Annotated in this window: 215 protein-coding genes and 2 pseudogenes (2 of these 217 running past the window's edge); 135 read left to right on the top strand and 82 right to left on the bottom strand. The window is 62.5% G+C overall.

The features are described from left to right. The 5 genes from XH83_RS20860 to XH83_RS20840 all read left to right on the top strand — a co-directional run. A protein-coding gene (locus tag XH83_RS20860; RefSeq protein WP_194402658.1) for a hydantoinase B/oxoprolinase family protein crosses the window boundary here: on the top strand, positions 1-1253 show its 3' portion. Its footprint begins 430 nt before the window's first position; 1253 of the gene's 1683 nt are visible here — the last part of the coding sequence; its start codon lies beyond the left edge, outside the window; the stop codon is at positions 1251-1253. A 7-nt stretch (positions 1254-1260) separates the two neighbouring features. Then, positions 1261-2064: an SDR family NAD(P)-dependent oxidoreductase gene (locus XH83_RS20855; protein ID WP_194402657.1), complete on the top strand. Its 804-nt coding sequence runs from the start codon at positions 1261-1263 to the stop codon at positions 2062-2064. A gap of 15 nt (positions 2065-2079) precedes the next feature. Continuing rightward, positions 2080-2781: an HpcH/HpaI aldolase/citrate lyase family protein gene (locus XH83_RS20850; RefSeq protein ID WP_194402656.1), complete on the top strand. Its 702-nt coding sequence runs from the start codon at positions 2080-2082 to the stop codon at positions 2779-2781. A 15-nt stretch (positions 2782-2796) separates the two neighbouring features. Further along, entirely contained in the window at positions 2797-3564 is a 768-nt protein-coding gene (locus XH83_RS20845; RefSeq protein ID WP_194402655.1) for an SDR family oxidoreductase, read from the top strand. A 67-nt stretch (positions 3565-3631) separates the two neighbouring features. Beyond that, a complete protein-coding gene (locus XH83_RS20840) occupies positions 3632-4576 on the top strand; it encodes a 2-hydroxyacid dehydrogenase (protein ID WP_194408344.1) in 945 nt (314 codons plus the stop codon). A gap of 387 nt (positions 4577-4963) precedes the next feature. On the opposite strand, the gene XH83_RS20835 is transcribed toward XH83_RS20840, so the two are convergent. After that, on the bottom strand, positions 4964-6166 hold the full coding sequence (locus XH83_RS20835) for a serine hydrolase (protein ID WP_194402654.1): 1203 nt from the start codon (positions 6164-6166) through the stop codon (positions 4964-4966). Between the two features lie 100 nt (positions 6167-6266). Continuing rightward, complete coding sequence (locus XH83_RS20830; protein WP_194402653.1) at positions 6267-6461, bottom strand: hypothetical protein; 195 nt, start codon at positions 6459-6461, stop codon at positions 6267-6269. On the opposite strand from XH83_RS20830, the gene XH83_RS20825 reads away from it, so the two are divergent. Continuing rightward, entirely contained in the window at positions 6448-7134 is a 687-nt protein-coding gene (locus XH83_RS20825; RefSeq protein WP_194402652.1) for a LuxR C-terminal-related transcriptional regulator, read from the top strand. The genes XH83_RS20830 and XH83_RS20825 overlap by 14 nt on opposite strands. Here XH83_RS20825 and XH83_RS20820 read toward each other — a convergent pair whose 3' ends face one another. Genes XH83_RS20820 through XH83_RS20810 form a run of 3 tightly spaced genes read right to left on the bottom strand, consistent with a single transcriptional unit; the run spans position 7135 to position 10430 of the window. After that, positions 7135-8484, bottom strand: coding sequence for an aminotransferase class III-fold pyridoxal phosphate-dependent enzyme (locus XH83_RS20820; RefSeq protein ID WP_194402651.1), 1350 nt, complete (start codon positions 8482-8484; stop codon positions 7135-7137). A gap of 18 nt (positions 8485-8502) precedes the next feature. Next, a complete protein-coding gene (locus XH83_RS20815; protein ID WP_194402650.1) occupies positions 8503-9168 on the bottom strand; it encodes an HAD-IA family hydrolase in 666 nt (221 codons plus the stop codon). Next, complete coding sequence (locus tag XH83_RS20810; protein WP_194402649.1) at positions 9165-10430, bottom strand: Tm-1-like ATP-binding domain-containing protein; 1266 nt, start codon at positions 10428-10430, stop codon at positions 9165-9167. Before XH83_RS20810 ends, XH83_RS20815 begins: the two co-directional genes overlap by 4 nt. A 214-nt stretch (positions 10431-10644) precedes the next feature. On the opposite strand from XH83_RS20810, the gene XH83_RS20805 reads away from it, so the two are divergent. The 12 genes from XH83_RS20805 (at position 10645) to ggt (ending at position 24950) form a co-directional block, all read left to right on the top strand. After that, positions 10645-12126, top strand: coding sequence for an aldehyde dehydrogenase family protein (locus tag XH83_RS20805; RefSeq protein WP_210347021.1), 1482 nt, complete (start codon positions 10645-10647; stop codon positions 12124-12126). Further along, the gene (locus XH83_RS20800; protein ID WP_194402647.1) at positions 12123-13511 is read left to right on the top strand and encodes a transaminase; all 1389 of its coding nucleotides are present in this window, start codon (positions 12123-12125) and stop codon (positions 13509-13511) included. The genes XH83_RS20805 and XH83_RS20800 overlap by 4 nt, the downstream gene beginning before the upstream one ends. 2 nt (positions 13512-13513) lie before the next feature. After that, positions 13514-14302: an SDR family oxidoreductase gene (locus tag XH83_RS20795; RefSeq protein WP_194402646.1), complete on the top strand. Its 789-nt coding sequence runs from the start codon at positions 13514-13516 to the stop codon at positions 14300-14302. Between the two features lie 87 nt (positions 14303-14389). Further along, complete coding sequence (locus XH83_RS20790) at positions 14390-16063, top strand: amidohydrolase (RefSeq protein WP_194402645.1); 1674 nt, start codon at positions 14390-14392, stop codon at positions 16061-16063. Continuing rightward, positions 16060-17112 carry a GTP-binding protein gene (locus XH83_RS20785; protein WP_194402644.1) on the top strand — a complete coding sequence of 351 codons (1053 nt, stop codon included), beginning with the start codon at positions 16060-16062 and terminating at the stop codon, positions 17110-17112. Before XH83_RS20790 ends, XH83_RS20785 begins: the two co-directional genes overlap by 4 nt. Positions 17113-17157: 45 nt before the next feature. Further along, entirely contained in the window at positions 17158-18483 is a 1326-nt protein-coding gene (locus tag XH83_RS20780; RefSeq protein ID WP_246776285.1) for an ABC transporter substrate-binding protein, read from the top strand. Positions 18484-18514: 31 nt separating this feature from the next. After that, on the top strand, positions 18515-19243 hold the full coding sequence (locus XH83_RS20775) for an ABC transporter ATP-binding protein (protein WP_194408342.1): 729 nt from the start codon (positions 18515-18517) through the stop codon (positions 19241-19243). Then, entirely contained in the window at positions 19230-19928 is a 699-nt protein-coding gene (locus tag XH83_RS20770) for an ABC transporter ATP-binding protein (RefSeq protein WP_194402643.1), read from the top strand. Before XH83_RS20775 ends, XH83_RS20770 begins: the two co-directional genes overlap by 14 nt. A gap of 10 nt (positions 19929-19938) precedes the next feature. Next, the gene (locus tag XH83_RS20765; protein WP_194402642.1) at positions 19939-20805 is read left to right on the top strand and encodes a branched-chain amino acid ABC transporter permease; all 867 of its coding nucleotides are present in this window, start codon (positions 19939-19941) and stop codon (positions 20803-20805) included. Between the two features lie 3 nt (positions 20806-20808). Continuing rightward, positions 20809-21819 (top strand): branched-chain amino acid ABC transporter permease, encoded by a 1011-nt coding sequence (locus XH83_RS20760; RefSeq protein WP_194402641.1) that lies wholly within the window; start codon positions 20809-20811, stop codon positions 21817-21819. A gap of 5 nt (positions 21820-21824) precedes the next feature. After that, complete coding sequence (locus XH83_RS20755; protein ID WP_246776284.1) at positions 21825-23309, top strand: amidase; 1485 nt, start codon at positions 21825-21827, stop codon at positions 23307-23309. Positions 23310-23327: 18 nt separating this feature from the next. Next, complete coding sequence (gene ggt, locus XH83_RS20750; protein WP_194402640.1) at positions 23328-24950, top strand: gamma-glutamyltransferase; 1623 nt, start codon at positions 23328-23330, stop codon at positions 24948-24950. Between the two features lie 1085 nt (positions 24951-26035). Here ggt and XH83_RS20745 read toward each other — a convergent pair. After that, a complete protein-coding gene (locus tag XH83_RS20745; RefSeq protein ID WP_194402639.1) occupies positions 26036-26233 on the bottom strand; it encodes a hypothetical protein in 198 nt (65 codons plus the stop codon). A gap of 217 nt (positions 26234-26450) precedes the next feature. Between XH83_RS20745 and XH83_RS20740 the strand changes: the two genes are divergently transcribed. Then, positions 26451-26633: a hypothetical protein gene (locus XH83_RS20740; protein ID WP_194402638.1), complete on the top strand. Its 183-nt coding sequence runs from the start codon at positions 26451-26453 to the stop codon at positions 26631-26633. A gap of 132 nt (positions 26634-26765) precedes the next feature. Here XH83_RS20740 and XH83_RS20735 read toward each other — a convergent pair whose 3' ends face one another. Further along, a complete protein-coding gene (locus XH83_RS20735; RefSeq protein ID WP_194402637.1) occupies positions 26766-27218 on the bottom strand; it encodes an Hsp20 family protein in 453 nt (150 codons plus the stop codon). 508 nt (positions 27219-27726) lie between these two features. On the opposite strand from XH83_RS20735, the gene ftsH reads away from it, so the two are divergent. Then, positions 27727-29568, top strand: a complete 1842-nt coding sequence (gene ftsH / locus XH83_RS20730) for an ATP-dependent zinc metalloprotease FtsH (RefSeq protein ID WP_194402636.1) — start codon at positions 27727-27729, stop codon at positions 29566-29568. 412 nt (positions 29569-29980) lie between these two features. Here the strand turns inward: ftsH and XH83_RS20725 are convergent, their stop codons facing one another. Both XH83_RS20725 and XH83_RS20720 read right to left on the bottom strand, forming a co-directional pair. Continuing rightward, a complete protein-coding gene (locus tag XH83_RS20725; protein WP_194402635.1) occupies positions 29981-31090 on the bottom strand; it encodes an IS630 family transposase in 1110 nt (369 codons plus the stop codon). A gap of 488 nt (positions 31091-31578) precedes the next feature. Continuing rightward, positions 31579-32511 (bottom strand): LysR family transcriptional regulator, encoded by a 933-nt coding sequence (locus tag XH83_RS20720; RefSeq protein ID WP_194402634.1) that lies wholly within the window; start codon positions 32509-32511, stop codon positions 31579-31581. A 90-nt stretch (positions 32512-32601) separates the two neighbouring features. Here XH83_RS20720 and XH83_RS20715 point away from each other — a divergent pair, with 90 nt between their 5' ends. Continuing rightward, positions 32602-33471, top strand: a complete 870-nt coding sequence (locus XH83_RS20715) for an NAD(P)H-dependent oxidoreductase (RefSeq protein WP_194402633.1) — start codon at positions 32602-32604, stop codon at positions 33469-33471. 264 nt (positions 33472-33735) lie between these two features. After that, positions 33736-34629, top strand: coding sequence for an RNA polymerase sigma factor RpoH (gene rpoH, locus XH83_RS20710; protein WP_246776283.1), 894 nt, complete (start codon positions 33736-33738; stop codon positions 34627-34629). A gap of 43 nt (positions 34630-34672) precedes the next feature. On the opposite strand, the gene XH83_RS20705 is transcribed toward rpoH, so the two are convergent. Beyond that, positions 34673-34903, bottom strand: coding sequence for a hypothetical protein (locus XH83_RS20705; protein ID WP_194402631.1), 231 nt, complete (start codon positions 34901-34903; stop codon positions 34673-34675). A 296-nt stretch (positions 34904-35199) separates the two neighbouring features. On the opposite strand from XH83_RS20705, the gene groES reads away from it, so the two are divergent. The 6 genes from groES to XH83_RS20675 all read left to right on the top strand — a co-directional run bounded on the left by groES (position 35200) and on the right by XH83_RS20675 (position 40400). Then, on the top strand, positions 35200-35514 hold the full coding sequence (gene groES / locus XH83_RS20700; RefSeq protein WP_194402630.1) for a co-chaperone GroES: 315 nt from the start codon (positions 35200-35202) through the stop codon (positions 35512-35514). Between the two features lie 35 nt (positions 35515-35549). Then, positions 35550-37172 carry a chaperonin GroEL gene (groL, locus tag XH83_RS20695; RefSeq protein WP_194402629.1) on the top strand — a complete coding sequence of 541 codons (1623 nt, stop codon included), beginning with the start codon at positions 35550-35552 and terminating at the stop codon, positions 37170-37172. A 197-nt stretch (positions 37173-37369) separates the two neighbouring features. Then, on the top strand, positions 37370-37702 hold the full coding sequence (locus XH83_RS20690; RefSeq protein ID WP_194402628.1) for a hypothetical protein: 333 nt from the start codon (positions 37370-37372) through the stop codon (positions 37700-37702). Positions 37703-38234: 532 nt separating this feature from the next. After that, on the top strand, positions 38235-38693 hold the full coding sequence (locus tag XH83_RS20685; protein WP_194402627.1) for an Hsp20 family protein: 459 nt from the start codon (positions 38235-38237) through the stop codon (positions 38691-38693). 143 nt (positions 38694-38836) lie between these two features. Next, positions 38837-39172, top strand: coding sequence for a hypothetical protein (locus XH83_RS20680; protein ID WP_194402626.1), 336 nt, complete (start codon positions 38837-38839; stop codon positions 39170-39172). A 133-nt stretch (positions 39173-39305) separates the two neighbouring features. Further along, positions 39306-40400 (top strand): trypsin-like peptidase domain-containing protein, encoded by a 1095-nt coding sequence (locus XH83_RS20675; RefSeq protein ID WP_194402625.1) that lies wholly within the window; start codon positions 39306-39308, stop codon positions 40398-40400. A 79-nt stretch (positions 40401-40479) separates the two neighbouring features. Here XH83_RS20675 and greA read toward each other — a convergent pair whose 3' ends face one another. Continuing rightward, positions 40480-40974, bottom strand: a complete 495-nt coding sequence (gene greA / locus XH83_RS20670; protein ID WP_194402624.1) for a transcription elongation factor GreA — start codon at positions 40972-40974, stop codon at positions 40480-40482. A 323-nt stretch (positions 40975-41297) separates the two neighbouring features. Between greA and XH83_RS20665 the strand changes: the two genes are divergently transcribed. Both XH83_RS20665 and XH83_RS20660 read left to right on the top strand, forming a co-directional pair. Next, complete coding sequence (locus XH83_RS20665) at positions 41298-41480, top strand: hypothetical protein (RefSeq protein ID WP_194408506.1); 183 nt, start codon at positions 41298-41300, stop codon at positions 41478-41480. A gap of 24 nt (positions 41481-41504) precedes the next feature. Further along, positions 41505-41744, top strand: a complete 240-nt coding sequence (locus XH83_RS20660) for a hypothetical protein (protein WP_194402623.1) — start codon at positions 41505-41507, stop codon at positions 41742-41744. A 121-nt stretch (positions 41745-41865) separates the two neighbouring features. Here the strand turns inward: XH83_RS20660 and XH83_RS20655 are convergent, their stop codons facing one another. Then, complete coding sequence (locus tag XH83_RS20655; protein ID WP_246776282.1) at positions 41866-42504, bottom strand: MarC family protein; 639 nt, start codon at positions 42502-42504, stop codon at positions 41866-41868. Between the two features lie 297 nt (positions 42505-42801). Between XH83_RS20655 and XH83_RS20650 the strand changes: the two genes are divergently transcribed. Next, positions 42802-44316 (top strand): ATPase domain-containing protein, encoded by a 1515-nt coding sequence (locus tag XH83_RS20650; RefSeq protein ID WP_194402622.1) that lies wholly within the window; start codon positions 42802-42804, stop codon positions 44314-44316. Further along, on the top strand, positions 44303-45982 hold the full coding sequence (locus XH83_RS20645; protein ID WP_194402621.1) for an ATP-binding protein: 1680 nt from the start codon (positions 44303-44305) through the stop codon (positions 45980-45982). The genes XH83_RS20650 and XH83_RS20645 overlap by 14 nt, the downstream gene beginning before the upstream one ends. 47 nt (positions 45983-46029) lie before the next feature. Here XH83_RS20645 and XH83_RS20640 read toward each other — a convergent pair whose 3' ends face one another. The 3 genes from XH83_RS20640 to XH83_RS20630 form a co-directional block, all read right to left on the bottom strand. Next, the gene (locus XH83_RS20640) at positions 46030-46224 is read right to left on the bottom strand and encodes a hypothetical protein (protein ID WP_027562110.1); all 195 of its coding nucleotides are present in this window, start codon (positions 46222-46224) and stop codon (positions 46030-46032) included. A 74-nt stretch (positions 46225-46298) separates the two neighbouring features. After that, on the bottom strand, positions 46299-46796 hold the full coding sequence (locus XH83_RS20635; RefSeq protein WP_194402620.1) for an Hsp20/alpha crystallin family protein: 498 nt from the start codon (positions 46794-46796) through the stop codon (positions 46299-46301). An 81-nt stretch (positions 46797-46877) separates the two neighbouring features. After that, positions 46878-47336 (bottom strand): Hsp20 family protein, encoded by a 459-nt coding sequence (locus tag XH83_RS20630; protein ID WP_194402619.1) that lies wholly within the window; start codon positions 47334-47336, stop codon positions 46878-46880. A 666-nt stretch (positions 47337-48002) separates the two neighbouring features. Between XH83_RS20630 and XH83_RS20625 the strand changes: the two genes are divergently transcribed. From XH83_RS20625 to XH83_RS39745, 3 genes are all read left to right on the top strand, one after another. After that, a complete protein-coding gene (locus XH83_RS20625; protein WP_194402618.1) occupies positions 48003-49118 on the top strand; it encodes a glycosyltransferase family 4 protein in 1116 nt (371 codons plus the stop codon). A 793-nt stretch (positions 49119-49911) separates the two neighbouring features. Continuing rightward, a complete protein-coding gene (locus tag XH83_RS20620) occupies positions 49912-50481 on the top strand; it encodes a hypothetical protein (protein ID WP_194402617.1) in 570 nt (189 codons plus the stop codon). Next, positions 50478-50717, top strand: coding sequence for a sigma factor (locus XH83_RS39745; RefSeq protein ID WP_246776281.1), 240 nt, complete (start codon positions 50478-50480; stop codon positions 50715-50717). Before XH83_RS20620 ends, XH83_RS39745 begins: the two co-directional genes overlap by 4 nt. Positions 50718-51875: 1158 nt before the next feature. Here the strand turns inward: XH83_RS39745 and XH83_RS20610 are convergent. Genes XH83_RS20610 through XH83_RS20600 form a run of 3 tightly spaced genes read right to left on the bottom strand, consistent with a single transcriptional unit; the run spans position 51876 to position 53133 of the window. Further along, positions 51876-52289 (bottom strand): MAPEG family protein, encoded by a 414-nt coding sequence (locus XH83_RS20610; RefSeq protein ID WP_194402616.1) that lies wholly within the window; start codon positions 52287-52289, stop codon positions 51876-51878. 45 nt (positions 52290-52334) lie between these two features. Beyond that, a complete protein-coding gene (locus XH83_RS20605; protein WP_194402615.1) occupies positions 52335-52820 on the bottom strand; it encodes an SRPBCC family protein in 486 nt (161 codons plus the stop codon). A gap of 1 nt (position 52821) precedes the next feature. Continuing rightward, complete coding sequence (locus XH83_RS20600; RefSeq protein WP_194402614.1) at positions 52822-53133, bottom strand: helix-turn-helix transcriptional regulator; 312 nt, start codon at positions 53131-53133, stop codon at positions 52822-52824. A gap of 424 nt (positions 53134-53557) precedes the next feature. Here XH83_RS20600 and XH83_RS20595 point away from each other — a divergent pair, with 424 nt between their 5' ends. The 9 genes and pseudogenes from XH83_RS20595 (at position 53558) to XH83_RS20560 (ending at position 59912) form a co-directional block, all read left to right on the top strand. Further along, positions 53558-54403, top strand: coding sequence for a crotonase/enoyl-CoA hydratase family protein (locus tag XH83_RS20595; RefSeq protein ID WP_194402613.1), 846 nt, complete (start codon positions 53558-53560; stop codon positions 54401-54403). Between the two features lie 149 nt (positions 54404-54552). Further along, entirely contained in the window at positions 54553-54711 is a 159-nt protein-coding gene (locus XH83_RS40395) for a hypothetical protein (RefSeq protein WP_371746100.1), read from the top strand. A gap of 37 nt (positions 54712-54748) precedes the next feature. Next, positions 54749-55180, top strand: a complete 432-nt coding sequence (locus XH83_RS20590; protein ID WP_371746365.1) for a flavodoxin family protein — start codon at positions 54749-54751, stop codon at positions 55178-55180. A gap of 187 nt (positions 55181-55367) precedes the next feature. Further along, a pseudogene (locus tag XH83_RS20585) lies at positions 55368-55819 on the top strand (carboxymuconolactone decarboxylase family protein). Between the two features lie 33 nt (positions 55820-55852). Continuing rightward, a complete protein-coding gene (locus XH83_RS20580; RefSeq protein WP_194402612.1) occupies positions 55853-56785 on the top strand; it encodes a sigma-70 family RNA polymerase sigma factor in 933 nt (310 codons plus the stop codon). Then, positions 56778-57284, top strand: coding sequence for a hypothetical protein (locus XH83_RS20575; RefSeq protein ID WP_194402611.1), 507 nt, complete (start codon positions 56778-56780; stop codon positions 57282-57284). Before XH83_RS20580 ends, XH83_RS20575 begins: the two co-directional genes overlap by 8 nt. A gap of 36 nt (positions 57285-57320) precedes the next feature. After that, on the top strand, positions 57321-57986 hold the full coding sequence (locus XH83_RS20570; RefSeq protein WP_194402610.1) for an isoprenylcysteine carboxylmethyltransferase family protein: 666 nt from the start codon (positions 57321-57323) through the stop codon (positions 57984-57986). 47 nt (positions 57987-58033) lie between these two features. After that, entirely contained in the window at positions 58034-59191 is a 1158-nt protein-coding gene (locus XH83_RS20565; protein WP_194402609.1) for a DUF3224 domain-containing protein, read from the top strand. A 19-nt stretch (positions 59192-59210) separates the two neighbouring features. Next, positions 59211-59912, top strand: a complete 702-nt coding sequence (locus XH83_RS20560) for a DUF4336 domain-containing protein (protein ID WP_194402608.1) — start codon at positions 59211-59213, stop codon at positions 59910-59912. Between the two features lie 253 nt (positions 59913-60165). Here the strand turns inward: XH83_RS20560 and XH83_RS20555 are convergent, their stop codons facing one another. Next, positions 60166-61359, bottom strand: coding sequence for an NAD(P)/FAD-dependent oxidoreductase (locus tag XH83_RS20555; protein ID WP_194402607.1), 1194 nt, complete (start codon positions 61357-61359; stop codon positions 60166-60168). A gap of 431 nt (positions 61360-61790) precedes the next feature. Between XH83_RS20555 and XH83_RS20550 the strand changes: the two genes are divergently transcribed. Together XH83_RS20550 and XH83_RS40390 are read left to right on the top strand one after the other, a co-directional pair. Beyond that, positions 61791-62210, top strand: a complete 420-nt coding sequence (locus XH83_RS20550; RefSeq protein ID WP_194402606.1) for a PaaI family thioesterase — start codon at positions 61791-61793, stop codon at positions 62208-62210. 254 nt (positions 62211-62464) lie between these two features. Further along, the gene (locus tag XH83_RS40390) at positions 62465-62926 is read left to right on the top strand and encodes a GFA family protein (RefSeq protein ID WP_194402605.1); all 462 of its coding nucleotides are present in this window, start codon (positions 62465-62467) and stop codon (positions 62924-62926) included. A 498-nt stretch (positions 62927-63424) separates the two neighbouring features. Here the strand turns inward: XH83_RS40390 and XH83_RS20540 are convergent, their stop codons facing one another. From XH83_RS20540 to XH83_RS20530, 3 genes are all read right to left on the bottom strand, one after another. Further along, positions 63425-63919, bottom strand: coding sequence for a hypothetical protein (locus XH83_RS20540; RefSeq protein WP_194402604.1), 495 nt, complete (start codon positions 63917-63919; stop codon positions 63425-63427). Positions 63920-64099: 180 nt separating this feature from the next. Next, positions 64100-64642 (bottom strand): hypothetical protein, encoded by a 543-nt coding sequence (locus XH83_RS20535; RefSeq protein WP_194402603.1) that lies wholly within the window; start codon positions 64640-64642, stop codon positions 64100-64102. A 1953-nt stretch (positions 64643-66595) separates the two neighbouring features. Next, entirely contained in the window at positions 66596-66811 is a 216-nt protein-coding gene (locus tag XH83_RS20530; RefSeq protein WP_194402602.1) for a hypothetical protein, read from the bottom strand. Positions 66812-67486: 675 nt separating this feature from the next. Between XH83_RS20530 and XH83_RS20525 the strand changes: the two genes are divergently transcribed. From XH83_RS20525 to XH83_RS20515, 3 genes are all read left to right on the top strand, one after another. Beyond that, positions 67487-67729, top strand: a complete 243-nt coding sequence (locus XH83_RS20525; protein WP_194402601.1) for a hypothetical protein — start codon at positions 67487-67489, stop codon at positions 67727-67729. A 178-nt stretch (positions 67730-67907) separates the two neighbouring features. Next, the gene (locus tag XH83_RS20520) at positions 67908-69023 is read left to right on the top strand and encodes a serine/threonine protein kinase (RefSeq protein ID WP_194402600.1); all 1116 of its coding nucleotides are present in this window, start codon (positions 67908-67910) and stop codon (positions 69021-69023) included. 37 nt (positions 69024-69060) lie between these two features. Beyond that, entirely contained in the window at positions 69061-70086 is a 1026-nt protein-coding gene (locus XH83_RS20515; protein ID WP_194402599.1) for a nucleotidyltransferase family protein, read from the top strand. A gap of 90 nt (positions 70087-70176) precedes the next feature. On the opposite strand, the gene XH83_RS20510 is transcribed toward XH83_RS20515, so the two are convergent. Further along, positions 70177-70560 (bottom strand): H-NS family nucleoid-associated regulatory protein, encoded by a 384-nt coding sequence (locus XH83_RS20510; protein WP_194402598.1) that lies wholly within the window; start codon positions 70558-70560, stop codon positions 70177-70179. Between the two features lie 710 nt (positions 70561-71270). On the opposite strand from XH83_RS20510, the gene XH83_RS20505 reads away from it, so the two are divergent. Then, positions 71271-71639, top strand: coding sequence for an H-NS family nucleoid-associated regulatory protein (locus tag XH83_RS20505; RefSeq protein WP_194402597.1), 369 nt, complete (start codon positions 71271-71273; stop codon positions 71637-71639). Positions 71640-71688: 49 nt separating this feature from the next. Here the strand turns inward: XH83_RS20505 and XH83_RS20500 are convergent, their stop codons facing one another. From XH83_RS20500 to XH83_RS20490, 3 genes are all read right to left on the bottom strand, one after another. Beyond that, positions 71689-73155 carry an exopolysaccharide biosynthesis polyprenyl glycosylphosphotransferase gene (locus XH83_RS20500; RefSeq protein ID WP_194402596.1) on the bottom strand — a complete coding sequence of 489 codons (1467 nt, stop codon included), beginning with the start codon at positions 73153-73155 and terminating at the stop codon, positions 71689-71691. Between the two features lie 140 nt (positions 73156-73295). Further along, positions 73296-75383, bottom strand: a complete 2088-nt coding sequence (locus XH83_RS20495) for a hypothetical protein (protein WP_194402595.1) — start codon at positions 75381-75383, stop codon at positions 73296-73298. Between the two features lie 69 nt (positions 75384-75452). After that, complete coding sequence (locus XH83_RS20490; protein ID WP_194402594.1) at positions 75453-77786, bottom strand: AAA family ATPase; 2334 nt, start codon at positions 77784-77786, stop codon at positions 75453-75455. A 296-nt stretch (positions 77787-78082) separates the two neighbouring features. On the opposite strand from XH83_RS20490, the gene rfbC reads away from it, so the two are divergent. The 10 genes from rfbC (at position 78083) to XH83_RS20440 (ending at position 94316) form a co-directional block, all read left to right on the top strand. After that, positions 78083-78640, top strand: a complete 558-nt coding sequence (gene rfbC, locus XH83_RS20485; RefSeq protein ID WP_194402593.1) for a dTDP-4-dehydrorhamnose 3,5-epimerase — start codon at positions 78083-78085, stop codon at positions 78638-78640. Positions 78641-78650: 10 nt separating this feature from the next. Beyond that, positions 78651-79709 (top strand): dTDP-glucose 4,6-dehydratase, encoded by a 1059-nt coding sequence (gene rfbB / locus XH83_RS20480; protein WP_194402592.1) that lies wholly within the window; start codon positions 78651-78653, stop codon positions 79707-79709. An 8-nt stretch (positions 79710-79717) separates the two neighbouring features. Further along, the gene (gene rfbD, locus XH83_RS20475; RefSeq protein ID WP_194402591.1) at positions 79718-80707 is read left to right on the top strand and encodes a dTDP-4-dehydrorhamnose reductase; all 990 of its coding nucleotides are present in this window, start codon (positions 79718-79720) and stop codon (positions 80705-80707) included. Next, positions 80616-81518 carry a glucose-1-phosphate thymidylyltransferase RfbA gene (gene rfbA, locus XH83_RS20470; RefSeq protein ID WP_194402590.1) on the top strand — a complete coding sequence of 301 codons (903 nt, stop codon included), beginning with the start codon at positions 80616-80618 and terminating at the stop codon, positions 81516-81518. Before rfbD ends, rfbA begins: the two co-directional genes overlap by 92 nt. Before the next feature lie 87 nt (positions 81519-81605). Beyond that, a complete protein-coding gene (locus XH83_RS20465) occupies positions 81606-88199 on the top strand; it encodes a DUF4082 domain-containing protein (protein WP_246776280.1) in 6594 nt (2197 codons plus the stop codon). Between the two features lie 92 nt (positions 88200-88291). After that, positions 88292-89140, top strand: coding sequence for a class I SAM-dependent methyltransferase (locus tag XH83_RS20460; RefSeq protein ID WP_194402588.1), 849 nt, complete (start codon positions 88292-88294; stop codon positions 89138-89140). Between the two features lie 12 nt (positions 89141-89152). Continuing rightward, on the top strand, positions 89153-89488 hold the full coding sequence (locus tag XH83_RS20455) for a hypothetical protein (protein WP_194402587.1): 336 nt from the start codon (positions 89153-89155) through the stop codon (positions 89486-89488). Continuing rightward, positions 89466-91670, top strand: a complete 2205-nt coding sequence (locus XH83_RS20450; protein WP_194402586.1) for a peptidase domain-containing ABC transporter — start codon at positions 89466-89468, stop codon at positions 91668-91670. The genes XH83_RS20455 and XH83_RS20450 overlap by 23 nt, the downstream gene beginning before the upstream one ends. Next, entirely contained in the window at positions 91667-93094 is a 1428-nt protein-coding gene (locus tag XH83_RS20445) for an HlyD family type I secretion periplasmic adaptor subunit (protein ID WP_194402585.1), read from the top strand. The genes XH83_RS20450 and XH83_RS20445 overlap by 4 nt, the downstream gene beginning before the upstream one ends. A gap of 25 nt (positions 93095-93119) precedes the next feature. Further along, a complete protein-coding gene (locus XH83_RS20440) occupies positions 93120-94316 on the top strand; it encodes a hypothetical protein (protein ID WP_246776278.1) in 1197 nt (398 codons plus the stop codon). 20 nt (positions 94317-94336) lie between these two features. On the opposite strand, the gene XH83_RS20435 is transcribed toward XH83_RS20440, so the two are convergent. Next, complete coding sequence (locus XH83_RS20435) at positions 94337-95224, bottom strand: glycosyltransferase family 2 protein (protein WP_194402584.1); 888 nt, start codon at positions 95222-95224, stop codon at positions 94337-94339. Between the two features lie 176 nt (positions 95225-95400). On the opposite strand from XH83_RS20435, the gene XH83_RS20430 reads away from it, so the two are divergent. From XH83_RS20430 to XH83_RS20390, 9 genes are all read left to right on the top strand, one after another. Further along, complete coding sequence (locus tag XH83_RS20430; RefSeq protein ID WP_194402583.1) at positions 95401-96192, top strand: WecB/TagA/CpsF family glycosyltransferase; 792 nt, start codon at positions 95401-95403, stop codon at positions 96190-96192. A 3-nt stretch (positions 96193-96195) separates the two neighbouring features. After that, a complete protein-coding gene (gene wecB, locus XH83_RS20425; RefSeq protein WP_194402582.1) occupies positions 96196-97320 on the top strand; it encodes a non-hydrolyzing UDP-N-acetylglucosamine 2-epimerase in 1125 nt (374 codons plus the stop codon). Beyond that, on the top strand, positions 97313-98575 hold the full coding sequence (gene wecC / locus XH83_RS20420) for a UDP-N-acetyl-D-mannosamine dehydrogenase (RefSeq protein WP_194402581.1): 1263 nt from the start codon (positions 97313-97315) through the stop codon (positions 98573-98575). Before wecB ends, wecC begins: the two co-directional genes overlap by 8 nt. A 69-nt stretch (positions 98576-98644) precedes the next feature. Beyond that, a complete protein-coding gene (locus XH83_RS20415) occupies positions 98645-99706 on the top strand; it encodes a Gfo/Idh/MocA family protein (RefSeq protein WP_194402580.1) in 1062 nt (353 codons plus the stop codon). Between the two features lie 55 nt (positions 99707-99761). After that, complete coding sequence (locus XH83_RS20410) at positions 99762-101228, top strand: oligosaccharide flippase family protein (protein WP_246776277.1); 1467 nt, start codon at positions 99762-99764, stop codon at positions 101226-101228. A gap of 31 nt (positions 101229-101259) precedes the next feature. Continuing rightward, positions 101260-101784, top strand: a complete 525-nt coding sequence (locus XH83_RS20405; protein WP_194402578.1) for an acyltransferase — start codon at positions 101260-101262, stop codon at positions 101782-101784. Between the two features lie 90 nt (positions 101785-101874). After that, a complete protein-coding gene (locus XH83_RS20400; RefSeq protein ID WP_194408338.1) occupies positions 101875-103053 on the top strand; it encodes a DegT/DnrJ/EryC1/StrS aminotransferase family protein in 1179 nt (392 codons plus the stop codon). After that, a complete protein-coding gene (locus XH83_RS20395; protein WP_194402577.1) occupies positions 103050-104051 on the top strand; it encodes an NAD-dependent epimerase/dehydratase family protein in 1002 nt (333 codons plus the stop codon). The genes XH83_RS20400 and XH83_RS20395 overlap by 4 nt, the downstream gene beginning before the upstream one ends. Further along, positions 103991-105187, top strand: coding sequence for a DegT/DnrJ/EryC1/StrS aminotransferase family protein (locus tag XH83_RS20390; RefSeq protein ID WP_194402576.1), 1197 nt, complete (start codon positions 103991-103993; stop codon positions 105185-105187). The genes XH83_RS20395 and XH83_RS20390 overlap by 61 nt, the downstream gene beginning before the upstream one ends. A 20-nt stretch (positions 105188-105207) precedes the next feature. Here the strand turns inward: XH83_RS20390 and XH83_RS20385 are convergent, their stop codons facing one another. After that, a complete protein-coding gene (locus XH83_RS20385) occupies positions 105208-106527 on the bottom strand; it encodes a glycosyltransferase family 4 protein (protein WP_194402575.1) in 1320 nt (439 codons plus the stop codon). A gap of 139 nt (positions 106528-106666) precedes the next feature. Here XH83_RS20385 and XH83_RS20380 point away from each other — a divergent pair, with 139 nt between their 5' ends. From XH83_RS20380 to XH83_RS20335, 10 genes are all read left to right on the top strand, one after another. After that, positions 106667-108226, top strand: a complete 1560-nt coding sequence (locus XH83_RS20380) for a bifunctional 2-polyprenyl-6-hydroxyphenol methylase/3-demethylubiquinol 3-O-methyltransferase UbiG (protein WP_246776276.1) — start codon at positions 106667-106669, stop codon at positions 108224-108226. 59 nt (positions 108227-108285) lie between these two features. Next, positions 108286-109455: an acyltransferase gene (locus XH83_RS20375; RefSeq protein ID WP_194402574.1), complete on the top strand. Its 1170-nt coding sequence runs from the start codon at positions 108286-108288 to the stop codon at positions 109453-109455. 68 nt (positions 109456-109523) lie between these two features. Continuing rightward, a complete protein-coding gene (locus XH83_RS20370) occupies positions 109524-110528 on the top strand; it encodes a glycosyltransferase family 2 protein (protein WP_194402573.1) in 1005 nt (334 codons plus the stop codon). A 31-nt stretch (positions 110529-110559) separates the two neighbouring features. Continuing rightward, positions 110560-111519: a right-handed parallel beta-helix repeat-containing protein gene (locus XH83_RS20365; RefSeq protein WP_194402572.1), complete on the top strand. Its 960-nt coding sequence runs from the start codon at positions 110560-110562 to the stop codon at positions 111517-111519. A 79-nt stretch (positions 111520-111598) separates the two neighbouring features. After that, positions 111599-112888, top strand: coding sequence for an O-antigen ligase (locus XH83_RS20360; protein ID WP_194402571.1), 1290 nt, complete (start codon positions 111599-111601; stop codon positions 112886-112888). Further along, the gene (locus XH83_RS20355; protein WP_194402570.1) at positions 112881-113648 is read left to right on the top strand and encodes a methyltransferase domain-containing protein; all 768 of its coding nucleotides are present in this window, start codon (positions 112881-112883) and stop codon (positions 113646-113648) included. Before XH83_RS20360 ends, XH83_RS20355 begins: the two co-directional genes overlap by 8 nt. A gap of 674 nt (positions 113649-114322) precedes the next feature. Beyond that, positions 114323-116857: an Ig-like domain-containing protein gene (locus XH83_RS20350; RefSeq protein ID WP_194402569.1), complete on the top strand. Its 2535-nt coding sequence runs from the start codon at positions 114323-114325 to the stop codon at positions 116855-116857. Positions 116858-117183: 326 nt separating this feature from the next. After that, entirely contained in the window at positions 117184-118887 is a 1704-nt protein-coding gene (locus XH83_RS20345; protein WP_194402568.1) for a type I secretion system permease/ATPase, read from the top strand. Beyond that, positions 118884-120197 carry an HlyD family type I secretion periplasmic adaptor subunit gene (locus XH83_RS20340; protein ID WP_194402567.1) on the top strand — a complete coding sequence of 438 codons (1314 nt, stop codon included), beginning with the start codon at positions 118884-118886 and terminating at the stop codon, positions 120195-120197. The genes XH83_RS20345 and XH83_RS20340 overlap by 4 nt, the downstream gene beginning before the upstream one ends. An 817-nt stretch (positions 120198-121014) precedes the next feature. Then, on the top strand, positions 121015-121629 hold the full coding sequence (locus XH83_RS20335; protein ID WP_194402566.1) for a transglutaminase-like cysteine peptidase: 615 nt from the start codon (positions 121015-121017) through the stop codon (positions 121627-121629). Between the two features lie 48 nt (positions 121630-121677). On the opposite strand, the gene XH83_RS20330 is transcribed toward XH83_RS20335, so the two are convergent. From XH83_RS20330 to XH83_RS20320, 3 genes are read right to left on the bottom strand one after another with little or no spacing between them, the layout of a single operon-like run. After that, the gene (locus XH83_RS20330) at positions 121678-122679 is read right to left on the bottom strand and encodes a methionyl-tRNA formyltransferase (protein WP_194402565.1); all 1002 of its coding nucleotides are present in this window, start codon (positions 122677-122679) and stop codon (positions 121678-121680) included. A gap of 1 nt (position 122680) precedes the next feature. Then, the gene (locus XH83_RS20325) at positions 122681-123727 is read right to left on the bottom strand and encodes a hypothetical protein (protein WP_246776275.1); all 1047 of its coding nucleotides are present in this window, start codon (positions 123725-123727) and stop codon (positions 122681-122683) included. A gap of 55 nt (positions 123728-123782) precedes the next feature. Further along, on the bottom strand, positions 123783-124622 hold the full coding sequence (locus tag XH83_RS20320) for a 2OG-Fe(II) oxygenase (protein WP_246776274.1): 840 nt from the start codon (positions 124620-124622) through the stop codon (positions 123783-123785). Positions 124623-124897: 275 nt separating this feature from the next. Here XH83_RS20320 and XH83_RS20315 point away from each other — a divergent pair, with 275 nt between their 5' ends. Next, positions 124898-125119, top strand: coding sequence for a hypothetical protein (locus XH83_RS20315; RefSeq protein WP_194402564.1), 222 nt, complete (start codon positions 124898-124900; stop codon positions 125117-125119). Between the two features lie 56 nt (positions 125120-125175). Here the strand turns inward: XH83_RS20315 and XH83_RS20310 are convergent, their stop codons facing one another. After that, a complete protein-coding gene (locus tag XH83_RS20310; protein ID WP_194402563.1) occupies positions 125176-125520 on the bottom strand; it encodes an H-NS family nucleoid-associated regulatory protein in 345 nt (114 codons plus the stop codon). Positions 125521-126377: 857 nt separating this feature from the next. On the opposite strand from XH83_RS20310, the gene XH83_RS20305 reads away from it, so the two are divergent. After that, positions 126378-127064 (top strand): response regulator transcription factor, encoded by a 687-nt coding sequence (locus XH83_RS20305; protein WP_194402562.1) that lies wholly within the window; start codon positions 126378-126380, stop codon positions 127062-127064. Between the two features lie 43 nt (positions 127065-127107). On the opposite strand, the gene XH83_RS20300 is transcribed toward XH83_RS20305, so the two are convergent. Then, on the bottom strand, positions 127108-127359 hold the full coding sequence (locus XH83_RS20300; RefSeq protein ID WP_194402561.1) for a hypothetical protein: 252 nt from the start codon (positions 127357-127359) through the stop codon (positions 127108-127110). A gap of 257 nt (positions 127360-127616) precedes the next feature. On the opposite strand from XH83_RS20300, the pseudogene XH83_RS39740 reads away from it, so the two are divergent. Then, positions 127617-127928: pseudogene (locus tag XH83_RS39740) on the top strand (hypothetical protein); the annotation flags it as partial. Positions 127929-128950: 1022 nt separating this feature from the next. On the opposite strand, the gene XH83_RS20295 reads toward XH83_RS39740, so the two are convergent. From XH83_RS20295 to XH83_RS20285, 3 genes are read right to left on the bottom strand one after another with little or no spacing between them, the layout of a single operon-like run. Next, positions 128951-129946, bottom strand: coding sequence for an ABC transporter substrate-binding protein (locus tag XH83_RS20295; RefSeq protein WP_194402560.1), 996 nt, complete (start codon positions 129944-129946; stop codon positions 128951-128953). Between the two features lie 20 nt (positions 129947-129966). After that, positions 129967-130776, bottom strand: a complete 810-nt coding sequence (locus XH83_RS20290) for an ABC transporter ATP-binding protein (protein ID WP_194402559.1) — start codon at positions 130774-130776, stop codon at positions 129967-129969. After that, positions 130773-131543: an ABC transporter permease gene (locus XH83_RS20285; protein WP_194402558.1), complete on the bottom strand. Its 771-nt coding sequence runs from the start codon at positions 131541-131543 to the stop codon at positions 130773-130775. Before XH83_RS20285 ends, XH83_RS20290 begins: the two co-directional genes overlap by 4 nt. 106 nt (positions 131544-131649) lie before the next feature. On the opposite strand from XH83_RS20285, the gene XH83_RS20280 reads away from it, so the two are divergent. From XH83_RS20280 to XH83_RS20270, 3 genes are read left to right on the top strand one after another with little or no spacing between them, the layout of a single operon-like run. Beyond that, complete coding sequence (locus XH83_RS20280; protein ID WP_194402557.1) at positions 131650-132777, top strand: mandelate racemase/muconate lactonizing enzyme family protein; 1128 nt, start codon at positions 131650-131652, stop codon at positions 132775-132777. Next, the gene (locus tag XH83_RS20275; protein ID WP_194402556.1) at positions 132777-134372 is read left to right on the top strand and encodes a GMC family oxidoreductase; all 1596 of its coding nucleotides are present in this window, start codon (positions 132777-132779) and stop codon (positions 134370-134372) included. The genes XH83_RS20280 and XH83_RS20275 overlap by 1 nt, the downstream gene beginning before the upstream one ends. Positions 134373-134400: 28 nt before the next feature. Next, complete coding sequence (locus tag XH83_RS20270) at positions 134401-135123, top strand: GntR family transcriptional regulator (protein ID WP_063684293.1); 723 nt, start codon at positions 134401-134403, stop codon at positions 135121-135123. A 5-nt stretch (positions 135124-135128) separates the two neighbouring features. Here the strand turns inward: XH83_RS20270 and XH83_RS20265 are convergent, their stop codons facing one another. The 9 genes from XH83_RS20265 to XH83_RS20225 all read right to left on the bottom strand — a co-directional run bounded on the left by XH83_RS20265 (position 135129) and on the right by XH83_RS20225 (position 145559). Further along, on the bottom strand, positions 135129-136919 hold the full coding sequence (locus XH83_RS20265) for a chloride channel protein (RefSeq protein WP_194402555.1): 1791 nt from the start codon (positions 136917-136919) through the stop codon (positions 135129-135131). A gap of 1 nt (position 136920) precedes the next feature. Then, positions 136921-137895, bottom strand: coding sequence for a formylglycine-generating enzyme family protein (locus XH83_RS20260; protein WP_194402554.1), 975 nt, complete (start codon positions 137893-137895; stop codon positions 136921-136923). A gap of 3 nt (positions 137896-137898) precedes the next feature. Beyond that, on the bottom strand, positions 137899-139542 hold the full coding sequence (locus XH83_RS20255; protein ID WP_194402553.1) for an arylsulfatase: 1644 nt from the start codon (positions 139540-139542) through the stop codon (positions 137899-137901). Positions 139543-139574: 32 nt separating this feature from the next. Then, entirely contained in the window at positions 139575-140348 is a 774-nt protein-coding gene (locus tag XH83_RS20250; protein WP_194402552.1) for a GntR family transcriptional regulator, read from the bottom strand. Positions 140349-140352: 4 nt separating this feature from the next. Continuing rightward, a complete protein-coding gene (locus XH83_RS20245; RefSeq protein ID WP_210346974.1) occupies positions 140353-141405 on the bottom strand; it encodes an ABC transporter ATP-binding protein in 1053 nt (350 codons plus the stop codon). Continuing rightward, positions 141402-142241 carry a carbohydrate ABC transporter permease gene (locus XH83_RS20240; RefSeq protein WP_194402551.1) on the bottom strand — a complete coding sequence of 280 codons (840 nt, stop codon included), beginning with the start codon at positions 142239-142241 and terminating at the stop codon, positions 141402-141404. The genes XH83_RS20245 and XH83_RS20240 overlap by 4 nt, the downstream gene beginning before the upstream one ends. Then, positions 142238-143173, bottom strand: coding sequence for a carbohydrate ABC transporter permease (locus tag XH83_RS20235; protein ID WP_194402550.1), 936 nt, complete (start codon positions 143171-143173; stop codon positions 142238-142240). The genes XH83_RS20240 and XH83_RS20235 overlap by 4 nt, the downstream gene beginning before the upstream one ends. Positions 143174-143176: 3 nt before the next feature. Continuing rightward, positions 143177-144571: a sugar ABC transporter substrate-binding protein gene (locus tag XH83_RS20230; protein ID WP_194402549.1), complete on the bottom strand. Its 1395-nt coding sequence runs from the start codon at positions 144569-144571 to the stop codon at positions 143177-143179. A gap of 184 nt (positions 144572-144755) precedes the next feature. Next, positions 144756-145559 (bottom strand): DeoR/GlpR family DNA-binding transcription regulator, encoded by an 804-nt coding sequence (locus XH83_RS20225; protein ID WP_194402548.1) that lies wholly within the window; start codon positions 145557-145559, stop codon positions 144756-144758. A gap of 222 nt (positions 145560-145781) precedes the next feature. Here XH83_RS20225 and XH83_RS20220 point away from each other — a divergent pair, with 222 nt between their 5' ends. From XH83_RS20220 to XH83_RS20190, 8 genes are all read left to right on the top strand, one after another. Beyond that, on the top strand, positions 145782-146801 hold the full coding sequence (locus XH83_RS20220; RefSeq protein WP_194408333.1) for an ABC transporter ATP-binding protein: 1020 nt from the start codon (positions 145782-145784) through the stop codon (positions 146799-146801). Positions 146802-146864: 63 nt separating this feature from the next. Continuing rightward, the gene (locus XH83_RS20215) at positions 146865-148118 is read left to right on the top strand and encodes an ABC transporter substrate-binding protein (RefSeq protein ID WP_194408332.1); all 1254 of its coding nucleotides are present in this window, start codon (positions 146865-146867) and stop codon (positions 148116-148118) included. Positions 148119-148175: 57 nt separating this feature from the next. Continuing rightward, on the top strand, positions 148176-149096 hold the full coding sequence (locus tag XH83_RS20210) for a carbohydrate ABC transporter permease (protein ID WP_210347018.1): 921 nt from the start codon (positions 148176-148178) through the stop codon (positions 149094-149096). Continuing rightward, entirely contained in the window at positions 149093-149902 is an 810-nt protein-coding gene (locus XH83_RS20205; protein ID WP_194402547.1) for a carbohydrate ABC transporter permease, read from the top strand. The genes XH83_RS20210 and XH83_RS20205 overlap by 4 nt, the downstream gene beginning before the upstream one ends. Next, entirely contained in the window at positions 149902-150741 is an 840-nt protein-coding gene (locus XH83_RS20200) for an endonuclease/exonuclease/phosphatase family protein (protein ID WP_194402546.1), read from the top strand. Before XH83_RS20205 ends, XH83_RS20200 begins: the two co-directional genes overlap by 1 nt. A 3-nt stretch (positions 150742-150744) precedes the next feature. Further along, complete coding sequence (locus XH83_RS20195) at positions 150745-151122, top strand: NUDIX hydrolase (protein ID WP_194402545.1); 378 nt, start codon at positions 150745-150747, stop codon at positions 151120-151122. A 37-nt stretch (positions 151123-151159) separates the two neighbouring features. After that, positions 151160-151498, top strand: a complete 339-nt coding sequence (locus XH83_RS39735) for a PIN domain-containing protein (protein ID WP_371746364.1) — start codon at positions 151160-151162, stop codon at positions 151496-151498. 90 nt (positions 151499-151588) lie between these two features. Next, entirely contained in the window at positions 151589-152842 is a 1254-nt protein-coding gene (locus XH83_RS20190; RefSeq protein WP_194402544.1) for a serine hydrolase, read from the top strand. A 25-nt stretch (positions 152843-152867) separates the two neighbouring features. On the opposite strand, the gene XH83_RS20185 is transcribed toward XH83_RS20190, so the two are convergent. Continuing rightward, positions 152868-153212: a cupin domain-containing protein gene (locus XH83_RS20185; protein ID WP_194402543.1), complete on the bottom strand. Its 345-nt coding sequence runs from the start codon at positions 153210-153212 to the stop codon at positions 152868-152870. 178 nt (positions 153213-153390) lie between these two features. Between XH83_RS20185 and XH83_RS20180 the strand changes: the two genes are divergently transcribed. Beyond that, positions 153391-154053 (top strand): SRPBCC family protein, encoded by a 663-nt coding sequence (locus XH83_RS20180; RefSeq protein ID WP_194402542.1) that lies wholly within the window; start codon positions 153391-153393, stop codon positions 154051-154053. Continuing rightward, a complete protein-coding gene (locus XH83_RS20175) occupies positions 154053-154415 on the top strand; it encodes a helix-turn-helix transcriptional regulator (protein WP_194402541.1) in 363 nt (120 codons plus the stop codon). Before XH83_RS20180 ends, XH83_RS20175 begins: the two co-directional genes overlap by 1 nt. A gap of 71 nt (positions 154416-154486) precedes the next feature. On the opposite strand, the gene XH83_RS20170 is transcribed toward XH83_RS20175, so the two are convergent. Next, the gene (locus tag XH83_RS20170) at positions 154487-154984 is read right to left on the bottom strand and encodes a peptide deformylase (RefSeq protein WP_194402540.1); all 498 of its coding nucleotides are present in this window, start codon (positions 154982-154984) and stop codon (positions 154487-154489) included. Between the two features lie 76 nt (positions 154985-155060). Here XH83_RS20170 and XH83_RS20165 point away from each other — a divergent pair, with 76 nt between their 5' ends. Continuing rightward, positions 155061-155645 (top strand): TetR/AcrR family transcriptional regulator, encoded by a 585-nt coding sequence (locus tag XH83_RS20165; protein ID WP_194402539.1) that lies wholly within the window; start codon positions 155061-155063, stop codon positions 155643-155645. Between the two features lie 86 nt (positions 155646-155731). Beyond that, positions 155732-156310 (top strand): DUF308 domain-containing protein, encoded by a 579-nt coding sequence (locus XH83_RS20160; protein ID WP_194402538.1) that lies wholly within the window; start codon positions 155732-155734, stop codon positions 156308-156310. A 17-nt stretch (positions 156311-156327) separates the two neighbouring features. On the opposite strand, the gene XH83_RS20155 is transcribed toward XH83_RS20160, so the two are convergent. Next, complete coding sequence (locus tag XH83_RS20155; RefSeq protein ID WP_194402537.1) at positions 156328-156789, bottom strand: cupin domain-containing protein; 462 nt, start codon at positions 156787-156789, stop codon at positions 156328-156330. 319 nt (positions 156790-157108) lie between these two features. Here XH83_RS20155 and XH83_RS20150 point away from each other — a divergent pair, with 319 nt between their 5' ends. Together XH83_RS20150 and XH83_RS20145 are read left to right on the top strand one after the other, a co-directional pair. Further along, on the top strand, positions 157109-158464 hold the full coding sequence (locus XH83_RS20150) for a hypothetical protein (protein ID WP_194402536.1): 1356 nt from the start codon (positions 157109-157111) through the stop codon (positions 158462-158464). A 96-nt stretch (positions 158465-158560) separates the two neighbouring features. Then, positions 158561-159781, top strand: coding sequence for an MFS transporter (locus XH83_RS20145; RefSeq protein WP_194402535.1), 1221 nt, complete (start codon positions 158561-158563; stop codon positions 159779-159781). Positions 159782-159803: 22 nt separating this feature from the next. Here the strand turns inward: XH83_RS20145 and XH83_RS20140 are convergent, their stop codons facing one another. From XH83_RS20140 to XH83_RS20095, 10 genes are read right to left on the bottom strand one after another with little or no spacing between them, the layout of a single operon-like run. Further along, complete coding sequence (locus XH83_RS20140; RefSeq protein ID WP_194402534.1) at positions 159804-160190, bottom strand: ester cyclase; 387 nt, start codon at positions 160188-160190, stop codon at positions 159804-159806. A 58-nt stretch (positions 160191-160248) separates the two neighbouring features. Beyond that, the gene (locus tag XH83_RS20135) at positions 160249-161121 is read right to left on the bottom strand and encodes a bifunctional helix-turn-helix transcriptional regulator/GNAT family N-acetyltransferase (protein ID WP_194402533.1); all 873 of its coding nucleotides are present in this window, start codon (positions 161119-161121) and stop codon (positions 160249-160251) included. A gap of 56 nt (positions 161122-161177) precedes the next feature. Further along, positions 161178-162359, bottom strand: coding sequence for a VWA domain-containing protein (locus XH83_RS20130; protein ID WP_194402532.1), 1182 nt, complete (start codon positions 162357-162359; stop codon positions 161178-161180). Next, positions 162356-164581, bottom strand: a complete 2226-nt coding sequence (locus tag XH83_RS20125) for a DUF5682 family protein (protein WP_194402531.1) — start codon at positions 164579-164581, stop codon at positions 162356-162358. Before XH83_RS20125 ends, XH83_RS20130 begins: the two co-directional genes overlap by 4 nt. A 14-nt stretch (positions 164582-164595) precedes the next feature. After that, positions 164596-165672, bottom strand: coding sequence for an AAA family ATPase (locus tag XH83_RS20120; protein WP_194402530.1), 1077 nt, complete (start codon positions 165670-165672; stop codon positions 164596-164598). Continuing rightward, positions 165669-167099, bottom strand: coding sequence for a DUF5691 domain-containing protein (locus tag XH83_RS20115; RefSeq protein WP_194402529.1), 1431 nt, complete (start codon positions 167097-167099; stop codon positions 165669-165671). Before XH83_RS20115 ends, XH83_RS20120 begins: the two co-directional genes overlap by 4 nt. After that, a complete protein-coding gene (locus XH83_RS20110) occupies positions 167092-168480 on the bottom strand; it encodes an SWIM zinc finger family protein (protein WP_194402528.1) in 1389 nt (462 codons plus the stop codon). The genes XH83_RS20115 and XH83_RS20110 overlap by 8 nt, the downstream gene beginning before the upstream one ends. 55 nt (positions 168481-168535) lie before the next feature. Then, a complete protein-coding gene (locus XH83_RS20105) occupies positions 168536-168952 on the bottom strand; it encodes an MmcQ/YjbR family DNA-binding protein (RefSeq protein WP_194402527.1) in 417 nt (138 codons plus the stop codon). A 59-nt stretch (positions 168953-169011) separates the two neighbouring features. Continuing rightward, positions 169012-169248, bottom strand: a complete 237-nt coding sequence (locus tag XH83_RS20100; RefSeq protein WP_194402526.1) for a 4-oxalocrotonate tautomerase family protein — start codon at positions 169246-169248, stop codon at positions 169012-169014. Positions 169249-169279: 31 nt separating this feature from the next. Further along, complete coding sequence (locus tag XH83_RS20095; protein WP_194402525.1) at positions 169280-170020, bottom strand: SDR family oxidoreductase; 741 nt, start codon at positions 170018-170020, stop codon at positions 169280-169282. Positions 170021-170126: 106 nt separating this feature from the next. Between XH83_RS20095 and XH83_RS20090 the strand changes: the two genes are divergently transcribed. The 8 genes from XH83_RS20090 to XH83_RS20055 all read left to right on the top strand — a co-directional run bounded on the left by XH83_RS20090 (position 170127) and on the right by XH83_RS20055 (position 176567). Next, a complete protein-coding gene (locus tag XH83_RS20090) occupies positions 170127-171023 on the top strand; it encodes a LysR family transcriptional regulator (RefSeq protein WP_194402524.1) in 897 nt (298 codons plus the stop codon). Between the two features lie 300 nt (positions 171024-171323). Then, entirely contained in the window at positions 171324-172988 is a 1665-nt protein-coding gene (locus XH83_RS20085) for an acetolactate synthase large subunit (RefSeq protein WP_194402523.1), read from the top strand. 105 nt (positions 172989-173093) lie between these two features. Beyond that, positions 173094-173441, top strand: coding sequence for a Lin0512 family protein (locus XH83_RS20080; protein WP_018646107.1), 348 nt, complete (start codon positions 173094-173096; stop codon positions 173439-173441). Positions 173442-173445: 4 nt separating this feature from the next. Next, a complete protein-coding gene (locus tag XH83_RS20075) occupies positions 173446-174138 on the top strand; it encodes a GNAT family N-acetyltransferase (protein ID WP_194402522.1) in 693 nt (230 codons plus the stop codon). 72 nt (positions 174139-174210) lie between these two features. Beyond that, the gene (locus XH83_RS20070) at positions 174211-175395 is read left to right on the top strand and encodes a serine hydrolase (protein WP_194402521.1); all 1185 of its coding nucleotides are present in this window, start codon (positions 174211-174213) and stop codon (positions 175393-175395) included. Positions 175396-175491: 96 nt separating this feature from the next. Next, positions 175492-175701, top strand: coding sequence for a DUF2892 domain-containing protein (locus XH83_RS20065; RefSeq protein WP_194402520.1), 210 nt, complete (start codon positions 175492-175494; stop codon positions 175699-175701). Beyond that, positions 175698-176219: an RNA polymerase sigma factor gene (locus XH83_RS20060; protein WP_194402519.1), complete on the top strand. Its 522-nt coding sequence runs from the start codon at positions 175698-175700 to the stop codon at positions 176217-176219. The genes XH83_RS20065 and XH83_RS20060 overlap by 4 nt, the downstream gene beginning before the upstream one ends. Positions 176220-176222: 3 nt before the next feature. Further along, entirely contained in the window at positions 176223-176567 is a 345-nt protein-coding gene (locus XH83_RS20055; RefSeq protein WP_194402518.1) for a carboxymuconolactone decarboxylase family protein, read from the top strand. A gap of 42 nt (positions 176568-176609) precedes the next feature. On the opposite strand, the gene XH83_RS20050 is transcribed toward XH83_RS20055, so the two are convergent. Both XH83_RS20050 and XH83_RS20045 read right to left on the bottom strand, forming a co-directional pair. Then, positions 176610-177950, bottom strand: coding sequence for an RtcB family protein (locus XH83_RS20050; protein WP_194402517.1), 1341 nt, complete (start codon positions 177948-177950; stop codon positions 176610-176612). Positions 177951-178064: 114 nt separating this feature from the next. Beyond that, the gene (locus XH83_RS20045) at positions 178065-179390 is read right to left on the bottom strand and encodes a TROVE domain-containing protein (RefSeq protein ID WP_194402516.1); all 1326 of its coding nucleotides are present in this window, start codon (positions 179388-179390) and stop codon (positions 178065-178067) included. A 1211-nt stretch (positions 179391-180601) separates the two neighbouring features. Between XH83_RS20045 and XH83_RS20040 the strand changes: the two genes are divergently transcribed. After that, positions 180602-181267: a DUF429 domain-containing protein gene (locus XH83_RS20040; RefSeq protein WP_194402515.1), complete on the top strand. Its 666-nt coding sequence runs from the start codon at positions 180602-180604 to the stop codon at positions 181265-181267. Between the two features lie 5 nt (positions 181268-181272). Here the strand turns inward: XH83_RS20040 and XH83_RS20035 are convergent, their stop codons facing one another. Then, a complete protein-coding gene (locus tag XH83_RS20035) occupies positions 181273-181569 on the bottom strand; it encodes a hypothetical protein (protein WP_210346973.1) in 297 nt (98 codons plus the stop codon). Positions 181570-181628: 59 nt separating this feature from the next. Between XH83_RS20035 and XH83_RS20030 the strand changes: the two genes are divergently transcribed. Further along, a complete protein-coding gene (locus XH83_RS20030) occupies positions 181629-181829 on the top strand; it encodes a hypothetical protein (RefSeq protein ID WP_194408505.1) in 201 nt (66 codons plus the stop codon). Positions 181830-181912: 83 nt separating this feature from the next. After that, positions 181913-182617, top strand: a complete 705-nt coding sequence (locus XH83_RS20025; protein ID WP_194402513.1) for a glutathione S-transferase family protein — start codon at positions 181913-181915, stop codon at positions 182615-182617. Between the two features lie 2 nt (positions 182618-182619). Here XH83_RS20025 and XH83_RS20020 read toward each other — a convergent pair whose 3' ends face one another. The 3 genes from XH83_RS20020 to XH83_RS20010 all read right to left on the bottom strand — a co-directional run bounded on the left by XH83_RS20020 (position 182620) and on the right by XH83_RS20010 (position 184616). Further along, the gene (locus XH83_RS20020) at positions 182620-183402 is read right to left on the bottom strand and encodes a sulfite exporter TauE/SafE family protein (RefSeq protein ID WP_194402512.1); all 783 of its coding nucleotides are present in this window, start codon (positions 183400-183402) and stop codon (positions 182620-182622) included. A gap of 3 nt (positions 183403-183405) precedes the next feature. Beyond that, positions 183406-184038, bottom strand: a complete 633-nt coding sequence (locus XH83_RS20015; protein ID WP_194402511.1) for a TetR/AcrR family transcriptional regulator — start codon at positions 184036-184038, stop codon at positions 183406-183408. A 206-nt stretch (positions 184039-184244) separates the two neighbouring features. Then, positions 184245-184616, bottom strand: coding sequence for a tRNA-binding protein (locus XH83_RS20010; protein ID WP_194402510.1), 372 nt, complete (start codon positions 184614-184616; stop codon positions 184245-184247). Between the two features lie 99 nt (positions 184617-184715). Here XH83_RS20010 and XH83_RS20005 point away from each other — a divergent pair, with 99 nt between their 5' ends. Beyond that, the gene (locus tag XH83_RS20005) at positions 184716-185072 is read left to right on the top strand and encodes an ArsC family reductase (RefSeq protein WP_194402509.1); all 357 of its coding nucleotides are present in this window, start codon (positions 184716-184718) and stop codon (positions 185070-185072) included. A gap of 3 nt (positions 185073-185075) precedes the next feature. Here the strand turns inward: XH83_RS20005 and XH83_RS20000 are convergent, their stop codons facing one another. Continuing rightward, a complete protein-coding gene (locus tag XH83_RS20000; RefSeq protein WP_194402508.1) occupies positions 185076-185723 on the bottom strand; it encodes a PAS domain-containing protein in 648 nt (215 codons plus the stop codon). A gap of 367 nt (positions 185724-186090) precedes the next feature. Here XH83_RS20000 and XH83_RS19995 point away from each other — a divergent pair, with 367 nt between their 5' ends. The 7 genes from XH83_RS19995 to XH83_RS19965 all read left to right on the top strand — a co-directional run bounded on the left by XH83_RS19995 (position 186091) and on the right by XH83_RS19965 (position 192585). Beyond that, complete coding sequence (locus XH83_RS19995) at positions 186091-186846, top strand: ABC transporter ATP-binding protein (protein WP_194402507.1); 756 nt, start codon at positions 186091-186093, stop codon at positions 186844-186846. Beyond that, a complete protein-coding gene (locus tag XH83_RS19990) occupies positions 186839-187597 on the top strand; it encodes an ABC transporter ATP-binding protein (RefSeq protein WP_194402506.1) in 759 nt (252 codons plus the stop codon). Before XH83_RS19995 ends, XH83_RS19990 begins: the two co-directional genes overlap by 8 nt. A 36-nt stretch (positions 187598-187633) precedes the next feature. Beyond that, positions 187634-188857 carry an ABC transporter substrate-binding protein gene (locus XH83_RS19985; protein ID WP_194402505.1) on the top strand — a complete coding sequence of 408 codons (1224 nt, stop codon included), beginning with the start codon at positions 187634-187636 and terminating at the stop codon, positions 188855-188857. 73 nt (positions 188858-188930) lie between these two features. Then, positions 188931-189794, top strand: a complete 864-nt coding sequence (locus XH83_RS19980; RefSeq protein WP_194402504.1) for a branched-chain amino acid ABC transporter permease — start codon at positions 188931-188933, stop codon at positions 189792-189794. A 1-nt stretch (position 189795) separates the two neighbouring features. Then, on the top strand, positions 189796-190764 hold the full coding sequence (locus XH83_RS19975) for a branched-chain amino acid ABC transporter permease (protein WP_194402503.1): 969 nt from the start codon (positions 189796-189798) through the stop codon (positions 190762-190764). 156 nt (positions 190765-190920) lie between these two features. Continuing rightward, positions 190921-191565, top strand: coding sequence for a DUF47 domain-containing protein (locus tag XH83_RS19970; RefSeq protein ID WP_128917587.1), 645 nt, complete (start codon positions 190921-190923; stop codon positions 191563-191565). Positions 191566-191577: 12 nt separating this feature from the next. After that, complete coding sequence (locus XH83_RS19965; RefSeq protein WP_194402502.1) at positions 191578-192585, top strand: inorganic phosphate transporter; 1008 nt, start codon at positions 191578-191580, stop codon at positions 192583-192585. On the opposite strand, the gene sugE is transcribed toward XH83_RS19965, so the two are convergent. Then, positions 192578-192892 carry a quaternary ammonium compound efflux SMR transporter SugE gene (gene sugE, locus XH83_RS19960; RefSeq protein WP_194402501.1) on the bottom strand — a complete coding sequence of 105 codons (315 nt, stop codon included), beginning with the start codon at positions 192890-192892 and terminating at the stop codon, positions 192578-192580. The two genes, XH83_RS19965 and sugE, sit on opposite strands and share 8 nt — an antisense overlap. A 171-nt stretch (positions 192893-193063) precedes the next feature. On the opposite strand from sugE, the gene XH83_RS19955 reads away from it, so the two are divergent. The 8 genes from XH83_RS19955 to XH83_RS19920 all read left to right on the top strand — a co-directional run bounded on the left by XH83_RS19955 (position 193064) and on the right by XH83_RS19920 (position 201798). After that, positions 193064-194686 (top strand): peptide chain release factor 3, encoded by a 1623-nt coding sequence (locus tag XH83_RS19955; protein ID WP_194402500.1) that lies wholly within the window; start codon positions 193064-193066, stop codon positions 194684-194686. Between the two features lie 97 nt (positions 194687-194783). Next, positions 194784-195365, top strand: a complete 582-nt coding sequence (locus XH83_RS19950; RefSeq protein ID WP_194402499.1) for a hypothetical protein — start codon at positions 194784-194786, stop codon at positions 195363-195365. A gap of 72 nt (positions 195366-195437) precedes the next feature. Next, positions 195438-196022: an NnrU family protein gene (locus XH83_RS19945; protein WP_194402498.1), complete on the top strand. Its 585-nt coding sequence runs from the start codon at positions 195438-195440 to the stop codon at positions 196020-196022. 75 nt (positions 196023-196097) lie between these two features. Next, positions 196098-197690, top strand: a complete 1593-nt coding sequence (locus XH83_RS19940; RefSeq protein ID WP_194402497.1) for a class I adenylate-forming enzyme family protein — start codon at positions 196098-196100, stop codon at positions 197688-197690. A gap of 165 nt (positions 197691-197855) precedes the next feature. Next, on the top strand, positions 197856-198515 hold the full coding sequence (locus XH83_RS19935; protein WP_194402496.1) for a tetratricopeptide repeat protein: 660 nt from the start codon (positions 197856-197858) through the stop codon (positions 198513-198515). 44 nt (positions 198516-198559) lie between these two features. Further along, entirely contained in the window at positions 198560-199111 is a 552-nt protein-coding gene (locus XH83_RS19930; RefSeq protein ID WP_194402495.1) for a hypothetical protein, read from the top strand. Between the two features lie 48 nt (positions 199112-199159). Further along, positions 199160-200545 carry a ribosome biogenesis GTPase Der gene (der, locus tag XH83_RS19925; protein ID WP_194402494.1) on the top strand — a complete coding sequence of 462 codons (1386 nt, stop codon included), beginning with the start codon at positions 199160-199162 and terminating at the stop codon, positions 200543-200545. Further along, entirely contained in the window at positions 200542-201798 is a 1257-nt protein-coding gene (locus XH83_RS19920; RefSeq protein ID WP_194402493.1) for a TCR/Tet family MFS transporter, read from the top strand. The genes der and XH83_RS19920 overlap by 4 nt, the downstream gene beginning before the upstream one ends. Positions 201799-201904: 106 nt before the next feature. On the opposite strand, the gene XH83_RS19915 is transcribed toward XH83_RS19920, so the two are convergent. The 6 genes from XH83_RS19915 to radA all read right to left on the bottom strand — a co-directional run bounded on the left by XH83_RS19915 (position 201905) and on the right by radA (position 209219). Then, complete coding sequence (locus tag XH83_RS19915; protein WP_194402492.1) at positions 201905-203131, bottom strand: ABC transporter substrate-binding protein; 1227 nt, start codon at positions 203129-203131, stop codon at positions 201905-201907. Positions 203132-203300: 169 nt separating this feature from the next. Then, positions 203301-204449 carry a hypothetical protein gene (locus XH83_RS19910; protein ID WP_194402491.1) on the bottom strand — a complete coding sequence of 383 codons (1149 nt, stop codon included), beginning with the start codon at positions 204447-204449 and terminating at the stop codon, positions 203301-203303. Between the two features lie 76 nt (positions 204450-204525). Further along, positions 204526-205266 (bottom strand): SDR family NAD(P)-dependent oxidoreductase, encoded by a 741-nt coding sequence (locus tag XH83_RS19905; RefSeq protein WP_194402490.1) that lies wholly within the window; start codon positions 205264-205266, stop codon positions 204526-204528. A 159-nt stretch (positions 205267-205425) separates the two neighbouring features. Continuing rightward, positions 205426-206949: an amidophosphoribosyltransferase gene (purF, locus tag XH83_RS19900; protein ID WP_194402489.1), complete on the bottom strand. Its 1524-nt coding sequence runs from the start codon at positions 206947-206949 to the stop codon at positions 205426-205428. A 27-nt stretch (positions 206950-206976) separates the two neighbouring features. Beyond that, positions 206977-207606: a CvpA family protein gene (locus XH83_RS19895; RefSeq protein ID WP_011086837.1), complete on the bottom strand. Its 630-nt coding sequence runs from the start codon at positions 207604-207606 to the stop codon at positions 206977-206979. 167 nt (positions 207607-207773) lie between these two features. Next, a complete protein-coding gene (radA, locus tag XH83_RS19890) occupies positions 207774-209219 on the bottom strand; it encodes a DNA repair protein RadA (protein ID WP_194402488.1) in 1446 nt (481 codons plus the stop codon). Positions 209220-209412: 193 nt separating this feature from the next. Between radA and XH83_RS19885 the strand changes: the two genes are divergently transcribed. Next, on the top strand, positions 209413-210561 hold the full coding sequence (locus XH83_RS19885; RefSeq protein WP_194402487.1) for an ABC transporter substrate-binding protein: 1149 nt from the start codon (positions 209413-209415) through the stop codon (positions 210559-210561). Between the two features lie 17 nt (positions 210562-210578). Beyond that, positions 210579-212630, top strand: coding sequence for a bifunctional diguanylate cyclase/phosphodiesterase (locus tag XH83_RS19880; RefSeq protein ID WP_194402486.1), 2052 nt, complete (start codon positions 210579-210581; stop codon positions 212628-212630). Between the two features lie 6 nt (positions 212631-212636). Here XH83_RS19880 and XH83_RS19875 read toward each other — a convergent pair whose 3' ends face one another. The 4 genes from XH83_RS19875 to glgA form a co-directional block, all read right to left on the bottom strand. Continuing rightward, a complete protein-coding gene (locus XH83_RS19875; RefSeq protein WP_194402485.1) occupies positions 212637-213362 on the bottom strand; it encodes a sulfite exporter TauE/SafE family protein in 726 nt (241 codons plus the stop codon). 96 nt (positions 213363-213458) lie between these two features. Continuing rightward, positions 213459-215696 (bottom strand): glycogen debranching protein GlgX, encoded by a 2238-nt coding sequence (glgX, locus tag XH83_RS19870; RefSeq protein ID WP_194402484.1) that lies wholly within the window; start codon positions 215694-215696, stop codon positions 213459-213461. 24 nt (positions 215697-215720) lie between these two features. After that, positions 215721-216002, bottom strand: a complete 282-nt coding sequence (locus tag XH83_RS19865) for a hypothetical protein (RefSeq protein ID WP_194402483.1) — start codon at positions 216000-216002, stop codon at positions 215721-215723. Positions 216003-216173: 171 nt separating this feature from the next. Beyond that, positions 216174-217583: a glycogen synthase GlgA gene (gene glgA / locus XH83_RS19860; protein ID WP_194402482.1), complete on the bottom strand. Its 1410-nt coding sequence runs from the start codon at positions 217581-217583 to the stop codon at positions 216174-216176. A gap of 315 nt (positions 217584-217898) precedes the next feature. Here glgA and treZ point away from each other — a divergent pair, with 315 nt between their 5' ends. The 3 genes from treZ to XH83_RS19845 all read left to right on the top strand — a co-directional run bounded on the left by treZ (position 217899) and on the right by XH83_RS19845 (position 221151). Then, positions 217899-219725: a malto-oligosyltrehalose trehalohydrolase gene (gene treZ, locus XH83_RS19855; protein ID WP_246776273.1), complete on the top strand. Its 1827-nt coding sequence runs from the start codon at positions 217899-217901 to the stop codon at positions 219723-219725. A gap of 135 nt (positions 219726-219860) precedes the next feature. After that, positions 219861-220229 carry a GFA family protein gene (locus XH83_RS19850; RefSeq protein WP_194402481.1) on the top strand — a complete coding sequence of 123 codons (369 nt, stop codon included), beginning with the start codon at positions 219861-219863 and terminating at the stop codon, positions 220227-220229. Positions 220230-220335: 106 nt separating this feature from the next. Beyond that, the gene (locus XH83_RS19845; RefSeq protein ID WP_194402480.1) at positions 220336-221151 is read left to right on the top strand and encodes a DUF4886 domain-containing protein; all 816 of its coding nucleotides are present in this window, start codon (positions 220336-220338) and stop codon (positions 221149-221151) included. Between the two features lie 110 nt (positions 221152-221261). Here XH83_RS19845 and XH83_RS19840 read toward each other — a convergent pair whose 3' ends face one another. Beyond that, positions 221262-222041, bottom strand: coding sequence for an exodeoxyribonuclease III (locus tag XH83_RS19840; protein WP_194402479.1), 780 nt, complete (start codon positions 222039-222041; stop codon positions 221262-221264). 39 nt (positions 222042-222080) lie between these two features. Between XH83_RS19840 and XH83_RS19835 the strand changes: the two genes are divergently transcribed. After that, entirely contained in the window at positions 222081-222302 is a 222-nt protein-coding gene (locus tag XH83_RS19835; RefSeq protein ID WP_194402478.1) for a cysteine rich repeat-containing protein, read from the top strand. Between the two features lie 165 nt (positions 222303-222467). Here XH83_RS19835 and alr read toward each other — a convergent pair whose 3' ends face one another. The 3 genes from alr to XH83_RS19820 all read right to left on the bottom strand — a co-directional run bounded on the left by alr (position 222468) and on the right by XH83_RS19820 (position 227318). Further along, complete coding sequence (gene alr / locus XH83_RS19830) at positions 222468-223745, bottom strand: alanine racemase (protein ID WP_194408329.1); 1278 nt, start codon at positions 223743-223745, stop codon at positions 222468-222470. Between the two features lie 46 nt (positions 223746-223791). Beyond that, the gene (locus XH83_RS19825) at positions 223792-225300 is read right to left on the bottom strand and encodes a replicative DNA helicase (protein ID WP_194402477.1); all 1509 of its coding nucleotides are present in this window, start codon (positions 225298-225300) and stop codon (positions 223792-223794) included. A 767-nt stretch (positions 225301-226067) separates the two neighbouring features. Beyond that, positions 226068-227318, bottom strand: coding sequence for a cyclopropane-fatty-acyl-phospholipid synthase family protein (locus tag XH83_RS19820; RefSeq protein WP_194402476.1), 1251 nt, complete (start codon positions 227316-227318; stop codon positions 226068-226070). A 290-nt stretch (positions 227319-227608) separates the two neighbouring features. On the opposite strand from XH83_RS19820, the gene XH83_RS19815 reads away from it, so the two are divergent. From XH83_RS19815 to XH83_RS19805, 3 genes are all read left to right on the top strand, one after another. Next, positions 227609-228553 carry a hypothetical protein gene (locus XH83_RS19815; protein ID WP_194402475.1) on the top strand — a complete coding sequence of 315 codons (945 nt, stop codon included), beginning with the start codon at positions 227609-227611 and terminating at the stop codon, positions 228551-228553. A gap of 107 nt (positions 228554-228660) precedes the next feature. Beyond that, a complete protein-coding gene (locus tag XH83_RS19810; RefSeq protein WP_194402474.1) occupies positions 228661-229257 on the top strand; it encodes a TetR/AcrR family transcriptional regulator in 597 nt (198 codons plus the stop codon). An 11-nt stretch (positions 229258-229268) separates the two neighbouring features. Then, complete coding sequence (locus XH83_RS19805; protein WP_194402473.1) at positions 229269-229733, top strand: PaaI family thioesterase; 465 nt, start codon at positions 229269-229271, stop codon at positions 229731-229733. A gap of 37 nt (positions 229734-229770) precedes the next feature. Here the strand turns inward: XH83_RS19805 and rplI are convergent, their stop codons facing one another. Both rplI and XH83_RS19795 read right to left on the bottom strand, forming a co-directional pair. Next, entirely contained in the window at positions 229771-230367 is a 597-nt protein-coding gene (gene rplI, locus XH83_RS19800) for a 50S ribosomal protein L9 (RefSeq protein ID WP_194402472.1), read from the bottom strand. Positions 230368-230417: 50 nt separating this feature from the next. Next, on the bottom strand, positions 230418-230686 hold the end of the coding sequence (locus tag XH83_RS19795) for a DUF2232 domain-containing protein (protein ID WP_194402471.1). It continues 709 nt past the right edge of the window; 269 of the gene's 978 nt are visible here — the last part of the coding sequence; its start codon lies beyond the right edge, outside the window; it ends in the stop codon at positions 230418-230420.

Genomic DNA, 230686 nt, shown 5'->3' with positions numbered 1-230686 from the left:
AAGCCAGCGACATCTTCGAGGAGGGCATCCGCTTCCCGATCGTGAAGCTGCACAAGGCCGGCGTTCCCAACCAGGATGTGCTCGACATCATCGCAGCTTCCGTTCGGCTGCCGACCGAAGTGATGGGCGATCTCGAATCCATGGTCGCCGCCAACAATGTCATGGGCCGCGAACTGGTGAAATTCCTCGACGAGTATGATCTCGATGGTATCGACGAACTGGCCGATGCCATCCACACGCGATCCGAAGCGCAGACGCGGCGGGCGATCCGGCAATGGCCGAACGGGACCTATCGCGCCGAGGTGCTGCTCGACGGCTATGACACGGATGTGACGCTCAAGGCGGCCGTGATCGTGCGCGACGATTCCGTTCACGTCGATTACGCGGGAACGTCCGCGCAGATTCTTCACTCGATCAACTGCCGGACCAATTATCGCTACGCCCATTCGGTCTACGCGCTGAAGTGCCTGCTCGACCCGGATACACCGAATAACGAGGGCTGCATCACGCCGATCACTGACGAGGCGCCGCTCGGCTCGATTCTCAATCCAGAGGAATGGACGGCGGGCAATTCGCGCAACCTGATCGGGCATGTCATCCCGTCGCTGATTTTCAAGGCGTTGGAAGGCGTGGTGCCGGACAAGGTGATGGGCGACAGCGGCGGCGCGCCGATCTGGGCCGCCAACTGCGTCGGCCGGCGCGACGACGGCACGCAATACGGCTCGGTGCAGAATTTCCATGGCGGACAGGGTGCGCGCGCCGAACTCGACGGTCTCGATACGCTGAGCTTTCCGTCCAACTGTAAGGTCACGGCGATTGAGATGTTCGAGATTGCCGTCCCCGCGCTCACCGAGTGCAAGGAACTCATTCCGGACTCTGGCGGTGCTGGGAAGAGCCGTGGCGGGCTCGGCCAGCGCGTCGTGCTGCGCAATCGCGGGCGCAACCCGATGAACGTCTATCTGGCGTCCGAGCGTGTGCGCCATCCCTGTTTCGGCGTCGTCGGCGGCAAATCCGGCAGTGCCGGCAAGGTGTACAGGAACGGGGAGCCGCAATTTCCCAAGGGAAAGGTGGTCCTGAAGATGGGTGATCGCCTGGAGGTCGAGACGCCGGGCGGGGGCGGATGGGGGCGTACATCCGAGCGCACGGCGGCCTCGATCGAATTCGACCTTGCAGAAGGCTTGATCACGCCCGCGGCCGCGAGGCAGATTTACGGCTATCAGCGCTCAAACGTGGCGGCGACGGCCGCCGAATAGAGGAACCATGGGTCTGCTCGACGGAAAGATCGCGCTTGTCACGGGCGCGGGAACGGGGATCGGGCGCGAGACCTCGATCTTGCTGGCTGAGGCCGGCGCAACGGTCGTGCTGACCGGCCGCCGGATCGCGCCGCTTCAGGAAGTCGTGGCAGTGATCGAGAAAGCCGGCGGCAAGGCTGTCGTCCGCGCACTCGACGTGGCGTCGCGCGACGCGATCCTCGAGACGGTCGCTTGGGTCAAGGGCAATGTCGGGTCGATCGACATTCTCGTGAACAACGCCGGGAGTGCCAGCAAGGTGCTGAACGCGCGGTTCATCAGCGAGGCGGAGTGGAACACCACGGTCAACGTCAATCTCACCGCCGTGTTCAATCTGACGCAGGCCGTGCTGGAGGACATGATTGCCCGGAAGGAAGGCACGATCATCACGGTGTCTTCGCTGGCGGTCGTCAATCCGAACCTGCTCGGGGGAGCCGCCTACGGCGCGGCCAAGGCCGGCGTGAAGAATTTCATGACGTTCCTGCACAACACGTTTCGCAATCAGGGCATTCGCGCGACGACGATCCTGCCGGGCGAGACCGACACGCCGATCATGGATAGTCGCGCCCGCCCGCCTTTGGACAGCGAACGCGCCGTGATGCTCAATCCGCACGACGTCGCGCGCGCGGTCCTGCTCTGCGCGAGCCTGCAAAAGGGCGCGATGATCCCCGAACTGTACATCTGCCCGACTTTCATGCGCGATACATCCGCGGACATCGAGACGGCCCGCTGGGTCGGTGCGCCCGCGGGTCTCGCCGACAAGCCGAAGAGCTAGAGAAGAGGATATCCTATGAATGGAGCCAAGTTGCGCGAGCGCCTTGCCAAAGGTGAGGCGGTCACCATGCTCACGCCGCATCACTCGTCGTCGGGGCTGGCTGTCCGCCTGGTCGAGCTCGGTGCCGATGCCATCTTCGTCGATTGCGAGCACGGCACCTGGAGCTTTGAGGATGTGCGCGTAACCGCACAAGCGATCCGAGGGGCAGGCGGCGCCGCCATCGTCCGCCCGCATTCGCATGAGCGGCCACTCCTCATCCGCTATCTCAATGCCGGCGCCGATGGTCTCATGGTGCCGATGGTCGATACCGCGAACCAGGCGCGCGCCATCGTCGACGCGGTACGCTACGCATGCCCGGCCGATTATGAAAAGCGGCTCGTCATCGCCATGATCGAGACGCCCAAGGCGATCGACGACATCGATGCGCTGGTCGCCGTGGAAGGGATTGATGTCTTCTTCATCGGGCCCGGCGACCTCTCGCAGAACATGGGTTATCCGCCGGCGCCGCCGTTCGGGCAGCCGCGGCCGCAGGCCGTGATGGAGCGGGTTGCCTATGCCGTGAAGAAGATCCGCGCGGCCGGCAAGGTCGCCGGCACGCTTGTGACGTCGGACGAACTGCCCTCTCTGTTCGAGCAAGGTGTGCGGTATTTCTACATCCACTCCGATCCGTTCCTGCGTGTCGGTCTGGCCGGCGTCAAGAAGCTGCTCGCCCGCTGAACTCGGACGGACACCATGGCATTCGAATTGTTCAATCTCGCCGGCCGCCGTGCGCTGGTGACGGGATCGTCGCAAGGTATCGGCTTCGCGATCGCGCGCGGGCTCGCCGAGCACGGCGCCTCCGTGGTGCTGAATGGGCGCGATCGCGACAAACTGGATGTGGCCGCCGCGAGGGTCAGGGCCGGCGGGCACGACGTCGCAGTAACGAGCTTCGACGTCACCCGCGTCGAGGCCGTTCGCGGCGGGATCTCGCGCATTGAAGAGGCGATCGGTCCGATTGACATTCTCGTCAACAATGCCGGCATGCAGTTCCGCACGCCGTTGGAGGATTTCCCGGCGGAAAAGTGGGAAGAATTGCTCAAGACCAATGTGTCCAGCGCCTTCTATGTCGGCCAGGCGGTTGCACGCCATATGATCCCGCGCCGAAAGGGCAAGATCATCAACATCGCGTCGGTTCAAAGCGAGCTCGCTCGCCCCGGCATTGCGCCGTATACCGCGACCAAAGGAGCGATCAAGAACCTGACGCGTGGCATGTGCGCCGATTGGGCCAGGCACGGTCTCCAGGTCAATGCGATCGCGCCCGGTTACTTCAAGACTCCGCTGAATCAAGCGCTGGTGGACGATCCCCAGTTCTCGGCGTGGCTCGAAAAGCGGACGCCGGCGTCGCGCTGGGGCAATGTCGACGAGCTGATCGGCGCCGCCGTGTTTCTGTCTGGTGAGGCGTCGTCCTTCGTCAACGGCCATACGCTCTACGTCGACGGCGGCATCACGACCTCCCTGTGATCCCGGCGCTCCGTTGCACCCCAAACAACTCCATGGCCTTGCACCCGGCGGGAAAGGGTTCCGTAACATGCCGACCAAACCAGAAGTGCTGATGATCGGACCCTATCCCGCCTGGGACATGGCTGAGCTCGACGCGCGATATATCGTGCACAAACTCTGGGAGGCGGCAGATCGTGACCGCCTGATCGAGGCTAACGGCAGCACGATCCGGGCAATCGCAACGCGGGGCGAGCTGGGGGCGTCTGCTGACCTCATGAAGCGGCTGCCGGCGCTTGAGATTGTGACCTGCTATGGCGTCGGCACCGACGCCATAGATTTGACCCATGCTAGGGCGAATGGAATTCGGGTGACGAAGACACCGGACGTGTTGACCGCCGATGTTGCCGACATGGCCGTCGGCCTATTGCTGGCGGTCGCGAGAAAGATACCGCAGGCCGACCGCTTCGTGCGCGAGGGACATTGGACCAAGGGCAATATGCCGCTGGTGACCCGGGTCACCGGCAAGACCGCGGGCGTCGTCGGGATGGGCCGCGTCGGTGCGGCTGTCGCAAAGCGGCTCGCCGCGTTCGATTGCGAGATCGCCTATTTCGATGTTGCCGGGCGGGTGGATCTGCCCTACGCCTTCGTCCCGGATCTTGTGGAGTTGGCCCACCGCGCCGAGTTCCTCATCGTGACGCTGGCCGGTGGCGAGAGTACGAAAGGCATCGTCAACGGGCGTGTGCTCGACGCCCTCGGACCTGACGGCATCCTCATCAATGTCTCCCGGGGATCGACGGTCGACGAAACGGCTCTGCTTCGCGCACTCGAGGCCAAGCTCATCAAGGGCGCAGGCCTCGACGTGTTCTGGAACGAGCCGAATATCGATGAACGGCTCAGGTTCCTCGACAATACCGTGCTTCAGCCGCATCACGCCTCGGGCACGACGGAGACCCGGCGCGCCATGGGCAAGCTGGTCCGGGACAATCTTACAGCCCATTTCGTGGGCGCGGCTCTGATTACGCCCGTTATCTAGAGGCTGCCGTCATTCGACAAACGCCTGTTTTCGGGCTACGGCTCCAGTGGGATCAGACCCCGAAGCGGACGTCGGCATCGGTGGTTGCGCCTCCCGATTTCAACCTGCTCACCGATCGATTTGGCCGGCGGCGGCTTCTGGCGGACTACCGAGACCTGACGTTCCGAGTTAGGCGGCTCGCCGGTAAGAAAACAGCGCCTCCGCAATAGTGGGTTTTGCGATGTAGCGGACCCCCGCTACCAAGTCTGCGATTTTGTGCGCCAATCTACGATTTTCGACGATCTTGCGCTCGTGATGGCAGCGGGGTCATCAACGAAACTGCATTGGCCGAACTGGTCGGCTCTCGGGATCGACGGCGATTGTCGAAAGCGGACGCGCTTGTAGGTCTCAGGCATCTTCGTGCAGCCTGGTTGCTATCGCACGATAGCCTCGTAGCCACATATGATCGAAATCCAGGTCCATGGGCAGTGGTTGCGACGAAACGCGGGCGATGACGGTGGCGTTCGCAGGATCGATGTAGATCCACTGGCCGTGAATGCCGACTGCGGCGAAGGCGCTCTGGCTGCGATCGATCGTGTACCACTTGCTGCGATAGTTGCCGTTTGGAAAGACTTTCGTGAGGTCTCCGCGCGACCATGCCTCGGCATTGCCGTTCCGCCTGATATCGTCGATCCACCAGGCCGGCACTACCTGTCGCCCGTTGCTGACACCATGATTGCGCATCATTTCGCCGAAGCGCGCGAGATCGCGCAATGTAGCGCAGATGCCGCCGGCCACGCGCGCGGCGCCGCGGGAATCGGCGGTGATGTAGGCGTCGTGCTGTGCGCCCATCGGCTGCCAGAGGTACTGCGACAGGATCTTTGCGTAGGACATGCCGCAGGCGCGCTCGTAGACCCAGCCGAGCACGTCGGTGTTGGTCGACACGTAGTGAAAGGTCTGCCCGTGCGGAGTGCCGTTCGGCCGCAGCGTTTGCAGATATTGCCGCAGATGGGACGATGGAACGCCCGCATCCGGCGGCTCCCAGCCGGTCGACCGCCGATAGTTGATGACGTCGCCGTCGCGGGCCATGTAGTCCTCGTCGAAGCGGATGCCGACGCTCATGTCGAGCAGGTGCCTGACCGTGCAGCTGCCGCCATAGACCGATCTCTCCATTTCGGGGATGTAACGCGTGACTGGCGCATCCGGATCGAGCTTGCTGCACTCGGCGAGAATGCCGCCCAGCGTGCCGGCGATCGACTTGCTGACGGAGAAGATCAGGTGGGGCGTATCGGGCGCAAGACCGTTGGCGTACCACTCGGACACCACCTGCCCACGGTGCATCACGACGATGCCGTCGGTGTGGCTGGTGCGGAGTGCTTCGCTGAAGTTTGTCGTCTCGCCGCTTCGACCGGCAAAGACTACGTCCTCGAGATATCTCTGCCCAAAGGACAAAGTGGTCGGCTCCGGCGAGTGCGCGATGTTGGCTGTCGGCAACAATTCGCGAACGTTGCGGAACGCCCATGTGCTGAACGGATGCTGCCGCCAATTGGCGAGCGTCACCTGCTGATCCTCAGCGGGCGGGAAGGCGGACATGATGCGATGCGAATTCATTCCTGTTCCGTCTCGGGTTTCAGGCGAGGCAGTGTCACGATCTGATGCACCTTGCACGCTCGGCAATCAACCGGGTGGTGGAGGCCGGCGGCCGATGCCGTCACGCTGTCCAGTCAATCAACCCTTCGGTGGAGGCGCGGATCGGGCGGGAGCCGCGTTCGTTGCCGAGTTGAAGCCCGTGGTCCGGAAATTGCTTGACTAAGAGCGGTGCCTGTCCCAGCGTCGCCTGCGCGAGGACACGCCAGATGTCCGAAACGGAGTGGAATCGAGGAGGGTAGGCCATGCTGATGCTCATGGGCCGCTCGGACCCCGCAACGAGCGAAGCGGTGCATTTCGCGCAGTCAATGCTGGATGGTTCGGCGACGGCATTTTACGAGGTCGACGAGGGCTACAACCTCCGGCGCTTCCTGCTGTCCGGCATTCCGGAGCCGTTTCATCGGCAATATCTCGACGGCATGAGCGCATTCGACCCGCAGCATCCTCGTCACGCGGCCGGCCTTGCGGTGGCGCGGCTGAGCAAGACGATGGCCGGCCGGCAAGCCGGCGAGACGGCGCTCTACCGTTCGTTCCTGGATCAATGCGGCATCGTCGACATGATGGACTTCTTCTTCCGGCGCGACGACCAGATCGTCGCCGGCATGAGCGTGGCGTGGGACCGGGACGCGCGGATTCCCGAGGGCGCCGTGACCATGGCTCAGAAGATCCATCAGTATCTGCAGTTCAACCTGGTCGGCCGCGCGGCCGCGCCGGAGGACGGGCAGCGCTATGGCCTGACCAGCCGCGAAATGGACGTGGTGCGGCTGTTGTGCTGCGGCCGGACCAATCGCGAGATCGGCGAGTGCCTGAAGATCGGCCAGGCGACGGTGAAGACGCACCTGATCCACATCTTCGAGAAGCTCGGCGTCGAGACACGCTCCGCCGTGGTGGCGCTGATGGCGCGGCCGAACCAGCAGCCGCGGCTTTGTTGATCAGCCAGCCGCAAGCCCGTGGTCGATCGCGTTCGCGATCGTCCTGGCGTCATCGGCCGTGATGATCAGGGGCGGCGACAGGATGATGTTGCTGCCGGAGACGCGCACCATCACGCCGGCATTGTAGATCGCATCCGCGATCTTTCCGACACGCTTCTTGTCGAGCGCCTTCTTGCTGCCGCGGTCGACGACGAGCTCGAGCGCCGCCATCAGGCCCTTGCCGCGGACATCGCCGACGATCTCGTGCTTCTGCTTGAGCGCCGCGAGCGCCGCGTTGAGCACGGCGCCGGAGGCCGCGGCCCTGGCGTCGAGCTGCAGCCGCTTCGTTTCGGCAAGCGCGGCGATGCCGGCCGCGCAACCGACGGGATGACCGGAATAAGTGTAGCCGTGGCCGATCGAGCCGAAACTCGTCTCGTCGCTCTCGAAGGCCTCGGCGACCGTCTCGCCGATCATGGTGGCGCCCAGCGGGAAATAGCCCGATGTGACGGCCTTTGCGATCGTCATCATGTCCGGCTTGACGTCCCAGAGCCGCGCTCCGGACCAGGCGCCGGTGCGGCCGAAGCCGGTGACGACCTCGTCCGAGATCAGGAGGATGCCGTAGCGGTCGCAGATCTCGCGCACCAGTCGCATGAAACTCTCGTGCGGCACGATGACGCCGCCGGCACCGAGCACCGGCTCCATGATGAAGGCGGCGATGGTGTCGGCGCCCTGGAATTCGATCTCGTCGACGAGCGCATTGGCGCAGAGCTGCGCGAGCTTCGCCGGATCGGTCTCGTTGAAGGGATTGCGATAGGTCCAGGGCGAGGGAATGTGGTAGACGCCCGGCAGCAGCGGCTCGTAGTTGCGGCGGAAATTGGCATTGCCGTTGACGGATGCGCCGCCGAAATGCGTGCCGTGATAGCCCTTCTTCAGCGCCAGGAATTTGGTGCGGTCGCGCTGGCCCTTGATCTTCCAGTATTGCCGTGCGAGCCGCAGCGCGGTCTCGACGGAATCGGAGCCGCCCGAGGTGAAGAACGCGCGCACCATGCCTTCCGGCTTGAACCATTCGGTCAGCTCATAGGCGAGCTCGATCGCGGGTCCCGTCGAGACGCCGCGAAAGCCGGAATAATAGGGCAGCTCGCCGAGCTGGTCGGCGATCGCCTTCTTGATCGGATCGCAGCTATAGCCGAGCGTCACGTTCCAGAGACCGCCGACCGCGTCGAGCACGGCCTTGCCTTCGATGTCGGTGACGTGAATGCCTTCGCCCTTCATGATGATGCGCGGCGGATGGTCCTGCATGTCCTTGGGATGCGCCATCGGGTGCCAGATGCGGCGGGCATTGTTCTCGACCAGGAAATTGATTTCGCGCATGGATGGCTCCGCTAGTCGTCAATCGAAGGCAAGGCCGAGCATGTGCAGGGCCTGCCGGTAGGAGTCTTGGGGATCTCGAACGTCGAACCGGACGGTGGAGAGGCCGCAGGCGATCGCGCCCTTGATGTTGCGTTCCTGGTCGTCGACGAAGACGCAGGCCTGCGGCCCGAGCCCGAGGGCATCGCACACGGCGCCATAGGCGCGGGGGTCGGGCTTGAGGATCTCTGTATGGGTGGCGTCGACGATGACGTCGAAATGCGCAAGCAGCGGCAGCTTGCGCCGAAACTCCGCGCCGTAGAACAGGTCGAGCTCGTTGGAGAGAATGGCGAGCTTGCGGCCGGCGTCGCGCGCGATCCGGATGGCGCGTTCGGCCTCGGGGCGGATGACCAGCATCGGATCGGCGCCGCGCGCGCGCCGGACGAAGGTCTGCATGTCGTCCCAGTCCTCGCCGACGAGCCTGCCGACCTCGCGGCTGCGCGCCAGCCAGTAGTCGCGCTCGGATAATTCTCCGTGCTGCATCGCCGACCAGAGCGGATCGGTATCCTCGGCGAAAGGCCCGCGCCAGGTCAGCGTCCCCCTTGCCAGGCCGAGCGCGGCTTCGGTCGCATCGTGGGTCTCGAACAGGGTCTTCGAGATCACCCCGCCGAAATCCAGCACCAGCGCGCTTGCCGCGGGCGCGCTCATGTCTGTTCCACCGGAACTTTGCCGGCGGGAACGACGCCCTCGGCCACCCAGCGGTCGAAGATCGCGAGCACCTTCGCGACGAAACCCGGGTGGTTGATGTGGTCCTTGATCACGTGAAGCTCGACCGGCGGACGGATCGCGGCGCGCATTTCCGCGACGAAGGCGCCAAGGCCCTCGGGATCATGCAGCGGCTCGCCCACCTGGTCCCATTGCTGGATGCCGCCGGCCGGGAGCACGAAGGCAACCGGCGCCGTCGCTTCCGCAAGTTTCGCGGCGATGGCGCGCGCGATGCGGCGGCGATCGTCGGCACCGGAGGTCGCGGATGCGAGCAGGCGGTTGTGCGCATGGAACGGACGATCGGAGAGCTCGGCCGGCACCGGCAGCCAAGCCGGAAAATCCACCATGTCGATGGCGCCGGGCGCGACGATTTGCGGAATGCCGCTACGGCCCGCATTCATCAGGCGATCCGAGCCGGAATTCACCACCGAGCCCATCAACTGGTTGGCGACCTCCTGCAGGCTGAGGTCGAGCACCGCGGCAAATCCGCCATGCGCCGCGATCGATTCCATCGCGCGGCCGCCCATGCCGGTGGTGTGGAACACCACGACCTCGTAGCCGCGCGCCTCGAGCTGCGGCTTCAGTTCGACCATATAGCTGAGGCAGCTCTTGCCGAGCGAGGTCAGCGCCACGATCGGTCGCTCGGGCCGTGGCCTGATCGCGCCGCGGGCCGCGCCGACAATCGCACCGCAGGCCTGCGATAGCACCGCCGTGCAGGTGCCGTTGAGGCCGTAGAGGCCGCCGGCCCACAGGATCATCATCAGATCGGCGGCGATGCGTTCCGGGGGAATCAGATGGGAGAATGCGATCGTCGACACGATCAACTTGGGAAAGCCGAGCGGCAGCGCCAGCGCGACGTCGAGCGCGAGGTCGGTGCCCATGGTGCCGCCGATCGCGATCATGGCGTCGATCCGGCCGTCGTCGCAAAGTTGCCGCGTCAGCCGGGCGGCGCCGCGCGCCATCAGCGTCATCGACGAATTCTCGTCGCCGCTGGCGATCACGGCGGCGATCGTCGTGTCGGCCGCCGCGGCGACCGCATGTTTGTCGTGCGCAGCCTTGTAAGGGGGATCGCCCAGAACACTGATGTCCATCATCACGGTCTCGCCGCCGGCGTCAGCGATGCAGCGCTGCATGAACAGCAGTTCGTCCGATTTCGTATCGCCGGTGCCGATCAGCAGGATGCGCGGGCGTGTTCTGTTGGTCATGTCTTCGGAATGCCGGTGTCGGACAAAGGGACGCGCAACGGCGCATGCCTGCGCGCGGGGTGATTGTTGCAACCGACGTTATGGATTTGCTGCGGTGCATGACATCCACCTATCGGTGGATTGTGAGAAGCGACGCATCGAAGCTGAATGACGGGCATGATCGCGATCGGCTGCGCAGCCGTCGAGTCACCGTTTCATTCCGGGCTCTCTCATGTTGCAATCCGACATCGACGCGCTGCGAACGGCGGCGGTTTCCCCGCAGCAACACTTCATCGCAGGCGCCACGGTCGAGGGCGCAGGCAGCGGGCGGCTGGACGTGATCTCGCCCATCGACGGCAAGCGCCTGACGACGATCGCCGATGGCGACGCCGCCGACATCGATGCTGCCGTGCGGGCCGCGCGACGCGTCTACGACGACGGTGCCTGGTCGCGCGCAGCGCCTGCGGAGCGCAAGAAGATCCTGTTGCGGTTCGCCGAGCTCGTCGAGCGCCATGCGATGGAACTCGCCGTGCTCGGCGTGCGCGACAACGGCACCGAGATCGGCATGGCGTTCAAGGCCGAGCCGTTGTCGGCGGTCGCGACCCTTCGCTATTACGCCGAGGCGATCGACAAGGTCTATGGCGAGATCGCGCCCACGGGTCGCGACGTGCTCGGCCTCATTCACCGCGAGCCGCTCGGCGTGGTCGGCGTGATCGTGCCCTGGAATTTTCCGCTGATGATCGGCGCCTGGAAGATCGCGCCCGCGCTTGCCGCCGGGAATTCCGTGGTGGTGAAGCCGCCGGAAACCGCCTCGCTGACGCTGCTCCGTCTGGCGGCGCTTGCGAGCGAGGCCGGATTGCCCGATGGCGTGCTCAATGTCGTCACCGGGCGCGGTGCGACCGCCGGCGAGGCGCTGGCGCTACACATGGATGTCGACGTGCTCGCCTTCACGGGATCGGGCCCGGTCGGCCGACGGCTCCTGGAATATTCGGCGCGCTCCAACCTGAAGCGGGTCTATCTCGAGCTGGGCGGCAAATCGCCGAACGTCGTGTTCTCCGATGTCCCTGATATCAAGCAGGCCGCAAAAGTGTCGGCGAATGGAATCTTCCGTAACTCCGGGCAGGTCTGCGTCGCTGGCTCGCGGCTGCTGGTGCAGTCCGGCATCTACGATCAGTTCATGAGCGAGCTGCTTGCGGTGACCGGCAAGCTCAGGATCGGTGACCCCCTCGATCTCAGCTTCGATATCGGTGCGGTGAACAGCGAAGCGCAGTTGCGCAAGAATCTCGATGTCGTGCAGCGGGCGGAGGGGGCGGGCGCCGAGCGCCTGTGCGGTGGCGGGCGACTGCACGCGGAGGGTGGCGGCTACTACATGGCGCCGACGATCTTTGCCGGCGTGGGTCCCGGGATGAACCTGTGGCGCGAGGAGGTCTTTGGGCCGGTGCTCGCGGTGATCCGCTTCGAGGATGAGGAGGAGGCGGTGCGGCTCGCCAATGCGAGCGCGTATGGTCTGGCCGCCGCGGTCTGGACCGGGTCGCTCCGCACGGCGCACCGGATGGTGCGCGCGATCAATGCCGGTGTGGTGCACGTCAACACCTATGGTGGCACCGATGTGACGGTTCCCCTCGGCGGCTTCAAGCAGTCCGGCTTCGGCCGCGACAAGTCGCTGCATGCGTTCGACGAATATACCGACCGGAAAACCGCCTGGATTGCGCTGTGACGGTGGCAACAGAATTGCGCACGACGGCGCTCGACCGGTTGATCGACGGTGAGCAGGCGCGCTTCCTGCGCCTGCATCCGCGCTCCGCCGCGGCGTGGCGGGAAGGCCGGCGCCACTTCCTCTACGGCGCGCCGTCGCACTGGATGCGCCGCTGGGCCGGAGGATTTCCGATCTATGTCGACGCAGCGTGGGGGGCTCATCTGCGCGATATCGATCATCGTGACTACGTCGATTTCTGTCTCGGCGACACCGGCGCGATGTGCGGCCACGCGCCCGAAGCCGTGACGCGCGCGGTGACGCGGCAGATCGGGCGCGGCGCCACCATGATGTTGCCGACCGAGGACAGCCTCTGGGTCGGCGCCGAGCTGTCACGCCGGTTCGGTCCCCGCTACTGGACGCTGACGACGTCTGCCACCGACGCCAACCGCGCGGCCATCCGCATCGCGCGCATGATCACCGGAAAGACCAAGGTGCTGGTCTTCTCTGGCTGCTACCATGGTGGCGTCGACGAGGCGCATGTCGAGATCCGCGAGGGACGGATCGGCCTGCGTAACATGATCCATCCGAACGCCGTCGATTACGATGCCGTGACCAGGATCGTCGAATTCAACGACATCGCGGCGGTGGAAGCGGCGCTCGCCGCGGGCGATGTCGCATGCGTTCTTACTGAGCCCGTGATGACCAATTTCGGGATGATCCCGGTAGCGGACGGCTTTCATCGACGTTTGCGGGACGCGACGCGCGTAGCCGGCTCCGTGCTGATCATCGACGAGACGCATACGTTGTCCTGCGGACCCGGCGGCTACACCGCGCTCCACGGCCTCGAGCCCGACATCTTCGTCGCCGGCAAGGCGATCGCCGGCGGCATCCCTGCCGGCATCTTTGGTCTCGACCAGGCCATCGCCGAACGGCTCTGGCGGATCGTTCCCCCCGTCAATCCGCGGCATCGGCAGTCGGCGCATCTCGGCTTCGGCGGCACGCTGGCGGGCGGCGCATTGGCGGTTGCCGCCATGCGCGCGGTGCTGGAAGAGGTGCTGACGGCGCCGGCCTATGCCGGCATGATCGCGCATGCCGAGCGGCTGGCCGCGCGCGGCCGCGAGATCATCGCGCGAAACGATCTGCCCTGGCACGTGACCCAGATCGGCGCCCGCATCGAGATCATGTTCATGCCGGACGCCCCGCGCAACGGCGCCGACGTGATCGCCGGACGACAGCCCGAGCTCGAGACGTTGATGCATGCCTTTTACATGAACGAGGGCATCCTGATCACACCGTTCCACGGCATGTTGCTGACATGTCCGGCGACATCGTCGGCCGATGTCGATCGGCATGGCGAGGTGTTCGAGCGCTTTGTTCATCTGGCGAACGATGCGGGAGTGATCTGATCATGGCACCGTTCGACTTGACCGAACGCGTCGCGCTGGTCACCGGCGGCGGCCGGGGCATTGGTGCTGCGATCGTCACGCGCCTCGCGGAGGCGGGCGCCCGGGTCGTGATCGCCAATCGCTCGCAGGATGTGGCCGACGAACTCGCCGCCGGCTTGAGCCGGCGCGGTCTCGCCGTGAGCACGACGCGCTTCGAAGCGCTCGATCGACCCGCCTTGACCGAGCTCGTCAACGGTGTCGCGGAACGGCTCGGCCGGCTCGATATCCTCGTCCACAACGCCGGCGGCTGCCCCTGGGCGCCGCTCGACGACCTCGACGAGGACAAGCTCGACGAAGCCTTGTCGATCAATCTCGCCGCGGCGATCTGGCTGATCCAGGCGGCGGTGCCGCATATGCGCGCCCGCCGCTATGGCCGCATCCTGGCGACCTCGTCGATCTCGTCGCGGCTGGCGATGGGCGGCGGCGCGCACTATTCGGCGGCGAAAGCCGGCGTCAACGCCTTCATCCGCGGCGCCGCCTTCGAGCTCGCGCGCGACGGGATTACGGCCAACGCCGTCGAGCCCGGCTTCATCGCCAAGCCGGGTCGGGGAACGCTGAGCACGGCGGAGAACCTGGCACGGATCGCGCGCCACATTCCGATGGGTCGGATCGGCACCGCCGACGACGTCGCCTACGCCATGCTCTATCTCGCCTCCGAGCAGGCAAGCTATGTCACCGGCCAGACCATCGTGGTCGATGGTGGAACGACTCTTCCTGAAACCGGCTTTGCCGTCGAACGGCAATGGGGTTGACGGGCATGGTGCCGGCTCATCAACCGAACGGCTGATTGTGACCAATCTGCGCGCGGAACAAGCTCCCCTCGCAATCGGGATCGGGGAATGAGAGAGATCAAGACCAGCGCCGATACGCTGTTCCGGAACGGCAGGATCTACACCGTCGATCGCGAACAGCCCTGGGCGAGCTGCGCGGCGGTGAAGGCCGGACGCTTCGTGGCCGTCGGCGAGGAGAGCGACGTCCGATCCTGCGTCGGCCGCGACACCAACGTGGTCGATCTCGGCGGTCGCACCGCCATGCCGGGCATCATCGACATCCACAATCACATCATGATGGGCGGGCAGGCCGATCTCTACGAGCTGCGCTTCCCGTCGAGCCATTCGATCAGCGAGATCGCCGCCGCCGTGAAGGAGGCGGCCGCGAAGACCGCTCCCGGAAGCTGGATCGTCGGCGGCCAGTTCGGCAACGACCTCCTGTCCAGGCTCAACACCGATGCCGCCGCGGCCGAGCTCAATGCTGCGAGCCTCGGGCATCCCGTGCTGCTGCGCGACGACAGCTATCACAATCGCTGGGCCAGCGCCGAGGCCTTGCGGATCGCCGGCGTCGGTGCGGAGACGCAAAATCCCGTCGACGGCGAGATCGGCCGGGACCTCGCGAGCGGCGGCTTGACCGGGCTGATGGTGGAAGCCGCCTCCGGCATCATCGAGCGCGCGCTCGCCAAGGCCGGGCACTACACGCCGGAGATGGACCGCGCCGCGGTTGCGCGGTCGATCGGCGTGCTGAATTCCTTCGGCGTCACCGGCTTCGTCGATGCCGCCAGCATGCAGCCGATCCTGGCCGCGCTGAAGGGCCTCGACGATCGCGGCGAACTGTCGGCCTGGGCCGTCTGCGCCATGCCGATCATCGAGCCCGGCTTCATGTTCGGAACGGCAGGCGAGGAACTGTTCGCGCTGCGCGACCAGTACCGCTCCGCCCATGTGAAGCCCGACTACGCAAAGATGTTCCTGGACGGCGTGCCCGGCGCCAAGACGGCCGCGTTTCACGAGCCCTATGTCGCCGATCCCGTGCGCGGCTGCTGCTTCCGCGGCACCACCATGCTGACGGTGCCGGAGCTGATCCGCTGGCTCGGCAAATGCGAGACGCTCGGGCTCGCGGCCAAGATCCATTGCGCGGGCGATGCGGCGGTCACGCAGGCGCTCGATGCCATCGATGTGGTGCGCGCGTTCAACGGACCGACCGCGCTGATCCATCACATCGCGCATGCGAGCTACATCACGCCCGACGACATCCCGCGCTTCGCCGATCTCGGCGTCGCCGCCGATCTCTCCCCGATCATCTGGTTTCCGACCGTGTTCCTCGAGGCGCACAAGGCCGCGATGGGCGCGGAGCGGGCGCAGCGCTTCTGGCCCAACCGCGATCTCAAGATCGTCGGCGCGTTGATGGCCGGCGGCTCCGACTGGCCGGTGATCCCGAATCCCGATCCCTGGCATGGTATCGAGGGCATGGTGACGCGGCGCAATCCCGCCGGCGACTTTCCCGGCGCCTCGTTGTGGCCGGAACAGGCGCTCGACCTCGAAACCGTCATTGAGATCTACACCATCAATGCCGCGCGCGCCGCGGGCCTCGGCAAGATCACGGGATCGATCGAGGTCGGCAAGTCCGCCGACCTGATCGTGCTGGATCAGGCGCTGTTCGACATTCCTGCCGACCAGATCGCGGAGACCAATGTGGAGATGACCTTCTTCGAGGGTCGCAAGGTCTACGAGCGAGGCCTATGACCCGCGCGCCGCTCATTCCCGTGACCGTGCTGACCGGCTTCCTCGGCAGCGGCAAGACCACGGTCCTCAACCATCTGCTGCGCCAGCCCGGCATGGACGGGACGGTCGCCGTCATCAACGAGTTCGGCGAGGTCGGGCTCGATCATCTCCTGGTGGAGACGAGCGAGGAGCGATTCGCCCTGCTCGACAATGGCTGCGTCTGCTGCTCGGTCCGCGAAGACCTCGTCGCTCTCCTCGAAGACCTGTCGTCGCGCGAAGCCGCCGGGACGCTGCCGCCGATTCGGCGCGTCCTGATCGAAACGACGGGCCTCGCCGACCCCGTGCCGGTGCTGCACACGCTGATGACCGCACCCGGCGTTGTTGCCCGCTACCGGATCGACGGTGTCGTGGTCACCGTCGATGCCGTCAACGCGCTCCGCTCGCTCGATCATCATGCCGAGGCGGTCAAGCAGATCGCGGTCGCGGACCGTATCCTGTTGACCAAGGCCGACCTCGCCGAAGCCGATTCCCTTGCGGGTGTGGAACAGCGCATTCGCACGATCAATCCGACCGTGTCGGTTATGCCTGTGAATCACGGATCGATCGCACCGAACACTCTGTTTGGAGCGGGGCTGTTCGCGCCTGAGGCGCGGTCGGATCAGGTCGCAAGCTGGTTCGCAGCCGCAACAACGGCACACGCACATGCCTCCCACCATCACGACCATCATGCGCACGACTCGCGTATCTCCTCCTTCAGCTTCGTCGTGAACGAGCCGATCCGCTGGGCCGCGTTCTCGCGCTGGCTCGATTACGTCGCTGCGCTGAAGGGTGATGACCTCTTGCGCTTCAAGGCGCTGGTCAACGTCGCCGACCGGCCGCAGGGGCCGGTGGTGGTCCATGCCGTGCAGCACGTGCTGCACCCGCCGATCGGGCTGGGCAATTGGCCGTCGGACGACCGCAGCTCGCGCCTCGTCTTCATCGTCCGCGACATTGCCGCGGAGGCGATCGAGCGCACGCTCGCCCGCTTCGGCGAGATCAGCCGCGAGAGCATCACGCGGCCGGCGGCGTGACATGGAACGGTTTTCAATCAACGGATGATTTGCAGGAGGGATGTCGTGAGCGAGACCACAAAGTTCACAGCGACGAAGGTCGGTGGCGGAAAGATCACTCGGCGCAGCCTGCTCAAGGCCGCCGGAACCGCGGGCCTGGCCGCGGCCGGCAACGTGCCGCTGGTGAATATCGCGGGCGCGGCTTCGAGCACCATCAAGATCGGCTGGTGCGGCTGCCTGTCCGGCGTGCGCGCCGCCTTTGCCGAGCCGGATCCCTGGATCCACGAGCGGATGAAGAGCCTGGTCAAGGACGGCCTGAAGATCGGCGGCAAGAATTATGCGGTCGAGTTCGTCATCAAGGACAATCAGTCCGATGCCAACCGCTCCTCGGTCGTCGCCAGCGAGCTCGTGCTTCGCGAAAGATGCGACCTGATCCTGGTCGAGGACGGCGACGCGGAGATCCCGATCGGTGAGCTCGCGGACGCGCGCGGCGTGCCGACGATCTCGACCATGCTGCCCTGGCAAGGCTGGATGTTCCCGCGCAAGTCGACGCCGGACAAGGGCTTCCCCTACACTTTCCATTTCTTCTGGGGCGCCGACGACGTCGTGAAGAATTTCGTCGGGATGTGGCAGTCGGTCGAGACCAACAAGAAGGTCGGAACGCTCTATATCGACAATCCGGCGGGAACGGCGTTTTCCGATCAGAAGCTGGGCCTGCCGGCCGGCATCAGGCAGGCCGGCTTCCAGGAGGTCACGACCGGCAGCTTCCAGATCGCGACCGACGATTTCTCCAACCAGGTCTCCACCTTCAAGAACGCGGGCGCGGAGATCGTCTCCGGCTTCGCTTACGGCAATCACTGGGTGACGCTGTGGAACCAGGCCGCGCAGGCCGGCTTCAAGCCGCAGATCTGCACGGTTGCGGCGGCCTTCCTGTTTCCGAGCGCGGTCAATGCGCTCGGCGATCGCGGCGACGGCATGTCGACGGAGGTCTGGTGGACGCCGGCCTATCCGTTCAAATCCTCGCTCACCGGTCAGAGCGCGGCCGAGCTCGCGGCCGAATGGGAGAAGACCACCGGCAGGCAATGGACGCAGCCGATCGGCTATGCCCACGCGCTGTGGGAGGTCGGCTTCGCGGCGCTGCGCAATAGCGATCCCAAGGACAAGAATTCGCTGCGCGATGCCATCGCCGGCCTCGACCTCGAGACGGTCGTCGGCCAGGTCAAGTTCAAGGGCAGCCCGATCAAGAACGTCGCGGTCACCTCGCTGTCCGGCGGGCAGTGGCGCAAGAGCAAGGGCGGAAAGTCGCCCTACGAGCTCCTGATCGTGCACAACGGCACCGCGCCGTTCATCCCGAAGCAGGCCGATCTCGCCCTGCTGTCAAAGCTCGCCTGAGCGGGCGGCAGGCCGACGCGGACGCATGACAATGGTCGAAGTGCTGCGCGTTGCAGGCTTGAGCAAGAGTTTCGGGGTCATCCGGGTTGCCGATGACCTCGACTTCGCGCTCGCGCACGGCGAATGCCTCGGTGTGATCGGACCCAACGGCGCCGGCAAGAGCTCGGTGCTGAATCTGATCGTGGGATTGATCAAGCCGGACGGCGGTTCGATCATGCTGGATGGCCGGGACATCACCCATGTGCCTGCGCATCGGCGCGTTCGTCTCGGCATCGGTCGGGCCTTCCAGATCCCGCAACCGTTCCCGCATCTCACGGCTTACGAAAACGTGCTGGTGGCGGCGACCTATGGCGGCGGCCTGCATGGCGCTGTGGCGAGCGACTGGGCGATGGACGTACTGCGCCGCACCTCGCTCGCCGGCAAGGCCGATCGCATCGCGGGCGCCCTGCCGCTGATCGATCGCAAGCGGCTCGAATTTGCCAAGGCGCTGGCCTCGAAGCCGCGCCTGATCCTGCTCGACGAGATCGCGGCGGGACTGACCGAGCCGGAGGTCGAGCGGCTGATCGAGATCATCGCCGGCGTGAAGGCCGATCACGCCATGATCTGGATCGAGCACATTCCGCATGCCTTGCGCGCCGTCGCCGATCGCATCCTCGTTCTGAATTTCGGCCGCAAGGTGCTCGACGGCCAGCCGGGAGAGGTGATGGAGAGTCGCACGGTCAAGGAAATCTACATGGGATTGACCGATGAGCTTGCTTGAGGTCGAGGGACTCAATGTCTTTCACGGCGACCTGCAGGCGATCTTCGCGTTAGCCTTCTCGGTTGCCGAGCGCGAGGCGGTCGCGCTCGTCGGCGCCAACGGCGCCGGAAAGACCACGTTCTTGCGCGCGCTGGTCGGCTTGATCGACAGCAAACGTGGCAGCGTCCGGTTCGACGGCGACGATATCGTGGATACGCCCGCCGAGCGCATCGCGCGGCTGGGTCTCGGCATGGTGCCGGAAGGGCGCATGCTGTTCGACACGCTGACCGTCGAGGAAAATCTCCTGATGGGGCAGGTGAGCAAGCGGCCGGGATCATGGACGCTGCGGCGCGTGTTCGACCTGTTTCCGGCGCTTGAAGAACGGCGCAACCACATGCCGCGGCAGCTTTCGGGCGGGCAGCAGCAGATGGTCGCGATCGGGCGCGCGCTGATGTGCAACCCGCGCCTGCTGCTTTGCGACGAGATTTCGCTGGGCCTCGCGCCCGTGATGGTCGAGCAGATCTATGGCGCGTTCAACGATATCCGCAAGGAGGGCACGGCGCTGGTGCTGGTCGAGCAGGACGTCAAGCGCGCAGCCAGTGCGAGCGATCGCATCTACTGTCTGCTGAAGGGGCGCGTGTCGCTGACGGCGAATGCCGGCGACGTCAGCGTCGCCGAATTGACGCAAGCCTATTTCGGGATGTGAGCGAGGGGACATGGCCTGGATCGAGACGCTGGTGAACGGAGCCCTGCTGGGCGGTCTCTATGGCCTGCTCGGGATCGGACTTGCGCTCGTCTTTGGCGTGATGCGCCTCGTCAACATCGCGCATGGCGAGTTCATGGTGCTCGCAGCCTATCTCGCCGTGATCCTGGTTGCCCTGTTTCCGCAGGTCCATCCGCTGTTCGTGCTGATCCCCGTCGTGATCGCGGCCTTCGCGGTCGGCTATCTCTACCAGGCTGTGATCATGAACCGGGTGGCGCGGGCGCCCGATCCGCTCGCGCCGCTGCTATTGACCTTCGGCGTCTCCATCGTGCTGCGCAACCTGATGGTCGAGGTATTCGGCGCGGACGTCAGGGGCCTCCAGCTCGGCGAGCTCTCGCGCGCGAGCATCAGGCTGTTCGGACTGAGCATCGGCGTGATGCCCCTGCTGACGCTGATCGCGGCGGTGCTGCTGTTCCTGCTCCTGCAGTGGGCGCTCAAGCGCACGGCCTTCGGCCGTATCGTACGTGCGACCGCCGACCGGCGCGACATCGTCCGGATGTTCGGCGTCAAGCCGGACCTCGTCTACAACTACGTCATGGGCCTGTCGCTGGCGCTCGGCGCGATCGGCGGCGTGCTGCTCGCGGTGCGTTCGAGCTTCACGCCGTTCTCCGGCGTCGAACGCCTGCTGATCGCCTTCGAGGTCGTGGTGCTCGGCGGCATCGGCTCGTTCTGGGGTGCGCTGCTCGGCGGCATTGTGCTCGGCATGGCGCAGCTCGCCGGCCTGAAATGGGATGCGAATGCCGGTCTGCTCTACGCGCACCTCTTGTTCTTCGTGATGCTGCTGATCCGTCCCGCGGGTCTTGTCGCGAGCAGGGCCTGATCGATGTCGAGGACGATCGCGATCTCCTGTTGCGCCGCCGCCGCGCTCTTCGCCGCGGGTCCGTTGCTGCTGGGCGAGGGCGGTTTGCGCTTTGCGACCGAGTGCCTCCTGATCCTCGCCATGGCGCAGATGTGGAATCTGCTGGCCGGTTATGCCGGCCTCGTGTCGTTCGGCCATCAGGTGTTCGTCGGGATCGGAGCCTACGGGCTGTTCCTGATCTCCGATACGTTCGACCTGTCGCCCTACTGGGTGCTGCCCGTCGCGCCGCTCGCCTGCGCGGTGGTCGCCTCGGTGATCGCGCGGCCGCTGTTCCGGCTGCGCGAGGCCTATTTCTCGATAGCGATGTGGGTCTTCTCCGAGATCATTGCGGCGCTGGTGATGAAGGCGGGGTGGCTCGGCGGCACCTCCGGCCTGCCGCTGAAATCGAGCCGGCTCATCGACCTCGACTGGTTCGAGCCGGTGCTGTTCTGGATCGCGGCCGCGCTGGCGCTGGGCACGATTGGCGGGCTGTTTCTGCTGATGCGATCCGGCTTCGGTCTCGGTCTCATGAGCGTGCGTGACAACGATCTGGCGGCGATGAGCGTCGGCGTCGACGTGCAGCGCAACCGCTTCATCGTCTTCGTGCTGTCGGCGGCCGGCTGCGGCCTGGCCGGCGCGGTCTCCTTCCTCGGCAATCTCTATGTCTCGCCGGCGGCGGCCTTCGACGTGAACTGGGTCGTCTACATGATGTTCATCGTGATGATCGGCGGCATCGGGACGCTCGAAGGCCCAGTCATCGGCACGGTGATCTTCTTCGGCCTGCGCGAGCTCATCACCGACCAGCTCGGCTTGTCCGCCGGCTGGTACCTGGTTGCGCTGGGCCTGGTCGCCGTCATCGTCATGCTCTGGTCGCCGCGCGGGCTGTGGCCGCCGCTGCGCGACCGCTTCGGCCTCAAGCTTCTCGGCGTCGGGAGGACGGCGCCCGTGACACCCGACCTCGCGTCGCTCGCCGACAAGGCCGGACAATTGGGATGAGCGTGATGCCTTCAAGCAAGATGTCTGCTGACGAGATGTGCCTTCTCTCCGCGACCGAACAGAAAATGCTGCTGGCTTCCCGGCGCATCAGCGCGCTCGAACTGCTCGATCTGCAGCTCAATCGGGTCAAGCGCCTCAATCCATCCTGCAATGCCGTGGTCACATTGGACGAAGAGGCCGCCCGCCGTCAGGCGCGCATCGCCGACGAGAAGCTGGCGCGCGGCGAGGCGATGGCGCCGCTGCACGGCCTGCCGATGACCATCAAGGATTCCTTCGCCGTCGCCGGCATGGCCGCGACCTGCGGATTGGAGGAGCTTCGCGGCTATCGCCCGAATGAAGACGCCGTTGCGGTTGCAAAGATCCGCGCGGCCGGTGCCGTGATCTTCGGCAAGACCAACCTGCCGGCGGGCGCCGCCGATCACCAATCCTGCAACACGCTGTTCGGTCTGACCCGCAATCCATGGGACGGTGAGCGCACCGTCGGCGGCTCCTCCGGAGGCTCCGCCGCGGCGCTCGCGGCCGGTCTGACGACGCTCGAGCTCGGCAGCGATATCGGCGGCTCGATCCGCGTGCCCGCGCATTTCTGCGGCGTGTACGGCCACAAGCCGAGTTATGGCCTCGTCAGCACCGAAGGTCACATTCCGCCGCCGCCCGGCCACATCGCGCCAGCCGAGCTCGGCGTCGCCGGACCACTGGCCCGCAGCGCGTTCGATCTCGAGATGTTGTTCGACGTGGTGCTCGGCATGTCCGATCTCGATGCTGCCGGCGCGGAGGTGTGGCTTCCGGCGGCGCGGCACGACGATCTCCGGTCCTTCCGCGTTGCAATCTGGAACGACGGACAGGCCTATCCGCTGGATGACGGCTATGCGGCCGCGATCGACGGGCTGGCCGATGATCTGACGCGTCTTGGCGTTGCCGTGAACAGAACAGCGCGGCCCCCGATCGATCCCGCCGCAAGCCATGACGTCTATCTCCAGACCCTGTTCGGGATCATCGGCGCCGGGTTGCCGCCGCCCGCGCGCGAGGAGCTGCTCGCGGCCGGGGATGCGGCCGAGAGCGGCAGCTATCCACGTCGCGTCGCCGACGCGGTCCGGCAGTCGCTTCCGCAGCATTTTGCGGCGGCGGAACAGCGGCACCAGATCTATCGCGCATGGCGTCGCTTCTTTGCCGATTACGACGTGCTGCTTTGCCCGGTGACGCCCACCGTGGCATTCCCGCACGACATCGAGCGCCTCGACCTCGCCGCGCAATTCACCCGGCGGCTCCTCGTGAATGGCGGCACGATTCCATACATGGACAATCTGGCGTGGCCCGGTCTGGTCACGGTCGCCAACCTGCCGGCCACCGCTATTCCGACGGGCCGCAGGGTCGGTCGCGTTCCTGCCGGCGTGCAGGTGGTCGGACCGTATCTCGGCGAGCGCACCACACTCAGATTTGCCCAGCTCGCGGAGCAGGCATTGGGCGGCTTCGCTCGCCCGCCCGGCATCTGATCGGCCAGAGACATGCCAATGGATATTCGCACCGGTCGTCCCGTCACGCTTGCCCCACAGGGAATGGTGACGTCGCCGCATGCGCTGGCCTCTAGCGCCGGCGTCGACGTCTTGCGCGCAGGGGGCTCTGCGGTTGACGCTGCGATCGCCACCAGCGCCGTGCTGGCGGTGGTGTACCCGCACATGACGGGGCTCGGTGGTGACGCGTTCTGGCTGATCCATGAGGGGCACAGCGGCGCCGTCAAATTCCTGAACGGCGGCGGGAAGGCGGCTGCCACCGCCTCGCTGACGGCATTGCGCGAGAGGGGCGTGAGCGAGATCCCGCTGCGCGGCATCATTCCGGCAACGCTGACCGTGCCCGGCGCTGTCGCAAGCTGGACCGAAGCCCATCGGGCCCTTGGCCGCCTGCCGCTTGCGAAAGTGCTCGAGAGCGCGATCGCCTACGCGCGAGAGGGCTTTCCCGTCACCGGGCGACTTGCAAGCTTCATTGAGCTGATGCGGGGCGAGCTTGCACAGCAGGCCGAAGCTGCCGCGCTGTTCTTGCCATGTGGCGCCACCCCGGCGGCGGGCGCGAAGCTCGCAAATCCAGATCTCGCCCGCACGCTGCAGGCGATCGCGGATGCCGGCTGGGCGGGCTTCTACCGCGGAGCCGTTGCCGAGGAGCTCGCGCGCTTCTCGCGCGAAGGGGGCGGTTTCTTTCGAGAGGCCGACCTGGAGCAGCAGACGGCGAATTGGGGCGCGCCGCTGGTCGGCCGCTACAGGGATGTCGAGATCTACAACACCCCGCCGCCGACCCAGGGTTTTTCGGTGCTCGAGATGCTCAACCTGCTCGAGCCCCATGAACTGCACAAGAAGGATTTGCTTGGCCCGGACCGCGTGCACCTCATGGTGCAGGCAAAGCAGATCGCCTATCACGACCGCGACCGAGTGCTCGCCGATCCCGCTTTCGTCGACGTGCCGGTTGAGAGCCTGATCTCCAAATCATATGCGGCCAGCCGCGCCGGCTTGATCGACTTTCGCTCGGCACTGAGATGGGACCAGGTCCCGTCCTACGGCAGCCTCGCCGGTGATACGGTCTACGTCGCCGCTATCGACGGGGAGGGGAATGCCGTTTCGCTGATCCAGAGCTTGTATGGCGCGTTTGGCTCCTGTCTGGTCGCGGGCCGTACCGGCGTCGTGCTTCAGAACCGCAGCGCCTATTTCTCGCTCGATCCCGATCACCCCAATCGCCCCGAGCCAGGCAAGATTCCTCTGCACACCTTGATCGCGTCGATCGCCAAGCGCGACGGCAAGCTGTGGAGCGTGCTCGGCTGCATGGGTGCGGACGGACAGCCGCAGATCCAGCTGCAGCTCTATTCGGCGATGATCGATCACCGCCTCGATATTCAGGAAGCAATCGAGCTGCCGCGCTTCCTGTCGGGCCGTTTCGGCCTGGGCGAGGCGCGGGACACCCTGCACCTGGAGGGACGCTTTCCCGATGATGCCGTGGATGCGCTGGCGCAGAGAGGGCACATCATCAACCGCTGGGGCGCTTGGAACGAGATGGCGGGCCACGCCCATGGAATTACCGTCGATCGACAAAGCGGGATGCTGAGTGGAGGGTCTGATCCGCGTAGCGACGGAGCTGCAATCGGCTACTAGTTTGTTGGCCGCCCTGGCTTGCCTCTGCCTTTGAATGGCTGTCAATCGGGTGTCGTCAGGCAAATCAGGTGGTCCAGCCCCCCACCTGAACTCGACTTCGTCTTGAGGGTTGCTCTTGCGCGAACCTCAAAGTCTAGGGCGCGTGAGCGATCCTCATACAGACCAAACCAGCGCTTTCCCGATCCTTGACGGTATCGGAGCGACGCAGTGCGGGTATGAGCGGCTGGCCGTCCCGGCCTTGCACACGCGGCCATTCAGTCGATTGCACCCGATACTTACCGAAGGCGTCGTCTCTTCGAGCTGCGTGAATTTTCCTGTGAATTCAAGACCAAGAAATTGCGGCGGGTATACCGTCGGGATTTGTCCGTCAGACTTGAAAAATTTGTGCTTACAAATCAACGACGAAACGTCGTTCGAAATGATAGAGTGGGAGTAGTGCGGGGTGCCGCCGTCGCGTAGTTTAGCGTGGTCTGGTCGAGTTGTTCTCGCTTCCTTCGCGCTGAGAATTCTGACTGAAGCAGTGGGCTTGGCTTATCCCGGTAGAAGTCCGAAATCCATTGCGTCTTCACTCATGGAGTATGGGAGCGAGCTGTATCGTACAGAAGGGCCGGGGCTCAAAGCTTAGCCAAACGCAGCGGCGGGTTTTGGCGCAAAGCGGACCATTATTGATCACTCCCGGTCTTGTTGGCTGGAGCTAGACCAAATTGGCCATGATGGATTGGAGCGAGAGTCCAGGTTTTTGAAATTGTTAGAGGGGGCGTGTGCACGACGTGTGCACCGGGAGATCAAAAAAGATCCATCGGAGCCTAGCGTCGGTGGTCCTTTGTCGGAGCTATGCGCGACGTCCGCAAAGCGTTGGCGCATAGGGTGCGGGTGCGCTGCGCAGGCTGGACACCTGCGCAGGGTCCAAGATGCCTAGTAATCTCGCGAGCAGGGCTCAGCGTCCGTCAATGCCGAGATGTCACGTGGGCCGCAGCGAGAAAACAAAAACCGACGTCGGCGGTTCGAGTCGCTCCAGGTGACTCGACTCCCCGATGTTTCTGATGAACGCCAGCTCCTTGAACCATACACATCTGTCTAGACCACTAGCGGAGGGTTCGGCCTGAATGCTCGCCCACACGCGAACTCAAGATTGGTGATGAAGTCGGCACATACGGTAGCTCGATCTCCGTGCCGAGATCCTGTCTGGTGGTGTGTTCGAGATAGAGTTGGCCGACAACCAACATGAGACCCGCGAAGAACAGCACGAGAGCAACCGTCATGAGGTCGCGATAATCGTCCATCGCTGATCTACCAACCTTGCCGAACAGTCGAATACAGGGTCTCCATGCCTTTGGGCAGCTGTGTGCTCTCTCGTGAACGGCTTTGACGAACTCCCTTGGTCGACTCCCTTAACGGACGGGCCACTATCGCGGCTGCCGCGCTCGTGGCAGCTGCTAGATCATGCGGCGATGCCGCACGTACCAGACGGAATGCAACAGGAGAGCCCGGTATAGGATTGTGGCCGGCACGCTTAACAAGGCCCCGTGTGACGAGGTTTCCCAGGGCAAGCAGAAGATCCTTCGCTTGCTGCTGCATGCCAACATTGGCAGCGAGGCTCTCAAGGGTGATCGCGCGACCGTCGCTACCGTGACGTTCGAAGAGCTTGAGCAGCCTGCGCTCGAGCTGCTGCGGATCGTTTAAGATTACGTTCATCATGTATTTTCTCGCTGAATCTGGCCACGCGAGCTCGCTCTGCCATCAGGCGTCCACGCGCAGTCCGGTGCACGCTGGTAGCTGAGCGAGGAGACCGCGCTGACTAGCAGGCGAGTGAACTCAGGCCGTTTGCTGGTTCACGAGCTTCTGGTTGTCGTTGCCGGCTTGGATCGGTATCTGCCGTGGCTTCATAGCTTCGGGGAGTTCACGTACCAGCTCGATCTTGAGCATTCCGTCTTCAAACGAAGCGCGCTTCACTTGCACGTACTCGGCGAGGTTAAACTGATGCCGGAATGGACGCACGGAGATACCCTGGTACAAGTATTGGTGGTCGCCCTTATCGGCCTTTCGGCCTTCAACCGTGAGTACGTTTTGCTCCGCAGTAATGGTTATTTCATGCGGTGCAAAGCCGGCTAGCGCGAGGGAGATCTGGTAGTGATCCTGGTCGGCCCGCTCAATGTTGTAAGGTGGGTAATTGTCGCCCGTCCATTGGACGGAATCCTCGAGCAGATCGAACACGCGATCGAAACCAACCGTCGAACGCCACAGGGGGGCAAAATCAAAGGTAGTCATAGCCACATCCTCCACTTGAGCAACATGGTTTATGAGCGCCGGACACCGCGTCCGGCGCCCGAAAACCGGACCCTCGACAGGCGTCCGGTGCAGCGCGATCCGCACCGCACTCTTTGAATTAGAACCCACTGGTTAGGTTTCAAGAGGTCCGCCGCCGCTGGTGCAAAGCCTGCTCAACTTCGCTTTCGGCGGCCGCAGTGGAGATACGCCCACACCCCCGCGAGTGCGGCAGCCATTCCCTCCCGCGTACGCGACCCTGGACGTTGAGATCTACGAGCGGGCCGAACGCGCAGAAGTCAAAGTGGCAGTCGACGGCTTACGAGGTGCGGAGCCTCTGCCCAGGCGGACTGCCGCAGTCGAGATCGCCCGACGGGGCTACGTCCGGTTCCGTCAGGACCTGGTTGAAACCAATGCCACGCCAGAGTGTTTGGTGCAGTGCCGCGCCAACCGCCGATTATCCGGTCGATTCGGGGAAGCTGCTTCCGGGCCCTTTGCATCGAGTTTCTGCATGACCAACAAAACTCGCTTCAATGTCGGATATACCATCGCCGCTATTTTCGCGATCTTCTTCATCCAGTATCTTGTCGCAACGGCCACACAAATTGCCGTCATTCCCTACAGCGAATACCTGCAGTTACTGCATCAAGGAAAGATCGATGCCGTCGGCATTTCCGATCGCACCCTGCAGGGTACGCTCAAGGAGCCGCTGCCAGGCGGCCAGAAGAGATTTGTGACCACGCGTGTCGACCAGGACGTGGCGCAGGAACTGGAGAAATACAACGTCCGCTTTACCGGACAAATCGAGAGCACATTTCTGCGCGACCTCCTCTCGTGGGTGATGCCCGTACTGTTATTCTTCGGGCTGTGGTGGTACATCGGCCGTCGCATGGCTGAAGGCGGCGGCCTTGGCGGCGGCCTGATGGCGATCGGCAAGAGCAAGGCCAAGATCTATGTCGAGTCCAACACGGGCGTCACCTTTGCCGATGTCGCCGGTGTCGACGAAGCGAAGGACGAGCTTCGCGAGGTCGTCGATTTCCTGAAGAATCCCACCGATTACGGTCGGCTTGGCGGTCGCATGCCGAAAGGTGTGCTGCTGGTTGGTCCGCCGGGCACGGGCAAAACCCTGCTGGCGAAGGCGGTTGCAGGCGAAGCCCGAGTTCCGTTCTTCTCGATCTCGGGTTCGGAATTCGTGGAGATGTTTGTTGGTGTCGGCGCGGCACGGGTGCGCGACCTGTTCCGGCAGGCACACGAAAAGGCACCGGCAATTATCTTTATTGACGAGCTCGACGCGCTTGGCCGAGCGCGTGGCATCGGCCCGTTTGCTGGAGGGCACGACGAGAAGGAGCAAACGCTCAACCAACTTCTGGTCGAACTTGACGGTTTTGACTCACGATCGGGTCTGGTCATTCTTGCGGCAACCAACCGGCCTGAAATTCTTGATCCTGCGCTGTTGCGCGCCGGCCGCTTCGATCGTCAGGTGTTGGTCGATCGTCCCGACAAAAAGGGACGCATCGAGATACTCAAGGTCCATATGAAAAAGGTGCAACTGGCCGGCAACGTCGAGCCGGAGTCGGTTGCAGCTTTGACTCCGGGATTTACCGGCGCCGACCTGGCTAACCTCGTCAATGAGGCCGCACTCCTGGCAACCCGCCGCGGCGCCGACGCGGTAAGCATGAGCGACTTCAATAACGCGGTGGAGCGCATGGTAGCTGGCCTGGAAAAACGTAACCGGCTGCTCAATCCCAAGGAACGTGAGATCGTCGCTTTTCATGAGATGGGCCACGCGCTGGTCGCGCTTTCCTTGCCTGGTGTCGATCCCGTGCACAAGGTCTCGATTATACCCCGTGGGGTCGGTGCACTCGGCTACACCATTCAGCGGCCGATCGAGGACCGATTTTTGATGACCAAGGAGGAGCTGGAAAACAAAATGGCCGTTCTGCTCGGCGGCCGTGCAGCTGAGCTCATCGTGTTCGGTCATCTATCGACGGGAGCAGCCGACGATCTGCGCCGGGTGACCGACATCGCACGGAGCATGGTGACACGCTATGGGATGTCGGAGAAGCTCGGCAGCGTTGCCTATGACCGCGAGCCCGGCAATTTCCTCGCAGGCCCTGAGCAGCCCTATCCAGTTCGCGAGCGTGGCTACGCGGAGGAGACCGCCGCAGCCATCGACCGCGAGGTAAAGGATATTGTGGATCAGGTCTTTCAGCGCACCCAAGGCATACTGAACACGCGGCGTCCGATCCTGGACCGCGCGGCAAAGAAGCTCCTTGAGAAGGAGACGCTGGAGCAGAGCGATATTGACCTGCTGATCCGGGAGATGCCGAAGGAAGGCCTCCGGGCGGTTTAACGGCGCGCTCATTTTCGCGCCCCAGCTAGAGCTGGTCCACCAGCGCGTTGAGAACGCCGGAGCAGGTGAAGAACTCCTGATGCTGGTTTTTGGCTCCGCCAAATCGCTGGAAAGATCGACAGGTCTCATCAATGAGTTACTTGAACTCGTCCCGGACAGTTCTAATTCACTGTATAGCCGAACCGAGGTTCGGCGAAGTGGACCATGACAAGGAGACAAGTGCGCAGAGCGCGTAGTAACTTGAGGAAAACGACATGAGAAAGCTTGCTCTTGCAGTCGTCGCGGCGGCAACGCTCCTCATCGGATCAGTTGCGTCGGCTTCGGCCCATTGGCGTCATCATGGCTGGGGCGGTCCAGGTATCGGTCCCGGGCTTGCTCTCGGATTGTTTGCTGGAACACTAGTCACGTGAATCTAAAGTTCGCCACATAAAGTCTGCTGGGCTTTGTGGCAGAAGCGTTTGACGGAAGCCAAAATCTGGTCTGCGGACTTGGTCCATTTGAAGGGCTTGGGATTTTTGTTGTGCAGGTCGATGAAGGTACGGATATCGGCCTCGAGCTGCCTGACGGAGGTGTGAACACCTCGCTGGATCTGCTTTCTGGTGAGCTCAGCGAACCAGCGTTCGACCTGATTGATCCATGACGCGGAAGTCGGCGTGAAGTGGACATGATAATGCGGCCGACGGGCGAGCCACGCTTTGATCCTGGGTGTCTTGTGGGTGGCGTAGTTGTCCATGACGATATGGACATCGAGGCCTTCAGGGACTTGAGCATCGATCTCTTTTAGAAACTTCAAGAACTCGACTGCCCGGTGGCGCTTGTAGCATTTGCCGATGACGAACCCCGAGGCGACATCGAGCGCGGCAAACAGCGTGGTCGTACCATGCCGCACATAGCTGTGCGTACGACGCTCCGGTATGCCGGGCATCATCGGCAAGACCGGCTGCTCGCGATCGAGTGCCTGAATCTGGCTTTTCTCATCGATGCTCAGAACAAGGGCTCGGTTCGGTGGGGACAGGTAAAGGCCGACGATGTCGCGTACCTTGTCGACGAACAGCGGATCGCTCGATAGCTTGAATGTCTGGCTACGGTGCGGCTGCAAGCCGAACGCCGCCCACATTCGGCGGATCGTGGTGTGGGAAAAGCCGGTTTCCGCAGCCATCGAGCGGATCGACCAGTGCGTCGCATCGGCTGGCGTCGTCCGCAACGTCCGCTCGATCACCGCGGCAACCTGATCATCGTTGATGGTTCGAGGGCGGCCAGGGCGTGCCTCGTCAAGCAGGCCATCACAGCGGTCCTTCAAAAATCGGCGACGCCACTTGCCAACGGTGTGTTCGTGGAGGCCGAGTTCGGCAGCCACAGACTTGCTAGGCAATCCATCCGCGCATCGCAGGATCGCGCGGCATCGCTCAGATAGCGACCGGGCAACACGATGACGACGAACTTGCCTCTCCAGGTACGTCCGCTCCTGCTGACTCAGCACCAACGGCGCAATCGGCCGGCCTCGCACACCCGCATTCGCCACGAGCACTCTCCTCTGTAGAGCTTCGAGCTATCAACTAATGTGACGAACTTGCGTTCCAGATGACTAGCGGCCGCCACTGCACCACCAGTCTATTATGGACCGGTCTATGGCCCGCCCTACTACTATGGCCGTCCGTACCGGGTAGTCCGCTATTATCCTCCGGTTTATCCGTACTGGTACTGGTGATGAAAAGAAGGCCCGGTTCCCGCCGGGCCTTCGTTCAGGGCGCGCGACTTGCTTGCTCGCGCTGTCATCAGTTGTGGGACGGAGAAAATGGAGGTCGAGAGAATCAGAATAGCAGAACAACGTTGATGATGAGCCGGCGAAAGTCTCGGAGTGGTTGCTGTATTTCGCAGAATCGGTGGGGGCTGGGCCGCCGCTCCGGCTTCCATCGTGGCCCGGTCTCTTCGTTACCGGAAAAGCAGGGCAGGCAGGGCACACGACTGGTGAAGCACCCTCGCAGGTTCGGCTGCGCTATCGACCGATCGCTAGGCTCCATGCGACGGCTTTTTGATCCCAGGTGTTTGCGCGATTTGTGCCGAGAGAAAATCGGCCAACAAGCGCACTCGGGCGATGCCCAACCGTTCCGGTACGATCAGCATGTTCAGCGGAACGGACGGTGGCGAAAATTCGGGAAGCACCACTTCGAGCTTGTTAGCGGCGAGGAGATCCTCGACCAGCCAGAGATGTGCAGGCGCTATCCCGCGTCCGGCTACGAGGGCCTCTCTTGCTGCAAGTCCATGATCAACGCGCAAGCGCCCCCCGAATGGCACCACATGGCGCCCGCCGCGCTGACCATGCAGTACGAGTAGATCGCTGCCTGCGATATTAGACATCCTGACGCCTTCGTGATCTGCCAAGTCTTGCGGCCGCGCCGGCTTGCCGCGTTCGGCTAGATAGCTCGGTGCGGCGACGAGCATTCGGCGGGATTGGCCCAGCGCCTTCAGCTTCATCGAGCTGTCACCAAGTGGCCCAAGCCGGAGGGCAATATCGACGCCTTCCTGCACGAGGTCGATGCGCTCATCCGTGAGGCTGAGATCAACCAGGATGTCCGGATGGCGGTCCTGAAAAGCGAAGATGAATCGGCTGACGTGCAGTACTCCGAAGGCCGCGGTACACGAGATGCGTACCGTACCCGCTGCCGCGCCGCGTGTGCTGCGCGCTTCCTCGCCGGCCAAATCAACCTGGCGGAGGATCTGGACGCAGTGGCGATAATAGCGCGCCCCCTCTTCAGTCATCGTCACCCGGCGCGTGGTTCTGCTGAGCAGCGGCACGCCGACCGCGTCCTCTAGCTCCCGCAAATGGCGCGTCACCGTTGACTGCCCGACTTCCAGCTCGCGCGCGACCGCGGACAGATTGCCCCGCTCGGCGACCCGGACGAAGGTGCGCATGCGCTCAAGCGTGACTTCTGATTTATCCATTTTTCGGCATAATCATATCCATTACTGACATCTACTAGATCGCCGCCTTGCGCGCCACCTGATCAACGTCACTCATCAGGAGGTGCTGTCATGAAAGTATTGATTGTCTTCGCCCATCCGGAGCCGCGCTCGCTGAACGGCGCGCTGCTAGACGTCGCTGTGAGGGAACTCGAGCGGCTCGGGCACGACGTGCAGGTGTCGGATCTCTATGGCCAGGGCTGGAAGTCGGAGGTCGGCAGGGGGGACTTTCCGTCGCTCGGGCAAGGTGAACGGCTCAAGCCGGCCGCGGCCTCCAAGCAGGCTTTCGAGGCGGGCTCGTTGACCAGCGACGTGAAAGCCGAGATCGAAAAGCTGTTATGGGCGGATGTCCTGATTCTGCAGTTTCCGCTGTGGTGGTTTTCGATGCCGGCGATCCTCAAGGGCTGGGTCGACCGGGTGTTCGCCTACGGGTTCGCGTATGGGGTCGGCGAACACAGCGACAAGCGGTGGGGCGATCGCTATGGCGACGGGACTTTGAAGGGCAAGCGCGCGATGCTGGTCGTGACTGCCGGTGGATGGGAGGAGCACTATTCCGATCGCGGCGTCAACGGGCCGATCGACGACCTGCTGTTCCCCATCAATCACGGCATTCTCTACTATCCCGGCTATGAAGTCCTTCCGCCCTTCGTGGTCTATCGCGTGGACCGGCTGGACGACGCCGGTTTTGCGCCTATTGCCGAAGAATTGCGTGAGCGGATGCGCGCGCTCGCGACCACCGCGCCCATTCCGTACCGGCGACAGAATGGTGGCGATTACCTGATCCCGAGCATGCAACTCCGCGCCGGGCTAGAGGCTCCCGGCACAAGCGGATTCGCACTTCACCTCGATCGAGAAGGTCATGGCAGGCAGGAGAGTAGGCCGCACGCGTCCTCCGCCTTATCGGGCCGCGGCAGCTTGGCTTCCGACGAATTAGCTAGCTGATACTGGGAACAACCCATTGGGTTCGCAGTTCTTTTGGCGCCGCCGGCCTGAGTGCCGTTGGGCGCCTCAGGGCCCAGCTAAGCCAGGCGACACGGCGGCTCGTACCATTTTGCTCCATGGAGGATTTGGATATGAAAGCTACCTGTATCGTCGCATGGCAGTCGATCAGCCCCACTCACCTCGGTGGGTCCGCGCGGCTGCGTCTTCCCTCTGGCCGCTCGTTAGAGCTCAAGAGCGGCGATGGCTTCTGAAGGAGGGCAGGTCATGTCAATCAAGTCAGCCCTCCCTGCCATCCATTCGGAAGCCGGGTTGTCGCGGTATCTGCAGGAGATCCGTAGCTTCCCGCTGCTCGATGCATCCGAAGAAGTGATGTATGCAAGGCGTCTTCGCGATTCCGGGGATCGCGAAGCTGCCTACCGTCTGGTGACGAGCCATCTACGATTGGCTGCCAAGATCGCGCTGAAATATCGGCGCTATGGATTGCCCATCGCCGATCTCATCTCGGAAGCCAACGTCGGATTGATGCTGGCCGTCAAGCGGTTCGACCCTGAGAAGGGATTTCGCCTGGCGACCTATGCCGCCTGGTGGATCAGGGCGTCCGTGCAGGAGTTCGTCCTGAGATCGTGGTCACTCGTCAAGCTCGGCACAACTGCAGCGCAAAAAAAGCTGTTCTTCAACCTTCGAAAGTTGAAGAGACGCCTTGGTGCGCCGGACGATGGCGAGCTTTCGCCGGAGCAGGTGAAGCAGATCTCGGAACATCTTCAAGTTAGGGAAACCGACGTCGTCGAGATGAACGGACGGATCCGTGGCGACATGACGCTGAACGTTCAGCTCAGTGACGAAGAAGGCGAGCAATGGCAAGACAGGCTCGCCGATTCATCTCCTGATCCTGAAACCCAGCTTGTGGATGCCGGAGACCGTGAACGGCAGAAGGCCGCACTCTCGGAGGCGCTGAGTGCGCTCTCTCCGCGAGAACGCACCATCGTCGAAGCCCGTTACATGGCGGAAGAGCAAAGCACGCTTGACGATCTTGCCAATACCTTCGGGATTTCTCGTGAGCGTATCCGCCAGATCGAGCAGCGTGCGTTGAAGCGCATCAAGACGATGATGTGCGTACGCCTTCCGGATTTTGAGGCTGCTTCAGCAAGCGCATACTAGAAGCAGAACACAAAAGACCGCTGGCCGGCTGCTGATCGATGGATCAGCAGCCGGTGCAGATATCAGGCACGATGGCTTCCGCCGAGAATTCACGGTCCTTGCCGCCCTCGGACCTTGTTCTTGCGGGCTTGCCGCGCGGCTGGCCGCTTTGATTGCTGACAAACTGCTTAACCGCGGCGTCGGAGCTTCGCACCGCTCGCGACGAATCCGCTTCTTTCGCCTGCAGCGAAACCACCATCCCGAGTAGAGCAGCAAGTACCAATAAAGTCCGCATCTCTGGTTATCCTCCTTTCGAAGATGCTCCAATTTGCTGCGCAGAGTTTGCTCCGCAGCCGAGAAAACATCTCGGTTTGATGATCTCAGTTTTCAACGCGCGGCGAGCGATTCTGGACGCTGGGGAAGACTCTCCGGATGCGAGCCGCGAGCGATAGCGACGAGCCGGCCTTCGCCGCCAAAAATTTTCTTCCTTCCCCTTGAAAGTAGATCCCTCGCTCCTACGTGCTTTTTCGCCCGGGGGCCGTTACGGACCCGGATTTTGGACATCGCTGAACCTACCCAAGGAGGATGTGCATGCATTTCCGTCCCTTGCACGATCGCGTGCTCGTGCGACGTCTCGACGCCGAGGAGAAAACCGCCGGCGGCATCATCATTCCAGACACAGCAAAGGAGAAGCCGCAGCAGGGCGAGATTGTCGCCACTGGCCCAGGCGCACGCAACGAGCATGGCCAGCTCGTTCAACTCGACGTCAAGCCCGGTGACCGTGTCCTGTTCGGCAAGTGGTCTGGCACGGAGGTCAAGATTGACGGCGAAGAATTCCTGATCATGAAGGAGAGCGACCTTCTAGGTGTTGTCGACACGACAGCGACCGTCAAGAAGGCAGCTTAGCGCGCTGACAGTCATAGGAGGAAAGGAGAGATCAAATGGCTGCCAAGGACGTGAAGTTCGCAACCGAGGCCCGAGAGCGCATGCTGCGGGGCGTCGACACACTGGCAAACGCGGTGAAGGTCACACTCGGTCCGAAGGGGCGTAACGTCGTGATCGAGAAATCGTTCGGTGCGCCGCGCATCACCAAAGATGGCGTAACCGTCGCCAAAGAGGTCGAACTGGAGGACAAGTTCGAGAACATGGGCGCGCAGATGGTGCGCGAGGTCGCCTCAAAGACGAGCGATGCCGCCGGTGACGGCACCACAACGGCGACCGTGCTCGCTCAGGCCATCTTCAAGGAGGGCAGCAAATCCGTCGCCGCCGGCATGAACCCGATGGACCTGAAGCGGGGGATCGACCTCGCTGTCGAGGCCATCGTGACCGATCTGAAATCCCACGCCAAGAAAATCACCGCCAATGACGAAATCGCGCAGGTCGGCACAATCTCCGCCAATGGTGATACCGAGATCGGCCGCTTCCTGGCCGACGCCATGAATAAGGTCGGCAATGAGGGCGTGATTACCGTCGAGGAGGCCAAGAGCCTGCATACCGAACTCGAAGTGGTTGAGGGTATGCAGTTTGACCGCGGCTATATCTCGCCATATTTCGTCACGAACCCTGAGAAGATGCGCGTCGAACTCGAGGATCCTTACGTTCTGATTCACGAGAAGAAGCTGTCCGGCTTGCAGACCATGCTGCCGCTGTTGGAGCAGGTCGTTCAGTCCGGTAAGCCACTCCTGATCATCGCAGAGGACATCGAAGGTGAAGCGCTTGCGACATTGGTCGTCAACAGGCTGCGCGGCGGATTGAAGGTCGCGGCCGTCAAGGCGCCTGGCTTCGGCGATCGTCGCAAGGCCATGCTGGAGGACATCGCGATCCTGACCGGCGGCAATGTCATCAGCGAGGACCTCGGCATCAAGCTGGAAAACGTGACGGTGAAGATGCTCGGGCGCGCCAAGAAGGTGGTCATTGACAAGGACAATACCACCATCGTCGGAGGCGCGGGCGCCAAGAAGGATATCGAGGCGCGCGCCCAGCAAATCAGGCTTCAGATCGAGGAAACGACCTCCGACTATGATCGTGAAAAACTGCAAGAGCGCCTCGCCAAACTTGCCGGAGGCGTCGCCGTGATCCGGGTGGGTGGTGCGACGGAGGTCGAAGTCAAGGAGCGCAAAGACCGTGTCGACGATGCGATGCATGCTACCCGCGCAGCGGTGGAGGAAGGCATTCTCCCCGGCGGCGGGGTAGCGCTTCTGCGGTCTCTCAAGGCGCTTGGCGGTATCAAGACGTCAAATGCCGACCAAAAGGCCGGTATCGATATCATCCGCCGTGCAATCCAGGTGCCGGCTCGCCAAATCGTGCAGAACGCCGGCGAGGATGGTTCATTGGTCGTCGGCAAGCTTCTGGAGCACCAGAGCTACAACTGGGGCTTCAACGCGGCGACTGGCGAGTACGAGGACTTGGTGAAAGCCGGTGTGATCGATCCCGCCAAAGTCGTCCGCACCGCCTTGCAGGACGCCGCGTCGATAGCTTCGCTGCTGATCACGACCGAGGCACTGGTGGCGGAAAAGCCGAAGAAAGCTGAACCAGTTCCGGCCGCTCCCGCCATGGACTTCTGAACGAGAGAGCCCGGCCGATCAAGGCCGGGCTCCACCGATGAGAGGAGAGAAGACCGCTTCCAAAGATGGAGTGTCCCATGAACAAGTCTAATCGTCGTCGGCTCAGGATGAGGCAGGACGCGATCCATTGGTTCATGTTCTCCCTGAGCTTTGTCACCATTGCCTGGATCTGTTTTCGAACGATGGGAGGAGTATAGATGCTGAGCCATCACCATACGTTCTCCGCCCGGACGGAGACCAACCGCAATTTGCGGCGACGACTGCTCGCTCTGGTCATGGGCAGCGCAATGTCCCTGACCGCCTTCGGTGCTTACGGCATGGAAAGCCCGCGGGGAGCCGAGGCTACACAGGGTGCGTTCACTGGACTGCCACTGCCGCCAATCCCGTATCTCGACACGATGCCGTGGCTGAAGTGGCAGCCTGCGGCGGCAACGATGAAGATCGACATCTTGCTGCCGCAGACCTCCGCGCCGACGGGTATTTGGCCGCAGCCGACGCCCTATCCCGCCGGACTGGCGGCAGCTAGCTGAATGTCAGTGAGCGGCCCGCTAAGGCCGCTCACTACCTTATGCAAAGTCATCAAGAGCGAGCGACAATCATGCTTGAAGCGAATTCGGCGAGGTATTCCGTGCGCGGGAGCTCCGATGCAGCCTCAAGCACAGCAGTCGAGCTTGGCGTCCGCGACTTCCTTATCCGAGGCTGTCAGAAGGTGATCGGTCACTACGCGAGCCTGCTCTCAACCGCGAGGAGCGAGCAAGAGCGGCAGCTCAATCAAGCCCGGAGTGAGCGAGAGCAGCGAGTCATGGATGGCCTGCGCCGGGGCGCTCACCCGGATCGCCTGGCCGCGTAGTCGCTGAGCCGCTAGGCGAGGTTCGGTCAGAAAAAGTGCACAGCCTCTTGAATTCACGAGTGTCAGTTCTAGTTCGTTTCTCGACCGCGACTGCGGTGTGTCGAGCGCCAGGCAGGGCTCGGCACGAGGCGCTGGACCGGGGTGTTCGACGATAATCGAAACTCCGATCCTGCCTTGCTTCGTATCCATATTGCTCTTTGGAGGACTTGGCTATGAGGACACTTGATTTCGCACCACTTTGGCGCACCACGGTCGGCTTCGATCATCTGGCTGACCTCGTCGACGGCATGTCGCGCCAGCCGACGGAGGACAACTACCCGCCGTACAATATCGAGCGGTCCGGCGAGGACCACTATCGAATCACGCTGGCGGTGGCAGGCTTCGGTGCCAACGATATCTCGGTGACGGCTGAACAGAATGCTCTCACGATCGAGGGCAGGAAATCCGATGGTGCTGCGCGCGAGTATCTGTATCAAGGTATTTCGGCGCGACCGTTCCGGAGAGTCTTCAGTCTGGCCGACTACGTTCAGGTGAAGCAGGCATCCTTCCAGGACGGTCTCTTGGTCATTGATCTCGTTCGAGAGATTCCGGAAGCGATGAAGCCGCGCAAGATCCAGATCGGAAGTGGAGCAGCTGCTTCACCGCAGATCGAGCAGAAGAAGGCCGCTTAGTAGCCTCGATCCATGGACGGGCGATTCTCAACGGAAGTCGTTCTCTGTCCTATTTTATCTCAACATGGGTGGCGACATCGACTGCGCCGCCACCCAAATCTCGAGCACCATCCCTTGGAAAGGAGTGAATAGGGAGGCGAGCCATGACTAACGTAAAAATCGACGGCGATGGTCTTCACCCATTCTTCCACTCCGCCGCTCACTACGTTTCTCCGACGGAAGTCCTGAAGGACAAGGAGCTCTCGACGCCTGAGAAGCGGATCATCCTGTCCTCGTGGGCGTCGGACATGTACGCCGTGGAATCCTGTCCCGACCTGCGGGAGGTCCCCGGAACGGGCCACGCTGTGAAGTTGGCAGACATACTGGCAGCGTTGCGCCAACTCGACGGAGACGGCGATGACGATCCGCCCCGTGGCGGTGGCGTCCCCATGCGGCTGCGGCGGCCCTGGGCTGCCGCCGCTCAGCGCAGGGCGCTGTGATGGTCACGGAAGCCGTTCTAGCGATCGTGCTGCTTGGCCATGCCGCAGCAGCTTGGGCAATTTCGCTCCTAGCATTGGAAGGAGCGCTTCTGCTTCAGATTGACGATCCCACAAGCATGCAAGGGTGATCGGAATGTTGGGGCAGCGAACAATATTGTGGCTTCTGGTGGTGGTGCTATTCGGGGCTTCACCGGCTATAGCCCAAGTGCCGAACCTGAAGACGGGTGGTTCTGTGCCAACATTGGCGCCGGTGGTTCGACAGGTGACGCCCGCTGTTGTGAATATTTCCGTGCACGGCCGTGTCCGTGAGGACAATCCGCTTTATCGGGATCCGTTCTTTCGTGAGTTTTTCGACATTCCCAAGCAGGTCGAGAAGGAAATCAATTCGACCGGTTCGGGAGTCATCGTCGATGCCAAGCGCGGCTATGTCTTGACCAACAATCATGTTGTCGAAGGCGCTTCAGTCGTTCAGATCACGACCAAGGACGGCCGGCAGTTATCTGCGAAAGTGATCGGGCGCGACCCGCCGACTGACGTTGCAGTGCTGCAGATCCAAAACCCTGCCGGCCTTCAGGGACTGCCTTTCGGCGACAGTGATGCGCTTGAGGTCGGGGATTTCGTGCTCGCGATCGGAAATCCCTTTGGTCTCGGCCAGACCGTTACGTCCGGGCTCGTCAGTGCGCTAGGTCGCACTGGCTTGAGCAAGGACGGCTACGAAGACTTCATCCAGACCGACGCTGCGATCAATCCGGGAAATTCCGGCGGCGCATTGGTGAATCTTCGCGGCGAGTTGGTCGGCATCAACTCCGCGATCATTTCGCCGGGCGGAGGGAATGTCGGGATCGGCTTTGCAATTCCCGTGAATATGGCCCGGCTGGTTATGGAGCAGATTGTAGCTCAGGGACACGTTGAGCGTGGCCGCATTGGCGTTTCACTGCGCGAGCTCCAACCGTCGACGAACCAAGGCCGCAACGAAGGGGCAGTGATCGCGGAGGTCGCGCCAGACTCTCCGGTTGAAAAGGCCGGCTTGCGAAAGGATGATATCGTGGTCATGGCAGATGACCGTCCGATCCGCACCGCGTCACAACTTCGTAAAAAAATCGGCCTTTCACGCGTCGGTCAGGATGTGAAGCTTACTATCGTGCGGGGCGGCCAAACCAGTTCCGCAGTCGTGAAGGTTGCTCCGCCCATCCAGGCAAGCAGTACATCCACTCGCCTTTCGCGCTAATGCGAACGGGTGCGAGACAATGTGGCCGGTCCACAGCCAGATCCGCAAGGTGAGCAATGCCCAGGCAGGCCCTATTGGCTCAAAGCCGGACCGTCTGCATTTTCCACCTAACTTGCTCAATCTTGTAACTCTTGTCGCCTCCTGGGGTCTCGACAGCTACGACTGCGCCTTGGGACTTGCTTATCAACGCTCGTGCGAGGGGTGAGCTGACTGAAATCTTGCCTCTGGCCGCATCGGCTTCCGGCTCGCCGACGATGTGGCAAATTCGCTCCTCGCCCGTATCCAGATCCGTCAGCGTGACCGTCGCGCCGAATTTGACGGTTTCGCCGGAGAGCTTCGAGACATCGATGACCTCTGCACGTGCAAGTTTGGTTTCCAACTCGGCTATGCGAGGCTCGTTGAGGCCTTGCTCGGTCTGCGCAGCCTGATACTCAGAATTCTCAATGAGATTGGGTTCGTCCGCGATCGCTTGCTGAATACGCTCGGCAAGATGGGGCCGCGTAATTCGTATGCGGTTGGCTAATTCGGTCTGAAGAGCGGCATAACCGGCCGCAGTCATCGGGAGGGTTGGCATCGCATTCGCTACCGGGTTTCCTAAGAGCGCTGCCGAGAGCCAAGAACGGCCGCGCTGTCGTTTGCCGGCCGCCCCGCACTCGGCGCCATTCGGCTGGCAACTATGCTGAACATCGCCTGTTCCAAGGCGCGCCTTTGCCCTTAGCGATCAACCCTGCGCTGGATGGATTGCTGCTCCATAGCGATCCCTCTTAGCGTTGGAGGAACTGACGTTCCGATCGGGAGTTTTGCGCGTATCCAGAGCGGACTCTGGCACTCTCCCGGCCGAGCGCTTCGGAGTGTCGCCTTGGCTGCATTGCGACAATGAAGATAGGGTGTCGACCAATGTACCAGCATCCCGAACTCACGCCTCCGATGATGAGCGTGGCAAGGCTCCTGACGCGAAAGCAGCACCTGATCAGCCGCCTGGAAGAAGATCCAGGTCCAAGGGAGCGCGAGGAGATCGAACGTCTTCTCGAAAAAATAGATGCCGAACTGGACGCAGTTGATAGCCCGGATAGGCTTTGAGAACCGCGGAAAGGGGGGGCATCTATGCCGAACGAGCCGGATTCCGATTTGGGCGGTGCAGCTCAAGATGAGACGGCATATCTCGAATCGCTGATCCGCGAGGACTTCGAGCGATGCCATCCCGGCGAGACTCTTGAGGATCTCAAACGGCGAGCGTCCTTTTCCAGGGAGGACAGAGGTTTGTTGCGAGATTGGATGGCGATTGCGGTAAGCCGTGCAGCGGCTGAGCGGGCCAAGAGGAGCGACTTCAACTCGGCGGCGTAGTCCCGGGCGCGTCTTCTTGAGATGAGGGATTGATTTCGATGGAGCTGCGATCGCGCCAGCGTGGCCAAGACTTGCCCAAATAAAACGACATCATGCCGCAGTTGGCAGTCACTGGATTGTCCTACCGGCTCACCAAGCCAGGCAGTTGGCTCTTGATTCCCGTCATGATGAAATTCACGGCGATTGCCGCGATGATGAGGGCCATTACACGGGTCATAATGTTGATGCCGGTTCGCCCCAGGAAGCGTTCGATCGCAGCAGCCATCCACAATGTCAAACCGATCAGCGACGTCGCGAGAACGGCTGCGGCGGCCAAGAAGGCCTTGCCAAGCCATCCTGGGTTATCGTTCGAGAGGGTGATCATGATGCTCAACTCAGCCGGCCCCACCAGCAACGGAAATGCAAATGGCGTGATGGCCAGACCATGTATGTCGACCTCGCTATAGTTCGCCTCATCTGTGCGAGGAATGAACTTTCCATAATGTGCCTGAAACATTTCGAACGCGATCACCAGAACGAGCAGTCCACCCGCGATCCGAAAGTCATCGAGCCCCACATTGAAGAAGGCCAAGATCTCCTTCCCAAACATTGCAGACCCAACGAAGAAAACAGCTACCGCTGCGCAGGCCAAAACGATGATCCGGTGGGTCTTCACCGCGCCGGCGCGCCCGGTCATTGCCAGGAAAACCGGGATGGCTCCGACCGGGTTCGTCAGGGCGTAGAGAAGCATGATAGTGCCGACAAACTGATTCAAAGCCACAGTCTTCCGAGTCCCTTTGCTTTGGCCCGCCGAGCAGGGTCGTGCTCAGAGATGCTTCGTGGGAGCCGGGTAACTCCAACCTCCCGTCCGGGTTCCGGCCCGCGGCAGTTCCAGCGGCTTGACAGAACGTGGGAAATTCGTACGAAAATACGCTTCAGGAAGATGTTTGCAGTCATGGTGCCTGCTCAAGGGCCTTGGCCCTGTCTTCGCGAAAACCACGCCAATCACATCCAGCCATGCCGGCCGGGCGGAGCGACGCCTGCTGGCTAGCGCGCGCTTGGGCAAATCGGAAGACAAATGAACATTCCTGAAGGCAGCACCAAAACGCAGGCAATGTCTACGGGCATCGCCGGCTTCGATGGCATTCTCGATGGCGGATACGCATCGCACCGCGTGCACTTGATCGAGGGCCAGCCGGGAACCGGCAAGACCACCCTGGCCCTGCAGTTTCTTCTCGACGGCGTCTCCAGGGGGGAGCGCCGTCTGTACATCACGCTCTCCGAAAGCAAGGACGAACTGCGGCAAGTAGCCGAAACCCACGGCTGGGATCTCGATGGGATCGAGATTTTTGAGCTCGTCCCGGCGGAACTCAGCCTCGACCCGAAGCAGCAACAGACCGTCGTCTATGCCTCTGACCTTGAGCTTGGCGAAACGACGAAAATGACCTTCGACGAGGTGAGGCGGGTTGCACCGAAGCGGGTCGTTTTCGATAGCCTCTCCGAAATTAGGCTCCTGGCGCAAAATCCGCTGCGATACCGCCGGCAGGTCATTGCTCTGAAGCACTTCCTAGCCCAGGAGGGCTGCACCGGGTTGTTTCTGGACGACCTTACCGATCAGGCCGACGATCTCAATCTGCACAGTCTCGTCCATGGCGTCGTCAGGCTTGAGCATAATGCGCTGCAATATGGTGCGGAGCGCCGCAGGCTGCGCATCTTCAAGATGAGGGGGCGCAGCTTCCGCGGTGGCTTCCATGATTTCGTCATCCGCAAGGGCGGAATAGTTCTGTTCCCGCGTCTGATTGCGTCCGAGCACGTCGACGGCATGCCTCCCGCAGAACCGCTTCTGAGCGGGATCAGCGAGCTGGATCAACTGCTGGGTAGTGGTCTGGACCGCGGCACGAGTACCCTGCTCATGGGGCCGTCCGGCTCCGGCAAATCATCCATCGCCATGCAGTTCGTCATGGCGGCGCTCGCTCGTGGTGAGCGCGCTCTCTTTGTGACCTTTGATGAGACCAAAGCAATCCTGATGAAACGTGCAGCCGGCATGGGCTGGTACTTGGATCAGCCGATCGCATCGGGGCAGTTGGTGCTCGAGCAAGTCGATCCCGCAGAGCTTTCCCCCGGAGAACTCACTGGGATGGTTCGCCGGCGGGTCGAGACGGACAATGTCCGGGTCGTGGTGCTGGACAGCTTGAGCGGATATCAAAACGCCATGCCTGCCGAGCAATTCATGCTGCTCCTCATGCACGAAATGCTGACCTATCTGAACCACCGCGGTGTCGTGACCATCCTGACCCTTGCGCAGCACGGCCTTGTCGGGTCGATGCAATCAAGCGTCGACCTCACCTATCTGAGCGACGCGGTCTTGCTGTTGCGCTTCTTCGAAGCTGCTGGAAAAATCCGCCGCGCGATCTCGGTCCTGAAGAAACGCACCGGACGCCACGAAGACGAGATTAGAGAGTACCGGCTAGATAACCGTGGTATTCGCGTCGGGCCGCCGCTGGCGGAATTCCAGGGCGTCTTGTCGGGGTCCCCGATCTACACCGGCCAGCACGGCGCGCTACTTACGGCAGCTACCAATGGACGGTCGTGAGAAGGGCCAAAGCGGCCCGGTACTCGTCCTGGCGCCGTTTGGCCGTGACGCCAGGGTGGTTTGTTCGGCTCTGCGCGACGTCGGCATTCAGGCGCTAGAGCAGTCGAGTCTTTCCGAACTGGTGTCCAGCTTGAGTGATGCTGCCGCCGCCGTCATTGCAGAGGAAGCGCTCGTTCACGAGCATCGTGGCGCCTTGGCCGATTGGATCGCCAATCAGCCGCCATGGTCGGATTTTCCTTTCGTGCTGCTAACGCTGAGAACCGGCAACAATGGCTCGGCTCTTACCGAACTCATCGATCTGCTTGGACACGTCACGGTCCTCGAGCGACCATTGGCCGCCACCTCTCTCAAGAGCGCGGTGCTCGCAGCAGTGCGCGGTCGCAGGCGGCAGCGACAGGCTGAACAGTATCTGAGGCAATTGAAGCAGCTGGCCGACACGCTCGAGCGGCGTGTTGAAGAGCGGACACAGCAGCTCTCGGAAGCGAACAGGCGGCTGAGAGACGAAATGGTGGAACGAGAGCGCACTGAAGTCGCGCTGCGTCAGGCACAGAAAATGGAGGCAGTCGGGCAATTGACAGGCGGGATTGCACACGACTTCAACAATCTCTTGATGGCGATCATCGGCAATCTTGAGCTGATTGCCCGCCGAGTGGAGGACGAACGCATTCAGCGGTATGTCCGGAACGCGATGCATGGAGCGCAGCGCGGGGCCAAGCTCGTCGGACAGCTGCTGACATTCTCCCGTAAGCAGCGTCTCGCGCCGGAGCCGGTGGACGTCAATCAGCTCGTGGGCACCGTTGCAGAAATGTTGTCCAGAACCTTGGGCGCCTCTATTCGGGTTGACGTAGTCACACACAAGGACCTTTGGCCTGCATTGGTCGACGCGACGCAACTGGAGCTGATGTTGCTCAACCTCGCGATCAACGCGCGGGACGCGATGCCCGAGGGTGGCCTTCTTACGATAGAGACAGACGTTCTCCACGGCGTCCCGGAGGATCTGCAGACTGAGCTCAAGCCAGGTGAGTATGTCTCGATCGCAGTGAAAGACACCGGCACCGGAATGCCTCCGGAAGTCCTGGCCCGAGCCTTCGATCCATTCTTCACGACCAAGGAGCCCGGTAAAGGAACGGGACTCGGATTGTCGCAGGTCTACGGATTTGCCCGCCAGTCCGGCGGGACCGCGAAAATTGACAGTCAGGTTGGGCGGGGAACGGTTGTGCGGATCCTCTTGCCCCGATCGACCGATGTACTTGTGGGACGCGAAGATCGGCAATTGAGTACTCCACCTGTAGGCGCAAGGGAGCACATCCTTGTTGTGGACGATGACGCCAGCGTGCTCGAAACGACCCGGAGCATGCTTGACGATCTCGGGTACCAGGCGATCGCGGCTGACAATCTGGATGCTGCGCTGGCAACCCTTTCGCATCAAGCCATCGATTTGGCGCTTATCGACCTCGCGATGCCTGGCGTCTCAGGGCTGGACGTCGGGCTTGAACTTCAACGGCAGCAGCCCGGCCTGCCCGTCGTGTACTGCAGCGGCTATCCAGATCTCATCGAAGAAACCGGCAAACGTATGAACGGCAGTATGCTCCTCAGCAAGCCGTTTTCCTCGCGGGAACTCTCAGCCAAGATCGAAGCGATGCTACACACAAAAGCCAGCCAATAGTCTACTCAAGCCGGGCGCATGCGAACGCAACTTAGCTCCGCTCGCTCTCAGTCGAGACCGGTCCGCACCATCGCGCGAGCCAACTCAAGTTCGCTGATCGCTTGGCGCAGCGATCGACGGGCTCCGTCCTTATCCCCATTCGCACAGGCCACTTTCAATTCCTTGATGTGCTGAGCCGCGATCTCCGCATGTGCAACGACATCCGAAGCGCCTGCAAAACTCGATTTCCGCTTTGTGTCCATGGTCGGGCACATCCCCCGGGACGGTTGCTCTAGTAGAAGCACGACGGGAGCGGAGGCCGCTCCCGTCGAGTTTGTCATTTCGAGTTGATCGCGATACGCTTCACCTTGGAGTCTGCTTGCGGCAGCTTTGGCATGGTGACAGTCAGCACTCCGTTCTTGAACGCAGCAGAAATCTTGTCCTGGTCTACGTCTTCGATCGGGATGCGGCGTTCAAATCTGCCGTAATACCGCTCGCTGAACCGGCGATCCTTGTCTTCCGTCTCAGTCTTCTTCTCTCCCTTGATCGAGAGAACGCCATGAGCGAGTTCGATCTGGACGTCTTTCTCCTCGAGACCTGGCAATTCCGCCGTGACCTTCACGTCCTTGTCGGTCTCGTTGACCTCGATGCTCGGCCAATTCATCGACTGCTCGAGAAAGCTGCCGCCAAATGGCGCGACATCGAAGCCGCGGAAGACGTCGTCGAATAGTCGGTTCATCTCCCGGTGCAGGGTTAGAACCGGATTGTAGTTTTCGGAGCGACGGGTGGTCAGATCACGACCGCGGCCCCAGGGGATCAGATCAGTGATAGCCATAGAGCTTCTCCTTTTCTTTTGTTCCTAAGCTTCGCGACGCGGCGAAGCCACGCCGCTAAAGTCAATTGCGAGCAGGCGGTGTTATGCCGCTTGCTTGTTCTCACCTTGCTGGTGATCATCACGTGTGCCGATCGCAATCTGGCGCGGCTTCATCGCCTCGGGAACCTCCCGAACCAGATCGATCTTGAGCATGCCATCCTCGAACGAGGCGCCCTTCACTTGCACGTACTCGGCCAGATTGAAGGTCCGTCGGAACGGGCGCGAAGAGATGCCTTGATAGAGATATTGATGGCTGCCCTTTTCGGCTTTGCGACCCTCGACAGTCAGCGTGTTCTGCTCGGCCGTGATGGAGACCTCGTGAGGGGTGAAGCCGGCAAGAGCCAGCGAGATTTGGTAGTGGTCCTCACCGACACGTTCGATGTCGTAGGGCGGGTAATTGTCCCCGCCGGTCCATCGGCCGGAGTCGTCCTCGAGAAGGTCAAACAGACGATCGAACCCGATCGTCGATCGCCACAGGGGGGCAAGATCAAGCGTGGTCATAGCCATATCCTCCATTGAGCAACATGGATAAGAGCACCCCGGACACCTGCCGGGTGCCCGCTGACCGGGCCCTGTACCAGGCGCCCGATCCTGCCGTGCAATCGCTGCGCGGCTACCCATGAAATTAGAAGCGGGTCGTATCGTTTCAAGGCCTTCCAGGACTTGCGAAAATTGTAGTGTCGCACCCATGTCTTTGTTGGGTCCGGCTGAGACGAATCTGGAAGGGGTTCCTGTCGTCCTGCTGCGCCTCGGCCGGTCCCTCGAAGCTTACCTGAGGTGAGACTGACCATGGCCCAAGCAGCCCCCGACGTTGTGATCGAGACAGCGCTTCTGGAATCCTTTCCTGCGAGTGATCCGCCGTGCTTCGCCGCGCTCGGTGTCAACATCGGATCTCCTAGCCGGCTTGGGATCTCGCGCGCGGGCCCCTTGAGCTTAGTCCCGGGCGCTCGGCTGCGGAGCGGGCCGGGCGGAAGATAACCGCCGCTGGTCGCGGACAGCCATTCTCAAGGCGGCGTCGCTCCATGATAGCAGTGGATGGTGCCCTCGCGGAACGGGTGATGCCTTCTGAGGTTCATAGCGCTGCCGCGCGCCGGCATGGCCATGCTGGCGGCGCCCAGGCCTGATGTTGGACGAGTAATGTCCCGAATTGGAAATGCGGAGGACCGAATGAAGATCGCGCAGATTGCCCCGCTATTCGAGAGCGTGCCGCCCCGGCTCTATGGCGGTACTGAGCGGGCCGTGCACTACCTGACGGAAGAATTGGTCAGACAGGGTCACAAGATCACCCTGTTCGCGAGCGGGGACTCCATCACTTCCGCCGAGCTCGTTCCCTGCACGCCGCGGGCCCTGCGCCTCGACCCGGATGTTGCAAATTCCACCCCGCATCAAATGGTGCTGCTCGACAAGGTGCGGGAGCGCTCTGTGGAGTTCGACGTCCTCCACTTCCACGTCGACTACTTGCACTTTCCGCTGTTTCGGACCGAGGCGGGACGGACATTAACGACCCTCCACGGGCGGCAGGACCTGCCAGACCACCTGCCGTTCTATGCCCATTTTCCTGAGATGCCGTTGGTGTCGATCTCCAACGCGCAGCGCGCGCCCCTGCCGCGAGCCAATTTCATCTCAACTGTATACCACGGGCTGCCGCTCGATCTGCACAAGCCGGCCTATGACCCGCGCGATAACTATCTCGCCTTCCTCGGGCGAATTTCACCCGAGAAGCGGCCAGACCGCGCCATCGCAATCGCGCGTGCAGCAGGACTGCCGTTGAAGATTGCCGCGAAGATCGATCATGCCGATGAGGTCTACTTCCGCGATACCATTGCGCCGTTGCTCGACGGCCCGGGGGTGGAGTTCATCGGCGAAATCAATGAGAGCGAAAAAACGGAATTTCTGGGAAACGCCGCAGCACTGCTGTTTCCGATCGATTGGCCAGAGCCGTTTGGTCTCGTCATGATCGAGGCCATGGCATGCGGCACACCCGTCTTGGCGTTCCGCGGAGGATCGGTCGCCGAGATCGTGGAAGAGGGCATCACCGGATCCATCGTCGAAAGCGCAGACGAAGCCGTACAGAGAATGCCAAAAGTGCTTTCGCTGGATCGAAAGGCCGTCCGCGCCCGCTTCGAGGAGCGGTTCTCCGCAACGCGCATGGCAGCCGAGTACGTGAAGCTTTACCAGAAAATGCTGCGAATGCGTGCATCCGAGCATCATCTGTTGAGTATGGTTGGGCATTCGGCCCCCCATTCTCATGCGAGAGCCGCAGTTGCAAATGACGTTAATTGAGGACGCCAACGGGGCAGATCTGTTGCAGCTGTTGCCGAGCGTTTGTTCTAAGCTACAGAGGCTCTACGAGTGCGCACGCTACCGGTCGCCGACTTAGTTGCAGCGGCTCTGGAGCCTGCGGTTGAAGGTGCCTATGCGCAAAGCAGCAATATCGATTGCTCGTTCACGTAGTGAGCCCACTTGCTTCAAAAAGATTCCGCAAAAAACATTGAGTGCGCGTTCGACCCCATCGCAGGTTGCTTCGGGCCGCCAGAAGGCGCCAACGTGGAGAAGGCCGTGCCGTTCCCGAACGCCTGCGATCGGGCCGATGAAGTTCTCATTCGGCGGACGCCATCCACGACTTGATCGGCGAGCTGATGTTTTCCTCGTCCATCGATTCGGCGATCGTGCATACCGCGCTCAGCGCGCTGGTGTTATTCGGCGCCCAATGTGACCCGCATCGGCTCTGAAGCTTAACCCGCCCCGCGTCGGCGCTATTGCACGATCATCAGAATGCCCATTCCTAGCGGGGTCCGATGTTTCCTTCCTGTCTCGCGCCTCGACTTTCGTCTAACGACTTCGTGCCCCGTCTACGAGTATCAGCACGACGAGACCCGTGCCGAGGCGATCTCCGAATAGGGTCGGCCCTGCCTTGGACGCTCTGCGAAGCCCCCGACAGGCCAAAATATTTCAGATAGCATGTCACAGACCGAACGCCTGCATCGTCGTAGACGCGAAAGCCCATGGCGGCCAGTTAGCGTATTGGAACCGCTCGCCTAGGCTTTCCGCTTGGACCGAACGTAGGAGGAGAGGTATGTTGCGTTGGCTTTTGAAGCGGCAGATCGCTGCCTTTGAACGCAAGTGGAACTACGACGCCAGCTATATGCGCGAGCTCATCGACATCGATCCGTGGGCGATGTTGGCATTCGGCAAGCTTCAGGCGCTAGGCCGCTATCGCGGCGGCGCCCCGGTCAACGCCTATACCGCTGCCGGCTTGGTCGCAGTCATGGCGGAGGACTGCGGACCCTGCACGCAACTCGGCATCATCATGGCCGAGAAGGAGGGGGTCGACCCGAAGGTGCTGCGTGCCATCGTCACCCGTGATTTCGCGGCCATGCCGCCGGAAGCGGTCCTAGCTACCCGCTTTGCAGAGGCGACCTTGCGGCACGCGCCGGAAGCCGACGAGTTGCGCGAAGAGGTCGTGCGGAACTTCGGAAGACGAGCGCTGGTCGCTCTCTCTTTCGCCATCCTCTCAGGCCGGATGTATCCGACGATCAAATATGCACTCGGTCATGGCCGGACTTGCACGCGTTTGGAGATCGGCGGCGAAACAGTTCCTGTAATGCGAGACGTGACGCCGCCTAGACGGGCATCGGCCGCATGACAACCCGCGACCACGGTGCCGCGGCTCTCGAGACGCTTCGGCGCGCGCTGACGAAGCTTGCCTACCGCATGCTCGCGTTGCGCGCCGAGGCCGAGGATGACGTGCAGGATGCCTATCTGCGGTGGCACGCCATCGACCGTACCGAGGTCAAGGAACCCTATCGCTATCTTGCGACAGTCGTGACGCGGTTTTGCCTGGACCGCATGAAGTCGGCGCGAGCACGATGCGAGTCGTAGTATATCGGCCAGTGGCGGCAAACGCGCTGCAGCTCTCAATCCCATTCGAGGCGGACAGAATACTGCGTTTTCTCCACGGTCTCGCCCGCAAGAATCCGGCCCTTGCCGCCATCACGGCGCGGGATGCTATGGTCAATGGCTCCCCCGGATTTGTGATGCGCGAGAGCGACGGGTCGATCGACACCATGGCCATCGAACACAGCGACGGCAAGATCGTCGCCATTTACCTGACCCGAAACCCTGACAAAGTTGCAGCACGTTCAATTCTGCCCCCCGGATCGCGCCTGATACGGTGGGCACAGAATTGTCGGAGTTGGAAACTGGCTACTGTTGCGTCTAGGAGACTACGCTTGAGCTTGAGGTCGAGCTTTTGAAGGAGAGGCTTCTGAAGCCACGGCGGATCGATATGTCGGACCGGCGAGCAATGGGTGATGATCCGCTCGCATGACCAGCCCGTGGCGCACTCCTCGAGTTGCTGCCCAAGCCACTGATGTCGGCGATCATTGTCGAATCTAGGATGCCACGCTTGCAGCACGAACCGTGTCGTATCAAAGGAATTGCGTGCGCCGCGCGGTTCAGGACAGCCAGGACCATTTGGTGGCCGGCAAGCCGCTTTATACCGTGCTGACGGCGCCGACCTGATCGTCCACGCCGAGGGGCACCGCGACCGCATGATGGATTGGAGCGAGAGTTTAAGTCTTTCATACGGTTAGAAGGCGACGTGTGCACGACGTGTGCACCGGCAGATCAAAGAAAATCCTGCGAAGCCAATGTCAGCAGTCCTTCTATGGGAAGGTGGGACCCTTCGGTTGGCGCTTTGGAAGACAGAAATTTCCGGGGTCTGGGGACAGGAGAGTAGGGACGGGCTGACTCAGTTGTCGGAGATGAAGATCGTCACTCCCTCATTGCGCAGCTTGACCCGTCCACCTCGCAACGGAGCAGTTGAATCGGGGGACTCCTCCGCCATCAATCGTACGATTTGGTACGCCAGTTTACGATCCTCCACGATTTCGCACTTCTGGTGGTGCCGCTTAGAACTCCATGTACGAGCATTCGCCAACAGATTAGCAGCTGTTAGCGCAAAAGGGACAACTGGACCACGAGAGCTCGCAAGCAGCCGCATTTCTCGGGGGCTCAGCTGTCGCTTTGTTTGGTATGTCAGCCGATCGCTGCCACGGCGGTGGTCGCAATTAGAATAACAGTCACAGCCGCTCCTGAAACATAGAGAATGGTTCTGATGCTGCCGCCTTTGGCAGCTTTGCCGCCGCGCAAATAGACCACAACGTGTATCAGACGAATCGCAACGTAGATCCATACGAGCGTCGCAAGTGTGCCGGGTCTGACTCCTACCATCATGGCCAGAACGGCTGGGACCACAAAAGGTGGCAGCGCCTCCACCGCGTTCATGTGCACGCGATCAATCCGGTACAACAAGTTTTCGTCGTCGGCCGGCAGGACAGGTCCGGAGAGGACGCCCGCCCTGCCTTTGGACGATCCCGAATGAATCGCCAGCAAAATGGATATGAGGCAGAGGAGAAGTACTCCGATAACACTCAACGAATAAGTTGCCATGAGGGCCTCCGCAATTACGATAGGGACGCAGGGAGAAGGCGAGCATCAAGCCTCACCGGCGATCCGCTGGCGGTACCTTTTCAGATAGAGGGGCCAACCCTGATCGCCCTTGACGCCTTCGCGGACGCCTTCCCAACCTTCGCCATGGCGTTCGAGGTGACGATGCTCAAGCTCCAGGCGGGTCCGGTTTTGCGTCTCGGCGATGAACCGCACCTCCCACTCACTGGTCTTGTCGGGATTGGTCTCGAGTTGCCAGCGTGGGCTGATGTCCCAACTCAGAAGCACACGATTAGGCGGCTCGAAAGCCAACACACGCGCCCAGCGGCACTCGCTGCCATCGATACCACGATCATAAACGTGACCGCCCACACGTGGCTCGAATACCGTCTCTGCTATGGGAACAGAAAGCAGATTGTGCTCGCGTGGTTTGAAGCTGCCGAAGTCTTCAGTGAAAACCTTGAACGCACGCTCGATAGGGACATCAACCACGATTGATTGTTTGATGGGTGCGGCCGATATGTGTCTGCTCATGCTAGTCCTCTCGTGATTTCTCGACAGCTACCTTGTAAGCCGCCAACGTGTTGCTCCAGAACCGGTCGAGCCAGGCGCGCATCTGGCCGAGCCCGGCCGGGTCAATGTGATAAACGTTGCTGGCACCTTTCGGCTCGGCACGAACCAGACGGGATTCGCGCAGAACCTTGAGGTGCTGGGAGACGGCTGACTGGGAGACCGTTAGTTCTCGAGTGATTTCAGCGACAGTGCGAGGCCGCGTTCCCACGAGTTCGAATATTCGCCTTCGCGTGGGATCCCCCAGGGCGGCAAGCTGCGCACTATCTTTGACCATGGCTAAGCTCTGACGCCTGCAGTCTGGGGAGGGGGACCTTGTCCGCCCGCCAAACCGCATACAAGGAGATAATAAGTTGGGACTAATGATTAGCATAGACTAATTATCTGGTCAAAGGGGCTGAATTGCACGCGCCAACAGCCTTGGGTCGATGGTCCCTCCTTTCACTGTAGGATTGGTGCTGACAGAGCGCGCTTTTGGGTTCGCTGCCTGACAAAATTTTGCGCGGGCGTGTCACAGCACCTGCGTCCACCTCGTCAGTGTTTTTGATGGATAAGACGGGTCAACAGCGGTCGAGGGAGAGCATTCGGTGAGGGCATCCTCACCGGGTTGTTCCCCTTTGTTGGTCGGGCGGTTCCCTTGTCGCGATCGTTTCGTCCATCGAGGAAGTTAGCTCGAGTTGTACCAGCGCGGAGATGCCCCAATGACGGACGATCGCGTGACCATCGTCGTAGAAGAGAGTGTTGCTGACGTGCGCATGAATCGTCCCGAAAAGATGAATGCTCTGGATCCCTCCATGTTCATGGCCCTCGCAGAGGCGGGTGAGCGGCTCAGTCGCGACAGAACAGTTCGAGCAGTCGTGCTGTCCGGCGAAGGCCGTGCCTTCTGCGCCGGTCTGGATGTCGAACGGCTCGATGCAATTTCTCGAGGCGAAAGCTTGCTGCCGTTTGCGGATCTTACTCAAGCGTCCCACGGCATCGCTAGTTGGGCTCAACATGTCGTCTGGTTATGGCGGCAGCTTCCCGTGCCGGTGATCGCGGCGGTTCATGGCCTGGCGTTCGGTGGCGGCTTCCAGATCGCTCTCGGTGCGGATATTCGTTACGTGGCGCCGGGAACCAAACTGGCGGTGCTCGAGTCGAAGTGGGGCTTGGTGCCCGACATGTCGGGCACGCAACTGATGCGTCACCTTGCTGCGGAAGATGTCGTCAGGGAGCTGACCTATACCGGTCGAATCTTCAGTCCTGAAGAGGCTGTTTCTTACAGGCTCGTCACGCGTGTGGTCGATAATCCCCACGCGGCCGCTATGAAGACCGCACGTGAAATCGCCACCCGGAGCCCGTTCGCAATCCGCGCCGCGAAGCGGCTCCTGAACGAAGCCGTTACTTGTGATGCAGGCGCGGGTCTTGCGAGCGAGAGACGGGAGCAACACGCCCTGATCGGCTCGCCGGATCACATCGAGGCTGTTGCTGCGAATCTGGCTGTTCGGCCGGCGAAATTTGCCGATCCCGAAGAGTTGCTCGCCTCACGCGGTTCTTCACCCGGCAAATAGATCATGTCGCGCGATCGTGCCCAGAACCGACGGTCTGGTCAGTTTCGCCGCCGAATGTCATCCGCCGAAGCTCGTAGATGACGATGAACGAAAGCAGAGCGGCAAGGCGGCGTACTTGAACAGTCAGTATGCAGGAAGAGGTGACTGTAATGGAATCGACAATCAATGTCGCTGTCGTCTATCACAGCGGCTTCGGCCACACGAAAAAACAAGCGGAAGCAGTACGAGACGGAGCTGCGGAAGTGCGGGGTGTCAACGCACTGCTCATGGACGTAATCGAAGCCGCAGCAGCGGTGGATCGACCTTGAGGTGTGCGAAGCCATCATATTCGGTGCGCCGACCTATATGGGAAGTGCGTCGGCGGAATTTAAGGCGTTTCAGGAAGCCACGTCCCGGCCGGTCCTGGCCAAGGGCTTCGCCTGGTCCGGAAAGCTTGCTGCAGGTTTTACCAATTCTGGAGCCCGTTCCGGAGACAAGCTCTCGACTCTTGTACAGCTATCGCTATTTGCCGCCCAGCATGGGATGCATTGGATCAATCTGGGGCTTCCTCCCGCCAACAACTCATCTCAGGGATCCGACGAAGAGCGGAACCGGCTTGGAATCTGGCTTGGAGCAGGAGCCCAATCCAACGTGGATCAGGGTCCGGATCTGGCTCCGCCCCGATCAGACTTGGACACGGCCAGGTTCCTTGGCCGGCGGGTGGCCGAAACGGCCTGGCAATTGGCCAGGGGAAGATCGATCCCCGAACGGGCTGGATCCCGGCACGATATCCGTTAACACCCTGCAATCGAGCTTCGCTGGCAAAGATGACGGCGTTGCCGGAGGGAGAAGGGAAGCGGCTCCTGGCAATCCGCATGAGCCTGGAACGTTTTGCAAAGCAGCCCTGTTTTTCCAGGCAATGCACATGTCACGATCGATGCCGTCGGTCGTCTCTTTGTCATTAGACAGTCAAGGAGGCCGCCAAATGAAACCCCGCATCAATCTTGCAAGCCCGAATGAGGGGATTGAGGCTATGCGCGCCGCCAATCAATGGGCGGCGAGCCTTCTCGATCCGAAGCTGATCGCACTGGTTAAGGTGAGAGCTTCCCAGATCAACGGGTGCAATTTCTGTCTGCACATGCACAGCGGCGAGGCGCTCAAGCACGGCGAGAGTCCTACCCGGCTTCTCCTGCTGGACGCCTGGTGCGAGTCGGCGCTGTTCTCGGACCTGGAGCGGGCGGCGCTTGCGTTGCACGGAGAGCTTGACGCGGATTGCAGAAACTCACGCGCCCGATGAAGTTGTTCGAAGAAGTGCAGCGATGCTTCTCCCAGGACGAGATCATCGCGCTCTCCGTTGCAATCGCGCTCATCAATGCCTTCAACCGCCTTGCCATAGGAGCGCGCGCTCACCATCCAGACGAACCCCAAGCCAACTGAGTTTCAGCTCGATCACTTCCTCGGGAGTGCACCATGACGGACCCCTTACAGGAGCAAAGCTCGCCTGAAGAGAGCGGGCGCAGGGCGGCAGACCAGTTCGAAAAGCACCGTCGCTATTTGACCGGTTTGGCGTACCGGATGCTTGGCTCGTTGACTGAAGCCGAGGATGCTGTGCAGGAAGCCTACCTTCGATGGCACGGTACCGACAGGGCGAGGGTCGAGTCGCCGCGAGCGTTCCTGGCAAAGGTCGTCACTCGCATCTGTCTTGATCAGATGAAATCCGCCCGCGTAAAGCGTGAGACCTATGTCGGCCCATGGTTGCCGGAGCCCGTGCTGGATGCCGAGACCTTGGGCGCGGGGACGGCGAGCGACTATGCCTCCGATTTGTCCATCGGATTGATGTTGGCCCTGGAACGGCTTTCACCCCTCGAGCGGGCCGCCTTTCTGTTGCATGACGTCTTTGATGTCGAGTTCGAGGAGGTTGCCCGGCTGCTCGGACGCAATCAGGTAACGTGCCGGCAACTCGCCGCGCGAGCGCGTGCGCACATCCGGGAGTCGCGACCACGATTCGAGGTTGAACCTGACAAAGGAAATGAAATCCTCGAGGCGTTCATGACGGCCTATCGGACCGGCAACGTCGATGGCCTGGCGAATATCCTCTCAAACGACGCCGTGCTGTACACGGACGGTGGCGGCAAGCGACGAGCCGCTCTCAATCCGATCGTCGGACGCCCCAGGATCATTGCGCTTTTCGCCGGTCTGGCGCGCAAGCGCGTGCAACCTGTTGTCGACCTGCGTCCTGCGATGATCAACGGGCTCCCTGGATGCGTGGCAACTTTAGCAAATGGAGAACTTCTCACCATCGCCCTCGAGATCGTGACCGGCAGGATCGGCAGGGTTTACGTCGTTCGGAATCCGGACAAGCTGACGCATGTTGCCAACAGTAAAGGGCCCCACGATGCCTGAGGGTGCCAACGGCCAAGGGAGATATGGGACCGACCTGCTTCGAATCACGACCGTTATCTCGGTTGCCATCTACCTCATCCCGGAAGGCGCCCACTTCTTTGAAATGTTCAACAAATTGAAGATGTCGTCGGTCGACTACATGACGATGCAAAGGGCTTATGATGGCTGGGCCTTCTTTGGTGTCGCGATCGTCATCGCGGTTGGCTGCACGCTCGGCCACGCCATCGCTATGTGGGACATTCCCGTCGCGCGCTGGCTTTCGCTGGGAGCGCTTGCCTTACTCATTGGTGCCCAGGTCATCTTCTGGTGCTTTATCTATCCGATGAACGCCCTCACACGGAATTGGACCGAAATACCGGCAAATCTCGGCGTGGCCCGCCTGCAATGGGAATATGGGCACGCGGCGAGTGCGACGCTGACATTGTTGGCGTTGGTGCTGGCGCTGTGCGCAGTCCTGTCGGGAGTCCGGGGGAGCAGTCAACCCACGAGGAAAGTCTGACGAATGCAGGCTCGATCGTCCTCACAGCGGATCCAGATGAGCAATTTGCACTCGCTGCTCCTCCTCATCACGGCAGGGCTGGGGACTGCCGCGTTTATCGCCCTGGCCATTCTGGGGCGCGGTGGGCTGCGCCCGTTCTTTTCCCATGCACCCCTCACCGTGCTGACAGTGGTCACGGTCGTGCTGACGATCGCATCCATGTTCACCGCCGGCAATTTAAGCCCTGGCGTGCGTGAGGATCGGTCAAACCGCTGGGTCCTTGCCGTTTTCGCGGCCTTCGGCATTCTGATCGGCTGGCTACCGGCTCTCACGGACCGATTGGACTGGGGTACGATTGATGGCGACACAACGCGCTGGTGTGGCGTGGTTATCTATACGATGGGCGGAGTGCTGAGACTGTGGCCCGTATTCGTCCTTGGGAATCGCTTCAGTGGACTTGTCGCGATCCAGCCAGAACACCGTCTCGTCACCACCGGGCCCTATCGCTGGATCCGTCATCCAAGTTATCTCGGCATGCTTCTATGTGTCCTGGGCTGGGCCCTTGCCTTCCGCTCACTTGCGGGCGTGTTGCTGGCAGCGGCGACAGTCGTGCCGGTGATCGCGCGGATGGATGCCGAAGAAGCCCTGCTGATCGGCGCGTTTGGTGAGCAATACCGGACCTATCGAGTTCGCACGGCCCGACTGTTGCCGGGCATCTACTAATCGAAGACCGTTGCGAACCCCGTCACATCAACGACAAGGAGTGCGTTATGGAGCTAGTGTCCCCCGACCGTGTCCTGCGGCTTGACCCTGTTTTCGGATCCATGGGGCTTGAGGCCGCTCGCAGCATCTGGTCGCTGTCGCAGCTCTCAATGCGTGAAAAGGCGTGCCTGCTTATTGCTGGAGATGTTGCGGTGCACGAGCTTGGTCTCCCGTTCGAGCTGCATGTAGCCATGGCCTTGAGCAAGGCCGAGATGTGTGTTGAAGACCTGCGCGAGCTGTTGCGTCATGTGGCGCCAGCGGCCGGTCTCAATCCGGTCTCGCGGGCATTCGAGCGACTGGCGGAGGTGGTTGCAGAACTCGGCCATAGCCCCGACAGCCATGCAGCACGCCGTCCATCGCCTCATCCCGCAACGCCATACCCGGCACATGCTCTTGAAGCACTCAGATCTGCCGATCCCAAGCTTGCCCTTGCAATCGAAAAACAATCGTCTGAGCTTTGGGCACGACCCGGCCTGGACCACCGCGAGCGCCTGTTTGCCAGTTTTGCGATCGATGTTGTGAGCGGAACTCTCGGACAGGCCTTTGCAGCGCACGTTTGTATGGCGCTTCGGGCAGGCATCACAGCAGCCGAGATGCACGAGGCTTTGCGTGTGCTCGCCGAGTACTCGACGGTGAGAGCCTGGCAAGGGACGATTGCTCTTGAAAGTGAGTTGCGATCCGCTCCAAGGTCTCAGGGCGGCCTGGTGGCCCCCGGAGAGGGGAGCTGCGCGCCTCGCACTGTAGCGAGCAAGGTCGAGGTCGAGAAGTACGACAGGTCAGTTCTCAGCGAGGCGGACGCGAGCGGCCTTGCCATAGTCGAGACACGCCTGGTGGAAAAGTTTATCGGCGGTATCGTCGGCGAAGGGAGGGCCACGCACTTGAGGCTCGAACGTCCCGACGGCACGGGCACCTTGATCTGCTATGAGCGCATCGCAGGCTCAATCGGGGGCCTGAAGGGATCATTTCTGCTAAAGGCCGAGGGGGCCATGGAGCGGGGCCCGGTCGTGCGCGGCCGTTGGGAGATCGTGGGCGGTTCGGGAACAGGAGAGCTCGAACGACTGAATGGCTATGCGGAGTTCTCGGCTGAGCGGGACGAGAGCTCTCCCACGGGATGGCGTGCCAGCACGTCCTTGACATACTGGCTCGAGACCTCACTCACCGTTTAATGCTTCTGGAAGCACGGCGATGCTTCAATCGATAGCCGACAATATCTGGATAGCGGATGGGGCGGACGTGAGCTTCCACGGATTTCCGTATCCCACCCGCATGGTGATCGTCAGACTTTCGGGTGGTGACCTCTGGATCTGGTCACCGATCGACCTCAACGAGGAGCTGCGCGGGAAACTGATCAGCCTCGGTCCCGTGCACCATCTCGTCAGCCCGAACAAGCTTCACCACCTCTTCCTGTCACGTTGGCACGAATGCTTCCCACAGGCCCATCTGTGGGGGCCGGCATCGATCATTGGCAAGCGACCCGACCTGACCTTCGAACGCGGCCTGACAGATGAACCGCCGGCCGCCTGGAGCCGTGACATCGATCAAGCCTGGTTTCGCGGCTCGCCGCTGCTGGACGAGGTCGCATTCTTCCATAGAGCATCCGGTACGGCGATTTTCGGCGACCTCGTCCAGGCCTTTGGCGAGGATTATCTCAGGACCAAATGGAAGCCATGGCAACGATGCTTGGCGCGTCTGTCGGGCATCACTGCACTTACCGGTGCGCATGCGCCGCTGGACCTCCGTCTATCATTTCTCGACCGCCGTTTGGCGCGCAAAGCGCGTGCGACGGTGTTGAACTGGCAGCCAGAGCGCGTCGTGATGGCACACGGGCAGTGGCAGCGCAGTGGCGGATCTGTGTTCCTCGCGCAATCCCTTTCTTGGATGGGTTGAGGTGATCCTGTTACCTGCAATGCCGCCCGTTGTGAGTAGATGGTCATGACCGCCGCCACTGGTCGCATGAATAATGGTTGCGGATACAACGACCAATATATCGGTGCGATGCCCGAGGAGATGAAAAGAAGAGCCCGACCAAGCCGTTTTCGGAGGCCGCCACCCATACAAGCCAAGGCCGCCTCAGGTGGCGGCCTCTTTATGGCCTGGAATCTGGATCCCGGCGGAACTCGACTTTGAAAGCGTCCGTAAGTTATCGCGACCCGTCGATCGCATATCGTTTGACGATATCGATGGTCGAGCTTGCAAGCAAAGCTTCAGTCCCGCCATTAGCTGGTGGATAGATGAGCTTGGTATTGATTTTTCGCTTCAGGGCCTTGCCTTCAGTTCCAGTCAGCTCAACTCGTCGATCCCAGCCCTGTGTCCTGATCGCGCCCCATCGACCGAGGTCCAGACAGGTGACATAGTTAAGTTGAGAATACGGCACAGCGGTCATCCCAAGCAGGTCCCGCGCGGCGTTCTCGCCGGCAACCCGTCCAATCTGCAGCGCGTGTTGGCAGGATTGCAGAGCCCGGTGTCCATCTCCAGTGTCGGCCGCCGCAGCGTCGCCTGCGACGAATACTTCCGGCGCGGCGGGAGCCCGGAGCTCTGCGTCGACGACGATCCGGCCGAGCTCATCTCGCTCGCCGGGAACATTACCCGTGAAGGGCGAGGCTCTCATGCCCGTCGCGAGCACGACGGCATCCGCTGAAAGAGCGCTGCCGTCCGCGAAGCTTACACGGTTTGAGGCCAGCGCCGTGATTGTCGCGCCAAGTCGGAGCTCGATACGCGCAGACTGCAAGGCACGCTCGATCTCCGAACGCGGCCCAGGCCCAAGCTCTGGTCCGACCACGTCCGAGCGGTCGACCAAGACAATATGCATCAGTTCAGCAGCCTCGGCTGCGCCGTGCGCCACGAATCGGTCGCGCAGCTCGAGCGAAAGTTCGATGCCCGTAAAGCCCGCACCAACGACGACGAGGGTGGGGTCTTTCTTGTCGCGGGCGAGCTCGTTCAGACGCCGATCGAAAGCGATTGCTTCTGCTTGAGTGTCGACGGAATAAGCCTCTGCGGCGCCAGGCACTGGCGGACGACACATTCGACTGCCTGTGGCGACAATCAGGCGATCGTAGGTGAGGCAGGTGGCGTCATCGAGCGATACGATCTTCGCAGTCGTGTCCAGCCCGACCGCCTCTCCACGAACGAAGTTCACGTCGACCTTGTCCAGGTACGGAAGAACATCGACCGCGAGAGTGTCTGGCCTGGCTTCGTACAGTCGCGGCCTTATTTCCAGCCTTGGCTCTCTCGAAACAACAGTGATATCCGCTGCCGATTTCGCAACTCGCCGGGCTGCCATCGCGGCCCAAAAGCCGGCAAAACCTCCGCCAATGACAAGAATATTCCTCGACATGCTCGTTCCCTTTCTGACCTTGGTCGGGCATTTCTCAAGGCAGGACGATTTAAAGCAGCTGGTTGTGACACTTCATCCGGCTGATTTTGGTCCTCACGGCGTCGGCGCCGCCGGCCGATGCCTGCGCAGACACGACATCGCAGGCCTCCACAGACGGGATCAAAAAGACGGAGCGTGGCAACCTTGTTCGTGCCGGCGGTACCTGCTGCCAGAGCAAATTTGCATCGTAGGTAGTTGCAGGTGCATGTCACACTGGGGGCTCGCGATCGTCTCGAGGTGAATTAGCCGGAGGAGACAGCGGCCCGTCGGACGTCTTGCCGCTTTGGGAGATGCGCGCTCGAGCAAAGAACAGATCGGTTTTGCCGATGAGCAGGACCCCCCCACCGGGCTCGTCAATTCGAGCAAGAGATATGTTGGTAAAGGAGACACTGATGACAGGCGGCCCGGCAATGAACCTCCAAGAACTCACGGCAGCGAACGCTGCGGCAAACTTAAATCGGCTCTTCAGGTTCGAAGTCGTGTTGGCCGCCGACGGAGAGGCGGAGCTCCAAATGCCATGGAGCGATGATCTCACACAATATGCCGGTCATCTTCATGCTGGGGCGATCGCGGCGTTGCTCGACACGGCCTGCGGATTTGCCGCCGCGACTCTCATCGGGCCCGTGACAGCATCGCATTTCTCCATGAACTGTTTGAGGCCCGCGGTCGGTCGCGGTTTTATCGCGAAAGGCGCGACGGTTCGCGCCGGACGCAAGCAGACCTTTGCTCGGGCAGAATTGTTTGCGGAGGATGGTTCCGGCAAACGGTCGCTCGTTGCGACGGGCGAAACGCTTTTAGTCGCGCTCGGTTAGGCCGCCGTAGAGCGATCGATTATCGATCGCAATGCGCGGCGCATCCGATGGACAGAAGGGCAGGCGTCGAAAGCAAGCCACACGCAGCCTTTTGGTGCAAAACGCATTCAGGTGTGAGACCCAAGCCGGAGAAGGTCGAGAAGCGGCTCTCGGCGTCATGGGACGGGATGGGTCTGCCGGAGTAAAACCGGAGCTCGTCATTTGACCGATCCCTTCTTACCTATGTTACATCAACTCCTTCAGTGTACGGAAAGATGAAAATGCTGACCGGCGGATGCGCGTGTGAAAAGGTTCGCTATGAATGCACAGACGTTCCGATTGTTCAGTTGATGTGTCACTGCCGAGATTGCCAACGATCAAGCGGCACTGCATTCTCGGCCTTCATTATGGTGGCGAGCGACAGGTTTCGCTATCTGAAGTCAGAGCCAGCCTTCTTCGAAACCGTTGCAGAAAGTGGACGTCTGTTTCGGAGAGGGTTCTGCAATCATTGTGGCAGTCAAATTTCTGCACATTGGCCGACAAGGCCGCAATTGCTGCTGCTTACCGTCGGCAGCCTCGATGATCCATCGAAGTTTGAACCCACTGCTGAAACTTGGCTCGCACGCGTACCTTCATGGCACCCTCTTCATCCCAGCACCGTCAAATTCAGGGAGGCACCCGCCGAAGGAGTGAAGGAGAGGATTGAGGCATATTTTGCCCGACGCACCCAGTCTTAGTCTGTTTGCTTCGGGTCAAACTGGTTATCGGCGAAAGGCAGCTCATAGCACGTAGCGAACCAGCGCTTTCCCGATATCTGACGGTATATGAAACTATGCCGCGGCGGTGCTAGCGTTAGCGTTTCCACAACGCCTGCAGAGTCGCTCAGCCGATTGACTCCGATAGGTAGCGATATCGCCAGTATCCCGATCGGCACAAATTATTCTGTGAATTCAAGACCGAGAATTTTCGGCGGGTATAGCGTCGGGATTTGTCCGTCAGATGTGAGGATTTGTGCTTTTGGATCAACGACGAAAGATCATCCCAAATGATTGAGTGGGAGTAGGGCTGCGGGCAGTTATCGCGTAGTTTGGCGTAGTCTTGGGAGCTTCTCTCGCATTCCAGATGCTCTGGCCGAGATAGTTAGATTGGCGTAGCCCACCTGAGATTGGCAAGCCATTGCTATCTGGACAACAGAGTGCGGCAGCGCGGTCGAGCGTGCAGAAGGGACAGTGTGTTCAGCGGCGGGCGCAACACAAGCCGGATAGGACAGCAGAGTCCATGAAATTGGGGCGCGCCGCACAACTGGTGTTCGGCGCGAACATCCCTTCAGGCTCGTGATATCTAGGTGATGGGCATTGAATGGAGGCCTGGATCAAAGTACTCGCTCGCCAGCGTGAAGTCCTTGATGCCTGCGTTGGCCATGAAGAAATCTGTCGATTGTGTAGCCAGTTCAGTTCGTGACGGTCCCACCTGAATACATGCGTTTCCAGTCCTTGGACGTGAAGCATCTTCTGAGCCTTGAACGACTCATTGATGTCGGCCATCGGCGTCTGTTTGTAGTGACCCTTTCTGAAGATTCTCCATCGCTTCCGCGCTCTTGCCATGATTGAGTCGTTCGCCTCGGCCCGGCCCTTGATGTAACGGCCGCGGATCGCATCGCGCTCTGCGGTCGAGACATGGTTGGCGTTGAGCGTCAGGCCGAAGGCGAAGTTCTGCTTCACCTTCGACACGCTTGCAATTGAGCTGCTTGTCAGAGTCCTAGCGGCCCAAGCAGCGGCAGCGGCCCAGCACCGCAACGGGTCACCGGCTGGGCTCGGGGGCCAGATATTGCAACATCTGGCCCACGTTCATGGCTGCTGGCTGGCGTTAGAGCGGCGACCAACCGTTAGGCCAACGGTCGTTGGGACCGTTCAACCCGCACCGCGAGGATTGACAACCGTGTAGCCACGCAATGATCGCGGGTGCATCCGCGTCGCGTGTCCGCCTGAGTTGGCGTCATACGCCATCCACATGTCGCCTTCGAGGTGCTGTTCCAGAACGAAGACATGCCCGCGCCGCGCCGCGACCATTCCCGGCGCGGGCGAAGTCCGCGGGAAGCGTAGCCAGTTGGCCGCAAGGTTCAATTCAGGCACGACACGACCAAACACTCGCAGGGCTGCGCCACAACCACAGAATGAAGACGGGCAACCGGGCGGCCGACCGCCGACAATCCGGCCGTGAGTACGGTCACTCACCGCGCCTACGCTGTCGGGCGTGGCTAACGCGAGTTGCTTGGGGCGATACGCCTGCAGTGAGTAGTGCGAAGTTCGTTCGCGGCGCGCCTGGGTGGCCGAGAAGTCACATGGCATGATGACGTTGCATTCGGGCGCTTGGACGATGCGATAAGGTCTTGCTTCTGAACAGATTGGGCCGATGACAACGAGGAAACACGCAGAAAATACTTGCTTGAACATTGCAGGAACTCCGAGCTGAGATCCTGCCCCGCGCCAAGCAACGAACTTTTTTTGGCTGAAAAGAGGCTAAAATGACAGGAATTGCTTGACGCTCTTGGTCAATCCTCACGGCCTTACGTTGCGCTCTATCGATTAACTCGTTGAGGGGGTGCGCCTTGAACCTTTCGCATTGATGAGGCCTCATCCACCAGGCACTGCGACGCTGCAGCCCTTCCGTGGTGGTCGTAAACGGACGTCAGACTCCGGCTCGCAATAGTCACAGGTATGTTGAAATTCAGGACGAGCCCCGGCCTGAGCTGAGTGATCAGCTGTGATCCGCGATTGCCTTCGAGTGATCCGCGGCTAAGGCATCGAATGCTCAGTAAAAATCGTCCGTGAAGACTTTCGCAGCAAGCAACTGAATTATCCTTACTTCGATAATCCCAAAATGAAGATTTCGCGGCACGCGAAGAGGGCGCAGGTAGCTAGCGCGGAGAACTCGCGCGCCTGACGATTGCAGCGACGATAGCGAAGCGAATCTCGATTACTGCACTTTTTGCCCGAGGTCTCTCAGTAGCGTGTGGAGAAAGTCGCTGGCATGGTCGTATTGAGCGTTGCCTCTTGTGATTTGACGAACGAGCGGATCCATTAACCGACCGACGGTTTCGGAGCCGAGTAGCTCAGTTCTGTCCGACCACTGCAGCAGTAAAGTTTCTGGTATATCTTCTGCAGATCTGAACAGCCTTAAGAGGCAATGTTCGCCCTTGGAGTCGTGGTCGTGATGGGCCCTTGCCGCATAGAAAGCGAATAGCCCACGGAAGGCATCACGGGAAACAGCAGGTTTTCCCATCTGAATTTCCCCGAAAAAAACGATTCTCAATGAAAGCAAGTCTGAATCCTTCGGGCGGGAAAAGCTAGTAAAAAATTGAATCCTTATACCTTCATCAAATTGTTCCCTGATCGAGATTAAATCGCGATTAAACCTAACAGTAAGCACTCGTTACCTAATTTTTTCGAGCGCTTCTGCCGGTTCTTCACTGGCTGGGATAGCCAAGCAGCATTCGTACGCCAAACGCACGGCGAAGATCATTCTTCGTGCCGCGTCTTAGAAATCGGGAATAATCGGCAATTTTGACGATTGTTTCTGTGCCCCCGCGTCGATGTGCGCCTGAGGCGGCAGCACATCCGGCGGCCTGAGCCGTCGAAGCTGAGGCCGCTCATTTGCCATTTCCTATCGCAAACGTTGTGCGGGATCCGCAAATCTGCGGCACGCGAAATCGTGCTTCCGCTTTGCATGATTGGAATTCGAATCGGAGAGCGACCCCGCTAAGTCGGCAGAAATAGCCAAGAAGCTTGGAAGACATGTGGCATCGATCCGAGCCGCACCTCGCATAGTTTGGGGCTTTTACTCAGAAAATGGTCAGTGCGATGCCGATGGCGGGAGTGCGGCCCCGGTACGGCACTGGAGGGAGGGACATTGCCCGGGGCCGCCCCGCGGGTCCAACGTGGACCAGCATAAGTGCAACCGAGAGTTCGAGGGGATCGTTCCTAAGTGGTGCGCCCGACGTACCGAGCCACCAGCGCGCTTGTGGTCACGATGGCGCGCGCGGAACTCATCCGAAGACCAGCGCGATCTGCGCGCGCCGACATGTCGAATCTACCATCGTGCGCAATGGGCAGCGGCTCGCGACTTCATTTTCAAGATGGAAGATTTGATCGGTCACGTTCAAAGAAGCGACGTCCACCGAGCGACGGATGCTTTGGACACCAATCGTTGCGATCGAATTGGCGGAATAGAGAATGGCGAGCCATCAAGCGTGATGTCGCAAGGAAGTGTGCTCCAGCAGTTCGCGGAGTCCCAGAGAACAGGCCGCGCATCCGCGTTAGTCTTCTATCCAGGCAGCGAAGTGATCAGAAATGCCTTGAGTTGCGAATCCGCTGCATGGAGTCGCGGAAGCGCCCTCGCCATTTGCGTCAGTACGTCGGCGCCGTACGAGCGACCTCTATCGTTCTGATGACCGGCTCCTCGACCCAGGCCTCGCGGGCAAACCAGTTGTGATTGGCCTGACAGACGGGACAAAGCGTATTGCCGAAAAACACGATGCTTCGCAGGAAAGTCTCACGATCGGATTTGAGGCCGGTAGGAATCGCGCGGCCGGATTGCGGACACTTGACCATAATCATACCCACGCCAACCTCCCTGGATGTGTGGTCGAATAAGGGGGCCGATCGGCTGGAGTGCGCTCTCGTCGATGCGGGTTCACTTGGGGGGCATCGCACCTGGGTCGCTGTCGAGCAAAGGGCAGCTTGCTCGTGACGGCGCTTCTCCAACCGACCGGATTCCTACTTTCGTGAATTGTGGGATACCGCCGGGCTTTGGCTCGGCAGTTCTGAATGATGTTCCAGATTCAACGTAAAGTCGCGGGTAAGCCGCAAACAAATATAAGGGCTTAATTCTTCGGGCTTCGAGCGAAATGCCCCGCCGGCAGCGCAACTACTATCATTTTTGACAGTCACCAAGTTCGGCTCCCATTCGCGCAGCTTCTGAATATTCACTGCTGAAATTTAATTTGTAAATAGAAAAGCGCATTGTCGGTGCGATTTGCGACTCTCGTGGATATACTTTTCACGCGAGCCTAAGCGAAGCGCGCCACAATCAAATATGTAAGCGGGTACGCGGTAAGGCTGCAGCCGCTTCGTATTTGCGAAGGCAGTTGCAGCGGTTGCGAGCGGTGTTCCGCGGCCGCATCAGGTTCAAGTATGAAACAAATTGTGATTTACGGTTAATTGTATAAATGGCGTTGTTAAATCCTGCCGATCACGTAATCTCTGGCTTATTAAAGTTTCATTCGGCTGGAGGAAACGATGTGGGAATTAAATCACAATAATTGCCTCGTCTCGCACGCACCGCTGTTGGCCCAGATGCGCGCGGAGTTGGCCAGCATCGGCGAGAAGGAGCGCATTCTGAAAGAACGGAGAGCCGATCGCGAAGCTTATCGTTACCTTTTGGAAGCTCATCGGTTGACCGCGAGAGAGTGCTTTTTTGACGAGCTGCTTTTGAACGTTGCGCCACAGGAGGGAGGCGAGGACGGGCAGCTGGCGGCATGACGGGCCGGATTGTCATTTCGAAACGAGCCCGATCGGGTTTGTGCTCCGCTGAACGGGAATTGCAGCGCCGCAGGCCGGGTTAGATCGAAACTCGTAGTCGAGACCTCCCTCTGTCGCGGCCGCGACATAGCGTTGGCCTTCGTCGGGCGAGACGAACCTTCGTACATTGGCTGGAGCCGTGCTGAAAAAATCGTCGGCAGAGATGGTGTTGAGACCGGCTCCAGATGCAATGTTCGTGCTGCTGGATGGTCGATCAATGCTCTTCAGCGAAGCCGGGCAGAAGATCTTCGAGCTGGACCAGGTAGCGGCATTCATCTGGTGCAAGCTGGCGCAAGGTGCCTCTCTGGAAGATGTCTATCAGGGGCTTGGGGCGCTAGGCATTGACGAGGATGCGTCACGCCAGTTCACCCGCCAGGTTGTAAATGTCTGGGCCGATCAAGCGCTACTCCAAGCGGACTGGCAAGTGCCGATTGACTGTTCCTTCTCAGTGATCCTGGGTCGGCACAAAATAGGCGTCCGGACTGCAAATCGAGACCTCTTGAGACGGCTGCTTTCGGTATTCTGCGTCGCGGACAAGGGCGCGGGCGACAACGACCTGGTGGTCGAGGCAACGATGCTGGACGAGCAAGTGTTCTTCCGCGGAGAGGATTCGAGAATTTCCAGATGTGAAGTCGAAGCATTGGCGCCGACGATCAAGGCGCACATCAGCGAGCGGCTTATTCGAAGCGATCGCTGGGTCTTTTCCCTTCATGCAGCTACTCTCGTGAGAAACGATGCGGGCCTGCTGTTGTGCGGTCAGCCGGGAGCTGGAAAGTCGACCCTGACACTGCAGCTCGTGGACGCCGGCTTTCGCTACGCTGGCGATGATGTTGCGCTGGTTGGAGCTGACGGAACCATCTGCGGAATTCCCTTTGCGCTCACAGTCAAGGAGGGGTCGTGGGACTTGCTCTCCCGGCTGCATGGCGACAAGTATGACGCGACGCACCGCCGCTCCGACGGGGTTCGGGTGCGGTACGTCCCCATTCCAAATGCGCAGAACCAATGCGTTTCCGCGAGCTGGATCGTCTTCTTGAAACGGGTCGCGGGCGGTCCGGAAGAACTGACCGCGATAGACCAGTTGGATGCGATGAAGCGGCTTATCGAAGACGCATTTGCCGCTGACGGAAGGCTATCGCAAGCCGGCTTTTTCGCTTTGAAGCGGATTGTCGCAGGCGCGCGATCATTTCAACTCACCTACTGCGAGTCGGTGGAAGCTCGGCGCTTGCTTATGGAATTGTGCGATGGTGAGGCATAGCAGCGCGCTCTCGAACCTCTGCAATTGCTTGCGAGGTATGCCGCCCGTCGACGTGGAGTGGACGTCCGTAATCGGGCTCGCAAATCGGACTCTGACGACGCCGGCGCTCATCGACTTTGTGGGCAAATATGCATCGATGCTGCCGGAGGACGTCTGCGCATATATCCGCAATATCCACCGCCGAAACGAGCTGCGCAATAATCGCCTCCTCGCTCAGCTGGAAGAAGCCGTCGTTGCGATGAACCGCTTGGGAATTACCCCGATCATGCTCAAGGGCACATCGACACTGGCGACCGCACCCCGGGAGCGCCGAGGCGTTCGGATAATGTCGGACCTGGACATCATCGTCATGCCGGACGAGGCCAGAATGGCAATTGCCGCTCTATGTGCAATTGGCTACGATATTGATTACCAGACCCCCGCCGAAAGCCAGAGATGGCACGTCGAGCTGAACCGGTCACAGGATGTCGGGACCATCGACCTGCAGCAGGCCGCTCCGGGTCCCGCGTACCTCTACCAAGGTATCGGGCAGGCGCTGAACCATTGCGTCATCGCGCCGCTGGGAAGCGGGCGCGTGTATATCCCCACGCCTGTCTACCGAGCGCTCATGCTGATTATCCATGATCAATTTCAAGACTACGGTTATTGGCTCGGCGACCTCGACCTGCGGCACCTTGTTGAATTGCGAGATCTAAACGATTCCACCGAAGGCCTTGATTGGGAGAAGCTTGCCTCGCTAGTCTCGGGCGAATTGATGAAGAATGCGGTTGAAACCCAACTGGTCGCTCTTGCCGGGCTGCTTGGCGTCGATATTCCGCAGACGATGCGCTCCCGCCTGATTCCCCGCCTGCAGTTCATGCGACAGTTGATGCAGGCACGTTTTCCGTCCACGCGTTTGCTGTTCCTCGCGATGACGGCGCTGGATCTCGGAAACTATCGGAACGCGGCAAATGGCGCCTGGCAAGCCGCCGCCCATCCGCGTAGATCGTGGTCCCTCCCGAAGGTGGACACCTTGCAGTTCTTGTTGAAGGCGGCCGTCGCTGTGCGCACAGGGAAGGTGTAGGCGCGCAAGCGCGCTGCGAGCCGAGCGACCGGTAACTCCCATCCGTTCGCAGACGCTTCGCGCCCGCGGGTGTCTGCGTCGATGAAGCCATCAATGCTCGCGACTACCAGCATTCCGGTTGGACGCTTCGCCGTTCTCGCGAATCCTGAACTCCTCGAGCGTGTGTCCTGATTGAAGCGCTGCGACCAGCCAGCGCGGCTGTTTGCCTCGCCCAGACCAAGTCTCTGTCGGCTTGAGGGGGTTGAAGTATTTCGGCACGACCTTTGGGTATTTGCGGCGAGGGGACTGGCCTGGGCCCATCTCTGTCGCCTCGCCCTCCGCCTCGCCGAACTGGTCCGGCTGATTGAGCTGCGCCAGGCGCTTTTCCAACTCGCGCTTTTCGGCTGTTATCTTTTCAGCAAGAATCTTCGTGAGCTCCTCGTGGAGGAGCCAAAGTTCCTCAAAATCCATGGCTTCGAGATCTTGCCGGCGCATAGCATTCTCGTCACCGACCAACCTGCCCAACAGTCGTATCTGACGCCGAATAGAGGTTTTTTCGCGTGGCGAACAAAAGACTGGGAATCAGGGTCGGTCTTTCAATTGACGTGATAATAAATAAATAATATATTATTAAATGTATATTGCGAGGATTATTTTCTGTTTTATTATTGGGCGAGGAAGGCTTGCTGCGCTCTCGAAGAGAAACATTGGATATTATCGGCTGCCCGTTGGTACGTCTTCGAGTTGCGATCAGGCAGTTTATCGCGCCTGCGGAACCGTTGACCGACCTCAAGGATCTGCAGCTCCAAATCCAGCTGCGAAAGCTCGCGCTGAAAGATATCGCAATCATAACCTCGCGGCTGCAGCGGGCTGACATCCGCATTTCAGGACGAATGCCGGGATGCGGCCTCCCGCAGTCATGTTCCTCACGAGGGCGGCGGCGCGGAAGATCGACCTCGCGACGCTCTAATCAATCATAATCAGATTGAATCGCGGCGCCGGCGCACGTAGGGCGCGTGTTATGTGCGGGCCGCTATTGAATTCAGCGAATAATGCATTTTTCAGTCTTGATTGGAACCGGCGACGCAGTTATGTGGAGCATAAAAATGCTGTTGAGTTCCGAATATTTTTCGCTAAGGCCCGACATTGGGTGCTTGATTACTCTGCTGGGACATATTAAATGGGCGCAACTACAGGATGCTAACATGTCGACCAAGAAGCTCGAACTAGAAGCGATGTCCCTCGATGATCTATGGTCCCTTCATGAGGAAATTAGCGGCATTTTGTCGGACCGGATCAAAGCGGAAAAGCAGGAACTGGAGAAGCGCTTGGCGGTTCTCGGCGGCGGGATGGCTATGTTAGCCGAAAGCGGCAGGCCGGGCATCTCTTCCACGGGCAAGCCGAGGCGCAAATATCCGCGCGTGCTGCCGAAATACCGTAACCCGCAGACGTCCGAAACTTGGTCGGGGCGTGGCAAGCGACCTCGTTGGCTGGTTGCTGCGGTGAAATCCGGTCGTCGAATCGAGGAGTTTCGCATCGGGGAAGCGGCTCCGAAACTTCGGCAGCGGGCGTGAAGCAGCTGCACCAGGGGACTGGCGCAGGCGCCTTTGGTCGAGGTTGGAGCTAATAGGCGTTGCGCCCCCGTAATACTTCCACAGGAGTTCGCAACAGGATTGCAAGATCCAGCCGAAGACTCCAATTATCGATGTACCAGAGATCGTATTGGACGCGTGCTTCGATCATCGACGCCGTGGGCGTTGCCCCGCGGCAACCGTGAACCTGGGCCCATCCGGTCAGCCCAGGCCTGACCCTGCGGCGAAAGGCGTAGTTTCGCACGAGCTTGTCAAACTGTCCGTCGTGGGCCAAGGCGTGGGGACGCGGGCCCACCAGCGACATGCTGCCCTCGAGAACATTTAGCAGTTGCGGCAGTTCATCGAAGCTCGACCGGCGCAGCAACTTGCCCACGCGGGTGACCCGTCGATCGAGAGGGACGGCCTGAGTGATCACGTTGCCGTCCTCGAGAACATGCATGGTCCGAAACTTCCGGATCAGGAATGTCCGACCATTGAAACCGCAGCGTTGCTGTCGGAAGAACACCGGGCCCGGAGAGTCCAGCTTGATTGCGATTGCAGCCAGTACCAGCAGTGGTGCAGCCATCGCCAGCGCGAGCCCTGCGCCGACAACATCAATCATTCGCTTGGATGCGCACTCGAGGGAGGTGAGGGGACCCCGCTGCAACTCGACGCAAACGGCACTTCCAAGATTCCGTGTCGGATGTCGAAGCAATTCGGATGTTGTGCCGACGGGCACGAACATGATCGGGAAGGGCAAAACCCGGAGGTCGGCCACAAGTGCTCGCAGCTCGGGCCATCGCTCTGGAGAGGCCTCGACCACCACCTGGTCGAGCGGGATGTTGTGAATATAGTCGATTACGCGAGAGGCGAACCGTTTACGACCGGCGGGCCCGAAGCCGATCGGCGGCAGGCTGAACCGTGCTCTGACGCAATATCCGTGCATAGACAAGGTCTCCGGCAGGCCGGCGTTTTTGGAAAGCGGTTGGTCGCTGATTAGAACGATATTGGTGCTGGCGAACTTTCTTTCGCTCAGACCCCTTATCAGCACTGCCCTGACCCCCCATCGCTCTGCCACAAGCAAGGCCAAGCCGAGGATGGCGAACAGCGGGCCTGGTTTCTGAGAGGCACCTGGGGGAATTGCAAAGCCATATGCGGCCCAGATCAAGAGCAACAATGACGCCCAAGTGACACAGACGGCCCGAACCTGGTTCTTGAGCACAAGGAGCTCAATCGGCCGATAGAGGCCCTGAGCCTTCAGGAGGGAAGCCACGCAAGCCGCGCTAATCAGCGCCAAGCCAAATGCGTTGCCGTGGTCTGCCCCGGTCTGTACGCTCTGGAACCGGTATAAGACCGTGGAGATGACGCTCGCGAGCAAAATCGTCGCGATATCGGCACAGAGCGCAACGTGTTCGATCCGGTCATACCGCAGGGGCCATTTATGCGAGGATATTGGCGGTTCGAGACTGACATGAGCCGTATCGATTTGATCGGGGAGGTGTCGGTTCACGAAGTTCATGACGAGGTACTCTGACCAGCATTTAATCTATTATTAATTTATTGAATATTTCAAGTGAAAATATAGAACTTAAATATTGGCCGCGCTTGGTGAGGTTCGACCCGTGCGGCATTATCGGATCGAGCAAAATACCTCGAGAGTTACCGACCGGTGCCGCGGCCCGGTGCACTGTTCGGCGGAGAGACGACCGTTCCGGGCGCAGGAGCCCGGATTTCCTTCCTTTGAAGAGCGGCTGAATCCCGCTCCGCAATCAGATTGTTCACCATGCTCTTTCCTTCCGCGGATGCCGACTGATAGGCGGCAACAAGAGCGGGGCGGAGACTGGGCTGTTTGGTCAGGGCAATCTTGATGTCACGTTGCACGAGTTCACGCAGTTCCGGTTCGTTTACCGTCGAGACCTCGCCGAGAGCGACAGTCAGTCGTAGCGGAAGTAGGGCCAAATCGCTTGGCGCTGTGTAGTACGACAGTTTCAGTAGAGCTGCGACGTCGTATTCCGCCGATCTCTGCTCCCTCGAGAGCGCCGCAAGCTTGAGCCAAAGATCACCTCGTAGCGGTGAGTACCGCAGTGCCCGTGCCAATGCAGTCGGCGCAGCCGGATCGGCTCCGATCTCCGGCTTTGACGCTGCGGCTTCGTTGGCGATGGGCAACGGTTCAAGAACAGGTGTCCTCGGATGCAAATCGCCGTCCCCGCGCAGTGAGCCCGAACGCGGCGCCCCTACGGACGCCTGGCGTGCCGCTTGGTTGACGGAAGGCGCTTCAAGCGGCAATCCGCTCGGATACCGCGGGTGAGTGTATAGCCAGACCGTTTGCGCGCACAGGGCGACAGCGACAGAGCCCAATCCAATACGCATGGATACATTGCCATGTTGGCGGGCTGGCTTAGATGCCGGATCCGAGCTATCCGGCTCCCTTACGGAGCGCGTTGATTGCGGCGACAAGGCCGCAGTAGCCGTATCACGCTGGCTTTGGGCAACTGCCAACCCTAACGCGGCGGCCGCCAACAGCGATGTGCCGAACTCGAGAATACCGTCCTCGACCAAGGCCAGCATGGCTAGCGCAGCCGCAGCACCAGAACCAATAGCGGCGTAAGCGTAGTCCCGCCTTCGCTGCAGGGAACATCTAAGCAAAGCCGAGGCGGCAAGTACCGCAACTATCAACAGCCCATACAGGAAAGGGCGGCCCATTTCGATGGCGATGACGGCGGCAGCGGTCGGCCGCTCTCGCGATGAAGGCCCTCCGATATCGCGGTGGATCGGCAGCAGCGCCACGTACGTTCCTGCACCGGACCCAACCTGGCCGGCATCTTGCAGCATCCGTTCAGTCGCCGCCGGGTGCTGCGCAGATAGGGCGATCGCGAGATCGGTATTCGGCCGCACCGGCAGCAGGGTGAAGGCCGCCAAAAAGAGAATTGCGGCCGTGGCAAACACGCTCGCCATTCCCCAAACCCCATAGAACCAGTTCTGGATCGCGAACGCGGCGAAAACGATTCCCGCTCCAAGCAGTGCAGCTATGGCAGTTCCCGTTCCGTCTGCCCTGGCAAGGATCGCCGACAGGCAGAGAAACGTTGCCAGCATTGCGAACGATAAGGGCGCCGCCAGCTGAAACGAGAGTTGCTTGGCCTGGCGGCATTCCTCGAACGCGCGGGCCGCCATCGCTGCCGACATCACCAAGCCCAGCACCGAGGGTGCTGCGTCGGTCACGACGGGTACGGGAGTGCCGACGGGCGAGAGACCGTCAGCTCCCATCATCTGTCGCATTAGCAAGTACGCACTGACGATCGCTGAGACCGAGACCAGCATGGTGAGGAGTTGCCACGCGCGCTGTCTATCCAGCGCGACGATGGCCGCGATGAGCGCGAGGGCGACAGCAGCAATGTATTGCAAGAATGCTTGCACGGTTGCATCGATGTCCACCGTGAGCCGTTCAGAAGGGGGGGCATTCAATGCAGCCGATGCAGCGGCCCATATCGGATTGCCGGCCCCGTGGATCGGAATTGGAACGAGTTGAACAGTCATGTAGACCGCCGGTACAACGAGAATGACGAGCAGAAACAGTCGTAACCGTCGTACCAGGCGCGCGATTGCGAAGGATGAGGTGAAAACTGCGGCTGCCAGCACCGCGATCGCGAGAAGAGCAGGACAAAGAACTTGCGCTTGCGGAAATTCGGGTGTTGCAAAAGCCGCGGCGACGGACACCAAGAGTGCCACAATCAGAAACTTGTCCAGCATACAACGTCACCCCTCGGGCTTGAGTCAACGCTTGGACCGGCAGGCTCATGATGCATGGCGAAAGGCCGCTCAGGAGCTCGAAAGACCATATCGAACGTAGTGACTGTCATCGTAATAATCGCTTCGGTGGGCGTCGTATCGGGCCATCGCCTTGATGTCAGTCTTGTTCAGTACTGCGCCGATCAGCGAGTCCGAGATCGTCGGGGCGGTGTGCAGTGCATGCTGCACGACGTCGATCTTCGTGCGTCCCCACTCGACGACGAGAACGTAGCAATCGATCAGAGGAGCGGTGACCCGTACGTCGACAAGCGGGCTCAGCGGCGGAAGATCGACAATGATATAGTCATAGCTTTGTCGCAGACGATCAAACAGCCTGCAGATCGAGCCGTCGCACAAGAGTTCGCTTGAGTGAAGTACGGACCCACGCTGAACGGCCGGAAGAACGGCAAGAGTCGTGTTCGGATCCCGCCATACCGCCTCTTCGAGTGAACGAGTCCCCCTCAAGACTTCAATAATGCCATCCACGGCCTTTGGGACGAGCCGAGCCGAAAGCGATGGATTCCGAAGATCGCAGTCGACGATGATCACTTTCTTTCCGCTGTGCCCGATAAGTTGTGCCACGGAAGCGGCAATCGTGGTCTTGCCCTCATTTGGAAGGGCCGAAGTCACGCCAATCACCTGGTTGGGAGTCTTCGCCGGGCTATGGTCGATCGCGATCTTGATTGATCGGATCGCCTCGGTGTACCGCGAGAGAGGCATGCTCACGACGGCGCGATGAATGTCCGGAGCGCTCGGAAGTATGCGTTGGTTCGGGGCTTCCTGTGCCTGCTGCGGCCGAGCCGCCGACCTTTGCTGCCTGGGCAAGCTCTGGATCGGCACGAGAGATAGGCAAGGCAGGTCCAGCGCTGCTTCTAGCTGTGAAGACGTGCGGAAAACGCGATCCATGACGTCTCGCACGAAACCGAGGAGCAGTCCCAGCGCGAGCCCTCCCAGAAGACCGAAGCTCAGCACGACCTTCGCTTTCGGTTTGCTCTTGGTTTGAGCGGCAGAAGCGGGGAAGATGATGCGGGTTTCTGAGATCGGGAAGGTCTCCTGCTGCGCCGAGCCCATATATTGCTGAAGGAATGTGTCGTAGAGGGCCCGCAGACTCTTCGCCCGACTTTCCAAATCTCTTATTGTCAGCTCCGCCGAGTTCGTGAGGCGCGACTGCGCAATGGCCACGGAAAGACGCTTTTCGATCTCCTGCTGCCGCTGCTTTGCAAGTTCGGCTTCGCTGCGGCTGATCTCGGAAAGTCGCTTAACCTCGTCCAGAATGGAAACGCGAAATTCGCGCAGCCTGTTTCGAACGTTGACCACCGCGAGATGATCTCGGCCGACGCGGGCGGACAATTCGGCCTCACGCCTGGCGAGTTCGAGATACTGCTGGCGTAGCGATGTAATGATTGGACTGTTCATCGCGTCGGAGCCGATGGCGTCCAGATTGCCGATCGAGGATGGTTTTGCCGGGTCGACGCCGAGAAGAGCTTCGTAGCGCGACAGCTTGGCCGCGGCTTCTGAACTCTGCGCGCGAGCGGTAGCCAGCCGGGTGTTGAGTTCTGTGATCTGCTGCTCGTCGATCGGCTTTCCCCCGGGCGATACGATGTTATTTTGAGATTTGTAAGCCTCGACTCCACGTTCGGCGGTCAGCGCCTCCTCTCCGAGGCTCCGCAGCCGTTCCTGCAGCCAACTCGTTGCAGTTCGCGTGGCTTCAAATTTCGCCTCGAGCTGATCATTGATGTAGGCTCTCGCAATAGCGTTCGCGATCTCTGCCGCCAGCGCTGGATCACTCGCGGTGAATGCGATTTCAATGACGTGACTATAGCCAACTCGACCTGCAGACAGGCGATCCAGAAAGATTGCAATCGTTGCTTCCGAGGGCTGCTCCCGCGGGGCAGGTGGCGCACCTTCTGACGGATCTGGCCGCCATCGTTGAAGCCACCCCATCAACCAGGACTGCAGCGACCGGCCCTCCCTAAAGTCTTGGTGATCGGCCAATTTCAACTGCTTGATCACGGTTGCAGCAGTCGCCTGCGATTTGATGATCTGCAGTTGCGTCTCGATCTGGGTAACGTCGAGGAGCGGTTCGGAAAGAAGCGATTGTTTCTGAAGGAACTGCGCCCTTGGATTTTCGAACAGGACCTGTACCTGCGCCGTATAGGCCGGCGAGACCAGTCTCAGGTAAACGAGGCTAGCGGCACCTGCGAGGACAGTGACGAAAATGATGACGAGGTATTGCCGCCGTATAAATACCAGCGCGAATTTAATGAGCTCGCCGATGCCTCCTGTGCTCTGTCGGTTCAGCTGCATTTGAATGGGGGGAGGGAGACGTGACCCATCGTTCTGGAGCGTATTGGTCTGCAGCATCGGACATTTCTCTCGGCTGTCGGCAATCGCGCGGGAGCAATCCCGCGGCGGATATTGGGCCACTGTCACATTTAAAATAATATATAGGATAAAATTTGTATTGCCAATTAAATATAGCTTTGGCATTAATTGTGGGAATAATTAATTGGGATGAGGAAGGGTGCGACGGCCGATTGAACCGATGTCTACCGCGAACGGAGCGAAGCGGAACTGGTTGGCGAAGGCGCTCGGTTCAGGACATTAGGGGATCAGGCCGATCGTCCGAGCGATAGCGCTGCGTATCGGAGCGTGCGGTCATGCTGGAAGTGCGAAGTTTGGCGATTCCGGACGTAAAGGTCGTCCGATTAAAGCGTTTTTCCGATACGCGGGGCTATTTCTGCGAAACGTTCCGTCGCTCTGCGTTTGTCGAAAATGGGATTTCCCAAGACTTTATCCAGGACAATCAGTCATGCTCCGAGCGCGTCGGCACGGTTCGCGGATTGCACTTCCAGCGGCCTCCCTTCGCGCAGGCCAAGCTCGTTCGCGTGTTGAGAGGAGCGATCCTTGATGTGGTGCTCGATCTGCGGCGTCGGTCGCCGACGTTCGGCAAGCACGTCTCGGTCAAGTTGGATAGCGAGAGTGACGAGCAGTTGCTCGTTCCGAAAGGGTTCGCTCACGGCTTCTGTACGCTCGAGCCTCAAACCACCGTCCTTTATAAAGTCGATGAAGTCTACTCGCCGGAGCACGATGGCGGCGTCTACTGGGCCGATCCCGAATTGGCAATTGAGTGGCCGGTGAAGGCCACAGAGGCCCAGCTTTCGCCGAAGGATCGAGCGCTTCCCACCTTCGGTCAGCTTACTCCCGTGTTTGAGTAGAGGACGTCTCATGCGTGTTCTGGTGACGGGTGGGGCGGGATTTATCGGGTCCGCGGTCTGCCGCCAATTGGCCTTGGAAGCCGAGGCCTCGGTCGTCAATGTCGACAAGTTGACCTACGCAGCCAATTTGGCCTCGTTGGCCTCCATCGACGGTACCAGCCGCTATCGATTTGAACAGCAGGACATCTGCGATCAGGAGGCGGTCACTCGCTTATTCCACAAATGGGAGCCGAGCGCGGTTATCCACTTGGCGGCCGAAAGCCATGTCGATCGGTCGATTACCGGCTCGGCAACGTTCATCAGTACCAACATTGTCGGCACTTACACTCTACTGGAGGCAGCCAGGCGATATTACGACGGGCTGTCGAGTCAGCGGAAGAGACAGTTCAGGTTCATACACGTGTCGACGGACGAGGTGTACGGTTCATTGGGGCCGGCCGACTGCTTCCGGGAAGATACCCCTTATCGGCCGAGTTCTCCCTATTCAGCGAGCAAAGCGGCCTCGGACCACCTCGCGCTCGCCTGGTACAAGACCTATGGCTTGCCGGTGATCGTGTCGAACTGTTCGAACAACTACGGACCATTCCAATTCCCGGAAAAGCTCATTCCGCTGACAATTCTCAACGCGATTGAATACAAGTCGTTGCCTGTCTACGGCGACGGAAGCAACGTGCGGGATTGGCTTCATGTCGAGGACCACGCAGCAGGCCTGATCAGGCTGCTAAGCGATGGCAGGGCCGGAGAGAAGTATAATTTCGGCGGCGACAGCGAACGCTCCAACCTGGAAGTCGTCACCCAGATTTGTGAAACGCTTGATCGATTGCGTCCCGGGCCAGCAGCGAGGCGATCGTTGATTTCGTTCGTGCCGGATCGTCCGGGACACGACGCACGTTACGCGATCGATGCGTCCAAAGCTCGCAGCGAGCTGGGCTGGCGGCCGACCCGAAGCTTCGAACAAGGTCTCGCCGAGACGGTGGAATGGTATCTGGCCAGCGGCGCCTGGTGGGCGCGGGCTCGCAGCATGGTTTACGACGGCTCGCGTCTTGGCCTTCCAGCCACCCAACACTGAGGCTGCCAATGATCGAACGACCGATTCTGATTGCTGGTCGAAATGGCCAATTGGGCAGCTGCCTTCGTGATGCCGCTGCTCTTCGCGGCCTGTCTGCGGTTGCCCTCGGGCGCAAGGAGCTCGACCTTGAGGTCCGGGACGGGATCGACAGGACGGTCGCCTCGATCGCCCCCTGCATGATCATTAATGCCGCGGCCTATACGGCTGTGGACCTCGCGGAGTCCGAGGTCGGAAAGGCCTTCAGCATCAATCGCGACGGCGCGGCTGCGCTGGCGGATGTTGCATGGCAGAGGAACCTTCCATTTTTGCACTTGTCCACCGATTACGTCTTCGACGGTGCCAAGCGCGAGGCTTATGACGAGGCCGACGTGCCGGCGCCGCTGAACACATACGGTGCATCAAAGCTGGCCGGCGAGGCGGCCGTATTGGCGGCGCATCCCCTGGCGACCGTCGTCAGGTCGTCGTGGATCTACAGCTCGATAGGCAGCAACTTCGTTCGGACAATGTTGCGGCTGGCCGAAACGCGCCCGATCGTAAGGGTCGTTTGCGACCAATCCGGAAGCCCAACGTCGGCCGCGGATCTGGCCGCAGCGCTGCTGAAAATTGCACAGCGGTCGCTCACCGATGACCGCCGCACAGCGGCGGGCATCTTCCATGTGGCCGGCCAGGGAACAACGAGCTGGCATGGCTTTGCCGAGGCAATCTTCGATGGTTTATCCCGTCGGGGAGGGCGACCGCCGACGCTGGAAGCGATCACGACAGCGCAGTATCCGAGCGCTGCGCGCAGGCCAGTAAACTCGCGCCTGGAGTCATCCAAAGCAGAACGCGTGTTTGGAATTCGATTACCCTGCTGGCGCCAATCTCTCGAAACCTGTCTCGACCAACTTGTCGAAGGAGCAGACACCGATGCTGAAGGGAATCGTCCTGGCTGGCGGCAGCGGAACACGGCTCTACCCGATCACACGTGTGGTCAGCAAGCAGCTGCTGCCCATCTATGACAAGCCGATGATCTACTATCCGCTGTCGACACTGATGCTGGCAGGCATCCGCGAGATCCTGATCATCACGACCCCGGCGGACCGATCCCAGTTCGAGCGATTGCTCGGGAACGGAAGCCAGTGGGGAATCCGGCTCAGCTATGCCGAACAACCGCGCCCGGGCGGGCTTGCTGAAGCGTTTATTGTAGGCGCCGATTTCATCGGAACTGATCGCGTCGCGATGGTACTCGGGGACAACATCTTTTTCGGCGGCGGTTTGCGCGAACTGCTCGTGAAAGCCGCGGCCCGCGAGGAAGGCGCAACCGTGTTCGCGTATCACGTGCGCGATCCTGAGCGGTACGGCGTTGTTACGTTTGACGACGCCGGCCGCCCACTACGAATCGACGAGAAGCCGAGAAGGCCGACATCGAACTGGGCCGTCACCGGTCTGTATTTTTTCGACAACCGGGTTGTGCGGTATGCCCGCAGTGTCGAACCGTCCCCCCGGGGAGAACTCGAGATCACCGATCTGCAAATGCGCTATCTCGCGGCCGGCGCTCTCCACGTCGAGCGCATGGGAAGGGGATTCGCATGGTTGGATACGGGCACTGTCGAGTCGCTTATCGATGCAGGGACGTTCGTCCAGACGCTGGAAAAGCGGCAAGGCATGAAGGTGGCTTGCGTTGAGGAGGTCGCCTTTCGCCAGGGATTCATCAGTCAAGATCAGCTTCGCGGACTGATTCAGCCACTGGAGAAGAGCGGATACGGCAGGTATCTGAACGAACTCCTGCGCTTGCCCGGGATGTCTCCCGACGTCGCAGCCGACGCTTGATTTAATTTCGTGATTTTTATTTTAAATAATTGACTGGCGCTGCATATTTAATTTAGATGCATTCCTTGAGAGATTGGTAGGCTGGCCATGCTATATCAAAAGGCGAGCTTTTTTTATCGAGCAAGGCCTCTCCTCTGGGGAGAGAGTGATTTCAGCGAGAGTGATTTGCTCGTGCCGCCCTGGAATGCGTCCGGGAGCGGCGGTTTAGCCGCCCGGCAGGTGTCCGATCTGCGGGGAGCGATTGGGCCTTCACGTTCCAGGACCGATGCGACGCATTGGATCAGTTCGAGCGGCGGCTATTGGAACGTCGCTGCGAACTGGAGCCGCGGCATGCCGGACGCCGTGTCCAGCGCCTTCATCGACGCCCCGGGATCTTATGTCGTCACAACCAGGCTCAATGTTGATGTCGGCAGCCTGACAGTTGATGCGGGCGCGGCTATTGCGCTCGGACGAGAGTCTTCCTTTGTAGTTGAAGGTGACACTGTCAACAATGGCAGCATAAAGCTCGAACGGTCCAGCGGGGAAAGGAGTGTTGCAGCGGACTTCAAAGGCGAGGTTCGGGGAGCGGGACACTTCACGATTGCCGACAGATCAGTTCTCGAGATCAGAGGGGCGGTCTCCGGGCAACTCGTCAACGGTTCATTCTCTGGAATAACCGTCTCCTTCGAGACGGACGTCGGCACCTTGGTTCTCGATCGCTCTGCCCAATTCCATGGCCTGATCGGAAGTTCGTCGCCGGATCGGCCGCTTTCAGCCGGTAATCTGATAGACCTCAGGGATCTCGCCTTCACGTCGACGATGTCAGCATCCGTCCATTACGACCGGAGCTCAAACATCAGCACGGTCGATTTCAGCAATGGAGCTGGCAACGTCACCCTGCTGTTCTCCGGCCAGGACTCGAACTGGACCTTTGCAAGTGATGGGCAGGGCGGCACAGCCGTTGCAGATCCAGTTACGAACCCGATCGTTCTGGAAAATCAGAAGCAAGGCACATCGCCGAACATCTGGCAGATTGATGTTGGCGCAAATTCGACCAAAATCCAAGGGTTCACGACGGCGATAAGCACTAATGTCGGCGGGTCCGTCCAATTCAAGATCAACAACCAGACGGGCACGCCGAACTATCACATCGATGTCTACCGGCTTGGTTACTACGGAGGCAACGGCGCCAGGCTGATCACGACGGTGCAGCATCAAGCTGCAACCTCCGTCGTGCAACCGGCGCCGTTGAAAGACAGCTCGACCGGCCTGGTCGATGCCGGCAATTGGAGCGTGACCGACTCCTGGAACGTGCCGGCCGACGCGGTCTCTGGCGTGTACATCGCCAACGTCATCGACGGAACACAGGTGTTCCAAATTCCATTCGTGGTCCGCAATGATGCGTCACAAAGCGCGATCGTGTTTCAGACCGCCGATCAGACCTGGCAGGCCTATAACCCTTGGGGCGGAGCCAATCTCTACAGCGGCAACGGACCTGGCGTGAACGGCTCCGCCTACGCCGTGAGCTACAATCGTCCCATTACCACGCGCGACGGCGGACTCTCGAGCTCTTCCAACGACATGGTATTTTCGGCCGAATATCCGGCAATCTATTGGCTCGAGCAGAACGGATACGACGTTTCTTACATTTCGGGCATCGATGCGGCCACAAACGGATCGCTGCTGCTCAATCATCAAATCTATATGGATGTGGGTCACGACGAGTACTGGACCGACAGCCAGTTCGCCAACGTCCAAGCGGCCGGCCATGCCGGCGTCAATCTGACTTTTCTGAGCGGCAACGAAGTGTATTGGCAGACCAGGCTGTCAGCCAGCATTGATGCCAGTCACACGGCCAATCGGACTTTGATCTCGTACAAGGACACCCATGCCAACCAATTGATCGACCCGACAGGGACTGCGACAGGAACGTTTATGGACGCCCGCTTTGCGTCGACCGGAGGCATGTCGGGTATCCCCTCTAACGCACTGACCGGAACGGTCTTCCAGGTCGACGGAGATTCCTACGGCACGATCAGGATCCCGTATGGAATGACGCAGTTGAGGCTTTGGCGCAACGCGCCGATTGCTGGGACCGCGCAAGGCCAGACTGCGTCTCTGACGCCGAACCTGCTCGGCTATGAATGGGACGCATCACCGGATAATGGGTTTCGCCCGGCCGGTCTGGTGAGTGTCTCCTCGACCACGCTGCAAACCACGAAGTACTTGCTCGATTACGGCAATACCACGGGCAACGGTACAGCCACCCACGGTCTCGTAGAGTTTCGGGATCCCGTGAGTGGTGCCCTTGTTTTCGGCGCGGGCACCGTGTTCTGGTCCTGGGGTCTTGCATCGGACCATGACCAGTACAACATAGCCCCACTAACGCCGACTGATCGGAATGTCCAACAGGCCATGGTCAACCTGTTCGCTGACATGGGCGTTCAGCCTGCGACGCTGCAGGCCAGCCTGGTGATTGCCACCCAATCGACCGACCACACGAATCCGACCTCCACGATTACCAATCTCTCCGCCACAAGCGTTGTGGAGGGCCAGTCTATCACCGTGACTGGAGCGGCAAGCGACGCCGGTGGGGTCATCGGTGGTGTTGAAGTATCATCCGACGGCGGCAGCACCTGGCATCCGGCCAACAGCACCGTGGGAGCGTCCAATGTCACCTGGACCTATACGTTTGCCGCAGGCGCGCCGGGACAGTTGAAGATCCAGAGCAGGGCCGTCGACGACAGTTTAAACCTAGAAGTCCCAGGCACGGGCGTTGCTTACACGGTAACGCCATCTTCGAATTTGACGATCTTCAGTCCCACGGACACTCCGGCGGTCGTCAACACTCCGGACAGCGCCGCCGTGGAGTTGGGGCTCAAGTTCGTTTCAGCAGCCTCCGGCGATATCACAGGCATCCGCTTCTATAAGAGCACTCAAAACACGGGGACGCATCTCGGCGATCTCTGGACGTCGACCGGGACGCTGCTCGCCAGCGCAACATTCACCAACGAAACCGCAAGCGGCTGGCAACAAGTCAACTTCACGACGCCGGTCCATATACAGGCCGGGGTGACCTACATCGCCTCCTATCATACCAACACCGGCCACTATTCCACGACCGATTTCTATTTCGACAATCCAGGTCACACCAGCGGCTCATTGACCGCGACAGGTGGCGGCCTGAACGGCGTCTACGCTTATGGCCCGGGACCGCTCTTCCCCTCCAATATCTCGATGACGGATGCTGACAATTACTGGGTCGATGTTGTCTTCAAGGATACCAGCCAGCTGCCGCAGGCCAACAACGATAGCGGCTTCAAGGTCACGCAGAACGGTGTGCTGAATATCGCGGCATCGGAACTGCTCGCCAACGATACAGATCCGGCCGGTCTGTCCTTTTCGATCAGTGGCGTAAGTAATCCGGCTAACGGCTCCGTAAGTTACAATGTCCAAACCCAGACGGTGACATTCAATCCAGCCGTTAATTACGCGGGAGCGGCGCAATTCGCGTATACGATCACGGACGCCTCGGGCGCCAGCGGAACGGGCCAGGTCTTCCTCAATGTCAACTATCCGCTATCCGCCCAGAGCCTGTTCGGCACCAATGACACGCCAAGCGTTGCCAACTCCGGCGACACAAGCTCGGTCGAGGTGGGCCTCAAGTTCAGCGCATCGGCCAACGGAACTATAACGGGGCTGCGCTTCTACAAGGGCTCGCTCAACACAGGTACCCACGTCGCGCATCTCTGGAGTTCGACCGGAACGCTGCTCGGCACCGCGACCTTCGCGAGTGAGACCGCTAGCGGTTGGCAGCAGGTTAATTTCTCGAGCCCGATATCCATTACCGCGGGCACGACGTATGTCGCTTCCTATCACACCAACGGCAATTATTCAGACACTCAGAACTATTTCACCACCTCGATCTCCAATGGCCAGCTGAGCGCTGCCGCCACGGGAAATGGCGTGTATAGTTACGGAGCCGGAGCCATATTTCCATCGAACGTCTTCAAAGCAACGAATTATTATGTCGACGTGATTTTCAACGGATCCGCGAGTACCAACACGCCGCCGACAGCGGTTGCCGACGCGGGCGACGCGACCGAGAAAGGCGGTGTCAACAACAGCACCGGGGGGTCGTCCGCCGCGGGAAACGTGCTGACCAACGACACTGATCCAGATGCCGGCGACACCAAGACCGTGACTGCGGTCAGCTTCGGTTCGACCTCCGGCACGCTCGGCGCCGCTCTGAACGGCGCTCATGGAAGTCTCGTGCTCAACGCGTCAGGCGCCTTCACCTATACAGTCAATGAGACGGATGCGGCCGTGCAGGCCCTGCGGCTTGCGTCCACCACGCTGTCGGACGTCTTCAATTATACAATGCGTGATGCCGCCGGCGCGACATCCTCGACAACGCTCACGATCACCATTCATGGAGCAAATGATGCGCCGGTACTTGCGATCCAGACCGGCAGCCAAACCGCAACGGTGGGTTCGGCGTTCTCGCTGACGCTGTCGGCCGGCACCTTCACCGACGTCGATTCCGGCGATTCGCTCACCTACGCAGCGACGACAGCCAGCGGCTCCGCACTTCCTGCCTGGCTCACCTTTGCCCCATCAACCCGGACTTTCAGCGGTACTCCATCGTCGGCCGATGTTGGTACGCTAAGCGTGAAGACGACCGCGACCGATCTCGGTAGCCTTGCTGCAAGCGAAACGTTCAATATCACCGTAACGACGACCCCGAACACGCCGCCGACAGCGATTGCCGACGCGGGCGACGCGACCGAGAAAGGCGGTGTCAACAACAGCACCGCGGGGGCGTCCGCCGCGGGAAACGTGCTGACCAACGACACTGATCCAGATGCCGGCGACACCAAGACCGTGACTGCGGTCAGCTTCGGTTCGACCCCCGGCACGCTCGGCGCCGCTCTGAACGGCGCTCATGGAAGTCTCGTGCTCAACGCGTCAGGCGCCTTCACCTACACGGTCAATGAGACGGATGCGGCCGTGCAGGCCCTGCGGCTTGCGTCCACCACGCTGTCGGACGTCTTCAGTTATACAATGCGTGATGCCGCCGGCGCGACATCGTCGACAACGCTCACGATCACCATTCATGGCGCAAATGATGCGCCGGTACTTGCGATCCAGACCGGCAGCCAGACCGCAACGGTGGGCTCGGCGTTCTCGCTGACGCTGCCGGCCGGCACCTTCACCGACGTCGATACCGGCGACACACTCACCTACACGGCAACTGCCGCCGACGGCTCGGCGCTTCCTGCCTGGTTGGCTTTCGACGGCTCGACACGGACTTTCAGTGGCACGCCGACCTCAGCCGACATCGGCACGCTCAGCCTGAAGACCGTCGCGACGGATCTCGGTGGTCTCACGGTGAGCGAAACGTTCAATATCGCGGTGGGCGCGACCTCCATCAGCTTGTTCTCCGCTTCCGATACGCCTTCGGTGCTGTCGACGTCCGACACATCTCAGGTCAATCTTGGTGTCCGATTTACGTCCTCGGCTGCCGGCACGATTACCGGCATCAAGTACTACAAGAGTCCGAACGACACAGGCACTCACACCGGATCACTGTGGAGCAGTACGGGAACGCTGCTCGCCAGCGCGACCTTCTCCAACGAGAGCAGCAGCGGCTGGCAGACCCTCACATTCAGTAGCCCGGTATCGATCGCGGCCGGAGCCACCTACGTCGCGAGCTTCCACAGCAACAGCCACTACGCCGATACGCCGAACTATTTCACCACCGCGCGAACGAGTGGCCCGCTCACGGCCTTCGCGAGCACCAATGGTGTCTACACCTACGGAACGGGAAATATGTTTCCGACCAGCACGTTCGGGGCGACCAATTATTGGGTCGATGTCTTGTTCAGCAATGCCGCTGGCGGCACGAACCAGCCTCCGGTCGCCAATAACGACAGTGGCTTCAACGCCACCCAAAACGTGCCGCTCAGTATTTCCGGGTCGGCCCTTCTCGCAAACGATACCGATCCGAATGGGGACGCGCTGACAATCACGGGCGTCAGCGGGGCTGTCAGCGGCACCGTCAGTTTCAGTGCCCAGAACAACACGGTGACGTTCACTCCCGCCGACGGGTATACCGGGCCGGCATCATTCAACTACGCCGTTTCCGACGGGAGGGGCGGCTCAGCAAGCGCTAGTGCGAGCGTGACCGTTCATGCGCCGTCGGCAACCACCGTAAGCCTGTTCAGCTCCAATCCAACGCCCAGCGTCGTGACGGTTAATGATCCGAATTCGGTCGAGCTTGGCATGAAGTTCCAGGCGTCCGTGTCGGGCGACATTGTAGGCCTGCGCTTCTACAAGGGGCCATCCAACACGGGTCAGCATGTCGCCGATCTCTGGACCACCACAGGGGCCCTGCTGGCCACTGCCACGTTCACCAACGAGACGGCGAGCGGCTGGCAGCAGGTGAACTTCGCGACACCGGTTACGATCACGGCAGGGACGACCTATGTCGCCTCCTACCACACTGCGGGCAACTATTCGGACGATCCAAATCTGTTTGCCAATGCGGTGACGAACGGACCACTAACGGCTCCGTCATCGTCGTCGAGCGGAGGCAACGGAGTCTACGCGTATGGATCCGGCAGCCTGTTTCCGACCAACAGCTTCGGCGCGACCAGCTATGCGGTCGACGTACTCTTCAGGCCGCAGCTCGCTGCATAGAGCTGCATAGACAAGAAAGGGAGATCATGTCGAGCCTATCACGAACGATCGCGTCGCCCGTTACGCTCGCGCGACGTGTGACACCGCAACCCGTGCGGAATGTGCTGCGTGCCGCGTACGACCGGCTCTCTTATGCCGTGGCCGGACTGCCGCCGCGGCGCCTGCGCGGCTGGATCTCGCCGACATGGTTTGATTTTCACGATACCGGACGTGACCAATTGGAGTTTTTCGTTGAGATGGCCGGCCTGCGGCCGTCGCATCGCGTTCTCGACATTGCGTGTGGCGTTGGCCGCTTGGCTATCCCGCTCTCCCGCTATCTGAACGGGAGGGGAAGCTACGATGGCTTCGATATCAAGGAAGAGCTGGTTGATTGGTGTCGTAGCAAGATCAGCACTCGGCGGCCCAACTTCCAATTCCAGCTCGCGAGGGTCGCAACGCGATGGAGCCCGAACGAGCAGATATCGGTGGATCGATATTGTTTTCCTTACCAAGATGAGCGGTTTGATTTCGCTTACGCCGGGTCAATCTTCACGCATATCTTGCCCGGCGGAGCCTGCAATTACCTGGAGCAGACCTCGCGGGTTCTAAGGCCCGGCGGCCGGCTGGTGGCGACCTGGCTGGTCTATAACAAGCGCACCCTCGAACTGACCCAGACGACGGGCAGCGTGGAGCATAGCTGGAAGTTCGATCACGGAGAGTATCGCGTGAAAGACGACGATCAGCCGGAAGCGTCAATCGCCTACGAAGAGGGAGCCATTCGCCGCATGTACGCCGAGGCGGGCCTCCAGATCCTGGAGCCGTTTCGTCCGGACGCCTCCTACAACGCCGCCCGTATTCCATCAAATCGCTCCGAAGGCATTCATCTGCATCATTGCCTTTGCGTCATAGCAATGCGCCCCAATGACACGCGCAGAGCAAGCCATTCATCTCAACCGACGTAAAGGAGAGGACCGATGCATACAGAGCTCTACACAGACGGGATTGACGAGGTCACAATTGGCGGGTCGATCGTGCGGGTGGACCTGGTCAGTCTCTCGCCCACGGAGCGTGATGCCAACAACGCGCCCAAGAAGGTCTTTCGGCAAAGGCTGATCTTTTCCGCGGATTCGTTCGCGAACTCTGTGGAGGTGATGCAGAACGCGCTCCAGGGGCTGGTCGACGCCGGCGTCGTCCAGCGCTCTCGCCCGAGGACGCCGGTCGCCGCACCGCAGGCGAGCGCGCGGGTCGAGCCTGCTTCGTCAGTTTCGGACAATTCACGATCTTCCAATGTTTCAGCCAACTTCCGTTGAAATCGAGAGGCTTGAACCAGAACCGCCGTCGTCGGAGGACGGGCCGGGTTGGGTTGCTCAAACCGCCCTTGAATGCCTATCAAGGGTCGCTTCCCATCACGGAATCGATCTGCCGCCCGATCGGTTGCGGCACGCCTATGCGGTCGACGAAAGCGGCATCTCGACCGATCTCCTGCTGCGCATGGCTCATGACGCGGGCCTTCGCGCCTGCACGGCGCAGCTCGATTGGAAGGCCATATGCCAGCTCGGCGAAGCCTATCCGGCTCTTGTTCAGCTCTCGAATCTGAATTGGGTTGTTGTGGTCGGAGCCGGGCCGGAATGCGAGGCGGTAACGGTGTTCGATCCACTGGCCGAGCGGAACGGCGAGCACCTGCTCGTCGATACGGATCGCTTTTGCGCCAATTGGTCCGGAAAGGTCGTTCTGTTCAAGCGCGAGGTCGCTTCGCCGCGGGGCCAGAGGCCCTTTGGGCTGCGCTGGTTCATACCCGAAATGCTGCGGGAGTGGCGGCTCTTTTTCGACGTCGCAATTGCTGCGGTGTTCCTCTATGCGCTGGGGCTGGCGCTTCCGATCTTCTTTCAGCTCGTCATCGACAAGGTTCTTGTCCACGAGAGCCTCACGACACTCTACGTTCTCTCGGTCGGCGCGATCCTTGCGCTCTGCTTCGACGCCGTCTTCAGCTTCTTGCGACGCTATCTGCTGCTCTATGCCACGAACAAGATCGACATCCGGGTCGCGACCAGGACGTTTCGGCATCTCTTGGGACTCCCGATAAGCTTCTTCGAGCGCATCTCGGCCGGCGTCTTGGTGAAGCACATGCAGCAGGCCGGGCGAATCCGCGAGTTCCTGACCGGCCGACTGTTTCTGACCGCCTTGGACGCGTTGTCGCTGGTGGTCATCCTGCCGATCCTCGCGCTCTACAGCATCAAACTGACATGCGTTGTTCTAGCCTTCACGGCCGCTAGTGCCAGTGTGATTGCCATCTTGATGGCGCCGTTCCGGCGGCGGCTCTACCAACTGTATCAGGCCGAGGCCAGTCGGCAGGCCTTGATGGTCGAGACCGTGCACGGAATGCGCACCGTGAAGTCGCTGGCCATGGAGCCAAGCCAGAACAGGTCGTGGGACGATCGCTGTGCGCAATCGGTCTCGATGCGATTCGGCGTCGAAAAGATCTCGGCAGGCGCCCAGGCCCTGACCGGCTTCCTTGAGAAGATGATGACGCTCGGCATCGTGGCCCTCGGCGCGCTCGACGTCTTCAGCGGCGAGATGACGATCGGCGCACTCGTCGCCTTCAACATGCTGGCGGGACGCGTTTCGGGACCGCTGGTGCAGATGGTGACCATGGTGCACGAATATCAAGAGATTGCGCTGGCCGTTAAGATGCTCGGCGAGGTGATGAATAGTGAGCTGGAACGAGACGGCCGTCGCGACGGCTTGCGGCCCGACTTCGCCGGGCACATCGGGTTTGAAAACGTCACGTTTCGATACGGCGAGGGAACGCCCGCGCTGGACGACGTTTCGTTCTCGATTCCCCCCGGCTCAATCTTCGGAATTGTCGGCCGGAGCGGTTCGGGCAAGACGACCCTGACGCGGCTCATCGCGGGAATGTATCCGGTGCAGCAAGGAATGGTGCGCATTGACGGTCACGATTCGCGGGAGATCGACCTCGCCCATCTGCGGCGGAATCTCGGGCTCGTGCTCCAGGACAATTTCCTGTTCCGGGGCACCGTGCGAGAAAATATCGCCTGCGTGAGGCGCGACGCCACGTTCGAGGAGATCGTCCACGCGGCCCAGCTAGCCGGCGCCGACGAGTTCATCGAGCGGCTGCCGAGAGGGTTCGATACCGTGCTCGAGGAAGAGGCATCAAACCTGTCCGGCGGGCAGAAGCAGCGGCTTGCGATCGCGCGGGCTCTGATCGTCAACCCGCGTATCCTCATTCTCGATGAAGCCACGAGCGCGTTGGATTCCGAGAGCGAGATGATCATTCGGCGCAATCTGCGGCGTATCGCGGAGGGGCGAACCGTCATCATCGTATCCCACCGGCTTTCGATGCTGTCGGACGCAAGCCAGATTCTGGTGATCGACCGTGGACGGATCGTCGATGTGGATCATCATGACGCGCTGCTGTCGAAATGCACCTTCTACCGGCATCTCTGGAACCAGCAGACGAGACAGGTGGCATGACCGCGGCTGAAAAGACCAGGTCTGAAACAGCCTTGCGCAGATCCGGGCCTCCGTCCGATCGACGGGCGAGACGCCGGTTCTTGAGCTCTACGCCGACTTGGTCTCGCGTTGTCGGGCAATTTCAGTCGGACGCAGCCGAGATCGAGCAATTGACGCCACCGCGTCTGGGACGGGTCACGCTCTATTGTGTCGTCGCTCTGATCGCTGCGGCGATCACATTCGCCTGCGTATCTCGCGTCGACATGATTGTGACTGCGCAGGGTAAGTTGATCACGACGAATCCAAACCTGGTTGTACAGCCGCTGGAAACGTCGGTCATTCGGGAGATTCCGGTCAAGGCTGGCGATTTCGTCAATCGCGGCGACGTGCTTGCGGTCCTCGACCCAACGTTCTCTCAGGCCGATCTTGCCCAACTGCGCGGGCGCCTAGCGGGTCTCGACGCCACCATCGATCGGCTGCGGGCCGAGTTGGACGGCACTGAGTACGGAGCGGAGGCGACGGCGAACGACGACCAGGCTCTGCAGAGAAGGGTATTTCTCCAGAGGAGGGCGACTTACGACCTTCAGATCCAGAACTATGACGCGCAGATTGCGTCGGCACAGGCCAATCTAAAAACGGCTCAGAACGAGGAAGGAGTCCTGGCCGAGCGGCTGGACACGATGCAGTCCATCGAAGCCATGCGAAACGCGTTGATGGCCAAGGAGGTCGGTTCAAGACTGAACTTCCTCCTGTCACGCGATGCGCGGTTGGACGTCGAAAGCAGCCTGGCGCGGGTTCGTGGCAGCATCGTCGACAACAGGCATCGTCTGGACAAGGCCCGTGCAGACCAGAAGGTGTTCGCCGCCGAGTTTCGTCGAGCTGCATATCAGGAACTTGTCGAGGCGTTGCCAAAGCGCGATGGCACCGCCGAAGAGCTCAAAAAGGCGGAGCTCCGTCGACAGCTGATCGTGCTGCATGCACCGGCGGATGCGGTGGTACTCGACATTGCCAATCGGACGGTAGGTTCGGTGGTCCGCGAGGCCGAGACGTTGTTTGTGCTGGTCCCGCGAGACGAGACGCTTCGCGCAGAGGTCAACGTCGAGGGCAGGGATATCGGGCAGGTCACGGTCGGGCAGACCGTGCGGGTCAAGTTCGAGGCATTTCCATTCCAGAAGTACGGCACTGCGGCTGGCGAGGTCGGCGTCATTAGCCGGGACTCATTCTCGCCAGACGCGAAGGCCGAAGGTGCGCGCCGTTCGTCAGCTCCCTATTACCGCGTACTGATCGATCTGCGGGACACGCACCTTCGGCTGCCGTCCGAAAGGGTTCGGTTGATGCCCGGTATGGCGGTCACCGCCGAGATGAAGGTCGGACAACGCAGGGTGATTTCATATTTCCTCTATCCCCTGCTTCGCGGCTTGGATGAAAGCATCCGGGAGTACTGAGCCGGATTTACCATGGTACACATCGATGATGATCAGCCCGAATTCTAGTGTGAAGCTCGTGTTGCCCGTTGCAGCGAAGGAACTGTCGCCAAACTCGCCTCTGGTGAACTATGCGCTCAGGGGGCTGGAACGCTGTTGGTTGCCGAGAGAGCGCCGTTGGTCGCATATTTATCACCTCGACGGGCGGGCGTCGCCGAACGAATCGATGGCACATAGCGACGTGTTCTACACCCTCAATGTCTTGCTCGGGATGTCGCGGGTCGCGGAACTTCCGGCTGACATCGATCTCTCAGAGATCTTTCAACGGAATGCCGTGAGTCTGACCGCCCTTCCTGTCCGCAAGTATGCGTTCGGTATGGCGTTGTGGGCCGCCGCCGAGCTCCACCTTCCCATCCCGGAGCAGGTCAGGTTCGAGCTGAAAGCCATTCTTTCGGATGAGTCGCAATGGTCAGCGTTTCGAGCCCAGGACCTCGGCATGCTGCTCACGGGAGTCATCGCGCAGGCCAGGGCAGGCGAGAGGGAGTGGCTGGGCTTCGCCGGCCGGCTCTATCGTTTCCTGAAGGAGCGTTTCCGTAGCCAGTCCGGATTGTTTTTCGATGCGCCGTCGGGCTTCCGTCGCCGCTTTGCATCATTTGCGACGCAGACCTATCTTTCGATCGCCTGCTATCAGTACGGAGAATTCACCGGGGACGTATCCGCACTCGTCATGGCCGACGCCTGCGTGGGCAATTTGATCGCGCTTCAGGGACCTCAGGGTGAGTGGCCGTGGTTCTTCGATGCGGTGAGTGGCCGCGTTCTCGACTTTTACGAGGTCTATTCGGTCCATCAGTATGGAATGGCTCCGGCGCTGCTGGAGTGGGCCGAGCGCTTCGGACGACGGGGAGCGCGGGATGCCTTGGTGAAAGGATTCAACTGGGTGCTTGGCCACAACCAGTTGTGCAGGTCCATGCTCGTGCCGGAACTCAGCCTGACAATCCGCTCGCAGGTTCGCGAGCATGAACTGAAGACCAGGGCTCCGCGGATATTGCGCGCGCTCAGAAACACTTGGCTCGAAAACGGGAAGGCGTTGGTCGACAGTGCCGACGTGACAATTCGACTCGAATGCCGCAGCTACGAACTCGGCTGGATCTTGTGGTCATTCGGTCGGCGTGCCGATTTGCGGGGTCTTAGCCACAACGCCGCTTTCGAACAGCCATCGCGCCTGCCCGGTGACCAGTCGTAGCGCAACGGAAGCCGAATCAGTCAGCGATTCCAGACGACCGCGCCCTCTTTCCGAAGCAAGGCCAGCATCTTGGCCGTGCGATGGCTTCGAACCGCGCAGAGAACGGCGATCGCCTTGAGGCGGGCGCGTATCCCATGAAGGCGCCGGCTCGTCATAACGGTGAACGCGCCGGCCGCGGGGGATACGAGGACGAGTAGGGCCGTGGCAAACCAGCGTAGCTGCCAGCCGCGCGCGCCCTGTGCCATGTTGCGGTAGTGCGTGATTTGCCGGTCCCACTTTGCATACAGCTCCCGAAGCGAGCGCCGCGCGGGATGGAACACGACCATCCCAGGGACGTAGCGAAATTCGCAGCCGGCACGGAGGGCCATTTGTCCCCATTGCATGTCTTCCGCGAACTGAATGCCGGGGAAAGGTCCGACCCTCGCGAAGTCGCCGCGGCGGACCGCGAGATTTGCCGTGACCGAGTAGCCGTGCTTGGTGACGTACAATCGATTGCGAAAGCCGAAAACGCTTTCGTAGGCTTCGATCGCGGTGAAAGATCCTTCGACGGCGGACCAGATGCGGACCTCTCCGCCAAGGATCGTCGCCGGCCTGACTTGCTGGAAGGCGTCGTGTATCGCGGTCAGCCAGCCCGGATGAGCCCTGCAGTCCGCATCCATGAAGGCGAGAACATCACCTCGCGCATAGGCCGCGCCTGCGTTTCGCGCCGGACCGGGACCGGGATGCGGTTCGTACATCAACCTCGCATCGGGATGGCCGGCAACGACGTCCACCGGGGGCATTGCTGAGCCGTTGTCCACCACGATGACTTCGAACAGGTCCCGGGACAGGGTCTGTGCATCGAGGCTCTGCAAGCAGGCTTCCAGAGCCTCCGGCTGGTTGAGGTGGGGAATAATTACCGAAATCATTTCATCTCACCTATTTAATCTCCGTCGGCCCATTGCGTATTCGCCGGCGCGGTGGCGCTCAAACGGTCAATTGGATGCGCACATTTAATCCTTGCATTTAAATATTTGCTATTTATTATCGTTATTATATTCTTAAATAGAACTTAAACCAAGTTGCATTTTGGAGGTCGATTCAAATGCGTGCATCGTTCCTGACGTGCCCCATCGACCTGCTGACAATGGCGGAGACCCTAGAGTTGGCGTGCAGCGCCATGCGCAGCCGCCGCCGAGTGCAGCATGTTGCGCTGAACGTCGCCAAATTCGTCAAGATGCGAACCGATCCCGTGCTCGCGGCCGATGTCGCCAACAGTGACATTGTCGGCATAGACGGCATGGGGATTCTCTGGGGCGCTCGGGCAGTGGGGCTTCCGGCGAGGTCGCGAGTCGCTGGCGTCGATCTCCTGGTCGAATTGCTCGCAGTATGTGCGCGGGAAGGCTTTAAGCCTTATTTCCTGGGGGCCACCCAGGCCGTGCTGCATCTGGCAATGCAGCGCGCGCGCGAGAAGCATCCCTCACTCGCCTTCGCGGGCTGGCATGACGGCTACTTCAAACCCGAGCAGGAGAGCGATGTCGTTCGGGACATTCGGTCCAGCGGGGCCGATTGTCTCTTCATCGGCATGCCGACACCGCGGAAGGAGCGCTTCCTGGCGGCTCACCGTGATGGTCTCGGCGTACCCTTCATCATGGGTGTGGGCGGCGCGTTCGATGTTCTTGCAGGTACCGTTCGACGCGCGCCTGCACCGATTCAGAGGCTGGGCCTCGAATGGCTGTACCGAGTCTATCAAGAACCCGGGCGGATGTGGTGGCGATATGCCACGACGAACACGCTGTTTGCGGGCATCCTGGCGCAGGCGCTCGTCAAGCAGGCGGTTCAGCATACGCTTGGGCCGAGCTCCGCCCCTCGGGGCCCGAGCCGGATCGGAGGGTGAGACGTGCACAAGCATTTCTTTGTCCTCCTGGGGACTCGGCCCGAAGCGATCAAGCTCTTTCCGGTCATCAACCGGCTCAAGGCCGAGAATCGCAAGGACATTTCCTTGACGATCTGCGCGACGGCACAGCATCGACAGTTGCTTGACCAGGTTCTCAAGCTCGCCAAAGTGGTTCCGGATTTTGATCTGAACGTCATGACGGCCAATCAGTCGCTGGATCATCTAACCTCACGGCTGCTCGCGGAAGTCGGTGAGCTCCTCGAGAAGGTGAAGCCTACCAGGGTTATCGTCCAAGGCGACACAGCGACTGCCATGGCTGGCGCACTTGCGTCCTATTACCACCGGATACCGGTTTCTCACATCGAGGCCGGACTGCGCAGTGGGGACATCTATTCTCCCTGGCCGGAGGAGGTGAACCGCAAGATTGTCGGCTCAATCGCCGATCAGCACTTTGCCCCAACAGAGCGCGCGGCGCGCGCGCTTCGCTCCGAAAACGTCTCGGACGATCGAATCCACGTCACCGGAAACACGGTGGTGGACGCCCTCATCCTCGCAAAGGCCATGGTCGAATCCGATCCGGGGCTCTCGGGCCGCTGGGACAGCATCAAGAAGCGCCACGGCAACCGGCGTATCATCCTGGTGACTTGCCACCGGCGGGAGAATTTCGGCGGCGGCGTCATCAACATCGTCAACGCCTTGGAAACCATCCTGCGCAGGGAAGACGTTGCTGTGGTGCTCCCCGTGCATCCGAATCCGAATGTCCGCGACCTGTTTGCGTCCCGGTTGTCGGATCACCCGAGGGTCGTTCTCATTTCCCCCCAGGAATACACGGATTTCGTGAGCCTTCTCTCGTTGTCGCATCTGGTCTTGACGGATTCAGGCGGCGTCCAGGAGGAAGCCCCCACTTTCGGGAAACCAGTCCTGGTGATGCGGGATACGACCGAGCGCCCTGAGGGGGTGGAAGCCGGAACGGCGCGTCTCGTCGGTGCGAACTACGACAAAATCGTTGCCGAGACATTTCGCTTGCTCGACGACGACGAGACTTATGCGGCCATGGCTCGTTCGCACAACCCATTCGGTGACGGGCACGCGAGCGAGCGTATCGTGAAGGTGCTTCTCAATGCCTGAGTTCCAGAAGATCAATGTCGTTGGACTCGGTTATATCGGGCTACCGACGGCGGCCCTCATTGCAAGCCGAGGAATGCAGGTGGTCGGGATCGACACCAATGAGCGCATCGTCGATACGGTTGCCTCCGGAAGAATTCACATCGCCGAGCCCGATCTCGACGGTCTCGTTTCCAAGGTCGTGTCGAGCGGGGCCCTGACGACATCCACCAAGCCGCAGGCGGCCGACGTCTTCATCGTTGCGGTGCCGACGCCGATCGATCGCGAGAACCGTCCGGACTTGTCGAGCGTGCATGCGGCGGTCGACCAAATCGTCGATATTCTTGCGCCAGGTAATCTCGTCATTCTCGAATCGACGTCGCCGATCGGGACCACCGAGGCGATCGCGAAGCGGATCATTGACCGCAGGCCCGATTTGCACATCGGAGTCAACGGCAAGGAAGACGGGGCGATTTACGTCGCCTACTGCCCGGAACGCGTGTTACCGGGGCGGATCCTCACCGAGCTCATCAACAATGACAGATGCATTGGGGGCATCACGCCAACTTGTACGCGTCTTGCTCAACGCTTCTACAAGATGTTCGTTCGCGGGGCCTGCGTCGGGACGACGGCGCGCACAGCCGAGTTGGTCAAGCTGACGGAAAACGCCTTCCGCGATACCAACATAGCCTTTGCGAACGAACTCTCGCTGATCTGCGACAGGTTCGACATCAATGTCTGGGAAGTGATCGATATCGCGAACCGCCACCCCCGCGTCAACGTCTTGCGGCCAGGACCGGGAGTGGGCGGGCACTGCATTGCGGTCGATCCCTGGTTCATCATCGACTCCGCGCCAGATCTCGCCCGGGTGATGCGAACCAGCCGCGAAGTCAACAACACCAAGACGCAGAAGATCATCGAACGTACCGAGGCGCTGATCGACGATCACCCCTATGCAAACATCGCCTGTTGTGGATTGACCTTCAAGGCCAATGTCGACGATTTGCGCGAAAGTCCCGCCATGGAAATAGCCACGCATCTCGCGGCAAAGTACGGTGAACGAGTCAAGGTCGTTGAGCCGAATCTTCGCCGTCTGCCGCCACAGTTGGCCGATCATCGTGTCGCCTTTGTGAACATCGATGAAGCGCTGCGCAGCTGCGAAATCGCAGTTCTCCTCGTCGATCACGACGAGTTTAAGATGGTACCCCTGTCAGAGCGTCGACATCTCGACGTCATAGACACGCGGGGCATATGGCAGGACATGCCGGCACGGACGTAGCGACCGACTTGGTCTGATCGTCCGTGGCGGAAGGATTGAAGCGTATTCTCTGGGTGCATCGAGGTTAGCATGCGAGACAGTCAACTGGGAATCGGCGTAGTGGGCTACGGTTATTGGGGTCCCAATATCGTTCGCAATTTCTCGCTCAATCCCGCCACCCGCGTCGTCAGCGTGAGCGACCTGAGCCCAGGAAGGCTCGGCGCCGTAAAGCAGCTTTACCCGGCGGTGGAAACGACCAGTCGCTACGATGATCTGCTAAAGGACACCAGCATCGATGCCATCGCTATCGCAACGCCGGTGCATACCCACTACGAGCTGGCGCTCGCGGCGTTGAGAGCCGGAAAGCATGTGCTGGTCGAAAAGCCGCTTGCGACGAGCGCTGAGCTCGTCACGCGCTTGATCGAGGAGGCGGACCGGCGCGGATTGACGCTCATGGTCGATCACACCTTTCTCTATACGCCCGCGGTCCAGAGGATCCGAGAGCTCCTGCTGAGCCGGGAACTCGGCGACATCTATTACTACGACAGCACGCGCGCGAGTCTCGGGCTGTTTCAGAAGGACGTAAATGTGATCTGGGATCTGGCGGTGCACGATATCTCGATTATCCACCATATCCTCGATAAGGAACCGATCGCCGTCTCGGCAACCGGTTCGTGCCACGTCGTCGGCTCGCCAGAGAACATGGCGCACATCACTCTGTTCTTTGCCGACGCGTGCGTCGCTCACGTCAGCGTCAATTGGCTCTCACCCGTTAAGGTGCGCCAAACGTTCATCGGCGGCAGCAGAAAGATGATTGTCTACGATGATCTCGAGCCGACCGAGAAGATCAAGGTCTATGACAAGGGCATCACACTCGATGGTCCTCCCGAGGATGCGCATCAATTCCGGATCGGGTACCGCGCCGGCGACATGTGGGCTCCGCATATTGCGCCAACGGAAGCACTGCAGACGGAGGTGGAGCATTTTGTGGATTGCGTGCGCACAGGCGGTCAGCCGATTTCCAGTGGTATCTCCGGGCTCCGCGTGATCGAAGTCCTGGAAGCGGCATCGTGCTCGATCGCAAAACAGGGGGCGCCGGTATTGCTGCGAGAGCCCTATGGGATCTGGCAGCGCCCAAGAGCGATAGCATGAGACGTGCGGCGACCTAGCGGGCCCAGTCGACATGGCAGACAGTGCAACGAGGTCCGTGCAGCGCTCGATCCTGTTTTCCGCGCTCGACCGTTACACCGGCCTGCTGGTGGTCTTTTTCGCGACGGCCGTGCTGGCCCGTTTGCTGTCGCCCGAGGAGTTTGGCATCTATGCCGTGGTGAACGCGATCACATCCATCATTGCCGCCTGCTTCCAGGAGTTTGCAGGCGCAAGCTATTTGATTCAGAAGCGCGAGTTATCGCGGACAAGCGTGCAGACCACGTTCACGATTACCCTCATGATCTCGGTGGCCACCGCCTTCGTTCTATTCGTGTTTGCGCAGCCCATCTCACGTCTCTTCGAGCTGGACCGCCTCCGCTACGGTATCGAAATTTCCGCCCTTAACTTTCTATTGCTGCCATTTTCTGGAACCATGGCCGCCTTGTTCCGTCGCGAGATGCAATTTGGGACACTCGCAATCTGCAACTTCGTGGCAGGTGCGACGATTGCGGTCGTTTCGGTCGGTCTCGCGATGGCCCAATTCAGCTACATGGCCCCGCTCTGGGGAGCGGTGGCCGGCAACGCCGTGCTGGCCGTGATGTTGCTCATCTTGCGGAACGACTTTGGCGCAATGCGTCCGTCCTTGGTAGACTGCCGGGAGATCGTCGGCTTCGGCCTCTACTCGGGCGCGGTGAGTGTTGTAAACGTGTTCTATGGCTTGGCACCGCAGCTGTTTCTGGCGAGAGTGCTCGACTTCACGGCCGTCGGACTTTACAGCCGAGCAACTGCATCGACGCAAATATTCGACAAGCTGGTCACGCAAGTCATAAGTCCGGTCGTGATGCCCGCGGTTGTCGCGCGACATAAAGCAGGGGGCGATCTCAAGGCCGGCTATCTGGAAGCCATTCAGATGCTCTCTGCTGTGCAGTGGCCGTTCTTGGCGTTTATGGCGGTCATGGCCCGGCCAATCATTCTGATCTGGCTCGGTCCGAACTGGCTGGAGATCGTTCCGCTCGTGCAGCTGCTCTGCATTGGCAACCTCGCACTTTTTGCCGCCTGCCTGACCTACCCGGTGTTTGTTGCGCTCGGAAGGGTGCAGGATGCGCTGATCTCATCCCTGATTTCGTTGCCCCCCTCGCTTCTGGTCATCTTCGGCGCATCATTTCTGGGCGTACACGCCGTTGCGGCGTCCGCGCTAGTGACGTTGCCGTTTCAAGCTGCGGTGGCGTTTCATTTTCTTGGGCGGCACCTTCGTATTCGGCCCGGCGAAATGGTACGCAGCCTCTTCAGAAGCGGAGCTGTAACGGCTCTCGTGATTGGTGGCGTATCGATCTGTGCCGCACTGACGGACATGCAAAGACTTTCGTCGCTTGCGGGCCTGGGATTGGCCTTTGTCGTCGCCCTGCTTTGTTGGTGGCTGGGGCTAACGGTGACCGGGCACCCCCTTTTGCATCAGTTTCGCTATGCCGCAACCGGCCTAGCGAGAAGGGCGCCGGGGCGATGGCCTTCGCGGACGGCGCCATAGCGGCTTCGGCCAAATCATTCGGAGTTCGGACATGCCCATCAAAGACGACGTTGTACTTGGTCGCGATGTTCGCATTCTTCATCCGGAGCTGGTCAATCTGTATGGCTGCACTGTTGGTGACGAGAGCAGGATCGGAACGTTCGTCGAGGTTCAGGCGGGAGCGAAGATAGGTGCGCGATGCAAGGTATCCTCGCACAGCTTCATCTGCGAGGGCGTAACGATCGAGGACGAGGTATTCATCGGCCATGGCGTGATGTTTACAAATGACAAGCATCCGAGGGCGACGGCGGTGGATGGTCGTCCTCAACAAGCCTCGGACTGGACGTTGCAGCGCACTCACGTCGGTAGGGGGGCTTCCATCGGTTCCAACGCTACCATCTTATGTGGAGTGACAATCGGTGCGCGGGCGCTAATTGGCGCGGGTTCGGTCGTGACGAAGGACGTCCCCGCGGGTGCCACTGTTGCGGGGATTCCGGCTCGAATCATGTCTGCAGCCGAAAATAGAGCTCCGGCAGATCGTGCCTTCGGCAGCGAGGCCTCTAAAGCGACAAATTAAATGCTGTTTAGTTTCTTAAAATAAGTCTTGATTTAATATTATAATGCGAGCTAGCATTAAATATTGCTAGCCAAATCCAAGGTGTTCAATTTGATACCGTTCCTGGATCTGAAAGCCCAATATCGTCAAATCAAACCGGACATCGATGCCGCGGTGGCCAGAGTGGTCAGCAGCGGACACTTCGTGCTCGGTCCGGAGGTGACGGCCTTCGAGCGCCGCTTTGCGGAATATTGCCGGACCTCGCATTGCCTTGCGGTCAATAGTGGGACGTCGGCGCTCCATCTTGCCCTGCTGGCGGCGGGCGTTGGACCGGGTGATGAAGTGATCACGGTCTCCATGACCTTCGTGGCAACCACCGCGGCCATTCTCTACAGCGGCGCCAAACCCGTCTTTGTCGACGTTGACCCGGTCACGTGGACGATGGATCCTGGTCTGATCGAGGCTGCGATAACACCGCGAACCAAGGCCATCCTGCCGGTTCATCTCCATGGGCTGATGGCCGAGATGGATTCCATAATGTCGATCGCGCGGCGTTATGGTCTGGTCGTCATAGAGGACGCCGCGCAGGCACACGGCGCCGAATACCGGGGGCGGCGTGCTGGTTCGATCGGGGATCTGGGGTGCTTCAGCTTTTATCCTGGTAAGAATCTCGGGGCCTTCGGCGAGGGTGGGGCGGTTGTAACTGATCAGCCTGAATTCGCTCGCCGCGTGTCACTGCTGCGGGACTGGGGACAGGAGGCGAAGTACGACCACGTCATTGCCGGATACAATTATCGCATGGATGAGATCCAGAGCGCGGTACTGAATGTCAAGCTGGACTACATCGAGCGCTGGACCGAGGCCCGCCGCTCGCTGGCAGAACGATACAACGAACTGCTGTCTGAGCTCCCATTCGCGCGTCCTCAGCCGCCCCGGCACGCCCGCCACGTGTATCATGTCTATTCCGTCAGACTGCAACGGCGCGACGAAGCGCTGGCCATATTGCGGGACGCCGGCATCGGCGCAGGGATTCACTATCCCATCCCAGTGCATCTGCAAAAAGCCTATGCGGAACTCGGTTGTCGAGCTGGCGATCTGCCGGTAACTGAGAATCTTGCGAACGAATTTCTCTCCCTTCCCATCTATCCGGAGTTGCTGCCGGACGGGGCGGTCGCAGTTGTTTCCACTTTGAGGAACGCCGGAGCGTTGCGACCCACCCAGGCCGTCAGCGACCGATCGTTGCATTCACAAAACGTCTTAACGAGTTCCTGCAACAGGAGGGCGTCTTGATTGAGCTTAAGGGGAAGCGTGTTCTCGTCACCGGCGGAGCAGGATTCATCGGCTCCCACATCGTTGATCTGCTCTGCGATGAGGGGTGTATTGAGATCGTTGCCCTCGACAATATGGTAAGAGGCCGACCGGAAAATCTCCGGCGCGCGCTCGGACGCGGGCCGGTGAGACTGGTTCATGGCGACATACGCGATCGCAAGTTGATGGAAGCCTTGGTGAAGGCTGCTGATATCGTGTTTCACCAGGCCGCGCTGCGCATCACGCATTGCGCGGCGGAGCCGCGCCTGGCCAAGGAGGTCATGGTTGACGCCACCTATGATCTCCTTGAGCTGTGCATCAAGCACGACATCGAAAAGATCATCGCAGCGTCCTCTGCATCCGTCTATGGCATGGCAGAGGAGTTTCCGACAACCGAGCGGCAGAATCCGTACAACAACCGGACTCTCTATGGAGCAGCCAAGGCCTTCAACGAAGGCTTGCTACGCGCCTTCAATGACGTTTGCGGCCTTGATTACGTGGCATTCCGGTATTTCAACGTCTATGGCAGCCGGATGGATATCCACGGACGGTATACCGAGGTCTTGATCCGCTGGATGGAGCGGCTGGAGGCTGGATTACCTCCCGTTATCTTTGGTGACGGCTGTCAGACCATGGATTTCGTTCACGTCCGCGATGTCGCGCGCGCCAACATCCTCGCCGCCCGGGCGAAGATTAGCGATGAGGTCTTCAACGTCGGAAGTGGTACTGAAACCAGCCTGACAGAATTGGCTACGGTGCTTGCGTCGGTGATGGGACGCCGCGGCCTGACACCCGAATTCGCACCTGAGCGCTCGGTCAATCCGGTGCCGCGGCGGCTGGCATCGACGGGAAAAGCGGAGCGTCTGCTGGGGTTCCGCGCCACGGTCTCGCTTGAGCAGGGGCTCGCCGACCTCGTGAAATGGTGGCGATCAGAACGCGATGTCGCTTCGGACCGTCAGCGGCAGGCAGCGGCATCGTGATCCCGATCGCTATGCCGCTGCTCGCGGACGAGGAGGCCGATGCCGCGCGCGCCGTCGTGCTGTCGGGCTGGGTCTCGCAAGGTCCGCAGGTAGCTGCGTTTGAGGAGGAGTTCGCCGCACTTGTCGGGGCTCAGCACGCCTGCGCGGTTGCGAATTGCACGACCGCCCTGCAGCTCGCGTTGGCCGCGCTGGGCGTCGGCAGGGGGGATGAGGTGATCACGGTCAGCCATTCCTTCATAGCAACGGCGAACGTGATCCGATATCAGGGCGCCACCCCCGTCTTTGTCGACATCGAGCCCGAGACATATAACTTGGATTGCGATCGGCTGGCAGAAGCGATCACCGAGCGCACACGCGCGATCATCGCGGTCCATCAGATGGGCATGCCGTGCGACATGGCCGCGCTCGTGGCCGTGGCGCGTCGCCACGGGATCGCCCTGATCGAGGATGCGGCCTGTGCCGCGGGATCGCAGATCTGCATGAACGGGCAATGGGAAGCGATCGGCAAGCCGCATGGAGACATTGCCTGCTTCTCCTTTCATCCACGAAAGGTGATCACAACAGGTGAGGGGGGAATGCTCACCACCTCCGATCCCGAGCTCGATCGCAAGTTCAGGCTGCTACGTCAACACGGGATGAGCGTCCCGGATATCGTGCGTCACGGCTCGCAGCGTGTCATTTTCGAAGAGTACGTCCTCGTCGGCTACAACTATCGAATGACGGATATGCAGGCCGCGATCGGGCGCAAGCAGCTGGAGCGGCTTCCGCAGCTGATTGCGCGCCGGCGCGCGCTGGCATCGCGTTACGATCAATTGATTGGGAATATAGAGGGGCTGCGATTGCCGTTCGAACCGGAGTGGGCGCGATCGAATTGGCAGAGCTACTGTGTACGCTTGCCCGATCGATTGGATCAGCGGGCAACGATGCAATCGCTGCTCGACCAGGGCATCGCTACGCGGAGGGGCATCATGTGCTCGCATCGCGAGCCGCCCTACGCGGAGGCGAAGCCGTGCCATGATCTACGACAATCCGAGCTTGCTCAGGATCACGCGATCCTGCTCCCACTTTATGCGCAGATGGGCTCAGCGGACCAGGAGCGTATCGCCGACGCGGTCAAGAATGAACTTGCCCGTTGAATCTGGGCCATTGCGGCCGGTCAGGAATCGGTTTGCCGGGATACCTCACTTGCCGGATCCGGCGCGACTCTGACTGAACAAGGGGTGACGGCTCCTGCGGACAGCACCTGGGAGATTCGCGACCGATCATTATCGTCCTCCGCGGAAGCCAAACCCATCCAACGTTGATATTTTCGTTGTATCTTATAGCGGGCAAGGCTGGCAGCACATCGACCGGCATCTGTCAGTCGGCGCCCGCGCGCACTCTTGCCGCGCAGTGCGCGCAGATAGGTTTGCTCTATCGTCCTCGCCGCGTGTGCTAGGCTGAAGCGATTCTCCACCAGTCGTCGGCCGAAACTGCCAAGCTCCTGCCGAAGGGACGTTGATACGAGAACGACCTCAAGAGCCGACCGAAGTGCATCGGGGCCGGCACCACGCGAGCCTTTTCCCAGCCCATACCAACCCTGCTGCAGGAACTTCGGCGCACTCTCAGGCGTTAACAGCTCACTGAACCCGTCCTCGCCAATGATCACTAGCGGCTTGCCAAAAGCCATGCCGCGCAGCGCCGAACCACCTTGGCCGATAATGACATCCGCGGCAGCATAGCCGGGCCGGGGATCGGACATCTCGCCCACCAATATGACGGCGGTCCGGCCGAGTAGCGCATTTATTCTGGCCGCCCGCGCTTCGACGGTCGGGCGGGCCGGTCCATCACCTATGATCAATAACCGCACCGTACGACCATCGAGGCCCATTGCTCCGACGGCATCACACGCCGAGAGCAGGCCCTCCAGTTTCAGGTTCGGCACCAGCCGGCAGACCATCGCAATGACGATCTCGTCAGGTCCGAAATTCTGAGCGACGCGAAAACTCGTGCCATCGAGGAGGGGATGGTCAGATTTCGTATCCACTGGCGGCTCGAGCAGGGTGACATCTTGATGTCCTGCAGCGACGGCCGCGCGGCGGATCATCTCCGTGCCCACGGTCAGGGGAACACTGCGAGGTAGGAAAGAGGGAACGGACATCGACATGACCGTTCCCACCACGGCAGTTCGCGTCGATAGTCCAACGTTCAGAAAGGCCTCGACTATAGGGGGCCATTCGTGACCGTGCACTACGTCCACTCCGCCTTCGTTAACGATGTTGCGGAGCATCTGGCTGACACGCGGCGAGGGGCGGGCTCGATGCCGGGGAATTTCAATGTGTTCGAGGCCCGTCTCTCTTACCCTGTCCATAAGAGGCCCGGTCTCCGACGCCACAGTGACCTGATGGCCCAGGTCTCGAACCGCCTCGGCAAGCTGGACTGCGTTGAGCTGCGATCCACCCAGTTCCATGGAATGCGGATAGACCAGCACCTTCATGCGAGAGGTTCTCCGAGCGTCGCGCGATAATAATCCAAAATTAAATCACAATAATCTCGACCGATCCAATTTTATTATATACTCTGAGCTTATATTAAATTGGAAAATGGCTGGACGCCTCCACCGAGATCCCGGCGCAATGAACGAACATGCTGCCCAGCACATGACGAGCCCAACCAGCGGTACCGCGGTCCGCGTGCTGGTCGCGATTGCAAGCCATGGAACGTCGAATGACCGCTACCTCGAGCGGATCATTAGAGAGTACAGGTCGATGTCTTGCGCCATTGATATCGTGGTGTTGTCTAACATCGACAAGGGCCCGACGGCCGGGGCGGAATGCATTGTTGGCATGCCAACCAAGGACCCATGGTCCCTGCCGTTCGCACACAAGAAGCTCTTCGTGGAACGTCATAACCAGTACGATCTGTTCATCTATTCTGAAGACGATATTCTGATCACAGAGAAGAACATCCGTGCCTGGCTGGATGTAACGTCGATTCTGCCTGAAGACGAAGTAGCCGGATTTCTGCGGGTCGAATTCGCTGAAGACGGCCAGCGCAACTACCCTGACATCCACGCTCACTTTCACTGGGATCCCTCATCGGTCAGATGGCGTGGCGACTATATTCTGGCGCATTTTACCAACGAGCACGCCGCTTGCTTTGCTCTCACCCGGGAGCAGCTGGGCAAGGCGCTGCGTTCGGGCGGCTTCGACGTAGCTCCGCATCAGGGGAGGTATGATCTCGCCTGTTCGGCCGCCACGGATCCATACACCCAATGTGGTCTGAAGAAGCTGGTGCCAATCTCGCACCTGGACGATTTCACGGTCCATCACCTCACCAACCGGTATGTCGGCCGGATGGGGGTTGGACTGGACGAACTTGGCATGCAGAAGGAGATTCTGCTGGAGATCGCGCACGGCCGTCGCCTACCTTACTCGCTGCTTCCAACGGAGACGCGCCTTCGCCGCGCAAGTTTTTCCAAGAACTATTACGAACCCGAATCCGAGGAGTTGATCTCCCTCGTGCCGGTATCGGCACGCAGCGTTCTTTCACTCGGTTGTGGCTCTGGCAGAACAGAAAGGCGGCTGCAAGCGCGAGGTCTGCATGTCGCGGCGATCCCTCTGGATCCGGTAATTGCGGCTGGGCCCGCCAGGGACGGGATTGAGATGATCTACGCCGATCTGGATAGCATCGATTCCAATCGCGGCGCCTTCGATTGCATCCTCTGCCTCAATGTGTTGCATCTGGCTCCGGATCCACGAAAGCTGCTTCGGAAGCTGCAGACGTTCATGCACGAGCAGTCGATTGCAGTGATCCAGATGCCCAATACGATGTCCCCCAGGGGCATTCGTTCTTATCTCGGAGCGGGTCTCCAATCCGGGCGGCGCGGCAGATACGACGCTGCCGGCGCTCATTTTGCTTCGGCGCGCCGGCTGGCGAGGTGGTGCACCGACGCGGGGTTGCGAATTGAGAAGATGTTCGGAATTCCAGCGGATCGTGACGATGGATTGTTCGGCATGACCTCTAGGCTGAGTACCTTCGCACCGGAATTCGTTTCGCTTGGCCTTGCGGCTTCGATCGTCGTCACCGTCTCGGGCGGGATACCAAATGACGACGAGACGGCCGTATTTGCTGGCCTCCAGGATCAGAAGGCCGAGGTGGAGGGTCAGCATTTCGGCCAAAATGGACCGATTTAGTGCAGCTTAACATTGAATGTATCCGATAAAATGACAGCAGATCACGAAACGAGAGATCGATGATTCCGGTCAGGGCGACGACGATCGGTGATCGGCTGGCCGTCCTTTCGGCCCGAGGGCCCGGCTTTGATCAAATTCGACTTGCGGCCGCACTCGTGGTGGTTGGTCATCATGCTTGGTGGGGAGTGAACGACGTCCTTTATCGGTTCAGCGGTGGGTTCATCCAGCTTGGTTTATTTGCAGTCATCATCTTCTTTTGCGTCAGCGGCTTCCTGCTGGCGCCTGGCCTGGCCCGATCCGGCGATCTCGTCCGGTTCGGCGTAAATAGGGCGTTGCGCATCCTGCCTGCACTGTTCGTCGTCGTCATCACGTCCATGTTCGTGCTTGGGCCAGCCCTGACGACTTATTCCCTGGCTGAATACTTCGGTAGCGCCGAGCTCTACCTGTATCTGAAGAACGTTCTTACCCTGATGTCTCACTACCTGCCCGGCGTGATGCGGCATGGACAGGAGGTGCAGGTCAATGGACCGCTATGGACGCTCAATGTCGAAGTCTGGTCATATGCGATGCTGGCGGCGCTGAGCGTGGCCGGCTTTCTCCGCCAACGTGTGCTGACGGTGATCAGTTTCGCTCTGGTCTATCTCGCCTATGTTGGGCTGGCGCTCTCGCCATCGCTGCGTGCCGCCTGTCCGCAACGGCTCTTGGATTTCATCGGCCTCTTCGTCTACTTTATCGCTGGTACGAACCTCTACCTCTACCGTCAGACTATCCCGCTCTCCGGAATCGGAGCCGCAGTCGCCTCGGGATTCGCGTTGATTGGTCTTGCGAGCGGGATGGGTGCGGTGGCGCTGCCGCTGTGTGTACCGTACGTCGTAGTCTATCTCGGGCTCTCCGAGGTCACCAGCCGGGTGCCACTAAAGCACGATTTGTCCTACGGGGTATACCTGATCCATTCACCGGTCATATTGGCATTCCTGACGGTATTTGATCTCGCAGCCGGCTGGCCGCTGGCCTTGCTAGCGGGATCGGTAACTCTCATTCTGGCGTATGCCTCCTGGCGATTTGTCGAAGCGCCGGCGCTGAAGCAAAAGGCGTCGGTTTCGCGTTGGGTGTCATCGCACATTGCACGCACAGGCAGCGGACGAGGCGTTGAGAGTGAGCCAGCCGCGGGCCGTCATGAGCAGAGTAACAGTCTGACAGGAACAATCGGGGCCGGCGCAGCGGAGTGAAATGACACCAGCACCGGATCTCAGGTCGAGGCGATAGCGCGACGAGCGGCGAGAGGAGCGAAGCTGCTATGTGCAACGCATACCATGATGACGAACGTCAGGGGTTGGATCGGCAGCTGGATCTCTCCATCATTGTCGTGAGCTACAATACCCGCGAGATGACGCTCGACTGTTTGGCATCGATCGCCGCGGAGACGGTGACGGTAAGCTATGAGGTGATCGTCGTCGACAACAACTCTTCCGACCAGTCGGCCGCCGCAATTGCTCGCCAGTTTCCAGAGGTCAAGCTCATTGCACTAGACAGTAATGTCGGCTTTGCGCGCGCCAACAATCTGGCTGCAAAACAGGCGCGGGGCCGACGATTGCTCCTCCTCAATCCTGACACCATCATTCTCGATTGCGCGATCGATCGTCTTTTGGAGTTCGCCGACGCGAACGCTTCCTTTCACGTCTGGGGCGGCCGCACTGTCTTTCCGGATGGCAGCCTCAATCGCACCTCGTGCTTTCGAAGAATCAGTCTGTGGAATTTGTTGTGCTTCGCGCTGGGGCTTACCTACTTCGGTCGTCGCAATCCGATTCTCAATTCCGAGGCCTATGGCGGTTGGGACCGAGATACCTCGCGGCATGTCGACATCGTTACGGGGTGTTTTCTGCTGATCGACCGGCCGCTGTGGGAGAGGCTAGGCGGGTTCGACCCCACCTTTTTCATGTACGGAGAGGAAGCGGACCTTTGCCATCGCGCACGATCGCTCGGTGCGCGGCCTGCGATCACTCCTGAGGCGACCATTGTCCACTATGGCGGAGCATCGGACGTCGTGCCCGTCGACAAGAGAGTGAAGGTGTTCAAGGGGAGAATTACCCTGATCAACCGCCACTTTGGCTGGCCCGCGCGGACGATTGGGCAGGCGTTGCACCTGATCGTGCCGCTCACACGCTGGTACGGCTACAGCATGGCAGCCGCGTTGGCGCGCAATGCGGAATGGCAGGAGAATGCGGTGTACTGGGAAGCCGTCTGGAGGCGTCGGCGAGAGTGGGTTGGCGGTTACGAGGTACAGAGAGCCGAACTGGCATGAGGGCGTGGGACTGCGGCAGGTGAGAAGAACGATGAGATCCAATGGCGTAGCGGGACCTTGGCGGAGCTGGCGAGGAGCCGGAGAGCATGCGTTTGGACGCAAGCGTGCTAGGAGCGAAATTGCGCTCTACGCTGCCCGTGTAGCCGCTGCGGTCGCAGCGCTCCAAATCCCGGCCGGTGTGGTAGCTGAACCGAATAACCCGTCAAAGCCGGCATTCGCCTCAGAATGGCCGGACGCAAGCAACACGGGGCCGCCTCGTGATCTCAAGCTGAAGCCATCGGGTCCGCTCACGATTGCCGTGGCCGGCACGACAATTTCGGGACTGGACATTCAGGGCGGCGTAACGGTCAACGCCGACAACGTGACGATCGAGACGTCCCGCATCTCGGCCAAAGCGTGGGCCGTCATCAAGATCGATCCGCATCGGACAGGAATTGTCGTCAGGGATTGCTCGATCGACGGTCTAGGTGCCGGTCCCGATGGCAATGGAAACCAGGGCATCATGGGACAGGGCACGTTCCAACGTAACAATATCTTCAATGTCGAGAATGGAATCGTGCTGACCGGAAAGGACAATCTGATCGAAGGCAATTTCATTCACGATCTCAATGCCGGCGGAGCACCACACTACGACGGTATCCAGATCGATGGCGGCATCTCGGACACGGTCATCCGGCACAACACGATCATCAATTCGCATGGCGCGGCTGGCGCCATCATGATCGACAATGAGTTTGGCCCGGTCTCCAATATTGTGATCGAAGGCAATCTACTCGCAGGCGGCAGCTATACGATCTATTCGGACGGGAAGTTCAACGACAATCTGATATCGAGTGTTTCGATCACTGACAATCACATCGGGTCCGGACAGTATGGGCCAACCTTGTTTCGCAGAAATCGCCCCACCTATCTCCGGAATGCGACTGACGGCTGGCACCTGGTCCGCAATCTGAACGTTGGCAAGGTCGCGGGGCAGGAGGCGATCAGATGAAGCGCCCGCATGTGGCTGGCCAACCGCAGGGCCTGCCGGACCTGATGGGCTGCGTCAGCCCCTTCGGGGAGATCGCCTCATGAGCTATCCCAGCGATGCCTTCCTTGCGGGGCACGCGCGAATGCGCGCGACGGGGGCGGGGGTCCGGTCGACCTTTCCCCAACACATCAGTTGGGCCGTCCCACTCCTTCTCATGGGCATCGTCTTGCCATCGGGGCTGCAGGTGCTGATTGCGGGCGCAAAGCTAACGCCGACCAGGATAGCCCTCATACTCCTGCTGATGCCGGCGCTTGCGCAGTTATTGCAGCCCACTCGGCGGCTCCTGCTGTCGGACGGGTTGGCGGGGACGCTTGCGCTCGCCATGGTGGGAGCGGCCGCCTATGCCGCCGGACCTCAATCGGCGTTTTCCGCTGTTGCAGAGGCCCTCGACTTTGTCGGGGCTTATTTTGTCGCGCGAGCCTTCGTTCTGGAGCCGCCGGCGGTCCAGCAGTTCATTCGTCTGGTCAAGGCATTCACGGCGATTGCGATATGCGTTGCGGTAGCGGACGTGTTGACGGGGCATTGGGTCGTTCGCGAGATGGTGGCGACACTCATGCCGCAGCCTGATGCCATCGTGGACGACGGCACGTCGAGTGCAGATGGAGTGCGAGCGGGTCTGCGGCGCGCAATAGCGACATTCGACCATCCAATTCTCTATGGCGTGTTCTGTTCGCTGGCTGCGGCCATCGTGCTGTTCTCGACGACGAGCCCCATCGAGCGTCTGTCGTGGGCGTGTCTATGCTTCTTCGGCGGATTTCTGTCGCTATCTTCGGCCGCCGTCATGGGAATGGTCCTCGTCACGTCGAGCTACGCCTACGATCGGCTGTTGTGTCGCATCCCCTGGCGATGGCATCTCCTTTGGGCCGGGGCGGGCATGTTCCTGGTTGCCGTCACTTCTGTGACAAACAACCCTCTCAGCTGGCTGCTGTCCCACGCAACCCTGGAGCCTCAGACTGGATTCTATCGCCTCATGATCTGGGACGCAGTCTCTGCGCAGGTGTGGCAGTCGCCCTTGACCGGAGCGGGGTTCGTGACGTTCGGGTATTATCTGCTCGACCGAACCGTCGACAGCGTGTGGCTCGTCACGAGTCTGCATTACGGCGTACCGGTCACCATCCTCCTTATCGTCCTAAATCTCGCCGCGATGCTGCCTGTGCCCGGACTTCGTTCGACCGAGATTCAAAGGGGCTTTACGATCGCCTGCATGGTCTTCCTGTTCACAGGTTTGACGGTGCATTTCTGGAACTACATGTGGACGTTCTGGGGCGTCTGTATCGGAGTGCGTGCTTCGCTCAGGGAATGGCAGATGTTGGGAGTTCAAGATGAGTAATTTTGACGTGGCGCCATCGTCGACTGGGAGCATCAAGGGACGGTTGCGCCCCTATGTCTGGTCATTGCGCAGCGGGCTACGGACGATCCGCTTCCTGTTCGGACGATTTGAGAGATCTTGTCCGGTATGCGGGTATCGCGGCCGCTTCTTTGCATACGCAAATCCGCTGGCATTGGGGATCAACTTTGATTCGCTCTGTCCGAACTGTCTGTCACACGAGCGGCACCGGTTGTTGGCGCTCTGCGACGCCGAGCAGAACTTGTTTACGGGAAAGGATATTCTTCACTTCGCGCCTGAAACGGGAGTGACGAGGTATATAGAGGCGAGGAAGCCGCGCAGCTATCTCACCTGTGAATTCGGCGGGCGGGGCGCTGATCTCGACATCAACATCGAAAAGATCGATCTCGAGGATAACAGGTTCGATCTGATCATCTGCTGCCACATCCTGGAGCACGTGAACGATCGCCTGGCCATCCCCGAGCTATTCCGGATCCTGCGCAAGGGGGGCACCTTGGTCGCGATGATCCCGCTCATTGAAGGTTGGCAGGAGACGTTTGAGGATCGGTCGAGGCAGAGAACAGTAGAGGATCGGATTCTGTACTTTAATCAGCATGATCACGTCCGCTTCTTCGGTCGTGATTTCCGGCGCCGCCTGGAACGCGCGGGCTTCGTCGTTGATGAATATACCGCGGTCGAGCCGCAAGTTGCGCAATATGGGCTTATCCGGGGTGAGAAAGTATTTCTGTGCCGGAGGGCTTAGACGCCGGTAGCCCTTTGATTGGTCGCCGGCGAAAACGATCCGGGGTTGGGCGGCAGCTCTTGCCGCCGACTCTCGTCCGAGCCGTTATTTGAGGCGACTCCTTCTCCTGTTCTGCGCTCGAGCGAAGTCGAAGCGATCACACCCCATCATTGAAGTTCATTCACTGCGTCATCTTGGGCGTCGCCAATCACGACGACCATGTGCGGAGTATCGTGCTGCATCGACGATTCGCGCGCTCCATTTAATAATGCGCTAACACGTTTATTTACATCGTTGGTTTATTTAATGCGCGGCGGTCGATGAAATTGGTCTTCGCGCCTGCTCGTCAATCGTGCTCGTCGTCTCGGTCGCTAGCTGGAGCGATTTTTCTGTGAAGTGCACGACGGGGGTATTTTACGCCAATCTGATCGCCGCTAAAACGAAATCGCTTTTGATTCCCGTGGCGTAGATTTTTGCACCGCATTTCCGAAAACAAGAATCTGGCGGTGTTTGCGGCGAAATGACCTTGGCGGAGCCGTGGTCTTGTCAAAAAAAGGCCTTCTGCTGACGACCATTAACGCCGCGCAAGCACGTCGTCGGCGTATTTCGATCGCGATTAAATCGCGAGTGTAGATCCGCAATAAATGCTGACGGCGATTAACGGGGAATAATACACAAAAGACGGAGAGGCAATTTTGGCTACCACAACGAATGCATGGCCTGACGCAACGAACACCGGCGTGCCTGCGGGGGTAACGCTCACTCCTTCGGGAGACGTGGTGATTACGCAGGCAGGAGCGGTGGTTTCGGGACTCAACATCACCGGAAGCGTCTACATCAAGGCAGACAACGTTACGCTTGAGAACTGCAAGATCACGTCGGGCGGATGGGCCGGGGTGACCATCGATTCCGGAGTCACGGGCGCAGTCGTCCAGAATTGCACCATCGATGGTACCGGCCGGGCACCGGATGGCACGGGCAATCAGGGCATCATGGGGAGCGGCACGTTCATCGGAAATAACATCTTCAACGTGGAGAATGGCATCGTTCCCGGGAGCAACTCCGTCATCCAGGGCAACTACATCCACGATCTCCAGGCAGGCGGGTCGCCTCACTATGACGGCATCCAGATCGATGGAGGCCTCTCCAACATTCAGATCACCGGCAATTCGATCATCAACCAGTGGGGGTGGACCTCGGCGGTCATGATCGACAACGGCTTCGGGCCGGTCTCGAATGTCACAGTCACCAACAACCTGCTAACTGGTGGCGCCTACACTGTATACGCGGACTCCAATCTGGGCACCGCCTCGATCACCGGTGTGTCGTTCACCAACAATCACGTTGGTGGCGCGCAGTACGGCGACGCGTTGATCCGCGGGAACAATTCGGTGTTCACCGGGAATTACACGGACGGCGCGCAGCTGGCGTCGACGCTCAATACGTCGGCAAATAGCGGTACAACGACCTCACCGACAATGCCCCCCGCAACGCCCGAAGTCCCGGCAGCGCCGGGCATCGCATCCTGGTCACCCGATACGGGCAAGACTGGCGACGGCATCACGGACGCCAATCAGATCACTCTGCACGGCACCGCCGCGGCTGGCAGCACCGTGAAAGTCTATGACGGTTCGACGCAGATCGGTACGGCGACCGCGACTTCGGCCGGAAGCTGGGACTATATCACCAAGGTCTTGACCGATGCTAAGCACACGCTGACGGCGACCGCGACCAACTCGTCGGGTCAAACCAGCGCGGCATCGGCTGCGGTGGCGGTCACCGTCGACACCAAGGCGCCAGCTGCACCGACGATCGCGAGCGACACCGTCAACGCTGCCAACCAAGTCGTTCTGTCGGGGGCTGCCGAAGCGAACAGCGCGATCAAGGTGTTTGACGGAACGACCCAGATCGGGACGGCGACAACCAACTCGAGCGGTGCGTGGAGCGTCACGACGTCTGCGTTGTCGGCCGGTTCGCACGCCCTGACGGCGAAAGCGACCGACGTTGCCGGCAACGTCAGTGCTGCGTCGACGGCCGTGGATGCGGTCATTGGTTCTGGGACGACGGGCTCCACCGGCTCGGGCACATCGGGCACGGGCACCACAGCGCCCGCCGCGCCGAAAATCGCCTCGTTCTCAAACGATACCGGCACTGCCGGTGATCACATCACGAGCGACAAGACGCTGACCCTGGCCGGGACTGCGGTTGCCAACAGCACGGTCAAGGTGCTCGACGGCGCCACCCAGCTCGGCACGGCCACGGCGGATGCGAATGGAGCGTGGCACTACACCACCGCCGCGCTGCCGGACGGCAAGCACAGCTTCACTGCGACCGACACGGTCTCTGGCGTCACCAGCAAGGCATCGACTGCGCTGGACGTGACGGTGGATACCGCTGCCCCCGATGCCCCGGTGCTGTTGAGCGATCCGACCACGCATAACCGCGCCACGGTCTCCGGGACGGCGGAAGCCGGCAGCTTGATCAAGCTCTACGAGGGCGCGACCCTGCTTGGCACGACGACCGTTGCAAGTGACGGTGACTGGAGCGTGACGACCCCGAATCTCAAGCACGGGTCACACACCTTCACCGCGACAGCGACCGACGCAGCCGGCAACACCAGCGCCTTGTCGCAGCCGATCGATCCGCCGATCGGCTCGCACAGCGGTGGCGGCACCTCGACGGTGGAAGTCACCAATGTACGCCAGCACTCGGATTACACCGCGACGATCAAGGGCACGGCCGATCCCAACAGCGAGATCAAGCTGTATGACGGCTCGACCTCGGTCGGTTCGTCCACGACGGACGCCGACGGCAAGTGGAGCTTCCAGACCTCCGACCTGTCGGGTAAGTCCCACGCCTTTACCGCGGAGCAGGTCGACACCGCAGACCACGTGGTCGGAACCAGCTCGGGCGCGGCGATGATCGGCTCGGGCCGCAGCGACACGCTGACTGGCACCACCGGCAACGATGTCATGGTTGGCAAAGCGGGAGCGGACACGTTCCAGTTTGCGTCGAACTTCGGCCAGGACGTTATCAAGGACTTCGCTGCCCGCGGACCTAGTCACGACACGATCGAGTTCAGCAAAAGCGTATTCGACAGTTTTGCGAGCGTTCTCTCCCACGCGGCCCAGTCGGGCCACGACGTCGTCATCGCGACGGGGAGCGACACCCTCACGCTGAAGAACACGCAGCTCGACAAGCTGAACAGCCACGACTTCCACTTCGCGTAGGGGACGGCTCGTCAGACAAAAATTGGTACTCAACAATTGCCTTGGGGGATCTCTCAGGGGATCCCCCGCATAGGCATGACTAAAGGGCAGGTGTCATGACTGATACTGGACGGCGGGGGATAATTCCCCCGCCCGCGAATCTTTATCGAATCCCAATTATGCATTTGTCAGGACTGTGGTCGGCCGGGCGCCGGCTGGCGAATGAGGCCGAACCCCCGACGTCGCGGCTCGTCGGCTGGGCAAGGCGCTTCGTTGAAGCCCTTCGGAAACGGATATTCGTCGGTCGTTTCCGGCCGATGGAGAGCTATGAGGAGCCGCAGTCAGAGATGTCCGCATTCCTGCGGTCTTGCCGCAGGATATTCTGGGCGCTCGCGGCCTTCAGCGGCATGAGCAATCTCCTCATGCTCACCGGCTCGTTCTTCATGCTGCAAGTCTATGATCGCGTGCTGCCCGGGCGCAGCATACCGACTTTGGTCGCCTTGATGGTTCTGGCTACGGTCCTTTACCTGTTTCAGGGTGGGCTGGACTTCGTCAGGAGCAGGATCAGCGCGCGGGTCGGCCGGTATTTTGATGAACGGCTCGGCATTCGCATATTCGATGCGCTTGTTCGCCTGCCTTTGAAGACCAGGGCCGATGGCGACGGCTTGCAGCCGGTGCGGGATCTTGATCAGGTCCGCAGCTTCCTGTCGAGCGGCGGGCCGACGGCGCTCTTCGATCTGCCCTGGATGCCGATCTATCTCGGCGTTTGCTTTCTTTTTCACTTTTGGATCGGCGTCACCGCGTTGACCGGCGCGCTGGTGCTCGTCGGCATCACGATGCTCACGGAGACTCGGACGCGGGGGCCGGCAAGAGCATCCTCGCGTCTCGCAGTTTCGCGAACGGCATTGGCGCTCGAGGGCCGACGAAATGCCGAAGTTCTGCAAGCCATGGGCATGCGGCAGCAGGCGGCGCTGCGGTGGCGGGATGTCAACGCGAAGTATCTCGCAGCCCATGAGCGCGCCAGCGATGTCGCAAACAGCCTCGGAGGCGCCTCCAAGATCTTCCGGGCGATCCTGCAATCGCTGGTTCTTGCCGTTGGCGCAGTCCTTGTCATCAACCAGGAATCGACGGCCGGCATCATCATTGCCGGGTCGATCCTCAGCGCGCGGGCCTTGGCGCCCGTCGAACTGGCCATTGCGAACTGGAAAGGGTTCGTCGCCGCGCGGCAGTCGGGACAACGGCTCGATGCTTTGCTGAAGCTTCTGCCTACCGAGGAAGAACGGCTGGCACTGCCTCCTCCTGTTCAAGCTCTCACCGTCGAGCATCTCTCTATTGGCGCGCCGAACTCGGAGAGGCCCACCGTCAATGAAGTGTCGTTCCAACTGCGGAGCGGGCAGGCTGTCGGAATCATTGGACCGAGCGGATCCGGAAAATCGACACTCGTCCGAGCGCTGGTGGGTGTATGGCCGTGCATTCGAGGCCGGATACGGCTGGACAACGCCGCACTGGAGCACTGGTCTTCGGACGCCCTCGGCAAGCACATTGGTTACCTTCCCCAGGATGTCGAATTGTTCGACGGCAGCATTGCGATGAACATTGCGCGGTTCGATCCGCAGGCCACGGCCGCCGCAGTGCTGGAGGCCGCGCATGCCGCGGGTGCGCACGATCTGATCCTTTCGCTTCCGGATGGGTACGGCACGAAAATCGGCGAGGGGGGATTGGCGCTGTCGGCTGGGCAGCGGCAGCGTATCGGGCTCGCACGTGCCTTCTACGGCGAGCCGTTCCTGGTCGTGCTCGATGAGCCCTCGTCAAATCTCGATGCCGAGGGCGAAGAGGCGCTGACCGAGGCGATCCTAAAGGTGCGCCGCCGCGGCGGGATAGTCGTCGTTGTCGCCCATCGACCAAAGGCGCTTGAAGCCGTAGACCATGTCTTGTGCCTTGGGGAGGGCAGGGTTCAGTCCTTCGGAAAGAGAGAGGAGGTCCTTAAGAAGGTCTTGCGGAATCCCGTGCCGCTCAAGGTGGTGGCGGAAGCTCAAGGAGGCAGCCGATGAGCGGCATGGTGGCGCCGGCGATGCAATCGATCCAGCGTTACATGATCGTCGGTATGATCATGTTGGGTCTGGTCACTTTTGGGATCGGCGGTTGGGCAACGACAAGCCAATTGGCGGGCGCGGTGATCGCTCAAGGCGTCGTCGTGGTGGATTCGAGCGTCAAGAAGGTTCAGCACGCCACCGGCGGAATCGTGGGAGAGTTGCGCGTGCGCCAGGGCGATCGGGTCAAGGCGGGCGACATTTTGATCCGTCTCGACGAGACGCAGACGCTCGCAAATGCGACGATCGTCACCAATAGCATCGATGAGCTGCTGGCGCGGCAGGCGCGCCTCGAGGCCGAGCGCGATGGTGCCGAGCAGGTCGTGTTTCCAAAATTGCTGCTCGATCGGGCCAGGGAGAGCAACTCCGAGGCGAGCCGTGCGATCACCGCGGAGCGGAAGCTGTTCGACCTTCGCCGTCAGGCGAGGAGCGGCCAAAAAGCGCAACTGCAGGAGAAAGGCGCGCAGCTGGAAAACGAAATCAAGGGCTATACGGGTCAGACCGAGGCCAAGCAGAAGGAAGTCGAATTCATCCGCCAGGAGCTTGAGGGTGTGCGCAGCCTCTGGCAGAAGAATCTGGTGCCGATCACGCGGCTCAATTCCCTCGAGCGCGACTCCGCCCGCATCGAAGGCGAGCGCAGCCAGCTCGCAGGAATGATCGCTCAGTCGAAGGGCAAGATCTCCGAAATCGGACTCCAGATCATTCAGATCGACCAAGACCTCCGAACGGAGGTCGGCAAGGACCTGATCGAAACGCGCTCGAAACTCTCCGAGCTGGGCGAGCGCAAGACAGCGGCGGTCGACCAGTTGAATCGCGTCGATATCAGGGCGCCGCAATCCGGCCGCGTCCATGAGCTCAGCGTCCATACGGTCGGAGGGGTGATATCTCCTGGCGAGCAAATCATGCTGATCGTCCCCGATGCGGACTCGCTTGCGGTCGAGGTCAAGATCGCACCGAAGGATATCGACCAGGTCTATGTGGGGCAGACTGCGACAATGCGCTTCGCAGCCTTCAACCAGAAGACCACGCCCGAAATTGATGGCGAGGTCAGCATGGTCTCGGCAGACATCACGCAGGATCAGCGTGCCGGCACGAGTTACTACACAGGCCGCGTCCTGCTGAAGCCGGAAGCGCTCGCGGAGCTCGGGGCCGCAAAGTTGCTGCCCGGCATGCCAGTCGAGGTCTTCATCAAGACGGCAGGCCGGACCGCGCTTTCATACCTGCTGAAGCCGCTGCAGGATCAGGCCGGGAGGGCGTTCAAGGAGCGCTGAGTTGGTGCAAGATGGCAGTAGCGCTCGACTGCATGGATCGGGGACCGGCGTGTTTTCCCTGCGCGTCGGTGTTGCGACCAGCCGAAGAAGGCGCGGCCGGGCGGTCGCAAGCACCGAGGACGGGCGCGCCGGCCCGACGCGCGCGCGTCTGAAACCGGACCGGCGATGGCACTCTGGTTTGAAGGAGCCGTAGCAGCATTTTGGCTATCGGCGCGCTGTAGAAAATCCGGTGGAACGAGCGTAATGAGATCGTCTGCCTCCCAGTGAACCGCGGTAAATCGCGGATCTTTCGACGGAGCGACCGCGCTGGATGTCGTTTCTCTCCCCGCGAGACGATGGGGCGCTCGAATGATCGTCCGCTCAGGACGTCCATTCGCCTGGCATGCAGCCTCATTGTGGCTACGAAGCCCAGTAGCGAAGCTTCAGCTCCAAGAATGACGAGTAGTTCGACCGGCATGTGACTGGTCCCGCCCGAGATCGCCCGTTTGATGGTTTGACCCCGGTAATTATTCAAATCAACGATTAAATTAAATTGGTGGCTAACAATTATTGCGCCGCTGTGCGGGGCGAGCCCTTTGCCGCGCGCCGCTTCAACACTATGCAACCGAATATACAGCCCCGATCGAAGCGGTGTCGTTCCCCTTTTTCCGCGTGTCAGTTGAAGCGGCGCCACAGTTGCGTGTCGTATGAGAGGCGAATTTAATATTTATTGCGATTTAAATATAATGGAATATAATGTATTAAATGGAAATTGTGGGGGTCGGTCGTTTGCGCTGGCTGGACCGACACGGTTTGACGCACGGAGGGGGATCGGCAGATGCAGCGAACCTCGGGCCCGGTCATCGCAGCGGCCATAGCAATCGTCATCGGAGGCGTTCAGTGGTCGCGAGCGGCTTTGCTGGTTATGCCAGGAGTTCCCCAGACGGATTCTGCGCACATCGAGCTGGGGCGCCCGGCTCTGCCGCCCCTTACTTACACGGTGTTTTGCCTGCGCTATCAGGCCGAATGTCGCCCGCGACGCTCCTTTCGAGGCGGCCCGATCCGGTTGACCGAGAAGCGATGGGCAGACCTGCGGGAGATCAATCGTACCGTCAATCTGGCGATAGAACCGGTCCGCAACGAGCTTGGTCTTTCGGGCGAGGCATGGACTATCCACCCCGCGCGTGGCGATTGCAACGATTACGCGGTGAGCAAGCGCCACGAATTGCTTCGGCGCGGCTGGCCCTCGCGCGTCCTCCTATTAGGCGAAGTCGTCGTCGGTTCCGGTGAACATCATCTGGTGCTTCTCGTGCGCACCAGAAGCGGCGATCTCGTCCTCGACAATCTCACGTCACAGATCAAGCCGTGGTCGCGGACGTCCTATCGCTGGGTTCGCGTGCAGAGCCCGGGCCGTGACGGGCTGTGGGCCACCGTTGGACGGGAAGGGGTATGAGACCGGAGCGCTAATGCTCTGAGCCTTCCCTGGCCCGAACGGTTGTGCTTACTCGGGAGCGCATTTGAGCTGCTCCAGCGAAGCGAGCCTATCTTCAAGCGCGACGATCCGGTGGAGAAGGTCTAGACGTGACAGCCCGAGGGTCGCTCGCGTCGATCCGATGACGGAAGCGGCAGCACACGGCCGCTCGGAATTGGGAGAAAGGACGCTGAACAGGCGCAGCACGCCGTCGCCAGTCAACACATCCACCCAGCCATCGGTAGGCGACCGCCCGACGATCCGGCCTGGTACGCGGCCGATATAGCAGGGCGCGTCAACCCGAGGTGAAGCGTTGGCAATAATGAGCCGATGGCCGCCAAGATGGGTGAAGGCACCAGGAAATGGCGGCGTTAAGCCGCGGATCAGCCGGTCGATGGTATCGGTAGGTTGCCGCCAGTCTATCTCTCCATCTTCCGGAACACGGGCGCAGCCATAGGAGGCATGGTCGGTATTTTGAGACGTGCCCTGGTAACCGGTGATCGCTCGTACCACGACTCCGCCGAGTTCACGTTCCTGAATCGCGTTGAGGCGCTCGTAGAGCGCGGTGACCGTATCATCCGGACCGATCGGGATAGCCTGCTGAAACAGCAGATTGCCGCCGTCGAGCTCCGGGAAGACGAGATGAATGCTGATGCCGGCAGTCGTCTCGCCATTGATGATCGCCCAGTTGACGTTGGCGCGACCGCGATAGTGCGGCAAAAGTGAATAGTGGACGTTGACGAAGCGGCACAATGCGAGAATGTGCGGCGGGATGATCCTATCGAACGAAGAAATCACAACGGCCGCCGGGCGCGCGTCCGCGATCACTTTCCGAAGTTGTGCCAGTTCCTGCAGCTCCGCGATCGGGATGTCGCGATTGTTCGCAAATGACCTTAGCGCGCCCGCCTCGGGCTGGTTCGGTTTTCGGAAGATCTGCACTACGCGGCACCGCGCCGCCAATGAGCGAAGCGCCGTGAAGCCGGTCGGTCCGTCCGCGAGGAGTACGACGTCGGGCTGGAGCCGCTCTGTCATGTCACCCCTGCCATGGTACGAGCTGGGCGAATCCATCTCGCGTCAAGGCACCGCCGCGGCGAACCCATTCGGCCGCGCGCAAGCCGCCCGTTTGCAATCGTACGATCGGCTCGGGACCGATCTCGGACAGAAGAATGCCCATGTGGCCCTGTCCGACAGATTGCGTGGGCCAGACCGCGAGACCATTGGCTTGCAGCGCCGCTCGATCGATGTCGCCCCAGAACTGCACCACAATCGCGCCGGCAGGTGCGCATGCAGCCAGATGCGCAGCCTCTCCCTGGCCGACGCGCGGCGAGTCCGCGGGCCGCAACGCGACTACGAAGGCGTCCCACGCGCCGGGATGGACCGCCGCAACGCTGTTGAACGCCTCGACGTTCGCGCCGAGGCGTTGAAGCCCGTTCTGCACCGGGGCAAGGAAGTCATTGTCGCAGAGCAGGCCGATTCTGTTGCCGAGGACCGCCAGACCACAGTCGTGCAACTGCTTCACGGCGAGCGGGCCCAGGAACGAGAAGACATCGACAGCGGGGTGCCGCTCGTTGACGCCGACCACCGGGATCTTGCGCCGTGCGCACGCTTCGATATCGAGGTCCTCATGACGAAATTCCCAAGCCTCGAACATCAAGGCAATCACGGCGTCATCCCGCAGTTGTGCGATCAACTCGGCTGTAAGAGGACGAAGGTGGCCACTGTTGGTTAAGATGTCGACGCTGTGGAGTACCTCAGGACTTATCGTGCCCAGAATCTCGATGCGATCAGCGACGCCCAGTGGGGCTGCGAGCTCCAAAGTCTCCCGCTTGGCGTCGGACACGGTCCCATGGCGGCCAGATTTCGTGAACGCGTAGACGTGCTTGGCTCCGGCCATTGCAGCAAGCACCGGGGTCACGGCATACGCGCCGGTCGCGGCTTCGGTCAGCACAGTCATTCCCGACATATCCAGCCCGGTGTCGGCGAGGGCGAGCTTCATCAGCGTTCGCAGTCGAACAGGCGAGAAGCCCGGCCTGCGAAGAACCCCCGTTTCCGCATCGCCAGGTCGCAACTGCACGGCCATTGTTCGATTCCCGGTCATTGATCGATCCTGCTGTTGCCGCTGAAAGAGGCCAGCTTCATGGTTCTTTCGACCGGCGCACTCCGGATATCCGATCGCGCGCTGCCCGGAGCACGTTGTAGAGTGGGTCGGGTATGAGCGTACGAAGGTGATCCTGCCAACACATTCGCTCGATCACTTGATCCTCACCTGGTCGCGCGGCCCAATACCGGACGCGGCGTTCGCCCGACGCGGCGACGCGGCGCGTCGTCGTGTAGTAATAGGATGCGACTGAAAGGCGCATTCGACCAGGCGGGCAGGTGACCGGATCCGGAAGGCCGTGGAGGGTGGCGCCGTGCGTCTCCCAGAGGATCATGGTGTTGAACCGCGGGAAGATGCGGCATCCAAGCGCGGACATATCCGCAGGCCACAATTCGAGGCTACCGCCGTAAGCTTCGGGCCAATCCCGATTGAGATAGACGAGCAAATTGACCCGGTGGAACAGCCCGGTCGTCGGGTGAACTTCGAAATCGCGGTGAATCTTCGTAAAGCCCCCTGGAGGCGTTCGATGTACTCCCGCAAATTTGTGTGTCGGATCGCAAAGAAGATCGCGAACGCCCGTGACCGCCGAAATCAATTCTCGGAAGCGGGGACTGTCCACCAGGTTCAGCAGATGCTGGGTGGCCGGCCCCAATCCATCCGATATCTCCTGCTTCACCAAGCAATCAGTATTCGTGGTAATCAGACGCGCCTCTTGGAGGGCGGTGCATTCGGCCGCGACCATGTCCAACAGCCTCTCGGGAAAGGCGTCGTTGACGACTATGTGGGGCCAAGGTTTGGCGACTACATATTCGTCGCGCAGAGAATCGACGCGGGCAAAGAGGCCGCTCAGCGAGTGAAGCTGGAAATCAACATGCAATTCCGCAGACTCCCACTGTGCCTGGGGACGCTATCCCCGGGCTGTCGCCCCCTCCCAGATTAAATGTAATATTAAATCATCGAAAATTAAATGTCAAAAGTAAATACATCGGAGTCTGAGTTCAGGCGCAACAGGGGTGTCATCTAGGTTGCCGTTGGATCCCGGCGCAAATGGGATTGGCCGAAATTAAACCATCAAAATTTGCATATTTAATTTGCCCGCTGGTGAGCCGCGGTTTATCTTGAGTGGGGCTGGGATTGGAGTAGGACGAGCTTATGACCCATTTCGATGCAGAAGGCGACGATCGTCGTGAATTCCTGAAGAGCTGCGGCAAGTTTGCCGCCGTGACCCCGCCAGCCGTCACGCTGTTGCTCTCCACCTCGCTGACCTCGGCTGCGATAGCCAGTTCAGGCGGTCGCATTGTGCGGGGCAACAATGGCTTCGGCAATGGCGGCGGTGACGGCAGCCCCAACGGGAAAGAAGATCACGACCGGTAGATTCTGCGGTGCAACGGGCAGCCGTGGGTGCGTAGGCTGCCGCAGCGGGGCCGGGCTCAACCGGTCCGGCGACGCCTTTGTGCGGACGACCGATCGATCAGGAGATCATGCAGCTTCTTACCGGCTCGAAGCTGAGCCTTCAGCCATCGGGGCTGCTTACCGCGACCCGACCAAGTTTCCGAGGGATCTTTCGGGTTCTGGTATTTCGGCAACACTGGGGGGTAGGGGCGGCGAGAACGTTCCTCGTTCTGGGCCGCAGCGGCCGTCCCCTCAATCCTGCGAAGCCGTTCTTCGAGTTTGGCCTTCTCCGCGGTCATCCTGCGGCCAAGAACAGTCGTGACCTCGTCGTAAAGTCGCCACAGCTCGGCTGTGGTCATGGACGCCCAGTCGTCGTTCTCCATGGAAGCCGTCCCCCAATGCCCCCGAACCGAAACAGAGGGGGATTATCAGGTCCAGCGGGGGTCCGGCAAGCGCGATCCACTCGCGCGCGCCTGTGCCGATTTCAACTTGGGCGGTTGGAGTTACCGGCCGGGCCCGTGCCTTCGAATGCGCAATCGCCTTCCAAGCGCCCGCACCTGGGGTCGCCGCCTGGGCGCGAGCAACCGCTGCTCGGCCATCGACACGCGACTACGTAGGTTCTGCAATTCAGTGAATCGAATGATCAGGGCTTGATGAGTTTGACGCAAAATAGCCGAAGAATACATGTGAACACCTACTCATTGCTGACGATGCCCCTGCGACCGACGAGCCGTGAAAAGACGCAGCAGCCATTTTCGCAATTACTTGCCCAGCTTTGCTTTGATGAATAGTATTACTTTTCTCCCTTTCAGAAGCGGGGCCTTCGAAGGCCTCGCTTTCGCTAAAACTTCGTCGAATGTTAGATTTGAATCGTGAAGGCCCCAATATATCATTCGTAATAACGACGCCAACGAAGTTAATTGAATGTTGACAATAATGCCAGGCGACCAACTGGCGCACGGACGACATGTTCTGAGAATTTCATGGTCCATTCTGCCCCAAGTTGTCTAAGACGCGGTCCTTACGTGCGGGATTTACGGGCTGAAGTTTTGCGGAAAGCACCGCATTCTTACGGTGCTGCGCGCATTCGCTGCGCAAGTTACTGTGGCGCCATAGATGTTGCCGGGCAGGCCGAGACCTGACGGCGCGGCGTTACGGTCGAGCGGACTGGCTATCCTCGCGAACAGAGCGTTGGAATAAACGTCTGCACGGGGGGTTATCAGCAATAGGCAGGGGCAACATGCGCCGCATCAGAATTGTCATTGCGGATCGACATCCGATCGTCTTGCAAGGCATCAAGAGCGTTCTTGCGATGCACCGTGATTTCACGGTTGTCGCGTCTTGCAGCGATGGTGCGAGCTGCATCGAGGCCATCCGATTTCTTCTGCCGGACATCGCGCTTGTCGACGCTGCACTGCCCGACGTCAGTCCGCAGCAGATCCTCGCTCCCGCAAGCGCTGTGAGCCCAGGCCTGCCGATCATCTTCTTCGCCGCTACCACGAGCGACCGTGACTTACAAAGGCTTGCCCTGGACGGCGCCTGCATCGTCCTTCCGAAGGACGCGGATCCGGAGATGCTGGTCGCGACCCTGCGGGAGGCTACGCAGAACCAAGCAGCTGTCTCGCCGAGCGTCGAGCGGGCCAGCGAGGAGCCCCGCGCCGGTGATCAGGCTCTGACGCTACTCACGGGTCGGGAGCGTCAGATCGTGCGGCTCGTGTCGGAGGGTCTATCGAATAAAGCGATTGGGCGTCGGCTGAATCTTGTCGACGGGACGATCAAGGTCCACCTCCATCACATTTTCCAGAAGCTGGATGTGAGCAACCGTACACTGCTCGCGGCATTGGCGATTTCGCGGAGCGAGCCGCACGCACCGTCGGGTGAGCTCAATCCTCGTGCTCTGTTGCAGCAGAATCCGGTCGAGGACTAACGGGAGCGCCTTGCGGTTCCGGAGCGTGAGCAAAGCGGCGGGCTTATCGCGGTGCCAGATGCCCAATTGCGGTGCGGCAGGCCCCTTCGGCCTCGGCTAGCGTTCGCAACGGCGAGCCGCCAATCTTGATTGCGGCTTGGTTCTCGTAGAGCGGGCGCCAGCTCGCCAAATAGCCGGTGCGGCCGTGAAAGCCGGGACCTCCGGGGCTTCCGAAGCTGATGACGAACGAGAAGCCGTCGCTGCTCGCGCTCCAGATCTCCATGTCGCCCAGGGACCGATGGAAGTGCAGTGGCATCGCAATGATCCAACATAGTCAAATATCGCATCTGTGTTTAATCGCATTAAAATGATCATGGCGATATTAAATCGCGAGGGTGGCTCAAAATCGCGAGGGAGCGACAGAGTGCGTCGGAAAGTGGAGGCGGCGAGCCCGAAAATTGCCGGCGATCCTACGGCGGCGCACGTTCGGCAGCGCCATTCGGGTAAAGAAAATTCCTGGTTGAAAAGGTATTTAATTTATAATAACGTGGGTTGAAATATTTAAATCGAGGAGTGCGTAGCGTGACCCGGGACGGCAACGAAAACGACGACCGGCGGGCGTTTTTGAGGACCTGCGGAAAATTTGCGGCCGTGACACCCCCAGTGATGACCCTGCTTCTATCCACATCTCTGACTTCCAGAGCCATTGCAAGTTCGGGCGGATTGCGTGGAGTGACGCAGAACGACCGGGGGCCGTCGGTCTTCGATAATGGTCGGCCATCCGCGGCGGGGCCGGGGAGTTCCAGCGGCGGGTCATCGGGAGGTGGTGGCGGAGCGCCGGGCGGTCCCTCTACTGGATCGTCTCGCGCCGGAGGGATATCTCGCAATGGTGGCGGATCCGGTGGTGGCGGCGGATCCGGTGGTGGCGGCGGATCCGGTGGTGGAGGCAAAGGACCTTTCGCAACTGGCGGCAGCTCCGGAATTCCAACCGCTGATGGTGGGGTCGATTGCGCCGACGAAGAGAACGAGGAAAGGCGCAAGGCGGACTGCCCCGGAGCCAGTACTCGGATTTCCAGTGTAACCCAATCGGGCCGGTAGGAGCCTTGTCGACGATGCGCACCACCGGTGGGCGGCTGGGCGGCGAGGCAATGCTGGGCCCTTGGCGCCGGCGCGCCGGACGTTGGCCGCAAGCGTACCCGACAGCAAAGCGGCCTCTTGATGCACCGCCGCAGTTTTTACGAGCGCAACATGCCAACTGTTAGTGCGAATAGGATTGCATATTTTTCCCGACTCCCTAAAGTGGTCGAGTTCTAAGAGCTCGATCAGGAGGCGCGTCATGAATAGCCCCGTTCAAGCCGGCGATCCCCGGGCTCTGCTTCGACATCGTCTCGAAGCGCTTGTCACCGAACTCGCGGAGCTTGAGGAGCTCAGAGAATGGGTGAGTCGGGAGGAAAATCGCCAGCGCGAGCTGCGGAAGGCGGGCAGGTCGCGTAGTCCAGCCCGGACCGCGAGCGGTCGTCGTAGCTTCGCAGAGGCAAAGCTCGTGCCTGTGCTACTTGGTCTCAATAAGTCCGGTTGTTGTAACGAGCGCCGCAAGGCGAATGAATGAGGGGCTTGATGCCAGCTATCGCGCAGCTTGGCGTAGCCTTGGGAACGTCTCGCCCTCCAAAAGACTGCGACCAGTTGACCTATGAGACCAGCTTAGCCTGTTTGGAGCGGCAATCTACGCCGATCTGAACAGGGGAGTGCTGCAGCGTAGTTGAGCGTGCGGAAGGGACGGGTGTTCGCTTCGGTGCTCAACACATGCTTGGTACGTCAGCAAATCATCGGCCGAGTGAAGACAATTGGAGCGCGCCGCACAGGTGACGTGTCCGGCGCGAACTCCGAGTCTCTCGGGGCCTTGGTATCTAGGCGATCGTCTTCAAATACAGGCTCGGATCGAAGTATTTGCTCGCCGGCGTGAAGTCCTTGATGCCCGCATTGGCCATGAAGAAGTCCGTCGACTGCTGCAGCCAGTTGGTGACGGTCCCGTCCGAGTACATCCGCTTCCAGTCCTTGGACGTGAACATCTTCTGGGCCTTGAAGGACTCGTTGATATCTGACAATGGCGTCTGGCTGTAATGACCCTTCTGCAGCTTCTCCATCGCCTCGTTGCTGTTCGCGACGATGTAGTCGTTGGCATCCGCCCAGCCGCGGATCAGCTTGGCGAGGGTCTCCCTGTTGGGTTCGTAATAGTCGTTCGCCGCAGCCCAGCCGCCGATAATAGCCGCCTTGGGATAATAGGCTGACGCATCGGCAAGCATGGTCGCGCCCGGGACCTTGTCGCGGACCGTGACGTTGAACGGTACCCAGAGCGCCACGGCAGGCACGGCGCCGGAGATGAAGGCAGTAACGGCCGCCGGCATCGTCTGGTTGACGAGCTCGACCTCCTTTGGATCGACCTTGTTGGCCCGGAGCGCGGTGTCGAGGAACACGTGCGCCGTCGTGCCGGTCGCGGTTGCGATGCGCTTGCCCTTCAAATCCGCGAACGACTTGATGCCCTGATCGCCGCGAACCCAGAGCTGCGCCGTCGCCACCTCGATGTCGTTGATCAGAAATACCTTGCCTTGGCCGCGGGCCGGGAAGTTCGAGAGGACAGCGCCAGTTGCCAGCACGTCGAGGCTGCCACCAATCAGCGCCTGGAAGATTTCGAGGCCGGTGTTGAACTGCCGCAGTTCGAGATCGAGGCCCTGCTTTTCGAAGGAGCCGCGGTCCATGCCGGTCCAGATCTGGCCGTCGACGGCGACGGTGTGGAGATAGCCAACGCGAACCTTAGTTTTTGCCTGGGCGATTGCGGGGGCTGCGGCCGTGAAAGTGCCGAGTGCCAGGCCTGCCGTCGTGGTCAGAAATTGCCGCCGATCCATGATGTGTCCTCCGTTACTTGTTATTCCGAGAATGAGACCGGACGCATCTGCGCCTGCTGGGCGCGATATTCGTCCATGACCAGCTGCCTGATATGACTGCGTAGCTCAGCGAATTCCGGACGTTCCTGGATCGATTCATCGCGCGGGTAAGCGAAGGGAACGTCGATGATCTCCTTGATCCGCGCCGGCCGCGCCGTCACCACCACGATGCGGGAAGCGAGGTAGATCGCTTCCTCAACAGAATGGGTAATCAGCATGACGGTCTTGCCTTCGGTCTCCAGCACCTTGAGCAGCAGGTTCTGCATGTTGGATCGGGTTTGGGCGTCGAGCGCCCCGAATGGCTCGTCCATCAGCAGAAATTGCGGTTTCACGGCATAGGCCCGCGCGATCGCCAGCCGCTGCCGCATACCGCCGGACAGATGTTTCGGGTAGGAATTGGCGAAGTCAGACAGGCCCATCAGGCCGAGATAGTGATCGCAGATCGCGTCGCGCTCGGCGGTCGCGACATGGTTGGCTTTGAGCGTCAGGCCGAAAGCGATGTTCTGCTTCACCGTCAACCAGGGGAAGACGCCATATTCCTGAAAGATGACGCCGCGCTCGGGGCCGGGACCGGCGACGGGGCGGCCGTCGAACAGGACCTTGCCGGTCGTCGGCTTCTGGAAGCCGGCGAGCATGCTCATCATCGTGGTCTTGCCGCAGCCGGACGGCCCGATCACCGCGATGAAGTCGCCGTCGTTGATGTCGTAGCTGACGTCCTCGACGACCAAGAGGCGGCCCTTCGGCGTCTCGAAAGACAGCGACACCTTGTCGAACTGCGCGCGCTTTTTCATGCGATGGCCCGATCCTGCCAGACCAACAGCCGCGCGGTGATCTTACGCAGGATCAAGTCCATGATCAGCGCGATCAGGCCGATGCAGATGATGCCGACATAGATGACGTCGAGCAGGAAGTAGGTCGAGGCATTCTGGATCATGGCGCCGAGCCCGCGCTGCGCCGCGATCAGCTCGGATGCGACCAGCGTCGCCCAGGCCACGCCCAATGCCACGCGCAGCGCCGTGAGAATGTGCGGGACGGTGAGGGGAATGATGACCTTGCGAAAGATCTCCGCCTGGTTGGCTCCGAGCGTCTGCGCCACGCGGATGTAGAGCGGGGTGATCTGCGACACGCCCTCATACATCACGATCACGCCGGAGAAGAAGGAGGCGTAGAACAGGATGACGAGCTTTGCGAGCTCGTCGACGCCGAAATAGACGATCACCAGCGGGATCAGCGCGATCGGCGGCAGTGCACGAAAGAAGTTGATCATGGGATCTGCGAAGGTGCGGGCGGGGCGATACCAGCCCAGCAGAAATCCGACCGGCACGGCCACGAGGATGCCGAGCGCGACGCCGAGAAAGACGCGCCGAGTCGAAGCAAAGATGTCGATCAACAGACCTTCCTTGGTCAGAAGCTCGAAGAACTTGGCGGCGACCTGGTGCGGCGCGGGGATCAGCGAGACGTTGACGAAGCCACTCCAGCGCACGGCGTACCAAAGCAGGATTGCACCGATCCACGGTATCAATCCGAGACCGAGGCGTCTCAGGCCGGCTCCGTTCATTCGACGCGTCCACCCAGATTGCGGTTGATGTTTTCAGAGGTCATATTATAAATAGGATGACCATACAAGCGGCGCCTTTGGTCGTAGGCGTCGCAGGCATTCTCGCATGACATCGTCGCCTTTCACCCTCCGAAGCGTCCAGGCCTTTGGCTATCGCTACCCGCTGATCACGCCGGTCATCACGTCCTTCGGGCGGATGAAGGATCGGCCCACCGTGTTCGTCCGCGTCGAGGACGGCGACGGCAATATCGGCTGGGGTGAAGTGTGGTGCAATTTTCCTGCACCGGGAGCCGAACATCGTGTTCGGCTCGTCAACGAGGTGCTGGCACCGGCCCTCGTCGGGTTCAACGCGCGTGAGCCGTCCGACGCGTTCGAACACCTGACGCAGGGAACGTCGGTGCTCGCGCTGCAATCCGGAGAGCCCGGGCCGTTTGCGCAATCGATCGCCGGCATCGATCTGGCCGTCTGGGATCTCTACGCGCGCCGCCGGAACGTCGCGCTGTGGAAGCTGCTCGGCGGGACGAGGCGTACGATCAGGGTCTACGCCAGCGGCATCAATCCGGTCGGGTCCGAGCGGACGGCGGAAGCGGCTCTGGCCCGCGGATACCGCGCGCTGAAGCTGAAGATCGGCTTCGATCCGGCAGGCGACCGCGCCAATCTCGCCGCGTTGCGCCGCCTCGTGGGTGAAGGTCTGCTCGCTGCCGACGTCAATCAGGGCTGGAGCCTGGCGCAGGCGCTGGAGCTTGCACCGCAACTCGAGCACTTCGCGCTCGCCTGGCTCGAGGAACCGCTTCGCGCCGATCGCCCCCGCCAGGAATGGGCGCAATTGCGCGAGGCCATCCGCTTTCCGCTCGCGGCCGGCGAGAACATCGCGAGCCATGCCGGCTTTGCCGAGGTGCTGCGTGAGCCGGTGCTCGGTGTCGTCCAGCCGGACATCGCCAAATGGGGCGGGCTGTCGGCTTGCGCGGGCATCGCGCGCGATATCCTCAAGTCGGGAAAGATGTTCTGCCCGCATTATCTCGGCGCCGGCATCGGTCTTCTGGCATCTGCGCATCTTCTCGCCGGCGTCGGCGGCAACGGACTGCTCGAAGTCGACTGCAATGAAAACCCGCTACGTGACCGGTTCTGCGGTCCGGTGCTCGATGTCCGCGACGGCATGATAGAGCTCGGCGACGAAGCGGGCCTCGGCATCACGCCCGATCTTGCCTCAATCGAAAATTACCGGACGATCTGATGCCAGCACGCGGTTATGACTACATCATCGTCGGCGCGGGCTCGGCCGGCTGCGTGGTCGCGAACCGATTGTCTGCGGATCCGGCCTGCCGCGTGCTGCTGCTGGAGGCCGGCGGATCGGATCGGAATTTCTGGCTGAAGCTTCCGGTCGGCTACTACCGGACCATCTACAACGAGCGGTTCTCGCGCCTGTTCAGGACCGAGCCTTCGGAAGGGAGTGGCGGTCGCGCCATCGTCTGGCCGCGCGGCCGCGTGCTGGGTGGTTCCTCGTCGATCAACGGTCTGATCTTCATTCGGGGCCAGCATGAGGATTTTGACGATTGGGAACGCCTCGGTGCCGACGGCTGGAGCTATCGCGAGCTCCTGCCGTATTTTCGGCGCTACGAACGCTACCGAGGCGGCGAGAGCCAGTTTCACGGGGGGCTCGGCGAGTTCGAAGTCTCCGATCTCCGCAACGATAATCCGGCATCGAAGGCCTGGGTCGAGGCCGGCGTGCAGTTCGGCCTGCCGCGCAATCCCGACTTCAACGGCGCTACGACGCTCGGCGTTGGCACCTACCAGCTCGGCATCGGGCGGCACTGGCGGACCAGTTCGGCCTCTGCGTTTCTGCGTCCCGTCGCCGGTCGTCCGAACCTCACCATCATTACCCAGGCGCAGGTCAGCAGGGTCATTTTCAACGGTCGCGTCGCGACCGGCGTCGAGTGGATCAGCAAAGGGCAGGTCCACAGCGCAGCGGCTGATCGAGAGATCATCCTGTCGGGCGGCGCGCTGCAGTCGCCGCAGATCCTCCAGTTGTCCGGCGTTGGTCCGGCCGACCTGCTGCGCAAGCTCGGCATTTCCGTCGTTGCCGATTCCCCTGACGTCGGCGCCAATCTTCAGGATCATTATCAGGCCCGGCTGATCGTTCGCCTGAAAGAGCGAATTTCGCTCAACGATCAAGTCCGCAATCCCGTCGAGCTAACGAAGATGGGGCTGCAATGGATGCTGGCGGGCAGCGGTCCATTGACGGTAGGGGCGGGGCAGGTCGGCGGCGCAGCCTGCACGGAATACGCCGTCGGCGGACGGCCGGACGTGCAGTTCAACGTGATGCCGCTTTCGGTCGACAAGCCCGGCGAGCCTCTGCACAGCTATTCCGGCTTTACCGCCTCGGTCTGGCAGTGCCACGGAAAGTCGCGCGGACAGCTTGCGATCAGTTCGACCGATCCGTTCGAGCAGCCGCGCATCGTGCCGAACTATTTCGCCGAGGAGATCGACCGCAAGACCATTGTTGCGGGCCTGAAGATTCTGCGCGAGATCTATCGGCAGAAGGCGTTTCGCCCGCTCTGGGATGTCGAGATGGTGCCGGGCGAGGCGGCCAGGGATGATGCCGGGCTGTGGGACTTTGCGCGCAACACGGGAGGCACGGTATTTCACTGTGTCGGGACCTGTCGCATGGGCCGCGACGCGCAGGCCGTGCTTGATCCGGAGCTGCGTGTGCGCGGCGTCGAGCGGCTGCGAGTGATCGATGCCTCGGTGATGCCGCAAATTACCTCGGCCAATACGAATGCGACGAGCCTCATGATTGGCGAACGCGGTGCAGCGCTGGTCATGGCTTGATCGCGCGACCGGAATTCCGGAGGACGAGATGGAATTGAGTTCCGACAGCCACGTCCCCAAATACGCACAGATCGCCGACATCTTCCGGCAGCGCATCGCGCGCGGCGTCTGGACTCAGGGCTTTCGCCTGCCGGCCAATGAGGAGCTCGCGGCCGAGTTCGGCGTGTCGCGCGTTACGATCAGGCAGGCGGTGGAGCTGCTCGCGCGCGACGGCGTAATCGAGGCGCAGCAGGGCCGCGGCACCTTCGTCACGGGGACTGTGCGGCAGGATCGCTGGCTCAAGGTCGAGACCACGCTGTCCGATCTCGCCGACATGTATCGCGACACTTCGCCCGAGATCATCAATATCTCGGAAAGCCGCACCAATGCGCCGCTGCTTCCCGGAGACGGCAAACCGGCCGAAAAATATGTCTTCATGCGTCGGCTGCATTCGCGGGAGAAGCAGCCGTATTGCGTCATTTCCATCTATCTCGACGAGAAGATCTTCCGCAGGTCACCGAAGCGTTTTCGCAACGAGACCGTGATTCCGATCCTGAACGATCTCAGGGATCCCGCCATCGCCAGCGCGCGCCAGACGCTGACGATAGGTGCCGCGGACATCGAAGCGGCGCGGCTGCTGCGCGTGCCGCTGAATTCGCCGGTGGCAGAAGTCCGCCGAATCTTCACGACCGCGGACCGCACCGTGATCTATCTCGGCGAAGTCACCTATCGCGGCGACTTCGTGCGGATCGACATGGATCTGCGGCCCTAGCCCTCTCAACGCGAGAACAGTTCCTGGTTTCGGCGCTCAAGCTCCTCGCCGTAGGTGCGCAGGACGTGGGATTCGCTTAAGGTGCCGATCGTCGCGCGATGATCGGTGCGATCGACGACCGCGAGCACATCGGCCTCGCTGCGTTCAAAGGCCTTCAGGATCTCGCGCACCGGCGTCGTCGGGAGCAGGCACTCATCCTGTTGCTGGGCCAGTGACCCCAGCTGCTCGTCGTCCTGGTTGGCGACGGAATGAAGCGTCGCGGCGGGCACGATGCCCGCATAGATGCCGCTGGGATCGCGGAGCACGATCTGGCGAACCTGTGCCGGCGAGAACAGCTTTTGCGCCTCGCCGATCGGCATCGTCGTCAGCGCGTTCTCGAAGTCGGTGCGCATCAGCGAAGCCGCGCTCATCTGCCGTACCCAGCCGATGTCCTGCGGGCCGCGGATCACCTCGCCGCGCAGATGGAAGCGCCATGTGGCGAAGCTGTACCCGAATAGCTCGCGCACGATCAGCGCGCAGACCGACGACGCGACCACTGCTCCAACGGTGACGGAGAAATCGCCGGTGATCTCAAGCGCAAGACACACCATGCTGAACGGCGCGCCAAGGACGCCCGTCCCGAGTGCGGCGAGCGCCGCGATGGCGGCCGTGCCGGGTTGAAGCGCCAGCGTGGGAAGAGGGCCGGTCAGCACGATGCTGTAGAGCTGCCCGATCAGCGCGCCCAGGAACAGCGAGGCGAAGAACAGGCCGCCGCGGAAGCCGGAGCCGAGCGAGATGGCGGAGGCGAGGATCTTGAACACGATTGTGGTCGTGAGCAGAAGCCAGGTCGGATTGCTGACCAGCAGGATCTGCATGGCGCCGTGACCGGCGCCGAGCACAGTGGGCGTCAGCAAGGCGAGGCCGCCGAGGAGGAGGCCGCCGAGAATTGGGCGCAGGAAGCCCTTGAACACCGTGATGCGCTGAAAGCAGCGTTCGGAGAATGCGACGGCGAGCATCACGAGGATGCTGACGAAAGCGCAGATGGTGCCGATCAGCACCGTCTGCCCGATCATTTCGACGGAAACCGGCGAGGGAAATCCAGGCACCATCAGGAAGGACTGGTGCGTCAATTGCCGCGCGACGAGCCATGCGGTGACGGCGCTGGCGATGACCGGCACGAGACCGGCGGACGTATAGGCGCCGAGCACGACCTCGAAGGCGTAGAAGGCGCCCGCGAGCGGTGCGGAAAATGCGGCGCTGATCGCCCCCGCGGCGCCGCAGGCCACCAGCAGCCGCATGTCGTTGCGACGGGCAGCCAGGCGCTGGCCGACATGGGAGCCGAACATCGAGCAAATCTGGGTATAGCCGGCCTCCAGACCGACCGATCCGCCGAACCCGTTGGACAGCAGCGTCTGGATCGAGATCAGCAGGCTGCCGCGAAAGGACACCCGGCCACCATAGAGCGCATTGGCCTCGATTGCGTCGGCGAGCTGCTGTCCCTTCACGCGCCGGGCAAAATACAGTCCGATCAGCGCGAGCACCAAGCCGCCCAGCATCGGGACCAGGAGCGTGCGCTGCCAGGAGATCACGCCGGTGGCGCTGAGATGTGCATCGAAAGGAATGTCGAACAGCAGGGCGTGAGAAACCTGGCTGAGGCTCGAGATCGCAGCCACCAGCACGCCACTGAGCAGTCCGACGACGATCGCGACCAGCACAAGGCCGGTCTCGCGATTGCGCACGAAGTTGCGCAGGAACAACGGCAGCAGGCGGATGCCGGGAGCCGCGGCCGGCTTCGCAGGATGTGATGCCGGCGCCATCCTAGGCCGGATCCCGCAGCGGTTCGGTGCGCACGACGCGGAAGCCGATATTGCTGGACGCGGAGTCGGGCGTGTTGGAACTTCGCGCCGCGACGCGGTAGCGATTGCAGTAGGATTCGTGGCAGAGGAAGGATCCGCCGCGCATCGACCGGTTGGGAGCAGGCTCGCGGTTCAAGGGATCTCGCGATGGCGTGAGGCGGTGATAGCTCGGCGAAAAATAGTCCTCGCACCATTCCCAGACGTTTCCGGCGACATTGTGCAGGCCATATCCGTTGGGCACGAAACTGTGAACCGGCGCCGTACCGAAATAGCCATCATCCACGGTGTTGCGGTCGGGAAAGTTGCCCTGCCAGATATTGCAGCGATGCTCGCCGCCGGGCTTCAGCTCGTCGCCCCAGGGGTAGGTGGCCCGGTCCAGCCCGCCGCGCGCGGCCATCTCCCATTCCGCCTCGGTCGGCATGCGCGTGCCGGACCATCGGCAATAGGCCTGTGCGTCGTTCCAGGAGACGTGGACGACGGGATGATCGAGCCTGTCCAGAATGCTGCTCGCAGGTCCTTCCGGCTGCGCCCAATAGGCGCGCGTCACCGGGACCCACCATGGCGTTTCCTGAACGCGCGTCGTGCGGGCCGCACGTTTCTCTTCCGGCAACAGCCCGTCGAAGACAAAGCTCCAGCCGTAGCGTTCGGCATCCGTCGTGTAGCCCGTGGCCCGGACGAAGTCGCCGAATTGCAGATTGCTCACGGCGTGGCAGGCAATGGCAAACGGCGACAACGTCACCAGCCGTACCGGGCCTTCGCCGTCCTCGACGAAGCCGATGCCGGCGGATCCCATGTGGAAGGTTCCGCCGATCAGTGAGCTCCAGCGGCGCAGGATCGGAGTTGAACTGGGAGTGATCGCCGCTTGCGCATCCTCGCCCGTCGCCGGCCCGCTGCCGGCGGCGCGCTGGGTGCAACAGTGTGAGCGATCCCCGGTCATGCCCTATTTCTGCTTCTCTTCCTCCCAGAAGGCTGTGCCGCCTTCCGCCTTCATCAACTCCAGAATCTTCTCGCGCGGGATCACGCCGCAGCGATTGGCCCATTGCTGATACTGCGCCGTCATCTCGCGGACGCGATCCGGATGCTGCGCGGCGAGATCGTTCATCTCGGTGCGGTCCGTCTCCATGTCGTAGAGCTCCCAGGGGCCGGGATACTTCCGCACCAGCTTCCACTTGCCGACGCGAACGGCGGCGTTGCCCTCGTGCTCCCAGAACAGCGGGCCCCGATTGCCATATGCCGAGGCGAATGACGGCACCAGGCTCTCGCCTTCGCAGGGCAGGATGGCGTTGCCGTTATACTCCTTGGGATAGGTGGCGCCGGTGACGTCGAGGATGGTCGCCATCACGTCGGTGAGCTGGCTCGGATTGTGCCGCAGGCCGCCTCTCTCGGAAATGCCGCGCGGCCAGTGCACGATGAACGGGGTTGCGATGCCGCCTTCGTGAATCCAGTGCTTGTAGAGACGGAACGGCGTGTTGGAGAGGTTGGCCCAGGCGGTGCCGTAGCTCTGGTAGGTGTCCTCGGCGCCGGGCATCAGGGTCGGGTCATTGCCGAAGCGCACCGGTCTGCCGTCGCGCGTCTTCGCCTGCGCGATCATGAGCTGGTCGACCAGCTCCTTTGCCGTGACGCCTTCCGGAATGTCCTCGGCGCAGGCGCCGTTGTCGGAGAGGAAGATGATCAGCGTGTTGTCCATCTGGCCGGTCTCGTCCAGCGCCTTCAGGATGCGGCCGATGCCCTGGTCCATGCGGTCGATCTGGGCCGCGTAGACCTCCATGCAGCGCAGCGTCCATTCGCGCTGCTCCGCGTCGGTCCACGGCGGTTGGGTCGGATCGCGATCGGTCAGGCGCCAGTTCGGATGGATGATGCCGTCGTCGACCAGGCGCTTGAGGCGCTCCTCGCGCAGCCTGTCCCAGCCCGCATCGAAGCGGCCCTTGTACTTGGCGATGTCCTCGTCATGGGCATGAAGCGGCCAATGCGGCGCCGTATAGGCGACGTACTGGAAGAATGGCGCGTCGGGCTTCTGCGCCTTGTGCTGGCGGATGAAGGCGGCAGCCTGATCGCTGATCGCATCGGTGTAGAAGAACGAGGGATCCTTCACCGCCTCGTGCTCGATATTGTCGTTGCCGCGGGTGAGCGTGTTGGGATGGTAAAACGATCCGGCGCCGATGATGGTGCCGTAGAAGTGGTCGAAGCCGCGCTGCATAGGCCATGCGTCGGTCGGCTCCGTCAGACTGCTGGCGATGTGCCATTTGCCGCTGAGGTAGGACGTGTAGTTTCTGCTCTTCAGGGCTTCGGCGATCGTCACGCAGCTCTTGTTCAGATTGCCGGCATAGCCTTCCGGGCCGTTGCTGTAGGTGAGGATGCCGATGCCGGTCTGGTGCGGATGCAGGCCGGTGAGCAGCGAGGCGCGCGACGGGCTGCAGCGTGCGGTGTTGTAGAACTGCGAATAGCGCAAGCCATTCGCCGCGAGGCGGTCGAGGTTCGGCGTCTGGATTTCGCCGCCGTAACAGCCGATGTCCGAAAAGCCCATGTCGTCGTTGAGGATGAGCAGGATGTTGGGGCTATCGGGGGTCTTTGCGCCATTCGGCATGTTTGTGTCCTCGTTCTCGACGTGTGGCGTTGCTAGTGGCGGCGCGTCAGGCTGATGCTGAGGCGGAAATATTTCGGCAAGTACACGGCGCGCAGCAGCTCGAGCGCCCGTCCGTCCTTGCCGAAAGTGACGCGCTCGATGGAGAGCAGGGGCGAGCCGACCTTGACCCCCAGCAGCTTGGCGCTGCCGGCGTCGGCGAGGTCGGCGCTGATGGTCTGCTGGGCGTCCTTGATGGCGAGGCCAAGCTCGTCCTCGAAGACGCGGTACATGATGATCGAGACCAGATCGCGCTTCTCGAGCTCGAGACCGACATCCGGGGGATAGAAGGCGTGCTCGATGGCGATCGGCGTGTCGTCCGCGAGCCGCAAGCGCCGGAGCTGCCAGACGGCGCGCTCGCGCAGCTGCTCGCGAACGGCGGCGTCGTGCCGGTTGGTCATGCCCTGCTGCAGGATCGTGGCGCCGGCCTGGTAGCCGGCATCGCGGATGGTTTCCGAAAAGCCCATGAGGTGGCCGACCCAGTTCTCGGGCTGGTTCGAGCGCAGGAAGGTGCCGCGGCCGCGCGAGCGGTCGAACATGCCTTCGTTCACGAGGGGGGCTATGGCGTTGCGGATGGTGATGCGGCTGACGCCGAAATGGCGGCCGAGTTCGGCCTCGGTCATCAGGCGGCCGGTCTCGTCGATCAACTTGCCGTCGCGCACCTGGCTGCGAATGGATTCACGGATCTGGATATGCAGGGGCATTGAGCCTTCCGCAACGACATCGCTGCCGAGCGGCGCGGCCTTCTTCTTGCGTGTTTGAATAGCCATGGTGTCAGAGCCGCATGCGCGTTGCTGGATCGAACAGATGAATGTCTTGCGGTCGGGCCGTGATCGAGATCGTGTCGCCCTCGCCGGGAATGTTGCCGTCGGCGACGCGCATGCGGATCATGGTGCCGGCGCAGTCGAGGTCGAGCACGGCGGTATCGCCGAGATCCTCGATCAGGTCGACGCGCGCGCCGAGGCCCCCCTCCGTCATGCGGAGGGCGCCGGGCCGAAGTCCGACCACCACGTCGCGCTCACCCGCGGTCGTGGCCGTCGTCTTGAGACGATGGCCTGCGATGATGACGTCGCCATCCACGTAGAGGGCAGGGACGAGGTTCATCGGGGGATTGCCGATGAAGCCGGCAATGTCGATCGAGTTCGGGCGGGCGAACACCTCCGCGGGCGTGCCGACCTGCTGGATTTCGCCCGACATGAACACCGCCATCCGGTCCGCAAGGGTCATGGCCTCTTCCTGGTCGTGGGTGACGTAGACCGCGGTGACGCCGAGCGAGCGCTGCAACTTCTTCAACTCGGCGCGGGTTTCCAGCCGCAGCTTTGCATCGAGGTTCGAGAGCGGTTCGTCCAGCAGGAAGAGGCGAGCCTTGCGAACGATAGCGCGGGCCAGCGCGCAACGCTGCTGCTGGCCGCCCGAGAGCTGGCCCGGCTTGCGGTCGAGCAAATGGTCGATCTTCACCTTGCGCGCCGCGTCCTTCACTGCGGGCGTGATCTCGGCCTTCGGCAGCTTGGCCATCTCCAGCGGGAAGGCGATGTTCTCGGCCACCGTCATGTGCGGGTAGAGCGCATAGCTCTGGAATACCATGGCGATGTCGCGGTCCCGCGCATCGGTCGAGGTGACGTCCTTGTCGTCGATCAGCACGCGGCCGGCGGTCGGTGCATCCAGACCTGCGAGGATGCGCAGCGTCGTGCTCTTGCCCGAGCCGGACGGGCCGAGCAGCGCGAAGAACTCGCCCGGCTTGATGTCGAAATTGACGCCCTTCAGAGCGGCGAACTCGCCGTGCATCTTGACGATGTTGCGAAAACTGACCTGACCCTGGCCGCTCATCGGCGTCCTCCGCCCTTGACTGCCCCGACCGTCAGGCCCTTCACGATATGCTTCTGCGCGACCACGCCGAGGACGACGACAGGCAGCATGGCGAGAACCGAGACCGCGGCGAGCTTGGCCCACAGCGTCTGCTCGACGGAGACGAAATTGAACATGGCGACCGTGACCGGACGCACCGTGTTGCCGCTGAGCACGACGGCGAACAGGAATTCGTTCCACGCATTGAGGAACACGAACACGATCGTCACGGCGATGCCGCCCCGGACCTGCGGAATGATGATCCGCCACAGCGTCTTCAATCGGCTGGCGCCGTCGAGATAGGCAGCTTCCTCCATCTCGAAAGGAATGTCCTCGAAATAGGAGACCAGCAGCCAGATCGCGAAGGGCAGGGAGAACGACAGATAGATCAGGATGATGCCCTGATAGGTGTCGATCCAGCCGATGTTCCGCAGCACCAGGAAGTAGGGGATGATGATGCCGACCGGCGGCAGCATCTGCGTGGCCAGCACGTAGAAGCCCGCGAACTTCTTGCCGCGAAAGCGCAGGCGCGCCAGCGCATAGGCCGCGGGCACGGCCATCAGCATGGTGACCACGGTGGTGCCGACCGAGATGATGACGCTGGAGAGCAGGTTCGGCAGGATCGATCCCGAGCCGAACAGCACGTCGCGATAGGCGTCCAGCGTCGGCGCGAACACCAGCTTGGGCGGATAGGCCAGTACGTCGGAATCGGTCTTGAGCGAGTTCAGCACGCTCCAGACGATCGGAAACGCCCAGGCGAGCAGGAAGACCATGGAGATCGCGAGCAGGGTTATGATGCGGAGGCGCTTGGCGGTCATTTCGCCCTCCGCATCGCGAACAGGATGCCGGAGATGATGATGGTCACGATCAGCAGCGCGACCGCGAGCGCCGAGCCGTAACCGATCGACAGCTCGGTGAAGGATTTCCGGTAGGCATAGAGATTGAGGATCTCGGTCGCCGTGCCGGGGCCGCCGGCGGTGACGGTGAAGATCGCCGCGAACGCGGTCAGCGCCACCATGGTCCGCATGATGATGACCATGACGATCGCCGGGCGCAGCAATGGCAGGGTGATGCGGCGAAAACGTTGCCAGGCGGAGGCGCGGTCGAGCCGCGCCGCCTCGTAGATGTCTTCGGGCAGCGAGGCGAGCGATGCCAGCAGCACCATGAACGCGAACGGCGTCCACTGCCAGGTGTGGATCGCGATCACCGAGACCATCGCGAGCGTGGGATCGCCGAGCCAGTTCTTGCTGCCGAGACCGGCATTGATGGCGAGGAAGTCCACGATGCCGAATTCCGGCGCCAGCATGAAGGTGCGCCAGATCATTCCGACCACGGCCGGCGACAGCACCACGGGAAGGATGGCGATGACCCTGAACCAGCCCTGGCCACGCTTCATGTCCATGACCAGCAAGGCGAGCGCGAGGCCAATGATGACCTGCAGCGCGACGGTCGAGCCGGTATAGACGAGGCTCACCAGCAGCGAGGTCCAGAAGCGCTCGTCGGAGAGCAGCATCTGGTAGTTCTCGAATCCGACGAAGCCGTTGGTGAACGGCATCGCCAGATCCATCCGGAACGCACTGGTATAGACCAGGAAGAGCAGCGGAAACGTCGTTGTGGCGAGCAGCGCAAGAAACGCCGGTGCGAGCAGGGCTGCTGCGAACCGGCGCTCGCGCTGCGCCAGGACGTGGCCGAAATCGCTGCGAGGCGCCTCGCTCGCGATCCCGGCCGATGTCACCGCTGTCGTCGCCATGGCTCAGCCGCGCATCATCGGTTCGATGCGGCGCTGCGCATCGTCCAGCGCGGCCTTGATCGTGACCTGGCCGGAGAGGGCCGACTGGATCGCGGTCGCCATGGTGTCACCGATCGCCGGCCATTGCGGCACGCGCGGACGCCAGTCGACGTCGGTGTCGTCCTGCAGGGCCCCCATCGTAGCCTCGACGAAGTTCTCGCCAAAGCCGTTCATCAGCTTGATGTAGTCGGGATCCTTCCACACCGAGGTGCGGTTGACGCCCGAGCGTTTGGTGGGACCGGCGAACTTGTGCGCGGTGCGCGCCTGGGTCTCAGCGCTCGCGGCCCATTGGATGAACAGCCAGGTCGCCTTGCGCTTCTTCTCCGGCAGTGCGGAATTGATCGGGAAGCCCCAGTTCCAGATCGACGTTGTGCGCTTGCCCGAGGGGCCCTTGGGCCAGCGCGCATAGGCGACCTTGCCAATCACCTTGGATTTTTCGGGATTGTTGATGACCGAAGCCGATGAGTGTGCGTCGATGTAGCTGGCGACGGTGCCTTGCGAGAAGGCGTCGGCGATATCGGGCCAGTTCCAGTTCGCCGCCGCGGTCGGCGCGTACTTCTTCATGATGTCGACGTACCAGGCGAGCGCCGCCTCGGCCTCGGGGCCATTGACGGTGAGCTTGCCGCCCTTCATCCAGTCGCCGCCGAACTCGCGGAAGATCGACGGATAGATGTACATGTTCTGGCCGGCACCGGCGACGCCGCGCAACGCTGCGCCCCAGACGCGATCGTTCGGTGTGTTCAACGCCGCGGCATTGGACGTGTAGGCCTCTAGCGTGTCGGCCGGCTTCAGGCCCTTCGCGTCATAGAGGTCCTTGCGATAGACCTGAATGGTGACTTCGCCGTCATAGGGCATGCCATAGAGCTTGCCGTCGATGCCGTTGGCGCTGCGCCAGGCCGGAATGATGTCGTCGAGCTTGAACCAGGCCGGATCGGTCAGCGATTTGTCGGCAAGGTAAGTGTCGAGCGGCTCGACCCATTTGTTCGCGGCATAGAGCGCGTAATACATGGGATCGGCGGCGTGGGTCGCGTAGGTGCCGGTCTTCGAGGTCAGGTCGATGACGCTCTTCTGCCGGATCTGCGCCGGCGGAATCTTCTCGAAGCGAACGTCGATGCCGGTGAGCGCCTTGAACTGCGGCGCCAGTGCAATGAGGTTTTCGAAATAGCTCGCCGGGATCACGGCGACCGTGATGGTCTCGCCGGACACCTGCTGCCAGTCGATCTGGGCGGATTTGTAAGGTGCAAGGTCGGCGTCCTGCGCGGCAGCTTGCCGGAGAAAGGCCGGACCAAGCGTCGCGAAAGCGGCGGCGGCGGTTCCGGTTTTGAGTAGCGTTCGTCGCGTCGGCTTAAATGACGTCATGCTGTCCTCCCGAAAATCCGGATTTATACTTCCGGTTAGTTAGGACATTTGCCCAAATGTTATAACAAGTCAACCGCGACAAATTGGGTGTCCTCCGGCCGTTTGGTTCGAAGCGTGGAACGACTGCGGACCTCGCCTCCTGGAGGCGCGATCGGGCCGAGCAGCGATGAGATGCAGTTGCCGGCTAGATGTCGCCGATGAGTTCGAAATCTGCGCGAGCGTCGCCGGCCGTATGGATCTGGCCGCTATATCGCTGTGCGCTCGGTTCGAACGCTGCCGGCAATCGGTCGTCGATAACGAGATGGTGGCAATCGTCGAGGTGGCCGCCGCGAACCGTTGCATTGCGCCCGAATTTGGTGATGTCGGCCACGAGCACGGACGTTCGTGAATTGGCGGCGATGGATTGGCGTGCCTTGACTTCATCGACATGGAAGTCGAGCAGCGAGCCGTCCGCATCGACGCCGCCGACGCCGAAGATTCCGAAGTCGGCGCGAAATCCCGAGAAGAAGTGCACGGCGGCCTCGCCAATGATGTCGCGGTCGAGCGGCCGCAGCGTGCCGCCGGCGATAGTGATCTCCACGTCCGGATTATGCGAGAAGGCTGCGGCCACGTTCAGGCTGTTGGTGATCACCCGCAGATCCCGTCGACGGGAAAGTGCCTGCGCGACATATTCGGGCGTCGTGCCGAGCCCGATCATCAGCGAGGTCCCGTCGGGAATGAGTTTGGCGGTCGCATGCGCGATCCGCCGCTTGGCTTCGGCGTTCAGCCTGTGTCTGCTGCTGTAGGCGAGGTTCTGATTCTGGACGGGGAGGCTGACCCCACCATGCACGCGCCGAAGCAATCCCTGGTCGCAGAGCGCATTCACAAGGCGGCGGATGGTCTGCTGGGTCACCTCGAAACGCGCCGCAAGCTGCTCGATGGAAGCGAAGCCTTGCTCGCGCACGATCTCCAGTATGTGGACCTGACGTGTCGTGGCGCTCCTGGCCATGAGCCCTCCGTTCGCGACAAAAGTATCATTCGAACGGCCAAGACGCAATTTTCTGTTTCATATGGTGTCACACTATGTTCATATGAACATAATAGTTGCTACGCCGATGAATGCGCGTGGCTCGAGGGAGGACGCATGTACTGGTCTTTGACCGGCACTGTGCTGCTCCGTTGGAGCGAGCCGCCATCAGCGTCGCTGCATCATGCTGAGAGCAAACCGGCCATGTCGGCGATTACGCTGAATCATGTCTCCAAGTCGTGGGGGGCGATGCGCGCCGTCGATGACATCAGTCTGACGGCGGACGAGGGCTCGCTGCTGGTGCTGCTGGGGCCGTCCGGCTGCGGCAAGTCGACCACGTTGCGGCTGATCGCCGGGCTCGAGGAGGCCGATGCCGGCACGATCGCCATCGGCGGCGTGGACGTGACCCGCCTCTCGCCGGCGGACCGGAAGATCTCCATGGTCTTCCAGTCCTATGCGCTGTTCCCGCATTTGAGCGTGGCCGAGAACATCATTTTCGGCCTGCGCGTGCGGCGGGTGTCGCGCGCCGAACGCGACGCCCGGCTTCGTCGCGTCGCCGACATCGTTGGTCTCGCGCATCTGCTCGATCGCAAGCCGTCGCAATTGTCGGGAGGGCAGCGCCAGCGCGTCGCGCTGGGACGCGCCATCATCGCCGAGGCGCGGGTCTGTCTCATGGACGAGCCGCTGTCCAACCTGGACGCCAAGCTGCGGCACGAGATGCGAACGGAAATCCGCGCGTTGCAGCAGCGCCTTGGCATGACGATGGTCTACGTGACCCACGATCAGACCGAAGCCATGACGATGGCGGACCGCGTCGTCCTGATGCGCGATGGCCGTATCGAGCAGAACGGCTCGCCGGAAGAGCTCTACAACAGGCCGGCGACGGCGTTTACGGCGCGTTTCATCGGCACCCCGCCGATGAACCTGGTGCGTCAGGACGATCATCTGATCGGCATCCGGCCGGAGCACATTCGCATCGTGCCCGGTGGCGATCATGCCGCGCGGGTCAAGGCCGTCGAGCATCTCGGAGCCGACAGTATCGTGCTGTGCGACATCGACGGTCAGCCGATCTCGGTGCGGCTCGACGGGTTCAGCAAGGTTCAGCCCGGCGAGGATGTCCGGCTGGCCTGGGAGGCCGGTCACGAGCATCGGTTCGATCTGGCTACGGAATGCCGATTGGAAACTTCTGCCAGGGAGGGCCGGCTGGCGACCTCTGCTGGATAGCAGCGGTGGCTTCAGGCGCTCGGCGGATTACAGAGGGAGAGAGAGATGTTTGCGCGACGAACGATGTTAATGGCAGCCGCACTTGCCGTGCTCTCGATGGGGGCACGTCCCGCTGCCGCGGTGGATCTGACCATGTATTATCCGGTCGCGGTCGGCGGCCCCGTCACCAAGATCATCGACGACATGGTCTCGCGCTTCGAGAAGGACAATCCGGACGTCAAGGTGACGGCAGTCTATGCCGGCAACTACACGGACACGATGACCAAGGCGATGACCGCCATGAAGGGCGGGCAGCCGCCGCAACTGTCGGTGCTGTTGTCGACCGACGTGTTCACGTTGATGGACGAGAACGCGATCGTGCCGTTTGACGACCTCGTCGGCGACAAGGCCTGGTTCAAGGAATTTTATCCCGCGTTCATGGCCAACGGCCAGGTGGACGGCAAGACCTGGAGCATCCCGTTCCAGCGTTCGACCATCGTGCTGTACTGGAACAAGGACGCCTTCAAGGAAGCCGGCCTCGATCCCGAGAAGGCGCCGGCGTCCTGGGACGAAATGGTCGAGATGTCGAAGAAGCTAGTCAAGAAGGAGGGCGCCAACACGACGCGCTGGGGCGTCGAGATCCCGACGACCGGCTACGGTTACTGGATGCTGCAGGCGCTCGCCATCGAGAACGGCCAGAAGATGATGAACGAGGCCGGCACCGAGGTGTACCTCACCGCGCCGAAGACGGTCGGCGCGCTCGACTACTGGGTCGACCTGTCGCGCAAGCACAACGTCATGCCGACCGGCAGCATCGACTGGGCGACGCTCCGCACCGACTTCCTCGAAGGCAAGACGGCAATGATGTGGCACACGACGGGTAACCTCACGGCCGTCAAGGACGCCGCAAAATTCCAGTTCGGCGTGGCCATGCTGCCCGCCAAGGAGCGGCGGGGATCGCCGACCGGTGGCGGCAGCTTCTACATCTTCAAGAACGCTTCGGCCGAGCAGCAGAAGGCCGCCGTCAAGTTCATCCAGTGGATGACGGCGCCCGAGCGTGCGGCGGAATGGAGCATGAAGACCGGCTACGTCGCGGTGTCGCCGGCCGCCTACAAGACCAAGGCGATGGAAGACTACGCCAAGGGCTTCCCGCAGGCGACCGTCGCGCGCGATCAGCTCGAGCATGCCGTGCCGGAGCTGTCAGTCCACGAAAACGGTCGCATCTACAAGTTCGTGAATGATGCCGTGCAGGCCGCGGTCACGGGCTCGCAGAAGCCGCAGGAAGCGCTGGCCGCCGCGCAGGCGCAGTCCGACCGCGTGCTGCGCGCCGCCAAATAGTCGCAAAGCAAGGGACGTGGTGGGGTTGCGGTTCGCCGCCATCCCGCCGGCTCCATGATGACCGATCTCGCCGCCTCATCGCCAATCCCCGAACGCCGCGCCCGGTCGCAGGCGTGGTGGAATGCCGTGAATGCGTGGCTGCTGCTGTTGCCGGCGGCGGTGCTGCTGGTTGCCTTCACGCACTGGCCGATCCTGGCGACGATCCGGCATTCGCTATTCATCACCAAGCGGAACGGCAGCGAGGTCTTCGTCGGGACGGACAGCTACCGGGCCATGGCGGCCGATCCGATCTTCTGGAAGGCGCTGGTCAACAATTTCTGGTTCGCGCTCGGCACGATCCCGACGTCGATCGCGCTCGCCCTGATCATGGCAGTCTGGGTCAATCGCAACATGCGCGGCCGCGGCTTTCTTCGGCTGGCGTACTTCACACCGACGGTGCTGCCGATGATCGCAGTCGCCAACATCTGGCTGTTCTTCTACACGCCGGATTACGGCGCGCTCGATCAGCTGCGCGGGCTGTTCGGCCTCGGCGGCTGGAACTGGCTCGGCGATCCCTCGACGGTGATGGGCTGCCTGATCGTGATGGTGATCTGGAAGGAAGCCGGCTTCTTCATGATCTTCTATCTGGCGGCGCTGCAGCAGCTCTCGCCGGACCTCGAAGAAGCCGCCTCCATCGAGGGCGCGAGCCGGTGGTACACGTTCCGCCGCATCACGTTCCCGCTGTTGATGCCGACCACGCTGTTCGTGGCCATCAATGCCGTCATCAACTCGTTCAAGCTGGTGGACCATCTGGTCATCATGACCAAGGGCGGTCCGAACAATGCCAGCACGCTGCTGCTCTATTACATCTATGAGGTCGCCTTCACGTTCCAGGATTCTTCCTACGCGGCAACGCTGACGGTCGTGCTTCTGATGCTCCTGAGCGGGATTGCTCTGCTCAAGTTTGGCTATCTCGATCGCAGGATCCACTACCAATGAGAGGCCGGACACACCCCGTAGAGGCCGTCGCGGCATGGCTCCTGGCTTTGATCTGGCTCGCCCCGCTGGCCTATGCCTTATGGAGCGCGCTGCATCCGGCGGCCTACGCCACCTCGTTCAGCCTGTCCGCGCCCTGGACGCTGGAGAATTTCGCGCGGGCCTGGAAGCAGGCGCCGTTCGCCCGGTACTATCTGAACACGATCGTGCTGGTGACGTTCGTCCTGGTCGGCCAGCTGATCCTGTCGACGCTGGCCGCCTATGCCTTTGCGCGCTTCAAGTTCAAGGGAAGCGGCATTGCGTTCGCGCTCGTGCTGCTCCAACTCATGATCATGCCCGACGTCCTCATCGTCGAGAACTACCGCGCGATCGCCAGGCTGGGATTGCTCGATACGATCCCTGCCATCGCGCTGCCCTATCTGGCGAGCGCCTTTGGTATCTTCCTGTTGCGGCAGACTTTCAAGAGCGTGCCTCAGGAGCTGGTCGAAGCCGCCCGGGTCGAGGGAGCAGGCCCGCTGGTGATCCTTTGGCGGGTCTATGTGCCGTTGGCACGCCCCACTTATGTCGCCTTCGGCCTCGTCTCCGTCAGCTATCACTGGAACAACTTCCTGTGGCCGCTGATCGTGACGAATTCGGTGGAAGCGCGGCCGCTCACGGTGGGCCTCGCGGTATTCGGCGCGCCTGAAACTGGCGTGGACTGGTCGGTGATCACAGCCGCGACCGTCATGACGATGGCGCCGTTGCTGATTGCATTCCTGTTGTTCCAGCGCCAGTTCGTTCAGTCATTCATGCGTGCAGGTATCCGGTAATGCGGCTTCTCACCTGGAACATACAGTGCGGCAAGGGGTGCGACGGCGTCACCGATCTGGCGAGAATCGTCGCCGTCGCCAGGCAGACGCTCGATGCGGACGTGTTCTGCTTCCAGGAAGTGAGCGCCAATTTTTCGAGATTTGGCGATGGCGCGGATCAGAGCGCCCAGCTCGCAGCCTTGCTGCCCGGCTACTCCGCGATCTTCCGGCCGGCGATCGAGACGATGGATCGCGCGGGCAGCCTCCACCGATTTGGCAACATGACGCTGTCGCGATTGCCGGTGTTGCAGATCGCCAATCACCTCCTGCCATTTCCGGGCGCAGATGGTGTGCGCAGCATGCGCCGCCACGCCCTGGAGGTGACGGTTCAGGCCTCGTTTGGCGCGGTTCGCATCGTCAACACGCATCTCGAGTTTCATTCGGCCGATCAGCGTCACGCGCAGATCACGCGGCTGCTGGATCTGCAACAAGACGCGTCGGGGAGTCCCAGGCAGGCCAGCTCCCGGCACGATGAGCCATATGGGAGCCAGACCGTCGCGGCGTCGAGCCTGATGTGCGGCGATTTCAATTTCGACGTCGCCGATCCCCAGCACGCCCTGATCGACCGCGCCAGCAGGCCCGGCTTGAATTATCGGGATGCGTGGACCGCCAATCGTCCGGGTCGCCCGCGGGCGCCGACATGCGGGATCTTTGATCGCGCGCAATGGGCCGACGGGCCGGACTGTCGCGACTTCATCTTCGTCACGGAGGATCTGGTCAGTCGCGTGCGCAGCATCGAGGCCAACGCGGAAACAGAAGCTTCGGACCACCAACCTCTCGGGATCGAGCTGGCGGACTAGAGCATGGCGAAATCATCAAAGCTTGTGGTCGCGAGGAAGGGCAGGGTGCTCTTGGTCAGGCGGCGGCGCGACAAGCGCTGGATGTTTCCGGGCGGCCGCAGGCGGGCCGGCGAGAGCGAGAGAAAGTGCCTCCATCGCGAGATCATGGAGGAGCTGCCCCAGCTCAGACTTGGTGAGTTGAAGCTGTGGAAGGAAGTCAACGGCAAGAACCGCAGGTCCGGCCGAAGGATGAGCGATGCGATCTTCCTGAGCAAAAAGGCCTCGGGTCCCCTGAAGATCGGCGACAAGAAGGAGCTCGACCGGGCGGAATGGCGCAAGCCGCGCGGGCTGAAATTGACTCCAACCTCGCGCTACATTCGCGACAAGCTGTTTCCGAAATAGTTCTCATAGGTCTCCCTTGGGTCAGAAACAGCCGTTGGTGGGCATCGCCGTGACGATTGCAGAGATCGAAGACGGAGTACCAAAGCTTCGGCGCGAGAAGGCTACGCGCAGAAGCAAAGACTTGGCCCTATGGCTGGATGCCGTCGTGCATCTCCATGGCGACCGAATCTTGGCGTTCGACACAGCGGTTGCGCGGCTCGCCGGGCAGCTATCGGACCGGGCTCGCGGGCAAGGACATACGCCGGGGTTTGCCGATATCATCATCGCTGCGACGGCATGGCGGCATTCCCTTGCGATCCTCTCCCGCAATATGAGGCATTTCGAACCACTAGGGGTGCCGGCGCTCGATCCCTTCAGTAAGTTACCGCCCTCCTGATTGTTGCGCAGGTGCTCGGCGCTTCCATCGGATGTGCGGGCCGCGCGCTCGTGATAGGACGTCGGCATCGCTCTTCCGGAGTCCAGCTTGATGTCCGCCGCGCCCACCCAGCCTTCCGCCACCTCCACCGCCACCGACCCCGAAACCCTCGGCTATATGCGCGGCTTCCCGCCGGCGCCCGACCGCCTCATCACCTTCCAGGACGGCTCGTTCCGCGATTTCCCCGAACTGCGCTGGGCCTGGAGCAACATCCGCCAACTCGTGCCCACCGTGAATGTCTGGCGCGGCGCAGCGCCTGCATCACCTCTACCGCGCGCGGAGCAGGGCATCGGCGCGGTCGCTTCCACCACGATGGACGGCCGTCCGATGACCTTCGCGCAGATGCTGGAGGAGACCTACACCGACGGCATCGCGGTGCTGCATCGGGGCAGGTTGATCTATGAGCGCTATTTCGGCGCGTTGAAGCCGCACAAGCCGCATATCGCGATGTCCGTGACGAAGGCGTTCACCGGCGTGCTCGCCGGCATGCTGGTCGCGGAGGGCAGGATCGATCCGCAGGCGCCGGTCACGGACTATGTGCCGGAGCTGAAGGCCAGCGCGTTTGGCGATGCGCGGGTGCACGAGGTCATGGATATGACCACGGGGCTCGCCTACACTGAGGTCTATACCGACAAGAATTCGGACGTGTGGGCGCTCCGCCGCGCCAACGGCATGGCGCCGATCCCGCCGGGCTATGATGGGCCGACCAACATTTTCGATTTCCTCATCGCGCAGACAAAGCAGGGCGAGCACGGCAAGGCGTTTGCCTACAAGACCGTCAACACCGACGTGCTGGCCTGGATCTGCCGCCGAGTCAGCGGCCTGACGCTGGCGGACCTGTTGTCCGAGCGGATCTGGCAGCCGATGGGTGCGGAGGAGGACGCGCATTATCACGTCGACCGCATCGGCACCGAGAGCGGCGGCGGCGGTCTTTCCACGACGCTGCGCGATCTTGCCCGGTTCGGCGAGACCATGCGCAACCACGGCCGCTTCAACGGCCGCCAGATCGTGCCGTCGCAAGTGGTCGAGGACATCGCGCGCGGCGGCGACCCCGAAAAATTCAAGCCGGCCGGCTACACCACGCTGCCCGGCGCCTCCTACCGCAATCAATGGTGGGTCACGCACAACGCGCACGGCGCCTACATGGCGCGGGGCGTCTACGGCCAGGGCATCTATGTCGATCCCAAGGCGGAGATGGTGATTGCGCGCTACGCCTCGCACCCCGTCGCGGGCAACGCCGCCAACGATCCCGTGACGCTGCCAGCCTACATGGCGCTGGCCAAGGCGCTGATGGCGGGCGGGTAGCGGCTGTCAGCGGCCACGCCAGCCGTCACGCCTCCTGCCAATGCGGATAGGTGACGTAAGCGGTGACGGCGCCTTGCTCGTGCGAGCGGATCGTGACCGTCTCGCCCTTCGGCATGTAGACGATCTCGCCGGGACCCGCGGTGACGGTGCTGCCGCTACTCGCGACCGAGAGCTTGCCTTCCAGGACCAGCATGACGTCGTCGACGGCAAGCTTTTCCTCCAGGCTCTGGTTCGGCGCGTAGCGGCCGAAGCCGATGGTGATCGGGCCGCCGTGGCGCTGGTCGATCACATTGCCGGCGAAGATGTCGCCGTCCTGCCGCGGCGAGCGTTCGAACGAAGCGTCGGTGATGGCGAATTTGCGAACTTTCATGAAAGCCTTCCGTCTGGTCCAGCGATGGCGGGGTGAGACGGATAGACGTTTCAGCCCGTACTTGGTTCGCATCGCCGCGCGAGACGGTTTGACGCAGCGCAGCGTCTTAATATAAGTATTGACTTATATTAGGGTAGCTCGATATTCCTCCTTGAATGAAACGCTAGGGAGGCATGCCATGGAGATCGACGTCGCCAGAGTTCTGGGCCTTGTCACGCGCTCGGTGCGCAGCTTCGAGAAGGATGGCAAACCCGCGAGTGCCGTGACGCTGACGCGCCTCTACGATACCAGCGTTGATGATCTCTGGGACGCCGTGACCAGCAAAGAGCGCATTCCGCGTTGGTTCCTGCCGGTGGAGGGCGAGCTCCAGCTCGGCGGACGCTACCAGCTCAAGGGCAATGCGGGCGGCACCATCACGGGGTGCGCGCCGCCGACCCATTTTGCGGCGACGTGGGAATTCGGCGGCGCGATCAGCTGGATCGACGTCAGGCTGGCGGCGGAGCGACACCAGGCGCGTTTGACGCTCGAGCACACCGCGATCATCGAGGATCATTGGAATCAGTTCGGCCCGGGTGCGGTGGGGATCGGCTGGGATCTCGCGCTCGCGGGGCTCGAGCGATATCTTGCGAGCGGGGCAACGGTCGACCATGCGACGGCCGAGGCGTGGATGGGCTCGCCGGAGGGCAAGGACTTCATGACGACCAGCGGCGAATTCTGGCGGGCGGCGCACGTCGCAAGCGGGGTCGCTCCCGACGAGGCGAAGCAGCGCTCGGACCGCACCATCGCGTTCTATCGTGGCGAGATGCCGCCCGACATCGCACATCCCGGCACAGGAAGCTGATGCTCATCTTCGAGGTCCTCGCCGATCCCGTGCGCCGTCGGATCCTCGAGCTGCTGGCGCGGGATGAAATGGCGTCCGGCGAGGTCGTCGACATCATCGGGGCCGAGTTCGGCATCACCCAGGCGGCCGTCTCGCAGCACCTCAAGGTGTTGCGCGAGAGCGGCTTTGCCATCGTCCGGGCAGAAGCGCAACGGCGCCTCTATTCGGTCGACGTCGCGGGACTTCGCGCGGTGGACGACTGGATCGGCCAGTTCCGGAATTTCTGGGAGCCCAAGCTGGACGCGCTGGCGACCGAGATCGGGCGCGGCAAACGCGAGCGCCGCAACGCGCCGGTCACCAAGCGGGGCGGGAAGAGGGCGTGAGTGCGATGCGTAGGGTGCATTCTCCTGCTACGACCTGCCAAGAATGGCGAATTACGTTTCGCTAATCCGCCCTACGATCGCATCAGCTTCTCGAATTTCTTCACCAGCCGCTCCCGCTTCAGCCGCGACAGCCGCTGGATCCAGAACATGCCGTCGAGCTGGTCGATCTCGTGCTGATGACACACGGCGCGCAAGCCCTCCGACTCCTCGCTTTGCATGGTGCCGTCGAGATCCTGGTAGCCGATCCGCACGCGCGCGTGGCGCTGCACCTCGTCGTTGATGCCAGGCATCGAGACGCTGCCCTCGCGGTGCATGATCATCTCGGGCGAGGCCCGTTCAATGACGGGATTGACGTAGGTGAGGGGACCTTCGCCGGCGTCGAGATCGAGCACGACGACACGCAAGGGCACCCCGATATGCGGCGCGGTGATGCCGATGCCGGGCGCGGCGCGCATGGTCTCCACCAGGTCGGCGGCAAGTTCGCGCAAGCTGTCGTCGAACGCGGTGACGGGGCAAGCCGGCATCGCGAGCCGGCGGTCGGGGTAGCGGATAATGGAGCGGATGGTCATGGGAGGCTCCTACCACTCACGCATCGGTGAAGCATCCCTCCTTGATGCCCTACCAACTGGAAGGTAGCTACACTGCATGAGCCACGTCTCCACCACCGCTGACGACATCCTAGCTTGCGCACGCTCGCTGATCATCGCGGGCGGTTATAATGGCTTCAGCTATGCCGACATCGCCGATGTGGTCGGCATCCGCAAGCCGAGCATCCATCATCATTTCGCCAGCAAGGTCGATCTGGTCCGCACCCTGGTGTCGCGCTATCGCGAAGAGGCCCAAGCCGGATTGGCGGCAATCGAGCGCAACATTCCGGACGCGCGCGACCAGCTCGAAAGCTATGTCGCCTATTGGGAGGCCTGCATCACGGACGCGACCGCGCCCTTCTGCGTCTGCGCGCTGCTTGCCAGCGAGCTTCCGATCCTCCCAGAAGAGGTCGCGCTGGAAGTCCGTGCGCATTTCCGTGTGCTGGCGTCGTGGCTGACATCGGTGCTGGAGCGCGGGAAGCGAAAGGGGCGGCTGCATCTGTCCAGCTCCGCGAAGGTCGAGGCTGAAGGATTCATGGCGACCGTTCACGGCGCGATGCTGTCAGCGCGCGCCTATGGCGATCCCAGGACGTTCGGGACCATCACACGGCCAATGCTGGACCGGCTGTCCACCGAGCATTGACGGACAAGACTTGGCACGGGGCGCGCGGCTGCTCCGTGCCAACCCCTGGTACCTTAAGCTACCAACTAGTAGGTAAAGAAAGAACGATGAAAGATCGCCAGATGACTCCCGACGTCGCCGACCATGCGCAATGGCTGAAGCAGTACTATTTCCTTCGCGCCGCGTGCTCCCTCGCCTGGGTCATAGCGGCCTTCACGATCGCGCCGCCGTCGGCGGTGATCGCTGCAACGCTGCTGGTCGCGTATCCGGCATGGGACGCCGCGGCCAATTATCTCGACGCGCTCTGCAGCGGCGGCTTGAACCAGAATCGCACGCAGGCCCTGAACGTGTTGGTCAGCCTTGCGACCACCATCGCGGTCGTGTTGGCCTTGCGGGTCAGCATGAACTGGGTGCTCGGGATCTTCGGGGTCTGGGCGATCCTGTCCGGACTGCTTCAGCTCGGCACGGCCGTGCGGCGCTGGAAGCGTTTCGGCGCGCAATGGGCCATGGCGCTCAGCGGCGGCCAATCGGCCCTTGCAGGCGGCTTCTTCATCTTTCAGGCCACGATGCCTGCGGCTCCGTCGATCGCGAACGTCGCGGGCTATGCCGCGGTCGGGGCGCTCTACTTCCTGGTCTCGGCCGTCTGGCTCACGGTCAGCACGTGGCGGCGTGACGCGGCCGCGTGAGGTGTGGCCGCGGACGTTCATGGGTCCGGATACGGCGTGCCGTCCTTGTGCAGGAACCGGCCGTCGGAGGCCGGGCTCATCATGTCGATGTCGGAGCAGGTGATGAGGTCGTCCTGCGAACGCGAGCCGACTTCGAGATAGACCGCAGTGGCGTCCGACCGGTTGATCATGTGATGGCCGTTGCCGCTGCCTTTCGGGAAAGCGGCGCAATCGCCCGTGCGCAGCAGGGTTTCGCCGCCATCCTCGATCAGCGTCACTTCACCTTCGAGGATGTAGACGAACTCGTCCTCGAGCGAATGCCAGTGCCGCTGGCTCGACCAGCCGCCCGGCGGAAGGCGCATCAGGTTGACGCCGAAATCCTCGAGACCGCCGGCATCGCCGAGCCGCTTGCGGATGCGTTCGGCGCAGGGCGCGTTGAAGGGGGCCGGATAGCCGGAGCCCTTGCGGGCCGGCACGGCTGCGATGTCGATCTTTGGCATGAGCGTTCCGTTCGAAAGCCAGCGGTGGAAGACGCACGGACGCGGCGGTCTACGTCATACTCGGCGGACGTCCGGGCAGATGCGGTCCGATTGGCGGGATGATGACATCATGCCGGTGTCGTGCCCGACGTGTCAAACCGCGCCTTGGCCGCGCAAGTCGCGCTTCTTGTCCTAGGTCGATGCAGCCGGTGCGATCGAGCGCGTTCCCCTGAGCCAGTTCGTCGCAAGCATTCGACCTTGCTTGACATAACCTCTGGTTGTGCTGATCTAACGCTGTCGATTTCTTTCATTTGTGATCGCAAATCATTTTGGGGGCAGCATGAGCGACACTAGGTCTGCTGGCACGGCCACGTCTGGAGGGTCCCGGCCCAAGGAGGAGAGCGGCACCTGGGAGACCAAGGAGAAGGTCGGGACAGGGATTTCGGAATTATTGAAGCGGATCAAGAGCTCTCCAGCTGCCTACGCCCTGGCGGCCTGCTGTGTGGTCGGACCGTTGTTGCTGGGTTACGGTGCCCCAAACATGGTTGCCGACCGTCTGATGCCCGTGGATAAAAAGCCGATCGTCGATTTCGTGCTCCCGGATCTCAATGCCGACACGGACACGACAATCAAGAAGAACGACACCCTTAAGGAAAAGCAATCAGCGCTTGCCCGCAAGCAAGCCACCTTGCAGCGACTGAAGGCCACGCCGGGCAGCCCCCCAGATGCGATCGACAAGGCGAGCGATGACGTCGCGACAGCAGATATGCAAGAAAAGATTGCCGCAGACGAGGTTAAGAGGGCGGCGCAAGGCCAGGTCTCCGACCGGACAATTGCCCAGTCAAAACAGATCGCCGATGCTTTGACGGCTCGGTACAACTATGCCGCGGTCAGCGGAGTGCTCTACCTCGTGAGCGCGGCGACATTGTTGCTGGGCAGTATCATCATCGCGCGCCGCAGCCGCACGCTGCTGGTCGCCGGTCTTGTCGGCTTTGGTGCTCTGGCAATGTTTGGCACCTTTTGGCCCACCGCTTACGCCAACGCAGGGCGGACGTTCCTCGAATTTCTGCTGGACAAAGCCGACGCGAAAAATGAGATCTTCAAGACGCTGGTCGATGCGTACTACGTGAGTGCCAAGCCGTTCCAGATCAGCTCGGCCCTTAAATGCATCATCGACGCCAACACATTCGTTGGACTTTGGGCGGTGGGCATCGCTCTGCTGGCGTTCGCGGTGTCGTCGAGCCCCGAGGACAAGCCCACAATTGAGTCCTTGCAAGAGCGGAAAACAGATCTGCAGTGGATGATCGTGCTCAGCTCTGCGATCCTCGTGGTGGCGACCGTGGCGAGCAAGCTGGTGATGGACGGGCCGCTCGCATTGCTCGTCAAGTCGCAAGCTGAGGCTTTGAAGCCGCTGGCAGATGCGCTGACCGGCCATCTGGGCATAACCGGGACAATCGCCTTGCTCGCGGCGGCAGTTCCCGCTTTGGCCGGCTGGTATTGGGACGTGCAGCGCTATCGGGGTGATCCTGCGAACGCGCCGGTTGCCGGTTCCAAGGAGACGGATAAACTCCAGTTCGCAACGTCGGCAACAGTTGGCAGCATCCTCGCCATCCTGGCGCCGGCGTTGACGTCGCCGGTCTTTGCCAGCCTGAAGGCGCTGATCGATCTTGTTGCGAAGAACCAGGGGGCGGGGTGACAGTAAAAAATCTTTCTCCTGGGTGACGGCGCCTGTCGGTCGTGGTGGTTCCCGTTCGTCTTCCACGAAAGACAGATCTCACGGGAGACAAGAAAGATGACCCAATCCCCCTATCGCTGGGTGATCGTCGCCGCCGGCGGCTTGCTCGGCTGCGTCGCGATCGGCGGCATGTTTTCGCTGCCGGTGTTCCTGCAGCCGATCGCCAAGGACACCGGCTGGTCGGTGACAGGCATCTCCAGCGCGATGACGATCGGCTTTCTGGCGATGGCGTTCACCAGCATGGCCTGGGGCACGCTGTCGGACCGCTTCGGACCGCTGCCGGTGGTGCTGACGGGATCGACCGTGCTGACGCTCAGCCTGTTCGCCGCGAGCCATGCGACCTCGCTGCTGGCGTTCCAGTTCGTGTTCGGCCTTCTAACCGGCGCATCGTGTGCGGCGATCTTCGCGCCGATGATGGCGACCGTTACCGGCTGGTTCGAGACCCATCGCAGCCTCGCGGTGTCGCTGGTGTCGGCCGGCATGGGCATGGCGCCAATGACGATGGCGCCGTTCGCGGCCTGGCTCGTCTCCGGCCACGATTGGCGGACCTCGATGCAGATCGTGGCGCTGGTGGTCGGCGCCATCATGATCCCGGTCTCGTTCCTGGTGCGCCGTCCGCCCGCGCTCGCGCAGGCCGTGGCCGCACCGACAAGCGAGGGCGCCGGGCAAGCTGAGATGTCGACCAGCGAGGCGCTGCGCTCGCCGCAATTCCTGGTCCTGCTCGCGACCAATTTCTTCTGTTGTGCCACGCATTCCGGCCCGATCATCCACACCGTCAGCTATGCCGTGAGCTGCGGCATCCCGTTGATCGCGGCGGTGACGATCTACAGCATCGAGGGCTTTGCCGGCCTCGGCGGCCGCATCGCCTTCGGCCTGATGGGCGACCGGTTCGGCGCCAAGCGCGTGCTGGTGTCCGGCTTGTTGCTGCAGGCGTTCGGCGCGCTGGCCTACGTCTTCGCGCACCAGCTTGCGACCTTCTACGCGGTCGGCGCGGTGTTCGGCTTCATCTATGCCGGCACCATGCCGCTCTACGCGGTGATCATCCGCGAGAACTTTCCGCTTCGGATGATGGGCACGGTGATCGGCGGCACCGCGATGGCCGGCAGCCTCGGCATGGCCACCGGACCGCTCGCCGGCGGCCTGATCTACGACGCCTTCTCCAGCTATGCCTGGCTCTACATCGCCTCCTGGGCGATGGGCTTGGGTGCCTTCCTGATGGCAATGACATTCAGGCCGTTCGCGAAGCCGCAAGGGCAGGCGGCGCCGGCCGCGGCGTGAGGACGGCCATCGAGGCGCAGCATCAGAGCTGCGCCTCGATCGCGGCCTTGTCGATCACCGACCCGACTTGCCGGATCTTGCCGCTCTCGAATTCGTAGAACACATTCTCGCAGAAGGTCACGCGCTTGCCGTTCACGGCAAGCCCCATGAACGTCCCGACCGGCCGGCAATCGAACTTCAGTCGCGCGGCGATGGTGGGCGGATCGGATGCCAGCAGTTCGATGTCGAAATGCAGATCCGGGATCTCGCGAAAGTCCCGCTCCAGCATCGCGCGATAGCCGGACAGGCCGAGCGGCCGGGCGTTGTGGACGACATCGTCATGCACGAACCGGCTGAGGGCCGGCCAATCCTGCCGGTTCAGGCAGGCGATATAAGCGCGGTAGGTCTCGGCGAGGTCGTCTTTTGTCATGTCGAAGCTCTCCTTGCGGCTTTGACCCTAACGCGCAGACATCGCGAACTGGTCCCGCTCAGAGGCGCTTTTCGAAGAACAGGTCGGGATAGGGATCGTCGTTGAACCGGGGGATCTCGCGCCAGCCCGTCGTGCGGTAGAGTTGGCCGGCCTCGGGCAGGGCGCTGTTGGTGTCGAGCCGCAGCAGCGTGATGCCGAGCTCGCGTGCGGCACTCTCGATCGCATCCATCATCCGCCGGCCGAGCCGCAAGCCGCGCGCGGCGGGGGCGACCCACAGACGCTTGATCTCGGCATAGCCGTGATCGGTTCCCTTCAAGCCGACGCAGCCGATCGGCAGTGTGTCCGACATCGCGACGATGAAGCTGCCGCGCGGGCGGCGCATGTCCTTGGCATCAGGATCTCTCGAAAGAGAAACGTCAAAACCCTGGCTGAAGCGGCGGCCGAGCTCGGCATAGTACTCGCCGAGGCAGTAGCGCGCTTCGTCGCTTTGCGGATCCATCTCGTCCAGCGCGATCCGCTCGCGCGTCAGGGTGGAGGCGATCAAATCCATCGCCTCCAGCAGCGCCTCGCGTTGCGAATGCTGCGCGAGGAAGCCTTCGGCCTGCGCGTTCGACAGCGCCTCATAAGCCGCGAACTCGCGCCGGCCTGAACGCGTCAATGTCGCGACGCGCCGGCGCGCATCGTCCTGATGCGCTTCGGTCTCGATCAGCCCCTCGTCCTCCAGGCTGCGCAAGAGGCGGCTCATCAATCCGGAATCGAGACCGAGATAGTCGCGGATTTCGGCGACGTCCGAGCGTCCATGTCCGATCGCATTGAGCACGCGTGCCGCGCCGAGCGGCCGGCCGCGGCCCAGAAAGGAGGTGTCGAGCGCGCCGACCGCGGAAGTCACGGCGCGGTTGAAGCGGCGAACGCGAGAAATCTGGTCCAACATGATATCTGACTTTAGTCAGAGATCGTGTCAACGTCAATTCCGCCGGCTGTTCGCCTCTAGGATTCCGGCCGGATCAGCTTGATATCCTGGTCGGCGGCCCAACCGGCGACGTCCTCGCGTTTCAGCGCGGTTGCCATCAGATCCGGGAACTGGTCCGGCGTGCAGGCGAAGACGGGAATGCCGAGATTGGCGACCTTCGCCGACAGCACGGGATCGTAGGAGGGGTGACCGGTGTCGGTCAGCGCCAGCAGCACGATCACGTTGATCCCGCGCGTTGCCAGTCGCGCCAGCCGGTCGACCAGCTCGTTCGCGTTGCCGCCTTCGTAAAGGTCGGTGATCAGGATCAGATGCGCTTTCGCCGGCCGTTCGATGCGCTCCTCGCAATAGGCGACGGCGCGGTTGATGTCGGTGCCGCCGCCGAGCTGGACGCCGAACAGCACCTCGACGGGATCGGCAAGTTCTTCGGTCAGGTCGACGATGGCGGTGTCGAAACAGACGAGCTTGGTCGCGACCACCGGAAGCGACGCCATCACCGCCGCGAAGATTGAGGCATAGACCACCGAGGTTGCCATCGATCCCGACTGGTCGACGCACAGGATCACCTCGTCGAGATCGACGATACGACGCTGCTGGCGTAGGAAGCCGATGAGGCGTTCGGGCACCACGGTCCGGTGCTCGGCCTGGTAATGGCGCAGATTGGCCTTGATGGTGCGCGGCCAATCGATGTCGGCAAAGCGCGGGCGATTGGTACGAAGCGATCGGTTCAAGGCGCCGCGGACCGCGTCCGCGGTGCGCCGCTCGAGCCGCTCCATCAGCTCGGCCACCACCTTGGCGATCACGACACGGGCGGTGTCCTTGGTCTTCTCCGGCATCACGCCCCGCAGCGCGACCAGATCGGCGATCAGGCTCACATCCGCTTCGACGGTAGCAAGGAATTCAGGCTCGAGCAGCATCTGGCGCAGACCCTTGCGCTCGAAGGCATCTTTCTGGATCACCTGCACCACAGGGGCGGGGAAGAACTCCCTGATGTCGCCGAGCCATTTGGCGACGCGTGGTGCCGAGCCTCCGAGGCCGCCGCGCCCCTTTTTCGGCGCCTCGTCGCCGTCGCCGTAGAGCGCCGTCAGCGCTTCCGACATGCGGCGATCACTTGCGGACAGAGCAGGGCCGTTCTCGGCGCCCTCGGTGTCGACGCCGAGGGCCAGTGTCCAGCGGCGGCTGCGCTCATCGGCCTCGCTCATCGGGCAGCTCTCTGTGTGAGGAGTTCGAGCACGCGCGCCTGATGTGCGGGCCAGATCTCGTTTGCACCGGCGAGCAGCCGATACCCCCTGGCGGCATCGGCGCGGCGCGCGAACAGCGCGTCCATCAATCGCCTGCGCTCGCTACGGTCCAGCGCCGAGAACACGCGGCGGAACAGCGGCAGGCTCGCAGTGAAGGCCTCCTCGTCCAGCGTCATCAACCAGGCATCGACCGCGCCACGAAGCGTCGCGTCGTGGATCAGCCGCTGGCCGGCGCCTTCGAAAAAACCCTCGAAGAAGCCGGCGGCTTCCGCGACCGGCGTGCCGGGCGAGAGCATCCGCGTCAGCAGGTCCGCCGCGTGATCGGCGGTCAAAAGCTCGGCCTCGTAGAGCAGCCGCGCCGCCGTGCCGGCGATCAGCCGGGTGGCCTGGTTGTCGTTGAGCAGCGCGGCCAGCGCATCGCGCCAGCCGGCCACCACGCTTGTCTCGATCTGGGCGAGCTGGATCGCGGCGTCGGCGGCGAGCAGCGCGCCGCGCAGCCTGGTCGCCGCAGCCGTGTCCAGATTGCGCGCTGCATAGGGCAGAGCGAGCGCGGCCTGCACCACAATGCGCGGCATCAGCGCCGCCAGATGCTCGACCGTTCCGGCACGCGCCTCGCCGTAGCGCAGGATGTCGGCCATCGGCGGCAGCGCGTCCAGCAGCGATTGTCCGTCGCTCGTGAGCGCCGCCTTGGTCTCCAGTGCGGCGATGCCGAATTCAGTGGCGCGCGGCAGGTCGGCGATCATGGCGTTGCGCACCAGCTTTGCCAGCGGGCCAAGCTCGGCTTCCTTGCCCATCGCTTCGCTCAGTCGTCCGCCGGCGGCTTCCGCGATGGTCGAGCCGTAGAGCAGATTTTCCACGAGTGTGACCGCGAATTCGGGCTCCCAGCGCAACTGCCAGTTCTCGCGGAATGTACCGCGGCTGCGGCCTGCGTCCGTCAACCGTCCCCAGGGCACATCGAGCGCGTTCAGCCGGTGCAGCAGCGTCGAGCGCATCAAGCCGCTGTCGCTGCGCAGATCGAGCGTCAGCGGCCGCTCCAGCGCCTCCGGCTTCAGTCGCGTCGCCTTCTGCTGGCGCTGAAGATCTTCGAGCAGGGGCGCGAGCGGGGTTGCCGCCGGGATCGCGCCGACGCCGGCGCCGATCAGGAGCTCGGCGGAAATGTCGTCCCACATCGCGCGCTCGCCATTGCAGAGGCAGGCGATCGCCGCCTCGCGCAGCTCCGCGAAACCCGGTCCAGGGCGGCCGCGCAGCGCGGCGAGCGCAGTGCCCAGACGCTGTGCTTCGATGACCGAGGCGGTCGAGACGAAGTGGCCGCGATCGCGCAGCACGCGCGTCACCTTGGTGAGCCACTCGGCGGAGCGATCGCGCTCGCGTGTGTCCCAGACGTGAGCGCACCACCCCGGTGCCACCACGCCCGCGCCATAGCCGCTCTCGCGCGCCAGGCGCGGCGCGGTCCAGGGCGCCCAGGTCGCCTTGATCTTGGTTTTCGGCCGACCCTTCAGCAATTCGCGATCTGCAGCAAGGCTGCGGCGCTCGGCGAGCGCCGGCACGTGCCAGGCGCCGCAGACGACTGCGATGGCGCCGTCATGGTCCTTTGCGGCCTTCGCGATCTCGATGCGCATATGCGCCTCGCGCGCGGCCTCGCGGGCCGGCAGCGATTTCTCGTCCGCGCGCAGCGCCGTCATCGCGTCGGCGACGGCCGCGAAGATCGGTCCTGCCGCGGGATTTTCCTCGATGACGTCGGACCACCAGGACTCGCCGTCGTCATAGCCGGCGGCGCTCGCGAGCGCGCCGATCGGATCGCGGCTGACCGGGTCGGCCTCGGCCCTTGCCGCGATCTCCTCCGCGATGTCGCCGGCGGTCGCACCCAGCCGATCCGATGCCGGCAGATCGATGAACCGCAGGACCGCGCCGTGACGCACCGCCCAACGCGCGGCCTGGTATTCCGGCGAATAGTCGGCAAAGGGAAAGAAGCTGGCGTTAGCCGGATTGTCTTCGGCGTAGGTGAGCAGGGCCACCGGCGTCACCATGTCGGGATCGGCGAGCATCGGCAGCAGCTCGGAGGCATCCGCCGGGCCCTCGATCAGCACCGCCACCGGCCTCAGCGCATCGAGCGCTTCCACGAGCCGCCGTGCCGAGCCGGGGCCGTGATGCCGGATGCCGAAGAGGGAGACTTCGCCTGCCATCGCGCGCCGTGCCGTCAGATCAGATCGGTCAGCGAAGCGTAGTAGCCCTCGAACCCGCGCCGCTTTTTCAGCACGGTCTCGAGATATTCGCCGAGCACGGCGGTGTCCTGCACCGGATCCTTCACGACCGCGCCGATCATGTTGCTGGCGAGCGTTTCCGGCGTCAGCTTGCCGTCGTTGAAGAAGGTCGCCTGGCTGATCCCGCCGATCATCACCGCGATCGCCTCGGCCGTCGACAGTCCGCCCGAGGGCGATTTCAGCGCGACCTTGCCGTCCTCCGTCGAGCCCGAGCGCAGCTCGCGGAAGATCGAGACGACCCGTGCCACCTCGTCGGCGACGTTCTTCGGCGCCGGCAGATCGAGGTTATGCGCCATCTCGCCGACGCGCTTGACGATGATCGCGACTTCCTCCTCGGCGCTGTCGGGCAGGGGCAGCACGACGACGTTGAAGCGGCGCTTGAGCGCGGAGGACAGTTCGTTGACGCCCTTGTCGCGGTTGTTGGCGGTCGCGATGATGTTGAAGCCGCGCTGGGCATAGATGGCGGTGTTGAGCTCGGGGATCGGCATCATCTTTTCGGACAGCACGGTGATCAGCGTGTCCTGCACGTCGCTGCCCATTCGCGTCAGCTCCTCGAAACGACAGAGCTTGCCGCTCTCCATCGCACGCATCAGCGGGGTCGGCACCAGCGCCTCGCGGCTCGGCCCGTGCGCGAGCAATTGGGCATAGTTCCAGCCGTAACGGATCTGGTTCTCGTCGGTGCCCGCCGTGCACTGGATCACCAGCGTCGAATTGCCGGTGATGCCGGCGGCGAGATGCTCGGACACCCAGGACTTGGCCGTGCCGGGCACGCCCAGCAGCAACAGCGCGCGATCGGTCGCGAGCGTCGCAACGGCGGTCTCGATCAGCCGCTTGTCGCCGACATATTTCGGCGTGATCACGGTTCCGTCGGCCGCCTTGCCGCCCATGAGATAGGTCACGACCTGCCGCGGCGAGAGCGTCCAGCCTGGCGGCCGATGTCCGTCGCCCGCGGCCAGCGCCTTCAGCTCCGCGGCGTAGCTGTCCTCGGCCGGCAAGCGCAGTTTCTCGCTCATGGATTCGCTCCGTTGTCGTCCAACGCGGCGTTGAGCCGCAGCATGTCGAGACGCGGGTCGCCCTGCAGCAGGCCTGCGCCGGTCAGTCGTTGCAATGATCGTTGCGCGCCATCGCGCGAGGCGATCAGGCCCAGAGCGTGGAGCTCTGCGAATTGGTCGGAGGGCTTCGCATCGTCGCGCTGAAGCGCGGCAAGCAGCGTCTTGCCCGCTGGTGCGGAGAGCGGATCATCCAGGCGTGCCGCCGGACCTGCGACCTGTTGCGCCAGTTCAAAGCTGATGCCGTGACTGTGCAGCGCAGTTTCGGCATGCCTTGCGCGCTCGGCGGGGGAGAGCCGTGGCGCCAGCGCAGCAATGAGGCCGGTCGCGTCGCCTTGGCTGATGGCGTCCGCTGCCTGCGTGACATGCGCATCGGTCCCGCTCGAGACGATCACATTGATCAGGGCCATATCGGCGGCGTGGTCCACGTTCCAATCCCAAGCGGCGATCAGCTCCTGCGGCGCAAGACCGAGCGCGCCGGAAAAGGCGGCGAGATCGGCGCCCTCGAACAGTGCCTTGCGTCGTTGCCATTGCGCCGGCGTCTTGGGCGGTTCGGCCTGGACCACGCGCGAGCGGCGCAGCAGCCCCTTGGTTCTCACCGAGAAAAAGCCCGCAAGCTCGGCGATGTCCTCGCCGCTCGCAGGGCCGTGGCCGAGCCGCCCGAGCAGTGAGGTCGCAAGCGCCTTGACCTTGGGCGCACGATCGTTCGCTGCGATGCCTTCGAGGAAGGTGACGTCATCATCGGACAGCCGCTCCGACAGCAGCGACAGCAGGCGCAAACGCGTGTCCGCAGTCTCGCCGGCGAGCCTTGCCTCGAGCACCCCGCGTGCCGCGGACGGGTCGTCGCGCCTGAGGCCGGCCAGAGCCGCCTTGCGCGCGGCCGGCCAGAAGTCTTCCCAATTGTCGGCGGTGAGGCGGTCATTCGTCTGCCGCCGCGCGGCGCCGTCGGCCGCTGCGATCGCGGCCCAGTCGCGCCAGGTTGCGTAGACATCCGGCGCATCGTCGTCGGCGGCCGCGGGCATCCAGTCGGCGGGATGCATGGTCCAGCCGCGCGCTGCGAGAAAGTGCACGAGTTCGGTCCCGGACTGCGCCTGTTTCTTCGCCGCGAGGATTCGGCGCGCCAGCGGGCGCAGGGGCTCCGGCAGGGTCGGCAAGGTCAACGCGGGAACATCGGGCAGGACGCGCAGTGTCGCGCCCGGCTCCATCGTCACCGCGGCGCCGAGAAACTGGCCTGACAGAGCGAGCAGTCGCAACTCGGCCTCAGTGGGATCGTCGCCGAGCTCGGCGCGCCAGAAGGACGCCGCGGGCGCGGCCGCCGATCCCATCGTCCAGCGCGTCAGCACCGCGCCCATGGCATCAAGCATCGTCTCGGCCTCGATGACTTCAGTCATGACCGCCGATCCGTCCCCAAGGGGTCTGCGCGGCGAGGATCGCGAGCCGGTTGCCCGACCATATCGCAGCGGTACGCGTGAGGTCAGTGCCGCAAAGCAGGCTACTGACCTCCGAGGCGATCGGCAGTGTCGCCATGCCATCGGTCGATCGCCACCAATTATGTCCGGCATCGTCGCGCGCGATCCGGCCCTGCGGCAGCAGCAACGGAATCTCGATCGCCCACGGCTCGGCCAGCAGCGGGCGCGTCAACGCGTCGGATATTGTTGCATCCGCCAGGGGCCATTCCGAGGGCGGCAGCTCCCCCCCGGCATCGCGCCGGACGAGCAGAGCACGAAGCGGCTGTTGCGACGGATAGAACACGAGCTCGCCGTGAAAACGCTCGCCGGGCGTGAACACCGAGCCGCGCCGTCCGGCGCTCGCCGGGAAGAAGTCGAGCAGCATTGCGAAGCGCGGACCTGCGGCAGACAGATTGAGCAGCCAGGCCGTCTGCGACACAAGACCGTCGCGGCGCGTCTGCACCTGCTCGGCCAGCACCTCCCAGTGCGCATCGACCCGCGGCGCTCGCGGGTCGGCCAGCACCGTCTCGCGCGTTTCGGACGCAGCGACGGCGCGCCTCGTCTCGGCATCGCGCGGCGCGGCACGGAAGGCGCGCGCGAGCAGGACCAGCTTGCCGAGCTCGACGACGGCGCCGCGCGGCCGATCGCCTGCGGGCAATGCGAGGAGGCGGGACGGCAGCTCGTCGATTCGGCCGGCGAGCACCGCGGCCTTGCCGTCGACCAGCCGCGCCGCGATCCGCCGGCAGCGGGCTGTGGCATCGTCGATGAAGCCTGCCAATCCCATGCGGAGCTGATCGCCGATCCATTGCTCGAGCGCGTCCAGCGCATCGAGGATGGCGCGTTCGGTCTCCTCAGTGCGTTTTGCCGCCTGGGCCTCGCGTCGCGCGACATCCTTCGGGTCCTCGGCGACGTCAGGTCCGCCGGCGCGCGCGGCACGCAGATCCTTCTCGCCGCCTTGTGGCGCATTGTTTGCCGGTTTTGCCGCGGGCGTGCCGCGCCGGCGTCCCAGCCAATCGCTGACCCAGGCCGGCGTGTCGGCGGGCGGGAACGGCAGGACCTGTTCCGCATTCAGCCACAACAGGCCGAGCACGTGCTTGCAGGGGAATTTGCGCGACGGGCAGGTGCACTTGTTGCCGAGGTCGCGCAGGTCGGCCATGACGCGATAGGGATTGGCGCCGGAGCCCGCGCACTCACCCCAGATCAGCGCGCCGTCGCCACTTGCGCCGACGCCGGACCATTTGCCGGGCTTGGCAAGGCCGGCGGCGGCCTTGAGCGAGGATTGATCGGTGGCGAGTTGCTCGACCGCTTTCAGATCAATCGCCACGTCGCAGTCCCAAATCGAATCCAGGAGTGGCAGTATATCGAGGACGGATGAAAGCTCAATGTCGCCGCGAGCGATCCATGTGCTGCACGCGGTGATCGTCATGCCGATGGGCGTCCGGCGAGTCGAGCCCGAGTTCCTTGCGGATATTCCGCGTCAGCTTCGCCGCGATCAATGCATGGGCCTGCACCAGATAAGTTGAGAGCTCGGCGTCGGGCAGGGCGTTGTTGCTGGCGAGCTGCACCCATTTGGCGCGCGCCAGATACGGCGCGGGCCGCGCCAGGCCGTGCTCGATCAGCATGGCATAGGCCATGTTCGAGGTCTTGAACATGTAGCCGCCGGAGCGCGCGGCAAAGCCGCCGCCGAGCGCGAACATCTTGCCGCCGACCTTGAACACGGAGGTGCCCTCCCACTGCACCACCTTGGTGACGGCGGGCAGGCGCAGGCAACGGGTCTCGAAGGTCCTGGGTGTCATTGCAGGAGCGATAGCACGCCGCGCGCGGCTTGCAACGTGCGTGCTAACGAAAGAGGACCTCAGCCTGAAGGCGGTGTGACGCCGGCGTCGCTGGCCCGCCAGGCCTCGGGAACGACGAACACTTCGTCGGCGCGGCCGTAGCCGCCGTCCGGGACTTCCTCGATCAGCACCATCGTATGCGGTCGGGCCGCTTCGCCGAAATATTCGACGAACAGCGCGGTGAGCCGATGCACGATCTCCGTCTTCTGGGCCCGCGACAGCGCTGCTTGGGGAATCTTGATGTTGGCGAAAGGCATGATGATCTCTCCGGTTTGAATTCGTGTCGCGTCAGATCACGCCGCCATTGGCGCGGATGACCTGGCCGTTGACCCATCCGCTGTCGCTTGCGGCAAGGAAGGCGACGAGCCCTGCGATGTCGTCGGGCTGGCCGAGGCGGCCGAACGGGTTCATGGCGGCGATCGCGCGCACCTGCTGCTCGCTCTTGCCCTCGAGGAAGAGCCGGGTCTCGACCGGTCCGGGCGCGACGGCATTGACGGTGATGCGCCGGCCGCCGAGCTCCTTGGCGAGGACATGCGTCATGGCTTCGACCGCCGCCTTGGTCGCGGCGTAGACGCCATAACCGGGCTGATAGAGGCCGACGACGCTGGAGGAGAAGCTGACGATGCGGCCGCCGTGGCGCAACCGCCGCGCCGCTTCGCGCATCGAGCGGAAAACGCTGTCGAGGTTGACCGACATTTGCCGCGAGAATGCTTCGTCGGTCATTTCAGCGAGCGGCCCGAGCTCCATCACACCGGCATTGTTGACGAGGACATCGACGCCGCCGAAGGCGCGCTCGGCGGCATCGAACAGCCGGGCCGGCGTTGCCGGATCGGCAAGATCGGCCTGCACGGCGATGGCGCGTCCGCCCGCGGACTCGATCTCGGCCACGAGCGCATCGGCGGCACTGCGGCCGCTGGCGTAGTTGATCGCAACCGCAATTCCGTCCCGGACCAGCCGGCGGACGATCGCCGCGCCGATGCCGCGGGAGCCGCCCGTGACGATGGCGGCACGCTGATGTTGATGGGTCATGGCAGGTCTCCCTCGATGTCTTTCGACCCGAGACATAGCTGATCGCTTTGGCCGGATAATCAGCCCCGACTTGCCATCACTTGTCGGATATGGTGAACAATCGCCCATGGACCGATTTGACGCCATGCGCCTGTTCGTCCGCCTCGTCGAACGGCGGAGCTTTACGGCTGCGGCTGCGGACCTTGGCCTTCCACGCTCCACGGCGAGCGAAGTCTTGCGCGGCCTCGAAGCGCGCCTCGGCGCACGCCTGCTGGAACGTACGACGCGACATGTCACTCCAACGCTCGACGGCGAGGATTATTATCGCCGCTGCGTCGCCATCCTCACCGAGGTCGAGGACGCCGAAAGCGCGATGCGTGATGCGCGGCCGCGCGGTCTGCTTCGTATCGATGCGCATCCTTTGCTGACCCGCACCTTCATTCTGCCGCATCTGCCGGAATTCCTTGCCCGCTATCCGCAGCTCGAATTGCAGATCGGGCAGGGCGACCGGCTGGTCGATCTCGTTCGGGAGGGCGTCGATTGCGTGATCCGGTCGGGCGAGCCCGGCGACAGCGGCATGATCCAGCGCCGGCTCGGCACCATCGCCGAGATCACGGTGGCGAGCCCGGAATATCTTTCCCGCCACGGCGTGCCCACAACGCCTGATGCGCTCGACGGTCACCAGATGGTCGCGTTCGTCTCCTCGCGCACTGGCGATGTGCTGCCGCTGGAATTTTCCGTCGCCGGCGCGCTTCGCCACATCGTGCTGCCGAGCCGGGTGCGCGTCAACAATTCCGACACCATGGCCGATCTGGCGCGGCTTGGCTTCGGCTTGGCGCAGGCGCCTCGCTATCGGTTTGCGGAGGATCTCGCCAGCGGCGCGCTGGTCGAGGTGCTGGCCGACCATCCGCCATCGCCCACGCCGCTCTCGGCGATCTACCCGCAGAACCGCCAGCTCGCGCTGCGCCTGCGCATCTTCCTCGACTGGATCTCAGGCATCTTTGCCGAGGCGAGGCTTTCGTAGCCCTGACCGAGCGTAGCGCGGTCCGGGCTACGAGAGCTTGCATTGCCGCCAATCTATGACCGTCACCCTGCGGTGCCGGAGCGAAGCGGAGGCCTCGAAGGGCGACGGCCCGGCTGCATCTCGGCCCGTCCATCCTTCGAGGCTCCGCTTGCGATGCTTGGCATCGCAAGCTTCGCACCTGAGATGACGGAACAAACATTTGCGCCTCGATCGCGCCTCTTTGTGAGTTGTGACTCCGTTCGAGACCGCTACGATGCCTCCGCTCCCTCACCACAGGGACCAGCAGCAAGCGGAGGCGACATGAGCGGGCAGGAACGGAAAGTCAAAGGGTCGGACCTGTTTGTCGCGGCGCTGGAGAATGAGGGCGTCGATCGCATCTTCGGCGTCCCCGGCGAGGAGAATCTCGATGTGGTGGAATCGCTGCGCACGTCCAGGATCGAGCTGGTCCTGACGCGCCACGAGCAGGCCGCCGCCTTCATGGCCGCCACCCATGGGCGGCTGACCGGCAAGCCCGGTGTTTGCCTGTCGACGCTCGGCCCCGGTGCGCTCAACCTGTCGACCGGCGCGGCCTATGCGCATCTCGGCGCGATGCCGATGATCCTGATCACCGGCCAGAAGCCGATCATGAGCAGCCGGCAGGCGCGCTTCCAGATCGTGGATGTGGTCGCGACCATGAAACCGTTGACGAAGCTGTCGCGGCAGATCGTCAGCGCTTCCAGCATTCCGACCGTGGTGCGCGATGCGTTTCGCGTCGCGATGGAGGAGCGGCCCGGGCCGGTGCATCTCGAGCTGCCCGAAGACATCGCCGGCGACGAAGTGCCCGCCGTCCCCGTGATCCCAGTCCATCCGATCGAGATTCCCGTCGCCCATCGCGGCGCGCTCGACCGTGCGGCCGAGATGATCCTGGCCGCAAAGCATCCGCTGGTGATGATGGGCGCGGCGACCAGCCGGCCGCGATCGACCCACGGCATCGCGAGCTTCGTGCGGCGCACCGGCATTCCGTTCTTCACGACGCAAATGGGCAAGGGCACGGTGCCCGGCGGCACCAATCTCTACATGGGCACAGCCGCGCTGTCCGAGCGCGATTATGTCCACGATGCCATCGACGCCGCCGACCTGATCGTTGCCATCGGGCACGATCCGATCGAGAAGCCGCCCTTCATCATGGGCCCCTCGGGGCCGAAGGTCATTCACGTCAGCTACACCTCGGCCAGCGTCGAGCAGGTCTATTTCCCCGATGCCGAGGTGGTCGGCGACGTCGGTCCGAGCCTGGAGCTGCTCGCCGACCGGCTGGAAGGCAAACTGCCGCAGGCTGCGGCGCTGCTGCCGCTGCGGGAAGAAATCCTGGGGCACATCGCCGACCGCGCCACCGAGGCGCGCTGGCCGCCGACGCCGCAACGCATCGTGCACGACATCAGGCAGGTGATCCCGGAAAACGGCATCGTTGCGCTTGACAACGGCATGTACAAGATCTGGTTCGCGCGCAACTACCGCACCCGCGTCGCCAACACGCTGCTGCTCGACAATGCGCTGGCGACCATGGGCGCCGGCCTGCCCTCGGCGATGATGGCCGCGATGCTTTATCCCGACCGGCGTGTGCTCGCGGTCGCCGGCGACGGCGGCTTCATGATGAACAGCCAGGAGATGGAGACCGCTGTCCGCCTCAAGCTCAATCTGGTCGTGCTGGTGCTGGAGGACAACGCCTACGGCATGATCCGCTGGAAGCAGGCCGTCGATCATTTTGCCGATTACGGCATGACCTTTGGCAATCCGGACTTCGTCCAGTACGCGCAGGCCTATGGCGCGAAGGGCCATCGGATCGAGAGCATCGACGGTTTTGGTCCGACGCTCGATGCCGCGTTCAGGGAGGGCGGCGTGCACCTCGTCGTCATCCCGATCGACTATTCGGAGAACGTGCGGGTGCTCGTGGACGAGTTGCGGGCGCATGAGAAGGCGAAGGCTTGAAGACGACGCTCTCGTGCCCCGGCGTCTGGGATACAGAGCAACAACTTGTCACGGACTCCCCGATCGTCGAAACTGCCAGTCACCAACCAACCACAGGAATATGAAATGACCCGCGTTCGTTGTGTCACCGAGATGGGCATGGGCGTCGACGTCCACGGCAGGGACGCCACCAAGGCGGCGAAGCGCGCGGTGTCCGATGCCATCAGGCATTCGAGCCTCGGATTCTTCCGGATGATCGGCAAGACCGCGAACGACATGTTCGTGGACGTCACGATCGGCGTGCCGAATCCTGAAGCCGTCGACAAGGAAGCGGTTGCAAAGGAGCTGCCGTACGGCACGGTGACCGTGACCGCGGTCAAGGGCGGGCTGGAGATCCCCTCAGCCACGGAGGTCGCCAACGATCCCATCCTCATCGCCAATGCTGCCGTCATCGTCAGCTTCGACAAGGATTAGGCCGGTGTCCGACAGCGATGAGGCGTTGCTGGATCGTCCGATCTGGAGCGCGCTGACGACGAGCCAGAAGCATCTGGCCGAAGGTGGCCCGCGGGCGCTGCGCTATCCCATCGACATGACGCCGTTTGCCGACATGGTCGATATGTCCGCGGCGAGCTTTGCCGGGCTCCGCGATCTCTTGTCGGGCACGCAGGTCGCCGTGCTGTTCACGCCGGAGCCGGTCGATATGCCCGCCGGCTTCAAGGTCGTGCTGGCCGAGACCGGCGAGCAGATGATCGGCTCACCCGCCGACAGCCCGTTGCGCGATGCCGAGATCGTCACGCTGGGAGTGGCCGACGTGCCCGCGATGATGGTGTTGGTGGAGCGGACGAAGCCGGGTCCGTTCGCGCTGCGCACCCATGAGCTCGGGACGTTCCTCGGCATCCGCGCCGGCGGCGAGCTGGTCGCAATGACGGGCGAGCGGATGAAGCCGGGAAAGTTCGTCGAGATGACGGCCGTCTGCGTGCACCCGGACTATCGTGGGCGCGGCTATGCCCAGGCGCTGCTGGCGGCGGTCGCGCGGCGGATCGAGGCGCGCGGCGAAATCCCGTTCCTGCACGTGTTTTCCAACAACACCTCCGCGATCGCGCTGTATCAGCGGCAGGGCATGCGGATCCGGCGTCGGCTCTACGTGACGGCGTTTATGCGGGAAGGATAGGCGCTCCACGGGGCGCCCTTCATTTCCTGCGAATTTCCGCTATATCCAACCCAACCAAGATTGGGGAAACGCATGAACGCCAGAACGACCGATTTTTCCGCCGTACGGACGGCGATGCAGCGCTACGTCGATCAGGAGATCATTCCGGGCGCATCCTGGGCCGTGCTGCGCGGGCGGGAGGTGGTCGACCAGCAATGCGTCGGCTTTGCCGACCGCGAGGCGAACGCCGCGCTTCGGCCCGATCATATCTTCCGCGCGTTTTCCAACACCAAGATCTTCGTGACTTGCGCGATCATGCTGCTGGTCGAGGAAGGGCGCATCGGCCTCGATGACGCGATCGAGACACTCCTGCCGCAGCTCGGCAATCGCAAGGTGCTGAAGCAGGGCGCTGCGAGCCTTGCCGATGTCGAGCCGGCAAAGAGCCCGATCACGATCCGCCACCTCCTGACCCATACCGCGGGCCTCAGCTACGGCATCTTCGATCCCGGCACGGTGCTGTTCAAAGGCTACAACGAAGCGCGCGTGCTCAATCCGCTGACGCCACTCTCCGACATGATCGACAGCCTCGCCAATCTGCCGCTGTCCTATCATCCCGGCGAGGGCTGGGAATATTCTGTTGCCACCGACGTGCTCGGCCGCGTCGTGGAGGTTGTCTCGGGCAAATCCCTCGATGCCTTCCTCAAGGCGCGCATCTTCGATCCCCTCGGCATGACCGACACCGGCTTCTACGTTCCGGAAGCGCAGCAGGGCAGGCTGGTCGCCCTCTACAATGGCGCCGACGTGCTCGATCCCATGAAGCCGGGCCTGACCCGCGCCGACAATCTGCCGTTTCCGCAAGCCTATCGGCGGCCGTTCCCGCGGCTCTCGGGCGGCGGCGGTCTGGTCTCGACCTTGCCTGACATGCTCGCGCTGGTCCGCGCGCTGCTGCCGGGGTCGGACGCGCTGTTGAAGCCGGAGACGTTGCGGCAGATGATGACGAACCAGCTGCCGGCAGGTCAGACCATCCGCTTTGCCAATCTCGGCCCGATCCCCGGCAAGGGCTTTGGCCTCGGCGGCGCCGTCACCTTCGCGCCGACGCCGTTCGATCCCGAGAATTCGACCGGCGAATTCCAGTGGGGCGGTCTCGCCGGCACCCATTGGTGGATCTGCCCGAAGGCCAATACCGCAGGCGTGCTGATGGCCCAGCGCTACATGGGGTTCTGGAATCCGTTCTTCTTCGAATTCAAGCGCCTGGCCTATCAGGCCGCCGGAGGCTGACCTCCGGAAAAATTGTCGCCCGCCGCGAATCCTTTTTGGCGCGCGCGCCCTCTTGGTAGTCGAGGCAGTCAGCCTCGGCTCATCTCGGAGGACGCAATGGCATTTTACAGGAAGAACATCGGCGGCCTGCATCAGGCGGTGCGGATCGCCCTGGGCGTCGCGGTGGCGGTCGCGGCATTCATTTATCTGGCGGGTGCGACGGCGTGGCTGGTTGCGCTGGCCGGCGCCGGCTTCGCACTGACGGGGCTCGTCGGCTATTGCCCGATGTGCGCGATGGCCGGGATCGGGCGAGGGGGCGTGTCGTGAGCGCGGCTGCGATCTCGCCGAACCTGTTCGAGGCCGCTCGGCTCGGCGATCCCGATGCGATCGCGCGCCTGCTCGAGACGGCGCAGCCGGACATCCGCCGCTATGCCCGCGCGACCTGCCGCAGCTCGGCCGATGCCGAGGACGCGGCGCAGGAGGCGCTGTGGATCCTGTTCCGGCATGTCGGCACGATCCGCTCGCTGCTGGCGTTTTCGGCCTGGCTGTTCAGCGTGGTCCGCCGCGAATGTCTTCGATTGGCCCGCAAGGCGGGCCTCGTGCTCGCGGTCGATGAGAGCGAGGCGGAGGCGCTGCTGCTGTCGCGCCCCGAGGCCGATCTGCGACTCGACGTGGCTGCGGCGTTTGAGGCGCTGCCGCCGCATTATCGCGATGTTGCGCTGATGCGCGACGTCAAGGAAATGACGATCGACGACATTGCCGCCGCGCTCGGTGCGACCAGGCAGACCGTGAAGGCCCGCCTGCATCGCGCCCGCGCCCTGATGCGCGAATATCTGACGAGATGAGACATGAGCAATTATCAAAGCCCTGACGATCTGAAATCTGTTCCGGCCTTCGTGGCGCTGGCCCCGGTCGAGGCCAACGCGTTCCTGGCGTTCAACCATGCGGTCGAGCGCAAGGACGGATTGATCCCGCCGAAATACCGCGAGCTGATCTCGCTCGCGGTCGCCCTCACGACGCAATGCGCCTATTGCCTCGACGTGCATACAGCGCAGGCGGCGAGGGCCGGCGCCTCGCGGGAGGAGGTCGCGGAAGCTGCCCTGATCGCGGCGGCGGTCCGTGCCGGCGGCACGCTCGGCCATGCGCTGCTGGCGCAGCGTCTATTCGAGCGCCATCGCGACGAGGCGGAATAGATCTTGGGAGCGGGGGGCGGTGCCTCCCACTCCCTGTTTGTGTCAGTCCTTCCACGGATCGAACTCACCTTCACCGGCCATGGCGACGGCGAACGGCCGCAGCGTGTGCAGCACGCGCACGGTGCCGGCGTGCTGCGCCAGCACGTCCGGCAGGCGGCGATAGGCCATCGGGCTTTCGTCGAGGTCGGCGCCGATCAAGGTCACGCCGCGCTCGTTGAGCCACTGGCCCATCTGCTCGCGCGAGAAGCGCCGCTTCGCCTCCCGTCGTCCGAACAGGCGGCCGGCGCCATGCACGGTCGAATAGAGCGAGGCCTTGGCGTCCGGGCTGTCGACGCCTTCGAGGATGACGGCGTCGTCGCCCATCGAGCCGCCAACGAATCCCTTCTGGCCGGGAAACGCCGGCGTCGCGCCCTTGCGCACCACCCACAGATCGCGCCCGTCGTGGGTCTCACGCCAGGCGTAATTGTGGTGGTTGTGCACGCTCTCGGTCACGCAGCCGCCGATGATCTGGCGGACGCGCTCGACGACCCACTCGCGGCCCGCATAGGCATAACGCCCGGCGAGCTGCATCGCCGCAATGTAGCGGCGGCCGAGCTCTGAGTCCTCGTCGACCACGGCGGGCGGAACGTTCATGCCGTCCTTGCCGCCGGCGGCCTTGAGGTAGCGCGTCGCGGAAGTGTGCCCGAGACCGCGGCTTCCGAAGTGGACGCCGATCCAGACGAAGCCCTCCTCGTCGCGCATGAGGTCGACATAATGGTTGCCCGATCCGACCGTGCCGAGCTGGCTCACCGCTTTCTTGCGGTAGTCCTCCATGTCGCTCTCGCGCCAGGCATCGCCGTCGTCGAACAGGTCGTGCTCGGCCCGCTCGGCATTGGCCCGGCCGACGCCGAACGAGATCGTCTTGGCGACGTCGCGGATGATCGTGGGGACGCGGCCCGCGATGTCGTCGAAGCGCGTGTCGAGCTTTGCCGCCATGTTGCCGCAGCCGATGTCGAAGCCGACGCCGGAGATGCTGATCTGCTTCTCATAGGCGATGACCCCGCCGACCGGCTGGGCGTAACCGAGATGGCCGTCGGCGCAGATCACGCCGGACACGACGTTGCCGACCGCCATGCAGTTGCGCATCTGGGCGATCGTCGCGTCCTCGTGCGGGCCGAACACCTTCAGCGGCGCATTCTGGAAGCGGGCGTCCTGCATCCGGAACTCGGCGATCGAGCTCGCGGTCGCATTGGCCTCGCGGGCCAGATGTTCCTTGCGCGCGGCATCCTTGTACAGGCACCAGGCCGGCTGGCCGCGTCCTTCGCCGACGCGCGAGTCGGGATCGACACCGGCGGCGAGGCAGAGCTCGCGGGCGCGTTCCATGTAGGGATCGGGTCGTCGCATGGTCATAGGTCCTTGTCATTCCGCGCGCACTATAGAAGGTGCGGGCAAATCATTTCAGAGAATTTGCCGACACCGGGCGCAGCATCCTGCGTCCGGGGTCGTTGTCGTCGCGCATCAGTGCAACGCCGTCTCCGACGCTGCGATCCACGCGACCACGGCCTCGGAGAAGCCGTTGACGCGCGTCCAGGCGCCGTGACCGACACCGTGCTGATACGAGGCCACGTTCACGATGGTGCCGCGCGCCTTGGGCTCCGGCACCCGGTCGTGACTCTGCTCGTCGGTGAAGACGATGAGGCGATCGCCCTTGCGGTCGATCTCCGTCACGGCCTTGCCGAGATAGGTCCCGCCGTGGGACTGCGAGTTGATGATCGCGTCCCGCAGCGCGAAGCCGCGGCGGGGCGGGACCTTCACGACATCATTGCTGAAGGTGAAGATCTCGACCTCGTCGCAGATCTCGCGGGCGAGGATCGCAAGACCGCACGCCGCCTCCGCGCGCGTCATTTCCGACTGCGCGGAGAGGGTCGCGAACATCGAGCCCGACACGTCGATCAGGAGCCGCGTCCGGCCGGGCAGCCGCACATGGTCCTTGACCGACTTGAGCATCGCAGCCTCGAGCTCGGGCTCGAAGTCCGGCGCATAGCGCGCCGCCGTGATGAAGCGATAGGGAAGGATACGATCCGTCCGCATCGCCTCGATCGCGCCTGCGATGGTCTCGCGCGGGACCTGCGCCGTCTGCATCAGCCGCAGATTGCGCAGCAGCGCCAGGCCGCCGAGCTTTCGCTCGTCGATCAGCCGCTCGAAGGTCTCGCGCTTGCTCTTGCCGGCCGAGAGCGAGACCTCCCAGGTGTCGGGGGAGGCGAGCTCGCCGTCGACGAGCTGCTTCCAGACCTTTGCCTGCTCGGCGTCCTTCGGCTTGGCGTGCACCAGGAACAGCACGTCCCTGATCCGCACCGCGCCGTCGCGGTCCCACTTGGCGAGCTGGTAGGCGTCGAACTTGGTCAGCGCGCGGGCAAGACCCTTCTTGACCTGTGCGGAGACCGGCTGACGCTTGCGCTGCTGCATCGGCCCCAGCGCATCCGCCCAGTAGATCGCGAGCAGCTCCGTCATCTCGTCGGGCCGCTGGATCACCTGAGCGAGCGTGTCGGCCACGAGAGCACGGTGCTTTTCGCTGCGCGCCATCTCGCGGATGACGAGCAGCGGCGCATGCCGCAGCTTCATCACCTCGCGCGCCTCGATCGCGAGCTGGGCGACGCGCGCAGGCGCGACCTTGGGCACCAGGGTCTTGATGCGGTCGGCGATCGCGACGCCGTCCTCGTAGAACTGGTCCTCCCACAGGAGGCAGTTCATCAGCGCGCGCTTCAGCTCCATCTCGGGCGTGAAGCGGATTGCGCGTGCGCCCTCCCGCGTGAAGGCGCGAACGATCTTGTTGAGCCTGACCATGACGGCCTCCTCTTGGGTTGATGGGGACATGGAAGCGGGTGCCGGGGAACAAGCGAGGCTGTCCTGCCCGCGAGGGGCTCCACATGCTCTACCGCTGAGCTACGGACTTTCGTCCGGAAGGAGTCGAACCTTCGACAGTGTGATTCACGAAATAACAGCGCCCTTCACCACCGGCGGTGGTTGAGAGGACACGATCCGGGAACGGGCGATGCTGTGACCCGGCAAGCGTGAGCTTGCCGGAAAGCGCTCTATCCTCTGAGCTACCGGTGCATGGAACACCGGGCGGGATTCGAACCCGCGACCTCTCGCGTGGCAGGCGAAGTAACAGACATCTTCACCACGGATCGTGATGGGGTTGGCGGGGAACGATCGATGCTGTTGCTGCCCTTCCGGGCGAACCGCCTTTCGGCGTGCAGGGCTCGAACCTGCTCGGCGCTTTCGCGCCTTTACCACGAAGTAACAGGCATCTTCACCACCGCCAGGCCGATGCTGTCGCATCGGTCGTTGATGGGTACGCTGGGGAACGGGCGATATCGGCTTTCAGTGACGACAACACAGTCGCCGTCCTTACGGACGGATCCTGCGCCGGGCCGCGTGCGAACCTTTTCCGAGGCCGCATCCCGGTGCGTGCGTCAAAGGCGGGAGGCATGCCCGCTGTGCCGTGTGGAAGAAGTATCCGACATCTTCACCACCAGCGTCGTTTGAGCCGCGATGACAGCGGCAAACCAATCTTAAGAAAATTCTATCGCGGCGCTGTCGACGCGCCGCATGTTGCGAACCCTACGGGTTCGCTCTGCCATCGGTGTCCGGCTCATCGCCTCGTTCCCTCCGGCAGGCCCCGCGCGCTTGGGCACGCGCGTTCTCAGCGCTAGCCCCGAGATCCGGGTCTCTCGTTCCGGCGATTGCCGGGATGTTCGATCGGGCCGCGCGGCGGGCAACAAAAAACCCTCCGGAGCGGCAGGCTCGGGAGGGTCCAGAAGTGGACTGTCGATCTTGCGGTCAGGCAAGTTCGCTCCCATGAGCCGGGCATGCGAGGTCGAACAGCTTTGGGCTATTCGGCATGCGGACAATTCTTTCGTAGCGGTTCAGCATCGCTCGGTTCATGGTGTCTGTCGCAAACGGAAGTGCTTGCGAGGGCGCGGGACATACGCCCGCAACTTGCGGATGTCAAGCGACGCGCGCGGTGAAATTGAAAATGACGGACGCATGACGTGCCGAACTATCTCGGCCTCGACGGATTTCGCTTCGGCTGGGTCGCAGCCTGGATCGACGAGCGCGGCGATCATGGCTTCGATTATTCGCCGGGCCTGACGCGCCTGCTCGCGCTGCCGCATGCGCGTGCGATGATCGACATGCCGATCGGATTGAATCCGAGCGGCTATCGCGCTTGCGATCTGCGCGCCCGCGAACTGATTGGTTCAGCGGTGTTTCTCGGTGCGCGCCGCGACCTCTGGACATTCCCCGACATGGCCGCGGCCAATCGCCACTATTGGACGCACGAGGGCAAGGGCAGAGGCGTGTCGGCGCAGCTCTGGAATATCCGGGACAAGATCAGGGAGGTCGACGACATCATGACGCCGGCGCGGCAGGCAACGATCGGCGAAGCGCATCCGGAATTGATCTTCTGGAATCTGGCGGGGCGAGTGCGGCTTGAACCGAAGACCTCGCCGCGGGGCCGCCAGCAGCGCAATGCGCTGCTGGAAGACCGCGGCTTCACCAAGATCGAGAGATGGCTGACGCTTCGTCACAGCACCGGCATCGGCCGTGACGATCTCATCGACGCCTGTGGCTGTGCGGTCGCAGCGCGCGACAGCACGCAGCGTGTCGGCGGCGAGGAGATCGATCCGCGCGGACTGCGGATGGAGATCAACTATTGAATCGCTCAATTCTGCCGATCGCCTGCACCGGCAAGATGGCCATGACCGCGATGGTCCGGCTTCGAGTACTCATCCCCGTCGTCCAGTCTTGCCGCTCTCGCTTCATACGCCTCGGCCATCGCGCGCAGCCGTCCTGCGGCTTCGCGGTGGGCGAGATCGTCCGCGACGCGGCGACAGCGTTGGGCGTGGTCGAGCAAGGCGCGCTTTTCGATGTTCATCCCGTTACAACGCGCCAAGTGCTCGATGGTCTCTGAATTAAGGTTCTGGCGGGGTCGGGAAAAACCGGCAAAATATTCATGCAAGTTGGGAACACGGCCCCGTGAGCGGGCGTTTAGGCAAAAGGAGTTGAGGGACAAAGGCTATGTACGACGTCTGTCAATGGGCGACCGCGACGCTCGCGGTTGTCTTCACGGCCGCGCTGCTGATCACCGGTCAATGGTTCATCCAGTACCGATTGCAGCACGAAACCATCACCCCGGTCGTCAAGATCGCAACGCTGACGCCTCCAGCCGCCTCAAGGCCCTTGTGGTCCAACGTCCTTCCACGCAATCTTTCTGACTGATTGTCCAGTCGATGTGTCGGCCTTGCGTCGTTCGCCGGCCCGCCTAGATTAGGCGGCATCTCACGAACGCAGCCGGAGTGCCGATGTCTGATCTGTCCGCCTTTCCCATCACCAAGCGCTGGCCGGCCAAGCATCCCGAGCTGCTCCAGCTCTATTCCCTGCCGACGCCGAACGGCGTGAAGGTCTCGATCATGCTGGAGGAGACCGGACTTCCCTACGAAGTCCATCTCGTCGATTTCGGCAAGGACGACCAGAAGACGGCCGAATTCCTCTCGCTCAATCCGAACGGCAAGATCCCGGCGATCCTGGACCCCAACGGTCCCGGCGGCAGGCCGCTGCCGCTGTTCGAGTCAGGAGCAATCCTGCAATACCTCGCGGAGAAAACCGGCAAGCTGCTGCCGCAGGACGCGGCGCGCCGCTACCAGACGCTTCAATGGCTGCATTTCCAGATGGGCGGCGTCGGGCCGATGTTCGGCCAGGTCGGCTTCTTCCACAAATTCGCCGGCAAGGACTTTGAGGACAAGCGGCCGCGCGACCGCTACGTCGCCGAAGCCAGGCGCCTGCTCGGCGTCATGGACACGCATCTTTCCGGCCGGCAATGGTTCATGGATGACGACTACACCATCGCCGACATCTCGATGCTCGGCTGGGTGCGCAATCTCATCGGCTTCTACGGCGCCGGCGATCTCGTCGAATTCACCCAGTTCAAATCGGTCGGAGCCTGGCTCGAGCGTGGCCTTGCGCGTCCGGCGGTGCAGCACGGGCTGAACATTCCGCAGCGGCCGTAAGGCTAGCTCAGCGCCTTGTAAGTCATGTAGAGCGCCATCAGCGAGACGAGGGCGATCATGGCCTGGCGGAGCGCCGATCGGCTGACGCCGTTGGCCATGCGTGCGCCGAGGTCGGTCCCACCCCAGAGGCCGGCGAGAATGCCGATGATGGCCGGCCAGCCGACCATCAGCCCCTTGCTCCAGTAGATCCAGGCTGCCGGGAGGTTGGTCGGGATCACCGAGAAGACGAGGCTGACGAGCTGCGCCTGATGCTGTGGCACGCGAAATCCGGCGGCGAGGCCGACGGTGATCGCAAGACCGCCGCCGATGCCCATGAAGCCGGAGGAAAAGCCCGCAAGCGTGCCGATCAGGAGCAGGGGCAGCCAGTGAAGGTGATCGCGCTCGCCGGCTTCAAGGTGGCTGTCCTTGCGGTCGCGGCGCAGGATCAACAGGGCGACCAGCGCGACGAGATACACGACATAGGTCCATTGCAGGACGGAATCGGAGACCGCGGTCGCGGCATAACCGCCGCCGGCGCCACCGATCAGAAACCCGAGGCCGATCCAGACGATCCACCGCAAGGGGCTGCGATTGCCGCTCTGCCAATAACGGCGGATGCCGGCAAGACCGGTCGGCGGAAGTTGGGTGATCAGCGAGGTGCCCTGGGCGACGTGTTGCTCGGCCCCGAGCAGCAGCACGGAGAAGATCACGAGGCCGCCGCCCGGGCTCGTCCCCGTGAAGCCCGATGCCAGCCCGGCGACCAGACCGACACCACCACCGGCGAGGATGTCGTGAAGCCAGGACATCGCTTACGTCCGGGCTCGCCGCCTGACGTCAGGCTTCGTCGTGCACAGGCCGTCGATCACGCCGGCCACGGCCGCCATGCAGGCTTCGACGTCAAATGCATCGCCCCAAGATTTTTGCAGCACAAACCCCTGGAAGATTGCGATCAGGACGCGCGCGATCGCGTCGGCGCCGAGGTCGCGCCGGATGAGACCGTCATGCTGGCCGCGCTCGACCAGCGCCACGATCAGCGCGCGCGGCATGTCGATGCCTTCGACGACGCTGCTGCGGACGCGGCGGTTGCGCAGGGCTTCGGCCCAGCCGTGGATGCCGACGCGGCGGCGGGCTTCGCCGGCAGGATCGGCCAGCCATTGCGCGTAGACGCGGATCAGCGCGTGAAGTCCTTCGATCGGGTCGCCGGATCCCTGCGCGACCGAATTGAGCACGGCTTCACGGCGATGCCGGTCGTCGGCAAGCGCCTCGATCAGATCGTCCTTGCTCTGGAAGTAGAGATAGACCGCGCCATGGCTCAATCCGGACCGCTTCACGATGTCGGCCATGCCGGTCTGGTGAAAACCGTTGTCCGAGAAGCAGGCGAGGGCCGCTTCGAGAATCTGCTGCCGCCGGCTTTCGCGTTGCTTGTCGCTGATCTTGGGCATTCAGCCGCCTCAAATAACTGACAGGTTGATCGTTTTCCAAAGGATTGCGCTTTAGCGCAAAGTCGGCCGGACTAAATAAAAAACGATCAGTCAGTCATTTTAATCTTGAAAGCGGATAGGGTCAAGCCCGGCCGGCCGAAGGCGGAAAACAGAAGGATTCTCTGCGACTGCGCCGGCGGACGCGGCGCCGCGGCACCGGATCGCGGCTAGAACAGCCGTCCGCCGTTCGGTACCGGCTGGCTGGGCTGGACCAGCACGACCTTGCCGTTGGCATCGGGGAAGCCCAGCGTCAGCACCTCCGAGATGACAGGTCCGATCTGGCGCGGCGGGAAATTGACGACGGCCGCGACCTGTTGTCCCACCAAGGTCTCGAGCGGATGGTTTTCGGTGATCTGGGCCGAGCTCTTGCGCACGCCGATCGTGGGCCCGAAGTCGATCCACAGCCGAAACGCCGGCTTGCGCGCCTCTGGGAACGGTTTTGCGTCGACGATGGTGCCGACGCGGATATCGACGGCGAGGAAGCTGTTGAAGTCGATGATCGCCGTGGCGGCGGCTGCAGGATCGTGGGTGACGTGCATGGGATGTCCGTTCGGTAGCATCGTTCGCAATATTGTCGCGCGAAGCGGAGTTTCGTACAACGCCACGTCCATCACGATCCGTCATGCGCGAGGAACGTCTTGCCCAACATCATTTACGGCATCAAGAACTGCGACACCATGAAGAAGGCGCGCGCCTGGCTCGACACTCATGGCGTGCCTTACGCGTTTCACGACTACAAGTCGGCGGGCGTGGAGAAGGACAAGCTCGAGCAATGGAGCGACAAGGTCGGCTGGGAGACGCTGCTCAATCGCGCTGGGACGACGTTCAAGAAGCTGCCCGAGTCCGACAAGGAAAGCCTCACCGAGAAGAAGGCGCTGGCGCTGATGCTAGCGCAACCATCGATGATCAAGCGGCCGGTGCTGGAGATCGGCGACAAGCTGCTGGTCGGCTTCAAGCCGGATATCTATGCCAAGGAAGTCGGCGGAAAGCGCTGAGCGCTAGTTCAGCTCGATGATCTCGTTGGGGATGCCGGGACCCGGCTGGTCGGCGAACTCGACCACGTCGGCCGTCGCGATGCGGCCAGGCGCGCGATGGAAAAGCTCGTGATCGATCACGGCGCGCAGTTTCGGCCGCGGCAGTGCGTCGTTTCCGCGCATCAGATTCTTGATCTCGAAGCCGCCGTCCTCGCAGAAGGTCTTGACCGATGCGATGACGTGACAGACCTTGCCGTCGGACTGGAAAGGCAGCAGCAGCCGCTCATAAGCAACGATGCGTCCGTAGATGTCGTCGACGTCAGCAACGCTGTAGACCGGCAGCCCACGCGCGACGCATTCGTAATAGATCGGCATCACGAAAGGCGCGATTTTAGGCCCGAGATACTCGTCGAGCGGAACGCCTTTGCCGGTATGTCCATAGGCGCGCGAGATGCGCGTGTTTTCGCTCTGGATGGTGAGGCGCGGCGCCGGCGCCGAACTGTCCACCGTATAATAGATGAGATCGGACAGCTCTTCCTCGAGCCGCGCAGGCTGATACTCCGAGATCGCCGGCGCGATCTGCTCGCGCGCATAAAGTCGCAGCCACGTGTTCAGGAGATCACGCTGCCTGATCGACTTGACGACGGACGGAGCGGCGCTTGCGAAATCCAAGACAATATTCCCGGAGCGTCAAAACCCGCGCATCATAACCCTTGCGGGAAAATTTTTGATGAAGGCTGGCGCGCGGAACGAAAGACCGTTAACGACGGCTTGACGACCGGTGCCTTGCGAACCGGGAGGCCGGGCAGGCGCGACGTCACTCGCCTCCGACTAAGGGAGCATTTGTATCCCAGCCGGAGACCTGATCTGCTCAGCTTTCCACCTTGCCTAACCCCCGTCACCTCCGGCATATTCCGCGCCCGGAGACGGTGTTCCGGATAGGCTCCAAGGAGTGGCTCCAAGGATAGGCAACAAGGCCTCCGGAAAGCCGAAGCAACAAGGATAGCCACGCGCGGCGCGCGGGCAGGGGGAAATCTGTTTGGCCGATGAGTTCATTCTCGAAACGGAAGGCTTGACCAAGGAGTTCGCGGGCTTCTTCGCCGTCCGCGACGTTGCGCTCAAGGTTCGCCGCGGCAGCATTCATGCGTTGATCGGTCCGAACGGGGCCGGCAAGACGACCTGCTTCAATCTTCTGACCAAGTTCCTCAAACCGTCCGCCGGAAAAATCCTGTACAAGGGACAGGACATCACCGCGATGGCGCCGGCCGACGTGGCCCGCCTGGGGCTTGTTCGCTCGTTCCAGATTTCGGCGGTATTTCCGCATCTCACCGCGCTGGAGAACGTCCGTGTCGCGCTTCAGCGCCAGCACGGCTCTTCGTTCGATTTCTGGCGCTCCAAGTCGGTTCTCAACCAGTTCAACGATCGCGCGCGCGAACTGCTCAACGATGTCGGCCTCAACGAATTCGCCAACACGCCCGCCGTCGAGATGCCCTATGGACGCAAGCGTGCACTGGAGATCGCAACTACGCTCGCGCTCGACCCGGAGATGATGCTGCTGGACGAGCCGATGGCCGGCATGGGCCACGAGGACATCGACAAGATCGCGGCGCTGATCAAGCGCATCTCCGCGAAATATACCATCCTGATGGTCGAGCATAATCTGAGCGTCGTGGCCAACCTCTCCGACATCATCACCGTGCTGACGCGCGGGCAGGTGCTCGCGCAAGGTCATTACAGCGAGCTCACCAAGGACGAGCGCGTCAAGGAAGCTTATCTGGGAGCCGGTCATGCCTGACACTGCGATCGCCGAGGCTCCGGCCAAGTCTGCGACCGGGACTGCGACCGGCGGAAACGTCCTTCAAATCCGCAACCTCGAAGCCTGGTACGGCGAGTCCCACATCCTGCACGGGATCAACTTCGACGTGAACGCGGGCGAGGTCGTCACCCTGCTCGGGCGTAACGGCGCCGGCAAGACGACCACGCTGAAGTCGATCATGGGCATCATCGGCAAGCGGACCGGCTCGGTGAAGTTCAACAACCAGGAGATCATCCGCGCGACCTCCGACAAGATCGCGCGCATGGGCATCGCCTTCTGTCCGGAAGAGCGCGGCATATTCTCCAGTCTCGACGTGCGCGAGAATCTGATGCTGCCGCCGGTGGTCCGTGCAGGCGGATTGCCGCTCGAGCAGATCTTCGAACTGTTCCCGAACCTGAAGGAACGGCTCTACAGCCAGGGCACCAAGCTGTCCGGGGGCGAGCAGCAGATGCTCGCGATCGCGCGCATCCTGCGCACCGGCGCGAGTTTCCTGATGCTGGACGAGCCGACCGAGGGCCTCGCGCCCGTCATCATTCAGCAGATCGGCCACACCATTGCGCGGCTCAAGAAGGAGGGCTTCACGATCCTCCTGGTCGAGCAGAATTTCCGCTTCGCGTCGACCGTCGCCGACCGCTATTACGTGGTCGAGCATGGCAAGATCATTGACGGATTTTCCAATGCCGAGCTGGCCGCCAACATGGACAAGCTCCACACCTATCTTGGTGTCTAGTACTGCCAACGAGAAAAATTCAAAAAGGAAAGTTGCATGAAGACCAGGTCGATTGCGTCATTGCTGCTGACCACCGCGCTGACATTCGCCGCAGTAGGCGTCGCCTCTGCGCAGGACAAGACCGTCAAGATCGGCGCATTGTCCGATCAGTCCGGGCTCTATGCCGACCTCGGCGGTCCCGGCTCGACGCTCGCGGCGCAGATGGCCGTCGAGGATTCCGGCCTCGCTGCGAAGGGCTGGAAGATCGACATCATCTCCGGTGATCACCAGAACAAGCCCGACATCGGCACCGCGATCGCGCGGCAATGGTTCGACGTCGACAAGGTCGACATCATCGTCGACGTGCCGAATTCCGGCGTGGCGCTCGCCGTCAACAACGTCATCAAGGAAAAGAACGGCGTCTATATCAACTCAGGTGCGGCGACGTCCGACCTCAGCAACGCGCAGTGCTCGCCCAACACCGTGCACTGGACTTACGACACCTACATGCTGGCCCACACCACCGGGCAGGCGCTGGTCAAGGCGGGGGGCGACAGCTGGTTCTTCCTGACCGCCGACTACGCCTTCGGTGCTGCGCTCGAGCGCGACACCACGGCGGTCGTCACCGCCAACGGCGGCAAGGTGGTCGGCGGCGTCAAGCATCCCTTGAACACGCCGGACTTCTCGTCCTTCCTGCTGCAGGCGCAGTCGTCCAAGGCCAAGATCATCGGACTTGCCAATGCCGGCGGCGACACCACCAACACCATCAAGCAGGCGGCCGAGTTCGGCATCGGCAAGGGTGGCCAGAAGCTCGCGGCGCTCCTGCTCTTCCTCACCGACATCAAGGCGATCGGCCTGGAGACGGCGCAGGGCCTCAACTTCACCGAGACGTTCTACTGGGACATGAACGACCAGACCCGGGCGTTCTCGAAGCGCTTCGCCGCAAAGATGAAGAACAACGCGCCGCCCACCATGGTGCAGGCCGGCGTCTATGCGGGCGTGCGCCACTATCTCAAGGCGCTCGAAGCGCTCGGCGGAAATCCCCACGACGGCGTCAAGATCGTCGAGAAGATGAAGTCGATGCCGACGGAGGACGATCTGTTCGGCAAGGGTGAGATCCAGCCCAACGGCCGCACTATCCACAATGCCTATCTGTTCGAAGTGAAGAAGCCCTCGGAGTCCAAGGGGCCGTGGGACTTCTACAAGCTGGTCGGCACGGTGCCGGGCGACCAGGCTTTCACGCCGCTGTCCGAGAGCAAGTGCGCGCTGCTCAAGAAGTAAGATGACCGCCCGCAGGCCTTGAAGGCTTGCGGGCGACTTTCAAGGGAACGCCGAAGGACCGGGTGCGGGATCGATGCAGGCTCTATACGCTCAGCTACTGGTGGGACTGATCAACGGCTCGTTCTACGCGCTGCTCAGTCTCGGGCTTGCCGTGATCTTCGGCATGCTCAACATCATCAATTTCGCCCATGGCGCGCTCTACATGATGGGCGCCTTCGTCGCCTATTTCCTGCTCAACCTCGGCGGCATCAACTATTGGTGGGCGCTGTTGCTGGCCCCCATCATCGTCGGCATCTTCGGCATGATCCTGGAACGGACCATGCTGCAATGGCTTACCGGGCTCGACCATCTCTACGGCCTGCTGCTGACCTTCGGCATCGCGCTGATCGTGCAGGGCGTGTTCCAGAACTACTTTGGATCGTCGGGCCTGCCTTACGCCATTCCGGATCAGCTCAAGGGCGGCATGAATCTCGGCTTCATGTTCCTGCCGATCTATCGCGGCTGGGTGGTCGTGTTCTCGCTGGTGGTCTGCATCGCGACCTGGTTCTTGATCGAGAAGACGCGGCTCGGCGCCTATTTGCGCGCCGCCACCGAGAATCCGACGCTGGTCCGCGCCTTCGGCGTCAACGTGCCGCGCATGATCACGCTCACTTACGGCCTCGGCGTCGGTCTCGCCGCGCTGGCCGGCGTTCTTTCGGCGCCGATCAACCAGGTGCGGCCGCTGATGGGCGCCGACCTCATCATCGTCGTGTTCGCGGTGGTGGTGATCGGCGGCATGGGATCGATCATGGGCTCCATCATCACCGGCTTCGCGCTCGGGGTGATCGAGGGGCTGACCAAATATTTCTACCCTGAGGCCTCCAACACCGTCGTGTTCGTGCTGATGGTGCTGGTGCTCCTGGTGAAGCCAACGGGATTGACGGGAAGGGCGGCCTGATATGACAACCCTGACGGACGACACGCTGCAGGCAACCCCGCGCGCGATGCGCGACGAGATGATTGTTTTCGTGGTGATGGCGCTGCTGCTGGCATCGGTGCCATTCACGGGCGTCTACCCGTTCTTCGTGATGCAGGCGCTGTGCTTTGCGTTGCTCGCCTGCGCCTTCAACCTCTTGATCGGCTACGGCGGCCTGCTGTCGTTCGGCCACGCGATGTTCATGGGGACCGCCGGCTATTGCAGCGCGCATGCGCTGAAGGTGTGGGCGCTGCCGCCCGAGCTCGGCATCCTCGTCGGCATCGCCGCGGCTTTCGTGCTCTCGCTCATCACGGGCTTCATCTCGATCCGCCGCCAGGGCATCTACTTCTCGATGATCACGCTGGCGCTGTCGCAGCTCTTGTACTTCATCTACCTCCAGGCCCCCTTCACCCACGGCGAGGACGGCATCCAGGGCATCCCGCAGGGGCGCATGTTCGGCATCTTCGATCTGTCCAAGCCGACGGTGCTGTATTACGTCGTGCTGGTCGGGTTCCTCGCCGGCTTCCTCCTGATCTTCCGCATCATCAACTCGCCGTTCGGCGAGGTCCTGAAGGCGATCCGCGAGAACGAGCCGCGGGCGATCTCGCTCGGCTACCGGACCGACCAGTACAAGTTCCTGGCCTTCGTGCTGTCAGGCACGCTGGCCGGTTTTGCCGGTGCGCTGAAGGTATTCGTGGCGCAGAACGCCTCGCTCACCGACGTCCATTGGACGATGTCCGGTGAGGTCGTGCTGATGACGCTGGTCGGCGGCCTCGGCACAATCTTCGGCCCCGTGGTCGGCGCCTTCGTGATCATTGCCATGCAGCAATATCTGGCGGGTTTCGGCCAATGGGTGACGGTGATCCAGGGCTCGATCTTCGTGATCTGCGTGCTTACCTTCCGCCGCGGCGTGATCGGTGAAATCGCGCATTACTTCCGGCGATCGCTCTAAGTCATTGATTTAAAGTCAATTTACTTGTCGCGTGAAAGCGGTGGATGATCCGGCTCCGCGGGCGTGAGATGACACGCGCGCGGATCGAAAATGGTCTATGACAGTTTCATGACGGCCCCCTCGGGCCGGGCCATTTCCAACCGGTAGCCTATCCCCATGATGCGATGGTTTCGCGCTTTCCTGCCCAAGGAAGAACGGTTCTTCGACCTGTTCGACCGACATGCCCAGACGGTGATCCAGGGTTCGATCGCGCTTCAGGGCATGCTCAACGGGGGCGAGGAAACGCCGGTCTACTGCCAGCGCGTCAACCAGTTCGAGAACGACGCCGACAACATCACCCGCGAGGTGCTGACGGCGGTGCGCCGCACCTTCATCACCCCGTTCGACCGGGGTGACATCAAGAACCTCATTACCTCGCTGGACGACGCCATCGACCAGATGCAGCAGACCGCCAAGGCCGTGATGCTGTTCGAGGTCCGCAGCTTCGAGCCGCCGATGCGTGAGATCGGCGGACTTCTGATCGAATGCGCCAATCTGGTCGGCCGTGCGCTGCCGCTGATGCAATCGATCGGCCCGAACGTGGCGATGCTGACCGCGATCACGGAAGAGCTGGGCAAGCTGGAAGGCCGTGTCGACGATCTCCACGACATCGGGCTGAAGGAGCTGTTTCTCAAGCATCGCGACGGCAATGCGATGGACTTCATCGTCGGCGTCGAGATCTATGATCATTTGGAGAAGGTGGCCGACCGTTTCGACGACGTTGCGAACGAGATCAACAGCATCGTCATCGAGCAAGTGTAAGGCAGGATTGCTGTGGACGCCGCGTTGGGTCTTCCCATCCTGGTCGGCTTGATCGCCGTCGCGCTGCTGTTCGACTTCCTGAACGGCCTGCACGATGCCGCCAATTCGATCGCGACCATCGTCTCGACCCGCGTGTTGCGGCCGCAATTCGCGGTGTTCTGGGCCGCGTTCTTCAATTTCGTCGCCTTCATGGTGTTCGGGCTGCACGTCGCCCAGACCATCGGCACGGGCATCATCGATCCCGCGATCGTCGACGCCCAGGTGATCTTCGCGGCACTGGTCGGCGCCATCGTCTGGAACCTCGTGACCTGGGCGCTCGGCATCCCATCCTCGTCGTCGCATGCGCTGATCGGCGGGTTATTCGGTGCGGGCGTGGCCAAAGCCGGGATCTCCGCGGCGGTCTGGAGCGGATTGTCCAAGACGGTCATTGCGATCGTGCTGTCTCCGCTCGTCGGCTTCGTGCTTGCGATGGTGCTGGTTGCAATCGTGTCCTGGGCGTCGGTGCGCTCGACGCCATTCGCAGTCGATCGCGCCTTCCGCATCCTGCAATTCGCCTCGGCCTCGCTCTATTCGCTCGGCCATGGCGGCAACGACGCGCAGAAGACCATGGGCATCATCGCCGTGCTGCTCTATTCGCAGGGCCATCTCGGCGGCGAATTCTTTGTTCCCTTCTGGGTGGTGCTGTCGTGCCAGGCGGCGATGGCGATGGGCACCTTGATGGGCGGCTGGCGCATCGTCCGCACAATGGGCCTGCGCATTACCAAACTGACGCCGATGCAGGGCTTTTGCGCCGAGACGGGGGGGGCCGCGACCCTGTTCATGGCGACCTTCCTCGGGGTTCCCGTCTCGACCACCCACACCATCACCGGCGCGATCGTCGGCGTCGGCGCCGCCCGCCGCCTCTCGGCGGTGCGCTGGAACGTCGCCAGCTCGATCGTCTATGCCTGGGTCATCACGATGCCGGCGTCTGCCATCGTCGCGGCGCTGACCTGGTGGGCGGTCAAGATCTTCGTCAAGTAACGAGCTTCAGCCCGACGATCCCGGCGACGATCAGGCCGATGCTGGCAAGACGCAGGGCCGTGGCCGGCTCGCCGAACAGGATGATGCCGAGGGTCGCGGTGCCGACCGCACCGATCCCGGTCCATACCGCATAGGCGGTTCCGACGGGCAGCGATTTGAGGGCGAGGCCGAGCAGGATGACGCTGCCGGCCATGGCCGCGAGCGTGACGACGGACGGAACTAGCTTGCTGAAGCCTTCCGTGTATTTCAGGCCGATCGCCCAGGTAATCTCGAGAAGTCCGGCGACGAACAGGATGCTCCAGGCCATGACGACCCTCCGTTCAAGGCAGGGTCGTCCCCGCGGGCTGATGTGTTGATGAGCGGGAAGGTCGTCCTTCCCCAGGATTGATCGTCAAGCCGATATGGGGCTGGCCGAAGGGCTCCGCAATCGCCAATTGAGGCTTGATCAGGCCCATTTTCCCTGTCAAACGCTGCCGCCATGTCCGACATCGCCATCACCTCCGCCGAATCGCCGGCCCGTTCACCGCTTGCCGCTGAAGTGGCGCGGCGGCGGACCTTTGCGATCATCTCCCATCCTGACGCCGGCAAGACCACGCTGACCGAGAAGCTGCTGCTGTTCGGAGGCGCGATCAACCTCGCAGGCCAGGTCAAGGCCAAGGGCGAGCGGCGCAATACGCGCTCGGACTGGATGAAGATCGAGCGCGAGCGCGGCATCTCCGTCGTGACCTCGGTCATGACCTTCGAGTTCGAGGGCCTCGTCTTCAACCTGCTGGACACGCCGGGCCACGAGGACTTTTCGGAAGACACCTATCGCACGTTGACCGCGGTCGATTCCGCCGTGATGGTGATCGACGCCGCCAAGGGCATCGAGGCGCGCACCCGGAAACTATTCGAGGTGTGTCGCCTGCGCGACATCCCGATCATCACCTTCATCAACAAGATGGACCGCGAGAGCCGCGACGTCTTCGAGCTGCTCGACGAGATCGAGAAGACCCTGGCGCTCGACACCACGCCGATGACCTGGCCGGTCGGACGCGGCCGTGACTTCCTCGGCACCTACGACGTCGTCAATGGCGGCGTGCGCCTGCTTGAAGGCGGCGGCGCCAAGACCGGCGCGGCGCAGCAGATCGAGATCGAGGAACTCGCCAAGCTCAACGCCAATCTCGACGTCTCCGCCGTGAAGGACGAGCTCGAGCTCGTCACCGAGGCCTCGAAGCCGTTCGAGCTGGAAGCGTTCCGCGAGGGCCATCTGACGCCGGTCTATTTCGGCAGCGCGCTGCGCAATTTCGGCGTCGGCGATCTCCTGGAAGGCCTCGGCAAGTTCGCGCCCGAGCCGCGCGCGCAGGACAGCGATCAGCGCAAGGTCGAGGCCACCGATCCCCGCATGAGCGCCTTTGTGTTCAAGATCCAGGCCAACATGGATCCAAACCACCGCGACCGCATCGCGTTTGCGCGCCTCTGCTCGGGCAAGCTCAGCCGCGGCATGAAGGCGAAGCTGGTGCGCACCGGCAAGAGCATGCCACTGTCGAGCCCGCAATTCTTCTTCGCGCAGGACCGCTCGGTCGCGGATGAAGCCTTCGCCGGCGACGTCGTCGGCATTCCCAATCACGGCACGCTACGCATCGGCGACACGCTGACCGAGGGCGAGGATTTCAATTTTGTGGGCGTGCCGAGCTTCGCGCCGGAAATCGTCCGCCGCGTGCGGCTCACCGACGCGATGAAGGCGAAGAAGCTGAAGGAAGCGCTGCAGCAGATGTCGGAAGAGGGCGTGGTGCAGGTGTTCCGGCCGCGCGACGGTGCGCCGGCGCTGGTCGGCGTCGTCGGCGCGCTGCAGCTCGACGTGCTGAAGGCGCGGCTGGAAGCTGAATATTCCTTGCCGGTCGAGTTCGAGGTCAGCGAGTTCCAGCTGGCGCGCTGGGTCTCCTCGGACGACCGCAAGAAGCTCGACACCTTCATCGCCGCCAACACCTCCAGCATCGCCGACGACGTCGACGGCGATCCCGTGTACCTCGCCCGGAACGAGTTCTATCTCGGCTACACCAAGGAGCGCGCCGAGGGCATCGAGTTCACCAACGTCAAGGACGTGAAGAAGAAGGGGTAGGGCGGGCGGACTTTTGCGCGCGAGTCTGTGATTGCGCGCCGGCATGACGCGTTCATGGACAATGCCATTTTTGCTCGTGGCCTTGCGAGTTCACACCATGTGGCGCGGCATTCTCGTTCTTCTCCCGCTGTCGGTCTCGACCGCCGCCGCCGACGCGCGGCCCCGACAGATCAATCCGATCCCGTTCGCGCATGAGCCGTGCAGCGTGCTCGACAACAGGCCCTGCACGCCGTCCTATTGCAGCCCGCTCGAGCCCGGCCCCTGCATTCCCGAGATCGACTACCCCTATGGCCAGAACCTCCAGCTCACCATCCAGAGCGTTCCATCGGAGGCCGATCGCGCCAAATATCAGAAGCCCGATCACGATCTCGACACGATCGGCGACCTCTTTGCCGAGCTGCGCAGCTGCTGGTCGCCGCCGCCGACGGACAATGCGCGCGCGGGCATGCAGATGGCGGTGCGTTTCAGCTTCAACAAGGCGGGCGGCCTGATCGGCCCGCCGCGCCTCACATATGCGACTGCGGGCGTGCCAGCAGAGACGCGAACCACCTATCTCAACGCGATCAATTCATCGCTGAATGCCTGCCTGCCGCTGAAACTCACGGGCGGTCTCGGCGGCGCGCTGGCCGGCCGGCCGATCGCGATCCGTTATGTCGACAATCGCGAGCTCGGCAAGTAGCGCATCAGTTGCGACCCGCATCCAATCGATGATACCTCAGACGCTGGGGCGTTGGCTAAAGGGGAGGATGTCGTGGGTCTGCTGGTCATGATCCTGGGGCTGGTGCTGTTCTTCGCCACCCATGTTTTCACCACGAAACGTGAGGCGCGCGCGCAGGCGATCGCCAGGCTGGGCGAGGGGACCTACAAGATCCTCTACACCGTCGTCTCGCTCGCGGGGCTCGCGCTGATCATCTGGGGTTTTGCCCATTACCGCAGCTCCGGCTGGATCGACGTCTGGTATCCGCCGAAGGCGATGAAGCACATCACGGTCGCCTTGATGCTGCCCGCGGTCATTATGGTGGTCGCCTCGTACTTGCGCGGTCGCATCTATGCCGCGCTAAAGCACCCGATGCTGGCCGGCGTCAAGCTGTGGGCCGCGGCGCATCTGTTGGCCAACGGCGATCTCGGCTCCATCATTCTGTTCGGCTCGTTCCTGGGCTGGGCGGTCTATGACCGCATCTCGCTGAAGCGTCGCACCGATACCGGCGGGCCGCCGATTCCGGTCGGCGGTGTCACCAACGATCTGATCGCCGTCGCGGTCGGCGTCGTCGCCTATCTGGCGCTGGCGTTCGCGTTCCATCCGGTCGTGATCGGCGTGCCGGTCGTGGGGGTCTGACACAGCGGATCAGCGCAAGACCCTTCCGCGCAGCCGTGCGCGGAAGGTGACAAAGCAACAAGCCGAGGGCGTTCGATGGACTGGTCGCAATCTCAGATCCCGCCGATGCGGCTCGAGACGCGGTTTGGCGATCGGGTGGTGCCTTCCTTTTGCGACCGGCCGGCAGACCTGTGGGCGATGATCGCGGACGCCTGCGCTCGTTATCCGGATGGCGAGGCACTGATCGCAGGCAATGTCCGGCTGAGCTGGCGGCAGGCGGTGGAGCAGGCGACCCGGATCGCCGCGGGCTTGCGCAAGCTCGGCCTGCAGCGCGGCGACCGTGTCGCGATCCTGCTCGGCAACCGTATCGAATTTCCGCTGCTGCTGTTTGCCGCCGCGCATGAGGGGCTGGTGACGGTGCTGCTCAGCACGCGTCAGCAGAAGCCGGAGATCGCCTATGTGCTCGCCGATTGCGGCGCCAAGATCCTGATCCACGAGGGCTCGCTCGCCGAGCGGCTGCCCGAGGCGCAGGATGTGCCTGATCTGATCCATCGCATCGCCATGGAAGACGATCCGGCCCGATCGCGCTTCGCGGCGCTCGCCGACAGCGCGCCGGCCTCGGCGCCGGTCGAGGTGAGCGAAGAGGACACCGCGATGATCCTCTACACCTCGGGCACCACGGGCAAGCCGAAGGGCGCGATGCTGGCCCATTGCAACATCGTGCATTCCTCGATGGTGTTCGTGTCCTGCCTGCAATTGACGGAGGCGGATCGCTCTATCGCGGCGGTGCCGCTCGGCCATGTCACCGGAATCGTCGCCAACATCACGACCATGATCCGCTGTGGCGGCGCGCTGATCATCATGCCCGAATTCAAGGCCGCCGATTACCTCAAGCTCGCTGCCCGCGAGCGCGTCACCTACACGGTGATGGTGCCGGCGATGTATAATCTCTGCCTGCTCCAGCCCGATTTCGATGCTTACGATCTGTCGAGCTGGCGCATCGGCGGCTTTGGCGGGGCGCCGATGCCGGTCGCGACCATCGAGAAGCTCAAGGCGAAAATTCCGGGCCTCAAGCTGATGAATTGCTACGGCGCGACCGAGACGACGTCACCTTCGACGATCATGCCGGGCGAGCTGACCGAGAGCCATATCGACAGCGTCGGCCTGCCTTGCCCGGGCGCGCGCATCGTGGCGATGGGCTCGGATGGGCGCGAGCTGCCCCGCGGCGAGATCGGTGAGCTCTGGATCCAGAGCGCCTCTGTCATCAAGGGCTATTGGAACAACCCGAAGGCCACCGCCGAAAGCTTCACGAGCGGATTTTGGCACTCGGGCGATCTCGGCTCGGTCGATGCGGAGGAATTTGTCCGCGTGTTCGACCGGCAGAAGGACATGATCAACCGCGGCGGCCTGAAGATCTATTCGGCCGAGGTCGAATCCGTGCTGGCCGGCCATCCCGCCGTGGTCGAGAGTGCGATCATCGCCAAGGCGTGCCCGGTGCTGGGCGAGCGCGTCCACGCCGTGGTGGTGACGCGAGAGCCGGTCACCCATGAGGTCCTGCGGACCTGGTGCGCCGAGCGGCTGTCTGACTACAAGGTTCCCGAGACCCTGGCGATCACAGCCGATCCCTTGCCACGCAATGCCAACGGCAAGGTGCTGAAACGGCAGTTGCGCGAGCTCCTGGGAGCCTGAGTCGGGCAGGCCATCCGGGCTCTCCCGGGTGGTTAACGCCTTGATCGGGCTCGCTTTGCCTTGCCAGCGCCATATCGTTAGGGTACCTCGCCGCCACGTGGGGGACGGGATTCCTGACGCGGACGCTTCGGCGCGCGCACCCGGACGGGCATGGGATTAGCATAAGTGTCTGAATTATTTGACGAAGTCGACGAGGAAGTACGTCGCGAACAGCTCAAGAAGCTGTGGGATAAATATTCGATCTACTTCATCGCCCTGATGGTGCTGATCGTCGCGGGCGTCGCCGGCTGGCGTGGTTACCAATATCTGGAGACCAAGAAGGCCGCCGAGGCCGGCGCTGCCTTCGAGAAGGCCGTCGAGCTGTCGGAGCAGGACAAGCACGCCGACGCGGAGAAGGCCTTCACAGAGCTCGCCGCCAAGGCGCCGTCGGGCTATCGCACCCTGGCGCGGCTGCGCGCCGCGGCCGAGGCTGCCGCGCGCGACCCCAAGGCCGCCGCGAAGATGTATGACGACCTTGCTGCCGACCGCAGCGTGGGCGGTGAGTGGCAGGATCTGGCGAAGATCCGCGCCGCCGGCCTCGTGCTCGATAGCGCCAGCTATGCCGACATGCAGCAGCGCCTGGAGTCCTCCGCTGCGCCCAAATCGACAGCGACCTTCCGCCATAGTGCTCGCGAGATGCTGGCGTTGTCGGCCTGGCGCAACAACGACATGACCGCGGCCCGCAAATGGCTCGAGGCGATCGCTGAGGACGGCGAGACGCCGCCCGGGCTGCGCTCGCGCGCCGAGGCGCTCCAGGCCCTGCTGCCGCCCGTCGCCAAAAGCTGACCAAGAGCTCACTGACGGGCCCTCTGACGTAAACGAGACACACGATGCGCCGTATGCCACGCTTGATCGCAGCCGCCGTCCTGATCGCCTTCACGGGCGTCCTGGGCGGCTGCTCCAGCTTCGATCCAAGCGACATGCTCGACTTCCTCGACACCAAGAAGAAGCTGCCGGGCGACCGCAAGCCGGTCTTCCCGGAAGGCGTGCCGGGCCTCGAACAGGGCGTGCCGAAGGAGCTGTACAAGGGCGCTCAGCAGCAGCCCGATCCGAACGCGCCCGCCGTCGCGGCCTTGCCCGCGGAGCCGCCGCCCGAGCCGGCCAAGCCGGCGAAGGGCGCCAAGGCTAAGAAGACGAGGCAGCCGGCCGCCGCAGCGGTGGCGCCGGCTGAGGCGCCTGCCGGCGAGGTTGACGGCGAGGCCCAGCCGGAGGCCGCGCCGCCCACGGCCGCCCCGCCGCCCAAGCACAAGATCGTCCGCAAGCGCACCACCGCACCGCCGCCGGATCAGCCGGTCCAGCAGGCGCAACCGACCCAGACCACGCAGCAGCAATCGCAGGGAGCTTTCCCGGCGCCGCTGCCGAGCGGCAGCTTCTCGCGCTGATCATTCATTTCATTGACACGCGCAGCCCCGGCAGCGCACGAATGACCGATGTCCTTCACGATCGCCATTATCGGCCGGCCCAATGTCGGCAAATCGACGCTGTTCAACCGTCTGGTCGGGCAGAAGCTCGCGCTCGTCGATGATTTGCCGGGTGTCACCCGCGACCGCCGCGAGGGCGAGGCCAGGCTCGGCGATCTCGAATTCACCATCATCGACACCGCCGGCCTCGACGAGGGCGCCAAGGGCTCGCTGACCGCGCGGATGCAGGAGCAGACCGAAGCCGCGATCGCGCAGGCCGACGCGCTGTTCTTCGTGATCGATGCCCGCATCGGCCTCACGCCCACCGATCGCGCTTTCGCCGATTTCGCCCGCAAGGCCAACAAGCCGGTGCTGTTGGTCGCCAACAAGAGCGAGGGCAAGCACGGTGATGCCGGCGCGATGGAGGCCTTCGCGCTCGGGCTTGGCGATCCCATCCAGATCTCGGCCGAGCACGGCGAGGGCATGGGCGAGCTCTATGATGAGCTCGCCAAGCTGATGCCGGAGCCCGTCGATGAGGACGAGGACGAGGACGACGGCGTGCCGCTCACGGAGGAGGAGGCCGCGACCCGCCCGATCCGCGTCGCCATCGTCGGCCGGCCCAATGCCGGCAAGTCGACGCTGATCAACCATCTGCTCGGCGAGGAGCGCCTGCTGACGAGCCCGGAGGCCGGCACCACGCGCGATTCCATCGCGGTCGAGATCAACTGGAAGGGCCGTGATTTTCGTGTGTTCGACACCGCGGGTCTCCGCCGTCGCTCGCGCATCGAGGAGAAGCTGGAGAAGCTCTCGGTCGCCGACGCGCTGCGTGCGGTGCGCTTTGCCGAAGTCGTCGTGCTGATGATGGACACGCAGAACCGCTTCGAGGAGCAGGATCTGCGCATCGCCGATCTGATCGAGCGCGAGGGCCGCGCCATCGTGCTCGCCGTCAACAAATGGGACCTGATGGAGACCAAGGGCGGCGGCGCGATCTCGGGTTTGCGCCGTGATGCCGATCACTGGCTGCCGCAGGTCAAGGGCGTGCCGATCGTCGCGGTGTCGGGCCTGATGGGCGAGGGCATCGACCGCCTGATGCAGGCGGTCCAGGACGCCTATGCGGTCTGGAACAGGCGCGTGCCGACCTCGGCGCTCAATCGCTGGTTCGAGCAGGCGGTCCAGGCCAATCCGCCGCCGGCGGTGTCCGGCCGCAGGCTGAAGCTGAACTACATCACGCAGAACAAGGCGCGCCCGCCGAGCTTCGTGCTGTTCTGCTCGCGTGCGGACGCGGTGCCGCAGTCCTATTTGCGCTACCTCACCAACTCCATGCGCGAGACCTTCGATCTGCCGGGTACGCCTGTGCGCATCACCCTGCGCGAGAAGGCCAATCCCTTCGCGCACAAGCGCAAGCGGCCGTCGTGAGCGATGGCGCCGGAGAGGTGACGGCGCCGGGCGCTGTGCCAGCGAGGGGCGGCGCGGTTGCCTTCATCTTCGTCACCATCCTGCTCGACATGCTCGCGCTCGGCGTCATCATGCCGATCCTGCCGAAGCTGATCGAGAGCTTCGTCGACAACGACACCGCGCACGCGGCTCGCATCTTCGGCCTGTTCGGCACCGCCTGGGCCCTGATGCAATTCGTGTTCTCGCCGCTGTTAGGGGCACTGTCGGATCGTTTCGGGCGGCGGCCGGTGGTGCTGCTGTCGAATTTCGGGCTTGCCGCCGACTACGTGCTGATGGCGCTGGCGCCGTCGCTGGCCTGGCTGTTCGTCGGCCGCGTCGTCTCCGGCATTACGTCGGCCAGCATCTCGACGGCCTTTGCCTATATCGCGGACATCACGCCGCCGGAGCGGCGTGCGGCGGTCTTCGGCCGGATCGGCGCAGCCTTCGGCGCCGGCTTCGTGCTCGGTCCGGCGCTGGGCGGCCTGCTCGGCGACATCGATCCGCGCCTGCCGTTCTGGGCCTCGGCGGGATTGAGCCTCGCCAATGCGCTCTACGGGCTGTTCGTCCTGCCGGAATCGCTGGCGCCCGACAAGCGCGCACCGTTTCGCTGGCGAACCGCCAGTCCGCTCGGAGCGCTCCACTTGCTGCGCTCAAACGCGGCGCTGGCCGGATTGTCCGTCGTCAATTTCATCGCGCAGGTCGCGCATGTCGTGCTGCCCTCGACTTTCGTGCTCTATGCCACCTATCGCTACGGCTGGGATTCCAAGACCGTGGGATTGACGCTGGCGATGGTCGGCATCTGCGCCATGGTGGTGCAGGGGCTCGCGATCGGTCCCATCGTGCGTGTGCTGGGCGAGCGGAACGCGTTGCTGCTCGGCCTGTGCTGTGGCGCGCTCGGCTTCGTGGTCCTGGGCGCGGCGCCGACCGGGCCGCTGTCCTGGATCGGAATTCCCATTCTGGCGTTGTGGGGCATTTCGGGTGCGGCGTCGCAAGCGTTGATGACACGGCTGGTGGCGCCCGAGCAGCAGGGTCAGCTGCAGGGCGCGACCGCGAGCGTGCAGAGCGTCTCGCAGCTCGTCGGCCCGTTCCTGTTCACGCTGACCTTTTCCTATTTCATCGGCGCCAACGCGCCGCTGCATCTGCCCGGCGCGCCGTTCCTGCTGGCGGCGGCGCTGATGGTGGTGTGCGTCGCGATTGCGGTGCGGACGCTGGGTGGACCGAGGACGGTCTCGTAGGGTGGGCACTAGAAGTAGGGCGGATTAGCGAAGCGCAATCCGCCGTCTTCCAGATGAGAGAAGAGGCGGGTTACGCCTGTGGCTAACCCGCCCTACGACCTCTCGCCTATTTCTTCACCAGCGGGCAATCGCTGTCCTTGAGCGGCTTGGCGGCGTCTTCCGCCGAGATCGTGGCGATCTGCTTGTAATAGTCCCACGGTCCCTTCGACTCCTCGGGCTTCTTCACCTCGAACAGATAGGCCGGGATGAGGCGGCGGCCGTCCTGGCGCAGCGGGCCGTTGCCGAACAGCGGATCGTCGGTCGGCAGCTCCTTCATCTTGGCGACGACCTTGGCGCCGTCATGCGGATTGCCGCCGAGCGCGTCCATCGCCTTGAGATAGTGCAGCACCATCGCGTAATTGCCGGCCTGGGTCATCGACGGCATCGCGTTCTTGCTGGCGAGCGCCGAGAAGCGCTTGGACCATTCGCGGGTCTTGTCGTTCAGGTCCCAGTAGAACGATTCGGTGAAGGTCAGGCCCTGCGCGGTCTTCAGGCCCAGCGAATGCACGTCGTTGATGAACAGCAGCAGCGCGGCGAGCTTCTGGCCGGCGGAGACGATGCCGAATTCTGCCGCTTGCTTGATCGAGTTCGTGGTGTCGCCGCCGGCATTGGCGAGGCCCACGACCTTGGCCTTGGACGATTGCGCCTGCAGCAGGAAGGAGGAGAAGTCCGCGGTGTTGATCGGATGCTTGACGCTGCCGAGCACCTTGCCGCCGTTCGCTGTCACGACCGCCGAAGTGTCGCGCTCCAGCGCGTGGCCGAAGGCATAATCGGAAGTCAGGAAGAACCAGCTGTCGCCGCCCGCCTTGGTCAGCGCCTTGCCGGTGCCGTTGGCAAGCATGTAGGTATCGTAGGTGAACGAGATTGTATTCGGGGTGCAAGCCTTGCCGGTCAGGTCGGCGGAGGCGGCGCCGGAATTCAGCAGCACCGCGTTCTTTTCCTTGACGAGGTTGCTGACCGCGAGGGCGACGCCTGAGTTCGGCGTGTCCGCGATCGCGTCTACCTTCTCGTTGTCGATCCACTGCCGGGCGATGTTGACGCCGACGTCGGGCTTGTTCTGATGGTCGCCGCTGATGACGTCGATCTTCCAGCCCTTCTTGAGCAGGCCGGAATCCTCGACAGCCATCTTGATCGCGACCACGGAGTTCGGGCCGCCGATGTCGGCATAGAGGCTCGACATGTCATTGAGCACGCCGATCTTGACGGTCTTGTCCTGCGCGAAAGCGGATGTTGCAAAACCGAAGGCGGCACAGGCCAGAAGGGCCGCAGAGCGGCGCGCGAACGTCGTCGTCATAAAAGGTTTCCTCCATTGTCAAATATGCGGACGGCTCTCTTCCGGAGCCTCGTTCCGGCTGATGGCTCTAGCCTGTCCGAGGCCCGGCGGCAATGCGCCTAAAGCCGGATGACGCTTTCGTCGCAGCGTCATCCGCAGGTTAACTTTTTGGACAAAATGCGTTGAGACGCTATTTGAGTGCGTCCGATGTCAGCTTGAATTTCTGGATGCGCTTTCCGGTGTCGACCTCGGCGGTATAGACATTACCCTTGGCGTCGATCGCCATGGCGTGCACCCAGTGGAATTGACCGGCGTTGCGGCCGCTGTGCCCGAAACTGCCGACCACGCTGCCGTCCTCGCGCTTGATCACCCTGATCTCGTTGTTCTCGCCGTCGGCGCTGAGCAGCCAGGTTTGCTTCGGATCCGGCCAGATCGCGATGTCCCACACCGCGCCGTTGCCGAGCGTGTTCTTCTCGAAGAAGAACTCCTTCACGAAGCTCCCGTCCTTTTTGAACACCTGGATGCGGTTGTTGATGCGGTCGCAGACATAGACGAGGCCGTCATTGGCGAGCTTCACACAGTGAACCGGATTGCCGAATTGCTGCGCGGCCGGCGCCTTGGGATCGTAGGGCGCCTGCTTGGCGTCGTCGGGCTTGTTGCCGTAGGCGCCCCAGTGACGCTTATAGGCCAGCGTCGTCGCGTCGAACACGATGACGCGGCGGTTGCCGTAGCCGTCGGCGATGTAGATCTCGTTGGCCTCCTTGTCGATCGCGGTCTCGGCAGGCTTGCCAAGCTGCGTCGTGTCGTTGCTGCCGAGGCTCGGCGCGAACTTGCCGATCTGGGCGACGAACTTGCCGTCGAGCGTGAATTTCAAAATGGCGTTGTCGTTGTCGGCATTGCCGCCGACCCAGACGAAGCCGCGCTCGTCGACCTCGATGCCGTGCTCGCGGCCGACCCATTCGTAGCCCTGGCCTGGCCCGCCCCAGGACCGCAGCAGATTGCCCTCGGCGTCGAACTCGAGCACGGGCGGCGCCGACACGCAGCATTTCGAGCGGGGCGGGGTGAGGCTCGCGCCCTTCTCGTCGTCGGTGAGCGAGCGCGGGCGATGGATCACCCAGATGTGGCCCTGCCAATCGACCGTGATGCCGCCGACCTGACCGAGGATCCAGTTGTTGGGCAGCTGCTTCGGCCAGGAGGCATCGACCGCGAAGGTCGGGATATCGCCGGCCCGCGCTGTGCCCGGAAGCACGAATGCCACCGCGACGACCAGGATCGAGACGGCGTGAGAGACATTCGCGAGCGCACGCGCAAAACCTGCGCGACCATGCCATTGCGTCATGGTGACCTCCCTTTTGGCTTGCGGCTTGCTGCCGCTTGAGCGGCGGCAGTCAATCGCGGGGAGGCATGCGAGTCAATCAGGCGGGCGAACGGAAGCTCATCAGCGTGCGCGTCTTGTAATCGTAGAACTTGCCGGTCTCGGTCCAGTCGGGCGCGCACATCGGCACGATGCGTTCGGCGACTTGCTCGGGCGTGTCGAGCGTCGCCGGATCCTCGCCCGGCATCAGCGTGGCGCGCATGCGGGTACGGACCGGCCCCGGGTTGAACAGATTGACGCGCAGCTTGGTGTTCGCGGTCTCCTGCGCCCAGGCGCGCGCCAGCGTCTCCAGCGCGGCCTTGGACGCCGCGTAGGGGCTGACATAGGCGGTTGCCTTGTTGGCAGCGCCCGAGGTGATGAACACGGCGCGCCCCGCGTCGGACTGCTTCAGCAGCGGCTCCATGCAGCGGATCAGCTGAAAGTTCGCGGAGACGTTGACCGCCATCACGTCGGTGAAGGCCTTCAGCTCGATATGGCCGATCGGCGAGGAGGGGCCGAGCACGCCGGCATTGCCGACGAGGATGTCGAGCTTGCCATAGCGCTCATGCAGGCCGGCGCCCAGCCGCGCGATGCCGTCGGAATCGGTGAGGTTGAGCGGCACCAGGGTGGCGCTGCCGCCGAGTTTGCGGATCTCGTCGTCGAGCTCTTCCAGCCCGCCCTGCGTGCGCGCGGTGGCCACGATATGCGCGCCGGCCTTCGCCAGGGCGAGGGCGGTGGCGTAGCCGATGCCGCGCGAGGCGCCGGTGACGAGAGCGATGCGGTCAGCGAGAGGTTTTGTCATGGCGGGGTTTTACAGGCGTGGACGGCCCGGACAAGCCCCCGCGTGGTCGTCATTCCGGGGCGGTCCGCAGGACCGAACCCGAAATCTAGAAGTTCGAGGCAACACATCGAGATCCCGAGTTCGGCGCTTAGGCACCGCCACGGGATGACGGCTTCGCCGTCAGCTCGCCTCCGCCAGCAGCGACAGCTGCCGCGGCTGCTGCTCGGTCTGGGTCTGGTCGGTGAGGTGGGTCGGGTAGGCACCGGTAAAGCAGTGATCCGAGAACTTGGGATTGGCGGGGTCGCGGCCGGGCTCGCCCATGGCGCGGTACATGCCGTCGATCGAGAGGAAGGCGAGCGAGTCGGCGCCGATGATCTCGCGCATCTCCTCCAGCGAGTGCGTCGCCGCCAGCAGGCCGCCGCGATCCGGCAGGTCGATGCCGTAATAATCGGGATACAGGATCGGCGGCGAGGCGAGGCGGAAGTGCACTTCCTTGGCACCGGCATCGCGCATCATGCGCACGATCTTCTTCGAGGTGGTGCCGCGCACCAGCGAGTCGTCGATCAGGATGATGCGCTTGCCTTCGATCGCGGCGCGGTTGGCCGAATGCTTCATGCGCACGCCGGATTCGCGGATCGCCTGTGTCGGCTGAATGAACGTGCGGCCGACATAATGGTTGCGGATGATGCCGAGCTCGAACGGAACGCCGGAATGCTGGCTGTAGCCGACCGCGGCGGGCACGCCGGAATCCGGCACCGGCACGACGACGTCGATCGGCACGTGGCTCTCGCGCGCAAGCTGGGCGCCGAAGGCCTTGCGCACCTCGTAGACCGAGCGGCCGTGCACGACGGAATCCGGACGGGAGAAATAGATGTATTCGAAGATGCAGGGACGCGGCGCCATCGGCGGGAACGGCTTGTGGATGTCCTGGCCGTTCTCGTCGAACACGATGACCTCACCCGGCTCGATGTCGCGGATGAAGCGCGCGCCGATGATGTCGAGCGCGCAGGTCTCCGAGGTCAGGATCGGGCAGCCGTCGAGCTCGCCCAGCACCAGCGGGCGGATGCCCCGCGGATCGCGCGCGCCGACCAGCTTCTTGTTGGTCAGCGAGACCAGCGCATAGGCGCCCTCGATCTCGCGCAGCGCGTCGATATAGCGCTCGATGAAGCGGCTGCGCTTGGAGCGCGCGACCAGGTGCAGGATCACCTCGGTGTCGGTGGTCGACTGCATCATCGCGCCGTTCTTCACGAGCTCGCGGCGCAGCGTCAGGCCGTTGGTGAGGTTGCCGTTGTGGGCGACGGCGAGGCCGCCGGCATTGAGCTCGGCGAACAGCGGCTGCACGTTGCGCAGGATGGTGGCGCCGGTGGTGGAATAGCGGACATGGCCGACGGCCATGTTGCCGGGCAGGCGGTCGATCACCTCGCGGCGGGAGAAGGTGTCGCCGACGAGACCGAGCCGACGTTCACTGTGGAAACGGCTGCCGTCATAGGAGACGATGCCGGCAGCTTCCTGGCCGCGGTGTTGAAGGGCGTGCAGGCCGAGCGCGGTGATGGCGGCGGCGTCGGGGTGGCCGTAGATGCCGAAGACGCCGCATTCCTCGCGCAGCGTATCCCCCTCCAGATCGTCCTGGACCTCTAGCGCGGCCGGACCCGGGCCGGCGTGTGGATCGAGATCGAATTGGGCGTCCTGGTCAGGGTGTCGCATCTCGTCCACGCCTCTCTTTCGGGGCAATCAACGCGCCGCAGGTTTCTCGATCAGTTTCTTCAAACTGTCACGAGCAGGTTTACTGTATCCGTCGCCACTGCCCGAAGGCTGCTGCTCGGAATCAGCTTGATCATCATCTGGTTTGTTTTTCTTGAATCTCTTCAAGATGGTGTTCTCGGGGTCGTCAGGCAAGAGGGCCATCAGCCAATCCCCGGTTCCCTGCAGCACCACGCGGGACTTCGCGCCCGTGACCCAGTCCGGGCGCTGCTTGTCCGGCACCAGCCAGGTGAAGAACAGGAACGCGACGACGACGATCAAAAGCCCGCGAGCCAGGCCAAACAGGAACCCCAGCGTGCGGTCCAGCGCGCCGATGCGCGAATCCAGGATCATGTCGGAGATTCGGACCGTGATCACGGAGACCACGACCAGGGTGCCCACGAACACGCCCGCGACGACCACGACGCTCGCCACCGTGTCGTTGTTGAAATAGGTCTTGGCGGTCGGCAGCAGCTTCGAGAACGAGTACAGCGTCACGATCGCCGCCGCGCCCCAGGCCGCGATCGACAGGATTTCGCGCATGAAGCCGCGCACCATGGCGAGCAGGCCCGAGATCAGCATCACACCGAGCAGGATCAGGTCGAGGAGTGTTACTGGCATCGGCTGGTCTGGTCCGCTCGTACTTCGAAGGTGCTCTAGCGAATCGGTGTTTGGCCGCTGCCCTAAAAGAGGGGCAGACGGCGTTCCCGGCAAGGCCGCAACCACGCAATCCCATGCTGCTTTTGTGACGGCTGTATAGCGGCGGGGGCCTCCGGCGTCACCTCCACCTAGCCCTCTCCGCGGCGGAATCTTGCCGGTGTGGCATTTTTCTCGGCCGGCGTGTTCGATTCGCCCCGGCGCGAGCCGCGGGCGGCGATCTCGGCCACCAATGTCGTCAGGCTGTTGACCGCGTTCAGCGTCAATCCGGCATCGCCCCCGGTCTCGCCCCGTGCCGATTCGGGCAGCACGGCGCGCTGGAAGCCGAGTTTTGCGGCTTCCTTGAGCCGGGCCGGGGTCTGTGCCACCGGCCGCACCACGCCGGACAGCGAGATCTCGCCGAAATAGACCGCATCGGTCGGCAATTGCGCATTAACCAGGGATGACACCAGCGCCGCCGCGGCGGCGAGGTCGGCCGCCGGCTCGTGGATGCGCAGGCCGCCGGCGACGTTCAGATAAACGTCATGACCGGACAGCTTGACCCCGCAATGGGCCTCCAGCACCGCCAGCACCATCGACAGTCGGCTCGGATCCCAGCCGACCACCGCACGCCTGGGCGTGCCGAGCGAGGTCGGAGCCACCAGCGCCTGCAATTCGACCAGAACGGGCCGCGTGCCCTCGATACCCGCGAAGACTGCGGTGCCGGGCGTGCCGAGATCGCGCTCGGACAGGAACAGCTCCGAGGGGTTGGTGACTTCGCGCAGGCCGAGGCCGGTCATCTCGAACACGCCGATCTCGTCGGTCGGGCCGAAGCGGTTCTTCACGGCGCGCAGGATGCGGAATTGCTGTGAGCCTTCGCCCTCGAACGACATCACCGCGTCGACCATGTGCTCGACCACGCGGGGGCCGGCGATCTGGCCGTCCTTGGTGACATGGCCGACCAGGATGATGGCCGCGCCGGTCTTCTTGGCAAAACGGATCAGCGCCTGCGCCGAGGCGCGCACCTGGGTCACGGTGCCGGGCGCCGATTCCACCGTGTCGGTCCACATGGTCTGGATCGAGTCGATCACGATCAGCCGGGGCACCGCGCCCTCCGACAGCGTCGAGACGATGTCCTCGACCGAGGTCTCGGCGGCGAGCTGCACCGGCGCGTCCGACAGGCCGAGCCGCTCGGCGCGCAGCCGCACCTGCGCGATCGCCTCTTCGCCGGAGATGTAGACGATGCGGTGGCCGGCGCGCGCCATCAGGCTGGTTGCCTGTGTCAGCAATGTCGACTTGCCGATGCCGGGATCGCCGCCGACCAGCAGCACCGAACCACGGACGAAGCCGCCGCCGGTGACGCGGTCGAGCTCGGTCATGCCAGAGGACAGGCGCGGCGCATCCGGGCTCTTGCCGGCGAGGCTCTCCAGCGCAAACGTCCGGCCCTTGCGCTTGGAGCGGATCGAGACCGGCACGCTGCCGCTGGTGTCTTCTTCCGCGAGCGTATTCCACTCGCCGCAGGACTCGCACTTGCCCTGCCAGCGGTTATAGGCCGCGCCGCAGTTCTGGCAGACGAAGGAAAGCGTGTTCTTGGCCATGGGGATAGATGAGTCGAGGTTTCAGCTTGCTGATAGCACGGAATGGCAGGGTGATCGCCGGCGCTTCGATTATCTCAATTCGGCAGGCCAGATATACCTTTCATTAGCCCTGTGTCGCCGTGGCCGGGTGGATTTTGCGAAGTGTTAGCGGACGCGGGTCCAACCTCGGAACCATCGGGGGCGGCGAAGAGAAATGACGAGATTCCTGCGAATATTGCTCGCTGTGGGCATGGCCGGCGGCGTTTTCGCGTCCGCCAGCCCCAGCTATGCCAAGCCCCTCGACATCGTGTTCGTCAATCCCGGCAAGACCGGCGAGGTCTACTGGGACATGGTGGCGCAAACCATGCAGGCCGCCGGCCGCAAGCTCGATGCGCATGTCGAGGTGCTGACCAGCGAACGCAACTACCGCACCATGCAGGAGCTCGGCTTCGGCGTGGTCGCACGCCGTGACAAGCCCGATTTCCTCATCCTGTCGAACGAGGAATCCGCCGCCGTTCCGATCCTGGAAGCGGCCGAGGCTGCAGGCGTCAAGACGCTGCTGCTCTCGAACACGCTGATCGGCGAGGATGCGGTGCGTCTTGGACCGCCCCGGCAAAAGCTCAGGACCTGGCTCGGCGACATCACGACCGATCTTCAGACCGCGGGCGCACGGATGGCCAACGCCCTGATTGCGGCCGCTCGTGCCGAGAAATGGCAGAGCCCGGACGGCAAGATCCATCTTCTCGGCATCGGCGGCGACGAGATCACACCCGCCTCGATCGCGCGCAACGCCGGTCTCAAGCTTGCGGTGGATGCCGCGCCTGACGTCGTGGTGGACCGGCTGCTGTTCGCCAACTGGACGCAGTCGGAGGCCGAGCAGGTCACCACGAATTATCTGAGCTGGGCCTCGCGCAAGGAGATTCGGCCCGCCGGCATCTGGGCCGGAAACGATCCGATGGCGCTCGGCGCGCTGCGCGCGGTGGTCGCCGCCGGACTCGTGCCCGGCCGCGACATTCAGCTGGTCGGCCTCAACTGGTCGGAGGACGCGCTGCGCGAGATCAGGGCAGGCCGCCTGCTGCTGACCGACGGCGGGCATTTCCTGCTTGGCGGCTGGTCGATCGTCCTGCTGCGCGATTATGCCGACGGCTGCGATTTCGCGGCGGCCTCGCCCCGCGTCGAGGTCAAGACGTCTGCGATCACCCGCCAGAATCTCGCCTCGGTCGGCGACCTCATCAAGACACGTGCGTTCGACCGGATCGACTTCGCGCGCTTCAGGGCGAAGCCGGGACGCTGCGGCCATTACGACTTCTCGCTCGATGCGTTGATTTCGTCGCTGCCGCTTCCCGAAGGCGCCGCCGATTGATGCGCGAGGATGAGGCGATGAACGAGCCTGAAGGCAACGACGAGGCCGCGCCGCCGCGCCTGCGCTCGGTCGTTCGCGCCATGATCTGGGCCACCGTGCCCGTTCTGCTGCTGGTGCAATTGCTGGCCTCCGCCGGCGTCGAGGCTTCGAGCTTCTGGTCGCAGATCAGGCAGCTCGACGCCCGCATGGCCCGTGTTGCCGAGAGCCGCGCCGAGCTGATCGCCGAGCCGCTCTGGAAGATGCGCTACGACCAGGTCACGGGCGTGCTCAACGAGATCATGCACGACGAGACCATCGCTGCGGCGGCCGTCTATGACGACACGGGCGCTGCGATTGCCCGCGTGGTGGCGCGCCCCGAAGGACAGACGGTCGCGGAGGTCTCGCGTCCGATCCAGTACAGCAACGGCAACATGGCCGTTCAGGCCGGCCGCATCGCCATCGCCTATTCCCATGCGACGTTGTATGCGGACACCGGCAGCCGGATGGTGCTGCTGCTGGTCGTCGGCCTGCTCGCGACGTTTGCGACCCTGATCGCCATGCGGATCTCCGCCAACATCTTCATCGGCAGGCCGCTGGCGGCCATGATGTCGGCGATCCAGCGCAGCAAGCAGGACGGCCGCGCCTATCCGGCGGACGTCACATCCGCGAACGAATTCGGCCAGCTCGCGCGCGCCTTCAACGCCATGCAGCACACGACGTCGGGCGCGCTCGACCGGCTCGGACACATGGCCGCGCACGATCCGCTCACGGGGCTGCCCAACCGGCGCTCGCTGACCGAGCGGCTTGCCGTCGCGAGCCGCGATGGCGGCAGGCCGGACGCGCTGGTCGCGTTCTGCTTCATCGATCTCGACGACTTCAAGGGCATCAACGACACCTTCGGCCACGAGGCCGGCGACCAGCTCCTGGTGCATATTTCCCAGCGTCTTCGTCGTGCAGTCGAGGCGGAGGATTGGGTCGCCCGGCTCGGCGGCGATGAATTCGTCGTCATTCGCCCCGAGGTGAGCAACGAGGCGTCGGCGCACGCCTTCGCGCAGCAGGTGCTGGCCGCCATTTCCGAACCGATCCGGCTCCACGACAAGCAGGTCGTGCCGCGCGCCAGCATCGGCCTTGCCGTGCGCCGCGCCGACGATCCGGAGCTGTCGCACCTGCCGACGCTGGCCGATATCGCGCTCTATCATGCCAAGAGCAAGGCGCCCGGCACGGTCGCCGTGCTCGACGAAGCGCTGCAGCGCGACTATCGCCGCCGCAGGGATCTCGAGCTTGCCATCCCCACGGGCTTTGCCGAGGGACAGTTCGAGGTCTGGTACCAGAGCCAGGTCGACCTCGAGAGCCACGATGTCGTCGGCCTGGAAGCGCTGATCCGCTGGCGGCATCCCGAACATGGCGTGATCGGTCCGGCTGAATTCCTGCCGCTGATCGAGCGCAGCGGCAACAACGCGCGGCTGACCCGCTACGTGCTGACCGACGCCTGCTGGGCGCTGCAGCGGCTCGCCGCCGCCGGCAGGCCGCAGATACGGATCGCGATCAATCTGCCGCCGTCCGAGCTTGCCGACCATTCGCTCGCCGCCGAGCTGCGCGCGACCTGCGCGCGTTTCGACGTTGCGGCCTCACTGCTGGAGCTCGAGATCACCGAGGGCTCGCTGATCAACAACATCGCCAGCGCCTCCGAGACGCTGCATCGCCTGCGCCGCCTGGGCGCCACGATCGCGCTCGACGATTTCGGCACCGGTTACAGCTCGCTCGCGCATCTCCGGCGTTTCCCGCTCGACAAGGTCAAGATCGACAAGGCGTTCATCAACGAGATTCCCGATAGCGCGGAAGACAAGGCGATCGTCGGCGTGATCGCATCGCTCGCCGGCACGCTGGGGCTCACTTTGGTCGCTGAAGGCATCGAGCGCGCCGAGCAGGCCGCGGCCATGCGCGAGATGGGCGTGAGGTTCGGGCAGGGCTACTTCTATCAGCGGCCGCAGCCGCTCGACGCCGTGCTGCAATGGCTCGAGACGCGGCCGGCGGTCGAAAGCCGCGTCCTCGCCGACAGCCCCTCGATCGCGCCCGAATTCGCCGCCTGAGCGCGATCAGGGCTGCGTCGCGTTCCACAGCATCGAGAGCCCGGCCGCGATCATGATCGCGTCCATCAGCAGGCGGAACATGTCCGGCTTCAGGTGCAGGACGAAGCGTTTTGCGATGAAGGCGCCCGACATCAGCGAGGCGCCTGCAATCAAGCCCTTCACGAAGACATCGCCGGTCAGCGCGCCGAAGCGCTCGAAGGTCACTGATTTCGCGAAATAGAGGCCGAGCGAGCTTGCGGCCTCGGTGGCGAGGAAGGCGCCCTTCGAGAGGCCGTAGAACAGGAACAGCGGCACGCTGAGCGGGCCGGTCGAGACCACGATGCCGGTGAGATAGCCGATGACCGCTCCGCCGATGGCGAGGTGCCAGAGATTGGCCTTCAAATCGTGCCGCGCCAGCCAGTGCCGCACCGGCACCATCGCGATCAGGAACAGGCCGATGGCGAGATCGACGGCATGCGAGGGCAGCGCCAGCAACGTCCGCGCGCCGAGCACGGCGGCCGGAATGCCCGTGACCGAATAGGCCGCGCAGGCCCGCCAGTCGACCTCGCGCCACCAGGCCAGGATGCGCGAGAAATTCGCCATCACGGACGCCACCGCCATGATCGGCACGGCTTCCTTCGGCCCATAGGCATAGACCAGCACCGGCATCAGCATGATCGACGAGCCGGTGCCGACGATGCCTGAGATGGTGCCGGCGACGAGGCCGACGATGAGGACGAAGAGGAAGGCCAAGAGGAGAAGCTCCGGGAATCGGAGCAGTGTAGCTGCGCGGGCCGGCGAGGGCGATACCGGCTGCAGCCTGGGTGTGCTTTCCGCGAGGCCGGAACTCTAGCGCGGCAATGGCGCTTCCGCGACATCGAGCAGCGCGCCGAGACCTTGCAGAAGGCGTCGCGTGGCCGCGTTCTCGGTGGCAAGACCAAATACGACAAGCGACCGTCCGGTCACGGCGTAAGCGTGTCCGAGCTCGAATGCGGGCATCTGGGCCTCAGGCTGATTGGTATCGATCAGGCCCAACCAGCTGTTTCCATCGGTGACCGTCGGTAAGGTGAAGTTCACCACGTCATAGTGGGCGTTGTAGATCAGAAGCATCGTCGCGTCCGAGCCGCGGCGCTTGATCCCGGTCTCCTGGGCGCGTCCGTCGAGCAGCATGCCGAAGCACTTGGCGTTGCCGTCCTGCCATTGCTCGCTGGTCATCTCGTCGCCGGAGGGCGACAGCCATGTGACGTCCTTGACGTCGAGCTCTTCGTTGTGCGAGCCGACCAGGAAACGGCTGCGATAGAGGATCGGGAAGGCCTTGCGCGTGGCGATCAGCTTGCGCGCGAATTCGCGAAGGCTGCGGCCGTTTGCCGTGATACCCATCCAGTCGAGCCACGTCGTCTCGTTGTCCTGGGCATAGGCATTGTTGTTGCCATTCTGGGTGTGCCCAAACTCGTCCCCGGCAAGCAGCATCGGCGTGCCGTGGGACAGTAGCATCGTCGCGAGCAGATTCCGCTTCTGGCGTTCGCGCAGCGCAGTGATCTCGGGATCGTCGGTCGGTCCTTCGACGCCGCAATTCCAGGAATGGTTGTTGCTGTGGCCGTCGCGGTTGTCCTCTCCGTTCGCCTCGTTGTGCTTGTCGTTGTAGGAGACGAGATCGTTGAGGTTGAAGCCGTCATGCGCCGTGATGAAGTTGACGCTGGCCCAAGGCCGGCGCCCGCGCTTGTTGAAGAGATCGCCCGACCCCGACACGCGCTTGGCGAAGTCCGCGATTGATCCCTCGTCGCCCTTCCAGAAGGCGCGCGCACTATCCCTGAACTTGTCATTCCACTCGGCCCATCCGGGCGGAAATTGGCCGACCTGATAGCCGCCCGGGCCGATGTCCCATGGCTCCGCGATCAGCTTGACGCTGGACAGCACAGGATCCTGACGGCAAGCGTCGAGGAAGCCGCCGCCTTCGTCGAAGCCATAGGGCTCGCGCGCGAGGATGGTGGCGAGGTCGAAGCGGAAGCCATCGACCCGCATCTCATTTGCCCAGTAGCGAAGGGAATCCGCGACCAGCTGCAGCACCCGCGGATGCGACAGGTTCACCGTATTTCCGGTGCCGGTATCGTTGATGTAGTAGCGCTTCTGGTCCGGCAGCAGGCGGTAATAGCTGGCGTTGTCGATGCCCTTGAACGACAGCGTCGGGCCGAGCTCGTTGCCTTCGGCAGTGTGATTATAGACGACATCCAGGATGATTTCGATGCCATGGGCGTGGAACTGGTTGACCATCTCCTTGAACTCGTTCGCGAACGGCGTCTTCAGGTAACGCGGCTCCGGCGCGAAGAAGGCAATGGAATTGTAGCCCCAGTAATTGCGCAGGCCTTTGTCGACCAGATAGCTATCATCAACAAAAGCATGGATCGGCAGCAGCTCCGCGCTGGTGATCCCGAGCGAGCGTAGATAGGCGGAGATTTCCGAATGCGCGAGGCCGGAGAACGTCCCGCGGTCTGCCTCGGGCACCAGCGGATGCAGCTGCGTGAAGCCTTTGACGTGCATCTCGTAGACGATCGTCCGCTCCCACGGCACTTCGGGCTTGCGCGCCGCGCCCCAGGTGAACGCGGGGTCGATGACGCGGCATTTCTGCATGAGCGGCGCGCTGTCGCGCTCGTCAAAGGAGAGGTCCTTGTCGGCGTGGTCGAGTTGGTAGCCGAACAGCTCCGGTCCCCAGCGCAATTGTCCGGCCAGCTGCTTGGCATAGGGATCGAGCAGCAGCTTGTTGGGGTTGAAGCGATGTCCGGCGTCGGGCTCGTAGGGTCCATGAACGCGATAGCCATAGACCGTGCCCGGACGGGCCGACGGCAGATAGCCGTGCCAGACCTCATCGGTATATTCCGGAAGCTCGATGCGCTCGATTTCGGTTTCACCGTCGGCGTCGAACAGGCACAGCTCGACCTTCGTGGCATAGGCCGAGAACAGCGCGAAATTGACGCCGAGGCCGTCCCAGGTCGCGCCGAGCGGAAACGGCTTGCCTTCCGTGATCCGGGAACGGCGCAGGCTCGACGCCGCCCGCGTCAGGGCGTCGTCGGATTGCGTCTTTTGGTCCATGTCTGCCCCCCAATGACGATCGGGTCAGGATGTCGGCGCTGTTGCCGGTAGTTCGGTCGCGGCCTGTTCAGCAGCCGTTGCCGAGGCGATCACGGCGGCCGGCGGCACATCGGCCGGCTTGGGCAGGACGCTGGCGCGCTGCTGGGCCGCTTCCTTGCTGATCGCGGAGATCGAATTGCCGATCCGCCCGGCGATGGCAGTCAACTCGGCATCTGACAGACCCAAGCGTTTCCTGACGAGGCGCATCTGCGCGCGGTCGGTCAGGTCGAGCTTGTTGCGGATGGGCTTCGGTGTCGAACGGCGCATGGCGGCAACTCCTGTGTGTGGTCGTAACAGTCGCCGGATGTTTCCGTTCCAGTTGCCCGGAGAATGGCGTCTGCTGGCGTTCATCGCGCTGCGTAATTCGAACGAGCATCCTCATGCGACGGGGCGTCATCTTCCTGGCGAGGGATCGAGCTGCAGAGTATCGCGATACTGTTAGATCGAAGATTTGTAGAGCGCCGCGTAGGATTTGGCCGACTGGCTCCAGCTGAAGGCCTGCGCCATGGCGGCCCTGCGCATATGATCGAGGCGATCCTTCATGCCGAAGGTCGAAAAGGCCCGGCAGAGGCTCCCGAGGAAGCCGGGCGCCGATGCCCGGTCGAACAAAAATCCCGTCTCGCCGTCGACGATGGTCTCGGCGAGGCCGCCGGTGCGGTGGCCAATCGGCAGCGAGCCGAAGCGCTGGGCGTACATCTGGCTCAGCCCGCATGGCTCGAAGCGCGACGGCATCAGCGTGAAGTCGCTGCCCGCGAAGATCTTCCGCGCTTCGGCGTCGTCGAAGCCGATCTTGACGGCAATCGATCGCGGCGCGCGCGCCTGCGCCTGGAGCAGGGCCTCTTCGAACCGCGGCTCGCCCTTGCCGGTGACGACGATCTGGCCGCCCGCATCGACGATCGCTTGAGCGCTCTCGATCACGAGGTCGACGCCCTTTTGATGAACGAGGCGCGCCACGAGGGCGAACAGGGGTCCACGTGAGATTGCCAGGCCGAACTGGTCCCTGACATCTTCGGCGTTCAGGGAACGCTCGGTCCAGTCACCGGCCCCGAACGGTTGCAGCAGTGACGAACAGGTGCGCGGGTCCCAGCTCTCGTCGATGCCGTTGAGGATGCCGGACAGCTGGTTGCGATCAGCTCTTTGCTTCAGAAGTCCTTCGAGACCGCAGCCGAACTCGGCCGTCGTGATCTCCCGCGCATAGGTCTGGCTGACGGTCGTCAGGTGCGATGCATAGACCAGACCCGCCTTGATGAAGGACAGGCGATTGTAGAATTCGACACCGTCGATGTTGAAGCTCGCCTCGGGAATTCCGAGCGGGGCCAGCGAGCTCCGGTCGAAGACCCCCTGATAGGCCAGATTGTGGATCGTGAAGACGGTCGGAATGTGCGCGTAGTGCCATTCCAGATAGCCGGGGATCAGCGCGCATTGCCAGTCGTTGGCGTGAACCAGGTCGGCGGACCAGTCCTTGTCGACCAATCCTCTGGCGATCTGAGCGGCGGCATAGGAGAAAGTGGCGAACCGCACATTGTTGTCGGACCAATCCGCCCCGCGGCCGTCGGCATAGGGCGTGCCGTCCCGATCGTACAGCGCGGGACAGCGCACGACGTAATATGTCAGGCCATCCGCGGTATGTCCGAGATCGACCTCGAAGGCGGGCAGGGCGGCGTAGGGCTGGCATCGACCCACGGTCTTGAGATCGCTCAAGCCGCGCAGAACCGCCGGATAGCCTGGGATGATGACGCGTACGTCAGCAAGATCGCGTAAGGCGCGCGGCAGAGCCGCGGAGACGGCGGCGAGGCCGCCGACTTGAATGAAGTCTGATACTTCGGGCGTCGCGAACAGGATCCGCATTCGCTATGCCCACCAACCGGGGCAATAGTGGTCTTTGCCAACCATCTTTGAATTCCAACGACGCTTCGTCAGTGAAGCGTTGTGGCTCAAATTCTGCGGCGCAACAAAAGTTCCTAAGCTCAACGAGCGACTGAGCTTTTCTTGGAGATGGGTCCAAAAGTGTACACAAGCGGGCGGCGCTGGGGGCCGGAGGAACGAATGTCGGCAGGTCAGCTTTCTCGTCCACAGGCATCCCTCAAGCGATCGTAACGGCGCGCGCATCGCGCTCCGCCCAAGGCATGCCAATGCGAGCATGCGGCGCGAAAGGCGAACAGATTGATTCAAAGACTGGGATTAGCAGGGCATGCCCGGCGCCGCGGCGCTGAGATCGTCGATCATGGGGTCAGCTTCAACCTGTGGGCACCGACGGCCCGATCGGTGGAGTTGCTGGAGACCGGCCGGCCGCCGCAGCGGATGTCACGCGACGACGATGGCTGGTATCAGATGCTCAGTCCAACCGCGCATGCCGGCACGCGCTATCAGTTCAGGATCAACGAGGACCTGATCGTGCCGGACCCTGCCTCGTTCTTTCAGCCGGATGACGTCGGCGCGCCGAGCGAGGTGGTCGATATTGCGGCGCTTCGGGATCCTGTCCCTTACCCGGGCCGTCCCTGGGCGGAAGCCGTCATCTACGAGCTGCACGTCGGCACCTTCAGCGAGGAGGGGACCTATGCCGGCGTCGAGAAGCGGCTCCCGTATCTGCGCGATCTCGGCATCACCGCCATCGAGCTGATGCCGATCAACGATGTCCCCGGCCGGCACAATTGGGGCTATGACGGCGTGCTGCTGAACGCGCCCAACGCGCGCTACGGCAGGCCGCAGGATCTCAAGCGGCTGTTGCGGGCCGCACACGCCCTCGACATCATGGTCTATCTCGACGTGGTCTATAACCACTTCGGCCCGCAGCTGAATTACCTGCACGCTTACGCGGAGAACTTCTTCAACAACCGTCACACGACCGGCTGGGGGCCTGCCGTCAATTTGGAGGGATCCGACGGCGCCTTCGTGCGCGAGTTCTTGATTGAGAATGCGCTGATGTGGCTGGGTGACTACGGCTTCGACGGCCTGCGCTTCGATGCCGTCCACGCCTTGAAAGACCATTCCGAGCGGCATTTCCTCATCGAGCTTGCCGAGATCATCCGGCACGAATTGCCCGGCCGGCGCGTGCATCTGATGCTGGAGAATGAGGCCAATCAGGCGCACCTGCTAGAGCGCAAAGACGGACGGCCGAGATATTTCGATGCGCAATGGGGCGACGATTTCCATAATGCGCTTCACGTCCTGCTGACGGGAGAAGACGAGGGGTATTACCGCGCGTTCGCGGACAAGCCGCTCGAACACCTTGCGCGATCGCTCACGGAAGGCTTTGCGTACCAGGGCGAGGTCTTTGCACTGCATGATGCGCCACGCGGCGAGCCGAGTGCCCATCTGCCGCCGGAAGCCACGATCTTCTTCGCGCAAAACCACGATCAGATCGGCAACCGCGCCTTGGGTGAGCGATTGTCGACATTGGTCAGCCCGGAAAAGCTGGAGCAGGCGATGGCGCTGGTCCTGCTCAATCCGCACATTCCCATGCTGTTCATGGGTGAGGAAGCGGCTGTCGAAACGCCGTTCCTGTTCTTTGCAGACTGGACCGGAGAAGCGGCCGAACTGACGCGGGAAGGGCGCCGCAAGGAGTTTTCGCACTTCAAGGCCTTCTCGACACCTGAAATGCGCGCCAGGATTCCGGACCCGTGCGACGAGAGCACCTTTCAGGCCTCGAAACTCGACTGGGCCAGCATGGATCATTCTCCCGGCTGCGTGCGCTTTCGGGCCTTGACGACGCAGTTGTTGACGATCCGGCGCGAAAAGATCCTGCCGCTGATCGAACAAGGCTTCGTCTCGGCGCAGCGTGAGCTGCTTGGCGATGATCCTCGCCGGGGCGGCGTGGACGTGCGCTGGCGGACCGAGAAAGGGGACACTTTGCAGATCGTCGCGAACTTTGCCGACCATCGGCTCTCAACGCCGGAATTGGTCGCAGGCGAATGCCTCTGGCGGAGCGGGCCCTCGGACGAGCAAGCGCTCCTGCCCGGCAACATCATCGTACGATTGGGCCATGCCTAAACCATTGATTCGACTAGAGCCGGCTACTGTGCATGGGGTTGTTTTCGCGTTTTTTGCCCATGCACTGCGCTGCTGACAGCATGTTGGCAGCAGGGGCAGGCTACGACCAGCTCCTGACAAAGCGGGGAGCGGATCATGCCGATCGAGGCAAGCTGTCATTGTGGTGAGACGGTGTTCGAGGTGACGGAGGCGCCCTCGAACGTGACGCGCTGCACGTGTTCGCTCTGTGCCAAGCGCGGGGCGTTGTGGGCCTATTACACGCCGGCGCAGTTTCGCCTGCTGTCACCGCCGGACAATGTCGCGACCTATCTGTGGGGCAGCCGCACGGTCAAACACCATTTCTGCGCGAGTTGCGGTTGCGGCACCTATTCGGAGTCGCCGGACTGGTCGACCGGCAAGCCCGATTTCGACAATCCCAAGGTCGCAGTGAACGCGCGTCTGTTTGACGATTTCGATCTCGACGCTGTGCCTGTGAACATGATCGACGGCAGGAATCTGTGGTGAACCAATCTGTGGTGAATCGCGGCGCATGTCCTCCGCGCGTTCGTGCTCTTGAGGCCGTTTTGAAAAGCTGATTTGGTTTCGGCCCTGGAAAAATAGGGAGGAAGCCATGATGCGTCTTTTTGCGCGAGTGATGCTCGCAATGTGTCTGGCCGTTGCAGTCGGCCTCAATGCACAGGCGCAGACCAAGCCGAAGGTCACCTCGCTCGGGCCGGACTTCCCAAAGGCCGTGCTGTTCGTCGGCAACAGCTTCTTCTACTACAACAACGGCATGCCCGGGCATCTCACCTTCATGGAGCGGGCTGCCGATCCCGCCAACAAGATGGCCTATCGCAACACCATGGCCACGATCGGCGGCTCCGGCCTCGACTGGCACGACATGGACAATCTGCTGCGGCCGGGCGGCCTCGGCGCCTATTCCTTCGACGAGCAGAACAACGTCATCTTCAACAAGCCGGGCCGGCAATACGACGCCGTCGTGATGATGGATTGCAGCCAGTGCCCGATCCATCCGCAATTGAAGGACGCCTTCGTGACGTTCGCGAAGAAGGACAGCGACATCGTTCGCGCCCACGGCATGCGGCCGGTGTTTTTTATGTCCTGGGCCTATGCGGACAAGCCTGAGATGACGGAGCAACTGGCCGAAGCCTATACGACCGCCGGCAATGCCAACGACGCGCTGGTCATTCCCGCGGGTCTTGCCTTCGCGCGCGTGCGTAAGTTGCAGCCGGAGCTCAATCTCTACGCGCCGGACAAGCGGCATCCGAGTCCGGCGGGCACGTATCTTGCGGCCTGCGTGACATTCGCTGCGGTGACGGGACGCTCGCCGGTCGGAAATTCGTACGTGATGGGGCTGGATGCGCCGACGGTCGAGCTGCTGCAAAAGGCGGCGTGGGACACGGTGCAGGACTATTACGGGCGGTGATCAACGACGCGATCTTGTAGGGTGGATTAGCGCAGCGCAATCCACCAACTTGGTCACGGCGGAAGAGAAGTGGTGGATTACGCCTTCAGCTAATCCACCCTACGGCACCGTCATCGTGGCTCTTTCAACACCACCCATGCCGGCGCGTGATCGCTGGCGCCTTCCTCGCCGCGGACGTCTCTGTCGACGCCGACCTTGACGAGCCGCGGGGTGAGGGCAGGGCTGAGCAGGAGATGATCCAGCCTGAGGCCCGCGTCGCGCGGCCAGCGGTTCCGCTTGTAGTCCCAGAACGTGTAGATGCGTTTGTCCGGATGCTGCTCGCGGATCGCATCGCACCAGCCCTGCGAGACGAGCGAGGCATAGGCCGCGCGGCTCTTCGGCTGGACCAGCGCATCCTTGTCCCATGAGCGCGTCGGATAGATGTCGATCTCCGTTGGCGCGACGTTGTAATCGCCGGCGAGCACGACGGGCAGATCCTGCTTGATGAAACTGCAGGCGTGGCGCCTGAGGCGCGCGAACCAGTCGAGCTTGTAGTCGAATTTCGGTCCCGGCTGCGGATTGCCGTTGGGCAGATAGATGCTGGTGACGATGATGCCGCGCACGGCGGCCTCGATGTAGCGGGCTTCGTGATCGTTGGGTCTTCCAGGCAAACGGTCGCGCGTGAGAATCGGCTCGGCCTTGCGGGCGAGGATGGCGACCCCGTTCCAGGTCTTTTGTCCGTGCCACACCGCGCCGTAACCTGCCTTTTCGATCGCGGTCGCCGGAAATTCGCCATCACTTGCCTTCAATTCCTGAAGGGCGACGACATCGGGCTTTGCCGCACGCAGCCATGCCAGGAGATTGGGCAGGCGGCGGTTGATGTTGTTGATGTTGAATGTCGCGATCTTCATGTAGAGCTACCGGCTCCTGCCTTCCGTCCCGGAGATACAATGTCCAAGTTGAACTTTGCCGCTATCGTCGTCGCTGTCGCGCTCTCCGGGCCCGCGTCGGCACAATCGCCCGACCCGCGCGGCGCGTGCAAGGCAGACTACGACAAATTCTGCGCCGGCATCGCGCCCGGCGGCGGCCGCATCGTCGCCTGCCTCACCGAGAAGCGCGACCAGCTCAGCGCGACCTGCAAGTCGGTGCTGGACAACAGAAAGAAGAAGTAAGTCGACACTCTTGTGTCCCGGACGCGCGTCGCGCGAGCCGGGACCCGGAAGGCGGCACAACATAATTCGGAGAGATGGGCCCCGGCTCTGCAGCGCACCGCTCCCGGACGATGCTTCGCATCGCCTAGACAGCGCTGCGCAGCGTCCGGGGCACGCGAGCGTTGCTCAGCCCGGCACCGGCGGTGGGGCCGTGGGTGGCTCGATCGGCGGCGGGGAGGGCGGCTGAACGGTCGCTTGCGCCGGCTCCGGCCTTGCCAGCGGCTCCTCCACATGGCCGCCCTTGTAGATGCGGGCATAGCGGTGGCCGAGGCTGGTCAGCACCTCATAGCCGATGGTGCCGAAATGATGTGCGAGCTCGTCGACGGTGATGCCCTCGCCGAGCAGCGTCACCATGTGGCCACGCCGCGCCGCATTCGGCGGCAGATCGGTGATGTCGATCGCGATGAGGTCCATTGAAATACGTCCGGCTACCGGGCAGCGTTTGCCGGCGACGATGACTTCGGCGCCGCGGGTGCCGTCATTGGAGCTGGCGGCGCGGAAATAGCCGTCGGCATAACCGACTGCGATGATCGCGAGCTTCGTCGGCCGCCGCGCGGTCCAGGTGCCGCCATAGCCGACGCTCTCGCCGCGCTCGATGGTGCGGGTCTGCACGATGCGCGCCTTGAGGTCGACCACCTGCTGCATCGGATTGTCGGCCTCCGGCGTCGGGTTGACGCCGTAGAGGGCCGCGCCCGGCCGCACCAGGTCGAACTGGAACGGCGCGCCGAGGAAGATGCCGGAGGAATTGGCGAGCGCGGCCGGCACGCCGGAGAATTCGCTGGCGATGCTGCGGAAGGCGGCGAGCTGCCTGGCGTTGACAGGGCTGTTGAGCTGCTCGGCCGAGACCAGATGGCTCATCACCAGCGTGATGCCGTGATCGCCGGCATTGATGCGGGGGATGATGGCCTGCGCCTCCTGGAGCGTCAGCCCGAGCCGGTTCATGCCGGTGTCGATGTGGATGGCGGCGCCGCCGTTCCACCCCGTCCGACGGCAGAACACGTCCCATTCGGCGAGCTCGTTGAGGTCGCCGATCACCGGGCGGCAATTGATCTTGGCGTAGTGCTCGCCGGTGTTCTGGAAATAGCCGCCGAGCACGTAGATCGTGGGCTCCGGGACGGCCGCGCGCACCTTGCGCGCTTCCTCGATAGTGGCGACGAAGAAGGTCTTGCAGCCGGCCTTGCTCAGGGCACGCGCGACCTCGGCAGCGCCGCAGCCATAGGCGTCGGCCTTGATCACCGCCGAGCATTCGGCGGGCACCGCCGTCTTCTCGAGCTTGCGCCAATTGGCGATGACGGCGTCGAGATCGACGGTCAGCACGCCGCCATAGGAGGCGAGCGCGGCGGCCTGATTGGCCTCCGCGGAGAGAAGGCCGGATTGCGGGTTTATTTTCGGGTCGGACGCCATTGTCATGGCGCCGTTTTACGCAAGAGGAAGTTGCTGTTCAAGGAACTCAGTAGTCGTTGCCGCTACGAACCGGCAACTGACTGTCAGGCGCGAGGTCGCCGAACCGCGTGACCGAGGCTTCGAAAGCCAGATCGACGGTGCCGGTCGGGCCGTGGCGCTGCTTGCCGATGATGACTTCGGCCTTGCCGTGCGCAAGGCTCATGTCGAGCTGCCACTTCTCGTGTTCAGGCGTGCCCGGGCGGGGCTCCTTCATCGCGAGGTAATATTCCTCGCGGTAAACGAACAGCACGACGTCGGCGTCCTGCTCGATCGATCCGGATTCACGCAAGTCGGAGAGCTGCGGCCGCTTGTCGTCGCGCGATTCCACCTGACGCGAGAGCTGCGACAGCGCGATCACGGGAACGTTGAGCTCTTTGGCCAGCGCCTTCAGGCTGGTCGTGATCTCCGTGATTTCCTGCACGCGATTGTCGCTCCGCTTGCCGGAGCCCGAGAGCAGCTGGATGTAGTCGATCACGAGCAGGTCGAGGCCCTTCTGGCGCTTCAGCCGGCGCGCCCGCGCCATCAGCTGCGCGATCGAAAGGCCGCCGGTGGCGTCCACGTAGAAGGGCAGCGACTGCAGCTCGATCGAGACCTCTCGGATCTTGTCGAAATCGGCTTCCGAGATGCCGCCGCGGCGGATGTGGGAGGAGGGGACGCCGGTGCGCTCGGCCACGATACGCGTGGCGAGCTGGTCGGCCGACATTTCGCAGGAGAAGAACCCGATCACGCCGCCATTGGCGGCCTTCGTGGTCCCGTCGGCCTGGAGCTCAGGAACGTAGGCTCGTGCGACGTTGTAGGCGATGTTGGTCGCAAGAGAGGTCTTGCCCATGCCGGGACGGCCCGCGACGATGATGAGGTCGGAGTGCTGCAGGCCGCCCATCTTGGTGTCGAGGTCGCGCATGCCCGTCGAGATGCCGGACAGCTTGCCGTCGCGCTGGAACGCCTTGGCCGCGAGATCGACCGCGACCGCCAGTGCCTGCGAGAATTTCTGGAAGCCGCCGTCATAGCGGCCGGATTCGGCGAGCTCGTAGAGCTTGCGCTCGGCGTCCTCGATCTGCGCCCGCGGCTGGAAGTCGACCGGCGCGTCATAGGCGACATTGACCATGTCCTCGCCGATGCCGATCAGGTCGCGCCTGAGCGACAGGTCGTAGACCGTGCGGCCGTAATCCTGGGCGTTGATGATGGTGGTCGCTTCGGCGGCGAGCCGCGCAAGATATTGCCCGATGGTCATGCCGCCGACATCGGTGTCGGCGGGCAGGAACGTCTTCAGCGTGACGGGCGTCGCGATCTTGCCCATTCGGATCAGGCTGCCGGCGGTCTCGAAGATGGTCTGGTGCAGCGGCTCGAAGAAATGCTTCGCCTCCAGGAAGTCGGAGACGCGGTAGAAGGCGTCGTTGTTGACCAGGATCGCGCCCAGAAGGCTCTGTTCCGCCTCGATATTATGCGGAGCGCTCCGATAGGCGGGCGTTCCGGCGTCGGGCGCGAGTTTGAGAACGTTCGAATCAGTCAGGGCCATGGTTGGACGTACTTAGCAATTTTCTTGGGCGGATGCGGGGCCGGGATAAAGCGCCGCCGCAGGTCAAAGCGAAAGCGAAAGCTGACCGCTATCAACCGCTCAGTGAAAATGGTGGATGATTAGCAGTCGCAGCACGCGCCGCGCTTGACGGATTTTTGCGGAACCTGCTCCAGCGCTGGAAACGGCCGCGACCGTGCCATGGAAAAATCCGGAAACCATGAACTTTATGGGTTTGCGCGCAGACGTATCAAGAAGCGTGCGAAAATGGGCGCTCGGCGAACCGCTTTCGGCGCGGCTTCAGACCAGCAGGAGGTAGACCAGCGCAACCAGAGCCGCCCCGACGCCGGTAACGATCAGGGCGTAATCGGTGCGGAGGTCGTCCTGCACGTCAAACGAGGTTTGGGTCTCTTTGCTCATGGCGACGGTCTAAGCCAGGCCCGACCAGACTTATGTGAAGTGGATCACATCTCCCCGGATTCTTTCGGGGGTATGACCGGAACAGGCGGACGGGAGGGGAATTGTCTCCCACGGTCCGCCAACAGGGAACGAGGCAAGCGATGCGGCCAGAACGGCAGCACCAGATTTGGCGAAGCGAGGCAGGTAGCCGGCTTTGGCTGTCGGGACTGATTGCGGCCATGGAGCACGCTGAACGCCCCGAAGTGCGTCGCGAGCCCGTGGCACCCGCAATCCTGGTGGAACTGCGGGCCCAGCTGGCGTTAACGGCCCTCGCCCGGTTCTCCCCGCTTTCGACCCTGCGTCACTAGGATCTATTCACTCGCCAGCTGTAGCCTCGGCCTGGCCGCAGCCTCGCGAGCCCGCAGCCGGGTTTCTTCGCGCGGCAAGTAGTCGCGGGTGATCGGCACCACGCCCTGACGGCGCGTGAGCTGGATCTGGAAGTTCATCATGGCCTGCTTGCGGAACGTCATCTCGCAGGCCGCCAGATAAAATTCCCACATCAAGGCGAAGCGCTCGTCGTAGAGTTGCACGGCCTCCTCGCGCCGCGCCATGAAACGTTCCCTCCAGGCTTTGAGCGTTTCCGCGTAGTGCAGGCGCAGGATCTCGATATCGCAGACCAAGAGGCCGGCGCGCTCGATCGCCGGCAGCACTTCCGACAAGGCCGGGATGTAGCCGCCGGGGAAGATGTATTTGGCTATCCAGGGGTTGGTCGAGTCCGGGCCCTGCGAACGGCCGATCGAATGCAGCAGCATGATGCCGTTCTCGCTGAGCAGCTCGGCACAGCGCTGGAAATAGGTGTCGTAGAAATGGGCGCCGACATGCTCGAACATGCCGACCGAAACGATGCGGTCGAACGGACCGTCGATGTCGCGATAGTCCTGGAGCAGGAATCTGGCCGAGCCGGTCAGGCCCTTTTCGGCCGCGCGTGCATTGGCGATCTGCAACTGCTCGGTGGAGAGCGTGATGCCGGTGACGTCGGCGCCGGCGATCTCGGCGAGATAGAGCCCGAGCCCACCCCAGCCGGAGCCGATGTCGAGCACGCGTTGACTCGGCTTGACGAACAGCTTGGCGGCGACGTGCCGCTTCTTGGCGAGCTGCGCGTCGTCGAGGGTCGCGTCCTGCGTCTCGAAATAGGCGCAGCTGTACTGCTTGTCGGCGTCCAGGAAGAGCGAATAGAGCCGGGCGTCGAGATCATAATGATGTGCGACGTTCCGGCGGGAGCGCGAACGCGGATTGAACTGCTTCAGGTGCCGCGTCAGATAGCGCAGATGCCACCAGGGTCTTGCCCAGTGCGGCAAGAGGTCGGGTTGATCGAGCAGGATCGCGAGGGCATCGGCGATGGTGCCGCGTTCGACGACGAACTCGCCGTCCATATAGGCCTCTCCAAGCCCGAGCTCGGGATTGACCAGGACCTTGCGTTCCGCCTCCGCAGTGACGAAGCGCACCGCGACCGGCTCGCCGGCGCCGTCGCCGACGGTGAATTTCGATCCGCTGGAGCCGGTCACCGTCATTGACCCGCGGCGGATGAATTGAGTCAGGAATCTACGCAACAATCGGTCCATCGCCACCTTCCTCTCGAGCGAACCCCAAGAGATGCGACTAGATGCGACTAACCCGGCCTTCACGTCGGACGCTCAGGTCCCGCTCTGGTTCCTATGCGTTTGCATCCAAATCTGGGGACGGCGGGACGGCTGCGCTATTGCGCTGAGTTCACAGCCGATATTCCAAAAGCGCTTAATCACATCCTTGCGCGTGGAGGCTGCTTCCATTCGCGGCTCAATCGGATAAAAGGTGACCCGCCGCCGTGCCGGAGGCCGGCTGCACCTCTCGGAATTCAATGGAGATGATGGGAATGTCGAGCCGAGCGCTCAGCCTCGCGACGGTACTGCTTCTGATGGGCTTCGGCGCGGCCGATACCGTTTTTGCGCAGGCGACCAACCTCGAGGCCGGCAAAAGCCCGTCCCAGATTTTCTCGCAGACCTGCACTGCGTGCCACAAGAGCCCGCGCGGACTTCTGAAGTCCGTCGCGCCGGGTTCGCTGCCGGGCTTCCTGCGCCAGCACTACACCACGAGCTCGGACATGGCGGGCATTCTCGCCTCCTATCTCGTCTCCAACGGTGCCACCGACACCCGCTACCAGGCCAAGGACGGCAAGAAGGACGGCGCCAAGGAAAAGGACGCGAGCACCAATCCCGAGCATCAGGGCCGCCGTCCGCGTGCCCAAGACGCCAAGCCGGAGGGCGAGGCCGCTGCTCCCGCCGCGGAAGGGGCGCGCCAGAAGCGTGCCGCGCGTCCGGCCGAGGAAGGCGCGAAGCCCGAGGGCCAGGCTGCGCCCGAAGGACGCAAGGGCAAGCGCCGCGCCAAGCCCGGGCATGAGGAAGCCCCGAAGGTCGATGCCGCCGCGCCGGCCACCGAAGAAAAGAAGAGCGAGCCCAAGACGGAGACTGCCAAGCCTGAGATCGTCAAGCCTGAGATCGTCAAGCCTGAGATCGTCAAGCCTGAGACCAAGCCCGACGAGAAACCGGCTGAGTCCAAGCCTGACAGCGCCAAGGTCGAACCCCGCGGCAATGAGACGCCGGCGCTGCGGTCCGATCCGGTCCCTCCGGTCACGCCCGCCGCGAAGCCGGCCGAGCCCACCAAACCGGCGGAAGAGGCGGCTCCCAAGCCTGCCGCGCCGGCTGCCAGCTCTGAACCGGCGGCCAAGCCGCAGGAGCCGGCACCGCCCGCGACCGCTGCAGCTCCGCCTGCAGCGCCGGCCGAATCTTCCGGCCCCCCGACGCCGCCGATCTCGCGCTAAGCCAGCCCGTTTTTGATCGACCTGCGGAGGCCGCATTCGTCGCGGCCTCCCCATTGTATTGACCGGCGCTAGAGTAGTGCTCTAGAGTAATGCTCTAGGAGGCTCCGATGACGGCGAGCGTGCGGGACGATTTGTTGGCAGCGGGTCTCGTCGTGTTCGACCGCGTCGGCTTTGAAGCCGCGACGGTCGCCGCGATCCGCAGCAAAGCGCGGGCCTCCAATGGCAGCTTCTTTCACGCCTTCGGCTCGAAGAAGGAGCTTGCCGGTGCGCTGTTCCTGGAGGTCTTGCGGCACTATCACGCCGCGGTGCTGGCCGCGCTCGATCCCGTGCCCGGTGCGGAACAGGGCATCGATCGGCTGATCCGGGCCCATCTCGACTGGGTGGTGACCAGCCGGCGCGAGGCGCGCTATCTCTTCGAGATTTCGCGCAGCGAGTGGGGCGAGGACATCCGCGACGCCCAGCGCGCGCAGAATGGGCGCCTCGCCGAAGGCATCGAGCGCTGGCGCGCGCCGCTGATTGCAAGCGGTGAGCTCTTGCCGATGACGCCGGCGATGTTCGTCAGCCAGCTCATCGGTCCGGCGCAGATTTTCTGCCGCGCCTTTCTGTCGGGACGCGACCGCGCCGATCCGCGCGCCGAGGCCGACACGCTGATCGCCTGCGCCATCCGCGCGCTGCGGCCATACGATCGCATCAACAAGCAATAAGGAGAGACTGCATGCGCGAAGCGGATCCGGAATTTGCGCCGATTGCCAAGCACATCCATGCCAATGTCGGCCGCCAGGGCTTCATGAACCTGGTCGGCGCCGAGCTCTCGGAGTTGACGCGCGGCACCTGCACGATTGCCGTGGATCGCCGGCCGGAGCTGCTGCAGCAGCACGGCTTCTTCCACGGGGGCGTCACCGCCTTCCTGGTCGACAACGCCACGACGATCGCAGCCGCCACCTCGCGCGGCCAGCCGGCGCTCACGGCGGAATACAAGCTCAATCTGCTCTCGCCCGCGGTCGGCGAGAAGCTGATCTGCCGGGCCCGCGTGATCAAGCCGGGCCGTCAGGTCTCGGTGGTTGCCGCCGACGTGTTCTGCGTCAGCGACGGTGTCGAGAAGCACACGGCAACGGCGCTGGCCTCGATCGCGATGTTGAGCGAGGACGTCGCTGCGAAAACGAAAAGCCCGGCCGCCTGAGGCAGCCGGGCTTCGCGGTCTCGCGCGAATGCGAGGCTTACTTCTCTTCCGCGGCCGGCGCCGGCTCGACGTCGGGCTCGGCTTCCGGATCGAAGAACTCGCCGGCGGCGGCGATCGCCTCGGCGGCCGCGTCGCGGTCCTCGTTGCGGGTCGAGATGTCCTCGCCACGGTTGATGCGCTCGGCCTCGTCCTGGCTGCGCGCGACGGTCACGGTGATCTCGACCTCGACCTCGGGGTGAACTGCGACGATGACCGTGTGCTTGCCGATGGTCTTGATCGGCGCGTCGAGCTGCACCTGCGGACGGTCGAGGTGGACGCCGTCGGCCTCGAACGCCATGACGATGTCGCGCACCGTGACCGAGCCGAACAGCTGGCCGGCTTCCGAGGCCTGACGGATCACGATGATGTTCTTGTCCTTGATCTTCTCGGCGACCTTGGACGCCTCGCCCTTGGCCTGCAGGTTGCGGGCCTCGAGCTCGGCCTTCATGCCGTCATACTTGGAACGGTTGTCGGCGGTGGCGCGCAGCGCCTTGCCACGCTTGAGCAGGAAATTGCGGGCATAGCCGTCGCGAACCTTCACGACTTCGCCCATCTGGCCGAGCTTGTTGACGCGTTCCAGCAAAATGACTTCCATATTCGTTCTCCTTTTGAAGTGGTTTGTAGGTTTCAGTTCCGGTGGTTGACTTAAGGGGTCGGCAGTGGCGGCGGCTGCCGGCTGCGCAGGAAGCGCTCGCGGAAGCCGAACATGGCGTCCGCAAGGCCGAGGATCACCATCGCGATCACGGGCCATCCGAACACGACCACGACGGCGTAGGTCGAGCCGAGCCAGAACGTGCGGCTCTTCAGCGCCAGCGTCAGCGTATGCAGCACGGCGAAGCCGGTCAGCGCATAGCCCATCATCAGCGCGGCCGCGGCGATCTGGGCGGCGATCGCGAGCAGCCCGCCGGTGAAGC

This window comes from Bradyrhizobium sp. CCBAU 53351 (assembly GCF_015291745.1).
GTDB lineage: Bacteria > Pseudomonadota > Alphaproteobacteria > Rhizobiales > Xanthobacteraceae > Bradyrhizobium.
Note: the sequence above shows the minus strand (reverse complement) of the source record. Positions and strands in the feature narration are given on the sequence as shown.

Bases quoted from the DNA above. Each gene is read 5' to 3' on its own strand.
- XH83_RS20855 (WP_194402657.1), top strand. From the start codon at position 1,261: ATGGGTCTGCTCGACGGAAAGATCGCGCTTGTCACGGGCGCGGGAACG.
- XH83_RS20850 (WP_194402656.1), top strand. From the start codon at position 2,080: ATGAATGGAGCCAAGTTGCGCGAGCGCCTTGCCAAAGGTGAGGCGGTC.
- XH83_RS20845 (WP_194402655.1), top strand. From the start codon at position 2,797: ATGGCATTCGAATTGTTCAATCTCGCCGGCCGCCGTGCGCTGGTGACG.
- XH83_RS20840 (WP_194408344.1), top strand. From the start codon at position 3,632: ATGCCGACCAAACCAGAAGTGCTGATGATCGGACCCTATCCCGCCTGG.
- XH83_RS20835 (WP_194402654.1), bottom strand. From the start codon at position 6,166: ATGAATTCGCATCGCATCATGTCCGCCTTCCCGCCCGCTGAGGATCAG.
- XH83_RS20825 (WP_194402652.1), top strand. From the start codon at position 6,448: ATGCTGATGCTCATGGGCCGCTCGGACCCCGCAACGAGCGAAGCGGTG.
- XH83_RS20830 (WP_194402653.1), bottom strand. From the start codon at position 6,461: ATGAGCATCAGCATGGCCTACCCTCCTCGATTCCACTCCGTTTCGGAC.
- XH83_RS20820 (WP_194402651.1), bottom strand. From the start codon at position 8,484: ATGCGCGAAATCAATTTCCTGGTCGAGAACAATGCCCGCCGCATCTGG.
- XH83_RS20815 (WP_194402650.1), bottom strand. From the start codon at position 9,168: ATGAGCGCGCCCGCGGCAAGCGCGCTGGTGCTGGATTTCGGCGGGGTG.
- XH83_RS20810 (WP_194402649.1), bottom strand. From the start codon at position 10,430: ATGACCAACAGAACACGCCCGCGCATCCTGCTGATCGGCACCGGCGAT.
- XH83_RS20795 (WP_194402646.1), top strand. From the start codon at position 13,514: ATGGCACCGTTCGACTTGACCGAACGCGTCGCGCTGGTCACCGGCGGC.
- XH83_RS20790 (WP_194402645.1), top strand. From the start codon at position 14,390: ATGAGAGAGATCAAGACCAGCGCCGATACGCTGTTCCGGAACGGCAGG.
- XH83_RS20785 (WP_194402644.1), top strand. From the start codon at position 16,060: ATGACCCGCGCGCCGCTCATTCCCGTGACCGTGCTGACCGGCTTCCTC.
- XH83_RS20775 (WP_194408342.1), top strand. From the start codon at position 18,515: ATGGTCGAAGTGCTGCGCGTTGCAGGCTTGAGCAAGAGTTTCGGGGTC.
- XH83_RS20770 (WP_194402643.1), top strand. From the start codon at position 19,230: ATGAGCTTGCTTGAGGTCGAGGGACTCAATGTCTTTCACGGCGACCTG.
- XH83_RS20765 (WP_194402642.1), top strand. From the start codon at position 19,939: ATGGCCTGGATCGAGACGCTGGTGAACGGAGCCCTGCTGGGCGGTCTC.
- XH83_RS20760 (WP_194402641.1), top strand. From the start codon at position 20,809: ATGTCGAGGACGATCGCGATCTCCTGTTGCGCCGCCGCCGCGCTCTTC.
- XH83_RS20755 (WP_246776284.1), top strand. From the start codon at position 21,825: ATGCCTTCAAGCAAGATGTCTGCTGACGAGATGTGCCTTCTCTCCGCG.
- ggt (WP_194402640.1), top strand. From the start codon at position 23,328: ATGGATATTCGCACCGGTCGTCCCGTCACGCTTGCCCCACAGGGAATG.
- XH83_RS20745 (WP_194402639.1), bottom strand. From the start codon at position 26,233: ATGGACGATTATCGCGACCTCATGACGGTTGCTCTCGTGCTGTTCTTC.
- XH83_RS20735 (WP_194402637.1), bottom strand. From the start codon at position 27,218: ATGACTACCTTTGATTTTGCCCCCCTGTGGCGTTCGACGGTTGGTTTC.
- ftsH (WP_194402636.1), top strand. From the start codon at position 27,727: ATGACCAACAAAACTCGCTTCAATGTCGGATATACCATCGCCGCTATT.
- XH83_RS20720 (WP_194402634.1), bottom strand. From the start codon at position 32,511: ATGGATAAATCAGAAGTCACGCTTGAGCGCATGCGCACCTTCGTCCGG.
- XH83_RS20715 (WP_194402633.1), top strand. From the start codon at position 32,602: ATGAAAGTATTGATTGTCTTCGCCCATCCGGAGCCGCGCTCGCTGAAC.
- rpoH (WP_246776283.1), top strand. From the start codon at position 33,736: ATGTCAATCAAGTCAGCCCTCCCTGCCATCCATTCGGAAGCCGGGTTG.
- XH83_RS20705 (WP_194402631.1), bottom strand. From the start codon at position 34,903: ATGCGGACTTTATTGGTACTTGCTGCTCTACTCGGGATGGTGGTTTCG.
- groES (WP_194402630.1), top strand. From the start codon at position 35,200: ATGCATTTCCGTCCCTTGCACGATCGCGTGCTCGTGCGACGTCTCGAC.
- groL (WP_194402629.1), top strand. From the start codon at position 35,550: ATGGCTGCCAAGGACGTGAAGTTCGCAACCGAGGCCCGAGAGCGCATG.
- XH83_RS20690 (WP_194402628.1), top strand. From the start codon at position 37,370: ATGCTGAGCCATCACCATACGTTCTCCGCCCGGACGGAGACCAACCGC.
- XH83_RS20685 (WP_194402627.1), top strand. From the start codon at position 38,235: ATGAGGACACTTGATTTCGCACCACTTTGGCGCACCACGGTCGGCTTC.
- XH83_RS20680 (WP_194402626.1), top strand. From the start codon at position 38,837: ATGACTAACGTAAAAATCGACGGCGATGGTCTTCACCCATTCTTCCAC.
- XH83_RS20675 (WP_194402625.1), top strand. From the start codon at position 39,306: ATGTTGGGGCAGCGAACAATATTGTGGCTTCTGGTGGTGGTGCTATTC.
- greA (WP_194402624.1), bottom strand. From the start codon at position 40,974: ATGCCAACCCTCCCGATGACTGCGGCCGGTTATGCCGCTCTTCAGACC.
- XH83_RS20665 (WP_194408506.1), top strand. From the start codon at position 41,298: ATGTACCAGCATCCCGAACTCACGCCTCCGATGATGAGCGTGGCAAGG.
- XH83_RS20660 (WP_194402623.1), top strand. From the start codon at position 41,505: ATGCCGAACGAGCCGGATTCCGATTTGGGCGGTGCAGCTCAAGATGAG.
- XH83_RS20650 (WP_194402622.1), top strand. From the start codon at position 42,802: ATGAACATTCCTGAAGGCAGCACCAAAACGCAGGCAATGTCTACGGGC.
- XH83_RS20645 (WP_194402621.1), top strand. From the start codon at position 44,303: ATGGACGGTCGTGAGAAGGGCCAAAGCGGCCCGGTACTCGTCCTGGCG.
- XH83_RS20640 (WP_027562110.1), bottom strand. From the start codon at position 46,224: ATGGACACAAAGCGGAAATCGAGTTTTGCAGGCGCTTCGGATGTCGTT.
- XH83_RS20635 (WP_194402620.1), bottom strand. From the start codon at position 46,796: ATGGCTATCACTGATCTGATCCCCTGGGGCCGCGGTCGTGATCTGACC.
- XH83_RS20630 (WP_194402619.1), bottom strand. From the start codon at position 47,336: ATGACCACGCTTGATCTTGCCCCCCTGTGGCGATCGACGATCGGGTTC.
- XH83_RS20625 (WP_194402618.1), top strand. From the start codon at position 48,003: ATGAAGATCGCGCAGATTGCCCCGCTATTCGAGAGCGTGCCGCCCCGG.
- XH83_RS20620 (WP_194402617.1), top strand. From the start codon at position 49,912: ATGTTGCGTTGGCTTTTGAAGCGGCAGATCGCTGCCTTTGAACGCAAG.
- XH83_RS39745 (WP_246776281.1), top strand. From the start codon at position 50,478: ATGACAACCCGCGACCACGGTGCCGCGGCTCTCGAGACGCTTCGGCGC.
- XH83_RS20610 (WP_194402616.1), bottom strand. From the start codon at position 52,289: ATGGCAACTTATTCGTTGAGTGTTATCGGAGTACTTCTCCTCTGCCTC.
- XH83_RS20605 (WP_194402615.1), bottom strand. From the start codon at position 52,820: ATGAGCAGACACATATCGGCCGCACCCATCAAACAATCAATCGTGGTT.
- XH83_RS20600 (WP_194402614.1), bottom strand. From the start codon at position 53,133: ATGGTCAAAGATAGTGCGCAGCTTGCCGCCCTGGGGGATCCCACGCGA.
- XH83_RS20595 (WP_194402613.1), top strand. From the start codon at position 53,558: ATGACGGACGATCGCGTGACCATCGTCGTAGAAGAGAGTGTTGCTGAC.
- XH83_RS40395 (WP_371746100.1), top strand. From the start codon at position 54,553: ATGGAATCGACAATCAATGTCGCTGTCGTCTATCACAGCGGCTTCGGC.
- XH83_RS20590 (WP_371746365.1), top strand. From the start codon at position 54,749: ATGGGAAGTGCGTCGGCGGAATTTAAGGCGTTTCAGGAAGCCACGTCC.
- XH83_RS20580 (WP_194402612.1), top strand. From the start codon at position 55,853: ATGACGGACCCCTTACAGGAGCAAAGCTCGCCTGAAGAGAGCGGGCGC.
- XH83_RS20575 (WP_194402611.1), top strand. From the start codon at position 56,778: ATGCCTGAGGGTGCCAACGGCCAAGGGAGATATGGGACCGACCTGCTT.
- XH83_RS20570 (WP_194402610.1), top strand. From the start codon at position 57,321: ATGAGCAATTTGCACTCGCTGCTCCTCCTCATCACGGCAGGGCTGGGG.
- XH83_RS20565 (WP_194402609.1), top strand. From the start codon at position 58,034: ATGGAGCTAGTGTCCCCCGACCGTGTCCTGCGGCTTGACCCTGTTTTC.
- XH83_RS20560 (WP_194402608.1), top strand. From the start codon at position 59,211: ATGCTTCAATCGATAGCCGACAATATCTGGATAGCGGATGGGGCGGAC.
- XH83_RS20555 (WP_194402607.1), bottom strand. From the start codon at position 61,359: ATGTCGAGGAATATTCTTGTCATTGGCGGAGGTTTTGCCGGCTTTTGG.
- XH83_RS20550 (WP_194402606.1), top strand. From the start codon at position 61,791: ATGACAGGCGGCCCGGCAATGAACCTCCAAGAACTCACGGCAGCGAAC.
- XH83_RS40390 (WP_194402605.1), top strand. From the start codon at position 62,465: ATGAAAATGCTGACCGGCGGATGCGCGTGTGAAAAGGTTCGCTATGAA.
- XH83_RS20535 (WP_194402603.1), bottom strand. From the start codon at position 64,642: ATGTTCAAGCAAGTATTTTCTGCGTGTTTCCTCGTTGTCATCGGCCCA.
- XH83_RS20525 (WP_194402601.1), top strand. From the start codon at position 67,487: ATGTGGGAATTAAATCACAATAATTGCCTCGTCTCGCACGCACCGCTG.
- XH83_RS20515 (WP_194402599.1), top strand. From the start codon at position 69,061: ATGCCGCCCGTCGACGTGGAGTGGACGTCCGTAATCGGGCTCGCAAAT.
- XH83_RS20510 (WP_194402598.1), bottom strand. From the start codon at position 70,560: ATGCGCCGGCAAGATCTCGAAGCCATGGATTTTGAGGAACTTTGGCTC.
- XH83_RS20505 (WP_194402597.1), top strand. From the start codon at position 71,271: ATGTCGACCAAGAAGCTCGAACTAGAAGCGATGTCCCTCGATGATCTA.
- XH83_RS20500 (WP_194402596.1), bottom strand. From the start codon at position 73,155: ATGAACTTCGTGAACCGACACCTCCCCGATCAAATCGATACGGCTCAT.
- XH83_RS20495 (WP_194402595.1), bottom strand. From the start codon at position 75,383: ATGCTGGACAAGTTTCTGATTGTGGCACTCTTGGTGTCCGTCGCCGCG.
- XH83_RS20490 (WP_194402594.1), bottom strand. From the start codon at position 77,786: ATGCTGCAGACCAATACGCTCCAGAACGATGGGTCACGTCTCCCTCCC.
- rfbC (WP_194402593.1), top strand. From the start codon at position 78,083: ATGCTGGAAGTGCGAAGTTTGGCGATTCCGGACGTAAAGGTCGTCCGA.
- rfbB (WP_194402592.1), top strand. From the start codon at position 78,651: ATGCGTGTTCTGGTGACGGGTGGGGCGGGATTTATCGGGTCCGCGGTC.
- rfbD (WP_194402591.1), top strand. From the start codon at position 79,718: ATGATCGAACGACCGATTCTGATTGCTGGTCGAAATGGCCAATTGGGC.
- rfbA (WP_194402590.1), top strand. From the start codon at position 80,616: ATGCTGAAGGGAATCGTCCTGGCTGGCGGCAGCGGAACACGGCTCTAC.
- XH83_RS20465 (WP_246776280.1), top strand. From the start codon at position 81,606: ATGCTATATCAAAAGGCGAGCTTTTTTTATCGAGCAAGGCCTCTCCTC.
- XH83_RS20455 (WP_194402587.1), top strand. From the start codon at position 89,153: ATGCATACAGAGCTCTACACAGACGGGATTGACGAGGTCACAATTGGC.
- XH83_RS20450 (WP_194402586.1), top strand. From the start codon at position 89,466: ATGTTTCAGCCAACTTCCGTTGAAATCGAGAGGCTTGAACCAGAACCG.
- XH83_RS20445 (WP_194402585.1), top strand. From the start codon at position 91,667: ATGACCGCGGCTGAAAAGACCAGGTCTGAAACAGCCTTGCGCAGATCC.
- XH83_RS20440 (WP_246776278.1), top strand. From the start codon at position 93,120: ATGATGATCAGCCCGAATTCTAGTGTGAAGCTCGTGTTGCCCGTTGCA.
- XH83_RS20435 (WP_194402584.1), bottom strand. From the start codon at position 95,224: ATGATTTCGGTAATTATTCCCCACCTCAACCAGCCGGAGGCTCTGGAA.
- XH83_RS20430 (WP_194402583.1), top strand. From the start codon at position 95,401: ATGCGTGCATCGTTCCTGACGTGCCCCATCGACCTGCTGACAATGGCG.
- wecC (WP_194402581.1), top strand. From the start codon at position 97,313: ATGCCTGAGTTCCAGAAGATCAATGTCGTTGGACTCGGTTATATCGGG.
- XH83_RS20415 (WP_194402580.1), top strand. From the start codon at position 98,645: ATGCGAGACAGTCAACTGGGAATCGGCGTAGTGGGCTACGGTTATTGG.
- XH83_RS20405 (WP_194402578.1), top strand. From the start codon at position 101,260: ATGCCCATCAAAGACGACGTTGTACTTGGTCGCGATGTTCGCATTCTT.
- XH83_RS20390 (WP_194402576.1), top strand. From the start codon at position 103,991: ATGGTGGCGATCAGAACGCGATGTCGCTTCGGACCGTCAGCGGCAGGC.
- XH83_RS20385 (WP_194402575.1), bottom strand. From the start codon at position 106,527: ATGAAGGTGCTGGTCTATCCGCATTCCATGGAACTGGGTGGATCGCAG.
- XH83_RS20380 (WP_246776276.1), top strand. From the start codon at position 106,667: ATGAACGAACATGCTGCCCAGCACATGACGAGCCCAACCAGCGGTACC.
- XH83_RS20375 (WP_194402574.1), top strand. From the start codon at position 108,286: ATGATTCCGGTCAGGGCGACGACGATCGGTGATCGGCTGGCCGTCCTT.
- XH83_RS20370 (WP_194402573.1), top strand. From the start codon at position 109,524: ATGTGCAACGCATACCATGATGACGAACGTCAGGGGTTGGATCGGCAG.
- XH83_RS20365 (WP_194402572.1), top strand. From the start codon at position 110,560: ATGAGATCCAATGGCGTAGCGGGACCTTGGCGGAGCTGGCGAGGAGCC.
- XH83_RS20360 (WP_194402571.1), top strand. From the start codon at position 111,599: ATGAGCTATCCCAGCGATGCCTTCCTTGCGGGGCACGCGCGAATGCGC.
- XH83_RS20355 (WP_194402570.1), top strand. From the start codon at position 112,881: ATGAGTAATTTTGACGTGGCGCCATCGTCGACTGGGAGCATCAAGGGA.
- XH83_RS20345 (WP_194402568.1), top strand. From the start codon at position 117,184: ATGTCCGCATTCCTGCGGTCTTGCCGCAGGATATTCTGGGCGCTCGCG.
- XH83_RS20340 (WP_194402567.1), top strand. From the start codon at position 118,884: ATGAGCGGCATGGTGGCGCCGGCGATGCAATCGATCCAGCGTTACATG.
- XH83_RS20335 (WP_194402566.1), top strand. From the start codon at position 121,015: ATGCAGCGAACCTCGGGCCCGGTCATCGCAGCGGCCATAGCAATCGTC.
- XH83_RS20330 (WP_194402565.1), bottom strand. From the start codon at position 122,679: ATGACAGAGCGGCTCCAGCCCGACGTCGTACTCCTCGCGGACGGACCG.
- XH83_RS20325 (WP_246776275.1), bottom strand. From the start codon at position 123,727: ATGGCCGTGCAGTTGCGACCTGGCGATGCGGAAACGGGGGTTCTTCGC.
- XH83_RS20315 (WP_194402564.1), top strand. From the start codon at position 124,898: ATGACCCATTTCGATGCAGAAGGCGACGATCGTCGTGAATTCCTGAAG.
- XH83_RS20310 (WP_194402563.1), bottom strand. From the start codon at position 125,520: ATGGAGAACGACGACTGGGCGTCCATGACCACAGCCGAGCTGTGGCGA.
- XH83_RS20305 (WP_194402562.1), top strand. From the start codon at position 126,378: ATGCGCCGCATCAGAATTGTCATTGCGGATCGACATCCGATCGTCTTG.
- XH83_RS20300 (WP_194402561.1), bottom strand. From the start codon at position 127,359: ATGCCACTGCACTTCCATCGGTCCCTGGGCGACATGGAGATCTGGAGC.
- XH83_RS20295 (WP_194402560.1), bottom strand. From the start codon at position 129,946: ATGGATCGGCGGCAATTTCTGACCACGACGGCAGGCCTGGCACTCGGC.
- XH83_RS20290 (WP_194402559.1), bottom strand. From the start codon at position 130,776: ATGAAAAAGCGCGCGCAGTTCGACAAGGTGTCGCTGTCTTTCGAGACG.
- XH83_RS20285 (WP_194402558.1), bottom strand. From the start codon at position 131,543: ATGAACGGAGCCGGCCTGAGACGCCTCGGTCTCGGATTGATACCGTGG.
- XH83_RS20280 (WP_194402557.1), top strand. From the start codon at position 131,650: ATGACATCGTCGCCTTTCACCCTCCGAAGCGTCCAGGCCTTTGGCTAT.
- XH83_RS20275 (WP_194402556.1), top strand. From the start codon at position 132,777: ATGCCAGCACGCGGTTATGACTACATCATCGTCGGCGCGGGCTCGGCC.
- XH83_RS20270 (WP_063684293.1), top strand. From the start codon at position 134,401: ATGGAATTGAGTTCCGACAGCCACGTCCCCAAATACGCACAGATCGCC.
- XH83_RS20265 (WP_194402555.1), bottom strand. From the start codon at position 136,919: ATGGCGCCGGCATCACATCCTGCGAAGCCGGCCGCGGCTCCCGGCATC.
- XH83_RS20260 (WP_194402554.1), bottom strand. From the start codon at position 137,895: ATGACCGGGGATCGCTCACACTGTTGCACCCAGCGCGCCGCCGGCAGC.
- XH83_RS20255 (WP_194402553.1), bottom strand. From the start codon at position 139,542: ATGCCGAATGGCGCAAAGACCCCCGATAGCCCCAACATCCTGCTCATC.
- XH83_RS20250 (WP_194402552.1), bottom strand. From the start codon at position 140,348: ATGGCTATTCAAACACGCAAGAAGAAGGCCGCGCCGCTCGGCAGCGAT.
- XH83_RS20245 (WP_210346974.1), bottom strand. From the start codon at position 141,405: ATGAGCGGCCAGGGTCAGGTCAGTTTTCGCAACATCGTCAAGATGCAC.
- XH83_RS20240 (WP_194402551.1), bottom strand. From the start codon at position 142,241: ATGACCGCCAAGCGCCTCCGCATCATAACCCTGCTCGCGATCTCCATG.
- XH83_RS20235 (WP_194402550.1), bottom strand. From the start codon at position 143,173: ATGGCGACGACAGCGGTGACATCGGCCGGGATCGCGAGCGAGGCGCCT.
- XH83_RS20230 (WP_194402549.1), bottom strand. From the start codon at position 144,571: ATGACGTCATTTAAGCCGACGCGACGAACGCTACTCAAAACCGGAACC.
- XH83_RS20225 (WP_194402548.1), bottom strand. From the start codon at position 145,559: ATGGCCAGGAGCGCCACGACACGTCAGGTCCACATACTGGAGATCGTG.
- XH83_RS20220 (WP_194408333.1), top strand. From the start codon at position 145,782: ATGTCGGCGATTACGCTGAATCATGTCTCCAAGTCGTGGGGGGCGATG.
- XH83_RS20215 (WP_194408332.1), top strand. From the start codon at position 146,865: ATGTTAATGGCAGCCGCACTTGCCGTGCTCTCGATGGGGGCACGTCCC.
- XH83_RS20210 (WP_210347018.1), top strand. From the start codon at position 148,176: ATGACCGATCTCGCCGCCTCATCGCCAATCCCCGAACGCCGCGCCCGG.
- XH83_RS20205 (WP_194402547.1), top strand. From the start codon at position 149,093: ATGAGAGGCCGGACACACCCCGTAGAGGCCGTCGCGGCATGGCTCCTG.
- XH83_RS20200 (WP_194402546.1), top strand. From the start codon at position 149,902: ATGCGGCTTCTCACCTGGAACATACAGTGCGGCAAGGGGTGCGACGGC.
- XH83_RS20195 (WP_194402545.1), top strand. From the start codon at position 150,745: ATGGCGAAATCATCAAAGCTTGTGGTCGCGAGGAAGGGCAGGGTGCTC.
- XH83_RS20190 (WP_194402544.1), top strand. From the start codon at position 151,589: ATGTCCGCCGCGCCCACCCAGCCTTCCGCCACCTCCACCGCCACCGAC.
- XH83_RS20185 (WP_194402543.1), bottom strand. From the start codon at position 153,212: ATGAAAGTTCGCAAATTCGCCATCACCGACGCTTCGTTCGAACGCTCG.
- XH83_RS20180 (WP_194402542.1), top strand. From the start codon at position 153,391: ATGGAGATCGACGTCGCCAGAGTTCTGGGCCTTGTCACGCGCTCGGTG.
- XH83_RS20175 (WP_194402541.1), top strand. From the start codon at position 154,053: ATGCTCATCTTCGAGGTCCTCGCCGATCCCGTGCGCCGTCGGATCCTC.
- XH83_RS20170 (WP_194402540.1), bottom strand. From the start codon at position 154,984: ATGACCATCCGCTCCATTATCCGCTACCCCGACCGCCGGCTCGCGATG.
- XH83_RS20165 (WP_194402539.1), top strand. From the start codon at position 155,061: ATGAGCCACGTCTCCACCACCGCTGACGACATCCTAGCTTGCGCACGC.
- XH83_RS20160 (WP_194402538.1), top strand. From the start codon at position 155,732: ATGAAAGATCGCCAGATGACTCCCGACGTCGCCGACCATGCGCAATGG.
- XH83_RS20155 (WP_194402537.1), bottom strand. From the start codon at position 156,789: ATGCCAAAGATCGACATCGCAGCCGTGCCGGCCCGCAAGGGCTCCGGC.
- XH83_RS20150 (WP_194402536.1), top strand. From the start codon at position 157,109: ATGAGCGACACTAGGTCTGCTGGCACGGCCACGTCTGGAGGGTCCCGG.
- XH83_RS20145 (WP_194402535.1), top strand. From the start codon at position 158,561: ATGACCCAATCCCCCTATCGCTGGGTGATCGTCGCCGCCGGCGGCTTG.
- XH83_RS20140 (WP_194402534.1), bottom strand. From the start codon at position 160,190: ATGACAAAAGACGACCTCGCCGAGACCTACCGCGCTTATATCGCCTGC.
- XH83_RS20135 (WP_194402533.1), bottom strand. From the start codon at position 161,121: ATGTTGGACCAGATTTCTCGCGTTCGCCGCTTCAACCGCGCCGTGACT.
- XH83_RS20130 (WP_194402532.1), bottom strand. From the start codon at position 162,359: ATGAGCGAGGCCGATGAGCGCAGCCGCCGCTGGACACTGGCCCTCGGC.
- XH83_RS20125 (WP_194402531.1), bottom strand. From the start codon at position 164,581: ATGGCAGGCGAAGTCTCCCTCTTCGGCATCCGGCATCACGGCCCCGGC.
- XH83_RS20120 (WP_194402530.1), bottom strand. From the start codon at position 165,672: ATGAGCGAGAAACTGCGCTTGCCGGCCGAGGACAGCTACGCCGCGGAG.
- XH83_RS20115 (WP_194402529.1), bottom strand. From the start codon at position 167,099: ATGACTGAAGTCATCGAGGCCGAGACGATGCTTGATGCCATGGGCGCG.
- XH83_RS20105 (WP_194402527.1), bottom strand. From the start codon at position 168,952: ATGACACCCAGGACCTTCGAGACCCGTTGCCTGCGCCTGCCCGCCGTC.
- XH83_RS20100 (WP_194402526.1), bottom strand. From the start codon at position 169,248: ATGCCTTTCGCCAACATCAAGATTCCCCAAGCAGCGCTGTCGCGGGCC.
- XH83_RS20095 (WP_194402525.1), bottom strand. From the start codon at position 170,020: ATGACCCATCAACATCAGCGTGCCGCCATCGTCACGGGCGGCTCCCGC.
- XH83_RS20090 (WP_194402524.1), top strand. From the start codon at position 170,127: ATGGACCGATTTGACGCCATGCGCCTGTTCGTCCGCCTCGTCGAACGG.
- XH83_RS20085 (WP_194402523.1), top strand. From the start codon at position 171,324: ATGAGCGGGCAGGAACGGAAAGTCAAAGGGTCGGACCTGTTTGTCGCG.
- XH83_RS20080 (WP_018646107.1), top strand. From the start codon at position 173,094: ATGACCCGCGTTCGTTGTGTCACCGAGATGGGCATGGGCGTCGACGTC.
- XH83_RS20070 (WP_194402521.1), top strand. From the start codon at position 174,211: ATGAACGCCAGAACGACCGATTTTTCCGCCGTACGGACGGCGATGCAG.
- XH83_RS20065 (WP_194402520.1), top strand. From the start codon at position 175,492: ATGGCATTTTACAGGAAGAACATCGGCGGCCTGCATCAGGCGGTGCGG.
- XH83_RS20055 (WP_194402518.1), top strand. From the start codon at position 176,223: ATGAGCAATTATCAAAGCCCTGACGATCTGAAATCTGTTCCGGCCTTC.
- XH83_RS20050 (WP_194402517.1), bottom strand. From the start codon at position 177,950: ATGCGACGACCCGATCCCTACATGGAACGCGCCCGCGAGCTCTGCCTC.
- XH83_RS20045 (WP_194402516.1), bottom strand. From the start codon at position 179,390: ATGGTCAGGCTCAACAAGATCGTTCGCGCCTTCACGCGGGAGGGCGCA.
- XH83_RS20030 (WP_194408505.1), top strand. From the start codon at position 181,629: ATGTACGACGTCTGTCAATGGGCGACCGCGACGCTCGCGGTTGTCTTC.
- XH83_RS20025 (WP_194402513.1), top strand. From the start codon at position 181,913: ATGTCTGATCTGTCCGCCTTTCCCATCACCAAGCGCTGGCCGGCCAAG.
- XH83_RS20020 (WP_194402512.1), bottom strand. From the start codon at position 183,402: ATGTCCTGGCTTCACGACATCCTCGCCGGTGGTGGTGTCGGTCTGGTC.
- XH83_RS20015 (WP_194402511.1), bottom strand. From the start codon at position 184,038: ATGCCCAAGATCAGCGACAAGCAACGCGAAAGCCGGCGGCAGCAGATT.
- XH83_RS20010 (WP_194402510.1), bottom strand. From the start codon at position 184,616: ATGCACGTCACCCACGATCCTGCAGCCGCCGCCACGGCGATCATCGAC.
- XH83_RS19990 (WP_194402506.1), top strand. From the start codon at position 186,839: ATGCCTGACACTGCGATCGCCGAGGCTCCGGCCAAGTCTGCGACCGGG.
- XH83_RS19985 (WP_194402505.1), top strand. From the start codon at position 187,634: ATGAAGACCAGGTCGATTGCGTCATTGCTGCTGACCACCGCGCTGACA.
- XH83_RS19980 (WP_194402504.1), top strand. From the start codon at position 188,931: ATGCAGGCTCTATACGCTCAGCTACTGGTGGGACTGATCAACGGCTCG.
- XH83_RS19975 (WP_194402503.1), top strand. From the start codon at position 189,796: ATGACAACCCTGACGGACGACACGCTGCAGGCAACCCCGCGCGCGATG.
- XH83_RS19970 (WP_128917587.1), top strand. From the start codon at position 190,921: ATGATGCGATGGTTTCGCGCTTTCCTGCCCAAGGAAGAACGGTTCTTC.
- sugE (WP_194402501.1), bottom strand. From the start codon at position 192,892: ATGGCCTGGAGCATCCTGTTCGTCGCCGGACTTCTCGAGATTACCTGG.
- XH83_RS19955 (WP_194402500.1), top strand. From the start codon at position 193,064: ATGTCCGACATCGCCATCACCTCCGCCGAATCGCCGGCCCGTTCACCG.
- XH83_RS19950 (WP_194402499.1), top strand. From the start codon at position 194,784: ATGTGGCGCGGCATTCTCGTTCTTCTCCCGCTGTCGGTCTCGACCGCC.
- XH83_RS19940 (WP_194402497.1), top strand. From the start codon at position 196,098: ATGGACTGGTCGCAATCTCAGATCCCGCCGATGCGGCTCGAGACGCGG.
- XH83_RS19930 (WP_194402495.1), top strand. From the start codon at position 198,560: ATGCGCCGTATGCCACGCTTGATCGCAGCCGCCGTCCTGATCGCCTTC.
- der (WP_194402494.1), top strand. From the start codon at position 199,160: ATGTCCTTCACGATCGCCATTATCGGCCGGCCCAATGTCGGCAAATCG.
- XH83_RS19915 (WP_194402492.1), bottom strand. From the start codon at position 203,131: ATGACGACGACGTTCGCGCGCCGCTCTGCGGCCCTTCTGGCCTGTGCC.
- XH83_RS19910 (WP_194402491.1), bottom strand. From the start codon at position 204,449: ATGACGCAATGGCATGGTCGCGCAGGTTTTGCGCGTGCGCTCGCGAAT.
- XH83_RS19905 (WP_194402490.1), bottom strand. From the start codon at position 205,266: ATGACAAAACCTCTCGCTGACCGCATCGCTCTCGTCACCGGCGCCTCG.
- purF (WP_194402489.1), bottom strand. From the start codon at position 206,949: ATGCGACACCCTGACCAGGACGCCCAATTCGATCTCGATCCACACGCC.
- XH83_RS19895 (WP_011086837.1), bottom strand. From the start codon at position 207,606: ATGCCAGTAACACTCCTCGACCTGATCCTGCTCGGTGTGATGCTGATC.
- radA (WP_194402488.1), bottom strand. From the start codon at position 209,219: ATGGCCAAGAACACGCTTTCCTTCGTCTGCCAGAACTGCGGCGCGGCC.
- XH83_RS19885 (WP_194402487.1), top strand. From the start codon at position 209,413: ATGACGAGATTCCTGCGAATATTGCTCGCTGTGGGCATGGCCGGCGGC.
- XH83_RS19880 (WP_194402486.1), top strand. From the start codon at position 210,579: ATGAACGAGCCTGAAGGCAACGACGAGGCCGCGCCGCCGCGCCTGCGC.
- glgX (WP_194402484.1), bottom strand. From the start codon at position 215,696: ATGGACCAAAAGACGCAATCCGACGACGCCCTGACGCGGGCGGCGTCG.
- XH83_RS19865 (WP_194402483.1), bottom strand. From the start codon at position 216,002: ATGCGCCGTTCGACACCGAAGCCCATCCGCAACAAGCTCGACCTGACC.
- glgA (WP_194402482.1), bottom strand. From the start codon at position 217,583: ATGCGGATCCTGTTCGCGACGCCCGAAGTATCAGACTTCATTCAAGTC.
- XH83_RS19850 (WP_194402481.1), top strand. From the start codon at position 219,861: ATGCCGATCGAGGCAAGCTGTCATTGTGGTGAGACGGTGTTCGAGGTG.
- XH83_RS19845 (WP_194402480.1), top strand. From the start codon at position 220,336: ATGATGCGTCTTTTTGCGCGAGTGATGCTCGCAATGTGTCTGGCCGTT.
- XH83_RS19840 (WP_194402479.1), bottom strand. From the start codon at position 222,041: ATGAAGATCGCGACATTCAACATCAACAACATCAACCGCCGCCTGCCC.
- XH83_RS19835 (WP_194402478.1), top strand. From the start codon at position 222,081: ATGTCCAAGTTGAACTTTGCCGCTATCGTCGTCGCTGTCGCGCTCTCC.
- alr (WP_194408329.1), bottom strand. From the start codon at position 223,745: ATGGCGTCCGACCCGAAAATAAACCCGCAATCCGGCCTTCTCTCCGCG.
- XH83_RS19825 (WP_194402477.1), bottom strand. From the start codon at position 225,300: ATGGCCCTGACTGATTCGAACGTTCTCAAACTCGCGCCCGACGCCGGA.
- XH83_RS19820 (WP_194402476.1), bottom strand. From the start codon at position 227,318: ATGGACCGATTGTTGCGTAGATTCCTGACTCAATTCATCCGCCGCGGG.
- XH83_RS19815 (WP_194402475.1), top strand. From the start codon at position 227,609: ATGTCGAGCCGAGCGCTCAGCCTCGCGACGGTACTGCTTCTGATGGGC.
- XH83_RS19810 (WP_194402474.1), top strand. From the start codon at position 228,661: ATGACGGCGAGCGTGCGGGACGATTTGTTGGCAGCGGGTCTCGTCGTG.
- XH83_RS19805 (WP_194402473.1), top strand. From the start codon at position 229,269: ATGCGCGAAGCGGATCCGGAATTTGCGCCGATTGCCAAGCACATCCAT.
- rplI (WP_194402472.1), bottom strand. From the start codon at position 230,367: ATGGAAGTCATTTTGCTGGAACGCGTCAACAAGCTCGGCCAGATGGGC.